The following is a 226,569-nucleotide window of genomic DNA, read 5'->3' as shown; positions in this document are numbered from 1 at the left end:
TATGAAGAATCTTTATCTTGATTCAGTGAAGGTGTTATATCCATAAGAGGCATCCAGAGTGGCATCGATCATTTCATTTACATACTTAATTACTTCAGGGGTCAAATATTCCTTATATCCTCCTACTTTACCTTTTCTTACTTTAGCAGATTCTTCCCCTCCTGTTTGCCTCTTCACCATTGGCCCTGAACGCACTACTGAACTTCCTTTTTTTTCCATTTTTTTCATATTTTCTAAGGATGCAAATTCAACCGCTTCATTGATTATACTTTCACTAGCAGTGATTTCTAGAAAATTAATGATACTGGATAGAACAGTAGCAGTATTTTTTCTTAATTCTTCATATTTTATTAACAAAAATGCCTGGGCGGAGTTTTTATGGATCGCCCAATCATTGTACAACTGAATATAATAGCCTTCGAGATCTTCACTATTCCTGAAATAATCACAAAGATCTTGTGAAAAATCATTTGGATTTTCCAGTTGATTTCTTCTTTTACTCCTAAAATATTTGGAAATCATGGCATCTCGCGGATCTCTGACCAGCAAAATCACTTTTTGTTTTTCATACATACCAAATTGGCCATATCGCTCGTGAATCGGTTTAATCAAGGGAATATTAGGATTGATTTCCGATAAAGCGTACAAATTATGTAAATCCACTTCTGACGAAAGATTATAAACTTTTTGCAGCACTTTTCCCAGCATAATTCTCAGCCAAGTCCTACCGCAATTGGTTGGTGAAATCAGTAAATATTCCGCTTCTTTTCGCTCTCTACGATGTTTGTCAATCGATGACTCAAAGTTTTGTCTATAAAATCTTTTGGCTCTATAGAGTAACTGATAAACCAGTTGATTTTGGTCATAAACCCACTTCATAAACATGGCTATCTCACTAACTTTTGAAAAACTTTGCAGGGGAACAAGGGGCTTCAGCCCCTTGTTCCTCTAGAGCGTTCCTAACTGCCGCCAATGCGAGCAATATCGCGGGCATTTTCTTCAAACGCCGCAGACAGGGCATCATCACCACTTAAGCCATTGGCTAAAGCATTCTGAATATGCTGGAGAACCCGCTTGTAGTCGCGAGGCATGACTTTCACAAACTTCTGGCTCATGGTTTCCCAAGATCCCAGAACTAATTCAGCCCGTTTGCTTTCGGTATATTGCCGATGTTTGCTAATCATTTCATGGATCTCGCGAATCTCTTCTGGATCTTCGAGGGTTTCGAGATCCACCATTTCCCGGTTGCAACGGGTGGAGAAGTCGCCGGTTTCATCCAAGACATAGGCGACACCGCCACTCATCCCGGCGGCAAAGTTACGTCCCGTTTTGCCCAAAATTACGACTTTTCCGCCCGTCATGTATTCACAGGCATGATCTCCGACGGCTTCGACTACGGCTTGTACGCCGGAATTGCGAACGCAGAAGCGCTCCCCTGCCATGCCTCGGATGTAGGCTTGGCCGCTGGTTGCGCCGTAGAAGGCGACATTACCGACGACGATGTTTTCAGCCGGGATAAAGGTGGAGGCTTTATGGGGATAAAGAATCAGTTTACCGCCGCTTAATCCTTTGCCAAAGTAGTCGTTGGCATCCCCTTCTAGTTCTAGAGTGACTCCTTTGGGGACAAATGCGCCAAAGCTTTGACCAGCGCTACCTTGGAAGTGCAGGTGAATGGTGTCTTCGGGGAGTCCTTCCCAATGGCGTTTGCTGATTTCGTTGCCCAGAATTGTCCCGACGACGCGGTTGGTATTTTTGATCGGTAGGGTAGCTCGAACGGGTTTACCGTTTTCGATCGCCTCTTTGCAAAGATCAAGCAGTACAGTCATATCCAGCGATTTCTCTAAGCCATGGTCTTGGGGAATCTGGCAATAGCGCCCGACTTCCGGCCCGACTTCGGGTTGATAGAGAACGTTGGAGAGGTCAATGCCTTTGGCTTTCCAATGGTCGATCGCCTTTTTCGGCTCTAAAACATCGGTGCGCCCGATCATTTCGTTGACGGTGCGGAAACCGAGTTGGGCCATGATTTCCCGCAACTCCTGAGCGATAAAGGTCATGAAGTTGACGGTGTATTGGGGGTCGCCGCTAAACTGACTGCGAAGTTCGGGGTTTTGGGTGGCAATACCGACGGGGCAGGTGTTTTTATGGCAAACTCGCATCATGATACAGCCCAAGGTCACTAGGGGCATGGTGGAGAAGCCGTATTCTTCCGCACCGAGGAGGGCGGCGATCGCCAAATCGCGCCCAGTTTTCATTTGTCCGTCGGTTTCCACAACAATGCGCGATCGCAGGTTATTGAGTACCAGGGTTTGATGGGTTTCTGCCACACCCAATTCCCAAGGCAGTCCCGCATGTTTAATCGAGGTTTGGGGACTCGCTCCCGTGCCTCCGTCAAACCCGGAGATCAGCACCACATCGGCATGAGCTTTAGCAACTCCGGCGGCGATCGTGCCTACTCCGACTTCTGACACCAATTTGACATTAATCCGCGCTTCCCGGTTAGCGTTTTTCAGGTCGTGGATTAACTCGGCTAAGTCTTCAATGGAGTAAATATCATGGTGGGGAGGTGGGGAAATCAAACCCACACCAGGGGTAGAATGGCGCACTTTAGCAATCCAAGGATAAACCTTACCTCCTGGCAATTGTCCCCCTTCTCCAGGTTTTGCCCCTTGTGCCATTTTGATCTGGATTTCCTTGGCTTGGCTGAGGTACAAACTCGTTACCCCAAAGCGTCCGGAAGCCACCTGTTTAATGGCGCTGTTTTTCGAGTCTCCCCGCTCATTTGTCCAGGTATAGCGCTCCGGATCTTCACCCCCTTCTCCGGTATTGGATTTACCGCCAATCCGGTTCATGGCGATCGCCAAACTCTCATGGGTTTCCTTAGAAATTGACCCATAGCTCATGGCTCCCGTTTTGAAGCGTTTCATAATCGCTTCCACCGTTTCCACCTCTTCTAAGGGGATCGGATCTCTAGCTTTGAACTCCAGCAGATCCCGCAAGCGGAAGAATTCTTTATCCTGCTGATTAATTTTGGCGCTGTATTGTTTGTACAGTTTGTAGTCTCCTTCACGGACTGCCCGTTGCAACAGGTGAATGATTTCCGGAGACAGCAGGTGAAGCTCACCATCTTTGCGCCATTGATATTCGCCCCCTGCATCTAGGGTTAGGGTGGGGGTAGGGGCGGGTTCACCCATATTTTGGTCTTCCAGGCGAGATTTAGATGAACCCGCCCCTACGGATGCCGCCCGTGTAGAGAACCCTTGATGATGGCGGGCGATCGCCTCTTGGGTAATCACATCTGTGCCAATTCCTTCTAAGCGGGAAGCTGTCCAAGTGAAGTATTTATTAATCACTTCAGAACTTAAACCAAGGCTCTCGAAAATCTGCGCTCCCCGATAGCTTTGAATGGTGGAAATCCCAATCTTCGAGCCAATTTTAATCACTCCTTTAGTCACTGCCTTAATGTAGTTCTTGCAGGCTTTTTCAAAATCCATTGGCGGTATATGTTTCTGCTCAATCATCGAGCCAATGGTTTCAAAGGCTAGATAGGGGTTAATTGCCCCGCAACCATAGCCAATCAGAACGGCAAAGTGATGGACTTCGCGGGGTTCTCCCGATTCCAGGATAATGCCCACGCGGGTACGGGTTCCAGCGCGGATTAGATGGTGATGGAGTCCCGAAACCGCTAACAGAGCAGGAATGGGGGCGCGATCGCCATCCATATCTCGGTCAGATAGGATGATTAGGTTAATCCCCTTGGCGATCGCCTCATCTGCCTTAGCAAATATCCCCTCTAAGGTGCTTTCGAGTCCTTCCACCCCGGTTTTGGGGTCAAACAGAATCGGCAACGTTATAGAGCCAAAATCCCCGAATTTACCCTGGGAGAGTTGTTTCAGTTGCGCCAATTCTGCATTACTCAAAATCGGGGTATCCAACTGGATCAGGTGACAGCTTTCCGGTTCAGGTTTGAGCAGGTTACCTTCGGAACCAATGGTGGTAATGGGCGAAGTAATAATCGCCTCCCGGATTGAGTCAATGGGCGGGTTCGTGACTTGGGCAAACAGTTGTTTAAAATACTCATAGAGCAGTTTCGGCCGGTTAGAGAGAACCGCTAAGGGGGTATCCGTTCCCATGGCTCCCACTGCTTCTACTCCATTTTGAGCCATGGGGGCCAGGAGCATCCGCAATTCTTCAAAGGTATAGCCAAATGCCCGTTGTCGCTGCACCAGAGGCAAGGCAGGTGTAGGGGCGGGTTTGAGACCCTCCCCTACAGGTAGATCGGAGAGTTTAACTTGGTATTGATCTAGCCATTGTCGGTAAGGCTTTTGTGTCGCAATTTCATGTTTAATTTCTTCATCCGCCACAATGCGCCCTTCTTCCATATTCACCAGGAACATGCGACCCGGTTCTAACCGCCCTTTTTTGGCTATATTTTCCGGCTCCACCGGTAGCACACCCGCTTCTGAGGCCATGATTACTAGGTCATCTTTAGTGACATAGTAGCGAGAAGGACGCAAACCATTGCGGTCTAAGACGGCTCCCATCATTGTGCCATCGGTAAAGGCAATGGACGCAGGGCCATCCCAGGGTTCCATTAAGCAGGCATGATACTCGTAGAAGGCTTTGAGTTCATCACTCATGGACTCATGAGCCGCCCAGGGTTCGGGGATCATCATCATTACCGCATGGGGCAGAGAGCGCCCAGCCAGGGTCATCAGTTCTAGGGTATTGTCAAAGATCCCAGAGTCACTACCATCGATGTTAATAATGGGTTGGATGCGATCGAGATCGGCTCCAAATTCCTCGGATGCTGAGCCAAACAGGGATTGGCGAGCGTGCATCCAGTTAATATTACCGCGCAGGGTGTTGATTTCCCCGTTATGGGCGACATAGCGATAGGGGTGCGATCTTTCCCAACTGGGGAAGGTGTTGGTACTGAAGCGGGAATGGACTAAGCCGAGGGCGCTTTCTAAGTCAGAGTCGCTTAAGTCGGGGAAGTAGGCTTTGACTTGGGGCGGCATCAACATCCCTTTGTATACCAGGGTACGGCCAGAAATACTGGTGGGATACCAATAGCGATCGATTCCTGGAACTTTAATGGCAGTATGGGAGCGTTTGCGGATCACATACAGTTTGCGCTCGAAGGCTAGATCGTCGGCGAGATCGGGATTTCGAGCAATAAACACTTGCTGCATAAAGGGTTCGCTCCCTCTCGCGGTTTCCCCTAAACTGCTGTTATCGGTGGGTACATCCCGCCAGGCTATGACCTTCTGCCCTTCTTCGGTTACAATTTCCTCGAAGATTTGCCGTCCTTTGCTTCTGGCTTCGGGATCGGGAGAGGAGAAAATCATACCGACCGCATATTTTCCGGGTTCCGGTAAGCTGATCCCTTGTTGCCCAGCCACTTTAGCCATAAATTTATGGGGCATTTGAATCAGGATGCCTGCTCCGTCTCCGGTGTTGGGTTCTGCACCGACTGCACCCCGGTGTTCCAGGTTAACCAGAATGGTGAGGGCTTGGTCAACAATTGAGTGAGACTTTTCCCCCTTCATGTGTACGATGAAGCCAACACCGCAGGCATCATGTTCAAATTGGGGATCGTATAGACCCTGTTTTTGGGGTGATGTGGTTCTGTTCATGGTCTTGATATAGTTGGTTTTCAATCCTCAATGTCCTTTGAAGGAGGGAACCGGATACAGGAAATAGGGATGAAGCCGATCGATCCGTTCATCTGTGATAGCCGAAAGTAGCACTGGTTATGGGTTCTTGAAGTCCAATCCCTGATTCTCCTGACACCTTGTCTCCTGAGCTGGAAACCGTTGCTTTTAGATGTAGGATAGATTTTGACGGCAAAAAAGGGCGATCGCCAATTTCTTAATAAAATGATCAGATCTATGCTAAGAATCCTGAAATATTTCTTAGTATTTCCTTAATTTAGAGAATAAACTTGGAAATTTGTAGCCAATTTAGCAGAAACTAAGATAGAGAATCCGGATCGATGTTGAGTTGTCTGAGTTTCTCCTGTAGCTGTTGTAAATCGGATTGGGCGCGATCGGCTCGCTGTTTTTGGCGCTCTTTTTCCTGACGCTCACTCTCTAGCTCTAACTCAGCCCTATTTGCTCTTTCCTCCGGAGTCAGATAGCGCTTACCGGTCTCATCATACCAATAGAGCCATTCTCTGGTAATTCCTTGATATGTCCCCTCGGCTGAACCAAGACCTAAATTTAGGGTCTTTAACCAAACCGGTTCCCCAGATAATAATCGATATTCTCCCTCAGAAAGCTGATAAACTTCCAATTTCTGCTTCTGTTTTCGTAAGGGATTATAAATGACATAATAGAGGATACCAAATCTGGCATATTGTTCTTTTTTTTGGGTATATTCTCCTCTTCGGGTTTGCGAGACCACTTCTAACACTAAGGTGGGCACTTTTTGCTCTTCCCAAAGCACATAAGATAAGCGTAAATCTGAATCGATAATTCTGGGGACACCCACACTCAGAAACCCATCTGGAACAATAGCCGGTTGGTTGGGATCGGCATAAATTCCCATATCTACCCCAAAAAACCAATCCATTCTCTCTGACCAAATTGAGGCGAGCATGGCTTTAAGTAGCGCAGGAATCAAATCTTGCAGTTCATTATCCACAGGTGTATCATCCGAGTCAGGTAAATCTTTTGCCGAGGGTAAGCCAGCTTTAGGATAGTCTTTAATTACCATCAGTTTACTCCTGAGTTTCTGTTTATCGATCGCTCATTTTCTGAAGTGCATAGGCCCGAAACCGATTTAAGTCTGCTTGAATAGTCGATTCTACCGTGGGGCCAAGCAATTTATCCATCAGTTGGCCGACCAGGCCAGGAATGGCATAGGCGACCGTTAATTTAACAATACTCCCTTCATGGCGATCGTAAAAGCGAATGGCTCCTCGATTCGGTAAACCATCCACCGATTCCCATTGAATAATTTGATTAGGAATTTCTTTTAAGATCCGGGAGAGCCAACTAAATTCAAAATTTCCTGAAGCCAATTTCCAGCGAGACAATTGGGGATTTTCTTCTAATACATGAACGGATTCAATCCATTTCATCCATCGGGGCATTTGTTCGAGATCTGACCATAATTCCCACACAAAATCGATGGGGGCTTCGACTTCAACTTGTACACTATGTTCTAACCAATCTTTCATAAAAGGAGTTTAGAGAAAGTCAAAATATAACGTTTATCCCTCTAGTCTATCATAGGAGTTTGATCCCTGTTCTACGGACTAACTACGCAATTTTGATTCACTCCTTGAGTAATAATCAAGCCTTGAACATTGCACAACTGAGGCTTCTCACGACCGTCAATCGTTACAAAGGTACAGGTATAGGTCGCTAAAATTTCTCCTTGGCGGTTAAACAGACGGGTATTATAGCCATAGTCACTGGCGATCGCCCCCATTTTAGTCAGAAACTCATACTGATTAAAATAACAAGTCTCTCGCCAAGCTTGACGGTTAACCACTAAATGAACTCGTCCAGGATAAGGGTAACCCTCATTGGGATAGGCCAGCCAGGTGACCAGTAGATCCTTGCCATATTGCTCACCAGCCCACCATAGACTGGGTAAAGTTAAGCGACCTTCTTCAATCGTATTCTCCGTAACCACTGCTCCTGTACTGGGTTTCATCAGTTTCCCTTGTTCAACTTCTACCAATAATCTAGTGTCTAATGGCACAATGGAAGGCAGAGGTACACCGGGATTTTGATATTGATATTGCCCCTGTGCGGGTTGAGTATCTCCCCAGAACATCATCAGGGTAAGGGTATATCCGAGAACGTGAGATAAGGTAGAACGAAGCTTAACCATAGGACAGATAAAGCACGATGGAGGGACTCTAAACTATGGTAATCGGATTGCTGGCCATCAACAATCCGATCGCATCAGGTAAGTTCCGGATCTCCTAGGAAAAGGGTGAACTTTTTAACGGAGGGTGAAAAATTGGATTTTCTGAAGATCAATGGGGATTTGGCGCTATTTAGAACTGCTGGTTATGTGCGATCGCACGGGGAAAATCACCGCCGTGCGATCGCTCTATCCCCAGGGTCAAATTACTCACTTTCGTCGCCAAAATGGTGTTATTTGTAAACCCAAAATAGTGATCAAGATCTTAAATGTATACGGCAAAAGTGGCTGGGAGTTGGTCAGCAGCTATTCCCTAAAGTTTGCTGAAGGATATTGTCTGGTTTATACTTTAAAAAAGAGAATCCAGAAAATGGATAATCAGGAATCAGTAAGGGGAACTTAAACCCTCACTGAATTGTCTCTAGAATTGTAGTTAAAATGGTTCATTCTTCACAGGAGATCATCTAAAAATGCCTAATTCTTTAATGAGTGTATTAGCACTGACGGTTTTAACTTTCATCCCTCTGGGTGCTTTTGCTCAAACCCCAAACCCCCTACCCATCGATCCAGCAATTAGAGTAGAAGTCCAAGATATTTTCAGCTTAAGTCGGGCAAAAAATCTGGCTCGTCAAGCCGCCGAACAAGCCAATGGAGGGTTGAGTAAATATCGTGCCGAAACTTCCATGCATGGAAATGCTACCTCTTCTCCCTTTGTGGATAATGGCAATGGCAGTTGGACATTTAAATTCTATGGCGGCGAACCAGGTTTCTCTGTACCCACCGTTGAAAGTGTGGTTACCGTGGCTAAAGATGGTTCTTGGGTGAGGGTTGACTATAACGGGGCGATTCGCTAATCGCCCTAGGTGGTGGGTATTGATAAAATTTGTAGGGGCGCAAAATTTTGCGCCCCTACTTGATTAATCGTCTACAAACACATATTTGTAGAGTTCACTGGGATCGGGTTCAGGACTTTCGAGGGCGAATTTTACCGAATCATCGACCACTTCTTGAATTTTGCGATCGATACCTTTGAGTTGTTCCTCAGTGGCTAATCCTTTGCTGGTTAAATAACTCGCAAACCGTTTGATCGGATCTCTGGGAAACCAGAACTCTTTCTCATCTTTAGAGCGCAGTTCATCAGGATCGGCTAGGGAATGGCCTCGGAAACGATAGGTTAAGGCTTCAATGACAGTGGGCCCTTCTCCAGCTCTGGCGCGGGCGATCGCCTCTTTAGCCACTTCCCGCACCGCCAACACATCCATTCCATCCACCTCAACCCCATGCATTCCAAAGGCATGGGCTTTTTTATAGATTTCTGGAACCGAAGTCGCCCGGTCATGGGCCATACCGATCGCCCACTTATTATTTTCTACCACATACAGAATGGGCAACTTCCATAAAGCCGCCATATTCAAACATTCAAAAAACTGGCCATTATTACAAGCCCCATCCCCAAAAAAGCAAGCCGTTACCTGATCGGCACTTTCATCTCCCATGGTTTCCCGGCGATACTTACTCTGAAACGCTGCCCCCGTAGCCACAGGAATCCCTTCAGCCACAAATGCATAACCCCCTAAGAGCTTATGTTCAGCCGAAAACATATGCATGGAACCCCCCCGACCTTTAGAGCATCCGGTGGCTTTGCCAAACAACTCAGCCATCACCTCCCGTGCCGGGACTCCAGCACTCAAGGCATGAACATGATCTCGGTAGGTACTACAGACAAAATCTTCATCTGGACGCATGGATTTAATTACGCCAGAAGCCACAGCCTCCTGACCATTATACAAATGGACAAAACCGAACATTTTGCCCCGGTAATACATTTCTGCACACTTATCTTCAAAGACCCGCCCTAATACCATATCTTCATAAAGTCTGAGTCCTTCTTCTTGACCCAGTTGCACTGAAGATGAGTCAAACTCTGGTACAATCCTCTCTTGAGCCATGAATGCTTCCCTTTCTACCACTACAAGCTGACGTTATTGTTCTGCAAAGACCTAGTATAAGTCAATGGGGGGATGGGGAGATAGGCAGATGGGGAGATAGGCAAATGGGGCAACTTGATGAAAAAAACTAAAGGGGGGCAAGACAAGAATCGTTGTGGGAAGTATAATTCTAAGGGTTAGAAGGGGGGGCAGGTTGTCCAGACCCTAAACTGTAAGCATTGCTGCTGAGGGAGTAGACTGTGCGTATTCCGCTCGATTATTACCGAATTTTAGGCGTACCACTACAAGCAACTGCCGAACAGTTGCAGCAGGCCCACCGCGATCGCACCATGCAATTGCCTCGGCGGGAATACTCGGAAACGGCGATCGGTTCGCGAAAATCCCTGCTTGATCGGGCCTACAGTATTTTATCCAATCCGGAAGCAAAAACGGCTTACGATCAAAAAACCTTTCACTCTCTCCTCGGACAAGCCCAAGAAGAGACACAGATTCAAGACACTTTACCCTCCCTAGAAGTCGAAAACCCTCACATCTTGGGGGCCCTGTTGATTCTCCTAGAATTGGGTGAATATGAATTAGTGTTAAATTTGGGGCAAGAGTATCTGGAAAATCTCGCCTCTGAGACGGAAACGGGATCGCAGCTCAATGCCATTCCTCACTTATCCCGTGCTGATATTGTATTAACTGTGGCACTCTCTGGTCTGGAATTGGGCCGAGAACAATGGCAACAGGGAACCTATGAGCAAGCAGCCCTATCCCTAGAAAGGGGTGAAAAACTGCTGTTGAAAGAAGGGGTATTTCCGGGCTTGCGCGGAGAACTGCAAGGAGATCTGTATAAACTACGTCCATACCGCATTCTAGAATTATTATCCCAAAATGCCAATGATGCCCTTGCCCATCGCCATGGGATTCAAATGTTGCGGGATATGCTTCAAGAACGGGGCGGACTAGATGGTACAGGAGACGATCAATCGGGACTGAGTATTGATGATTTCCTGCGCTTTATCCAACAATTACGCAGTTATCTGACTTCCCTAGAACAACAAACCCTGTTTGAAACAGAAGCCCAGCGCCCTTCGGCTGTAGCCACCTATTTAGCAGTTTATGCCCTATTGGTGCGGGGATTTGCCTACAAACAACCGGCCTTGATTAACCGAGCCAAACGAATGCTTATGCGGTTGGGGTCTCGGCAGGATGTCCATTTGGAACAGGCGGTTTGTAGTTTACTGTTGGGGCAAACAGACGAAGCCAGCAGAGCGCTAGACTTAAGTCGGGAATATGAACAGTTAGCCTTTATCCGCGAAAATTCTCAGGGCGCTCCTGATTTGTTACCCGGCTTGTGTTTATATAGTGAACGTTGGTTACATGAAGAGGTATTTCCCCATTTCCAGGATCTGGCGAATTGCAAGCAGACTTTGAAAGAGTATTTTGCCAATGACCAAGTACAAGCCTATTTAGAAGCTCTACCTTTAGATCGCAGTGAAAAGAATCAATGGAGTGTGGTGGAGTCAAAACCCGAAGCTACTCCAAAGGTTGAGAGTGAAGGGGGAATCCCGATAAAGAAAATAGGGGAGACGCAATCTGTCCCTTCTAGCTCACAGAGAGAACGGGGGGAGACGCAACAGAAACGCTCGGTTGCAACAACGGCCACGTTAACCCGCTCTCAACCGACCAAAGGGGGCGATCGCCCCAAAAATAGCCCTTCCCAAGCGGTTTCCGGCGATCGACGAGGGCATCAGCGCCCCGTCCCTAGGGGGCACAGACGAGTTCAGAGTCGGCGAGGTAGTCCTAAAACCGGTGGGTCTTCCATTCATTGGGGACGCTTGGCCTTATTGGCGGCTGGAGGGTTACTGGGATTATGGATCTTGATTTGGCTGATCGGCCAAGTTTTTGGACTCGTGGGTTCCCTGTTCAAAAATACTCCTGCCTTAGAAGGGGAACAGTTACAATTAATGCTGAATAAGCCTCCCGTAGAAATTCCAGAACCCCCCGCCCAACCAACAGCCGATACGGGGCCATTGACCGAAGAGAGAGCCAAGAGTGTAATTGAAGCTTGGTTGAGTGCGAAAGCTAAGGCCTTTGGTTCAGGTTATGAAGTGGATCAGTTGTCTTCAATTTTGGTCGATCCCGCTTTGTCAGCTCAAAGACAACGGGCAACGCAAGATAAGCAAGATAATTTCTATGGGGATTATGAGCATCAGGTGACAATTAACGCAGTCACCCTGAATGGCAATGACGAAGACCGAGCGACAGTGGATGCTACGGTGAAGGAGTCGGTAGAGTTTTACCGTAATGGTGAGAGCGATCCGGGGGCTTCCTATAGTGAAGAAATTCGAGTTCAGTACCAGTTGATTCGTCAGGAGGGTCAATGGCGAATTCAAGATTGGTCGGTGTAGATGGCCTGTAATCTGAGGAAAGTTGATTAGTGGTACAAGTCCTTTTAGAATCCCCCAGTTATCCCTATTATCCCATTCATGTCCCGAAGGGTATGGATGTTGTCGATCCAACCTTAGTGCGGGTCGCTCGTGATACCTATGGGGTCTATCGGACAGTGGCTGATGGTGCGGGCCAGAAACATGCGGACAAATTTCAACGGCCGCTAGGTGTAGTGGTGAATCAGGTGAGCTATCGGGCGGTTTTGGTGTTTAGGGAAGGGTTGGCTCTATTGCCAACAGAGGTGCTGATTCCGTTTAACCATTTGGAAACCAAACTCTATTAGGGGAGGTGCGGGGTGTGGATTGAAATTCCCAGTATGACGATCGCCTTAATGCTAGGATTGGCGATCGGGAGTTTCCTGAATGTGGTCATCTATCGGGTTCCGGCTGGTTTATCGATCCTGTTTCCTCCGTCCCATTGTCCCCTCTGTTCCCATCCCTTGAGTATGGCCGATAATATCCCAGTGTTCGGTTGGTTAGCATTGGGGGGAAAATGTCGCTACTGCCACAGCCCGATTTCTTGGCGCTATCCCACCATTGAAGGAATTACCGGTTTACTCTTTCTAGGGGTTTATCTCCAGTTTGGCCTCTCTTGGGAAACCTTGGGCTATTGCTTATGCTTGAGTTGGTTGTTGGTGTTAGCGATGATTGACTGGGATACCTTCACCTTGCCCAATAGCCTCACTCAATTGGGCCTAGTAGCCGGTTTGCTCTATCAACTGCTCAGAGGGGCTGGATCGGCCGATCCATTGCTCGATGGGATGTTTGGAGCCATCCTAGGCTTGTGGTTATTTGAAATGATTATTATGGTCGGCTCTTTTTTGCTCGGCCAAGCGGCCATGGGAGAAGGAGATGCTAAACTCGCGGCGGCGATCGGGGCTTGGTTGGGGTGGAAATTTCTGTTACTATCAGGATTTCTCGCTTGTTCGATCGGTGCTGTGGTGGGTTTGGGGGCGATCGCTTCTGGCCAACTCAAACGCCGTCAAAAAATGCCCTTTGGCCCCTTTCTTGCCCTGGGTGCAGCTCTTACTATCTTCTGGGGCGATCGCATTATATCAGCTTATGTGCAGTTATTTTTTCCGCCGAACCTGATAGGATAATCGAGTGTCTTGGATCGCGATTCGCACAACCTCAACTCGCTGGGAGGCAGAACTGATCGAACAGGTGCTGACTGCCCAGGAAATCCCCACCCGTCTGGTTGATTGTGGGGTAGTTTCCTATCTAGGTATGGGGTCTCCGACTACTGTGCAAGTTTCCCTTGAACATCGTTGGAGTGCTTTGTTGCTTCTGAGCGAAATAGAAGAGATCGCGGACGAATAATTTAATGTTTCATTTAGATAACCTCTTTATTTTTCATGTCTTTATTTGATTGGTTTGCTAACAGACAAAAAACTTCTCCCATTAGCCCAGAACGCCAAGAGCGGGAAATTGCTGATGGGTTGTGGACAAAATGCCCCATGTGTGGAGTTTTGACCTATACGAAGGATTTACAGGGCAATCAAATGGTGTGTTTGGAATGCGAACACCATTTTCGGGTCGATAGCGATGAACGAATTGCCCAATTGATCGATAGTAAGACTTGGACTCCTTTGGATGTCGATCTGCGCCCGGACGATCCGTTAAAGTTTAAAGACCGCAAACGCTATAGCGATCGCCTCAAAGAATATCAAGCGAAAACCCATCTCAATGATGCGGTACAAACGGGTTTAGGTCAGTTGGATAGCCTGGGAGTTGCCCTAGCTGTTATGGATTTTGGCTTTATGGGCGGTAGTATGGGATCGGTTGTGGGAGAAAAAATTACCCGACTGCTGGAAAGAGCCACTTCAGAGCGAATACCGGCGATCGTCATTTGTGCCTCTGGAGGGGCAAGAATGCAGGAAGGAATGCTCAGTTTAATGCAAATGGCCAAAATTTCAGGAGCCGTCGAGCGTCATCAAGAAGCCGGTTTGCTCTACATACCTGTTCTCACCCATCCCACCACTGGGGGCGTAATTGCCAGTTTTGCGATGCTCGGCGATCTCATTTTAGCTGAACCCAAAGCCACCATTGGTTTTGCCGGGCGACGGGTGATTGAGCAAACCCTACGGGAAAAGCTACCGGATGATTTCCAAACCTCGGAATATTTGCTGCAACATGGCTTTGTGGATTTAATTGTTCCCCGTACCCAACTGAAGAAAACTTTAGCTCAGTTGATTCGCCTTCATGGAAGGGAAGAAGAAACTCCAAAAATAGATAAAGTTGAGCAAAATGGAGACACTTTAAACTATCCTTTACCAGATCCTACCCTCAACAGTCATCAGTTGGGTGTTGAGAATTGAGTGTTGTAATGAATGCCTGAAAAGGTTAGAGGTAGAGGCGAACCGGCGTTCGCCTCTACAACTTTTCCTGATGGTTATCAGTTATTTGATCTCACTTCTCTCAATCTTAGGAAACGGCCTAAGATTGAGAGACCGTTTGCCGCACATTCAACGTAGGAGTAGCCAGTTCCACGGCTCCATTACGAGTATATTCCTGCCATAAGATCGCCAAGTCTTGAGCTTGAGAGCGGCCGCGATATTGGATCTGGTACATCCGGCGAGGTCGTCCCCGTCGGGCGAGTTTCTTCCAATATCCGGTGATCATCTCTTCCTCTTCCAAAAACTTGAGGGCACTGTAGAGAACTGTATCCGATAGACGGTATTGGGGATACTGTTTTTTCAGCAGTCGAATCAGTTCGGTTCCATAAGAATCTTTATTCAGTAAGACGGACAAGACATAACAGACGGCTAACTCGGTATTCAGATGAATCGGTGGTGGGTTTTGGAAAAAACGATAAATTTCTTCAAATGTCATAGCTTTTCTCTGCACAAGCATGAATGAACTCAAATCAGGTCAATGAACTGGACTTGAGTAAATGCAGCCCTGGTTATGAAAATTCCCTTACAAAACGTTAAAGACTGGCTCAGGTTAACTTGAAAAGAGATTTTGGGTAATTTTGAGATGCACACCCGGTAGAAGCCCTAAATCAGATTGACCCAAATGCCAGTGGTTTTGGGTTAAGTCGTTGATGGTTACCCCGATTGGTAGGTAGAATCCTTTGAGCTGAGGTCTAAAGCCCTGTATGGGCACAGGGAGGTTAATGAGTTGACCACTTACATCAATAAATACAGACGTTTCCCTTAGAATCCAGAATGGGATGCTCTAAGATATACGCTTTATCCTTATCAACCATGCAGGATAACATAATTATTCTTGAGGCTACAAATAATTCTGTATCGGCTGGCGATCGCCTCTCCAGATTTCCTGCTAGATTAAGGAGTGGAGCTGTAGCGAATCACTATGCCTGAGAACTCTGAATACTATGCCCTTCCCCCCGCTGTCGAGAAATTTTCGGGGAACTTGCGTCTGACCGCTTGGATTAGCTTTTGGACTCAAGTGGTGTTAGGGACGATCGCCTCTATTATCTTTCTATTTGCCCTGATTGGTAAGGAAACGCGAGCAGGAATCCAAGATCCCGGTCGTGGAGGGGGGGCATTTTTTGCCATTTGCGGTCTTCTTGTCCTCTATTTCAGTATCTTTCAAGCGTTTCGCTACACTCGGTTAGCCCGACAACTGCGATCGCCCGATACGACGGTTCGACCCTCCAAGACCGCGACTATCCAAATGATTAAATTTGGTCTAGTCTGTAATATCGTGGGCATGAGCTTCTCCCTCTTGGCTGCCGAAGCCATTACCGGCATTTTACTGGGTAAATCCCTCTTTCAACCCCAAGGTTTAATTCCCACAGGAGCCGATTTAGGTAGATTTATTGAACCCATTGATTTATTTGTTTTGTTGGGAAACACTCACACCACCGTCTCCCATTTTGTCTCTATTGTCGGCAGTCTCTGGCTACTCAATGCCATCAATCGGCCCAAATCTTAACGGTTTTATTGGGTTGCTAATAATAGATTGGATGTACTCAGTCGATGCTGAATACATCCAGTCTCCATCCGATTAACTGTTGACCAACCCAAGGGTTTAATTAACGTTTACCTAACATTAACTCTTTGAAGTCCTCTTGAATTTGGTTAATTGCGCCTACAGCTTCAATTGCCATCGCTCCAGCTAAACCCCGCTGCCCAACCAGGGTTGCTTCCCCATTGTAAACCAAAGCCGAGCGGCTACGTTCTGGATAGGGTTGGAAAGATTTAACATATTGACTCATATCTGAAGTAATGGACTTATATTCCTCAGAAGCTAAGTAGGTTTGTAAGGCCAGACGGCTTTTGAAGCCAATTTCCATCGCCGATTGAATATCTAGTCCGGCTTCTTCTGTATAGCTCACTCCCCTTCGATTGGTGCGACTCTTGTCTACCTCACGGAATAGATGTAACTTCAGCTTGACTACTGGAGCGCTCTTTGCTAGTTTTGGAGCAAAAGTGGATTGAAGCCATTCTTCAAAAACTTCTAGGCTCACATCATCTTTTTTACGGATCATAATGTGGAATTTATCATATTCCGTTGCCATTGTCGGTGTGGGGTCTTCAATTTCATCATAGTAGGTAATGGGAGTGCTGACATAGGCGATCGCCCGGCGCAGAAAGTTAGGATCATCTTCTCCCAAATACTCTAATCCAGCCTTAATGTATACAGGTATATCTTCTGGGCTTTTAAAAGTCAACTCAGCAATGCCTTCAAAGTTTTCTTCAGCAATCGAGGTAGTTTGCACTCCCTCGATCTCGTGCCAAATGCCTCCTTCATTGGGGCTAGTACGAAGTTGCCAATATTGGTATAGGGCAGGTTGACGGGAACAAACGGGGCCGTGAACATTACCCCAGTAACTATCGAAAGTCTCTAAATCAATGTCTTTACGAATCCATAAGGGAATGTAAAGAGCAATCGTTGCTTCTTTATCTCGGTCTGCATAATTAGGCATGATTAGTTAGCTCTCCCAATCAATAATTTCGGACAAAGATCCCAAACATCATTCAGTATATATCAAGTGCGATTCGGGAGAGCTTTTAAGTTATATATCTAAATCATAAATTTAATCAACGGAATAGGATACATTTTGCGATCGGATTGACTTATTTAGGGTTATCTAGGAACATCCGATCGCTCAATCCTGCCTGAAACCCAATTAAAACCATCCTTCTTGTTCTAACTCTTCAATCAGTTGTAAGGCTCTGGGGTCTCCCACTTTCAGCAGGGCTGATCGCGCATCTTCGCGTACCCCTAGGTCTTCATCTTCCACAAAGGCTTCAATTAGACCATCGATCGCCCCCGCATAAACTACATTTGAGGGCAGTTCGCGGGCGAGTTGGCCAATAGACCAGGCACAGTTACTGCGGATGGCGGGAATGGAGTCTCGACGCAGACCTTCAATCAGGGGCGGAATTGCACTAATAATGGCTTCATAGCCAACTTGGGCCATTTGGGCTAAGGCACTGGCAGCCCAGAGGCGCACAGCGGGGATATCGGTACGCAGGGAGTCAAGTAGGGGGACTAAACTACGGCGATCGCGATTATTGCCTAATGACCAGACTAAGCCCTTGCGGACATAGCCATTCCAGTCCCGTTGCAGTTGGTCAATAATCGGTTCGATCGCTTCTGGGGAGGGATTGCGTCCCAAAGCATAGGCGGCACTAACGCGCACTAAAGGACAGCGATCGCCCAATAACCTAATTAAATGGGGAATCGCTCGATGGTCTTGGATTTCACAAAATGCCCTCGCTGCCAACATCCGCTCTTGGGGAACCGAGGATTCTAGCAAAGGCAACATTTCCTCTGGATCGGGGGGGGGGGCGCTCTCTGGAGTCCCATTGATGGGCCCTAGGTTATCCAGGGGACTGCTTAAGTCAACGTTGTCGTTGAGTACGGGTTGGGGGTCATCATTGATTTGCATAATAGAAAGTGTACTCAATCTTGGGGGTCAGACTCAATAAGGAGAGCGATCGATCTGGTCTTCCTCATCGTTCTAGCGATCGTCTTTCTCCTGTTCTCAGTGATTCCAGTTATAAACAAAGATGTTATCTGATTAAAACCTACTTATAAATAGAGTTGAATCACTTATTTGATAAGGGTAATAAAGTGAACGTAATGTCGATTTTGTCTCTAGCCTCCCCTAAAACAGGCAACAGACCTTGAAATCTAGGCATAAAAATCTTTATACTATCAAAAATTACCGTATGAATACGGTAGGAACAGGGGGTTGAACATAGCTAAGATAGAATTGCCCACTCAATAATCTCTAATTATCTACATTAGATCTAGGAGGTATACAGATGTTGCGTAAGTCTTTAGGAATCTTAGCTGGTGCGGCTTTATTGACAGGCTTAGGAACGGTTGTGAGCGAACCGACTTATGCTCAATCGATTCAGTTTCGCTGCGTGATGTATGATGGTTTACCCACAACCATTGCAACGAATACACAGACAGGTAACAGTATTGCTGTAGTTCGCTGGTACTCCGAGTATTTTAGTGCTTCTGGGTATGATCCAATGACTCGCTGCCAAGAAGTCTCAGGGCGGTTTCAATCCGCTCGTGATAGTGGAAGACTCAACTATATCACAGCAGGTGTGGTGAACGGGTTACCTGTAGTGTGTGCGACGACAGCAGGAGGAAGTTGCAATAGCTCCAATATGTTATTTACACTGAAACCCGGTCAAAATGCGGCAGATAGATTGCAAAGACTCTTTGATGTTCGTGACTTAGGTGCAGGCCCCCTGTATGAAAGTGGAGGTCGTCCTTACATTGATGTTACGAAACTGTTAGCGCCCCTGGAAAATTCGGCTGGCTCAGAAATAGTAATCCCCAGTGTTGAAGAAGACCCGCAACCGACAACACAACCGGCTCCGGGTGGGAACTTTTAGTCTTCAGATCGCTTAAGCTAATGTTAGCTTGTTGTTGAGAACAGAATTCGATGAACTTTAGGTTACTAATTTCAATAGCTTGTGCTGGCGCGTTTCTAACCGGATCGTCAGCACAGGTTATTTATGCCCAAGTTGTACCACCTACAGGTGCAGGCACTGCATCAGAAATTCAAACCCCCCGATCGCCTTTATCGGTTGAACAACTCCAAACTATAGCGCGTTCGATTACGGTGAAAGTCGCATCAGGAGAATCATGGGGTTCTGGTATTCTAATTCAGCGACAAGGCTCGACTTATACAGTTCTGACGAATGAGCATGTTCTGCGCTTAGGGAACAGTTACCAGATTTCTACCCCAGATGGACAAGTGTATCCCGCACAAGTGCGGTCTGTGGGTCAGTTTGACGGCAATGATTTAGCTCTGTTGCAGTTTAATAGCGCTCAAAGTTATCCTATTGCGACTTTAGCCACATCATCAGCTATTGCTATGGGAGACGCAACCTACGCATCTGGTTTCCCCGCAGATCGTGAAGGTTTTACATTTACGATGGGTCAAGTCTCTTACTTGTTGCCTAAACCCTTTAAGTTAGGGTATCAACTGGGCTATAGCAATGATATCTTTAAGGGGATGAGCGGAGGGCCTGTTCTCAACCGCTACGGTGAGGTGGTTGGTGTTAACGGTAAGCATAAATATCCGCTCTGGGGAAATACTTATATTTTCAGAGATGGTTCCACGCCGACGGCGGCGGTGAGACAGGAAATGGATGCTTCGAGTTGGGCAATTCCTGTACAGACTTTTCTACAGTATGCGCCGCAATTTGCAGCGATCGCACAAGCTCCTGTTCCCTTTCCCGTGAATGCGACTCCAGTTCCTACAGAACCAAGTGCTGAGGAAGCAAGCACAGGGGCGATCGCAACTCCGGTTGAATTAAGCCCCGATCGACCCATAACTCATTCTTCTATCTGGGGAGAGGTGGAGGAAATGCCTGCAAACCCCGCTAATCTTCCCCCCCGTCCGGGTTCTTTCTGGTAGCTCAAGCGTCCAACGCTCCGCAAATTAATGATTGAGGAACTAACATGAGATTTTATCAACCCCTTCTGGCCAGTGGTTTAGTGAGTGCAGTTGTTGTAATGACGGCTCAATCCGTGAAAGCCAATGCCTTACTCCCCACTCAAGTGGCAGATATTGCCAGATCCACGGTAGTGCAAATTCAACCCACCGTTGCTGCACCCGGATCGGGCGTAATTATTGGACGCTATCAAGAAAGGGGGAGTAATGTCTACGTCGTTCTCACGGCGGCTCATGTGGTTCAACATTCAGACGATCTTTACAGCGTGATTACGCCTTTACCCAAAGGTGGATCGAAACAGCGACAAAAAATTGCTATTGAACCGAGAGATATTCAAAAGTTGCCTAATTTAGACTTAGCCATCGTGCGCTTTAGAAGCGATCGCACTTACGAAACGGCAACTTTGGGTGATTCTGACTTTACCACTGAAGGAGCAGGGGTTTATATCGCTGGTTTTCCCAATCCAGGCGAAGCCATTCGGCGGCGGGTATTTCAGTTCACTTCCTCTCTGGTTTCCTCTCGCTTAGACCAGGACATCATCGTTGAAGGGGAAGAAGAGAGCGGCCCCTTACCGGGTGGATACGCGATCGTGTATACCAATGTCACACGGGCGGGCATGAGCGGCGGCCCCGTGTTCGATGTTGCCGGGCGCTTGGTAGCGATTCATGGTATGGGGGATGCTGAACAAATCGTTGGAACCGATCCCAATGCCAGACCGGGACAGGAAGCCGCCCGTGCCTCTAGAACGGTAAATATTAAAACCGGATTTAATTTAGGTGTTCCCATTCAAGCCTTCCTCGAAGCTATGCCCAATGCCCGGCGAACCCTGTCTCTTAGTTTTGACAGTTCCGAGCCAGGCATTCTACCGGGCGGAGGACTGATTGCGATGAGAGGGGGGCAAAATCGACCGGCAACCAATATCGTTGAAGAAGAAGACCCCAGCGAGGATATTGTGGTCGAAGTTTCCGAGCCGGTGGAAGAGGAAGAAACCCCCACTCAACCCCAAGCCACGCCAGAGCAGCCTGTCTCCTCTCCCCAGCCCGCTCGCCAAGCACCTACTGCTCCCCTAGAACCCCAGCCTGCTCCAGCCAACGGTGGCGGCGGCCCCTGGTTCTAAGTTTCAGGGACTCTTTAGCTAATCAAACCCAAAATACCGTAGGGGCAGGTTCTCCCATATCCCCCATTTCCTACCAATAACTTTTGTGAACCTGCCCCCAATCTTTCGGATTCTAGAAGACAAGAACCCAATTCTGATTCATGGGATATGATCGAGCAGTTCTCAGATGTTAACGTAGCGATCGCAAACTTATGCAAGCCATCCTGTTAAGCAGTGAAGAAGTTGCCAAACGCGCCTACCAAATCTACGAAAGTGAAATTCGCCAAAAGGTTGAAACTGAGGAAAATATTGGCAAAATGGTCATCATCAATATTGAGACCGGTGACTATGACCTGGATGAAACCGGACTACAAGCGGCTAAAAACCTTCAGGCAAAGTCCCCATACGCAAGACTGTTTGGCATTCGTATCGGCTATAATGTAGCGGCTTCTTTCGGCGGTGTGATGGAGCGGGTAGGCAGTGATTTCCGGTATGGTGACTGACAGACATGCGATCGTCTCATTGACCTTTCTTTTGGCCAATGGTGCAACTTTCCCGATCGATTTCGTCATCGATACAGGCTTTACGGATCACCTGTGTCTCCCGCCAGAGGCAGTAAATTTGCTCAGACTTCCGTTTTTGTACAATTTGCCTGCAAACCTGGCAGACAACAGCTCAGTTGTTTTGCCCGTCCATCAAGCGACGATCTTTTGGGATAGAGCAGAACGAGATGTTCGTGTGTTTGCGACAGGGCGACGACCATTGATTGGAACTGCACTACTTGATGAGCAAGAATTAGTCATTCAGTTTACGGAGGGTGGGTTGGTGACGATTGATGAGTTGTAGGGGCCGCCCCCACAACCCGCCAATTCACTCAAAATGGTCACACTGGTCACAATTTAATGAATACTTAACTGCTCCATACTCAAGTGAGAGCAGTTTTTTAGTTATATTAAATCCCAAGCCAGTTAAGTCCCTCTCCCATGGGAGAGGGATTTAGGGAGAGGGCATTCCCCATTCCCTATCCCTTTTGCCCATTCAGGAGTTGTCCCATGTCTGTATCCAAACCCGTTGCCTTCCTATCCACCGTCCTCGTCAGCCTTTCTCCTCTACCTAGCCTGGCACAACCCATCATCCCCGCAGCCGACGGTACGGGAACGCAAATTACGCCCCAAGGCAACCAATTTAACATTCATGGGGGACAACTCAGTGGAGATGGGGCAAACCTATTCCACAGTTTTCAGCAATTTGGACTCAACCAAAATCAAATTGCCAACTTTTTAGCCAACCCCAATCTGCACAATATTTTAGGTCGGGTGGTTGGGGGCAGTCCATCGTTTATTGATGGCTTGATTCAAGTGACTGGGGGTTCTCCTAATTTATACTTGATGAATCCAGCCGGGATGGTTTTCGGCCCCAATGCGTCCTTAAATATTCCTGCTTCGTTTAACGCTTCTACGGCTAATGCGATCGGTTTTGGTGAAAATACTTGGTTTAATGCCACAGGTGAGAATAACTATAGCGCCCTCCTGGGCAATCCCACCAGCTTTGCTTTTATTGCCCCTCAACCGGGCAGTATTGTTAATTTAGGAACCTTAGCCGTTGCGCCTGGATCGGATTTAACCCTATTGGGGGGGAGTGTCCTGAGTCCGGGAACCTTATCTGCGCCGGACGGGAATCTCACGGTAGCGGCGGTTCCTGGGGAAAGTTTGGTGCGTCTGTCGCAAGCGGGAAACCTGTTAAGTCTGGAGTTTCAACCCCTATCGGCGGATAGTGGGATTAATCCGTCTAATGTGCCGATTACGACTCTACCCGGTTTATTGACAGGAGGAGGGGTTGCCGAAGGGTTAGCCACGGGAGTGACAGTGGAAAATGGGCAACTGTATTTAACCGGTTCGGGCTTTAGTGTGGAAAATGGCGATATTGTTGCCAGAGACGTGAGCGCGGGAAATGCGACTCTGGCGGCTCATCGGAATTTAACATTAGTGGAAAGTCGTTTAGAAACGGGAAATAATTTAACCTTAACCGCAGGAAATGCGGTGCAAATTCGCGATAGTATTGCTAATCCTTTTGTCGCCCATGCTGGGGGAGATTTGACGATTCAGGGCAATCAATTGATTGATATTTTGGCGCTCAATCATCCGGAAACGCCGTTTCAAAGTGGTGGCAACTTAAGCTTAATTAGCGATGGTTTGATTTCTGGGGATGCTCACTTTGCCTCTGGGGGAAATTTCCAGATGCTCACCACCAAAGGGCAACCGGGAACGTTTCTCAGTTTCTTTGACCCCATTATTAGTGCTGATGGTGACGTGACGTTTGGGGATTATCTTGGAGTAGCGCTCAAGGTTGAAGCGACGGGAAGTATTACTGGGGGAGATATTACGATTACCGGGCCGGATACGCCTGCTTCTATTCCCGCAACTGACCCTCATTTTGACCTTCTAACCACGGAAAGAGCCTTAATTCTGCAAGCTGGGAAAACGTCTTTAGATAATGCTCCTCCCAATTTGACTTCAAGTTTAACTGAAGGAGGAACGACTTTTACTTTAGGTAGTCCAGTTACCAGCCCTGGAACTATTCAAGTTGGAAATATTGATACTAGGAATTCTTCAGGTCAGGGAGGGTCTGTAATTCTAGAGGCAAGTGGTGACATTAATAAAACAGGATTTATATTTACGGAAGGAAATTTAGATGGAGGAGACGTTAGAATTGTAGCTCAAGGAAATGTTAATATGATAGGCCCAGAGTTTTTTATTAACACAAGCGGTGGAGATGGAGATGGAGGTGATATTCAAATTAGTAGTCAAGGCAGTATCAATGCTAATGATTTTCTTATTATCTCTGATGGAGGAGTTAATGGTGGAGGAGGTGACGTTACCCTTGAAGCCCAAAACGACATAAATCTGTCAATCATCGTTACAGGAACTGGTAGTAGTTTAAGTGGTGGTGATGTCGTCTTAATAACAACTGATGGGAATATTGACCTCCTTGCTATAGATACATCGGCTGTAGAATCTGGAAATGTTGATATTCGTAGTGGTGGTCTTTTTACTATGGAGTTTGTTTTTGCAGAAGTTTCAAACTCGATAACATCAGGAAGTATTGAGATTGAAGCTAATAGCAACATCAATATTGGTAATCTTCGGACATCAGGAAACGATATAAGCCTTATAAGCAGTAATGGCTCTATTAACATTGACATGATTTTCCCTGTTTCTCCAGCAGCTCCAGCACAAGGAAACCCACGAGTAATTAATTTAAATGCCTCAGAGATTATTGTAGGTGATACAATAGAGAGAATAGAAGGAACTCAAACCATCACTATTACTGGAAATGAAATTGATTTTACGGGAGGCTCAGGAAGCATTTTCGGTAATACAATTGAAATTCAACCGTTGAGTTCTGGGCAAGCTATTCAAATTGGAGGAACTTCTGATTCTGGGACAAGCACATTAGACCTTACCCAAACTGACTTAGCTGCCCTAGTAGATGGCTTTAGCTCCATCACAATTGGGGGTGATGACAGCAGTGGAGCTATTACCATTCCCAACAGCGTCACCTTTAACGATCCTGTAACCATTCGATCGCCAGCATCAGGAGGTACAATTAATGCAACTGGAGACATCAATACCACTCTCTCTGATATTAACTTAATTGCTGACGGAAATATTACCCTTAACTCCATTTTTTCCAATGTGACTCCAACGCCATCACCCACCCCAATACCGGTTCGGAGCGGCGATATTAATATCAACAGTACGAGCGGAAACATCGATATTCAAGGAATTCTATCATCTGTCTATCAAGAAAGTGCTGGAAATATTACCCTAGACGCGAATGGAACAATTACATTACCAACTAATCAAGATGTCATTTTTACTCAAGGAAGTAACGGTAGTGGCGGGAATGTTACCTTGACAGCCAATGACAATATTACTCTAGGTAATACAATTGCTTGGGGACGAACCCAAGGTGGAAATATCGGAATTACCAGTCGGAATGGAGCGATTAACTCCGGTTATTTAGTTGGGGGAGCTAATGTTGTAGACCGCACAGTTGATCCTCCTTTAACCTTATTTACAACTGAGAATGGCGGCAATATTATTCTCAATGCTAGTGGCGATATTAATACTGGTTTTCTCTGGTCAGTGACAACAAACGATAGCGGTGATATTAGCATTACCAGTACAGCAGGCTCCATTACAACCGATTCAGCGATTACCACTTCGTCTAATGGTACAGGTGGTAACGTTAGTCTAAATAGTCCAACTGGAGCAATTACGAATCAAGGTATTAATACATCCAGTGGTTCTAATTCAGGGCGTGCTACAATTAACGCTGAAAATGATATTGAAATCTTAGGAATTCTCACTGAGAGTGAGCAAGGAAGAGGTGGAGATGTAGACATTACCACTCAGAGCTTCTTGAGACTTTCAGATACGTTTACTCGGAATGAAATCCCAACAACTATTTACACTGTTGGGTCTACAGGCAATGGCTCAATTACGATTCGTCAAGGAAGGCCGGGTTTAGAGACTCCCTTCATCATTGGCGATGCCACCACGAATGGCACAACCGGAGTCATTGTTGGCGGTAGTGATAACCAACTTTCTGCCCAAGAAATCCGAGGCACTTTTACCCAAGGCAATATCACCATCGAAAACTCAGCAACCATACCAACACCAACTCCGCCAACCCCACCAACCCCGCCAACTCCACCCGTAGTAGAACCAACACCAGAACCACCTCCAACGCCAGAACCACCTCCAACACCAGAACCACCTCCAACACCAGAACCACCTCCAACACCAGAACTCCCCCCAACGCCAGAACCACCTCCAACACCAGAACTCCCCCCAACGCCAGAACTCCCAACTCCAGCAACAGTTCCAGCACCTGCACCCGCACCTGCACCTGCACCCGCACCACCTGCACCACCACCACCTGCGGAACCTGCGGAACCTACCGAACCTGTCTTGAACAATGAACAGCAAAATACAATTGCCAGGGATATACAGAGCGATATAGAGACGGAAAACTTACAAGTTGATTTCCCCAACCTGAACGACACCACTACCACCACTCTCGATACCGTGGTTGCAGGCTTAGATGAACCCTTGAGCCAACAATTCACCCAAGCATTAGGCATTGAGGGCAGCTCTATTGTCACCTTGGCAGAAGCCCAAGCCAGTTTAGCCAGTATCCAAGCGGCAACCGGAGTCAAACCCGCCGTCGTTTATGCTCTCTTTAATCCCCAAACCATTCCCGGAATTGCCAGCGCCAAAACCTTAACCCCCAGTGACAGCGATGAACTGGAACTGGTGATGATTACCGCAACGGGAGAACCCGTTCAAAAAAGGGTTTCCGGGGCAACCAGAGCCAAGGTACTGCAACTGGCTAACCAATTCTATAGACAAGTTTCCGACCCCAGTCAACTGAATAGCAACTCTTATTTGAACTCGGCTCAACAACTCTATCAACTCCTGATTGCGCCCATTGAAGCGGAATTGCAAGCTCAAGGTATCCAAAATATTGCCTTTGCCATGGATGTGGGGTTGCGCCTCACTCCCTTAGCCGCCCTCCATGATGGTCAACAGTTCCTGGTGGAAAACTATAATGTCGGGTTAATTCCCAGCTTGTCCCTCACCAGCACCGAGTATGTCGATATCAAAACTGCTCCCGTCTTGGCAATGGGAGCGTCCCAGTTTCCTGCCGAGCAAAGCCAATCTCCTCTACCAGCCGCCGGAATTGAAGTGAGACAGATTGCCGAAGAATTGCGTCAAGGTCGAGTGTTGCTCAATGAAGAGTTTACCTTGGATAACGTCCGCTCCCAACGGGAACAGTTCTCTATCGTCCATCTCGCCACTCACGCCGACTTCCAACCGGGAGATTTGAACAATACCTACATTCAGCTCTGGGATGAAAAACTCGCTTTTAATGAACTGCGGCAACTGCAACTCGATAGTCCTTCCGTAGAATTAATGGTACTGTCCGCTTGTCGCAGTGCCTTTGGCGACGAAAAAGCCGAATTAGGCTTTGCGGGATTAGCGGTACAAGCTGGAGTCAAAACAGCCGTCGCTAGTCTCTGGTATGTCGGCGACACGGGAACCCTAGGCTTAATGAGCGAATTTTACCGCCAATTGACGACTGCTCCGATTAAAGCTGAAGCCATGCGCCAAGCTCAACTAGCGATGATTCAAGGCAATATTCGCGCCGAAAATGGAGAAATTATCACCCCGGAAGGGAATATCCCCCTTCCCTCGGCAACCGGCGTTCAGGAAGATTTATCCCATCCCTTCTATTGGTCAGCGTTTACGATGATTGGCAGTCCTTGGTAGATTCTACGGATGGGGGATGGGGAGATAGGGGGAATGAACCCCAAACTCCATCGAACAAGTGATATCAAGTCTGTTTAATCAATTATCAAAAGTCATTGCGAACGGAACGCAGTGAAGTGAAGCAATCTCTTCTGTCTCCCTAGTCTCGGCGATTGCTTCCCTGCGGTCGCAATGACAACTGTTTAATCGGATTTGATATCATTTTAAGTCAACTCAGATTCCATAAAATCTATAAATTCCAGAATATTTCGAGACTGTCCGGGTTCTACATTCGTTTCCGAGCCAATATGAATATGATGGGGAAAGTTGGGTAAATCAGGAAAATGCTTGACACTATCCCAGCGTTTTCTCAGAATTTGTTTGGACGCATTCATCCATTGGTAACGATAATCTAACGTTAAGAGCTGGTTATCTTGAAGTGTGAATGATTCAGCAATTTCCAAGAAATCAGTGTTAATTAGGGTCAATCTAGCCCGAAAATAGCCCTGATTGAGTAAAATTCGTTCATCAATAATCTCAGGAACCGTAATTATCGGACTCCCAGATAATTTTGCCTTAACACCAGCAATATATTGCTCTAAATTCATAAATTACTAAGATATTTTAACTTGTGCCGAAGTCAACATTTCATAATAAGTATTCCATTCAAAAAAATCACTAGAGTCTTCAAGTTTTCCAGATTGAAATTGAGAATAAAAAATATCTGAAGACATCTGGTATTTATCTTCAAACTCTTTGATTTTAGATTCTAAATCCTTGATTTGTTTTTCTAGAGAAAATCGCCGAATTTCACGTTCTAGATATTGCCGCTCTTCATCGGAGAGCGAAGTGATAATTTGCACTAAAGACTGGACTAATTTTTGATTCATAGAATACCTCACAGATTTTATATGGTTGTAGGGGCGGGTTTCAAACCCGCCCCTACTATACCAGCGCACGAATTGCTGGGTTAAAACTGATAACTCAAGCTAAAGTGAAATCCGTCATCCTGAAGATTATTACCACGATTATCTAGGTCAACTATGGGATAGCCGTAATCTAGGCGCAAGTTTAGACTGGGGAAAGGTTGCCAAATGAGTCCTAGTCCAGCACTGGCTAAGAAAGTTTGCCCAGGCAATTGGTTGGGATTATCTCCTTGATTCCAAACTGCTCCCATATCAACAAAGGGAATAAACTGTAAAATAACTGACTCTTCAGCATTGCGAATCACGGAAATCCGATCTTCAATAGATAACCGAAATCCATTATCACCCGATCGCGCATTTTGCCGATACCCCCGCAAGGTTTGGCCGCCCCCAATGACAAACTGTTGAGAGGGCAATAAACTATCAGGGGTGAGCTGTAAATCCCCTTGAACAATCAACAAATGCCGTTCTCCGAACCGTTGCAGCCGTTGCAATTGTCCCAACCAACTGAAAAACTGACCATCGGGAATGGAGCCAGAGTTAGAGGTAGCATCGAATAAGCCTGTACCGAAACTAAACTGCGACCTGAGAGACCAAACCCCTGTGGTATCCCGATAAGTATAATCTTGACCCAACTTAATTACACTGGTATAGGAATTACCATCCTCATCCGGGCCAATTCCGAACCCAAAGGGATCGTCAAATAAAAACGTTTGCCCCCGTTGATGGGCAAAGCCGACGGAAAGGGCAAACTCTTGCTGAAGACTTCTGGCAAGGGGTTGGCGAAAACTGACTTCATACAGTTGGGAATTGCCGGTAATATCCAACTCATCAAAGGGAGACTCGGTAATCCGGTTCCAAGTGGGGGAAATTCGCACAGCCACTGCGCCATCTTTGGCATTCACCGGAATACGATAGTTAAAGTCTAAAATATCAGCCCCTCCGGTAGTGGTTCGGCTGTAGGACAGATTGATTTCATCTCCCCATCCCGTTAAATTCCGATACCGCAAACCCATACCATAGCGCTCTGAACCCACGCTAGGGGGAGAATTGTTATCAAAAAACACAACACCACCAAAGGGATTGGTTTCGCTCACTCGTACCACTAATACACTTTGCCCGATTTCAGTTCCAGGACGTAAACTGGCTTCCACGTGATCGAATAACGAATTCGTTTGTAATAAGCGCAATTCTTCTTCTAACCGAGGTGAATTCAAGGGCGTATCCGTCGCTGGGGCAATCCGACGGCGAATATAATTGGGGTTGGTTTGACGGTTGCCTTGAATCTCAATGCGCTCAATACTGCCCTCAATGACGCGAATTTCCACAACACCATCCGTAATGGGTTGATCCACCAGCAAGGCTCTGGAAGTCAAATACCCGCGATCTAGATACAGTTGGGTAATGGCTTGGGCTGCTTGTCTGAGTTCTTCTAGGGTAACTGTGCTACCTTCTAAAGGTTGAATAATCGGATCGAATTCAGTGGCATCAAATAAGGTACTCCCCATGACTTCAATGCGGGTGACCGGAATACTTACTGAAGGTTCTGGGAGTTGGGGAGTCCCTTCTGCCGGGGGTGGAGACAGTACCGGTTCTTCCTCTAGGGTTTCGGGAAGGGGTTCTGCGGGAGCAGGTTGAGGGAAGCGATCGCGATTCGGATCGGATGAGGGAATGGGTGGAGGTTGAGGCGCAGTTTGAGCCACTGGAGAAACTTGATGTTCAACCGAGTCAGGGCGATCGGCTAAAGCTGCTTGATGATAAACCAGGGAAGAAACGGCTAAAACCGGTACGATCGGCCACCACAAGTTAGCATATCCGTATTGAGTTCTGAAAACTTTCCTCTGAAATGCTATGTTCCTTACAAACATAAGTAGTCTACTCCTCACACTGAATTTTATTAGTCATCAGTATAATAACGTCAGTTGCGGATAAGCGTTAGCTTAAAGAGGGAGGCAGTAAAAGTGTCTCTTTTTAAGGGAGATTTAAGGGGAGCTTTTGGACTGTAGCTCATGACCAAGCGAAGCCCTGTATTTTTCCCCTTCTCCTGTGGGAGGAGGGTCTGAGAGATGAAGGCACATTTAACCACTTAGGAAACTGTCACAAGCACCAAAAATATCCGTAATTGCCTGGCTACTATCCAAGAAAATCACTCCTCAATTATGAATTATGCCTTCTAAAAGCTTAGGAAATTTCATTGCCTTTAGTGTTGGATTAGTGCTGATTGTTTTGGTTACTTTTGGCCTATTAACTTGGCTCCATATTCCCACGGGTAGCTTTTTAGATTGGATAGTGGGAACCGCTAGTTTTTGGTGGTTGATGGCCATTGTTACTGTGCCTTGGAATGTCTATTTTACGGCTAAATCGGTTTTAGACAATGCCCAAGAATCGATGAATAAAGGTATTCCGGTTAACCCAGAACAACAGCGCTATGTCAATGTCGTTGCTCGTCGCGCTCTGCAAATGGCGATCGCCCTTCATTTGATTTCCGCGATCGGTCTCTACTTATTAGCTGCCACCGGAATTAGTGCGATCGGCTACATCAGCTCCGGTGCAGCTCTCTTATTTACCGGTTTAAGACCGGCGATTGCCTTCTATCAATATCTCGTCTTTCGTCTTACCAACCTCAACCAAAGCTTCAAATATCCCCGCGAAGACATCCTCGAACTGCGAGGACGCATCATCCAAATCGAACAAACCCTTGAAGCCTTAAGCGAAACACTCGATCAAAACCATCAGCAACATCAGCGCCACCTAGACACCCTACGCCAAGACTTGAGCCGGTTAGCCACTGCCCACGAAGACCTCAAAGCCACCAACCAAGCCGCCCATCAGCAACTTTCTAGAGAAGCCCAAACCGCCCTAGCCCAAATCAATGAAGACTCCCAATTTCTCAACCATGCCAGAGAAATTATTCGCTTCTTCAAAAGTGCATAAGCGCTGTAAGTCCCTCTATAGGGAGAGGGCAAGATATGACTGATGCACCATAGACAAAAAAAGGGGGATTAAATCCCCCCTCAAGCTATATCAATTCAGGCCAATAGTTCTCTATTTAACGCTAACCTTAGCACCTGCTTCTTCAAGCTGCTTCTTAGCATCCTCTGCCGCATCCTTAGCCACTGCCTCTTTAACCGCTTTAGGCGCAGATTCCACCATTTCCTTAGCTTCCTTCAGACCCAAACCGGTAAGGGCACGAACCACCTTAAGAACCGCAATCTTCTTATCAGCAGGAACTTCTTCCAGAACCACATCGAATTCGGTCTTCTCTTCAACTTCCTCAGCCGGAGCCGCAGCCGCAGCACCAGGAGCCATCATCATCATGCCACCAGCCGGAGCCGCAGCACTTACGCCAAAAGCTTCTTCGATTTGCTTCACCAATTCAGATGCTTCCAGCAGAGAAAGGGTTTTCAGTTTTTCCAGAATTTCGTCAGTAACAGCAGACATAGTTAGGTATACTCCGTATTAATCATTCACAATCGGGGTGGGATTCTAAGCAGCATCACTGCCAGCATCCCCCCCTTCTTTGTCCACGTAGGCCTGAAGGCCACGGGCAATTGAAGATGGAACTTCTTTAATTCCAACAGCCAGTTTAGTGGCCACGCCATTAATGGCCCCAGCAATTTGAGCCATGAGTTGCTCTTTAGAGGGCAACTCACCAATGGCTTTAATATCCTCCTCAGAGAGGGCACGGCCTTCCATGACCCCACCCCGAAGGACAGTCTTCTTGGTGGCTTTTTGAAAACCTTGATAGGCCTTAATTGCGCCACCAATATCATCTTTAACCAGTAAAAAGGCCGAAGCATCGGAGAGGAATTCCTTCATCGGTTCCCAAGCTTCATTCCCTTCTACAGCTTTCCGCATCAGGGTATTCTTGGTCACCTTACAGGTGGTTCCAGTTGGGCGCAGTTGTCGCCGTAAATCAGTGATTTCAGCAACCGACAGCCCCTTATAATCAATCACAACGGCCAGTTGGGTATCCTTCAAGCTCTCTTGAAGTTCGGCGAGAATCGCCTTTTTATCTTCGAGGGTTCTCCCCATTGATCTGTTACCTCCATGGTCTGAGTCAGAGTATGCTCTGACTGTGGCATTAAGTAGCCCAATAACAACGCCCCGACGGGGGAGCCGGGGCGTTGTTGGCGAGAATGATCTATCCCATCAAGCCACATGAATAGGGCTATAGGGGGATTAAAGAACATTTTCAATGGGCCTCGGCAGGAAATTAAGCAGCACGCACCTGCTATCTTGGGCTGAATCGATATAAAAAATTCAGAGGTTTAGAGTTTTAGACAGACTGCAATCTGAAAACTTTAGGCAGCCTCAGCAAGTTTGAGATCTCGTAAGAGGGAAACATCGACCTCAATGGGTGGGCCCATAGTGGCACAGATATAAACAGTGCGCCAGTATCGGCCTTTAGCGCCAGAAGGCTTATTGCGATCGATCGTTTCTTGAATAGCTTTCAGGTTATCTAAAAGATCTTCCGCACTAAAAATAGCTTTGCCAAAAAGGATATGTACAATTCCAGTACGGTCAGCTCGAAACTCCAGTTTACCGGCTTTAACCTCAGAAATCGCCTGGGCTACATCAAAGGTTACTGTTCCCGCTTTTGGTGAAGGCATCAAGCCACGGGGCCCCAACAAACGACCCAGTTTTGCCACTTGAGGCATCATGTCTGGAGTAGCAATTAGGCGGTCAAAGTCCATCCGTCCCTTTTGAATTTCATCAATCAGTTCTTCAGAACCAAAGATATCTGCTCCACCATTGGAGGCTTCTGAAACTTTTTCCCCCCTAGCAATGACAGCTACGCGGACAGTTTGACCCGTTCCTTTAGGCAAAACTACGGTAGTTCTTAATTGCTGGTCAGTATATTTGGGATCAATTCCTAGGCGAATATGGGCTTCTGCCGATTCTGGGAATTTGGCTGTTGCTGTCTCTTTGAGTAACTGGATGGCCTCTAAAGGTTCATAGGGCCGCTCTTCTACTTTTTTGTACAGCTCTTGCAGTCTACGCGATTGCTTTCTAGGCATGTTTTTTGAATCTCCTGGGGTGGATAACGAAGGTTTGACTTCTCCCCCGCTTTAGTTCAATAAAGTTGTCTTAAGAGTAGACAATTTTCTTATGATAGCACAAGAAGAAGTTTTCTTCTAGTCCACCACTTTGACTCCCATATTTCGGGCAGTTCCGGCCACAATATTCATGGCTGCCTCAATATCATTAGCATTCAAATCGGGCATTTTGGTTTGGGCAATCTCTTGCAGTTGGGCGCGGGTAATCGTTCCCACTTTTTGTTTGTTCGGTTCGGCTGAACCTCTCTCGATTTTGGCGGCTTTTTTAATGAGAACCGAAGCGGGAGGGGTTTTGAGAACGAAGGTAAAACTGCGGTCTTCATAAACGGAGATTTCTACCGGAATTACCATTCCCGGTTGATCGGCCGTTTTGGCATTATATTCTTTACAGAACATCATAATGTTCACCCCATGTTGACCCAAGGCAGGGCCAACGGGAGGAGCGGGGTTAGCTTTACCCGCAGGTAAGGCTAATTTAATCATGGCAACCACTTTTTTAGCCATTGGCAATCATCCTAATTGAATTTATTGTTTTTCGACTTGATTGAACTCTAGTTCAACTGGGGTGTCTCGACCAAAAATTGAGAGGAGGGCTTTGAGTTTGCTCCGTTCCGGACTCACTTCAATGACTTCTCCTTCAAAATCTTTAAATGGCCCAGACAAGACCAGGATTTTGTCACCAGGGGCCATATCGATTTTGACCACTGTTTTGTCTTCCTGGGTCTGTTTAAACATGCGCTCCACTTCTGTTGGACTCAGGGGAAGGGGTTTGACATGCCCCCGTCCTCGACCGTAGCGACGCTTTTGTTCTGCCCCTACAAAGTTAATCACATTGGGGGTGTTTTTGACTACCGGCCAGGTTTCATCGTCTAGAACCATATGGATCAAAACGTACCCAGGAATGACTTTTTCTACGGTCTGTTGAGATTTCCCTCCTTTGCGGAATTGAACCGTGGATTTTTCGGGAATTTTAACTTCCAGAATGCGGTTGGCTACGTTGAGGGTTTGCTTGCGTTGTTCAAGGTTGTTTTTTACTCGCTTTTCACAACCAGAAGCAACCTGCACGGCATACCATCTAGGCTTTTCCGCCCGTTTGTTTTCGGTTTCTTCAAGGTCTGTTTCTTTGGGGTTTGACTCGAAAGACTCCTCTGATACCATGATCAAAATACCTGACTGGCTGTCCAAATAAAGAGTTTATCAACTGCAAAGATGAGGAAGGCGAATAGTCCTACCATGGACATAACAGCAACCGATTCACTGATCAGTTGTTGGCGCGAGGGCCAAACGACTTTTTGCAGTTCGTCTTTGGTTCCTTCCAGAAATTTCTGGGTAACCTCTATGGGGTTTTCGCTTTTTTCTTGTACTTGCGCGGTTTCTTTTTTGGCCACGGTGTTTGGATCTCCCTTCTAATTGAGCGATGGGGTAAGGATTGAGCTTTTCCCATAGAAGAATTATGGGTGACTCTTTCTCTACCCTGGTGTTAATTTCCAGTTTAACGAACTGGTGTTGATTTTTACGACCTTTAACACCACTTCCTTTGCGGCTGTTCTGGCAGCCCTAACCGGGACTGATGACACGCTGGCGAAGATGATGAGCTAACGCGCCCTGGAGGACTTGAACCCCCGACATCAGGTTTTGGAGACCTGCGTTCTACCAACTGAACTAAGAGCGCACGGATTAATCTTTGAGTAACCTCAGCTCTCTGATTGTACAGCTCAATTGGAAGTCGTGTCAAGGGGAAGGGGTTATTTGGTCTTGATTGTCCGATCCAAGGGACGATCGAAGCGCTGTTTGAGACGGGTAGCTTTACCGACGCGATCGCGTAAATAATAGAGCTTGGCTCGGCGAGCTTTTCCTCGTCTTGTTACTGTAATGCTGGAGATTCGGGGAGAGTGAAGGAGAAAGACTCGTTCGACTCCTACGCCTTGGAAAATTTTCCGAACAGTTATGGTTTCGTTCAGTCCACCATTGCGTTTGGCAATGACGACTCCTTCGTAAGGTTGGGTTCTTTCTTTTCCACCTTCACGGATTCTTACGCCAACTTTTACGGTGTCTCCAACGTAAATGACGGGAAGCTCCGGTTTCATTTGCTCTGCTTCTATGGAGCGGATGATTTCTTGAGCGTGCATGGGCTTCTACTTCTTAAAAACTCACAATTCTCTATGATAACTCAAGATTTAGGTTTCCGTCTAGGGGGAGGTAGGAATGGGAAGAGGGGGAAGAAGGGTGATTTAATTTTTAAGGGTAATTCGATCGCCGACTTGGATCTGACCTAGGGTTTGGGGAATGATGTTGTAACCAAACATGAGACCTCCGGGTTGTTGGCGGAAGCTGGAGAGGGTTTTGAGGGGTTCGTGTTGGGGGTTGCGCTCTCCGGTAGTTTGATCGGTGGTGGTGACGATACAGCGCGAGCAGGGTTTGACCAGTTGTAGTTCTACTGGGCCGATGGTGAGGGTTTTCCAGTTATCTTCTATAAAAGGTTGGTTGGTTTCGATGACAATATTGGGGCGGAAGCGATTCATGGGAAACTGAGGGGGATTTTGAGGATAGGTTTCCCGGAGTCGGCGGTTGAGGTCTGCTAAGGATGCGGTATTGGTGAGGAGGATGGGATAGCCATCGGCAAAGCTGACAGTATCTTTGGGGCTGGTGGCATACTGAGGATGAACGGGACGGGGATGATGGGGAGACTGATGGACGAGACGACAGGGGCGATCGAGTTGGAGGACGGTTTGAAACCATTGGGCGGCAGGTTCTCCTTGATCGATGGCTAGGGTTTGGGTGTGCCAGACTTTAACGGGGTGTAGTTCTCCTTCTAAGGTGGGTTGAAGCAGGAAAGGGTCAAATTTTTCATGTTCTAGGGTTAGGGTCTCTGAGTCGATTTTTACCCGTATTTGCGCCATTTGCGGATAGTCTCGTTGGGTCATAAATTGACCTTGAGCATTGACGAGCATGAGTTGGCGATCGCCAGCTAACCCATTGGCAGCGACTGTCGCTTTTTGACAGGCGATCGCCCCACAAGATTTGATCGGGTAAATATACAACTGGGAAACTTGCATGATCTAGACCTTAACTTCCTCAAACCTTTTTATCCTCACTTACTTTACCGTAATTTGTAGAGCGGCTGGTGTTTTAGTGAGCATGGGTTCTAAAGCTTCGATTAAGGCTTTTTCCCAATCGGGTAAGTATTCTAAAGATAATCCTGGGAGAGCTGGGATAGGCAGAGCAAAGACGGCGAAACTGACTTTTAGAGATAACTGATGCAGAATTTTCACCATGGGTAACTGACGGTAATAACCCCAAGATTCCCGCAAATTGGTTTGAGTTTGGCCAATATGGAGTAAAATCCAGTTTTCACCATCCGGGCTTTCGGCAACTAAACCATATAAACCCGGTAATTGAGGAATATGTTGAGCTAGTTCTTCTGGATAATCTAAGAGATAATGAACCCAGCACTGTTGAATCCAGGTGGAGAAGGGTTGAGTCGGGGTTGAGTTCATTGTTGTTCCTAATCCGTTGGCAGGGTTTGATGTCGTTTCCCTATACGGATCGCTGATGATTAATCCGGAAGTGTGAGGGGCAGCGATAAAGTAAAGCCCTGGTGATGGCTACGAACTCTGAATTTCTGGGTTTAAGGCTTTTTGCCATCTACTGAAAACATCCATTTGCCCGATCCGGGAAAGACAAAGGCTAAACTGAAGCACTAGACAGCCCCAAAAAAATCCCTGGCTGGTCAATCGAGATGATAAACTATTCTATGGGAAAACTTGCGCCTTGTACTTATGTCATCCTGAATACAATCCGCGCCAGATCGCAATCCTGAGCAAGACCTCATCTTGATAGGTCAGTCGAGGTAGGGGTGGTAATCACTCAGACCCACAACTGTATGCTGGTTTAGGCTTGCTATCAGTCTCAGGTTAATGATGCCCACCTAACACTTGTGAACCATTTATTTTCAGTAGATCTTATGACTGCAATAGCCGAAAAGCTCAATTACGACATCAAAGACATTTCCTTAGCTCCTCTAGGCAAACAGCGCATCGAGTGGGCAGGACGGGAAATGCCAGTTCTCAAGCAAATTCGGGAACGGTTTGCTCAAGAAAAACCCTTAGACGGAATTCGGCTAGTTGCCTGCTGTCACGTTACTACAGAAACGGCGCACTTGGCGATCGCCCTTCAAGCAGCAGGTGCAGACGCAATTTTAATTGCAAGTAACCCCCTCTCTACCCAAGATGATGTAGCCGCTTGCTTAGTCAAAGATTATGGCATTCGGGTTTATGCCAAGAAAGGGGAAGACACCGAAACCTACAAACGCCATGTACAAGTCGCCCTAGATCACCATCCCCAAATTATCATCGATGATGGTAGTGATGTCGTCGCTGAATTGGTCAAGGAACGTCAAGAACAAGTTCCCGAAATTATCGGCACAACAGAAGAAACCACTACCGGTATTGTGCGCTTAAAAGCTATGTTCAAAGATGGGGTTCTCACCTTCCCCGCGATGAATGTCAATGATGCGGACACCAAGCACTTCTTCGATAATCGCTACGGAACCGGTCAATCTACCCTCGATGGTATCATTCGTGCTACCAATGTCCTGTTAGCCGGTAAAAATGTGGTTGTCGTCGGTTACGGCTGGTGCGGTAAAGGTGCAGCGCTGCGGGCACGGGGTCTCGGGGCAAATGTAATTGTTACTGAAGTAGACTCTGTACGTGGTATCGAAGCTATCATGGATGGGTTCCGGGTAATGCCTATGGCAGAAGCTGCTCCCCAAGCGGATCTGTTTATTACCGTAACCGGGAATAAGCATGTGATCCGCAAAGAGCATTTTGAAGTGATGAAAGACGGAGCCATGGTTTGTAACTCCGGTCACTTTGATATTGAAATTGACCTGAAAACCCTGGCTGAAATGGCTACAGAAGTTAAGGATGTGCGCCCCTTCACTCAACAATATGTTCTGTCGAGTGGTAAATCTGTGGTTGTTCTCGGTGAAGGTCGTTTAATTAACTTGGCTGCTGCTGAAGGACACCCCAGCGCGGTAATGGATATGAGTTTTGCTAACCAAGCCATGGCTTGTGAATATCTGGTGAAAAATCACGGTAAACTCGAACCGGGTATGCATTCGATTCCCCAGGAAATTGACCATGAAATTGCTCGCCTGAAGTTGCAAGCTATGGGTATCACTATTGATACTCTCACCGCAGAGCAAGTGGAATACATGAATAGCTGGACAGTCGGAACTTAAATCGTTAGGGGGACAGGGAGAGGGAGGATTTTGTTAAACCCCCCATTCCCCCATTCCCCCATTCCCCCATTCCCCTACCCTTTTCTCCATTTATGCCTAAACTTTCGGTAGAACTCAAACGTTATTTTTGGCAAGAAAACCGCTCTTCTGAGGTGACTTTAGCAGAAATGCTGGAACTGGCAGGAGAGCGTATTTTTGGTTTTTTGTTTGTTCTCTTGTCTTTTCCTTCTGCCTTACCCCTCCCCGCGCCAGGGTATTCTACTCCCTTTGGGATTGTGATGTTTTTACTGGCAGTGCAGCTGATTTGGGGTGCGAAGCAGCCTTGGTTTCCCAAACGAGTTTTGCAGACGAAAATCTCCCTCGATAAGGTTCAGGGGATTCTAGATGCGGGGATTCCCTGGCTTCAGAGGATTGAGGGGTTAACGAAACCTCGCTTAAGTGGGGTGTGTACGAGTTTACCGGGTCGAGTGCTGTTAGGGGTGGCGATCGCCCTGATGTCGATTTCAATGATGATTCCGATTCCGGGAACGAATACTTTACCAGCGATGGGAATTTGGGTGATTGGATTTGGCTTATCTGAGGATGATGGATTTATTAGTTTGGCGGGGTTAGGATTGTCTTTATTTGCGGGGACAGTTTCTGTCGGGATTATTTTTTTTGGTGTGAGTATTTTAAGTTGGCTGAAAGATCTGGTTTTTTAGACTGCCAAAAATGAATGATATCAAATCTGGTTAATTGGAAATCTGAACCAGCTTTATTATTGCCCGCGTCCTGGTTTACAGTCTGCAAAGCCTAATGCTTCACTATCGAGGAAACTGGCGATCGCGAAGCGAAACGGAGTTTTATCGCCATTTCCACGACTGCTTCGACTGGATACTCTATTTCAACTGCGCGAGCGACTAGAGCTTCACGAATGCGATCGGGCAATTGTCCTAAAATCACTTCTTTTGATTATCAACTTCTTGGATGCGTTGTTGAATCGCTTGTTCTGTAATTTTAATCGTTTCCGGTGTTAAAGGTGCAGGATACCAAGTCGCTTCCGAGTCAGGACTGCGACGACTTACTAAAGCCTCTAATGCCTCCATATCGTCACGATGCTCTAAAACATAGGATCTTAACTCTTTAATCGACATTTCATCAAATTTCGATTTCATTAATAAACCTCCACTCTCCATTGCCAGTGACTATAATTTCTAAAGTTTCACCTGCCAAGATATACACATATCCTTTTTGGGGGTTATATCGAAATAAATGAATATCCTGATATCCATTGTATCAGATCCTTCACCTGACATTCGCGAATTGCCACAGTTCTGAAGGGGCGATCGCCTGATAATTCTCCAATTCATTCATCGAGGTTTAACAGGCGATCGCAAAAATGGGGTGTTAACCGCCACGGTAACACCCCTAATCTCAGGGTTTTTTATCAGGGTTTAAACCGCTTCTGAAGTGGGCAGTTTACCAAAAATGCGGTCAGTAAGCTTAACGTACCATGCAGCCGCTTGTACTTGAATAATGTAAGCCATGGTAATAATCAGGGCAATTTCTGAGCCTTCTTTGCCAAAAACCGTCATGGCGATCGCCAGAGCAATGGAGAGGTTACGCATCACTGTACCATAGACCAGGGCGATCGCATCATTGCGATCGAAGAAAGCCCTACCGATTAAGGTACTCAACACAAAGTTAAAGCCGTAAATAATGACTAAGGGAACTAACAAAGACACTAATATAGCCGGATTAGCTAAAACCGTTTTAGCTTTTAGAGCCATCGCTACAAACACAATCCCCAAAACCCCCAAGGTAGAAAAGGCAGGAAATTTCTCTTTCAAGTTTTTCTGATATTTATCCATCCCCACTTGCCGAATCAACAACAATTGCGTCACCTGACCTAAAATCATCGGCAAAAAGACAATAAAAATAATTTGCTTAAAGGTCTCGCCTAGGGGAATCTCAATCACTGTACCCATCAGATACTTGGCATAAAAAGGCGTAGCAATAGAACCCGCAATTAAGCCAATCACGGTCATTTTAATTGCCGCATTGATATTCCCTTTAGCAAAGCCCGTCCAGGAAATCGTCATACCACTGGTAGGCAATAGGGAAGTCAGGAGTAATCCTAAGAAGATCAGAGGTTGATCGTTAAAGAATAGTTTTCCTACGCCAAAGGCAAAAAAAGGAATGATCGCAAAATTGATTAATTGAGTTACTATTTGAACCTTATAATCCCCTCCCGATAGCACTTTCTTCATCTGTAAATTGATCATCATGGGATAGACCATTAAGAAGGTGAGAGGAACAACCAAGGTCTTCAGCCATGAGGGATTCGTGACGATACCCAAGACAACCCCTAAAATCATAAAAATAGGGATTGACCAGGTTAAGTTTTTTTGTAACCAAGATAAGACTTTCCACATAATTGATTCAATCAAAATTAGAGTAATTCAACAAGAATTCTCCCCAATTACTCTCTGATGAATTGGGGAGAAGATGACCTAAATTGGAGGAAAAATTAGCATTAGAGAGCAACTCCCTTAATAACCTACTATGCGGTTAATGCTGGCGTTTTCAGATGGTCAATGACCGCTTGCATCTTCTGACTTGCGTCTGCTGCCATGGCTTGAACCTCTGGGTTTTCAACTGCTTTGAGCATCCCCAAGGGGTTTACCGCAGAAACTTCAACAGCTCCTTCCCCCCTCTCTTGCACCACAACATTGCAAGGAAAGAGGGTTCCTGCTTTGTCATCCGCTTGTAGGGCACGATAGGCAAGCTGGGGATGACATGCACCAAGAATGCGATAGGCATGAAAATCAATACCATGTTTGGCAAAGGAATTTTGCACATTGATTTCCGTTAAGATCCCAAATCCTTCCTGTTTTAGTGCATCGGTGACTTGGGCGATCGCCTCTTCCATCGTCGTATTTAAAACAATACTAAAGTGATAATTCATAGTCCTCAATCTTCTGTTTCACCGATCGGGGCAGTTCGCTCAGTTACCCCTGTTGTCTTAACAATACAACATAACTATTTAGTTGTCAAATTCTTCTTGTTCCCTAGTCTGTACAGTTTCTCGACCAAAGGCTTTAGTCGCTTTTAAGCTTGGACTCTTCAAGATCTTAGCCAACATAGGGGAGTAATTATTAGAAAAATTTGTCATTCTCATTAAATTACTGTATAGTTATATTAATAGAAAATTTTTCAGATTGAGATCGCCTCCCATGAGGAGACCGATCGGTACACAAGCACGCTTTGGAGAAAAAACAATGACAAACGTTGTAGTAATTGGGGCCGGTTTAGGCGGACTACCAGCAGTCCATGAATTACGCAGCCTACTGCCCAAGAGCGATCGCATCACCCTCATTAGCGATCACTCCCACTTCACCTTTATTCCTGGATTAATCCGAGTCGCTTTAGACATGGCCTCCCTCGACTCCCTACAAATCGATCTCGAACCCCACCTCAAACGCTTAGGAATTGACTGGGTGAACCACAAAGTCACCGGTCTCAACCCCCATACCCAAACCATTACCGTAGAAGGGGGAGAAACCGTCAATTATGATTATGTAGCGATCGCCACCGGAGCCTCCTTCGCCTTTGACGCAATCCCCGGACTCGGCCCCCATGGCGGCTACACCCAATCCGTTTGTACCTCCGACCACGCCATTCATGCACGGGAAGCCTGGTTAAAATACCTAGAAAACCCCGGCCCCCTCGTCGTCGGAGCAGCCCCCGGAGCAGGCTGTTTTGGCCCCGCCTACGAATTCCTGCTCATGGCAGACTGGGAATTACGCCGTCGAGGATTACGAGATCGAGTCACCCTCACCTATGTCACCCCAGAACCCTACATCGGCCACCTCGGTGTCAGCGATGTCAAAAACTCCCAAAAATACACCACCGAACTGCTCGAAGAACGGGGCATTCAAACCATCATCAATGCAGAAATTACCCACATCAGCCCAGACACCGTTACCCTCAAAACCGGCGAACAACTCCCCTTCAGCTACTCCATGATATTACCCGCCTTCCGGGGAGCCACATTCCTGCAAAACCTCCCAGAGATTGCCAACGCCAAAGGCTTCATTCCCGTCAACCCCACCTATCAGCATCGGGACTTTCCCTCCGTCTACGCTCTAGGCGTAGCCGTTGCTCTCGACCAACCCGATAAAACCGAAATTCCCATCGGCTTACCCAAAAGTGGAGCCATGACCGAAGCCATGGCCGTAGCTGTCGCCCATAATATTGCTGTCGCCAGTGGAGCCATTTCTGGCCCCTTCCAACGTCCCACCCTCGAATCAGTCTGTTTAGCCGAATTTGGAGACACAGGCATCGTCTATGTTGCCATTCCCGTACTCCCCGATCCCACTTTAGGAGAGCGTCAAAATTCCTATGCCCTCAAAGGCCGTTGGGTCGTTTGGGGTAAAGAAATGCTCGAATATTATTTCATGGTGAAAATGAGATGGGGTTTAGGAATGCCCTGGTTTGAACGGTTAGGACTGCGGATCTTATTCCAAGTGAACATTGCTAAACCCTATACTTACAGCCCAGTTGAACGGGAAAGATTCGGCTAACGATCCCCGATTGCTATAAACTGTGGAATTGGAGAACATCAATATATAGATGGAATAAATGGATATTGGTCAGAAGGTAAAAGTAAAGGGTTTAATCGATCGCATCCCTGCCAATCTGGTAGACAAAATCAAGCAGAATCCTGTAGGGACAATCACCGGCTATAAAATGGTCGATGGTTCGGGTGTCGGTTTTGTGGTTGAGTTTAACGGTCAATTTTCCACCTGGTTCTTTGAAGAAGAGCTAGTGGCGGTTTAAGACCCCTCAATCGATCATAAACAGTGACCATTGGCTTAACCCTTGGTCACTGAGAACCCATGAAAGCGCTAAACTGGGACAACAGCGTGATTATGAATGATTAACAACAGACATGGCTCTGATTCTGACATTTTTGGGTAAGGGTGGCACGGGTAAAACAACCCTAGCTATTGCCACGGCTAAACAAATGGCCAGCGCGGGAAAACGGGTGCTGTTAGCCCTATCTGAACCGCCTGCGGTGATTGGATTGATCTTGGGGCCAGTGGAGGGGACTCCTGGGGCCATTGAACCGAATCTGGAGGCCGTGAACCTCCGGAGCGCTGCCTTATTAGAGTGCAGTTGGGAAGAGGTGAAGAAGCTAGAAGCAAGATATTTACAGAAGCCGTTTTTTAAAGAAGTCTTTGGTCAAGAGTTGGGATTATTGCCGGGGATGGATGGGGCCCTGGCTTTGTATGCTCTGCGAGATTACGACCAGAGTGGAAAATATGATGTGATTGTTTATGATGGAGATGGCGATCGCGAAACCCTGCGAATGTTAGGAACGCCCGAAATTATGAGCTGGTATATCCGTCGTTTCCGGGATGTGATCGTGAACTCGGATGTCGGGCAAGCCCTATCGCCCTTTTTGGGGCCCATTAGTAGCGCTATTTTGAATGTAGACCTGTCTAAGGATAATTTTGCCGCACCCACCCAGGAAGCCAATTCAACCCTCGATGAAGGCAAGGCCGCAGTAAACGATCCCCATCGGGTCGCCGCCTATTTAGTAACCACAGGGGATAAAACAGCACTGGCTAAAGCCATGGATTTATGGGGCAGTGCCCAACAAGTCGGGGTCACTGTGGGGGGCGTGATTTTGAATAAATCAGTGCTTCAGGATACCCAAGCGGCAGAAACGGCCAATAGCTTTGAAGAATTGTACGATACCTTCGACCATGAGGCGATCGATGTCAGCACCGCCACTGCCCAGTTTGAGCCTTTGAAAATCAGTATTGTTCCGTTTGAAAAAAGTAAAAATTGGCAAATCCTACAAAACTCTCTACCCAACTTTACTGAAGCCACCCTTGCCCCGAAACCCATTACAATTGATGTGGCTCAGAAAACCGTGAGTTTATTTTTACCCGGATTTGATAAGAAACAAGTTAAACTCACCCAATATGGGCCAGAAATCACCATTGAAGCCGGTGACCAACGGCGCAATATCTTATTGCCTCCTGCCTTGAGTGGTCAACCCGTCAAGGGCGCTAAGTTCCAAGATCGGTATTTAAGGATTTCATTTTAGTGATTACTATGGGAAGTTTAGGAGAGTAGGATATTTGGATCTATGAGTAACGACGATACCGCAGCTAATCCCACTTCGTCCCGACGACGGCGACGGGGTAGCAGCGCCCAAACCCGACAAATGTTAGGCATGAAGGGCGCAGACACCAAAGAAACCAATATTTGGAAGATTCGCCTTCAGTTGATGAAACCCATTACTTGGATTCCTCTAATTTGGGGGGTTCTCTGTGGGGCAGTTTCTTCTGGAGGCTTTACCTGGAGTGTGGAAAATGTGTTGATGGCAGGCGCTTGTATGCTGCTGTCAGGGCCGTTGATGGTGGGGTATACCCAAACCCTGAATGATTATTACGATGCGGAAATTGATGCCATTAATGAACCCTATCGGCCCATTCCCTCTGGAGCCATTTCTACAGACCAGGTAGAAGCCCAGATTTGGATCTTATTATTGGCAGGGATAGCCTTGGCTTATGGCTTGGATGTTTGGGCGGGCCATGAGGTGAAGGTAATCACTATGATTGCTGTTTTTGGCAGCTATATTTCTTATATCTATTCGGCTCCACCCCTGAAACTCAAACAAAATGGTTGGCTCGGTAACTATGCCCTCGGTGCAAGTTATATCGCCTTTCCCTGGTGGGCGGGTCATGCTCTGTTTGGGCAAATGAATTGGACGATCGCCATTTTGACCCTATTTTACAGTCTTTCGGGATTGGGGATTGCGATCGTTAACGACTTTAAGAGTGTGGAAGGGGATACCAAACTGGGCTTAAAATCCCTCCCCGTCATGTTCGGCATCGGCACAGCAGCCTGGATTTGCGTATTGATGATTGATATCTTCCAAGCCGGAGTTGCTGCCTATCTCATTAGCATTCATGAAAATTTCTATGCCACCATTCTCCTCCTCTTTGTAATTCCCCAAATCACATTTCAAGATATGTATTTCCTGCGAAATCCCCTAGAAAATGATGTCAAATACCAAGCCAGTGCCCAACCCTTTCTCGTTCTGGGAATGCTGGTTACTGCCATGGCTTTAGGTCACGCAGGCATTTAAACCAACAACTTCATCGTAGGGTGGGCAGGAGAAATTGCACAATATCACTTATTCTCCTGCCGACTCTATTAACCACAACTGAAGTTACGTTAGGGAGCTTTTATCTGCACCTAAAGCAATAGAAAACCACTCATCTAAAGGCTTAGGAAGAATTAACCGACCTCGATTAACCAATCTTGAAATTTCGAGCAGACTAATGGTTGATACTCCAATCCCGTCCTTACGATTACTTTCAATATATTCTTTCTCAGAAGAACCAAGTTGAGGAGAGTCTTGATTCCACCACTGTATCAGTGCCTTTCTGCTATTCCCTAACGCTCCTGAATACCATGACTTTTGCCAATCACCCAATGGCGGCGGAAAAATCGGGCGAGGGAAGTTTCCTCTAGAGAGAGGTATATAGGGCGACCATGGGGGCAGGTGTGGGGGTTGCGGGTTCTTTGCCACTGGTCTAGGATATCTTGCATTTCGGGTATGCTCAGGGGTGTACCGTTGCGGATGGCGCTGCGGCAAGCGGTGGCAACTTGAGCGGTTTCTAGGTCTCCTCCGGCGGCAAGTTCCCGCAGAGCTTCGGCACAGTCGTCTCGTTGTTGGAGCAGTTGGGGAGCGTTGCGGATGGCGTAGAGTCCTTCGCCAAAGGGGTCTATGTCTAAACCGATACGGATGAGTTGTTCGACTTCTTTGGGGGTGAGGTGGTTGAGGATGATAGGGGGGTCGAGGGGGGCGAGTTGCCAGCGATCGCACAATTGTTCGTATAAAATTCGCTCATGGGCGATGTGTTGCTCGACTAACCAGAGTCCCCCTGGATGCTCGGCAACGATATAGGTTTGGCGAATTTGAGCCACTGCCTTGAGTTCTAAGGCTGTGGGGGCGTTGGTTTTGGGTGCGACTTGATAGGAACTGGACTTTTCTGAGGCTTTGAGCAGTTGCCCGACTCGCTCTTGGTGGACGGCTTGAGGTAAAGTAATATCACTGAGTTTTAGAGCATCATAAATAGCTTGCTGTCCCGCATCTTGCAAAGATTTCAGGGGATGGAGATAGATTTGAGATTTAGCGGGATGACGGTTCCAGTCGATGCGCTCTGGGGAGAGGTGTAAATGGAGAAAGCAGACGGGGTAGCGTTTGTTGGGGACGGTGCGACTCATGGCGGTGATCGCTATATTTTCCAGTTCTGGACATTGCACTAAACGCCCATTAACAGCAATTTTAACCCAATCAGGTTTACCGCGATGACAGCGATCGGGTAAGCCTAAGACTAATTCTAAGGTATCTAATTCTGGATTAAGTCCTTCCTGCTCTAGGGTAACTTCCTGAAAGCAGAGATCATTCACCTTTACATCCCGCAATAGTTGGGGCAAAATCGATTGGGCATTCTTTCCTGGACTGATGGTAAACCAGGGGCGACTCTCTTGGCTGACTTTCCAGGCAATGTTGGGATGACAGAGGGCAATATTTTGAATCAGGGTTTGAATAGCTCGCAGTTGTTGGGGAGGAGAGGGAAACCCTTGACGACGCAATGACCAAGTTTCAAACAAATGGGAAACTTCTACAATTGTACCCGGGGCGATCGCCACCGCATCAATGATCTCCGGTTCTCCCAAAGCATTATACTGTACTCGCCATCCTTCCCCGGCACTGCCCCGACTCCAGATTTCCAGTTGGGAAAGTTGGGCTAAACTATGGAGCGCTTCCCCGCGAAAGCCTAAACTGGTAATGCGATCTAAGTCAGCGATAGCATGAATTTTACTGGTAGTATGCGATCGCGCCGCTTGAATTAAATCTTCTCGATTCATTCCTTGACCATTATCGGCTACTCTGACGCGCCAATGTTGCGGCCAAATTTCGATTTCCAGGCGCGTCGCCCCCGCATCGAGGGCATTTTCCACTAATTCTCGAACCACGGCGGCGATCGAGTCAATCACCTCAGCCGCAGCGATCCGATGTACCACATCTGGCGGTAAAGATTGGATAGTAGAGACAGGAGAATCGATAATGGATCGGGGAATCTAAACACCTTCCCTATTTTCGCATATGGCGCTACGGGCTGGAATGGCGGGTAATATCAAGTCCGTTGAATTAATTACATTAAGCGAAGTTATCAATCACCTCATCCACAATTTCATCAATCATGGGTAGTTGACTCTGGATAATCGTTCCATCTCTGGTATGCTTGTGTTCGTCAAACCCTAATGCAGGTTTATGTTGTGCATTGTCATATCTAAAAATTAAGCTGGCATCTTCAGACTGATACTGATAAGCATAGCTGACTCGCCTCAAGCCATGTTTGCTGGCAGAGCTGGTGACATACTCCCGGATATAGAGTTGTGATTTATCGATCAGGGTGACTTTGATGTTTAAAACAGCTTGTCCACCCGCTCTGACTTCTGAATTAAACGAGATCGCCTCTACCAACCCATAATCTTCTAGCCTTTGCAGCGCTCCCCTAACCGAATCAATATATTCATTCACTGACATATTCTAAACTCTTGAGACTCTTGATTTTTTCCTCCAGTTCTAAAAAAAACTGATATTCTCCCATCCACTCGACATATTCTAAGTCTCCACTTTCCATATCTTCTGCTGCGAGTGTATCCTGGAACTGGCTCGATCCGGTTCCTCCCTTGTTAAGGGGGGTTAGGGGGGATCGCTGTTGATATTTCTCTTCAAAATAATCCAGCCGCTTTCTGGCAAGTTTTTGGCTGTTTTCTAACCTGCATAGTTCGGCGGCGATCGCCTTTTTAACCAGTTCCGTCACTTCCTCTGGTTTGTCAGTTTTGAAAATAATTTCTGCCATCTTGTCACCTCTTCGTGCTTTCCTCTGCAATGACTTATTGTAATTGATTCAACGGACTTGATATGAGGCGATCATTTAATTCATGTAGGGGCGGGTTTTACCCAAATCTAGGACACCCACCAATCAATATTGTAAACCCGCCCCATCCCCGGCGATCGGCGATCGCTAATTTCGGTATAAACAGCCAAAGAAACCGGGTTTCTCAGAACTTTCCTGGTGGGATGCAAAATTGGGCAAGAAACCCGGTTTCTAGTTCTTGGTGGGGTGAGGGCAGGTTTCGCTGCGCGACATGAATACAAAGGTTATGGATGGGTGGAAATGGTTGGTTAACCCGCCCCTACAGCTCGCCCCAGGCACTCAAAAACTCCACCTCTCCTTGCATATTTTCTGCTGATTGGGTCAAAACTAGCCTCACCAGACGGCGTATTTGTTCTCCAACCGAATAATTTTGTTGTCCTAAAATAATTCCTGCATGAGATTGTCCCCGTTCTATCCATTCGGTATGCAACCGATAGAAATCTCGGACATTAAAACTATAAATTACCCGTTGGTTCTCTAACGCCCATTGCAATTGTTCCTCATCGCTCCAGGCTAAAGTTCCTGCCTCCGCAGCCGTCAGAACATCCACATTACGAAGGCGCAACCCTTCCCTCAAGGCCGAATCCATACTATCCTCATCCAGATAAAGACGAATCACACTCATGCTTTTCTCTGTTGATAGTGCCGTTCAGCCAACTGAGTATAGGCATCTTGTTCTGCCTGCAAATCCCCATCCATCGCTTCCCGATTGGCATGATAATAAGTCAGAGCGGCATACACTTGAGTCAACGTTAAATGATCCAATCGCCGCGCAATTTCCTCCGCTCCATATCCTTGATTGTACAGAGCCGCCACGCGACGCACCGAGGTTCCCGTCCCCGCAATAATCGGCCGCCCAGAACGCAGTTTAGGATCGGTAGTAATCAGCGTATCGATATTAATTGAACTAACCAATGGTCTTTCCTCCTGATTTAAAACCCTAATTAGAAATTGTTCGAGTCCAAGATGTAGGACTCATGAATGCCAACGATCCAGCTAAATCTGCCCTCCACCCTGATTGGGAAAACCTTATGTGCTAGAGTCTAGAGAAGAGATGTTGATAACACCCTACCGATCAATTCAATTATCCCGTAGGGGCAGGTTTCACCCAGGTTTTGGACACCCAACCCTCAACCCTGTAAACCTGCCCCCCCACCGTCGTGGAGCTAGAAGGTGGGTTTCTTGGAGAAACCCGGCTTCTCGGAAACTGGGGTACGATCGCACTAATAATGGGTAATGGACACCACTTGTACATTAATTCCTAGGCATGATCTTATCCGATCGCCACATTCAAATCTGGTGGGCTGACTTAAACCGGTTTATCCCCCAATTGGCAAAGTTTAGATCCTTTCTGTCTGCCGATGAAGAGGAACGAGCGCAGCGTTTCCACTTTGACGAGCATCGGCGGTACTTTATTCTGGCGCGAGGTGTGTTACGCTGTTTACTATCCCAGTATTTACCATGCCATCCCTCCGAAATTCAGTTTACCTATTCTCAGCGCGGTAAACCCGCCTTAGCTCTACCCCAATCTGACTTAAATTTTAATGTCTCTCACTCGAAAAACTATGCCCTGTATGGCTTTACTCTCAATGCTCCCCTTGGCGTAGATATCGAAGCAATTCGCCCCCTGACCGACTTAGACTCTTTAGCCAAAAGGTTCTTTTTACCCTCAGAATATCAGCGCATTCAACAAACCCCCATTGCCCAACAACCCTATACCTTTTTTCGCTATTGGACGTACAAAGAAGCCTACTTAAAAGCCATGGGGGAAGGATTAGCGGGACTCGAACAAGCTGAAATTCAATTAACTGAAACCGGGGCGAAAACAAGCAATGCAGCTTGGTCATTATATGCGTTAACCCCTCCCCCCGGTACAGTAGCGGCGGTAGCTGTTGAGGGACAAAACTGGCAAGTTGTCCAATTCCCCCATTCTCTAGGAGAGGCTGCGATCGCCGTCACCTCTTCGTGAGATGCATTTCACACTCAATTTGTCAAGCCGTTGAAACAATAAGATAGATAACGTCGTCATCCTGTGGCCGTTGTCAACCCTGTCGGATGAAAGGAGGTTCAATCCATGATCCAAGGACAAGTTGTACTCATAACTGGAGCATCACGAGGCATTGGGCGAGCGATCGCTTTAGAGCTTGCTGCCCAAGGAGTGAAACGTTTACTCCTGGTTGCCCGCGATTCTCAACGCCTGCAACAGATGGTTGAAATACTCCAACAGCAGTATCCCCAAGTGGAATCTGTGCCCTTAGCCGTTGATATGACGGATGGTCAAGCCTTAGATGGGGCGATCGCCAGAGCTTGGCGGGACTATGGCCCCATTGACCTTTTGATCAATAACGCTGGAGTCGCCCACCAAGGGGACTTTCTAGCCATCAACCCCCGTAAAATCGAAGAAGAAATCAATGTCAATCTCCTGGGAACCTTCCGCATTACCCGCTTAATTGCTAAACGCATGGTTTCCCGTTCCCAGGGGACAATTGTCAACGTATCGAGTCTCATGGGTAAAGTCGCCGCTCCCACCTACGCCACTTACTCCGCCACCAAATTTGCCCTCGTCGGCTTTACCCAAGCTCTCCGCCAAGAACTCGCCCCCAAAGGTGTGCGCGTTGTTGCCCTGCTGCCATCCCTCACTGACACTGACATGGTGCGGGATACGGAAAAATTCCGTTGGGTAGCCACCGATAGCGCCGAAATGGTTGCCAAATCCTTAGTCGCGGGTTTACGCGATCGAGACGATGAAATTGTCGTCGGATGGCAAGGAAAAGTCGCCTCCCTCATGGGGCGCTTCTTCCCGCAAATGATGCAAAAGGTCGTTGCCTTAGCTGCTCCAGATCGCAAGATCTTACCGTTGCGATCGCCTGATGAGAGCGATCGAGCCGCTTAATCATCAGAATAGGGAGATAGGGACAGGCTGTTCCTATCTCTCTCCAATTAAAACCGCTTGCGAAACTCAAACTGAAGCCGACTATCTGTCCGGCGTTGTCCCGACTCTTCGCCTCCTAAATCAGTCGCTGCACGCAACACTAAATCGTCACTCAAACGGTAGCGGAACCGGAGGCGCACCGGATCGCTGGCTGTTAAAGTTTTACCCAAAGAAGCAGAAAACTGATTTGTAATATCTAAAGTTGCCTCTCCTGCTAAACCAATCGCCCCTCGGCGCGATCGATCTTCCACCGGATACAGTCGCAACTCGGTCAACCCTAGAGCCTCTCCTAAAGTCGTTTGCAGATTAGATAAAACCGTTGATCCAGCAATATTCACAAGCGCTAATGTTGTATTCCCACCACCCCCAATAGTATTCAAGAAGCCACCCCCAATCAGGGCAATAATTTCTGAACGACTGCGTACCGGAGAGCTGGTTAACTCCAAGTTATTCTCTAACTGAGATGCGGGCCCAGTTACCGTTGCTTGAATGCGTACCGTTTCTGTCTCATTATTATCCAAAGGTGGAGTATCATCAATTTCATTTTGTCCCCAGAATACAACATCCGGTTGCCGACTGCCTTTAACCTCAGAAATAGAGGCTTCTAGATGTAAATTCAGATCGGGATCTAAACCTTGATTGGGAATAAACCTTGCTCTATTCTCCTGTTCGCGATCTACACGGAACTGGGTAGAAATAATATTAATAAATCCCCGGTTAATATCGATCTCACCATCGGCACGGATATCATCGACTGGGCCATTAATCGTTAGGGTTCCTTCACCGCGAATATCAACAAAACCGGGTTGTAAAATGGCAATCCCATCGGTTAAATCAATATTAAAGCCATTAAAGACCGGAACCAATGGATTAGAAGAAGGAACCGCATCTGCTTGATCAGTTTTTTGTAGCTTCGTGGCTTCTGCGGGAAAGATCTTACCTTCAGTGAGGACAATATTGCCTTTAAGTACCGGTTCTAAGGCTGCTCCAGCAATTTCAATATTGCCATTTACGCCTCCATTGTAGATATCTTGGAAGTTAAAATCAATTTCTTCCAACTGAATTTTCAGGGGCAGTGCTGCCTCTTCTTCAGATAAAGGTAAGTCTGGATCGGCAAGGGGAATTAAGCCAGATACTTGCACTTTTCCTCGGCTAAAATCTCCAGTGAGGTTCTCTATATAGACCTTTTCACCGTTAAACTTAACTACACCATTGACATTACTCAAAGGTTCTGAAAGGGTTTGAGATTTTAGGGTGGCATCAGCAATGGTTACTTCTCCAACAGCCATGGGATTATCCACAGTTCCAGAAACTTTGATATTAACGTTTCCTGTACCTGCTACCCAATTAACTTGTTGACGAGTGAGAACATTTAAGATCCCCAAACCTTCATTTTCTAGGTTTAAATCTAACTGAATATCTTGGGAAGCGGGAGAGACTGAACCAAAGGGTAGGGGGCTAGGAATACTACCGGTTAGCGTTACGGGAGAATCTCCTGTTACTAAGAGCTTGCCACCAAATCGTAAGCGTCCATCAGATAGGGAAAAGTTACCGGTGGCTTCTTGAATCGGCTCTTCATTTAATGTACCCTCTGATAAGCCTAATTGGCCAATGACTTTAGGATTTTGTAGGCTTCCTCCTAAAAGAGTAGCTGTGGTATTAACTTTCCCAGTTAAATCGACGGGTAAATCGGGGATAAATTGCTGAATTAGGTCTACGGGAACATTTTCAACTTTGAGCTGACCGGATTGCTGTTCGCCTCCTACTTGTCCGGAAAAGGTGATTAATCCTTCGCTGGACTCAATGCGAACGGGGAGTAAGGTGAGAACATTATCTTTGAGATTTCCTTTAACAATAATGGGGTTAAAACTATATTTACCCCAGACCCAGTTTTCACCTAGTAAATCGATGTTGGCTGAGAGTCCTTGTTTGAGAGAACCGGAGACTTTAATATTGCCATCAAATGCCCCTTGCAATTGGGCGAGAGCAGGGATAGGGAAGCGATCGCGCTCTTGTTGTCGTAAATCCTGTAATTTCAGGATTTCGGAGAAGCGACGCAACTGCTCTTCTAGGGTTCTCTCACTTTCATCAAAGGTCAAAGTGCCTAAATTTGCGGCTGTTCCTGTGGCAGGTGCAAAGCCTTGGGCAATATCTTCTAGGTCAAAAATCTGCAAGACTTGCAGGACATCTTGTACGCTTCCTTGGGCAATTTTAATATCGGCTTCAAATTGGGGATCGCTTAGATCGGTGAGATTTACGGCTCCTTGCAGATTATATTCACTCTCACCAATTTTTAGCTGAGTATCGGTTAATTGTCCTTGACCTCCAGCATAGTTTAATTTAGCGGTGAGTAACTCGCCCTTAACTGTGCCAATAGAGGGTTTATCGATTTGAATTTCTCCTTGGGCAATAATAGCCATGGGATTGAAGATTTTGGGAAAACTGAGGTTAAAGTTACCCGAAGCTTTACCGGAAATTGGCCCTAAAGGATTGGCTGTAGGAATCAGATTGACCAAATCTAGGGGAAACTGGGCGATATCGACCTTGAAGTTGGTTAAATCTGAGCCTTCAGAAGCTGGGGTTCGTTGTCCGGTGGCGATCGCCTCCCCGATCTTAAAGGTAAAGGATTCGGGTATAAATGTAGGCCCGATCGCCAGGGAAATTTCGTCTGATTCTCCTTTGAGGGCGATCGTTGCTCCCTGACTCGGTGTAAACTGGATCGGCCCCTCAATCACCGGATCGAAGGCAATTTGATTGACGACCATATTCCGCAAGCGCATTTTACCTTCTAGATTCGGCTGTAAGCCTGTGCCTGCAATTCTGCCCGCAAAATCGACTCGGCCTTGCACCGCCACAGTATCCGGCAGGGTAAAGGGCAGGGTAGCTAAATTGAAATCCGCAACTTCGGCATTGAAATTATACCGAGAAGCCATTAAATTCTGGAAATTGGGGACAATTTGACCCACGACTTGCAGACCAGACGCTCTGGGGGCCAAAGTTGTAGGGGCGGGTTCACCGATATTTTCGCCTCCCAACGGAGATCTGGGTAAACCCGCCCCTACGGGTGGCTGGGAAGAAGAGGAAGGTACAACCACCGAACCTGCCCCAGCAACAATATCCAAAGAGCGGCCATTCCAGATCATTTGAGACCTAAACGGCCCTTGCTCTAAGATGGGTAACTTGGAGAGGAAAACCTCAGCTTTTGCTTGTATAGCAGTGGGATCGAAATTATCCAACCGTCCACCCGCTACCATTTGCCCTGCCCCCGTCAGCCGTTGAAACTCAGGAGGTAACGCTAAACCCAATTGGTCTAACTGTACCTGTTCGGCATTCATTCTGGCTTGCCATTGTCCTTGCTGGGCGATCGCCTCTACATTAAGGACACTATCCCCCACATTCACCAAGCCTTGGCCTTGGGCAAAAATGCTATTGGGCGAAACATTATCTAATCGACCTTGGGCATTCACCACCCCACTAAAGGGTAAAGGTTGCATACCTGCTGGGACTTGGGGCGATAACTGGTCAACCTGAACCTGATTGGCTCGGAGGGAGGCTTTCCATTCCCCATTGAGGGCTTGTGCGATGACATTGACTCGACCACCCGCAAGATCTAAATCGGCTTTTGCTTCGGCGATCAGTACATCGGGTGAAAAATTATTTACCGGCCCTTTTAAGTTCACCGTTGCAGTTAGGGGGGTTTGCAGAATCGTTTGTTCCTTAGCGGCTAACTGTAACTGGGGAGACAAGCGCGAGGCTTGCACTTGGTTAATGTCTAGGGCGGCTTCCCATTGTCCACCTTCTAATCTACCTCCGCCTCTAATGATACCTCCAGCTAAATTCAGAGTCCCTTGCAATCGTGCTTGAAATGCAGAAAGATTCAAGTTGTCGGCTGGGCCAGCCATTTCCACGACTCCGGTAAAGGGTGCAGCTTCAGCAAAGGGCAGTTGAAATTGCTGGGGGGGTACAAATTGTTCTAATTCAGTGCGAAATTGCCCCAATTGCACATTATTCGCTTGCACTAAGCTGGCAATTTGGTTATTCTGCAAACGTCCAGAAACATTGATTTGTCCTCCGGCTACATCTAACTGCCCTTCGGCGATCGCCTGGACTCGATCGAAACTATAGTTTTCTAAAGGGACAATCATTCGCCCACCTCCGCTAAAGGGAGCTGCGAGTTGTGGCGGAACCAAGGGAGAAAGGCTTGCCAGTTGGATGTTTTGGGCCCTAATTTCGGTTTGCAGTTCTAAGGGGATTTTCGGTGTAGGGGCGGGTTCGCCCAATTTTTGGTTTTCTGTAGGGGCGGGTTCACCCGTCATTTCGTCTTCCAAGCCAGATGTTGCTGAACCCGCCCTTACACCCGCCCCTACGGTCTGGGTTCCGGTATTGAAACCGACTAAACGGGCTGCGGCTTGCACTTGGCCGCCAGCGAGATCGGTTTGGGCGATCGCCTGTAAATCATTGAGGGGCCCCATGACGCGCATTTTAGGCGACACTGTACCCAGAGTAATATTACTCGGCACTTGGTAGAGTTGGGCGATCGCATCTATGGGGACATTTTGCCCTTGAGCTTCAAAGACTAAAAAGGGTTGTGCTGTGGCTGGATCAGCCTTTTCTGGGGGTGCAGCTCCCGGTAATTCCGGCCCCATCATCTCTTTCGGTTCACCCACGGGTAATTGCAACTCTCCCTGTCCCAGAATTTCACCCCCCAGGGTAGGAAGCAATTTCAAGCCTTGAACGGCGATCGTAGAATTGGCATAAGCAAATTGGGTGCTAATTTTCGCAAATTCCAGGCGATCGATTTGCGTCGGTTGTGTCGTTTCTAACAATCCCACCAGCAACAGTTGCTCAAACGGCCCTTGCAACTTCGCCTTAACTTGGAATTCTCCGGTTGCTTGTACCGGCAATTGAGTCTTGATTGTTTTCTCTAAGGTTTCAAACGTTACCGGCGCTAAAGAAGCCACTACCTCAATTCCTTGTTGCAGATGAATTCCCCCTTCGAGGGTGATAGGAATAGTATCTGCATAGAGAATCGATCCCTCTTCTACTAACACCAGTTGATCTTGGAATTGCAGAGTAGCTTTCCCTTGGGAAAGATATAGGGGAACTTGAGTAATATCAAATTGACGAGTTTCTGTGCTTTCTGTCGGCGGTTGTGGCGGTTTCTTCTCTTCTGGCTGAGGCTCTGGTAAAGTATACTCTCCAGCCATCTCGCTCACCAATAGCGTTCCATTGAGCAAAGATGCTTTAATATCTTGTAGATTAATCCGTCCGTTGAGATTCCCATTTACTTTACCCCCCCTTAACGCCACCTCTGGGGGTAAATTGGGCACTAAGTTAGTCAGGGGAATCAGGTCTAAATTTTGCGATCGCACCTGTACTCTCACCTGTTGTTCCCGGTTCAAAAATTCTCCCTTTGCTTGCACCTCTCCTGAACTCCGATCTTGAGCCACCGTAGCATCAAAGCGAATCCGATTATACTCATCAAAAAACTCGGCACTGGCACGAATGGGGTTAAAGGTAACGCTATGTTGAACACTTGCCCCTTCTCCTTTCCAGGGAACCAAGACCACCGTAGCATCTTGCACCCCAGCCTTAATCACATTAATCTTAAATTGCCCCTCTTTTGGCTCTTCCTGGGTAATCTCCAGATTCAGCCATTGACTTTCTTTATCCTGCTCTAAATAAACTTGGGGATTAATTAAGGTCAGATCCAGATTAATCTCATTGTCAATCACATCAATGGGATTAAACTTAACCTCTACTGCTTCTACCGTAGCACGATCGCGATCGGTTGCCGTTGCAGGCAGTCCAGAACGGCCAAAGCGGATACTATTAAACGAAACCCTCTCTACCGGGCCAATTTCCAGAGGACGGTTGAGGGTTTTAGTCAAAGCTTGAGCCACCATAGGGCCAAGTCCCCGATTCACCCAATACCAGCCATAGCCTGCTCCAGCCACCAGCAAGAGCGCCACACTTCCTAAGCCAAACCCAATCCAGCGTCCCCATTTTCTAGGCTCTTCTTCGTCTTCCCATTGCTCATCTTGATCTTCAGTATCCATGGCTTCTAGATCAGATTCTGGCAGTTGATTGGGATCGTTATTGCTCGTCATATCCTCACACCGTTCTGAATACTCACACCTTGTCTTGATGATGCCATAGTTGTTCAGGGAATAGGCAATAGGAGATCTTTGTGTTCCCCGATTCCCCGATTCCCCTATCCCCCGATTCCCTAACTGCTATAAGATAAGGGAAAATATCGAATTTGGGAGCGTTCACTTTTAGTAGCTTATGCGAGTTTATGTCCTGTTGTTTAATGTCGGTACGGAAAATGAGGGGATTCACACCATTAGGGTTCCCCACCCCGATCCCAGACAAGTACGAAATAAGGTTTTAATCTTTGAAGTGGAGGATGATGCCACTCGATTTGCGTTGCAGTTGGAGGCTCAGGATTTTCCGGCTCCTACGGTAGAGGCGATTGATGAGGAGGAGATTAAGGCCTTTTGTGCAGAGGCGGATTTAGATTTCGAGTGGGTGAGCGAGGGTAAGCTGGTGATTCCGCCAGATAGTAATGTGGATTCTTTGGATTGGAGTGAGGAGGAGTCTGATGTACCGAGTGCCCAGGAGTCGGACTCGGATATGAGTTCTGAGGAACTTGAACGCATTCGCAAAAGTTTGGAAGGATTGTTATAAGGGTATGGAAAATCGCGGTCATCTGTTAACGGAGCAAATTAATCCTCAAAGTTTGACGTTAGACGAACTGGGGACGCTGGAGTTGGTGGAGTTGTTTAATCGGGAGGATGCCCAAACGGTGGCTGCTTGTTCCGAGGCGAAGGTGCAGTTGGCGGAAGCGATTGATCGCACGGCGTTAGCGCTTCGGAATGGGGGACGGTTGTTTTATGTGGGGGCAGGAACGAGCGGCCGCTTAGGGGTGCTGGATGCGGCGGAATGTCCGCCTACGTTCTGTTCTGACCCAGAGATGGTACAGGGGATTTTGGCAGGGGGTGAGGGGGCGCTGGTACGCAGTTCTGAGGGCTTAGAGGATAGGTTTGAGGATGGGATGCAGGTGATTGAGCAGTATCAGATCGGCTCGAAGGATGTGGTGGTGGGGATTACGGCTGGAGGGACAACGCCTTATGTTCAGGGGGCGTTGCAGGGGGCTAAAGAGCGGGGGGCAACGACGATTTTTATGGCTTGTGTGCCGGTGGAGCAGGTTTCGGTGGCGGTGGATGTGGATATTCGCTTGTTGGTGGGGCCGGAGGTTTTGGCGGGTTCAACGCGCCTGAAGGCGGGAACGGCTACGAAGATGGCGCTGAATATTTTGTCTACTGGGGTGATGGTGAGGTTGGGTAAGGTGTATGGTAACCGGATGGTGGATGTGGCGGTGACGAATAGGAAGTTACGCGATCGCGCTTTACGCATTTTAGAGGATTTAACAGATTTGGGGCGATCGCAATGCGAGCAACTTTTAGATGAGAGCGGACAACGGGTGAAGGTGGCTTTACTGATGGCTTGGACAAGTGTGGATGCTGAAATGGCTCAAGAGTATCTGGATCGAAACCAAGGAAATCTGCGATCGGCTTTGGCAACATTTTCTACCCGCGAGTAGGGTTCAAGTTTAGCCTAGAAAAAGACTTAATATTGATTCCATTAATTGCAATCCACTGTAAGAAAAACATCAAACTCTGTTTCCGCAAGGGAAAGGAGCTGACCATTTTTGATTCCAGACCATCCCATCTGAGGGACAGTGACGATCTCGTGACTCACAAACTCTCGCGCCAGTTTACGATCGATACATTCGTCTAACAGAATTCTCATCTTAGGCAACCTGACCAAAAATGTGTTTTCCCGCTTCTTCAAGAACCTGAATCACTTGCTCTTTAGTCACTGTGGGAAATCCATCTAAAAAGTCATTAATGGATTCACCCGCTTTGAGATAATCCCAAAGCGTTTGCACCGGAACCCTAGTGCCTGCAAACACTGGCGTTCCACTCATGATATCAGGGGATATAGTAATCAGTGAGCTATCTTTAAGCATTAGTCTGGCATCTCCCATAGTCTAAACTCTGTTATTTTATCAATGTATACCTGAGAATCTTGACATTAAAGATTATTTTGTGCCATAATCCAGGTCAAGAATATCCATAAGTGTTCGTCTCATGGATACTACCTCCGATTCTCAGGTTAGTGCAAGTCCAGGATTCTGGCCTAGCATGGATCTGAATCAGGAATGAGTCCTTCAGATAACTGGTAGTTCAGCAGACTGGATCTGCACTGGTTTGAGGGTTGAAGGTAGTAAGTTTGAGACGTTTACTAAGGTGTCATAGAAAAACTGTCGCTTATTTACTTAAGCGCGTCTTTTTGTTGCACGCGATATTCCAATTGTAGTTATTGGAATAATCAACTATGAATTCCAAACAAAAACACAATAAAATTGCCAAACTTACTGAACTGTTTGGCAACGAGTGTTATTGGTGTGGACGCATTTTATCCCCCCAAGAAATCACCCTCGATCACCTTATTCCTAGAAGTAAAGGAGGTTCTAACTCTTCAGAAAATCTGCGTATTTCCTGTTTTTCCTGCAATAATAAACGAGGAAACAGCCTTTTTCCTCCCTCATCTTTTAGGAAAAAAGTGAAGTAGTCTTGTTGTAGGGGCAGGTTTGAAACCTGCCCCTACAAATTGAATTGAATATACAGTATAATAAAGGATGGCAATAAATCATCAAAAAATCATATCTATGACCTTTGATATAGACCATCAAGAGATGAATTCAAAACAAAAAAAAAAGCAAAAATCACGAGAAGAATATGGTAGTCACTTCCACAAACTGTTGATGTTTAAGGATGAAAAACTTCTCCATCGTGCCTTAACCCATCGTTCTTATGTGAATGAAAATCCTGGAACCATAGGACACAATGAACGTTTAGAATTTCTCGGTGATGCGATTTTGACCTTTATCAGTGGTCAATATCTCTATCAGCGCTATCCGGAAATGGGAGAAGATGAAATGACTAGACGGCGCTCTGCTTTAGTGGATCAAAAACAATTGGCTAGATTTGCAGTTGAAGTGGGTATAGATTTAAGAATGCGTCTAAGTCAAGGGTTAATCAAAGAAGGGGGATATCAAAATCAGAATTTACTCAGTAGTACCTTTGAAGCTATTGTTGGGGCTTACTATTTAGATTGCGATCAAAATATGGAAAAAGTTCGTCCTGTAATAGAAGAACTGTTTGATTCCGTGCCTCAAGAGCAAATGATTGCTCGTTCCAACATTGACTCAAAAAATCGATTACAGGAATTACTCCAATCGAGAGGAGCTAAAAATCCTCCCAAATATGTGACTGAAAAAATCGGAGGTCTGGATCATGCTCCAGAATTTATGTCTACAGTTTTTATTAGTGACGAAGAATGGGTTACAGGAAAAGGAAGGAGTAAAAAAGATGCAGAGAAGGAAGCGGCGACTTATGCTCTAAGTAAGTTGAAGGAAAAGGGAATTATCTAATCAAATTTTTATCTCAGGCAACCTGAAAAACGAGTTTAAGGTTGCCCTCATCCCCCAGCCCCTTCTCCCACGGGAGAAGGGGAGAAAAGTCCCTCTCCCGTGGGAGAGGGATTTAGGGAGAGGGCATTGAGGGTGAGGGCTATAAGGCTTATAATTTTCACTACCATCTATTTTAAGGCTCATGATTACTCAAACTTCAGAACAACAAGGAATGATTATTCGCACAGAGCGTGGATTAACCCTTAAAGGCAGCCGCATTACACTGTATGATATTTTGGATTTTCTAAAGCTAGAGTATCCACCGAAATTAATCCGCGATAAGTTTAACCTGAGTCAGGAACAAATCGATGGTGCTTTATCTTATCTGGAATGTTATCGCGATGAAGTCGAAGCCGAGTATCAGGAAGTGCTGAAAACTAGAGAAGAAATTCGTCAATACTGGGAAGAGAGAAATCGAGAGTATTTTGCGCGAATATCTGCCCATTCTCGCGCACCTGGTAAGGAACATTTATGGAAAAAACTTGAGGAGCAAAAAGCCAAACATTAATCTAAAAAATAATGAAATTTTTGGTCGATTACAATTTGGATGGCTATGCTGTGATTTTCCTGGGAGTTTTGACCAAACAGGGTTGGCTCGATTTGCTCGCTATCGATTTCGTGACGCTTAAAGAAGTGGGCTTATTTATGGATACCAGCGATCGTCAAATATGGAATTATGCCCAAGCGAATGAAATGATTATCCTTACAGCAAATCGCAATATGAAAGGAACAGATTCCTTAGAGCAGGTTATGCGTGAAGACAATACCAGTACATCATTACCTGTAGTGACCATTGGGGATCTAGAACGCCTTGATGAATTTTCCTATCGAGAGCAGTGTATCGATCGTCTGCTTGAAATCGTTCTGGATATTGAAAACTATAGGGGAGTAGGTCGCCTGTTTATTCCCTAAATCATTAAAACATCACCATGACCATCACTCATCATACGATTTGGAATAGCTTCTCCCAACTTCTAGATGAAATTGAACCGTGCAGAATTGCTAAACAGCATCTAGAATCCTGTAACTATAATATCCAAGGTTATTGGGATAGTGAAAATCGATTTTACGAGCAGGTGAAATTGCTTGAATCACCAACAATTACTCTGGTGAATAGTGCTATTGGTATTAACCAAGTCAACGAGAAGGCTTGTCCGTGGATTAAGCTAGAATTTCTACTGACCCCATATAATAATTCAGAAGATGAAGAAATTGGCGAACTGATTCTTGTTTTAGATGCTCGGTTGAATATTATCGATGAAAATTGGTGTCTCGATCTCGATTCTCCTGTTGTTGCTATTTCTGAGAATGCTGAGTGCGATCGCCAAATAGAACCGATCCTGTTAACATAATGTTAAAAGCCCCCTCCACTGGTATAATTACCTTCAGCTATGCCTTGGCTTTCTGGGCCAAGGTATGGCATTCTGTTTCACCTGCAATTCCTCTATGATGTCTGCCATATCCAACAATTCCCTCACATTCTTGATCTTACTGGTTGCCCTGGGCATCTTGTTTTGGGGATTTCAACGCGCTCGGCCCTATGGTAAGTTAGGAATCCTGGCTTGGTTGCAGTCCGTGGTGCTGATGGTTCCCTGGTTATTGTTTTTTGGGCTGTTTTCTCTGGGAATTTATCTCAACCTGGCGGGAATTTTGTTTTTACTACTAGGCTCAACGGGGATTTATATTTTCTTGGGTAGGCAGTTGCGAGTATCGGGACAAGATGAGCTGTTGCGTCAACAGGTGGCTGAACGGTTGAAACAACGGGAAGAACAAGACCAAGCGTTTGCTGCTCAGATGGGGGAAACGCCTTCATTCGTTGCTTCAGAGCCGATGGGTATCCCCGCAGAGGAGTTGAACAAGATTAAGGAAATTTTTGGCATCGATACTTATTTTTTGACGGAAACCTTGCCGTATCAGGAAGGGGCGATTTTTAAGGGCAATTTACGGGGTGACCCGGATAAGTCCTATGAGAAGCTTTCGGAGCGGTTAAAGGAGCGCGTGGGCGATCGCTATCGGTTATTCTTGGTGATGGGGCCGGATAATAAGCCTGTGGCGATCGCACTCCCCCAAAGCCAAGACCCTAAACCCCTCAACCTGGGACAAAAGGCTTTAGCGGCAGGTTTAGGCCTTGCCACCCTTGCCACCAGTTTAGAAGCGGGGGGCATTTTTCAAGGCTTTGACTGGTTCAGCGAATGGTCAAGATGGCCGGAAGCAATGCCGATCGCCATTGGTCTGTGGGTGATATTATTAGCCCATGAGTTGGGCCATTGGTGGATGGCGCAAAAATACCAAATTCGCCTCAGTTTTCCCTTTTTCCTCCCCACTTGGCAAGTGGGATCATTTGGCGCTATTACCCGCTTTGAGTCCATTTTACCCAACCGTAGCGTCCTGTTTGATATTGCCTTTGCCGGGCCAGCAGCAGGGGGTTTATTATCCCTATTTCTGTTAATTTTGGGTTTATCCTTATCCCATCCCGGCAGTCTCTTTCAAATTCCTTCCCAATTTTTCCAAGGCTCAGTTTTAGTGGGAACCTTAGCACGGGCAGTTTTAGGGGATGTGTTGCAAAATTCCCTGGTAGATGTGCATCCCTTAACCCTGATGGGATGGCTAGGTTTAGTTCTCAGTGCCATTAACCTCATGCCTGCGGGACAATTGGATGGGGGGCGCATGGTACAAGCGATTTACGGACGCAAAATAGCGGGAATTACTACAGTCGCGACCCTAATTGTGTTAGGATTTGCATCATTTGTGACTCCCTTAGCCTTGTATTGGGCGATCGTCATTTTAGTCCTGCAACGGGATCTAGAGCGACCCAGTTCCAATGAAATTACAGAACCCAATGATGCTCGCGCAGCTTTAGCTCTGTTAGCCCTATTTTTAATGATTGCCACCCTCATGCCTTTAACTCCTAGTTTAGCCGGGCGCTTGGGAATTGGGTGATGGAGATGGGGGGATTTAATCATAGGATTAAAAGTTGATTATGCTAAAAACACTGAAACGGCTTGATTGACTATGCAAATTCGGGACTACTTCAATTTTCTTGCCCCTGATGATATCCGCATCAAGGGCAGTCGCATCGGTATCGAAAGCGTTCTTTACGAGTATATTTACCGCGCCAAAACTGCCGAAGAAATTGCCAAACAATTTGAAACGATTACCCTAGAAGAGGTTTATGCCACCATTCTTTACTATCTTCACCAGAAAGAAGAAGTAAGTGCTTATTTGGCTGATTGGTTAGAGTTTTGTCGTCAACAACGAGAAGAACAACAACAAAATCCTTCTCCTGCAAGACAGAGATTCCGCCAATCGAAAGCAGAAGCAGAAATTCAGAAAAAGTCTTCTGAATCGCTGAAGGCTCTACCATGATTCAATATTTGTTAGATGAACATATTGCTTCGCTTTACCGGGTACAACTGATGCGTCAAGCTCCCTATCTGGTTGTGAGAATGATCGGCGATCCAGATGCTCCTCCTAAAGGAACTCTCGATCCTGAGATTTTAATCTGATGCGAGATCTATAATTTTATCTTGGTGACCAACAATCGGAAATCGATGCCCAAACACTTAGCCGATCATCTGGCAGAAGGACACCACATACCAGGCATTTTTGTGATCGATCCATCTAAGAATATTGGGGGAACACTCACCGAGTTAATTATGATTGCAGGAGCTTCCTTTTCTGGAGAATACCAAGACCGAATTGAATACTTGCCGTTGAGTGAATGATAAGACCGAGTGAGGAATAAACCTAACTTCTAACTAACCTAACTGATGAAAAGTCTACTAATCGCAGGAACAGATACGGATACGGGCAAAAGTGTGTTAACGACAGCCCTGATCGCCTATTGGCAAACCTATTATCCAGAGCGCTCTTTTGGGGTGATGAAACCGATTCAATCTGGGGTGGGAGATCTGGAACTTTACCTGGATTTATTCACCCTCGATCAGTCTCCAGAATCGATTACTCCCCTCTATCTGCAAACCCCTGTAGCCCCTCCGATCGCCGCAGAAGTGGAGAATAGAATCATTGACCTTGCCCCTATATGGCAGGCGTTTACCAGGCTTCAGGAGAGCAAAGAGTGGGCGATCGTGGAAGGTTTGGGGGGTCTGGGTTCCCCGATTACCCATGAGTTGGTGATCGCCGACTTAGCTAGGGACTGGAAACTACCGACGGTGTTGGTGGTTCCGGTAAAATTGGGGGCGATCGCCCAAACCGTCGCTAATGTAGCTCTCGCTCGTCAATATCGCGTCCCCCTGATCGGACTGGTACTCAACTGCACCCATCCCTGCACCCCCACCGAACAGGAACACTGGGCCCCCATTCACCTGATTGAATCCCTAACGCAAATGCCAATTTTGGGCACGATTCCCTATTTAGAAAATCCCAGAGATCTGAAACAACTTACCCAAGCAGCAGCCAATCTTGACCTAGAGCGACTTTTTAATCCTTTAAAAATTACAGGGTCTATAGCCCCTTTATGAGGGGTCTTGTTCGGTTAATAATTGCTCGACAAAGCGATACAAAACAGAGGGATGTTCGCTCTCTAAAACCTGTTGTTTTAGCACTCTTAATCCTTTCGCCAAGGGTTCCGCTTGATGCTGATAATTGGTATTTGCGCTCAGTAAATCTGCAAAAACCTGTTGTTCAATCTCTTCTCGTTTGGGGGGTTCTCCCCCTTTGGGAAAGGGACTTTCATATTCAGTTCCAGTTACGTCATATTTGAGTAAAAAAATCAGGGACTGACTGGTTTCATGTAATTTTTGCCGTAGTTTGCGGACATTGATATCTAAGCGATTAAATCCTAATTGTCCCTCAATTCGCAGTTCAACGATCGCCCCCTTCATCTTGTCTATTTCCTTACTCACCTTCTCCACTGCCGCTTCTTCAACTTCCGCTTGGGTTTGTTGCTTATTCACCGTCAGCTTAAGTCGCACAATCGGCCGCTGATAATAGTCTCGCTTTAATTCCGCCTGTATTTTACCCTCTTCAAGAGAAACTAAATATACCCCTCTCGGATTTTGATCTTGCCCTTCAGCAATACTATTGGCTTCCGTAGAGCCAGGATTAAAAATCCATCCTTCGGCCGTATACTGTTTATGAATATGGCCCAAGGCTAGATAATCAATTCCTGCATCCTTGAGCGGTTTTAACTCCTCATATTTGAGTGCCCCCGAATAGCGAGCAATCTGCCCTTCTAAACCATGGTGAAATAACATGATCTGATAAGTGGGGGGAGTGGGCAAATTTTGAATCGATTCTGCCAACTGAGCGATCGCTTTCGGAGCAGAAGCGCCATACCAGCGAGATCCAATCACTCTCACATCACAAGGCAGATCGATATAACCTCCGCAGCGAGTTTCTGGACTCCACCGATCGTAGCCTTGCTCGGCATTGGGTTCAAGCAAAATTAGCAACCCACTATCAGCAAGATAGCGCAACCAACTGGTTCTGGTTCCATAGGGGAGATTATCATGATTGCCTTCGATCGCCAACACCGGAATCTTTGCGCTAGAGAGCAATTCTAAACCAATCTGGGCCTGGTTCAGAGTTGCTGGTAAAATCTGGCGATGCTCGAATAAGTCTCCAGCAATGATCACAAAATCGACCTTTTCGGCGATCGCGTATTTCTCCAGAGCATCCTGAAAGGCAAAAAAGAAATCCTTCGTCCGCTCTGCATTCTCGTAGCGATCGAATCCCAAGTGAACATCGGACAGGTGTAAAAATCGAGCCATACTTAAGGGTAAGAACTAAAAGCAGCCTCTGCAAGATTCGACAAGCATTGATGCTTGATCAGAGATGATGAATAATAGATAGCATTGAATACCACAATTAAAAAACAATGAAAATTTTAATGCTTTCTGTCACCTTTCCTTATCCTCCCACAGAAGGGAGAACACAGATGAGAACTTTTTATTTACTCCAATATTTAAGTCGAGATCATTCTATCACCCTGGTTACTCAACCTACCCAAGCGGTCAGTGATACAGATCTTGAATCCTTACGGGAGTATGTCCATGAGTTAGTCGTTTTTCCCCATTCCCCAGAACCCCCTTCTGGAAAGTTATCCACATTCAAACGCTTCCAAGACTTCTTTCAACAGGGAACACCGGCTAATGTGAAAGCCATTTTTTCTGAACCGATGCAAGAGTGGATCGATGGAGCTGTTGCGGCGGGAGCCTTTGATGTCATCACCTGTGAGCATCGAGTCAATGAAATTTATGTGCGTCCAGAGTGGCAAAACCATTATGGAACAGTTGCAAATATCCATAACTCCGTGTATCGCACTCATAAAAATCAGTTAGAAACCAAAACTTCGCCCAATCAAGTTCGAGATCAAATTAACTTACCTTTGCTGCGACAGTATGAAAAGCGCTACATCAGTAAGTTTCGCCATCTAGTGGTGATGACTGCTGAGGATAAACGAACCCTCCAGGAGATGAATTCAGAAAGCCGCATTAGCGTCATTGGCAATGGTGTGGATTTAAGCTTGTTTCCTAAGCGTATAGAAGATCCGGGTGGCTATCAATTGGTGTTTATGGGAGCAATGGACGATCCAGTCAATATTGATGCGGCCCGGTTTTTAAGTTTAGATGTATTTCCTCAACTGCAAAATCGCTATCCAGAGGCCTCCCTGATGCTCGTTGGGACTCGACCTGTACCGGAAGTCAGCGCTCTTGGAGATCATCCGGGAATCACCGTTACTGGAGAAGTGCCTTCTCTGGTGGAATATTTGCAGAGCGCGACGGTTTGTGTGATTCCCATCCGTCAGGGTTTGGGAATGAAGAATAAGACCCTGGAAGCCATGGCTACGGGGATTCCCGTAGTGGCAAGCGATCGCGCTTTGGAAGGTTTGGCTGTTGATGGGCCGGAGATTCCCCAACGGGCCCTGCGAGCGAATACCCTAGAAGATTATGTGGTTAATATTAGTCGTTTATTTGAGAATCCGCCTTTAAGAAAAAAACTGTCCCGTAATGGGCGAGAGTTGATTGAACAGGAGTACACTTGGGAACGGGTAGGTATGCGTTATGAACAAGCGCTCCTTGCTGCTACTCAAGGTTAATCTTAATGATTAAAATCGGTCTGATTGATCTGCACTGAAAATCTATGAATGAGGATACAAGAAGCGTATTTTCGGAAAGAGACCCCAGACGGCCTTCTTCCCTACAGGCTATCTTTGGCCTGATCGTGTTGATCTTGGGACTCAGTAGTGTAGTGGGTGGAGTCTGGATCGCGTTCAGATTGATGGTTAATCCAGATGCTCTGATTTGGGTGAATCAATATTTACCGAAAACGACCCAGTTAGGGGAAATCAATCGTCGGTCTCTGCAAACCTTAGATGAAATTGAGGAGAAACTGATTCAATCGGGTTATACGCCCGGTTATGCCTTGGAGATGAAGGCGGGCCCCTATAAAGATATCATGCTGCCGATTTTTGCCCATCGTCAGGGGTGTCAACCGGAGGCTCCGGGATCGCCCACTTGTCTCTTGATCGATCAGTTAAGGATTTATCGTTATATTAGCGATCCGGAACCCTTCGATCGCCGTAAACCGGTCTATCAGTTTATTAATCAACTGGAGATTGAGTCCCCGACAGAGCGATCTGTTCTCAAGCCTTTGAACTTAGAAATGGAAATGTCCAATGAACCCCTACCGTTGACGGGGTTAAAGTGGAGTAATAGCGCTCTGGTTAATAGTGAGTCGGCCCAGTGGGTGAATTTGACGGGGACGGTGACGAGGGAGGGAAAGGAGATTCTCTATGGTCAGATGATTTATTACAATCCTAAGACCACCTATGTGTCCTCGTTTGCGAGTTGGACGAGTCCAGCGAATGAGTTACCGGTTTGGTCGAAGCATCCGAAGTGGCCCAAACAGCCGTTTTTGACGGTGAATCAGACGGTGGGTTTGGAGCCTCGGTTTGAGATGTATCAAGTACAGCCGAGGACGTTTTTACCGGCTCCGGTGGAGTTGGAACAAGTTTCTCTAGATCGCTCTCTTTTAAAGGTTTCTGAATATACTGAGGCGATGCAGTTGGCGAAAAGTGGGTTATGGACTCCAGCAAAGGAACGGTTGCAGGGTTTATGGAATTTACCGGAGTGGTCGGTGGATGTTCAGGGTCAATGGGAGTTGATTAACCGTCATGCTTATTTGAGTGCCCATAATGGGAAGCAAACTTGGGCATCTCCGAGTCAGGAGGTGTTAACGCGGATCGTTGATGGGCGCTGGGATGAGGCTTTGGAGGTTTATAAGAGTGGGGAGAGTCGGGAGGAAATCGATCGCTTGTTGGCGACGGATACGGGGGTGTTATGGAATCGGATTAAGGGGGCGATCGCCGTTAAACCGAAGCAGAAGGCGGTTCTGACTTGGGGGGCGCTGTTGCGACGGGCCCAGGATGGGCCGGAGGGGGCGATCGCTTGGCTGAAAGAACAGGGGGTTGAGGAGAATTTGGTGGATTTTTGATGAAAGCATTTGTGACGGGGGGAACGGGTTTTATCGGGGCGAATTTGGTGCGATCGCTCCTGGAAAAGAATGATCGGGTTCGCGCTTTAGTACGTCCCCAGAGTTGTATGGGTAATCTCCATGGACTCGATATAGAAACGGTAACTGGGGATTTCCATACGCCCAATTTAAGCCAGCAGATGGCTGGATGTGACGTTCTGTTTCATTGTGGGGCCCGTTATTCTCTATGGCAAAGGGATGCAAAAGCGCTCTATGACGATAATGTACTGGGGACACAAAAGATACTGGCGGCAGCTCGTGAGGCAGGGATTGAACGCACGGTTTATACCAGTTCTGTGGCAGCTATTGGCGTGGGAGATTCCCAAACACCGGTCGATGAAACTCACCAAAGTCCCCTCAATAAACTCATTGGAGATTACAAAAAATCGAAATATCTGGCGGAACAGGAAGCCCACAAAGCCATTAAACTAGGGCAAGATATTGTCATTGTTAACCCCAGTACCCCTATCGGCCCCTGGGATCGCAAACCGACCCCGACGGGGGATATTATCGCTCGTTTTCTGCGTCGGCAAATGCCTGCTTATGTGGATACGGGGTTAAATTTTATTGATGTGCGGGATGTGGCTAAGGGGCATATTTTGGCACTAGAAAAAGGGAAAAGCGGCGATCGCTATATCCTCGGAAACCAAAATCTGACCCTAAAAACCTTCCTCGAATATCTAGCAGAAATAACCGGCATTCCTGCACCCACCCAAACCGTTCCCCTATGGCTTCCCCTGACGGTTGCTTGGATTGATGAAACCCTACTTGCGCCCCTGGGTAAAGCTCCCTCAGTTCCCCTAGATGGGGTGCGTATGTCTCAACATCCGATGTACTATAGTGCCTCTAAAGCTGTCCGGGAATTGAGCTTACCCCAGTCAGATATTAAAAGTGCAATTAAGGATGCAGTAGAATGGTATGAACAATTAACAATTAACAATGATTACAGCAGTAGAAAAAAAACAAGCTATTAGCTTAGAAGAGTTTTTGGCATCACCAGAAAGCAAACCGGCTAGTGAATATTTCAACGGGGAAGTAACTCAAAAGCCTATGCCTCAAGGAAAACATAGTCGCCTGCAAAGTCGTTTAGCACGGGAAATTGACTTATTCGCAGAAGATCAAAAAGTTGCTTTAGCCCTCACTGAGTTACGCTGTACCTTTGCGGGACGCTCCATTGTCCCAGATATTGCGGTGATTCGCTGGCAGAATTTGCCCAAAGATGAAGAGGGGGAAATCGCTAATCATTTTGAGCGTCATCCCGATTGGATTATTGAAATTTTGTCACCGGATCAACCAATGACATTAGTGATGGAAAAAATTCTGTTTTGTCTCCAAAATGGTGCGGAATTGGGTTGGCTTATTGACCCTCAAACTCAATCGATTACTGTTTTTCAGTCGGGCTTACCCAAAATTTATCGAGTGGTAAATGGCGATAGGGAACCCTTACCGATGCTGACTGGTTTAGAGGAATGGACATTATCAGTAAACGATATTTTCGGTTGGTTGAAAGTTTGATATAAATAGCTCAATCTCGCAGGTATGATGATGATTACAGCAGTAGAAAAACGCCAAGCTATTAGCTTAGAAGAGTTTTTGGCATCACCAGAAAGCAAACCGGCTAGTGAATATTTCAATGGGGAAGTAACTCAAAAGCCTATGCCTCAAGGAAAACATAGTATTTTACAAGTTGAACTTACATCTGCCATTAATCAACAGGCAAAATCTAATCAGTTAGCCTATGCTTTAACTGAGTTACGCTGTACCTTTGCGGGACGCTCCATTGTCCCAGATATTGCGGTGATTCGCTGGCAGAATTTGCCCAAAGATGAAGAGGGGGAAATCGCTAATCGTTTTGAGCGTCATCCCGATTGGATTATTGAAATTTTGTCACCGGATCAACTGATGACATTAGTGATGGAAAAAATTCTATTTTGTCTTCAAAATGGTGCAGAATTGGGTTGGCTTATTGACCCTCAAACTCAATCGATTACTGTTTTTCAGTTGGGCTTACCCAAAATTTATCGAGTGGCAAATGATGATAGGGAACCCTTACCGGTGCTGGCAGATTTAGAAGAATGTGTATTATCAGTAAACGATATTTTCGGTTGGTTGAAATTGTAGGAGTGAAAAATTTTCGACGCTACAACTTGATATCATTTAATCAAGATTTGGGGATTGAAGGCTATCATCGCCACCTGGCCAAAACCCATCATCCAACACTTCCTCGATTCCATAGGGACAACTTACAGGAAAACAACTCAACGGCAATTGCGTCTCATCACTAGCTTCCTGTCGTGCCCGTGAATAAGCCGTTTCCAGCACTTCCGGGAGATAATTTTTCAAACTAGGCGAATCTTCTAAGGCGTACAGAATACGGGTGCGATGCTGGGTAATGCTTCCCGACCAACTACCGGTGCGAAATTCGGGCTGAAACTCCCACTTTAAAAGATGCATGAGGACAACGGTCAGATTGCTCTTGATGCTACGGCGTTCGCTTTTTCCCATATCCTCAATTTCTTCAAGCAAATTCTGCCAGTCTACCTGGTTGTAATCGCGATCGCGCAACTGTTGTAAAGTGGTTTCAATCCACAGCAGGTAATCGATCTCGTAAAGTGTCGTTACTTTTTCTGGTGATAAGTTCATCACTCATAGCCCTTCAATTTCTTCAACCGCTTACACCTAGTCTAGCAAATTCTTGAAAAGAGATTTTGTAGGGGAGAAAAATTTTTCGCCCCTACAGATGCATGTCCAGACAAGCGAACCCTAGCGCTATCTTTACTTCATCGTTGAAAGATCGAGCGCGTCAAAAGATTGCAAAAAGGTGAGCAATTTACGAGCAATTTTAGCGATCCCCCCGCTAACATTTGATTCAATATTCAGGGGAATAACGGGATCGTGGAGGGATAAACGCAAGAGAAACCATCCATTTTCTTCTGGAGCAGTACAGGAAACTCGAACTCCTTCATAGTTATGGGGAACCACGCTCCAGTTCGGTTGATTATTAGCAAAGGTAGAGAGGGCTTCAATGACCTGATTTCCATAGGGTTTAAAGTCATCTAGGGCGAGTTTAATACGGAATTCTTGGCTTTCAACGGGTTCTTTAAGATTGGCAATTAAATCGGTGAGCGATCGCCCTTCTAATTTTGCTTTAGCTAATTCGATCGCCAGCTTACTTACCAAGTAAGCTCCGTCATCCAGAAAGTGATTTTCTTTCATTGCCGCATGACCGGAAGTTTCAATCGCTAACCAAGAATCCTGCCCTGCGGCGTTCAACCGTTGAGCTTCATTGATCACATTTTTATACCCACGCTTAAACCGATGGTGGACTCCTTTTAGGTCTTCAGTAATGAACTGTGCTAAACCATCGGAGGTAATGGAGTCCGTCACTACAGTCGATCCGGGATGTTCCCGCAGGACAATGGCAGAAATCAGGGCAATTAGGCGGTTGCGGTTCAGTTCTTTACCCGTTGCATCTACGGCTCCGCCGCGATCGACATCCGTATCAAAAATAATACCAAAATCCGCTTGATGCTCCAGAACAGCCGCACAAATAGCATCCATAGCTTTGCCGTCTTCCGGATTGGGCACATGGTTAGGAAAATTACCGTCAGGATCAAGAAATTGACTGCCGGTAGTGTCTGCTCCCAAGGGTTTTAGGACTTGACTCACGTAAAATCCTCCTGCACCATTGCCCGCATCAACGACAATTTTTAGACCTTTCAGGGGTTGCTCAAAGTCCGTGGGATGGTTCACCCCTGCGCGGATTTTTTGCACCAGTTGTCCCGCGTAGACGCTCATAAAGTCTTTAGGGGTAATGGTTCCGGGGGTGGATGCGGGGGTAAAGTCGGTTTTGGAGGCAATGCTGAGAATATCACTGATATTTTGTTTTTCTAAGCCCCCTTTCGCGGTAAAAAATTTACATCCATTACGATTAGATGGCAGATGACTGGCAGTAAGCATTATTGCTCCATCGCACTCAAAGCCGGGGGTTACCGTACTCATGAATAGAGCAGGAGTCGAAGCAAGTCCGAAATCATACACCTTAGCGCCAAGGGCGATAATGCCTTCCATCATCGCACTCATCAGCTCCGGCCCGGAAATCCGGCTATCGCGTCCCAATCCTAGAGTTAATTCTGTAACCGGTTTTTCTAATGTTTGACTCAGCCAGGTGCAAAAACTTTGACCAATTTTCTGGCACACTTGAGCAGTTAAATTAACCGGTTCATCGGGGACAGAAGGAAGTGCCACCCCCCGAATATCCGAGCCATTTTGCAGTTTTTTCCAATTGATGTCGTTAGTCATAGCCAGTCAGCATAGGTAAAGCTAATTTTTACATTACCTTAAGTTTTTCCCTTTTCCCCTAAGCTTAAGATAATTTACTAAATATTGATGACATTGGCTATGAAACCCAGATTAACTCTTGAACTGTTATGTCAAGAAGCAAAACTTTTTGCTGAAATTGAGTCCAATCATCATGAATCTTCTCTCTATGGTGTCACCGATGGTAAAGCCCTAGGAACCTACTTTGAGCATAAATTTCAAGACTATCTAGAAACGAATTACACTTTTGAGCGGGGAAGTTCAGCCAAAGGAATTGATTTTCCTGGGTTAAATGTGGATATGAAAGTAACCAGCTATCGGCAACCCCAATCCTCTTGTCCTTTCCAATCTGCACGTCAGAAAATTTATGGGTTAGGATATAACTTGCTGATTTTTGTCTACGATAAGATTGATGACTCTAACACGAAGACCGGTCAACTGAAAATACAACACTCAGTTCTAGTCACCGGAGAAAGGACAGCAGACTACCAAACAACACGGGGAATTCAGAAACTCTTAGAAAATGATGCTAACCTAGATGATTTACTCGCTTTCTTTGCCGAGCGGATGCTTCCTCTAGATGACATTCAAGCGGAACAACTGGCTGAAGAAATTTTGCATCATCCTCCTGATTTAGGTTATTTAACCATTTCCAATGCTTTACAATGGAGACTTCAGTATCGTCGTGTGATTGCCGAAGCGGGTAATATACCGGGAATTATTAGGGTTTTATAAAATGAGAGTTAGTCAACGCCCAAAGAAAGAATATGGTGATTTTCAAACGCCCTGGGAATTAAGTTATAAAATCTGTGAATTGCTGTATCAGAAGGGAATTAGACCTCAAGCGATTATTGAACCCACTTGTGGACAAGGCCATTTATTAATAGCGGCTATGGAATGGTTTGATTCTGTAAAAGTTATCTTAGGGTATGATATCAATGATCGGTATATCGAGCAAGTAAAAAATCAACTGTATAATCATCCTTATTCTGAGCGAATAAAAGTGGCTAATGCTAACTTTTTTGATCTTAACTGGACAAGGATCACTACTCAATTACCAGAACCGATTTTATTTATTGGGAATCCTCCTTGGGTGACGAATTCTTTTCTCGGTGGTTTAGAGAGTAAGAATTTACCAGAAAAAAAGAATAATGATCGATATAGTGGATTAAATGCCCTGACGGGTAAAAGCAATTTTGATATTTCTGAATGGATGTGGCGGTATATTTTAGAATCTCTAGGTAAAAAGACAGGTTATGTTGCCCTGCTGACTAAAACAGTTGTTGCTCGTAAAATCATCGAATATAGTCATAAACATCAGTTGCCCATTCTCCAATCTAGTCTCTATTTAGTTGATACAAAAAAATATTTTCATGCTGCGGTAAATGCAGGTCTATTAGTGTGTCATTTAGGTCAGGGAAAACCCAATTATCGTTGTTGGGTTTATGAAGATCTTGAAAATCCGGTGAAGCGGTCAACTTTTGGAATTTATGAAGGACAGTTGATTGCGGATTTAGAGCATTTCAAAAGATGGCAGCATCTTCAAGGAAAGAGTGTTTATCAATGGCGATCGGGGATTAAACATGACTGTGCTAAAATCATGGAACTGAAGGGAAAATTTCCAGACCTTAAAAATGGATTAGGCGAACAGGTAAATCTGGAAAATCATTATTTATATCCTCTGTTGAAAAGCTCAGATCTTGCTCATCATAAAAATGTTTGGCGTTATGTCTTGATGACTCAACGCCAAGTCGGAACAAAGACGGAAGCTATTGCTATTGATGCCCCGTTAACTTGGCGATATTTGAATCACTATCAAACATTGTTTGACCGGCGCAAAAGCTCTATTTATCAAGGAAAACCACCCTTTTCTATTTTTGGTGTGGGGGATTATTCCTTTTCTCCTTGGAAAGTGGCAATTTCTGGACTCTATAAAAACCTGGATTTTCGTCTGATATCACCCCATGAAGGAAAACCGGTTATGCTGGATGATACTTGCTATTTTATTGCTTGCAAGACGGAATCTGAGGCTGTTCTACTACAAGAGTTATTAAATTCAAAAGTTGCCCAAGAATTCTTGAGTGCTTTTATTTTTTGGGATGCTAAACGCCCCATTACTGCCTCGCTGCTCAATTGTCTGGATTTGTTTAAACTAGCAGATGAATTAGGTAAAGGGGAGGACTTAAGAGGATATCATGATTTCCCTGACAGTTCATCTATAATCAAGGCAAAAGAGAGATAGGAGAGGAGGAATGAGTCAAATTTTTCTGACGTTAGGATCGCTGTTAGCGGCGATCGCCGTTGCTGCGGGTGCTTTTGCTTCCCATGCGCTCAAAGAACAACTGAGCGATCGCTCCCTGGAAATCTTTGAAACCGCCACCAAGTACCAAATGTATCACGCCCTCGCCATCATCCTCGTTGCCCTCTGGCTCTCTTCCCTACCGGCGGAAAACCCCTGGATGGTAACCACAGGATGGGCATTTGTCGCCGGAATTATCCTCTTTTCCGGTAGCTTATATGCCCTCAGCGTCACCGGAATTAAAATCCTTGGAGCCATTACCCCCTTGGGCGGTGTAGCTTTTTTAATCGGTTGGGGCTGTTTAGCTGTTTCTTTGTGGATGAAAACAGCCGGTTAAACACAAGATTCATCACTCAAACCTTACCGAAACCTCCCCCAAACCCTCATATCGCGCTCGAATCATCATCGCCTCCTTTACCGGAGTTAAAGGAGTAATCGTTCCCAAGGATAACAAATCTCCTGGCTTGAGCTGAATTCCCGCAGCGTTCAAATCCTCTTTCAGCCATAATACCGCTTGCAAGGGATGCCCTAATAAGGCGCTACTGCTTCCTTGCGATAACTTCTCTCCCGCACCATCTTCCACCACCACCGCAATTGAGCCTAAGCGCTTTTCCCATGCGGGAGTCGCTGCAAGTGCCACCGGTTCCCCCAACACCCCTAGCCTTGCTCCGGCATTGATGGCAACTAAAGCAGGGGCATTTAAGGTTACCGTGGGATCGTAAATCAGATCGGCCAGCTCAATAAACGGAATCACGGCATCTAAACTCTCTAATACTTCTCGGTGAGTCTTGGCTTGATTAATCTTCCCATCTGCCACACGCACCATTAAATCTGCTTCAAACACCCCACGAGCGCCAAACTTAACGGGAACCGTCACCCCATTAGAAAGTAACATTTGTTGTAATAACGTTCCCCGCACGGGATGGGAAACCCCAAAGCGCTCCTGAGCCACGGGACTCGTTAAAGCCGCCTTATAGCCGACAATGGGGCCAAGTTCGGGAATGAGCGCTTGTACAAATTGTTGCTGAAATTGGGCGGCTTGTTCTAGAGTCCAATTGGGGGCGATCGCCGAAACCGGAGTACCATTAAGATAATCCGCCACCAAACGCTCTACCACACTCGGCATCGAACGCACCTCAGCCCACACACTTCCTGTCAAGAGTATGCCCCCAGAAGCGCCTATCAGTAGCGATTTCCCCGATCTCCACACCATCATCGTCTAGACTCCACGCCCTAATTATGGGTTTACTATCTCACATTTTGGCACAGGCCTATTCCCTCTTCCCTAGCACCCAGCGCTATGATGAAGATGATTTCAACAAGTGTCAATTATGGTTTACGGCGATCGCACCGCCCCTTGGCAAAAACCCTTACCCACCATGTACGATCTACCGAGTGAAGACCCGGAGGAACCCGGTTTGCCTGACGAATTCCATGACCTTCAACCCGCCCTCTTAAGCCTTACTTGTAAACCCGCCGAATACTGGCCCGATCGATGCTTCACTGCCACCGATCTAAACTTATATTATGACTCCCGCCATACCAACTGGTACAAGCGTCCAGATTGGTTTTTAGTTCTTGATAATACACCCTCCACCGACCAAGAAACGTTACGCTGGAGTTACGTCATCTGGCAAGAAGGAGTCATTCCCTACCTCGTCGTCGAACTCCTCTCTCCGGGAACCGAAACAGAAGACTTAGGACTCACCCAGCGCAAAAGCGGAAAACCTCCCACCAAATGGGAAGTCTACGAACAAATTCTACATATCCCCTATTATGTCGTTTACGATCGCTATCAAAACCGGTTGCGGGCATTTCGCTTACAAGGCGCACGCTACCAAGAACAGCTACTTCCCGATCGCCGTATCTGGTTTAATGAATTAAACCTCGGTTTAGGCTTGTGGCAAGGCATCTACGATCGCAGAGACGGACTCTGGCTCCGGTGGTATGATGCTCAAGGAAACTGGATTCCCACCCCCAGCGAGCAACTCCAAGAGAGGGACGAAGAGCTAGAGCAACAACGCCAACGCGCTCAAGACGCTGAACAAAAAGCCGAGCAACTTGCAGCCTATATCAAGTCTCTAGGACTCAACCCAGACGAAATTAAGCCTCCAGAGCAAGAAGTCTAATGATCGAGCGCGATGTGGCACAATAAATGGGAAGCGCAAGAAATAGGGTAGAGTTCGGGAAATGACCAAGTTCGTATTTGTCACCGGGGGTGTAGTTTCCAGTATCGGTAAAGGAATTCTCGCCGCCAGCTTAGGACGACTCCTCAAATCACGGGATTATTCCGTCTCCATTCTCAAACTTGACCCCTATATTAACGTAGACCCCGGCACGATGAGTCCCTTTCAGCATGGGGAAGTCTTCGTCACCGAAGATGGAGCCGAAACTGACCTAGACTTAGGACACTACGAGCGCTTTACTGACACCTCCATGTCTCGTCTCAATAGTGTCACCCAAGGCTCTATCTATCAAGCCGTCATTAATAAAGAGCGTCGGGGAGACTACCAAGGGGGAACCGTGCAAGTCATTCCCCATATTACCCATGAAATCAAAGAACGTATTCATCGGGTAGCCCGCAACTCCACCCCCGATGTCCTCATTACCGAAATTGGCGGAACTGTCGGTGATATTGAATCTCAACCCTTCTTAGAAGCCATTCGCCAATTCCGTAAAGATGTGGGACGCAATCAAGTTATCTATATCCATGTTACCCTCGTGCCCTGGATTCCTTCGGCTGGAGAAATGAAAACCAAACCCACCCAGCACTCCGTGAAGGAATTGCGCTCGATTGGCATTCAACCAGATATTTTAGTCTGTCGGTGCGATCGCCCCCTACCCGACTCCCTAAAATCCAAAGTCTCCGAATTCTGCGATGTCCCCGTAGAATGCGTCATTCCCGCACAAGATGTCAGCAGTATCTACGAAGTGCCCTTAAGAATGGAAAAAGAAGGGTTAGCCACCCAAGTCATTGAGCGACTGCGCTTAGAACAGCGTCCTCCCCAACTCCAGAAATGGCAAAGCCTCGTCCAGTGTCTCTCTAATTCTAATCGCTCCCTAGAAGTGGCGATCGTCGGCAAATACGTCCGCCTCACCGATGCCTACCTTTCCGTCATTGAAGCCCTACGTCATGCCGCCATTACCATTAACTCCCATGTTAATATTCGCTGGGTAAACTCAGAAGACTTAGAGCAAGAAGGATATGAAAAATATCTCCAAGGCATCCATGGCTTAGTCGTTCCTGGAGGCTTTGGCATTCGCGGCGTAGATGGCAAAATTAAAGCGGTTCAATATGCCCGCTCTCACCAAATTCCCTTTCTCGGATTATGTTTAGGAATGCAATGTTGTGTCATCGAATGGGCACGAAATGTAGCCAGATTAACCCATGCCCATAGCGCCGAATTTGAACCCCAAACCCCCAACCCGGTCATTAATTTACTACCCGAACAAGAAGATGTCGTAGACTTAGGCGGAACCATGCGTTTAGGACTCTACCCTTGCCGTATTTTACCCAATACCTTAGCTGCCCAACTCTATCAAGAAGAAGTCATTTATGAGCGCCATCGGCATCGCTATGAATTTAATAATGCCTATCGCAACCTTTTCTTAGAAACCGGATATGTCATCAGTGGAACTTCTCCCGATGGGCGGTTAGTCGAAATCATTGAATATCCCCAACATCCGTTTTTTATTGCCAGTCAATTCCATCCTGAATTTCAATCTCGTCCTAGCCATCCCCATCCCCTATTTCAAGGGTTTATCCAAGCTGCCCAAAACCATACAGGGGAATCTTTAGAACCTTCAGAAATACAGCAAGTTGGTGATTTTGAAACCCCACTTCCAGCAAATTTAGTGTAAGTTATGATCTGGAGGTAAACCGGTGGCATTCTGGGCTAAAATTCCATTGGAACGTCAGATTTATGTGATCGATTTAGATCGCATAGATACATTTATTTGTGCCACTAATGGAAAAATTTCCTTTTGGTTACCCGACAGTCAAACCCCCATTGTTCTCACTCCCCAAGGCGAATCTGAAAGTTACTTAAAAGTGCAAAAATATATTCACCACTGCTTAGAAAGTCGCAAGGATAGGAATTGGATTAAATTTCACTATGACCGTAATGATTATTTTATTAATCTGATTCAAATTAGTCTATTTGCCTATCATCCAGGGAATAAAAAGCTCACCTTTTGGTTGCCGAATAGTCAGACGGAAATTGTTCTCAATCCGAAAATTCACACGCAAGCTTATCATGAAGTGATCGAGTATATTCGAGAACAAACCCATTATTCCTTGGATGAGGAATGAGTAATATCAATTAAAAATTCAAAACTAAAAATGGGCCTGGTTTCGAGGACAGTTAGCGTACTACGAACACTAATACAGAAATACAGGATCGAGAAGGAGGAAATACTTAGTATTGAATTCAAAAGTTTTCTTTATCTTTTCTTAAATTTCAATGGGTGAAAATCACCTTACTATGGTAAGCTAAAAACTATTTCCCTATCGATCGAGACATCATGGCAAATTCAACCCATCATCAAATTGTAATTGTGGGCGGAGGTTCCGCAGGAATCACCGTAGCCGCCCAGCTTTTAAATGCCAATTCTAGCTTAGATGTGGCGATTATTGAACCTTCAGACAAGCATTACTATCAGCCTGCTTGGACATTAGTTGGTGCAGGAGTATATGCGGCTGAAGATACGGTCAAACCAGAAAAAGAATGTATTCCTGAAAAAGCCACTTGGATTAAAGCCTATTGTCAGGAATTTGAGCCAGATAAAAACCAACTCACAACCCAGGATGGAGCAGTCATTACTTATGATTACCTGGTGGTTTGCCCTGGACTACAAGTTCATTGGGATTGGGTGGAAGGCTTACCCGAAACATTAGGGAAAAATGGAGTTTGTAGTAATTATGCCTTCGATCAAGCCCCCAAAACTTGGGAAATGATTCGCAATTTTAAGGGTGGGACAGCCATTTTTACTTACCCTGCTACGGCGATTAAATGTCCCGGTGCGCCCCAAAAGATTATGTATTTGGCGGATGAAGCCTTCCGTAAAAATGGGGTTCGCGATCGGTCTAAGATTATGTATTGTACAGCTCTGGGGGGAATTTTTGGGGTTCCTGCCTATGCCAAACCCTTGATGGAAATTGTTAACCGCAAAGATATTGAGATGAAGGTTCAATATAACTTGAAAGCGGTTAAAACTGACCCCAAAGAGGCGATTTTTGAAGTGACGACAGATGAAGGCGTGAAATCGGTGAGTATTCCCTTTGAACTGCTCCATGTCAGTCCACCGATGAGCGCTCCTGATTTTATTAAAAATAGTCCTTTAGCGGGTACGGAAGGGGCGGCTAAAGGGTGGATTGATGTGGATAAGTTTACCCTCCAGCATAATCGCTATCCGAATGTGTTTGGCCTCGGTGATGCCTCTTCTTTGCCTACCTCGAAAACGGCGGCAGCAGTGCGCTCAGAAGCGCCGGTGCTGGTGAAGAATTTGTTGGCTCTGATGGAGTCTAAATCCCTGAATAATCGCTATGATGGTTATGCCTGTTGTCCCTTGGTGACGGGGTATGGCAAGGTGATTTTTGCTGAGTTTGATTATGATAAAAATCCCACTCCCACATTTCCCCTCGATCCGACGGAAGAACGCTATAGTATGTGGTTGCTCAAGCGCTATGGGTTGCCTTACCTGTACTGGAATCGGATGCTTAAAGGTAAGAATTTTGAGCGATCGCTACTGAAAAAATAGGTTATATCAAATCCTTATATTTAGGCGGGTATTATGTAGGGGTGGGTTTGAAACCCACCCCTACATATACCGAATAATCGAAAATTATAGGGTTAATTACTGCGCTCCGCCCAGATCATCGCTGAACTGGCATTCTGATCGTAAGTCGCCACTCGCTCTTGAGCCGCCCCATAATTTTCACTCTCTTGTGGCACTTGAGCCATTAAATCCCGCGCTTGTTGCCATTGACTGGCGACTTCTTCCCATTCAGCACGGGTGCTTGCCGTTTGCGCTAGTTCAGCAGCGCTCATGGCGGTGTTGACTCCATCTCTCCAAGGATTGGTGGATGCTGGCGCTTCTGCGGGGGGTTCAGCAGGGGTTTCTGCGGGGGGTTCAGCAGGGGTTTCTGCGGGAGGTTCAGCAGGGGTTTCTGCGGGGGGTTCAGCAGGGGTTTCTGCGGGGGGTTCAGCAGGGGTTTCTGCGGTTTGTTCAGGAGCAGTCTCTGGAGCGGTAGCAGGAACCATAGGCGCTGGAGCTGGACGCAGGAAAAACCACCAAACTGCACCACCGATCAGAGCAACAATGGGGATCGCCAACAAAGGTAGTAATTTATTCAAGCCTAATTTCTTCTGCTCTCCCGATTCATCAGACTCTGAGTCTAAAGGCTCCGCACCATCAAGATCGTTATCGTTATAAGAATTCATATCATCATCAGGATCGTCAAGGGCAAAATTAGGTAAATCGTCCTCCTCATCTTTCCCCTGCAAGAGGTCAATCGTTTCACTCCAACTCGGCTTTTTCGCTCCTATTTGGCGGCCGTATATTTGTAGAGTAGGGAAGGAGTCAATGCCCATATTAAGGACTTCATCATGAATGATCGCCACATATTGTTCCTGTTCGGGTATGGTTTCCCCTTCGAGGAGGATATGTAAACAGCCTTCTTTAATCAGTGCTTTAGCGGTAACCCCCTGGGGTTGTAAGACACTGTTGAGAGCATCGGTGATCTCTGCTGGATTAGGTTGTGCCATGGCGCTGAGTACCCTGAACCGGATGAACTTGGACAAGGAGGGGTGAGACAGACAATGGCCATTGAGGTTCGGTCTTTCCCCGGTCATTTCTATCCCGCGTCAATAGTAGCAGAGTTTGAGAGTCTATGGGAGTTTTTTTGTTATCTTAGATGTATGTATCCTATGTGTTGTTTTTAGCTGGAGCCAGGGTTATGGGTTGGAAATCGGTGCTGCGGGGGGTTGGGGTAGCGGCCAAGGTTTATCAATTGTATCAGACCAGCAAACAGGAGAAAATTAGGCAAGCAGCACAAGAGGAGCGCTACTTAAACAATCGAATCACATCCGGTTGTGCGATCGCCAGCAACTGGTTGATTTTATGCTTCAAGGGAAGATGTCACCTGGAGTGTGAGCATCTTAAGTGACAATATCGGATAAATCGACCTTAACATGATTATTCAGTTTCAAAATTTTATCATCTTCTACGCGATGAAGGGAATAGTAAGATTTACCCTCTAACGTAACTTCTACGATTTTTGTTTCTATGCCTTTCTGACGATAGGGTTCAATGGAATCTTCAACCAGTTGACGATCTGTCACCACTTTCAATTCATTATTCTCTAAAACTCGTTCAATGGCGCTTTCGTATTCTAGACCAGAAATATAATTGAGTCCCGCAACTACCACCTCTAAATCACATCCAGCATCCAGTATTTTAGCCAAGTTTCTTTTCCTCAGTGCTTTCCGGAGTTCGTATAATTCTTCTTCGATTCTCTGGGTCTGATTTTCTAATAAGATCCAATAAGCTTCATCATCAGGAGAAAGGGGAGATTTTCCCGCTTTTTGATTCCATAAGGCGATTCTTTCGTAGGGAGTCATGGGGTTTACCTAGAGATGCTGTAGTAGATGAGAATTTTAAGTCCTCTCCCTTGGGAGAGGGACTTTTCCCCCTTCTCCCAAGGGAGAAGGGATGAGAAGATGGGGGAAAATTACTCTTCGTAAACTTGGCGGTAATAGTCCTGATATTCTTGGGAAAGAAGCGGTTGCCACCAATCTTGATTTTCTAAATACCATTTTAGGGTTTGGCGTAGTCCTTCTTCCACCGTAACGGAGGGTTGCCAGCCTAATTCGGTTTGAATTTTAGTCGAATCGATCGCATAGCGGCGATCGTGGCCTAGTCTATCCTTAACAAAGGTAATCAGATTGCGACAGGGACGCACGGGAAGTTGGGGCGCGAGTTCATCCATGAGATCGCATAAAATCGTTACTAAGTCAATATTTTTAACTTCATTATTTCCTCCTACATTGTAAGTTTCCCCCGGTTTGCCCTTATGAATAACTGCATCTAAGGCGCTGCAATGGTCAATCACATAGAGCCAATCACGGATATTTTGACCATCGCCATAAACGGGTAGGTTTTTACCAATTAAGGTGTTAATGGTCATTAAGGGGATTAGTTTTTCGGGGAATTGATAAGGGCCATAATTGTTGGAGCAATTGGTAATAATCGTCGGTAAATTATAGGTATGATAATAGGCACGAACGAGATGATCACTCCCCGCTTTTGAGGCAGAATAGGGACTGTTGGGAGCGTAGGGTGTCGTTTCTTGAAAGGCGCGATCGCTGGGCCCTAAAGAGCCATACACCTCATCGGTAGAGACATGCAAAAATAGCCCTTTTTCGTCAGAGAGGGTGGGATAATGCTGACGGAAGGCTTCTAAGAGGGTGAATGTACCCACAACATTGGTTTGCACAAATGCCCCAGGGCCGAGGATGGAGCGGTCTACATGGGATTCGGCGGCAAAATGGGCAACTGTATCAATGCTCTCTTCGGCTAAGAGTTGGTCAATGAGGGGGCGATCGCCGATATCCCCCTGCACAAACCGAAACTGAGGCCGATCCTTCACCGGCTGTAAATTCGCCAAATTACCCGCATAGGTAAGGGCATCTAATACTACTATGCGATCTTCTGGATGGCGATCGCACCAATATTGGACAAAATTCGAGCCAATAAACCCCGCACCACCAGTGACTAAAAGACGACGAGAATCACGATTTTCCATACGATTACATATCCTTTATTAACGATCGCCTATCTCATTGTCCAGCATATCCGCCAAAGCCTGCTTCATCTCTTCACCATGAGTAGTTGCCGTTCCGAAGTGACGCACCACCAGAGAAGCCGCCAAATTGCCCAACACCGTTGCCTCCCAGAACGAAGCACCCACACACAGCGCCAAAGAAATCGCCGCAATCACAGTATCCCCAGCTCCCGTAACATCAAACACTTGACGGCGATTAAATGCGGGAATATGAACCATAGGTTCTTGAGCCGTAAATAAGCTCATGCCCTCATCCCCACGAGTGATAAGCATATGACTCGCTTGGGTCATTTTCAACAAATCTTGCCCCGCTTGAATTAATCGCTCATCCCCATCAATGCTATAACCCACTGCCTGTTCTGCCTCCGGTAAATTGGGAGTAAACAACGTCGCGCCCTGGTAGCGCGGCAAATCGGTCTGAGTATCTACCATCACCCGTTTGTGGCTTAAGGCGGCGGGAATTACGGGAGAAAGTGTCCCATCCGGTCGAGTGCAAAAAACTCCATCCCCATAGTCCGAACAAATTACACCATCTACCTGGTCTAATTGGGATTGAACATAATCCGCTAATACCTGTTGTAAAGATAATTCGGGCAACCGATCCGATTTGCGATCGACCCGCACAATTTGCTGGGTGACTGACTGACGAGCATGGCCAGAAATGCGGGTTTTGGTGACTGTGGGCCGGGTTTCATCGATTAACATGCCTTGAGTATTAATCCCCGCCTCCTCAAAAATCCGCCGCAGGGCTTGGCCTTGGTCATCTTTGCCCACAATACCCACGGCTTTAATCTGACCCCCCAACTTAGCCAAATTGTACACAGCGTTAGCTCCCCCTCCAGGGATTTGCTGGGTTTCCTCATGGCGCAAAATCAGAACCGGTGCTTCTCTGGAGAGTCGTTCCACTTGACCGGTGAGGAATTCATCTAGGGTTAGATCGCCAACTACTAGCACTTTAGCAGTTGGGAAGCGATCGATGAGATCGGTTAAACGGGTTTGGCTCTGTTTGAGTTGCCCGATCAAGTCTGCGGGTAAGGTCATATGAGTTGAGGGGGTTGAATGTTAAACCTTAATCAGTCTACGATCGCCCCTGAACCCTGGCTATGGGAGATGGGCCCTATTGCGGGTAAAATTATTGCAGTTACACAATCGGCGATCGTGACTAGATTTATCCATGACCAGTTTGCCAAACAATATCTGAGCGAAATGCTCTCCTCTTTTGGCACAGTAGAAACCAGCAAAGATATTGCCTCAGAAGTGCGCCAAGTTGATGTTTTCTTTACTCCATCATCTTCAGAAATTGATGCCAGTGAACTGGGATTATTAGGGCAACTGATGGCAACTCCGGTAATCTTTGAACCCTTTCGTAATCCCATAACCGCCCATGACTTTCGCACTTGTTTACTGAAACTCTTGGTACTGCAAGCGAAACAGGAACGAGAAACCGAGGGCAGGAAATTAGACGAAGATGAACTAGCAAAGTTGTGGATCTTAACCCCAACTGCATCTCCCAATTTGCTAAAAGGAGTTCACGCACAAGAGACAGAGAATTGGCCGTCAGGAGTGTATCTGTTAAGCGAAATCTACAGAACTGGGATTGTAGTGATTCATCAACTCCCTCGCACACCGGAGACTCTGTGGTTAAGACTTTTAGGACGCGGAAGAGTTCAACAGCAAGCCATTCGGGAACTCGAAGCGTTACCTAAAGGAAATCGCTGGCGAGGGAATGTGATAAAATTGGTTTACGAACTTTTAACCATTCTAGCCACCAGGCAAAATCAACAAGCAGATCGAGATGATCAGGAGCTAATCGTGACTTTAACTCAACTGTATGAAGAAGCGATCGCCCAACTGCGTGAAGAGGTACGCGAAGAAGTACGCGAAGAGGTACGCGAAGAAGTACGCGAAGAGGTACGCGAAGAGGTACGCGAAGAGGGACGGCAAGAAGGACAACAAGAAACCACTCTTCGGTTAATCAATAATCTCTTGCGGGTTCGGTTTGGAGAAGTGGATGAGGAGCTTGCAGCCATTATAGGGGCGATCGCCGCCCTGCCTTCAGAAGAATTTACCCCTCTCCTGCTGCAATGCTCTCGTGAAGAACTACTAGCGCAATTTACGATAGAAAACGAATAACCATAGGAGTTGGTTAACCCCAACCTTAACTCTGTGTCAGGATGCTCTCAATCAATCAGAGGTTGGGAGCATCTTTATTACCCATTACCCGGCTGTAGGGCTATATAATCAAAGCCAAATTCTCAAATGGAGTCTAGATGATGAAAACTCGTGTTATTTCCAGCCTGTTAACGGGTTTAACAGCGTTTTTAGGATGGGTGGGAATTTCAGAAGCAGCTTGGGCACAACACCGCCGAAATTTCCATGAACTGATTGATTTAAATCCGACCTTATACCGTCAAATTTGTAACCAAGTTCAATCCAGTTCTGAGAATTGTAATAATACTTATCGGTTGGGTGTCCCGATGTATTTGGTAACCGGAAACTTAGGAGAGATTTCTTATGTAACAATTCTGAATAAACAGCTTTATATTTGGGATTGGGTGAATGAGAATTGGAGTCCTGAGAGGGATATGCCAGTGGGAACTTATCAGTTTGTGTTATTACTGAGAGAGGTGCAGGAAGAATCCCGCTAATGGGTATACCGAGAGTTCATTTGAGTCAGACATAAGGATGATGAAGCGATCGCACAGGCAATGGGGTTTAAGATTGATCTTAGCTTTGCTGACAGGGTGGTGTACCTTAGCACAAGCAGCGTATGGAGCCGATCGCATTAATCTCCGCTTAGGATTATGGCAGAGCCAAATCGCGATCGCCGATTTAGAACACTTTAGCAAAACGGGAACCCTATCCCCAGCCTTGCAACCCTATCGCTCTGTGCTTACCCCCAGGGTGCAACAGCTCTTAGATTATCCCTTTCCCATCGATACTCAATTGGGCGATCGCATCCTCAGAAATATTTTTCACTCTCCCCTCAGTCTAGAAATTTACCAAAGCGTCGTTCCCATGTTGCCCGATAGTCGTCTCGACTATCTAGAGCAAGCCGTAACTACCACCCTGCAAAACAACCATTTCAGTGTTCTCTCCATTCTCCAAGCCTATCCCGGTAAAGAAATTACCCTTAATCTGTCCGCCGCCCTATCTTTCGCTCTCCAGTTCAACCATGATTATTGGCAAAGTCGGCTCCTAGAACCCTTACTGAGTCGGGATTTGTTAGTCAATTCCTCAGAAAACCTCACCTGGGAAGTCGATCCCAGCCAACCGGCGGATGGCCCAGTAGAAAAAACATCATTAATTCTGCGAGATAGCCAGAGAAATCGGGTCATTCCTGTAGATCTCTACACAGTTCCTGGATCGCTAGATTCTGGCCCCCTAGTGGTCATCTCCCACGGCTTTGGCTCCGATCGCAATTACTTATCCGGTTTAGCCTATCATTTAGCCTCCCATGGCCTAACCGTAGCGGCGATCGAGCATCCCGGAAGTAGTCTTAGATGGTTAATGAAAGGGTCAAAATTTAGCCACTTAGCCACCTTGATTCCCCCAGAAGAATTTATCGATCGCCCCCAAGATATCCGGTTTATGCTCGATTATCTAGAAACCGTCAATCATCAACCGGGCCCCTTTTACGGGAAACTGAACACCAATGAAGTAACCATGGTAGGCCATTCCTTGGGGGGATATACCGCCTTCGTTTTAGCCGGTGCAGAACTCAATTTAGCCAGCTTACGCCATTTTTGCCGCGATCGCCTCCCCTTGGGTCGTTCTCCCGCCGACTGGTTGCAATGTGCAGCAGCCGATCTCACCACCGCGCCCCAGTCTCTCAAGGATGACCGCATTGTACAAGTGATTGCCATTAGTCCCGTCATCGGCCGTTTATTTGGCGAAACCGGCATCAGTGCCGTCAAAATTCCTACCTTAATCTTAGCCAATACCAATGATGCCGTTACCCCTGCCCTCGAACATCAAATTCGCCCTTTTAACCGTTTAACCGGGCCGAAATATCTTCTGACCGCCATTGGTACACCCCATTTAAGTATTGGTAATCTCAGATATTCCAATCCGGTTACTTCTCCCTTTCAACCCTTGCAAAAATTAGTTAATGGCGTTTCCCTAGCATTTATCAAACAATTAACCCCAGAAAAAGAGAGCTATGAAATATTCCTCAGTCCCGCTTATGCCCAATCTTTTTCCACTCCTAGAATGCCCCTGCGCTTAAATCAGTCCTTGCCAGGAAGTTTATGGGAACGAATAGAAGTAGGTCGTCTAATGCATTGGCTCGGTTGGGGCTGATCGATTAAAAATTAAAAACTAAACATCCCGATTTTCCATAACCCCTACCAGAGATTGTAAATCAAAATCGCGATCGCGGCCACTTAAACAAATCCCCGAACTCATCACCGTTAAATCCCCTTTACTAATAGCAGAAATATGGTGTTCTCCATCTGCTGTTGTCCATTCTACGCGCCAATAGTCTCCTTGATCGGCAAAGTCTTGTAGCCCTCCTCCCCCTTGTTTAAGCGCCTGATTTAAGCGACGGCGATCGCGTTTTTCGCTGCTAAATTCTTCCTGTTGACTAGCCACTAATTCATAAGTAATTTTAGCTTCTGGAGTCATGCCAGAAAACTGGAGGTTTTCCGGATCAGTCAACTGTTTTAAGTGATGCTTCAAAATACCGGTAATTTGCGGATCGGCGCGTCGGTCTACACTCTCAAACCACCAGTTAGCAGCATCTCCACGAGCGGTAATGGTTTCAAAAGTCCTCGCTTCAGTGACTAAATGAATAGGAGTAGGCTCAGTAATGCCATAGCGTTTTCTCGCTTCATCCCCATTCACCGGATAAGCTAACCAAGTTTGTCCTTTAAGGCGATAACTGAGCCAAAACCTTAAGGGCTTGAGTAACCTTAAATACTCGCTAATTTGGGGCAAAGTTGGCTCATCTACCCATTGGGCCCGTCGCGTATCCAGGGGTTTGAAAATGCCCCAGCCTTCAAACTCTGGCGGTTGAGGTTGAAAACTATACCGAATAGAGGCGATCGCCGTGGTCACCTGTCCTCCCGCCACACAAGGCGCGAGAAACTCTTGATGTTGTAATTCTTGTTCCTGGTTTCCCAGTTGATTTAAAAGTTTGTTGATATCCATAAGCGCCACTCAGAAAGAATTAATCTGCGATTGCCCCATCTCGAATACCCTAGAGAGTATCGATTAGAATCACTGAAGCCTTATGATGGACTCTAAAGATATTCTCGCTATTCTTCATCCTACCCTAGCCGTAGTCTTGGTTTATCCCCTCATTGGTATCGTAGTTTATTTTGCCTGGCAAACTCGCCAACGACGACTACAAACCGCAGCAGGAGAAAAAAGCAAAATTCCCCCGATGGTTGGCCCCGATCATGTCAGAATTGGCCAATGGCTCACTGGCTCAGTTGTTGGAATTAGCCTAGTTGCCCTCGCTTATGTCCTATTTATCGATAAACCTCGCTCTAGTGCGGTTGAAGGTCTTTTAGTCGCCCTGTTATTTGCTGCTACCCTTGCCTCCCTAGTCTTCCTCTTTCGTGTGAGTAAACAGGGGACTAAATTATGGCGAGGTGTATTTGCCACCGGTGCAGGGATGGGTCTAGTCGTTCTCGGCTGTCAAGATGGGGTTTTTCGGCGGGGCTATGAATGGTATATTTCTCACTATTATTATGGTATTACTGCCGCTTTGTTAATGATTTTTTCTTTAGCGATCGTACAAGATATTTACCGCGATCGCTCCCATAAATGGCGCATGGCCCACATTATCATTAACTGTGTCGCGGTTTTACTCTTTCTCGGTCAAGGGTTCACCGGTTCCCGCGACTTACTCGAACTTCCCCTCGATTGGCAAAAACCCTATGTCTATAAGTGTAAGTGGAGTACAAAAACCTGTCCCCAGTTAGGTGATTAATAGGTAGTGCTACAGCTTAATGAGTATAACTAGGGGGCCAGATGCTCGCACTCCCTCAATCCTTTGGTATTACTGGAGTGGGAGCGTCTCGCTCCCTAGATTTTTAATGATGGTCTTTCCCCTTCGCGGATAGATTTATGTCGGACGCACTCCGAAATAAAAGGATTTGATATGAGATCATCTTGGAGATAGATAACAAAAGTTAGTGAAACCGGTTAAAATTTGCTTAAAGTAACTTCAATACCGAGTTGTAAAGCAACTATAGTATTTTAATTTGGGTATTTAAATTTACCCCTGACTCAAGACAGAGATGGATGAGTGAAAATTATACCTTTTAACTCTCTACTCCTCTATCGGGTGCATCAGTTCAGCTAAAGCCAATGAGGACTTAGGATTATGGATGAACAGTACCAGAATCCCGAATTAGCCTGTTTACTGGATCGCCAAGATTGTAATGAAGCCGATAAACGCGCTAACTTAGTGGAAGAACTGCTTGCTATTGGGACAGCGTTATCAGGGAGTCAGGATTTACAACAGTTATTAGATCTGATTCTATCCAAAAGTCGGGAAATTACCTGTAGTGATGCCGGAAGTGTCTACTTAGTCAATCGCAAAGAAGATACCCAAGAGTTGATTTTTAAGACGGCCCAAAATGATTCGATCTCAACTCGTCTGTTTCAAGAGTTTGCTATTCCTTTAACGCCGAAAAGTTTAGCCGGTTATGTGGCCCTAACTGGGGATAGTTTAAATATTGTTGATGCCTATCAGTTACCCTCCTCTGTTCCTTATCAACTCGATCGCAGTTTTGACCAAGATTTTGCTTATCGCACTTGTTCGGTTTTGGTGCTACCGATGCAAAACCATGAGGGGACGGCGATCGGAGTTTTACAGCTTATTAATCGTAAACGTCAAGCAGATCTACAAATTACTGCTGATAATGCTCTAGAGATTGTTCTACCGTTTACCGAGTTTCAAGAGCGAATTGTGCGATCGCTGGCTTCCCAAGCGGCGATTTCTATTGAACGCAATCACCTACAAGAAAGTATTGAAACCCTGTTTGAAGGGTTCGTAAAAGCTTCTGTGCAGGTGATTGAAGCTCGCGATCCGACCACTTCTGGTCATTCGGAACGGGTGGCAGAATTAACGGTGAGACTCGCCCAAGAAGTGAATAATGTTCGCTCCGGTCCGCTGAATTTAGTCTGGTTTAATGACCGGCAACTTAAAGAAATTCGCTATGCTTCCCTACTTCATGATTTTGGTAAAGTGTTGGTTCCAGAAACGATTTTAGGTAAACGAGAAAAGCTTTATCTGGAACAGTTAGAGGTGATTCGTCATCGGTTTGCTTTGGCACAAAGGACGTTACAAATGGAGTGCTATCAAAGCAAGTTTAGGTATTTAGTGGAACATCCTAGCCATCAGCATGAAGAGGCAAATTGTTCCTATTGCGATCGTTTGAGTCAGTTAGATGAGGAATTAAATCGGGCGATCGCCTATTTAAAAGAGTCTTTAGCCTTAATTGAAGACCTCAACCATCCCTTAGCTATTGAAACTCAAGAGGTCAAGAATCATTATCAGGGGTTTGAGAGGCAATTACAAAAGATTGCCCAATTTACTTATCGGGATGTGGATGGTCAACAAAAACCCTTGCTCAAACCGGACGAAATTGCCCAGCTCATGGTGGTTCGAGGCAATTTAACGCCCCAAGAGAGGTTGGCGATCGAGGCCCATGTAACCCATTCCTACGAGTTTCTCAAGCGCATTCCCTGGACAAAAGGTTTACAAGATATTCCGGCGATCGCCTACGGACACCATGAAAAACTTGATGGTACGGGATATCCCCAAGGACTCCATCAACAAGACATCCCCATGCAAACCCAAATGATGACCGTTGCCGATATTTATGACGCGCTCACGGCTGCCGATCGCCCCTATAAACGTCGCCTTCCCATTGATATCGTCATGAAAATTCTCCATGAAGAAGCCGACAACGGTAAAATTAACCTCGATCTTGTTCTCCTCTTTGAACAGCGTCAAGTCTTTACCGCTCTTGGCCATACTTGGCCGCCAGAAAAATCAGCCGCCTAATTCATATAAAATCTGGAAAATCAGTTATGATTAGGACTTACGCAAATTGTAGATATGTCCCCTAAATGTAGGTTGGGTTGAACAAAGTGAAACTCAATAAAATAGGGAGGGCGGGTTTCCGCTTCGCGGACATGAATACAAAAATAGTTGTCAGTCTACAATATTTGGGTATAACCCGCCCCTACAACAATGTCTCATTGTTAATTGTTAATTGTTAATTGATTCATGGACACACCCTCATACACCCCTCCCCAAGTCTGGCAACCCGATACCGACAGTGGCGGAACCTGGTCAAAAATCAATCGGCCCATTGCCGGGCCGACCCATGAGAAAGAATTACCCGTAGGCAATCATCCCCTGCAACTCTACTCCCTAGCCACGCCCAATGGTCAAAAAGTGACGATTCTGCTCGAAGAATTGTTAGCCCTGGGTATTTCTGAAGCCGAGTACGATGCTTATCCGATTAAAATTCAGGAGGGGGATCAATTTGGCAGTGGTTTTGTAGCTATTAATCCCAATTCTAAGATTCCTGCTCTGGTTGACCGCAGCACAACCCCGGAAACTCGCATCTTTGAATCTGGCTCTATCCTGCTCTATCTAGCCGAAAAATTTGCCGCCTTCCTACCCACTGAGGCTGCTGCACGCACAGAATGCCTATCCTGGCTCTTTTGGCAGATGGGTTCAGCGCCCTATGTTGGCGGTGGGTTTGGGCATTTTTATAGTTATGCACCGACGAAAATTAAATACTGCATTGACCGTTTTACCATGGAGACGAAGCGCCAGCTTGATGTCCTCAACCGGCAGTTAGCAGATAAGCAGTACATCTGTGGTGAAGCTTATACCATTGGTGATATTGCCATCTGGCCCTGGTATGGGTCGCTGACATTGGGTAAGCTCTATGATGCGGGTAAGTTTCTTGATGTACAATCCTATACCCATCTCATGAGGTGGGCCGAGGCAATTGACTCCCGGCCAGCCGTGCAACGGGGACGCAGGGTCAACCGGACATGGGGGCCAGAGGAGGAGCAACTGCACGAGCGACACTCGGCCAGTGATTTTGAAACGCCTAGTGCTTCGCGTTAGGGTGAATGCCAGAACCCTTACTAATGAGAGTTTGTGGAGGTTAGACAAAATGTGGAAAGTCTCAATTTCTGGAGATAAACAAGAGTTGTACTATTTACAACGGAGGCTGGCTGAAGATCAAATTAAAATCACAGAAAATACGGAAGGTTTTTGGCTTTGGTCTAAAGATTTTCATGATAATGATGAATTTCAAGATATTCGTCAAAAATCTGAAGAATTGGTAGAAGCTCTAAATTCATGGGGGAGATTACACTTTATCAATCACAAGAAAATAAAATTATCTTCTTTATCTGAAGTCAAAGAGTCAGAAACTAGACTGTATGTTTTTCCAGAGCCAGGAGAGTTAGAGTTTTCTTGTTCAGGTTGGGCAATTTTAAAAAGGGAAGAGAACACACTGACTCTAGACTGTCTTAAAAAGACTTTAGAGATAGCAAAAAATGATGAGTCTCTTTCTTTCATTCTTGAAGTTATTGAAAATAAATTTCCAGATAATTGGCGAACATTAGGGCTAATTTATGATACTATTGTAGGAGATACAGCGCTTTGCGCTGTTATGAGGGACAGTAACAACAATGAGTAAACCAGTTTTTTAACGGTTCAGGATCGATCAACTTAAGAGCTACGGATAGAAGAGCATCAATCATAGCACGGGTAGTAGGAGCAAAAGCGAAGACAAAAGACTTCAGTTGTGACCACCACATTTCAATGGGATTAAAATCTGGAGAATAAGGAGATAAATAGATGACACTAGCACCCACTGCTTCAATTTTAGAGACAATTGAGGCGAGTTTATGAACCGGTAAATTATCCATCACGACCACTGCGCCTGGCCATAATTTGGGTAGGAGACAATCATCAATAAACACCAAGTTCTCTGGCTCTATTTCTTTAATTTTTTCCCAATATTCTACTCTTAGTTTTTGTACTTTTTCGGTTGCTGCTTGACTGCTATGCCTCGTTTTTTTTACGAGATAACCCTAATCTCTGTAAACAGCGACACATGGCTGTAGGACTTACCCAATTACCGGTCGCTTCGGCAAAGAATTCACAAAGTTCCCCTAGAGTGGCATCTATATGTTTTTCTACTAAGGCTTTCACTTGCTCTTGAGCTTCAACACTTGTCAGATGACTAAACTGGGGCTTGCCTCGGCGTTTTGGCTCTACATTTCCTTCTGTTTTTTGTTGTTTGACCAACTTGTGAACTAAATTTTTACTCACTGAAAATCTCGCGGCCACTTGTCTAATTGAGTAGTTTTCTACTAGATGCGCTTTCACAATTTTTTCTCGTAAGTCTACACTATATGCTTTCATCATCTACTCCATAACCTCTATTTCTTCACTGTACACTATTACAGCGCGAAGCGCTGTATCTTGAGTATTGCCAACAAGACGGTTTAACTCCTCCAAGTCCAAGTTCAGTTGCTGCTTAAATCTCAGGCTTCGCGCCAGCGATGGGTCGCATGATCGCCCCCCAATCATTAAAAGGCGATCGCCCTTTGAAATCGACCATAAGAAATGCTATAATCGAAGCCCCTAATATTAGATCCAGCCGTATGGACATTAAAGAGTTGTTTCTCAAAGAAGTAGAAAATCTCCCTGAACCTATGTTAGAAGAAGTCTGGGATTTTTTACTATTTCTGAAACAAAAACGAGATGGCAATACATTAGAAACTAGCCTGCTCAGTCAATCCTCTTTAGAAAAAGATTGGTTATGCCCAGAGGAGGATGAAGCATGGAAGAATTTGTAAAAGGGGATGTGGTTGTTGTTCCTTTCCCCTTTTCAGATTTAACCCAAGCCAAGCGCAGACCAGCTTGTATTATAGCCACTGTAACAGGAGATGACGTAATCCTGTGTCAAATTACGAGCCAGAAAATTAGCGATCGCTATGGAATCCCTCTGGAAACTGATGATTTCAGTGAGGGTGGACTGAAGCAAAACAGTAATATTAGACCCAATCGTTTGTTTACGGCCGATCGAGGAATCATACTGTACAGAGCTGGAAAACTGAAGCCGGAGAAATTAAACGAGGCGATCGCCAAAATTGTTGAAATTATCCAATAGCGATCGCCACTTACCTTGAGTATTGCCAACACTTCTGGGTTTAACCCCTCCCAGTCCAAGTTCAGTTGCTGCTATATTATGTGAGTGACACTAATTAACGATCGCCAAATGGCTAAATTATCCTCAGATCGTAGCACCCTGATTTGAAACTTGAAACAAGACTTATTAGATATTGTCGATGAAGCCAAAGCTGCTGAGTTAGCTTTATTAGAGCGTTTTGGAGAAACCGATCGCACTATTGAAGCTTTAGATCAACTCACCGAAATCGCTGAACAAGCTAAAGAACGATTTTCTCAATTGTCGATTCTACAAATTAGAATTGCCGAATCGCAACCGATCGCCTCTCAAGATCTGTTAACATTGTTAGACGATCGAATAGGGGCAATCTCTGGCCGAGTGCCTACTTTGAAACAGAGTACACAAGAAATTAAGGTAGATTGGAATTTATCATGAATGAAACATCTGGATTCCCCGATCGCTCCCAAGTACAGAAAACTCTGAGCAAAGCGCATCGTAGTTGTCAGGAAATGGAGTTAGCGGGTTTGGAGTTGCAAGAGGTGATTGAACGATTAGAGAGCAATATTAGGCAACAACGTCTCAAGCGACTCAAACAAGTTTCTTCAGTTGAGTAAAAGGCGATCGCTAATGCTCAAGAGGCGATCGTGCCAGCGATGGGTCGCATTATCGCCTTTACTCTGCCTCTTCATCCCGATCTTCAGCCGTTAGGAGTGCTTGTTTGCTATGACGAACATGAATGATGTATACTATATCATTGCGAATTACAAATAATATTCGATAAACATTGGGACTTTTTCCATAGAGCAGTTGTCGAACTTCTTCCGGAAACACATCATTTTCAATGGCTAAAGCGCAGCGTCGGGGCTTGATTTGTAATGTAGCAAGTTTATCCATTAATTTGCGAAACCACTGATGGCCGTAGCTTGGGTTCCGCTCTTTTAACCACTCATAAGCCACTTCAATTTCAATTTCCGCACCTTTAGTAATCTGAACTTGGAATTCCATGTTTCTGTTGCATTTCTTTCGTAAATGCTTCTAAAGGTCGGACTCTTCCAGCATTGAGATCGTCTAATCCTTGTTGAATACCAGTAATGGTTTCCAAGTATTCGATCGCCTCTAGAAGTTTTTGATAAGATGCAGCATCTTGAACGACTAATTCAGCTTTACCATTGACAGTCAATACCATGGGGCTACCGGTTTGTTTCATCTGTTCGATAAACTCAGATGTATTTCTCTTGAAGTTAGAAAGGGACTGAATATCGCGACTTAAGTTGAGCATAATAGGGTTTTACTCAATTTGCACTAAATTTAATGTTAGCATGAGTGAGTAGAGTGATCGCCCCCCAAAATCACTAAACCCCCAAAAGGCGATCGCCAATAGTTAAGCTGTATAAGCCAATATATTTTTAGGGGTTGACGAACGTGGGATAATATGAATAGATTATCGAATCACTTGCACCTGAACGCTCAAATTGAGATTTTCCCAGATGCGATCGGTGGTGAGTGCTGGTAAATTCAACTTCAATGCTAGGGCAAGGCAAGCCCTATCTCCCAGGGAAAGACCTAAAGAGCGGGGTAAGGGGCGTAGTTTAGCTATATCACGAGCTAATTCTTCGTCTACTGCATAGATCGATAGAGCATTGTTCAGGACACCTAAATCGATTAATTGAGTGACTATCGCATCAGGATCTTGACCTCGTTCCGCCAGTTTAGAGAGAGTTTCTGCCCAGTTAATAGCGCTAATGACGGCTCCTTGTACTAAGATTTGAGCAAGGCGATTGCTCCCTGGTTCTCCTTGGAGATAGGCAAGAAGAGCCGAGGCATCCAGAACAGCACAAGGGTTTTGACTCACGACTAACTCTCCCGACGTGCTTGTTGGCGACGCTCTTGAATAAGTTCATCGGCTAAACTAACATCGGGAGCAATATCCTTGAAGAGTCCTTGCAGTTTTTGGACTTGTTCGCGCAAGCTGACTAGGCGTAAGGTTTTGTCAGCTTCTACTATCAGAATAAAACGATCGCCTTCTTGTAAGTTGAGCTGTTTCTGTAGGGAAACTGGAAGAACGATACAACCTTCGGCTCCTAGTTGGAGGCTATACTGCTCTAAGGGTTGAGAGGGTGATATGGAGTTCATCGATAGATTCTGTTATATCCTTCATGTTTCCTACCATACCAGAGCTTTGTTTTTTGGGGGCGATAAAACTCCGTTTTCGGCTATCGCTGACATGAAACGCTTTCCGCAAGCGGACATGAACGCGATCGCATTTGAGGCGAATGGAGAAGCGATCGCCAATCCTCAAGATCGCCAGTTATCTTGAGTTTTGCCAACAAGACGGTTTAACTCCTCCAAGTCCAAGTTCAGTTGCTGCTTAAATCTCAGGCGATCGTGCCAGCGAAACGAAGTTTTATCACCTAACAGCTCTGTGATTCCCGAAGGGATTGGGTCACATTATTGCCCCCACAACTGGTTCACCCATGCAAGTCTTGAAGAGATCCCTTGGCGATCGCCATCAAGAATGCTAAATTCAATCCATACTTGACTCAACTCAATCATGAAAATTAAGGCGATTATTCACGAAGCCCAAGAGGGTGGATACTGGGCAGAAGTACCAGCTCTACCTGGATGTATAGCAGTGAAAGGGAGAGTCTTGGGAAGAAGTGATGGACAATCTACAAGAAGCAATTATGGGATGGTTAGAAGTCGCCAATGAAAGCGCCCCGATCCAAGAAACCGATCGCATTGTCGAAATTGCAGTATGAAGTTAGTTTCTGGGAAAAATTTCTGTAAGATCTTGGAAAGTAATGGCTGGATCTTGAAAACTTACCTTGAGTATTGCCAAGAAGACGGTTTAACCCCTCCCAGTCCAAGTTCAGTTGCCGCTTAAATCTCAGGGGTTTCGGCGACAGCCGAAAACGGAGTTTTATCGCACAGCGACTGTTAGAAGTCGCCAGTGAAAGTTCCCTGTGTAATCCTTAAGCTGTATCAATCAACTTTGCTGGGTTTCTAAACGAGCTAGAGTCGTTGCCGCTTCTGCCAGATAAAGGGCAGTGATAGCACGTTTTTTAGGATCTTTTTCTTGTTGAAGATCATGGGTGAAAATCCGAATACGATTTTCATAAGCACGGATGGATTCTGAATCGTTAATGGTATGATTTTCAATAGTCATGGCTCAATGGGTAAGGTATTGATTCTGATTTGGAGTAATTGTTGTTCGGGTTCAAGGTAAATAAAGCGAACTTCGAGGAGTTCGTTTATTGCTAGGGTAACATCTTGACTGGCTCCTGGAGGGTTTACTGATTCATGAAAGGCAATGGCGGTGTAATTACCAGGAGGAAGATCGGCAAATTGGGCATCTGCCCAACGTTGGTTGACAGCTTTTTGGCTCAGGAGAGTACCGTCTTGCTCAAGGATAGCCACAAAAATTGTGCCTTGATTGGATGGCATCGCATATCCGTCTTGGTTACGAATGGTAATGAATATATCAGACATCAGTAGAGGGTAACTGTATTGTTTATCAATTTTAAGGAAAAACGGGATTTCTTGACGAGACACTTTATGACTGAGCTTCTCAAGATGCGATCGCCAGTTATCTTGAGTATTGCCAACAAGACGGTTTAACTCCTCCAAGTCCAAGTTCAGTTGCTGCTTAAATCTCAGGCGTTTCGGCGACAGCCGAAAACGGAGTTTTATCGCTTAATCTTCTCTCATGCTGTCGGATCGTCTTCTGTCAAAAGATTTTCTAGATCTCGCGCTCCATGAATAACTCAGATGATTTCAACGACTCTCTCTCCCAATATGTAAAAAATAATATACTTGCTAAACTCCTTGACTCCTATTTGACGAATATTTTGTAATTCAGGATGATAAAATTGACAGCGCTTGCCCATTTCTGGCATCTGTCCAAGTTGTTGAAAGGTTTCTTCTGCTGCTTGAAGAAAACGATCGCTTAGATCCAGATTAGTGTTAGCAATATAGGTAGCAATATCAATTAAGTCGCGAATAACCTGCGGACGCTTGCGAATTTCAACCATGTTGCTTTTGATTCAACTTATCACGAACGGCTTGGCGAATTTCTTGCCAGTCGCGATCGCTCATTTGAGTGGCATCACCAGAGTTGAGTCCTTCGAGGAGCATGGTTTCCAACTGTTCTTGAGCTTTGCGCTTTTGGTCTTGACGAATCAGATCGCGGATATATTCACTGGCACTCCCATAACCTCCGCTCTGAACTTGGCGATCGATATAATCCCGCATGGGATCGGGAAGAGAGACATTCATGGTTTTCATAGCATAACCATTTTGAAGATTTCTTCTATCATGGCAAAAAATAGCAATTATTGCCATAACTTCCGTGCGATCGCCAATGCTCAAGATGTGATCGCCGGTTATCTTGAGTATTGCCAAGAAGAGGGTTTAACCCCTCCGAGTCCAAATTCAGTTGCCAAGTTAAGCTGTTTGCAAAAATTGCGGTTCAGGAATTGGCTCTCCTTCTTCATTCCAAGCGTCTAGATACATCTCGATCGCTTCTTCCGCATTTTTAATCGCTTCTGCACGAGTTGTTCCATGAGTGCAAGGCATTATCACGCGGTCAGCAAATTCTGGAATGGTAACTAGAAACAGATTATCTTCTTCTGACCACTGAATAATTGTAGTGTACTGATTCATCACTCGTCATTCTCCTGTTTGTTTTCGATATCGGCTAATTCAAGTAATAACTGAGCCACTTGTTTTTCTAGGTAAGGGGGTACATCAGAGCCATTTTTACCGGAAATGGTGAGTGTTTTTTTCAGGAGAGGGTGTCGCCAGCGTTCGTGACTTCCTTTTCCTCGTTTTGGTAAATACACAAATCCAGCACGGGTAATTTCAGCTTTGAGTTCTCGAAGTTTTCTCGGCATCTTTATAGCTATACTCTAAGATGAAATTATATCACTTGAATTAGCTTTATTAGAGCGTTTTGAAGAAACCCATCGCACTATGTCAGTTGCTGCTTAAATCTCAGGCGATCGCCAATTCCAAAGAAGCGATCGCCGGTTATCTTGAGTATTGCCAAGAAGACGGTTTAACCCCTCCGAGTCCAAATTCAGTTGCTGCTTAAATCTCAGGCGATCGCAGACTGATAGCCTTATGTTGTTGTACCCGTTCCGTGAGTTATACTTAAAGTCCAATCTTATTTACACTTGTAACCGATGCCTCGACTGGATCTTTATCATGATAGTGTTAGAGTTGCTCTGGTTAAAGAGGGCTGAACAATTACTGACGATCCTTTGGTAATTCAGTTTGAAGATTTAACGGTTTATGCGGATCTGGGAGCAGAAAAAATTATTGCTGCTCAGAAAGAGCGTGAAAAGATTGCCATTGAAGTTAAAGTGTTTGGCAGCTCTTCTCCTGTAACCGAGCTAGAACGAGCTGTTGGACAGTATTATCTCTATTCAACGTTTATTGCCAAACAAGAGGACGATCGCGCTCTTTATCTAGCTATTCCAGAAAAGATTTATGAGACATTCTTTCAACGTCCTTCAATCCAATTGTTTGTCAAAGAACGCCAAATTTATTATGTCGTTTTTAATCCAGAACAGGAGGAAATCGTCACATGGATTGTAAACTAGATAGCTATGCCCAAATTATTAGCAGTGTGGTTAATGAGTATGCCAAGTATAAACCCAGCTATGGTGAGATTGAACTACAAGCGATTTGCGATCGCCACAGTTTTCTCTTATTGAGTTTTGGCTGGAATGGCATTCGCCGAGTCCACAGTACGATTTTACATCTACGCATTGCCGAGGGCAAAATTTGGATCGAGCGAGATGAAACAGAGGAAGGGATTGCTCAAGAGCTGCTCGATCGCGGTGTGGATAAAGGGGATATTGTATTGGCATTCTATCATCCGGAACATCGAAAGCTGACTGATTTTGCGATCGCCTAGTAGCACCTTTCTCATCCATGCGATCACGAAGCGAAACGGAGTTTTATCGCCCCCACAACCCCTTCTCCAGTGCGATCGCCTGAACGATGTCTCCCATTATCGCCCCAGCAATGGCTCGCCTATCGCCTGAGACTCAGAAACCAGGTTTTTGCTTCTCCTGGATACAAAAAGTGGTTACTTCAGAGTTACAATCATTAAGAAATTATCAGTCATTAATCAAATATGGCAAAAATCTCTAGCGATCTTGAAGAAACTATCTGGAATTTAAAGCGGCAATTGTTGGATATTATTGATAGTGCAACTTCAGCAGAATTGACTTTATTTGAACAGTTTGGAGAAACGAATGATACGATCCCTCTACTAGATGAGTTAAAAAATGTATCCGATCGCGCTTCTCCTTGGTTTTCTCGGTTGTCTAACTTCCAGTTACGCATCGCTGAGGTTCAACCGACAATTTCAGCCGATATGCTAAACTTAGTCTATCAATCAGTAGAGCGTCTCCAGGTAGAAATTCCGGCTATGGAGCGAAGCATTCAAGAAGTCAAAAATGAGTGGAATTTGCCATGAGTAAGCAACCGTATATCCCTGAAGCGACAACTAATCAGAGATTGTTGGTAAATCTACGCCGCAGTCGTTTAGCACTTGAAGCGACAACTTTAGAGTTAGAAAATATTACAATGCAGCTAGAAAATACCACAAGACAAGAACGCTTGAGACGTTTGCAACATTCAATGAGAACTTCTGATGCAGAAATAGCTTGATGGGTTACTTCAGATGCGATCGGATGGCGATCGCCCCCCAAAATCACTAAACCCCTAAAAGGCGATCGCCAATGCTCAAGATGCGATCGCCAGTTACCTTGAGTATTGCCAACAAGACGGTTTAACTCCTCCAAGTCCAAGTTCAGTTGCTGCTTAAATCTCAGGCTTCGCGCCAGCGATGGGTCGCATGATCGCCCCCCAATCATTAAAAGGCGATCGCCCTTTGAAATCGACCATAAGAAATGCTATAATCGAAGCCCCTAATATTAGATCCAGCCGTATGGACATTAAAGAGTTGTTTCTCAAAGAAGTAGAAAATCTCCCTGAACCTATGTTAGAAGAAGTCTGGGATTTTTTACTATTTCTGAAACAAAAACGAGATGGCAATACATTAGAAACTAGCCTGCTCAGTCAATCCTCTTTAGAAAAAGATTGGTTATGCCCAGAGGAGGATGAAGCATGGAAGAATTTGTAAAAGGGGATGTGGTTGTTGTTCCTTTCCCCTTTTCAGATTTAACCCAAGCCAAGCGCAGACCAGCTTGTATTATAGCCACTGTAACAGGAGATGACGTAATCCTGTGTCAAATTACGAGCCAGAAAATTAGCGATCGCTATGGAATCCCTCTGGAAACTGATGATTTCAGTGAGGGTGGACTGAAGCAAAACAGTAATATTAGACCCAATCGTTTGTTTACGGCCGATCGAGGAATCATACTGTACAGAGCTGGAAAACTGAAGCCGGAGAAATTAAACGAGGCGATCGCCAAAATTGTTGAAATTATCCAATAGCGATCGCCGGTTATCTTGAGTATTACCAAGACGACGGTTTAACTCCTCGAAGTCCAAGTTCAGTTGCTGCTTAAATCTGAGGCGATCGCGTTCATGTCCGCTTGCGGAAAGCGAAACGGAGTTTTATCGCCCCCCAAAATCACTACACCCCCAAAAGGCGATCGCTTTCTGGGGAAAAAGGGCGATCGCCTTCTGGGAAAATGGGCGATCGCTTACCGGGTAGCTTTCCAGGTAGGGTGTGTTAGCGGGGGAATTAACTTTGGCCGAATTCGAGTAAACTTGATTCCCCGCGTAACGCACCACAAGACAGTTAATGATTGGAAATTTCGGTGCGTTACGTCGGGCTTTTTAATTGACTGATTAAGTTCAAAATTTATGACCGAATAACGCACCTACCACTAACTGAATTGAACCCAAGAAAAGGCGATCGCATTTAGGGGTGTTTTGGAAAGAGCGATCGCTATTTTTCCCTCATCAGCTCAATTACTTCTTGTAAAACTTGAGGAATTGCAGGTTTTTCAGCCATGATTACATTATCTGGTAAATGCTTGTGATGAGGAAAATTAGGTAGATTGGGGAAGTGAGGCGTGCTATCATAACGAAAAATCAGTTCATTTTGTTCATCTTGAAAGTGATAACGGTAATCAAGAAATTCTAATTGATTTTCTACAACTATGATTGCTTCATTTATTTCTAGTAAGTGTGTTTGATTAAAGCGTAATCGAATTCTCAGATTAGCGCGTGTTGGTGTCAGAATTTCTTCTTCGTACCGTTCAACATAAATATTTTTACATTCTTGAATTTCTTGCTCGATTTGCTCAAGATAATCAGTTAAAAGACTAGGCAACATAGCTGAGTCGTTTCTCTATTTCTTGATGCAAAGCCAAGTAATTACGGTAATCATTTGCCCATTCTATAAATAGGACATCATCTGGTAATAATCCTTGGTTGTATTGATTAAAGAATTCTTCAGAGTTCATTTTTTGCTGATTCTCATACAAGCTCAAGCGTTTGGAAACGGCAACTAAGGCATCTAATGGTGATGTATATTGAATGGTCTGTTTACGCATTGTAAGGAGTTGATTTGTGTTGTTAAAGTTGGCCATTACTCAAATTTTAGCAAATTAGCGATCGCCCTGAGTTGAAATAGAGAAAAGGCGATCGCATTTTGGGGTGTTTGGGAAAGGGCGATCGCCAATCCTCAAGATCGCCACTTATCTTGAGTATTGCCAAGAAGAGGGTATAATGCCTCCGAGTCCAAGTTCAGTTGTGGCTTAAATCTCAGGCGATCGCGTTCATGTCCGCTTGCGGAAAGCGAAACGGAGTTTTATCGCCCCCATTGTCCCTCCGAAGATCCAGAAACCGGGTTTTTGCTACCGGTATCGCTTAAGACGCAACGACCCGAAAAACCCGGTTTCTTGGGTTGTTTACTGTTTGAGGGTGTCTAGCATGGTTTCAATTGATTTCTATAGCACGGGTAACGGCAAATATGGTTTTTTGATCGGATTCAAAGGTATCAAAATCAAAACCTTTGATAAATTCTTCTGCGTTGTCGATCGCATCGATAATATCTTGTAAATAGTCTTTGATAGTGCGGTTCATAGGTAAACCACTTCTTCAAGGATATGTTGGCCAATATAGGGTTTTAAGCCATCTTTAGTAACTAGATCGACTTTTTTACCTAGTCTTTCACTCAGGTAGTTTTCCAGTTGACAGTAGGTAATTAGACCAAAATTTATGTCCGGGCTAAATTCAACCAGTAAATCAATATCGCTCGTTTCTGTAGCTTCTCCTCGAACATAGGAACCAAAAAGTCCTAGCTGATTAATTTGGTATTGTTTCTGAATGTGAGGGAAGATTTCCCTGAGAGATTCCAGGATGGTTTCAGACGTGATAGCTTGAGTGTCAGTGATACTCATTATGGATGCATATTATAAGTTGAATGTCTTGAATTGATTATAACTTAAGCGATCGCCAGTTATCTTGAGTATTGCCAAGACGACGGTATAACCCCTCCCAGTCCAAGTTCAGTTGCCGCTTAAATCTCAGGCGATCGCATACCCTCTCCCTTAAAAAGGCTATATTAGAATAATACCCAATTAATAATCCCATAGCCGATGATGGAAACTATTACTATTCCAGTAGATGCTGAACTTGCCAAATATTACCGAGAATCTGAACCGGAACAACAACAGAAAATCGTCATGTTTATTAATGTAATGCTCAAAAAATCTATGAATCAAAAGCCCCTTCTAGAAATCATGGAAGAAGCAAGTCAGCAGGCTATTGCCAATGGCATGACTCCAGAAATTCTCGACTCAATCCTTAATGATGACAACTAACAGAGTTGTGATTGACACTAATGTAGTAGTCAGTGCTTTAATCTTGAGCTTCTATAGAGAAGCAGAAGTTATTGAAATTACTGAAACTATTGATAGTTGTCGAGATCCCAAGGATAACAAATTTCTAGAACTAGCGATATCGGGCAATGCGAGTTATATTATCACTGGAGATAAGGATTTGTTAGAACTTCATCCCTTTAGAAGTATTCCTATTGTAACTCCTCAAGATTTTTTGCAAGTGGTATCAATATAAACTACAAATTAACATCAGCTTCAGAAACCGGGTTTTTGTTACGGACATCGCTGAAGACGCAACGACCCGAAAAACCCGGTTTCTTGGGGTGGGGGAGAGGATGGAAGAGGCGATCGCCTTTCCCAGATCCCGCAGGGTACGTTAATTAACGCACCCTACAAAATAGCTCAAGATTGTTTATCTGGGATTGACTCCCGGAATTTCAAAAGGAACAGAGTTTGAACCTTTATGCACTGCTACATGAAGATGCGAAGCGGTACTCCATCCTGAATTACCTTGTTCTCCAATTTTCTGCCCTGCGGTAACATAATCGCCAACTTTGACAGGAACTGAGTTTTTCTTCAAATGAAGATACCTAGAAACATAGCCATTTTCATGCTCAATGTAAACTAAATTCGCTTTGTTTGCCAAAGCAGGATCATTTCTACCATTATCATCGAAGCCTTCAATCACCTTGATAACTTTACCAGAGCGCATTGCGTAAACAGGTGCGCCAAAGTAATGATCAAAATCCATTGCGTAAGCTGATGAACCATTATGAGAGAAACTGGTCTTCCATGGCTGAGTAAGTGTACCCTTACCTTTTAATGGATGAGAGAAGCCTTTCAAAGGATTGGATTCTGTGGGATTAGAGTGAAGAGGAGGTGGGTTAACAGGATTACTGTTTTTCCCTTCCAAATTCAGAACCAGGTGATAATTGGTACTATCCTGATTGAGCGCCCTCACCTTCACATAGTATTCACTATTGGGCTGAAGATCCAAAGAAGATAAAATGGGTTTTCTACCAGAAGACTGAACAGCTTTCAAAGTCTTGCCATTCTTATCAAATAAGACAAACAAAACATCGCCATTAAGTAAAGCATTCTCATCACCACTCTCATTGCGAACTGCAAAGTTCAAAGGTCGAGCAAATGAGTCCGTCGAAAACTTGTAGTAGTCCTCCTCTTTATAGGGAATTCCCACATGGTCATTCACCGTCTCTCGCTTGCCACCCAAGTTGCCCAGATTTCGAGAATCTTGGAGCGAACCCCCAGCTTCATCTAAATTGAACACAATCTTGTACGGAAGAAATTCCTTACCTTCATTAACCTTAACTTTGGCAACATAATCACCTTGGGATAAATTCTCAAAGGCAAAAAAGTTGTCATTGGGATTAGAATTAGTGGGGCGCACTGTACCACCTCCCACTCGCTGAAGTTCAAGACTGAAATCGCCGGGCTTGAGGTTTGTATCTCGCAGAGCTAGGGCCACATTTCCTTTATTCCCAAGCTTAAAGCGATCAATGGTAAAGCGATATTCGCCCTTACCCGTCACATTATATTCATGCCGTCCAGCAGGAACATTAAGAGTACGTGACTCCAGCAAATTCAGAATCAGTTGATAATTGGTCGCTTGCCCCTGTTGAGCGGAAACTCGCACATAGTATTCACTATTGGGTTCAAGATTATAAGCACCATAAGTTGAATCAGGGTCTCTATTGCTCGAATTAACCCTTTTCAAAATATTGCCATTCTTGTCCTCTAGAACAAACTCAACGTTACCATCGAGTGGAGCCGTTTCACTGCCGTTCTCATCGCGAAGAGCAAACTGAAAAATGCGAGGTAATCCATCTGTCGAAAACTTGTAGTAATCGATATCTCCATTAGGAATTCCCACATGATCATTGACCGTAACTCGTTGTCCACCCAGTTGATTCATATTCCGAGCTTGCGTTCTCAAGCTGGCAGCTTCATCCAAGTTCACGATCATATTGTAAGGCTGAGATTGCTGATTAGCATTAGCCTTGACTTTGACAACATACTGGCCTTGGGGCAAATTATCAAAGGCGAAAAAGTTGTCATTGGGATTGGAGGTGCTGGGGCGCACTGTACCCCCTCCTACACGCTGAAGTTCAAGACTGAAATCACCGGATTTGAGGTTAGTATCTCGCAGAGCTAGGGCGACATTTCCTTGATTGCCAAGGTTCAAGCGATACTCACTGTTACCTTTCGCATTATAGGTATGCCGTCCAGCAGCAACATCAATTGGGGTAAGTGTGGAAGTTTGCACAGGTACAGGTGTAGAAACTGGAGGTGATGTAACAGGTTTCCCTGTACCAGTTTTATAACTCACTGGTAGATAAACTGACTGACCTACTCGCAGTAGCTTGGCTTCAGCTTCAGTAAAAGTTCCACCTGTCCGAGTTTTCATAATCTCTCGCCAACGGTTGCCATTGCCTAACTCGCGTTGAGCAATTCCCCACAGCGTGTCACCTGCCTTGACCATATACTCGCGGGATGGCCCAGGAGTTCCTGGTGGTAAGGGATTGCTACCTTCTACTGAGGTAGTTATACTGGATAGATAGCGTTCAGCAATCTTGGCAATATCACTGGCTCGATCCGTTCCATTCACAATCCGACGAGCATTATAAAAATCTCGATTGTTGCCATTGATATAGTTACCAAGACCTACACCTGTAAAAGAACCGTCACGCATTCCCTGAACTAGAATCTTGGCGGCGATATCAGGATTAGATGCCAAGTCAGGATTTCCAATTAAGTCAATCCCAAGTCGTTGAGACCACTTTTGATAATTTGACCGACCTGTGATTTGTACATACCCTCGACCTCGGTAGCGATAGCCATCACCAGGTAAATAGTTCCCCAAAATATTATCGTAATTTTGCTGGGCTGGAGTTGGGCCCCAGATTTCTGACATCCATCGACCTAAGTTTGACTCATGTTCAGCAGTAGCAAGAATGTAGGCCACTTGTCCGCGATCGGTAACACCAGCCACCTCAGCAGCAGCCAAAATTTTGGGGATTGACTGCTGTGCATGTTGTTTCAAATGCGATGGAACAACTGAAAGGACTTTATCTTGGTTGTAGCCAACTGCCCGTTCCCCAGGGGTAACCAACCCTTCGCCACTCCAAGTTTCAGGAATAATGGTCGCTAAAACATCATACTCTTGCGGCTTCATCTCTTTCGCCACCTGAACGGCTGCCAACAGATTCAATAAGCCAGCCCCAGTCTCAGCATCATCACCCGTAGTTCCCAAATCCGTGGCCGTATCTCGGATAATCTCCATCACCTGACGGTAATTCAACTCAGGATTAGCCGCCCAAACCTGGGACACAGCCCCCGTAACCTTCGCCGTCGCCACAGAAGTCCCCGCCATACCACTGGTTCCTTCCCCAGCTAAGGACAATTGGGGATTCTCCATCGTTCCGCCATAGGCCATCACATCCAAACCCTGACCATAGCTAGAATATTCGGTGCGGTTAGTCCCTTTCCAAGCCGACGTTTCGGGGTCAAATTGTTCAGCCGCTCCCACCGTGAGGATATTATCGAACTCCTGAGAAGCTTGTCCTAACGCCGACATCACGCCGCCATCATTCCCAGCAGCAGCTACAATCAGCACATTATTTTGCCGCGCATATTCAATCGCCTCCCGCTCATCTGGCGTTAACTCATAGCGCGTCGTCACATTTCCTTCAGTATCAATCTGAGTTAAATCCATACTCAAATTAACTACCGCATTCGGTTGTCCAGACTCTCGCGCAGCATCCACAAATTCCACCAAAGACTCAGCCCATTGTCCCGAACCAATAGCACGACTCACCCACAGGGGAGCCGTATCATTGACTCCATCAATACCAATCTCATTGTCCTCAGTTGCACCAATAATCCCCAGGATATGGGTTCCATGTTCATTTCCCTCTCCTTCCGATAACAGGGGATTATCATCACCCTCCACATAATCCGTTCCCAAAGTAATCCGAGAATAGTCAATATCTGGATTATCCCCGCTAAACCCAGTGTCGATGATACCGACTAGGGGTTGAGCCGTTTGGGCAAACTCTAACTGCACCGGTTCCTCTGCCCTCGACACCCACTGCTGCGCGACTGCTTCCAACCGGTTCACTAACCGCGTGGTTGCCACTTCCTGCACCTCAGAAAAGTCTTCAGAGTTCTGGGTTAAGCTTTCTGTCAGCTTAGTAACCGTTGCTTTCAGTTCCGTAATCGAACTCTCTTCGGTATCAATCTCCTCCAGATTAACTGCCAGCGTTTCCAACCGCTCAACCAATTCTTGCTTGACTGTCGGTTCCGGTTCCACCCATGCCGTTTCCGTATTCTCTCCCTCAACCGTTTCAACACTTTCTTGCGGTTCTACCGCATTTTCCTCGAAATCATCAGAACTTTCCTCGTTTTCAGTCTCCGTAGTCTCCGCAACAACCGTTTCTTCTTCCTCAACTGGCTGATTTTCTTCCCTGTCAGCTACCTGAGTGGAGGCTTCATCCTCAGCAACCGGATTATTTTCTTCTACCGCAACCGGTGGTTCTTCCTCATCTGAGTTATCCTCAGTTGCCTCAGTTTCCTGCTCCACAACCACGGGTTCTACAGTATTTTCGGGTTCAGAACCTTCACCCTCATCAACCGTTACCACTTCTTCAACAGGTTTCTCCTCACTCTCCTGCTCCACAACCTCCGGTTCAACAACATCAGCAGTGACAGCTTCTTCCCCTAAATTCTCTTCACCCAGAACCTCATCCGCTTCCGCTTCTGTGGTATTGTCCAAGAACTCCAATAGAGTCTCTATATCCTCAATTAAATCTCCCGCGACTTCATCGACTGCATCGGGAGTCACATAGGGTTTAACATATTCGATAATCCCTTTGCCTAACTCAGTCTCGCGCCAATCTTTTCCTTCGGCAAGCACTTCATCCATCAGCGCGGCTTTACCTTTAGCTCCCCGAATCTGGAAGATGATATCGTTGTAATCCGAATCGGTTTTACCATCCATGCGGATATCTTCCATCACGAATGTAGAACCATCCCCAGTAACATCGGCAATTTGTCCCACATGGAAGCCTTCATGGGGATTAGCCGTTACCATGGAAAATAAGGGACGACCGGAACCGCCAATTCCTGGATTATCAAAGACTTTCGCTACCGTCTTATTGGGAACCAGCATTACCCCGAAGGTATCTCCAGAGCGCATATTAAAGCTTTTTACGCCCAAATATTCCCCCGCATTTTGGTCGCGCTCGCCCAAGTTACCACTAAATCTCGCCCCTTCATCCGCATCAGAAATCACCACATAACCTTGTTCTGAGCTACTCAACGCGCGACTAGCTGCTTCCTGAATAAACTCTTCAGAACCGGGTTCAAATTCATCCATTCCCTCTAAGGAAAAGATAGCCAGTTCGCCTTGATATCCCCCACCGTCAAAGATATAGTCAATCTCCACTTGTCCCGTTTCTCCTACCGTGAAGATACCGGAATCAAAGGTAAAATTAGGTTGGGAAATGTCTAAGACTGGGGTAAAGTCATCGCTGTCTGCTTCAGTCTCTTCTCCACTCTCTTCGGCAACCGCAATCTCCTCTGTGTCCAGGATTTCAGCTTCTTCAGATTCGCTGGAGTTCGCGGACAGAGCAGAAATTAGTTCGCCATCGGGTTCAATCGTTTCGTCGCTTTCTACACTGACACTCTCTACACCCTCTTCAGTCCCTTTGGGTTCGGGGAGCGCGTCAAAAAAGGGCAGTTCTTCTTCTATTTCTAGGTCACTTTCCAGGTCAATGGTTGCTTCAGGAGCGTCACTTGCTTCTGTATCATCAGTATCCTCGACCTCACTGCCATCTTCCAAGTCAGTGTCGGGAATCTGTTCTACGTCCGAGGGTTCGGCGCTCTCTAAGTCTATATCATCTATACCCAAATCTACTTCTAAGTCTGTATCATTCACTTCACTTCCCTCATCTAGATCGATCGGCAATCCGGAAGGGGTGAGAATGGGTTCGAGGATGAAGGTTTGACCTTGCTCAGACTGGGGTTTAGCGGTTTTAGGAGTGTTTTGACGGCGGAAGTTTTTGAAGAAGCTCATGATGGTATCGATTCACCGGAATCGTGAAAAATGGCAGAGTGTTGGCAGAGGGGATGATTTACTCCTCTATAGGGTTCTCAGTTTTTTCCACCCATTTTTATGCAAGCCGCAACAATTCTTTACATAATCCTTGGGATTAATGCATCAGTAATTGTATTCATCTCAGTTTCCCTTGAGGGCCATTTGTGAAATTTTTGTGAAGCCAACCCTGGAACAAAATTCAGGAAACACAGTATACAACCAGTCTAGGGAGAGGGCCGCGAATCGATTGACAATGCTATAGAATATAATTAAACTTGTTCACCCAATTATTGACTGAAATTAGGAGACAAAAACAAGAATGACCCAAGTGGTAGTCGGAGAAAACGAAGGAATTGATTCAGCTCTACGTCGCTTTAAGCGCCAAGTGTCCAAAGCCGGAATCCTGGCGGATGTGAAAAGCCGCCGCCATTTTGAAACCCCTCAAGAGAAGCGCAAGCGCAAAGCTGTTGCCGCTCGCCGCAAGCGGCGTATGTCTCGCTAGGGAAGATGTTTGAAATGTAATAGATTGGTAGGGGTGGGTTTCAAACCCGACCCTACTATCATATCTATCCCCAGGATTTTGTGGCTTCTTCCCGGTTCACTGGCCCTGGCATGAGTTTTCTAGACCCCTGGGGAATATGAATCCAACCTAAGTCTTGTAGCCGGTTGACTAAGTTGGAGATGGTGACCCCTAATCGATCGCGGAGTTGATAAAGAGTAGACCATCGGGTAAGATCTTGGCGATCGCAATATTCAAGCAGCACATTTTCTGGCATCAGCAGGCAACTCGCAAAGTATTGCGCCTGCCATTCAATCGATTCCAGCTCGGTTAAGGAACTATTAGGACGACACAAGAAAGAATCATCACTACTGCTAACATAACTTGCTCCCCCTTCCTCGACTTCGGCATACTCGACTTCGGCATAGTTGATATGCAGCATCCAATGGCCGATTTCATGGGCCAGGGTAGAGGACTGAAACCCTTCCGGTAAACTGAGAATCTCTTCATTGAGTTCAATTTGACGATGCAAAGGCAGAATGCGGGCCGCAATCGGCCCGTAGTCGTCCGAAGGAATTCGATCCCAAACCACTCCCAAGTCCAGAAAATCGGCGATGCGGTCTACTTCTAGGGGCCAGGAAGGTTCCCGGTTTGGGGTTAATTCCATGCGAGACAGGAGGTCGTTGGCCCGACACTCGATTTCTGATTTGGGATAGAAGCGGTAGGGTTTGATTAGACTCAACTAGGGGCATCCTCATTGGCTGCTTGAAAGATTTTTTCGGCGAAGTCTGGGTTTTCCCGTAACCGTCTCAGAAGCATGGGCATGGCTTGGGCGTTTTGCTTGAGCAGTTCCTCATATTGGTGAGGAATGCGTCCGGCTAGACAAACCAACATATCGGGGTCAAGTTCGAGATGTTTGGCAAGCGAGCGGATGACTTCTTCTTTGGGAGGATAGTCAGCCCGGTCATTCTCTAGCTTGGACAGGTAGGTGAAGTCAAGCTTGACCAAGGCGGCAAGGCTCCTTTGGGAATAGCCTTTATCTTTGCGTGCCCTACGCAGAATTTTACCAAATGTTTCTGTGGTCATTCGTTTTCTCCATTACAAGTCTATCCTATCTCTAGTTTGAATAAAAAATCAAAAAATGGGTTGCCAGTGGGAAAGGGTTTGGGCTAGGATAAGGGTGTTGATAAAATAATCAACGCAGCAGTTGGAGGTAAAACGATGGCTCAAACTTGGACAGATACGACCTATAAGCTTGATGGCACAGAGATGACGATTTTGACCAGTCACCCTCGTCACGATCAGGTTTCGCTTTATGTGCCGGGCTATTCTCTAGGGGGGAATGGGTTCTCGATTTTCTTTACTCCAGATCATATTGAACTGCTGGAGACCCTGTTAGATCAATTAAAGCAGTTAAACGGGGGCGATCGCCTCTCCCAAGCTGAACCCGTTGCCCTCTGTCGCACTTCGCGGGCGGAATTGGTGGGATAGGTGATGGGGGAGTGGGGGAGTGGGGGGATGGGGAGATGGGGAGATGGGGGAGTGGGGGAGTGGGGGGATGGGGAGATGGGGGGATAGAGAAATCCCCGTTCCCCGTTCCCTGTTCCCTCTTACCTAAAGAACGGCAATACAGTCAATTTCGACCAAAACATCCTTCGGTAAGCGTGCCACCTCTACACAAGCGCGAGCGGGGGCAGTTTCGGGGTCAAAATAACTGCTATAGACCTGATTGACGGTAGCAAAATCACCCATATCCTTCAGAAAAATCGTCATTTTCACGGCATTCTCAAACGTCGCGCCAGCAGCATCAAGAACCGCTTGCAGGTTATTCATCACCTGTTCCGTTTGTTTAGCTACATCACCGGTGACCAATTCATTAGTGCTGGGATCGATCGCAATTTGACCAGAAACAAACAGCATCTCACCTGTCGCGGCGATCGCCTGATTATAAGGGCCAACAGGAGCCGGAGCGCGATCGGTTTGAACAACTTTACGAATCATTATCGAATTCCTCTATCCACTTAAAATAACCTGGGACGCAATCCATAATTGCGGTACATCCAATAATCTTTCAAAATGCTGTCATGGTCAAAACATAAATCCGACGGCACTTGCCACAACTCAAACAGAGCCAAATTCTTCGCATCATCAGCCGCTTGCGGTTCCCCCATTGCTGCCGCAATGATCACCACCGATAAAGTATGCTGACGAGGATCGCGCTGAGGATCGGAATACACATGGAACTGTTCCACCAACTCCACCGATAACCCCGTTTCCTCCTTCGCTTCCCGGAGAGCCGCCGTTTCCACCGACTCCCCATAATCAACAAACCCCCCAGGAATTGCCCATCCCAAAGGAGGATTTTTACGTTCAATCAAAACAATCGGGCGCTCCGGCCGGTCAATCATCTCAATAATGATATCAACCGTCGGCGTAGGATTACGATACTGCATAGTGAACTGAGAAATTTAAAGATTTGCATACAGAGTATTTTCATAGGATAAACCCCCCATCCCCCTATCTCCCTATCCCCCCATCCCCTTCCCCTGCCTTGCGATAGGGAGAAGGCATAAAATTTAAACCCAAGGAGATCCCAAGAACATGATAAGGTCATCATGTTAGCTGCAAACTATGCCAATTGTAGAATATGCCCTCTTCCAGACTTAGTGGCATCTTACTCCATCCCACCTCATTTCCGAGTCGATTTGGTATTGGAGACTTAGGCCACGAAGCATATCGCTTTGTTGACTTTCTTGCCCACACGCACCAAAAACTGTGGCAAATCTTGCCACTAGGGCCAACCGGCTTTGGGAATTCCCCCTATATGTGCTATTCAGCCATGGCGGGCAATCCCATGCTCATTAGTCCTGAGTATTTCAAAGAGGATGGTTTACTGCAAGAAGAAGATTTTGCCCATCTGCCTGAATTTCCCTTAGATTGGATAGAGTTTGAGCAGGTAATTGCCGTAAAAACGGCCCTATTAGAAAAAGCCTGCCAAAACTTCCAGGTCAAAATCGAAGACTCCAGTGAATCTCAAGAAGCCTTTGAGACATTTTGTCAAGACAAAGCCAGTTGGCTAGATGATTATGTTTTGTATATGGCTCTTAAGGATGATCTAGAGGGAAAACCCTGGTATGAATGGGATGAAGCCTTAGTTGACCGAGAAAAAAGCGCCCTGAAAGAGGCTAAAGAGCGGTTAAAAGAGAGAATTTTTTATCACCAATTTACTCAATTTCAGTTTTTCCAACAATGGAATGCCCTCAAAAGCTATGCCAATGAGAACCATGTGGAAATTATTGGCGATATTCCCATTTATGTCGCCCACGATAGTGCGGATGTGTGGGCAAACCGGGATAATTTTTTAATCGATCCAGAAACGGGACAACCGGAGTTGATGGCGGGTGTACCGCCCGATTATTTTAGTGAAACGGGTCAGTTATGGGGGAATCCGGTTTATGACTGGGAGTATTTAGAGAAGACTGGGTTTAAGTGGTGGATCGATCGCTTCCAAACCATGCTCGACTATGTAGACTGGATTCGCATCGACCATTTTCGGGGATTTGAGTCCTTCTGGGCCGTTCCTGAAGGGGAAGAAACCGCCATTAATGGCACTTGGATGCCAACTCCTGGAGAAGCCTTTTTTGAGAAACTGGAGCAAACCTTGGGTAAGCTCCCCGTCTTAGCGGAAGATTTGGGCATTATTACCCCAGAGGTAGAAGCTTTGCGGGATAAGTTCGGGTTTCCCGGAATGAAGGTGTTACATTTTGCCTTTGGTTCTGACCCTGGTAATCCCTTTTTGCCCTATAATGTGCCGCGCAATTGCTTGATTTATACGGGAACTCATGATAATAATACGACCTTGGGCTGGTTTGAGAACGATCTGCCCGATTGGGAATGCGATCGCGTCGTCAATTATTTAGGTCATTTAAGTTCCGATGGCATTCATTGGGATTTAATTCGCTTGGCCTTGTCGTCTGTGGCCAATTGGGCGATTATGCCCATGCAAGACTTGTTGGGTTTAGATCAAAGGGCGCGGATGAATACTCCTGGAAAAGCCGAGGGGAACTGGAGTTGGCGTTACCGTCCTGACTCTATTAGTGAGTGGTTGTGCGATCGCCTCCAACTCCTAACCCAACTCTACGGCCGATCCTAAAGTAGAATTAACTGCGGGAGAGCTGGTTCGCCGTAAAGATCACTTCTTCTACAGCGCCAGGTTCTCCCAGAGTTTGAGATTTGCCCTCATTGAGCGCAACCGAAATAGCTCCCGCATTACCCGCTACAATCACCAATTTTTGATTAGCGACCCAGGTTTGTTCAGTTCCCTCATTCAAAGTTCCTTCAAAAGCCGTTTCTCCATCCGCTTCAATCAGAACCCAAGAGGGTTCAGTCACCACCACACTCACCCGCACCGGTTCTGAGGAGTCAGCATCGGGTTGAGATTTGACCACTAGGGAAGTGGGTTCGGGTTCGGGTTCGGGAGCAGAGGGAGTGCTAGAGGCGATCGCCTCCGGTTCTGCTGCGGGTTGTTCCACTAAATAATCAATCGACGACCCCGCAGAACGCTCGATCCAATAGGATAAGCCATTAACCGAGCCAAAAATAATCGCCACATACAACATATACAAATGCACTGGACGCAGTTGCCACATGGGTAAACGCATCCAAGAGGGCTTGAGTAAGTTAAACCGAGACTCTGAGGGGAAAGGACTGGCAAAACTGCGGCCATCGAGTCCTAAAAAATCGGCATAGCGTCTGAGGAAATAATGGACATAAACTGGTTCTGGGAGTTGTTCGAGTTTTCCTTCTTCGATCGCCCCTAACAGCCGTTGGCGGATACGGGTTTTTGTGGCAATGTAGTCTAAGCTCCAACCTTTCTCCTGACGGCGATCTCGCAATTGAGACCCCAAGTCAATGAGAACACTTTTCAAGGACTCAAACTCATTTACCGAGGATTGTAGGGTCTTTAGTTTCTTCATCGATTACGCTCCTTCACCACCGATATGTTTTGTACCACATTTTCCTCTCAACTCTGCAATTTCAAAGGCTCTCAGATATCGATATTCGCCTCTAAGTAAGGATTTTACTCGAATCGATCCAATAGCGCTGCGATGGAGGCGAAGCACTGGATGTCCTAGGGTTTGGGCTACCTTACGGATTTGTCGATTGCGGCCTTCCCATAAGATAATTTCCAGTAGGGTCTTCTGAGTGCCTTCCGAACGAATTCGTCTCACTTTAGCGGGTAGAGTTTGGATATTTTCATAGACTACACCGTTTCTCCAGTCTTCGAGAACTGATTCTGGGGGAATACCTTCTACCCAAACCCGATAGGTTTTAGGGATACTATGGCTAGGGTGGGTCATCTGAAAGGTCAAGTCTCCATCATTGGTGAGCAAGAGTGCCCCTGTAGAATCCACATCTAAGCGACCCACCGGATGAATACCGGTGTTTTGAGAGAGGGTGGGAGGAAGTAGGTCTAAGACGGTGGTGCGATTTTGGGGATCGGCACAAGTGCAAATCACTCCTAGGGGTTTGTTGAGTAACAAGTAATGGCGCTGGGGAAGATGGTGAGGGGAGAGGGGAGAACCATCAATTTCGATTACATCGCGATCGGGGTTGGCTTTCTGGCCCAGTTGATGGACGACCTGGCCATTGATGCGGATACGACCCTGTTGGATCATCTCCTCTGCCTGCCGTCGGGAAGCCATACCCCAACGAGATAAAATTTTTTGTAATCGTTCATCCCTGGGTAGATGATCTGAAGGAGCCTCTATCATCGTCGTGATACTCACCGGTTTTAGAGTTAAGTTAAGAGGATATTGCAAATAGCCGTTTGGGTTAGTCGGGCCAGTTAGACAGAACTGGCGAATCTTTACAAATCTTACAAGAAGTTGTCCAGAACGGGGGGACGTTCAATTAAAAATCAAAAATTAAAAATTAAAAATGATTACTTTTACCTTAACTCAGGGGTCTGAATGGACAAGACGAAGCCAGGATAGGTTGTTAACTTGTACTCAAATCCCGTGATGGCTGTTGAGGGAGATACACTTCAATCCAGGCTCCCTTGGTTTCTGGATGATTCTTGGCACTGACCGATCCTTGATGAGCTTCGACAATTTGGCGAACAATGGCTAATCCTAATCCACTACTGTGGGTTAAGGGGGTACGGGGATGATCGGAAGCATTGGGGAACGAGGCAGAAGGGATTGGGATATTAGAGGAGACTCTGGCGCGGGAGGGTTCTCCCCGATAGAAGCGCTCGAAGACATAGGGCAAGTCTGTTTCTGGGAAGCCTACGCCGCCATCAATGACTTCAAGATGCACCCAATTGTGAGATGAAGCGGTTAAGCTTGGGCATTCTTCTCTATTCAGTTTAACCCATATTTGCCCTTGGAGGGGACTATATTTGATGCTGTTGTCGAAGAGGTTAATTAATACTCGACAAAGGCGATGTTCATCGCCATGGATTAATAAGTGTTCTGGGCCAGAATATTGCAGTTGGAGTTGTTTCTGACGGGCGAGGGGTTCTAGAGCCATCCAAGAGGAGCGGATCAAGTCGGGGAGGTTAATGGGTTTCCAGTTGAGGCTATAGGTCGATCCTCGTTCGAGTTGACTCAGATCGAGGAGGACTTGGACAATATCGCTCAGACGAATGACTTCGGACAGGAGGCGATCGATCCAGTTACGCAGGGGGGGATCGAGGCGGGTTTGCAGGGTTTCGGCCACGAGGCGAATGGAGGTGAGGGGGGTTTTGAGTTCGTGGGCGACATCGGAAAAGGCTCGATCGCGTTGGTTGACTAAGGTGACGAGTTCTTGGCGGTTTTCGAGGAAAACGCCGACGCGACCTTTAGAGAGGGGAATGGTATAGGCTTTAATGGCAATTTTGGGGGGCAGCGATCGCCGATTATTCTGGGGTTCTAGGGTGGGGGCAATGGGTTGAAAGTGCCATTGTTTTTCGGCGGGTTTTTGGGTAGTGCGGGTTTGCTCGATCAGTTCATCCAATTCATAGGAGCGCACTATTTCTAATAGGAGGCGGGGACTGTTAAGTTGGGGAGGACTAATGCCAAATATTTGATAGGCTTGGCGGTTACACCAGATCAGTTGGTTTTGATCGTCAACTTGTAGATGTCCGAGGGTCGCACTCGCGAGGATGGATTTCCAGTAGTCTATTTCTTGCTGGAGATGGTATTCAGTTTGGCGTTGATGGGCGATCGCCCGTAATAGGCGATCTGGAAATCGGCCCATGAGTGGCGATGATGAACTCAATTCCGGCAGGATTCGCCTGATTTGCAATTCTAAGCGTAATTGACATCCTAGGCAGAGGAGCAGGCCTAGGGTTAATCCCAGTACAAATCCAAGTATTGGCACGATCGCAGTCTGTTTAATCGATGATGGGTTCCCTTGATTATCACCTCACGATCTCCGTTTTTGATCCTAATTCTCTAGAGAATGGGTTTTCAGTTAGCTAAATCGGTATCCAAATCCACGAACGGTGAGTAAATATTCGGGATTGCTCGGATCGAGTTCAATTTTTTCTCGCAACCAACGGATATGTACGTCTACGGTTTTGGTGTCTCCCATGAAGTCGGGTTCCCAGATGCGTTCAATCAGTTGCTCTCGCGGCCAAACTCGCCGGGGATGGTTCATAAAGAGTTCTAGGAGGCGAAATTCTTTGGGGGAGAGGTTAATTTCTTCGTCACGGACGATCACCCGACATTCTTGGGGAAATAGGGTAATGTCTTTAATTTTCAGGACTGAAGGATGAGGTTGGGGGATGGGGTAGCGGTTGCGTCGGAGGAGAGCGCGAACCCTGGCCACTAATTCTCGCACGCCAAAGGGTTTAGTCAGGTAGTCATCTGCACCGACTTCTAAGCCGACGACGCGATCGGTTTCTGAACCTTTAGCACTCAGAATTAGGATCGGTACAGTATACCCTTTTTGGCGCAGCCAACGGCAGAGGTCAAGACCATTAATCGAAGGGAGCATCAGATCGAGGACGATCGCATCAATAGACTCTAGAGAGCGATCGCCCCCATCCTGTTTTTGGTGAAATAAGTCTACTATCGCCCGACCATCTTCTACCGCGATCACCTCAAATCCTTCATCCCGCAAGGATAAAGCCACCGTCTCCCGAATCAGTTCTTCATCTTCAACCACCAAAACCCGCCCTAAACTCCGTTTTGAATTCAGGGGTGAATTCATTTGGGGGGATTCTACTGATAATGTGAATACCATAACTGGCCTGCTCACTCTAACGGTTTATCTTTTTAAGCCTATCAGCTTTTTTGGAATTCAATCCAATTTTTCCAATTGAGTTTATGTAGTTAGCGTCTATATTTTGTCTATATGAATAAACCCTTGATTTCAGGGGTTTTACCCGTTGATGTTTTGGGGAATTACAGTCCTAAATCTCTTGGACTGGTTTATGAGCTTTCCCCTCTCAGCCGCCGGGTGTAGACTTTCCCAGGGCGCTTGGCCCTCTTTTGCCACCTCCTTTTCTTGATAGTTAAATGGTCTTCCCCATTCTATTTTACCTCCTTCATTTTAACCTTCCATTTCGCCCTAATTTCCATTGATAAACAGTGCTAATTTACCCTAACTTCAAAGCCACAACTCTCTTGAATCGGCGATCGCCTTTTCTTTCCTCATCCCTCAGTTGATTTTTGCATTTTCCCCATATTTACCATGCAATTAAAGCATTCTTTTCGGAAGTATAAAGAAAAAATAAAACTGTGATTAATCAAACTTATCTCCGTGACCAGGTGAGATATAACTAGATCTGAGAATAACGAACCTATAAAACTTCTGAATCAATAAGGTCTCAAGATTACCAGGTATATCCTAGATTATCTTTAGGCTCTCTTGACTTTTTGTAACACTGATAACACTCTCCTTTTTTGCCTAGATAGCCTCTAACTCTATATTCAGGCAAGGAGAACATCACCATGATAGCTTCTATGACAGCTTCAACCGTTGTCAATCCCCCGCAGAAAATTCGGGTGGCAGTGGCCAGCAAAGACAAAGGTCTAACCAATGAGCATTTTGGCCATGCCCAAGAATTCCTGATCTATGAAGTTGACCCGCAGCAAGCGCAACTGCTAGAAAATCGACCAGTTAAACCCTATTGTCACGGCCCAGAAGAAAGCCCAGGAGACCTGAGCGAAAGCATTGCCGCTCTATCCGACTGCACAGCAGTGATCGTAGCTAAAATTGGGGAACACCCAGAAAGTCGCCTCAAAGAAGCTGGAATAGAAGTCGTACAAGTTTACGAAACAATCGAAACTGCCGTCTTAGATTTTTATACTCAATGGGTTGAGAAGTCCATTGCATAAATCTAGCGCAGAAATAATCAATACCAGTGCGTTGGCTCTCTATCCAAGATAACGCGCTCTATTGAGCATTTTTAGTGATTCCGGATTGCCCAAATTATCTCCAATCGCGATCGAACCATGGACAAAAAACCCTCAACCATTTATCTCGATAACAATGCAACCACCCGGATTGCCGATGAAGTTTTAGAAGCCATGCTTCCCTACTTGCGTGACTATTATGCCAATCCTTCCAGTATGCATACCTTTGGCGGACAACTGGCCAAACCGGTAAGACAAGCTAGGGAAAACCTAGCCCAATTATTAGTAGCTCAACCCGAAGAAATTATCTTCACCAGTTGCGGTACAGAAGGGGATAATGCCGCCATTCGGGCTGCCTTAGCCAGTTGTCCTGATAAGCGCCATATTGTCACCACCCAAGTTGAGCATCCCGCCATTATTAACCTCTGTAAGGGGTTAGAAAAACAAGGTTATAGCACCACCTATTTAGGAGTCAATGAGAAAGGACAACTCAATTTAGAAGAATTGAGAGATGCTCTCACCGAGAATACGGCTCTCGTCTCCGTCATGTGCGCCAACAATGAAACGGGCAACCTGTTCCCCATCGAGAGAATTGGGCAAATTGTCAAAGAACGGGGCATTTTGTTCCATGTGGATGCCGTACAAGCGGTGGGTAAAGTGCCTCTGAATATGGAAGAAAGTACCGTAGATTTTCTGGTATTATCTGGGCATAAATTGCACGCTCCCAAAGGGATTGGAGCTTTATATGTCCGCAAAGGCGTGCGCTTTCGACCCATGCTAATTGGGGGACATCAGGAGCGGGGTAGACGAGCCGGAACAGAAAACGTACCCGGTATCATTGCTCTGGGGAAAGCGGCTGAATTAGCGATGGAGTCCATGGAAGCGGAAAACGGGCAAGTACGACAATTGCGCGATCGCCTCGAACAAACCCTATTAAACACCATTCCCCATACCCAACTCAACGGCCATCCCGCCTTAAGACTCCCCAACACCAGCAACATTGGCTTCAAGTATATCGAAGGTGAAGCCATCCTCCTCTCCCTCGATCGCCATGGCATTTGTGCCTCCTCCGGATCGGCTTGCACCTCCGGTTCCCTAGAATCTTCCCATGTCTTGCGAGCCATGGGTCTACCCTACAGCATCTTGCATGGTTCCATTCGCTTTAGCCTCTCTCGGTATACCACCGATGCAGAAATCGACCAAGTATTGCAAGTCATGCCCAAAGTCGTCGAGCGACTGCGCCAGATTTCCCCCTTCAAAGACGAAACCGACGAACAGCAAGGTTGGTTGAGTTCAGTCGGGGACAAACAGCTTATCGCCACTCGCTAATCTCTTTTTTGCTAACCTCTCTAACCTTGCAAACTTAACGGAGCTGCCAGAACTATGTGGGACTACACAGATAAAGTAATCGATTTATTTCACAACCCTCACAATATGGGAGAAATCACTCCCTCCGACTGTGGGGAAAATGAAACCGTTGCTGTTGGTGATGTTGGGAGCATCGCCTGCGGGGATGCCCTGCGGTTGCATCTGAAAGTCAACACCCAAACTGAACAAATTACCGATGCTCGGTTTCAGACCTTTGGATGTGCCAGTGCGATCGCCTCCTCCTCAGCCCTAACCGACCTCATTCAAGGCATGACCATTGACGAAGCTCTAACCCTCAGCAACCGCGAGATTGCCGACTTTTTAGGCGGGCTGCCCGAAGAAAAAATGCACTGCTCCGTTATGGGACAAGAAGCCCTAGAAGCTGCCATTTACAACTACAAAGGTATTCCCCTCCAAGCCGAAGAAGAAGACGAAAGCCCCCTTATTTGTCGTTGCTTTGCTATCACTAAAGGCAAGATTAAACGCATTATCCGCGAAAATCATCTGACCAGGGCTGAACAAGTCACCAACTATATTAAAGCCGGTGGCGGTTGTGGCTCTTGTCTAGCCGAAATTGACGATCTTTTAGCCGAAGCGATCCAAGAACAAAAAAAACAGCAGCGTCTCCATCATGTGGCCCTAGAAACCTGCGTTGAACTCGCCGCAAAATTCACCAGTCCCCCCCCAGAAGCCACACCCACCTTACCTAAATTAAGCACATTACAAAAGATTACCCTGATTCAAGATATCTTAAATGATGAAATTCGCCCGATGCTGGCCCTTGATGGCGGGGATCTGGAACTTTACGACATAGATGGTGATGTCGTTAAAGTCATCTTAAAAGGAGCCTGCGGTAGTTGTTCTAGTGTGCTGACCACCTTAAAACAAGGCATTGAGCAAACTTTGCGCGATCGCGTCTCAGCCGATTTAGTCGTTCTTGCCATTCAATAGCCCTTTTTTTCTATCTCCTAAATTATCCCATAAAACATCATCAAAAGCACGGCTTGTCCGTGCTTTCTTCATTTCTTATCCTTAATTGCCCCTCCCCTCTCCTCCATATTTTTGTAATTTTTATTTTCATTATTTAATCTTTAAACACAATTTACAACCGGGTTTTGCATGACAAAAATGCAATAGTCAATTCAAGATTAATTCCATAAATAGCAACAAAGATATTGTTTAAAAATTCTCCCCTATTCGATCAAAATTAAGCCGATATTTTTCCAAAAAAAATCTTATTTAGTAGCCCCATATACAGTTATTTAAAGTTTTAAATTTTATAACTATCTCAGAGGCAAAGAAAGGTAGAGTATCCCCCTAATTCATCCAGAAGAGAAAACAAGGGGGCAAACTTTGCAGAGTAAATTGTCAGTGTTGTAGACGTTATTCTCTATTCTCGTAGTGGCTTATTCCTGTCATAAGAGTGAGGGTGGATTCAGCACCCTCGCTCCCTTGACTCCTCAGCAAGTCATTATCCACTACCCCACAAAGGAGGTTTCATTATGAGGAAAATCGCTGTTTACGGAAAAGGCGGCATTGGTAAATCAACCACCACCCAAAACACCGTTGCCGGATTGGTTGAACTCGGCCGTAAAGTCATGATTGTGGGCTGTGACCCCAAAGCCGACTCCACCCGGTTACTGCTCGGTGGCTTACACCAAAAAAGCGTCTTAGATACCTTGCGCGAAGAAGGCGACGACGTAGAGTTAGACGACATCCGCAAAGAAGGATTTGGCAAAACCTTATGCGTAGAATCCGGCGGGCCAGAACCCGGAGTCGGTTGTGCCGGACGGGGGATTATCACCTCCATCAGTATGCTCGAACAACTCGGAGCCTATGAAGAACAAGTCGGTCTAGACTATGCCTTCTATGACGTTTTAGGAGACGTAGTTTGTGGTGGGTTTGCCATGCCTATTCGTGAAGGAAAAGCCCAAGAAATCTACATCGTCACCTCTGGTGAAATGATGGCCATGTACGCTGCCAACAACATTTGTCGAGGCATTCTCAAATATGCCGAGTCCGGTGGTGTGCGGTTAGGCGGACTAATTTGCAACTCCCGTAAAGTTGACCGGGAAGAAGACTTGATTTCTGCCTTAGCCGATGCATTAGGCACACAAATGATTTACTTCATGCCACGGGACAACATGGTGCAACGGGCAGAATTAAACCGGAAGACCGTCATTGAATACGCTCCAGAGTCCGAACAAGCCGAACATTACCGCAACTTGGCCAAAGCCATTGACGGGAATACCAATCAAGTTATTCCTAGCCCAGTCTCTAATGATGACCTGGAAAAATTACTCGTGAAATATGGATTATTGGGTTAAATCAACTCCTATCCATTTCTTTTGTTGTATTTTCCCATTTTGAGGAGGAAAAATTCACATGCCAGTCGCTATTCGAGCCATTGTGCGACCAGAAAAAGCTAACGATGTGATGCAAGCCTTGTTAAATGCAGGTTTTCCGGCAGTCACAAAAATTGATGTTTATGGTCGAGGCAAACAACGGGGTTTAAAAATTGGTAACGTTCACTATGATGAACTGCCCAAAGAACTGTTAATGTTTGTTGTCCCTGACGAAGACAAAGACACCGTAATTCGGATTATTCTTGACAGCGCCCGCACCGGAACCGAAGGAGCCTATGGAGATGGAAAAATCTTTGTAACTCCTGTTGAAGAAATCTACACCGTTAGTACCGGTATTCAAGAAGTCAGTGCGCTTTCTCCAACCGCAACCCCAGAAACCTCTGCCCGAACTTTAGTGAAGACTTAAGGGAAGTTGCCATTAAAGTGACGTTTCAATTGCGAATGATTAGGGGTAAATCCTGGCTCATCGCTAACTCATAAGCTTGATTGTGTGAACCGAACAATACCCCCTAATCACTCTATCCTAGATTAAACAGAGGAAAAGGAGATGAAAGAAGTTATTGCGATTATTCGCATGAACAAAATGCATGAGACCAAAGAGGCACTCATTAAGGCAGGTTTTCCGGGATTTAACGCTGTGAAAGTTGTCGGACGAGGAAGACAAGCTATGGAAGCAGAAGTCGTAGATGCTTTAAATCAACATCCAGAAGATGCATCAGAAGTTTTGCCTTTACTCGCTCATGTTCCTCGCTTAATTCCTAAGCGTTTGGTTAGTTTAGTGGTTCCCGATGAATTGGTTAAAGAAGTCGTCAATACCATCATCAAGGTGAATCAAACTCGGAATCCTGGAGATGGCAAGGTCTTTGTCGTACCGGTGCTAGAGAGTATTCGGATTCGGACTCGTGAAAAAGGCAACTTTGCCATTGATGAAATGGGTTCAGGCATGTTTTTTGCCTAAAATAATCCCAAATCTGGGGCGGTGAAACTCAACCAGATTTGTTGTGAAAGAAGTCGGGGCGAGAGAGAAGGATAAAGACTAGATTAGGGTTAACTATTGTTCGGTTCTCTCGTCTGTATGAACCCCAAACCTAATGGAGACAAAACCATGACTGAAAAATTATTACCGACCACTGATTTCGAGGCGGAATCCCAACAGGCACAACAAGGCGTAATGCTTTCTCCGTCTCCGATTAGTCTGGAAGAAACGAATAAGAGCGTTACGGAAATTCTTGAAGGTTACCCGAATAAAGTGGCTCGCAAGCGGAGCAAACATATTGTGGTGCGCGACCCATCGATTCCGGAGCAAGAAATTGATGCGAATGCTCGGACAACTCCGGGAATTATTACCCAGAGAGGGTGCGCTTTTGCTGGATGTAAAGGTGTGGTCGTTGGGCCATTTGGAGATTGCGTGCATATTGTTCATGGGCCAATTGGCTGTTCTTATTATGCATGGATGACTCGACGCAATCAGTTTAAACCGAGAGCAGATGGTAAGGACTTTTTGCACTATTGTTTCTCCACGGATTTGAATGAACATGATATTGTGTTTGGGGGCATCAATAAGCTGAAGCAGGCTGTGCAAGAGGCTTATGATATTTTCCAACCCAAATCAATTACGATTCACTCCACTTGTCCGGTGGGATTAATTGGCGATGATATCCAGGGGGCTGCCAAGGAAATGACGGAGAAACTGGGACTGCCGGTGCTTGCTTTTAACTGTGAAGGATATAAAGGAGTGAGTCAATCCGCAGGACACCATATTGCTAATAATGGTTTCTTTCAACATTGGATTGGCAAGGACACTGAAACGGAAGAAATCGAAGGATTTACCGTTAATCTGATGGGTGAATATAACATCGGTGGTGACTCTTGGGAGATTGAACGGGTTCTGGAGAAATGCGGCATTAAGGTGGTTTCTACCTTTAGTGGCGATGGGTCTTATGATGATGCGATCAAGGCTCATTTAGCTAAATTGAATCTGGTGATGTGTCATCGCTCCATCAACTATATGGCAAATATGATGGAAGAGAAATATGGTACGCCTTGGATGAAGGTGAACTTTATTGGCGTTCATGCTTTTGCCAAGAGTTTGCGTAAGATTGCTAAGTTCTTTGATAATCCGGCTTTGACCCAACGGGTGGAAGAGGTGATTCTGGAGGAATTGGCGATCGCCGAAGCTCAGTTGACCCAGTACCGCAAACGACTCGAAGGAAAAACGGTGTTCTTGTTCGTTGGCGGTTCCCGGGCCCATCACTACCAAGAACTGTTTGCAGATCTCGGCATGAAAACCATTGTAGCAGGCTATGAGTTTGCTCACCGGGATGACTATGAAGGACGGCAAGCTCTACCGAAGATTAAAGTCGATGCGGACAGTCGCAACATCGAAGAATTGGAAGTTGAACCCGACCCAGAGCGCTATAACCCCCCATCGGATGCAGAAATGCAGCGCTTGCGCGACGAAAATCTAGTCAGTGATTACAAAGGCATGATGCCGGATATGGGTGAAGGCACATTGCTGGTCGATAACATTTCTCACCATGAACTGGATGTGTTAATCCAACGCTTTAAGCCCGACCTGATTGGTTCTGGGATTAAGGATAAGTATGTGATTGAGAAATTCGGCGTACCTTGCAAGCAATTGCACAATTATGACTATGGCGGGCCCTTTGCTGGTTTCCGAGGTGCAGTGAACTTTGCTAAAGATGTGGATCTGCGCGTTAATGGCCCAGCTTGGCAATACATCAAAGCCCCTTGGGATTAGGCTACCCTCCGTCCTCTAGTTGCATGGGGTTTGTGTTTGGGCCCTACCCTTTGCAACTCTCACCCTTCATTCATCCTCATAAGGAGAGAACACCATGTTAGAAGCAACCCCCAAAGAAGTTGTAGAACGCAAAGCCCTACGGGTCAACCCAGCGAAAACTTGTCAACCGATCGGGGCTATGTATGCGGCACTAGGCATTCATGGATGCTTACCCCATTCCCATGGCTCACAAGGTTGTTGTTCTTACCATCGATCGCACCTCACTCGCCATTATCGCGACCCGATTATGGCGGCCACCAGTTCATTTACGGAAGGGTCAGCCGTCTTTGGTGGTGGCGCGAACTTGCGTCAAGCGTTTACTACGATGTATAAACTCTATGACCCAGATGTGATTGCGATCAATACCACTTGTCTGTCAGAAACGATTGGCGATGATATTCCTACCTTGATTCGGGAAGCGCGAGAAAGTGGGATTATCCCGGAAGGTAAAGTGGTGATTCATGCCAATACCCCCAGTTATGTAGGAACCCATATTACGGGTTGGTCGAATATGACGGCTGGGATCGTTAAGTATCTTTCCCAGAAAACGGAAACTCCTTTACAGCAAATTAATGTGATTCCAGGCTATGTAGAGCCGTCGGATATTCGCCAGATTAAGCATCTGTTGGATCAAATGGGGGTAAAATCCGTGGTTTTCCCGGATACCAGTGATGTAGTGGATACGCCGCAAACGGGAACGTTTGAGATGTATCCTAAAGGGGGAACTCCGGTGGAAGCGTTGCATACGACTGGAGATAGTATCGCCACTCTGGCCTTGGGGCCGGATGCCTCGAAACAAGCGGCGAAGGAACTGGAAATTAAATGTAAAGTTCCCTATCATTTGCTGGATTTACCGATTGGAATAGCGGCAACGGATCGCTTTATTCAGGCTATTTTAGAAACCACCGGTGCAGAGGTTCCAGAGTGTTTAAAAGATGACCGGGGTCGCTTAGTAGACCTGATGACGGATATGCAACAGTATCTGTATGGTAAGCGGGTGGCTTTGGCTGGAGACCCGGATCAAATGGTTCCTTTAACGGAGTTTTTGGTCAGTTGTGGCGCTAAACCGGTATATGTGATTACGGGAACGGCTTCTAAGTATTTCCGGACAAGGTGTGAAGAAATCCTGCAAGAGTGGGTTCCGGATGCGATCGTCAAAGATGATGCGGATCTGTTCTATCTGCATCAACTGATCAAGGGAAATCCTGTAGATCTGTTGATTGGCAATGTTTATGGTAAACATATTGCCCGTGCAGAAGATATTCCCTTAGTCCGGTTTGGTTGGCCCATTCTTGACCGAGTGGGTCATAGCTACTTCCCCTCTGTCGGTTACAAGGGCAGTATGCATCTGTTGTGCAACATCATCAATACAATTTTGGAACGCAAAGACCGGGATGATCCCGATGAAATCTTTGAGTTGGTTCTGTAAGATTTATGGCTCCCTGAACCAGGGAGCTTGTCTCAACCTCTGCATCTGAATCAGGAGTCAATCATGAGTAAATTCACGAAACCCGAACACCATATTTTTGTTTGTAATTCCTTCAGAACTAAGGGAGAAGCTCAGGGCGTTTGTAATAAAAAGAAAGCTGTGAGTTTAATTCAGTATCTCGAAGGTGAATTAATCGATCGCGGACTCGATAATGTTCTGGTCTCTTCTACCGGTTGTCTGAAGCTCTGCGATCATGGCCCGGTGATGATGGTCTATCCCGACAACTACTGGTATGGGGAAGTGGACGAAGATGCGATCGATGAAATTCTCGATGCTCTTGAAGAGAATAAACCGGCTGAAGAGTATTTATTTGCCACGTAAAGAGATCCCCCCTTACTCCCCTTAGAAAGGGGGGGATCAAGAAAAATTCCTCTTTTTAAGGGGATAAAAATAAACAAAAGTCCCCCTTTTTAAGGGGGATTTAGGGGGATCTTAATTTATAGCCAAGCAAACTGCTATAACCTCAAGGGCGCAAGCCATGCGCCCTTCTTAAAGCAGTTTCCTCTGCTATGCGGTACATAAATGGCGGTTTTTAACGATAGCCAGAATAGCTCACTCGCTAGATTGAGTCTGTTGTTCACTCCCCCCATTCCCCCATTCCCCCACAGAGGGCGCGAAACGCTGTATTACTTCTCATGAGGACGTAAGCGATGACTGGAATTTTAAGAGAGCGAGAGCAACAAATTCACCGCAAAGGTGATAGCCCTTTTGAGTTTGCTTGCAATAAAGAAAGTTTGGCTGGTGCTGTTAGTCAAAGAGCTTGTGTATTCTGTGGTTCCCGCGTCGTTCTTTACCCCATTGCTGATGCCATTCATTTAGTGCATGGCCCCATTGGTTGTGCGGCTTATACTTGGGATATTCGGGGCGCTTTGTCCTCTGGGCCAGAATTACATCGGCTCAGTTTTTCCACAGATTTGCAAGAGCGGGATGTGATTTTTGGTGGGGAGAAAAAACTTCACCAAGCCTTATGTGAATTAATCGATCGCCATGATCCCAAGGGTGCATTTGTCTATTCGACTTGCATTGTGGGCATTATTGGCGATGACTTAGAAGGCATTTGTAAACGAGTCAGCCAAGAAAAAGGTATTCCTGTTATTCCCGTACAGTCGGAAGGCTTTAAGGGGAATAAACGAGCGGGATATAATGCCGCTTGTCGAGCCATGTTTCGGTTGGTGGGAATGGGGGATACGACGGGGATTTCTCCCCACAGTATCAATATTTTGGGTGACTTTAATTTAGCGGGAGAAATTTGGATTATCCGTGAATATTTTGAGCGGATGGGTATTCAAGTCGTGGCGAATATTACCGGAGACGGACGAATCGGAGATATTCAGCGATCCCATGGTGCAGCCTTGAATGTGGTGCAATGTTCTGGTGCAACCATGGACTTCGCCAAACTGATGCAAGAAGACTATGGTGTACCCTTCCTGCGCGTCTCTTATTTTGGCGTGGAAGATATGGCAGAAGCTTTATACTCAGTCGCTCGTTTTTTTGAGGACGATCCGAGTATTTTGCAACGAGCGCAAGAGTTAGTCCGCTCTGAATTATCGACGCTCTATTCCCAGTTAAATGAATATCGCAAAGACTTAGAAGGCAAAACCGCAGCGATTTATGTGGGAGGAGCATTTAAGGCTTTTTCTTTAGTAAAAGCTTTCCGGTTATTGGGTATGGATGTGGTAATGGTGGGGTCACAAACGGGAACCCAAGCTGATTATCAAGAACTCCATGAAATCACTGATGAAGGAACTATTATTGTTGATGATTCTAATCCCTTAGAATTGTCTGATTTTTTGAAAGAAAAGGATGTGGATATTTTCGTCGGTGGAGTTAAAGAACGGCCCATTGCTTATAAACTGGGCATTGGATTCTGCGACCACAACCATGAACGGAAAGAAGCCCTAGAAGGATTTGTGGGAATGCTCAATTTTGCCAAAGAAGTTCATTCTACGGTGATGTCTCCGATTTGGCAATTTGTGCCTCGACGCGCTCAGTCGAAGTAAGCCACTGATTTTGATTTTGACAACGGCAATCTGGGAACGGGTAAAATCATGAGTAAAACCTTAAAAATTAAGCACCAAACTGAGGCTTATGTCTCCACAACGAATGCCTGCAAACTCTGTAAACCTTTGGGGGCTTGTATTGCTTTTCGAGGTATAGAAGGGTGTGTTCCTTTCTTGCATGGCTCTCAAGGATGCGCGACTTATATGCGCCGCTATATTATTAGTCATTTCCGAGAACCGATTGATATTGCCTCTTCTTCTCTGAGTGAAAAACATGCGGTTTATGGAGGTGGGCCGAACTTAAAAAAAGGGATTCTTAATGTGATGGATAAATACCATCCGGATGTGGTGGGGATTGCCACAACTTGTTTAACGGAAACCATTGGTGATGATGTGAGGCGCTTCTTGTTGGAATTTCAACAGGAATTTGGCCAAGGAGAGGAGCCTTTACCGACATTGGTACGGGTTTCTACTCCGAGTTATAGCGGTACTCATGCGGAAGGTTTTCATGCGACGGTTAAAGCGGTGATTGAGCAGTTGGCAGGGGTGGAAAGTTCGCCTTCTACTCATGCTCCTTCGATTAATGTTTTGCCGGGTTTAGTGTCTCCGGCGGATCTGCGCTATTTGCGAGAAATTGTGCAAGATTTTGGCATTAAAAGCACAATTTTACCGGATTTTTCGGATACTTTGGATGGGCCAGCGCAACTGGATTATCTGACGATTCCAGAAGGGGGAACTCCGGTTGCTGATATTCGGGCGATGGATGGGGCGATCGCCACTTTGGAGTTCGGACGGGTATTACAAGGCACAGGTGACACCGGTGGAGAAGTCCTCCAAAAGCGCTTTAATATACCCTTGCATAGCTTAGGACTCCCCATGGGTTTGCGAGAGAGCGATCGCCTCTTTAATCTCCTGCAAAGCCTCACCGGGCAACCCATTCCCCACATTCATGCATCGGAACGGGGACGGTTAGTCGATGCCTATGTGGATGCTCACAAATATCTCTTTGGTCAACGGGCGGTAGTCTACGGAGAGGAAGATTTAGTTGTAGGAATTACGGCTTTTCTCGCAGAAGTGGGTATTAAACCGATCCTCTGTGCCTCCGGTGGTAATAGCGGCCAACTCTCTCCGGCGATCGAAGCTGTCACCGCAGATATCCTCAAAGAACCCATCTCCGTTCGCGACAATGTGGACTTCTACGAAATTGGCGAACAAATTGACCAAATTAAACCCGATTTAATCATCGGAACCAGCAAAGGATATCCCATAGCTCGTAAACATCAAATCCCCATGATTCGCGTCGGTTTCCCCATTCACGATCGCTTCGGAGGACAGCGTATTTTACACCTTGGCTATCGAGGAACCCAGCGCCTTCTCGATGAAATCGTTAACGCCATTATCGAAAAAAAACAAACTGATTCCCCTGTTGGATATGGCTATTTGTAGGGAGAGTTGGGGAATGGGGGAATGGGGGGGAATGGGAGAGTGGGGGAGTGGGGGAATGGGGGAATGGGGGAATGGGGCGATCAAAGCGCTGTAATTAGCTACACCCACAAAAGATCCCCCCTAGCCCCCCTTAAAAAGGGGGGAACAAGAAAGTCCCCCTTAAAAAGGGGGATTTAGGGGGATCAAAATCTACCCCATAGCAGCGAAAAATCTTGATATTCCTCACAGCTTAAATCAACCATCATGGAGAACTGAAAATGACTACCACAATTGATTACGAAAAACATCCTTGCTTCAATGTCAATGTCAAAGGACAATATGGGCGAGTCCATTTACCCGTTGCGCCCAAATGCAATATCCAGTGTAACTATTGCAATCGCAAATATGATTGCGTCAATGAAAGCCGACCAGGAGTAACCAGTAATGTGTTATCTCCAGAACAAGCCCTCTATTACATGGGTCAAGTATTGGAGAAAGAACCGCGAATTACAGTAGCAGGAATTGCCGGGCCAGGTGACCCTTTTGCGAATCCAGAGGAAACTTTACGCACTATGGAATTGTTGCGGGAAGAATACCCAGATTTAATCCTCTGTTTGGCCAGCAATGGACTGAATTTAAAGCCAGAATATATTGCTAAAATTGCTGAAATTGGGGTCAGTCATGTGACCGTGACTATGAATGCAGTTGATCCGGAAATTACCCGCAAGGTTTATCGCTGGGTTCGGGATGAAAAGACCGTTTATCAAGGCTTAAAAGGAGCTACATTACTGCTAGAGCGGCAATTGGCAGCGATTAAGGGTTTAAAAGCAGCCGGGGTGACGGTGAAAATCAATTGTATTGTCATGCCAGGAATTAATGACCATCATGTAGTGGAAGTGGCGAAAAAAGCGGCGGAATTAGGGGCTGATTTGTTCAATGCCATGGCCATGTTTCCCACTCCAGATACACCCTTTGAGGAATTGACAGAACCCAATGGACGGATGATGAATCAAATTCGCAAAGAGTGTGAGGAATATTTGCCACAGATGCGCCATTGTACTCGCTGTCGGGCTGATGCAGTGGGATTATTGGGCGAAGATCGATCCCAGGAATTTGCTGGTTGTTTGGCTTCTTCCTCTGAACGAAAAATTCCACAAAAATCGAATAATCGCCCCTATGTGGCTGTGGCTACGGTTGAAGGGGTTTTGGTCAATCAGCATCTGGGACAAGCGCTGCAATTGCAAATTTGGGAACAGACGGAAACCGGATTTAATTTGGTGGAAGAACGGTTAACGCCAGAGTCGGGGACTGGATTTGAGCGTTGGCAAAAATTGGCGAATAATTTGCAAGATTGTCGGGCAATTTTAGCGAGTGGAATGGGAGATAATCCTAAACAAATTTTAAGTCAATGTGGGATTACTCCCATAGAACTGAGTGGGTTTATTAATCTGGGATTGAAAGCGGTTTATGAGGGAGAAGATCTGTCCAAGTTCAAGCGGCGCAAACAGACGGAATGCACGAAATTTGCCGCAGCCGCTTCTGAATGTCAAGGGGATGGTTTGGGTTGTGGATAGGGAGATGGGGAGAGCAAACGCCTGGAGTTTCTAGAAACCCAATTAGAGGAGAATTTGATCGATGAGCATTAATATTAATGACACCACTTTGAGGGATGGAGAACAAGCGGCTGGGGTAGCGTTTACTCTGGCGGAAAAAGTGGCGATCGCCCAGTTGCTTGATCGGATGGGAGTTCCAGAGCTGGAAGTGGGAATTCCAGTGATGGGAGGCGAAGAGGCGGATGCGATTCGGGCGATCGTTGATTTAGGACTCAAGGCTCAGTTAATGGGCTGGAATCGGGCTAAAATTAGCGATATCCAAGCCTCTCTTGCCTGTGGATTGCATAGAGTCCATATCTCTATTCCCGTTTCCGAACTTCAGATCCAGGTTAAGTTTGGTGGCAAGCTGTCTCAATTTTGGCGACAGTTAGAGGAAAGTATTGGTTTTGCGATTGATCGCGGATTTTATGTGGCTGTCGGAGGAGAAGATTCTTCCCGTGCGAATCCCGAATTTTTGAGCGAAGTGGTGCAAAAGGTTCAAGACTGGGGAGCGAGTCGGTTTCGATTTTGCGATACGGTCGGCATCCTCGATCCCTTTGCCACCTATGATAAAATTAGTCAATTGGTACAACAGGTTACCCTTCCCATCGAAATGCATACCCATGATGACTTAGGTATGGCAGTGGCGAATACTTTAGCAGGAGTCAAAGCGGGAGCCACTTCTGTCAATACCACCGTGAATGGGTTAGGAGAACGAGCGGGAAATGCTGCTTTAGAAGAAGTGGTGATTGCCCTCAAACATTTGTATGGGATAAAACTAGGAATTGATACCCATCGATTACGGGATATTTCCCAGTTGGTGCAGCAAGCTTCGGGAAATGTTCTCCCCCCCTGGAAGTCGGTGGTTGGCGATAATGCTTTTACCCATGAAGCGGGGATTCATGTGAATGGCTTGCTGAAAAATCCTCACACCTATCAACCTTACGATCCGGCTGAACTGGGATTACAGCACCGCTTAGTCTTAGGCAAGCATTCCGGGCGATCGCTATTGTACAGCTTACTACAAGAGCAGCAGATTACCCTCCAACAACAAGAAATTCAACGATTGCTTGGGCAAGTGCGTTCTCTCGCCATTCAACTCAAGCGCGGATTAACTCAAGAGGAGGTATTAGAGCTTTTAAATAACAGGAAGTTGCCAGAAACAGAGCAACTCCATTCCTTTTAGTCTTAACCTACCGCTTCCTTTAAGCTTTTTTGTCAGGATACCCTTACTTTGAACCCCTCCTCTCTCCCCTAGAATTATAAAGAAGTTGTTAAAATGGTAGTGGCCAATACCATAACCAGAAAGCTTCTGAGGAAACGATTCATGAAAATTGAGTTAGAAAATAACTATTTTGATGAAAAATGTCAATGTCATCTCTGTGGTACGATTTTCTTCGCTGAAGAAGTCATTGCGCGAGCCTATCGCAATTCTGATGAGTATATCACCGATGTCTGTCCGCAATGTCTAGCCTCCGGAGATACCGGTATCAGTAACAGAATCCGAAAACAAGCTGACTATCTACGTCGTTTAGCCAATGAACTAGAAAAGTTAGCAGCCGGAGAAATTGAAGCCCCCAGTTTCGAGCATTTTCAAGCCGTTAGAAAGTTGACCAAATCTATACTCTAGGCTAGTCGTTATTGACGCTTCTAACTTTTAAAAAATTCTCGTTGATCTGGGTTATTTCAATCTTCTTAAACCTTTGAGGTAACAGTTATGAAAAAACGAGGATTTTTCTATTTTATCACTTCCCTAGTCCTTACCGTTTGTATAAGCTGTAGTGCCAGCACTCCTGAAGCCTCAACCCAAACCCAATTAACCGTCTCTGTCGCTGCTAGTCTTCAGGATGTGATGGCTCCCATTGCCCAAGCTTATCAACAACAGGAACCCAATACCCTCATTGTCTATAACTTTGGTTCCTCCGGAACCCTGCAACAACAAATAGAACAAGGCGCTCCCGTTGATGTCTTTATTTCTGCTTCACCTAAACAAATGGATGTCCTAGAGAGCAAAAATTTATTAAAAGCTGGAACTCGGAAAAATATCCTCAAAAATCAAGTGGTGTTAGTCACTCCAAAAGACAGTCAACCCCTTCAAGACTTTGCCGACTTAACCAGTGAAAAAATCACAAAAATTGCCCTCGGCAATCCAGAAACGGTTCCCGCCGGACAATATGGCAAAGAAGTGTTAAGCCAGCTCAAGTTATATGAAAAACTTGCGCCTAAATTTATCCTGGCTAAAGATGTCCGACAAGTCTTATTTTATGTCGAATCGGGTAATGTTGATGCAGGAATTGTTTATCAAACGGATGCCATGCTCTCCGATAAAATAACCATCATTGCCACTGCTCCGGAAACCTCCCATTCTCCCATTCTGTATCCTGTCGCCGTTTTGCAGCAAAGCAAATCTCCTGAACAAGCGCAAAGTTTTATTAATTTTCTCGTGACGGATACCGCACAATCGCTCTTCAAAGACTACGGATTTACACCGGCTCAATAACCTGTAAAAAATCCTGAAATCTGTTCTCTCTGATACGCTTTTCTCCAGTGAATCTTGATAAAATGGGAGAGACTTTATCAACTCAATAAAATTATGAAAATTAGCGCTCGTAATACGTTCAAAGGAACGGTAAAAAAAGTAGTTACTGGAATGGTAAATAGTGAAGTTACCCTAGAACTTGCTCCTGGTGTAGAAGTAACCGGAGTCATTACGAAATCATCCGCAGAAAACTTAGGGTTAGCGGAAGGAAAAGAGGCATTTGCTGTGATTAAAGCTTCGGATGTAATGTTTGCTGTGGATTAATATTGCTAGTCTCAATGAGTTGTGCAACAGGATATGCTCTCTCCCACGGGAGAGGGACTTTCCCCATTCCCCCACTCCCCCATTCCCCCACTCCCCCACAGACTTCCCATGATCGATGACTTTTCCCCTTTATTTATCTCCATCAAAACGGCAAGTATTGCTACAGTTATTACCTTTTTCCTAGGAATAATAGCCGCTTACTGGATATTCCGCTATCGGGGAAAAGCTAAATCAATATTGGATGGATTTTTTTTATCGCCCTTAGTTTTGCCTCCCACTGTTTTAGGATTTTTTCTATTAACGATATTCGGAAAAAATACCCCCATTGGCTCTTTTTTATCCCAGTTTAATATTCACATTGTCTTTACCTGGTATGCGACCGTCATTACAGCAACGGTGGTGGCGTTTCCCCTGATGTACAAAACAGCCTTAGCTGCTTTTGAACAAATCGATCGCACGATTCCCCAAGCGGCTCAAACCCTGGGGGCAAGCGAAAAAAGTATCTTTTGGCGCATTAGTTTACCTCTGGCGTTTCCGGGTTTGATGGCGGGAGCGACTCTAGCCTTTACCCGTGCCTTGGGGGAATTTGGGGCGACATTAATGTTAGCGGGAAATATTCCCAACCAAACCCAAACGATCCCGATGGCGATTTATTTGGCGGTGGAATCAGGTTCCATGGAAAGGGCTTGGTTTTGGTGCATGGTGATGATGGGGCTGTCTTTGTTGATGGTGACGGGGGTCAATTTAGGGCGCAAATTTAAGGAAAAAAAAGGCAAGATAGTTTCCTCGGTTTCATTACCATCTTGGTCGGTCTATCCTAACATTGCTCTAGACTCTGAACCCTATTTAAGAGTGCAGATTCGCAAAGAACTAGGTGAGTTTGGTTTGGATGTATCGTTTACGAGCGATAAGGGCCAAGTATTAGGAATATTGGGTAGTTCGGGCGCAGGAAAAAGCCTGATTTTACGCTGTATCGCGGGTATCGATACCCCAGATTCTGGTCGCATTGTTCTCAATGGTCGAGTTTTATATGACTCGGAACAGGGGATTAATTTACCGGCTTCGGAGCGTCGCGTGGGGTTTGTTTTCCAAAATTATGCCCTATTTCCCCATCTCACCATTGCCGAAAATATTGCCTTTGGTATTCCTAAGTCGGTTAAACCCACTCTTGCGGATATTGAAGGGCAACTAGCAGCAGTATACTTATCAGGATTCGGCGATCGCTACCCGGAGCAACTCTCTGGAGGACAACAACAACGAGTCGCCTTAGCCAGAGCTTTAGCCAGTCAACCGGATATTTTACTCTTAGATGAACCTTGCTCTGCATTGGATAGCTATCTGCATTTACAGATGGTGAAATTATTGGTCGATCGCCTGGATAGTTATCTGGGAGTGAGCCTTTTTGTCACCCATAATTTAGAAGAAGCCTATCGTATCTGCCAAAATCTGTTGGTTTTAGATCGGGGGGGGGCGATCGCCTTTGGAACCAAAGAAGACATCTTTACCGAACCTCGCTATGAACCCGTCGCTCGGATCACCGCTTGCAAAAACTTCTCCCGCGCGACTCTCACTGAAGAGGGGCAAATTTTAGCCATTGATTGGAATTGTGCCTTAACCCCCCATAAACCCATACCCGATACCCTCACTCAAGTTGCCATCCGAGCGCATCATCTCACCTTTACTCCTCATATCGAGCAAGAAAATACTTTTCCCTGCTGGTTGGCTGATACCAGCGAAAGTCCCCACCGGATGACCTTATATCTCACCTTAAATCGTCCCCCGAATCATCACCGAGACTATCATCTTCAGGCAGAACTGTTTAAGGAGAAATGGGAAAGTCTGCAAGCCAAAAGCTTTCCCTGGTACGTTCGTTTACGACCGGAAAAACTGATATTACTGCAAGAGTTAAGGGTTGGTGAATGGAAGGGGCGATCGCTCAATTCTCCCCCTTCAATTAAAAATTAACCCTCATTGCCCTGGGCGTTGGTCATCGGTCATGGGTAAAATATTGAATAACCCTGAAAATGTAGGCTAGGGAGATGATACAAACCCTAATTATTCCCGAACAGTTACAAGTGACTCCAGAACAGTTTGCCCAACTTGCACAAGCTAACCGCGATCTGCGTCTGGAACAAACCGCTACTGGAGAATTGATTGTTATGCCCCCCACTGGAGGAAATACTGGCAAACGCAATGCCCGATTTACTGCCCGCTTTATCGTCTGGAATGACGAAACTCAACTAGGAGAAGTCTTTGACTCTTCTACTGCCTTTCGTTTACCCAATGGTGCAGCGCGATCGCCTGATGTCTCTTGGGTACAGCGCGAACGATGGCAAGCGCTCACCCCGGAACAACAAGATACTTTTCCTCCCCTCTGTCCCGATTTTGTCTTGGAATTGCGCTCTAAAACCGACTCTCTAAAAGGACTACAAGCCAAAATGCAAGAATATTTAGACAACGGGGCTAGTCTGGGTTGGTTGATCGATATTCAAGGGCAAACGGTGGAAATTTATCGTCCATCTCAGGAGGTAGAAAAGCGCATTAAACCCGATATATTAGACGGTAAAACGGTCTTACCTGGGTTTACTTTATCAGTTTCCAATTTATGGCATAAGTCTGATTAAACGATTATGATTTAAAAATCAACCCACTGAGTCCAAGAACTCCAGAATCCCTTGATCATCAAACTCATTGGCTAAGGCCAGGATACGATCGCAGAATAAGCCATAAATCGGATCTTGCGCTTTTAAGTCTTGAACTCTCTGTTCTATGGCTTCAATATCTCCAATTTTAGTGGCTTGATAGAGTAGATCTAATTCGGATTCAGGGGGAATTTGGAGATCTTGGGCTTCGGTTTCTGATGCAGATTCAGTTTCTTCATAGATCCAACTGAGTTGCAGATGTTTCTGCAAGCGAATCAGTAATTTTTCTAGATCTAACGGTTTTTCCAGAAAATCATTACATCCGGCGGCGATCGCCAAACTTTGATCGGCTAAAGATACACTGGCGCTTGCGGCTAAAATAGGTAACTCTTTTGAGTGATATGCGCGAATATTTCTGGCTAATTCATACCCATCGAGTATGGGCATGACAATATCCGTGATCACTAAATCCGGTTGAAACTCTGGTAACCGCTCTAATCCCTCTTCTCCATTCTCCGCTTCATCAACCAAAAAGCCTAGGGGTTTTAAGACTTCTGCGATTACGGTTCGATTCACGGGGCGATCGTCCACCACCAGAATTTTTTTCTGTTCTCCTAAATAGCCAATAATTTTACCCTGTTCTGAGACTGCGGCACTGCTCACCCATTCTGTAGACAGGGGAAAATCCACATCAAACCAAAACGTCGTCCCAGCACCAAACGTGCTTTTAACTTCAATTTCACCGCCCATCATCGCCACAATTTTACGGCAAATGGTTAAGCCTAACCCCGTACCTTCCGAGCGCCGAGAATTCGATCCCACTTGCTCAAAGGGTTGGAAAATTTTCTCTAACTGTTCAGGAGTCATGCCGATCCCCGTATCCTCGATCGTAAAGCGGAGTTTTACGGTATTGGTTTCGGCATTCGAGGTTAACCTTTGAACTTGGAAAATGACTTGACCTTGATCGGTGAATTTAATTGAGTTTCCCAACAAATTCAGCAGTACCTGACGCAGCCGCTTTTCATCGGTTTTAACACCCGTGGGTAAGGTTTCATCGGCGGCAAAGGTTAGGGTAACTCCCTTATTTTCAGCCCGCACGCGAGCGATTTCCGCTACTCCGACTAAAAAAGAGGGAAAATGTATATCTTTAGGAAAAAGTTCCATTTTCCGCGCTTCAATTTTCGCCAGATCAAGGATATCATTAATCAACGTGAGTAAATGAGACCCAGCTTGTTCAATCACATCTACTCCTTTGCGATGTTGATTTAAGTCATCGGCGCGGTGCATAATTTGGGCATAACCGAGAATTCCATTGAGCGGAGTTCGTAATTCATGGCTCATATTGGCCAAAAAATCGCTTTTCGCTTGGTTAGCAGCATCGGCGACAATTTTGGCTTCTTTAAGTTCAGCCGTTCGCTCTTCAACTCGTTGTTCGAGCCTTTCGTTGCTCTGTTCTAAGGCAGTAAAAGAATCGTGTAATTGTTGGGCCATTTGGTTAAAAGAGTGCCCTAGACTTTGCAACTCTTTAATTCCGGGCAAGGTAAGGGTTTGTTGCAAGTTTCCAGAGGCGATCGCCTGGGATGCCTCGTTCAGGTGTAAAATGGGACGGGCAATCCAGCGAGAAGTGAAAATTCCTAAAATGGTGGCGATCGCCAAAGCGCCCAAACAGAGTAAGATCGTCTGGCGGGTATTGGCATCAATTTGCGCCATAAAATCCGATTCTGGTACTGCCACCACAATTAACCAATCTAAGCCGCGATTATCCCGAATTGGCGTAACTTGCAGCAGTTGGGGACGATCGTCAATCGTAAACTTAAACTGTCTCGTTTCTCTAATCTCCGCTAAACTGCCAAACTCATCTTGCAAAGACGCAGCACTCGCTCGAATTAGCTCATTCTCACTTTCAGAAGCAGGTAACCTTTGGGGTTCTCCCTTTTCATCAACCGGAGGTTCTTCCGGATTTGACGAAGCCACTAAAAACCCATTGCGCTCGATGATAAACGCTTGTCCTGTTTTGCCAATTTTTAACCCTTGTAGAAACGCGCTAATATCCCAAAGACTCAAATCCACAACCAAGACTCCGCGTAGAATCTCTTGGGAATCATAAAACGGCTCCACAGCCGAAAAAACTGGGCGTTTATTAGACGTTAGATAAATCTCTGTCCAAACCGCTTGATTGGCTTCTATTGCGGCTCGATACCAAGGGCGAAGCGTGGGATCGTAATTTGGGTCTTCTTCAAGAATTTTACCCGGTTTTCCTGGAGAATTAGCCTCATAAACCCTGTTAACAAAATTGGTGCTGCCATCTGTTAAATCAGCCACCAAAGAACCATCATCTCCTCGTCCTGCTCCCGCAAATTCCCGTTCCTCTCCCCCAAACGCCACATAACTCAGATTAGGAAATTGAATCAGTTGCTCCGCAAAATAGCCTTGCATGGCACTCATATTGTCTAAATTCCACAAGTTAAAGCGACGAATGGCTTTAGCACTCAGAGCATTCACCAAATGAGGGATTTCTAAATAGGAGTCTAGCCGTTGCTCAATACGACTAGACACTTCGCTCCGGAGTTGCTCCGTTACTTCATTAACTGCTCGTTGTCCGTTGCGAATGGAGAGATAGCCCGTTAATCCCACAGCCGCAAAAATTTGCAGTACAAAGGGTACAATTAAAACCCAACGTAGAGGAATTTGGGAAGAAGCCGGAGAAGTGGGGCGAGGTAGAGTCATGACAAGAACGTTGAGTGAAAATACAAGAACAATTCAACTTACTGAGCGATGGCAGCTAAGAAATTGCTGCATAATGCCTTTCATTCAAGCAACCCAACGTTAAGATGAAGTTAATTCTGAGTTATAATTTTTCCACCTTAAAATGACGTGATTCTTACACTTTGAATCTGAGGAAAAAGATTAATTTTTTTCAGACTTGCGACGATTCAATAATAGGGTAAGGGCAAAACCGGTTAAGCCTCCCACAAGTAACCAGGCACATCCTAAGCCAATTACATCTCCGAGAAATTGACGAAACTGAAGGCGCAGGAGACCTCCGAGGGCCCAACCACAGGCTAAGGCGATCGCCCAATCGAGGACACTGGCAAGAATCCAACGCCAGGCTTGGGGAACCTGATGGGAGAGCAGCACATATTGCCCCACACCCAGAACAAAGCCCACTTTTGCCCCTTCCCAAAAACCATAGAGCAAGCGCACGGAAATATTTAGGGTTCTGGGGGCGATCCAACCTACTGCCCCTAAACCACTCCATCCCATAATTCCCCAACTGATGGCACTGATTGCAATCCACCATCCAGACTGCTTCAGATGGGGGCGTAGCACCATCCATTGCAGGATGCCAATGATTGTGCCTCCAATCAACCCTTCTAGGACTCCTATATCTGGTCGTTCGCCAATTTCAATCAGCAACAGACTCAGGAGAAATCCCATCAAAGTATGGATTGTCCATTGAATGCCAAAACTCGATTCAATCATGTGGGAATTAAACCTTAAAAATTATGACTCATGGGCGATAATCTCCCGCAGTCCTTGACGGCGAATCTGGGGCGCTTCTGGGGCAATATATCCCCATAAACTTTCCCAATAAAAGAATGAAAAGCCATCCAAAGAGCGATCGCGCACCGTTTGCACTTGCTGTTCAATCAAATCTAAGGCGATCGGCGTTTTCAGAGTTCCCGTAGAAATACCGATCGCCACCGGCATCTTCTCCTGTAGCTTTGGAATTACCGGATCGGGCAAATCTCGCAAAAAGGTTTCCATCCCACTCCGATACACTTGAATCACCAACTCATCAATTAAACCCTGTTCAGCCCAAGCAAGCCAATTTTGTAGATAATTGCGATAGGCCAACTCACGGGGATTAGGGGACAAAGAAATAATACAATCCGGTTTAACTTCCTTTACCCGGTCATGAATCCGCTTCATTACTTGAGTCAGTTTAGCAGCCCGCCAGCGCATCCATTCCTCATTTTGATAATTTTCCGGCGGAATCTCCCCATTATGTTCCTGTTGATAAAGCCAGATCGTAAGCGGATCGTATCCTAGCTCCACCGGCAAACTAAAATGGTCATCAAGCTGAATCCCATCCACATCATAACGGGTAACCACTTCCACAATCAGATCGATCAATAACTGCTGCACTTCTGGATGCAGAGGATTTAACCACTCTAAGCCATATTTTCCATGGTACTGTAACGGTTGTCCATCCCGACTTTGGGCCAACCAACTAGGATGACGTTTCGCCAACAACGAATTTTTTGGGGCCATAAACCCATACTCAAACCAGGGAATCACTCGCAGTCCCTGCTGATGGCCCAGAGTAATAATTTCTGCTAGGGTATCCTCCCGAAAACTGAGGGTATCGAGGAATAGATCTTGCTGGCGACCGATCGCCTCTTTCGCTTTATCGCTAGGATAAAACGTTACACCTCGGTTCCAAGCCACTGGATAGAGGGTGTTAAAATTGAGATCCGAGAGTTGGGCGATCGCCCGGTTAATGCCCCAAGGACTATACAAAACTGCACTACTGACATTCGTTAACCAAACTCCCCGAATTTCATCCACTTTCGGAGGTTTAGCCGGTATAGGTTTGACCGCTTGCCACCCCATAATCAAGACCGTGATGATCAGGGCCAAGCTTACCCACTGCCATCGTCTTTGAATCATTCGTCTCATGGTTAGAGTCTGTGCTGCATACCTTGGCTGTACTTTAACTTTCTTTCTACATCCAACTCCTACCGAATCGGGCAAACAGGAATAGTAGCCGGATGGGAATAGATAAGCTTTTATAGTAGTGTACTCCCATTTTTCCCGCGTCAGTCCCGTGAAACTCTACGCCATTTGGAAATTACTCAAAGAAACTTTTGTGCAATGGCAGCAAGACCGGGTTCCTATCCTGGCAGCGGCCCTAGCCTATTATATGGTTTTTTCTTTAGCTCCCATGCTGATTATTGCTGTCGCTGTCGCTAGTTTTGTGATTGGAAAAGAAGCCGCCCAAGAACAACTTGCCATTCAACTGCAACAGTTTATTGGTTCAGAAGCCGCCCAATCGATTCAAACCTTAATTCAGGAACGCTATCAACCCCAATCGGGTCTTATTGCTACTATAGTGGCGATCGCCACTTTATTTTTTGGGGCAACCACTGTTTTTGCCCAACTTAAAGTCGCCCTCAATATCATTTGGGGTGTGACTCCCAAACCCGAACGAGGCTTCTTAAATTTCCTCATGGCTAGGAGTCTATCCGTTTTAATGATCGTTGCGATCGGATTTCTCCTACTCGTCTCCCTCGTCTTTAGCTCGGTTTTAGCTGGCTTAAGTGAATGGCTCGATCAATGGATGGATACCCCTGCTAACATTTGGCGTTGGACTGATCTTTCTGTTTCTTTTATTGTTGTCACTCTCCTATTTAGCGCCATTTATAAAATCTTGCCCGATGCCAAAGTCGCTTGGTCAGATGTTTGGGTTGGCTCCACCCTAACCTCCATCCTCTTCACCCTAGGCAAATGGGGAATTAGCTTATATTTGGGACATAGTAGTGTCAAATCTTTCTATGGAGCGGCTGGGTCGTTTGTTATTTTACTATTATGGATCTTTTTCACTGCCCAAATCTTACTCATTGGCGCAGAGTTTACCCAAGTTTGGGCTAATCGATATGGCGAAACCATTCGCCCTCGCCGTTATGCCATTCATACCGGTGAAAGTTCCTGGAGTTCTCCCCAGACTTCAGGATTAACAGCTTATCCCTCACAGCATAGGCACAAAAAACGCAAGAGAATCGTCAAACTCAAACGGTTTATACATCGAGTAAAAACTAATCTCGATCGTCAAGATTATCACCCCTAGTTTTACCTCTTATTCCAGGTTTGCATCTATGAATATTGTCACCCATTACCTAGAATATAACCGCCTACAAATGCTATCTTTCGTTGAGCATCTCGAAACCCAAATGCCCCAGGCTTCTCCCTATGAGATTGCCAATGAGCTACGCCGCTATACCCGTAAATCTTATACCAGTTCCTTATTCCGTTGGTCTACATTATCGGATGTAGAATATATCGATAATCGTTTAGATATGCATGGGGTTTTATGTGGTAAAGATGTAGATTTTGCCCATTTTATTGCTTCCTTATCGGATCAAATACAACTGCCAGGTTGGAGCAGTTGGTTTAATTTTACCACATCTTGGACGAGCAAACATAGCTCTTGGAGTGGAGATTTAGCCCAAGCTGTTCTCGATTTTCGTTCCCAAAAATTCTCCACCATTGGTAAAGCATTAGAAGCGGATGCTTCCGATGCAGATTTAGCCTCTAATATAGCTGCTTTTCGAGTTGGCTACATGGTGAATAAACAGACGGAGGTAGGAATTCCTGGATTCCGAAAACCCCACTATGGACTGAAAATTTCAGAGGCTATTTTAGCTTACGATCGCGGATTTTATACCGGTCAAGTGCGAGAATTTATCATTGAAGCGCTCAACGGTAAAATTGAGAAGGATAAGATTATCAACCCAGGGGAAGTAGAAGCTAAGATTCGTAAGTCTGTGGTGGAGTTTTTGGTTTTTATGGAGTTATATGAATTGGGAGTGAAAATCAAAAGTATGGCTAAAGTTCAGGAAAATTACCGCACGCTCTCTAAGATGACTCACCATGAGATCACCCCAGAGGAAGAAGCGAGTGAAGATGATGTGCGTATGGCAACTCTTTATTTCTTCAATTATTTAGTTCAGGAAGGAAAGCTCGATCCGGTGCAGATGTATTTTATGCACGATCTTTGGAAGATTTAACTCTAGAAAGTAGAGTGAAATCTTCCTACCCTGCACCTATAGGTTTTGTTTGACTTGTTTATAACGCTGCTTAAATTCCCGTTGTTGTTGATTATGATCGACAATGGGTAAAGGATAATGACAAGCTTGACAGACTAAGGGTGGAATATTTCCTGTGAGTAAATCTTGGGTTGGTACTGACTTTAATTCCGGTAGCCATTGGCGAATATATTCGGCTTTGGGATCGAATTTTTGCCCTTGACTGGCAGGATTAAAAATTCGCAAGGGTTTGGCATCCATGCCACTGGATGCGCTCCATTGCCATCCTCCATTATTGGCGGCTAAATCTCCGTCAATGAGATGCTGCATAAAGTAGCGTTCTCCCCATTGCCAATTAATGATTAAATCCTTGGTTAAAAAGCTGGCAACAATCATCCGACAACGGTTATGCATCCATCCAGTTGTGTTCAGTTGGCGCATGGCTGCATCGACAATAGGATAACCGGTTTTTCCTTCACACCAGGCTTGGAAGTGTTGGGGATTATTATCCCAAGGAAAGTGTTTAAAGGGCTGTCGATAGGGGCCATCAGCAAGTTCTGGAAAATGGTATAATACATGCTGGTAAAATTCTCGCCAGGCGAGTTCTTGTTGCCAAGTCAGGATATTTTGGCGGCTTTTATCGCTGGCAGATTTGCTGATAGCTTGCTGTGTGGTTTGCCAAACTTTACGAATGCCGATCGCCCCCAATTTTAGGGCAGCACTGAGCTTAGATGTGCCTTCTATACTGGGAGTGTTACGTTGTTCTTCATAGGTTTCTAAGCCGCGATCGCCAAATTTTTGCAGTTGTTCCTGAGCTGCTCGTTCTCCCGGTATAATCAGTAGTCTCTCTATTTCCGTATATCCCCAAGCTTTTAAACTCGGAAAAGGAATAACCTCTACCCGATCTAACGCTTTTTCCTGTGCTTGGGTTAACGCTGCTCCTGGTTCTAAATCTGCCACCGGATCGAGCTTCTTTTGTCCTTGCCAATTCTTCCAAAATGGAGTATAAACCGTATAAGGATTTCCCGATTGCGTCTGAATTTCTTCGGGAGCGACTAAAAGTTGATCCCAAAAAGTTTTTACTTCAATCCCTTTCTCTTTTAAACCCTCACTTACTCGCCGATCTCGCAACCGACTATAGGGTTCCACATCCCGATTCCAAACCACCGATATTACGCCTAAATCGCTGGCTACATCAGGAATCACTTGCTCCGGTTCACCTTGCAGGAACAGAAACGGATGCTTAAGTTTTTGATAATTATGTTGTAACTCTTGCAAGCAACCTAAAAGGTATTGCAGCCGAATAGGAGCAATATCATCCCTATGCAAAATTTGCGGATCGAAGCAGAAACAACCCACGATTTTGTTGGCAGTAGATTGGGCATAGCTTAACCCTAAATTATCCGTAACTCTTAAATCTCGGCGATGCCAAAATAGAATCAGATTCGACATAAAAACTTTAATGTTCTTGGGTTAGTATACCATAGTTTGAACGCTTTCTTGTTGGCATAAGCTCTGAAGTTTGCGCTACTGTAGAAGCGATCGCCAAAACTCCACCTCTAAGCTATGACTTCTATAGAACGCTTTATCCCCTTACCCGATCGCACTCAACTTTCTGGTGAGGATAACTCGATTTCGCAAGAATACTTCGATCTCCTCCCGGATCATACTCAACTTCCCTGTGAGGATGGCTCCTTTGTGAAAAATTTTCAAGAACACCCCCAAAGCATCTTACTGACTGAATCCATTCGTCCGATCCTTGACCAACTTCACCCAGAAGGTAATTATTGCATTGGTCAAGATAGTGGAATTTACTGGCAAATAACCCATCCTCCCGAAAGAGGAGCAGAATCTCCCGATTGGTTTTATGTGCCTAATGTACCAGCTACCCTAGATGGACAAATGCGCCGCTCTTATGTTCTGTGGAAAGAATTAACTCCCCCTCAAATTGCCCTAGAGTTCGTTTCTGGAAATGGTTCAGAAGAAAGGGATAATACGCCTCTTTTCGGTAAATTTTGGGTGTATGAACAAGTGATTCGGCCGGCCTATTATGGGATTTACGAAGTCAAAAAGTCCAGCATCGAAGTGTATCATTTAGTCAATAATAATTATCAGTTACTCTCAGCCAACTCCCGCGGCCATTTTGAAATTCCGGAAATGGGCGTAGAATTAGGAATTTGGCAAGGACGGTATCAAAATGTCGAGCTACCCTGGTTACGCTGGTGGGATAGAGCGGGAAATTTATTACCGACTGGAGAAGAGCGAGCCGAACAGGAGCGAGAGCGAGCCGAGGAAGCCGAGCGTCGAGCAGCCCTTCTAGCGGCTAAACTCCAAGAATTAGGCATCGATCCGAATGAAATCCAATAGTTGTTGCTGCTCTTAGGGCAGTGGGTCAATCGGATCGAGGGTTGGTATGATTCCCCTAATTCCCAGTCCTGTGCTATCTATCCGTAATGTTAACCCCTATACATGAGGTCTTTAGTGTGAGGAGTGTCTTATTGATTTCCAGTCTATCAGTGAGTACCTTAGCATCCTTGATTGCTCCAAGTTGGGCGAGTGCGCCAATTACTCCTGAAACCATGGAAATAATACCACCAGAAAGTATACCGAGTCTGTTGAGTCTTGGGGCGATCGCCCCCCCGGAATCTTCTTTTACCCCCTGTTTTTCTATTGCTCCCCCGGAAGGGATCGAGAATGCTCTCCAATGTTCTCCCCTCTCCCAAAATCCGGAGAATTCAGAATCGACACAACTGATTGAAGTGCGGGAAATTCGAGTCACGGGAAGCACCCTTTTTAGCCCCGAAAAACTAAAAGAAATTGTCGCTAATTATGAGGGTAAATCCCAAACCCTAGAGCAACTCCGAGAGGCGGCTGATAAAATTACTGAACTGTATTTGAATGAGGGTTATATTAATAGTCGCGCCATTTTAGGCGATCAAGTGGTGGACAATGGCATTGTAGAAATTCAAGTCATTGAAGGCCGTTTAGAAGAAATTGTTGTTGAAGGAGCGGGGCGTTTAAATCCCAATTATATTACCAGTCGCGTTCGCCGAGGGGCAGGGGTTCCCTTAAATAGTGCATCCTTAGAAAATGAATTAAGACTACTGAAAACCGATCCTCTCTTTGAGAGTGTAGAAGCAAGTTTGCAACCGGGATCGGATATTGGACAAAGCAAACTGACGGTGCGGGTGAGCTTAAAAAAGCCCTTAAGTGTAAATTTATTTGTTGATAACTATTCTCCGGCCAGTGTGGGATCGGAGCGTCTGGGAGTCCGCATCGGCTATCAAAATTTGACGGGTTTAGGCGATCGCGCCATCATCGGTTATAACCGTACCACAACTGGCGGAGATACCAATCGCTATGAGTTTATCTACCGCATTCCCTTAAATGGGATGGATGGCTCTTTTACGATGCAATTTCTACCGGATAATAATGAAATTAGTAATATTGAACTGCAAGATTTAGGGATTCGTGGCGAAACTAAACGCTATGAATTTGACTATCGTCAACCCCTTTTTCGCTCTCCCCGTCAAGAGTTTGCCCTATCCCTAGGATTTTCCCACCATCGCGGTCAAACCTTTTTAGGCGATGTTCCCTTTGGCTTTGGAGCGGGGCCGGATGACGAGGGAAGAACCCGCAGTAGCGCCATTCGGTTTGGTCAAGAATACTTGCGTCGGGATGGGAGCGGAATTTGGGGAGTGCGATCGCAATTTTACCTGGGAATCGATGCCTTTGGCGCAACCCTCAATCCCGGATCGACCCCCGATAGCCGTTTTTTCAGTTGGCTTCTGAGTCTACAGCGCCTGCAACGGTTAGGCGATCATCATTTACTCACCGTTCGAGGAGACCTACAACTAGCCACCACTAGCCTACTTCCCTCACGACAATATGTCATTGGTGGCGGTCAATCTGTTCGAGGTTATCGACAAAATGCCCGGTCTGGGGATAATGGCTTTTTCATCTCCATTGAAGACCGGATTACCATCCAAAAAGATAGCAAAGGCCAACCTACTCTCATGGTTGCTCCTTTTCTCGACTTGGGTCAAGTTTGGAATAGCGGCAATAATCCCAATATTTTAGCCTCTGAGAACTTTTTAATGGGAGTGGGTCTGGGATTACTCTGGGAAGTCGCCCCTGGATGGAATATTCGCTTAGATTATGGCTATCCCATTATCGATCTCCCTGACCGAGGAAATAATGCCCAGGATGACGGATTTTATTTTAGTGTCAATGTGGAACTTTAAATTAGAGACCTTTTAGCCAGGTGGCTAAATCTTCAAGACTGTTGAAGTCGAAAATCTCTTCTCCGAGACTTTCTAAATCTTCAAGGGATAAGCTTTCAATTCGATCGCTTATTTCCTCTGAGATTTCTCCAAAACGTTTTTTGATTTGACGCATAATTAAGGCGATCGCTTGCTCTATTTTTCCTTCTGTTCTTCCTTCTGTTCTCCCTTTCTCTTCGGCATAAGTTATTCTGCCTCTTTCGTCTTGCAGCATCATCCCTCGCTGATCAACTATTTCAAATTCTTCGGGGGTCATGTTGGCTTGACTGGCTAAATTTAACGCCAATTCTATCTCCGATACTTCCCCCAAATTCTCTGGGACTTCCTCTAAAGTTGCCGCTTCTTTGAGGAAATAAATCCATTTATCTGTTAAAGTTTGTAACTCCGATAAACTTTTCTTGAATTTGGGGATCTCTACAAAAATCAATCGCAATTCTTTCTCTAAAATTTTCAGATCCTCTGCCTCTTCTTCCTGAAACACAAATTTATTGATGATTTTTGAACTGTCTTTCAGTAAGATAAAATCGGTGATAGTTACTGCTATGGCTGGATTTAATCGGGGGTAGTATTCTCCTTTGATTAACTGATTAGCATAAGCTTTGGTTAAGTTGTAGGCGACTCGTTTTTCAAATGCTGCCATGGGTGCGACTTGCATTTCTATGACTACGATTGAACCGTCATTTAGAACTGCTTTTACATCTAAATAGGTGTCTTTTAAGCTGAGGACTTGGCCGGGATTATAGGGATTTTTGATGGTTAAGGATTGTATAATTTTTTCTCCATCATAAACGATGGCATTTAGAAAACTGATCAATATTTGTTGGCTTTGTTCTGAACCAAATATTTTTTTGAACGCATAATCTATCTTTGGGTTGATAAATCTCATCTTTTGTTCCTGTTAAGCTTGAAGGGATAGTTTTAGTTTACCACAGTTGTGATTAATATGGCATTCAACCAGCGCCAATGTTAAGTATAAATATTTGTACTATTGTCCAAGTTGGCGATCGCGATCGCCCCTTGTCCTAATGCCAATCCTCCATCATTCGATGGAATTTCTGCATGGCATAAGCACTGATAGCCTCTCGCTTCCAGGTTTTTGGTGAGTTCTTCGAGCAAAATTCGGTTTTGAAAACATCCCCCAGAGAGGGCAATTTTTTCAATGGAAAGTCCATCCAATTCACAGTTCTGGGCTAATTTTTCCACTAGAGCGATTATCCCTTGGATTAAACCTTGATGAAAGCGGGTGGAAATCTGGGAAGTAGTTGCTCCTTGACTCAAGTCTTCTAATAGAGAATACCACAGGGGACGAGGATCGAGATAGGGGAGTTTATGGCTGCAATTAATCTCAAAGGAATAGGCAAAATCAACATTGTATTCTGAGAGTAAATGGCGATCGACTGCCATTTCTAATTCGATCGCCCCTTGCCCTTCAAATAGGGCGCGATCTCGACATAAGCCGATCGCCGCCGATACCGCATCAAATAACCGCCCTGCCGAACTTGCCAGAGGTGTATTGATCCGTTTTTGCAGCATTTGCTCCAAGAGGGCGATCGGTTTGTTTTGCCAATAAGCAAATAATTCCAGATGACCGAATTTTTCAACCACCATTTGCCAATCAAAAGCCGCTTTTAAGTGGGCATAGGTATTGCGCCAGGGTTCGAGAATCGCCTGGTTTCCGCCAATCATAGCCACCGGTTTTAAGCTTGCTAACCGTTGATAGCCTCGATAATCTGCCAGAAGGAACTCGCCGCCCCAAATCGTGCCATCTGAACCCAATCCCAAGCCATCTAGGGCAATTCCTAACACGGGAGAAGTATCTAAAGGAATGCCATTTTCGACTAAGCAACTGGCGATATGAGCATGGTGATGTTGCACTTGGATGAGGGGTAAATTCTGGCTCTGGGCGTGGTATTGGGCGAGTTTAGTGGAGAGATATTCAGGATGGAGATCTGCTCCTAAAAATTGGGGTTGATGATCGTAAAGTTGGCGAAAAAGTTGCAGATTTTTCTGATAATCTGCGTAGGTAATCGGGTTTTCTAAATCCCCTTGATGTTGGGATAAAATGGCTTGATTATTTTGGATCAGGCAAAAGGTAGATTTGAGTTCTCCACCATAAGCTAAGATGCTTGCGCTCCGCTCAAATCCTGGCGGAAGGGCGATCGCCCCCGGCACATAACCGCGACTGCGACGCAATAATCGGGGTTTTCCTGCCATGACTCGCACCACGGAATCATCCATACGGTTGGCGATTTCTCTGTTATGAAATAATACGGTATCCGCTAGTCCGATCAGTTTTTCTCTGGCTTCTGCGTTACCGATTAATTGCGGTTCATGGGATAAATTAGCGCTAGTCATAACTAAGGGATAATCCAGGTTTTCAAGTAGCAGAAGATGCAGAGGAGTATAGGGAAGCATAAAACCCAGCGTCTTCACTCCAGGGGCGATCGCCTCCGGTAACCTCTCCCCACCCTCAGCATTCAACAGCACAATGGGAGCCGCAGCACTCCTGAGCGTCTCTTCTTCAGCTACACTCACCTGACAATAGCGACGAATAACGGCAATATCCCGCGCCATCAATGCAAAAGGTTTGCCATATCTGCGTTTGCGTTGACGTAAGCGGTTGACAGCTTCTGGGTTAGTGGCATCGCAGGCTAAATGGAAGCCACCTAAGCCGCGAATGGCGAGAATTTCCCCTTCTTCGATCCGAGAAATTACTGTTTCTATCTCTTTTCCCGGTTCCCCAAGAGCGTCTTTCTCAGTCAGGGACTCTAGCCAAATTTTCGGCCCGCAAACCGGACAAGCAATGGGTTGTGCATGGAAACGGCGATCGCCCGGATTGTCGTATTCTCGCTGACAGTCTGGACACAGAGGGAAATTCGCCATCGTCGTTGAGGGGCGATCGTAGGGAACAGAGCGAATAATCGAAAGCCTTGGCCCGCAATGGGTACAGTTCGTAAATGGATAGCGATAGCGTCGCTCTGAAGGGGTATAAATTTCTGCCACACAAGCCCCACAAGTCGCCGTATCCGGGGCAATTTGCGTCTGAGTTTTGCCCCCCACACTCTCCACAATAGCAAACCCCTCAAATCCCAGATTCTCCTCTAGCTCTTGAATTTCAATCCTTTCTATCTGCGATAGAGGGGGCGCTTCAGACTCCAAGCGTTGCCGAAATACGGATAAAGCATCCGGTTCTCCAGCCACCTGAATGCGTACCCCCTCCCCATCATTGCCCACTTCACCCCCTAGCCCCAGCTCATAGGCTAAACGCCAAACATGGGGGCGAAATCCTACCCCCTGAACCCGTCCTCGGACGCGAATTTCTAGGGTTTTTACCTTCTCTAGTTTCATGGGTTGGCATCCCTCAAAATTTCCTCCAAAGTTAACTTAAATAGAGGAAAATCTGTTTGAATCGTTTCCCAGATAATTTCTAAGTCCAACTGGAAATATTCATGAATTACCACATTTCTCATACCTCGAATATCAACCCAAGGTATTTGTGGATAGGTATTCTGCACTTGCGGTAAAATATTAGCTGTTGCCTCACCAATAACCGCCAATCCATACAAAACAGCTTTTAAAGTACGCCGATCTTCACAAAATTGAGTAAATGTCATACCCTCGACAAATTGCTCAATCTCCATCACTTCCATCAGAATATCCTGCACTCTGTCAGCAAACTCTCTAGAAGGCACGTATTGCCTCCTTCAAAACCTTTTCCTTGAAAGCGGGTTTGAGGGAATTCGGCGTGCCCAAATCTACCGAGCAGCCTAAGATCTCTTCCAAATAATGCTTGAGACCCAGAAATGTAAACAACCCAACCGGGCGCTCAAATTCTACCAGTAAATCTACATCGCTGTCTGAATGTGCCATATCTCTGGCGACTGACCCAAATAAGAACAACATTTTCACACTAAATTGCGCCAATTGTTCGCGATGTTCTGATAAATTTTCTAGAACGGCTTCCTTGCTTAACATTTTTTCCCTCTACAAATTCTAACCCTTGATTCAAGGATAAACTTGACCCGCTTACCTCCCTAGGGTTGAGATTGATACCCATAGAAATCAATCCGATAATCAGTAATTTTAACCCCGGTTTGGGCTTCAATTTTCTCGATCAATTCTGGGGGCAGCTCCACGTGAATGTCAAGAATCTTGCCATTATCTAAGCAATTAATATGAGAGTGAGAGTCACTAATATGACCATAGAGCCGTCCATCGGCGCGATCGACACATTCAATGATGCCTTGGGAAGAAAGGGCTTCGAGATTCTGATAAACTGAGGTATGACCGATCGCCCTTCCCTGTTGATTGAGCAGGTCATAAATGTCCCTTGCTGACAGATGCTCCTGTTCTTGCCACAGTAATTCTAGGATAAACCGCCGTTGACGACTCAGGCGCATTCCTAAATGTTGACATCGATTAATGGCATCCTCTAGGGATCTAATAGGTGGTAGCATGACAGGTTCGTTGCTCATTGTTAATGATATGGATTCTCCTATTTGAGGTACACAACAACAGGATCGGCTCGTCAGGGTAAAGCGCCATCGCTTTAGGGTTATGCTGGTGTTATCCTTCAAAGTAAACTCATTACCACTTTAACTCAGAATTTCTAAGCCTGGGTTTGAGTGGGAAAGTCGATCTAGGTCGATGGCAGTTGAGTAACAGGATAGTTGAAGATCTTCAAGCCGGGTGTGGTTGAGTAGGATTTCTGAAGACGATCGCCGCGATCGAGGTATATTGCCCTACTCATTCAGGATCAAACCAGCAATCCGATAGAATAGATCCATGAAAATCAGGAATAGATCAAGTGACCCTTAGTAACTCCAAAGAAATCCTCAAAAATACTCAATTAATTCTCAACAAAGGTCGCACCACTCTGGAAACCGCCCTAGAATTATTTGATGCCCTAGAACCCGTAAATCTAGAGTTTATGTTCGGTCGGTGGAAAGGTTCTGGATTACAGACCAATCATCCCATGGATGGTTTATTAGAAGCCTCAAATTGGTATGGCAAAGAATTTATTAATGCTGAGACCGTGCATCCTTTACTGTTTCTAGATGCTCAGGGTAAAATCATTAAAGTAGCGCCTAATGCTAGGGCAATGGAATGGGTGACCAAAATTCCCAAGATCAATCTAGAGATAGTAAAGCCTGTATTTAATTTAACAAAATTTTTGCTCAAAACTGAAAAAAGTCAAGCGCGATTACGGATGATGGAATACCGGAATCAAGTCAGCGCCACCATGATCTATGATTATTTACCCATTAATGATTCTTTTAGAAAAATTGACGATCGGACTGTATTAGGAGTGATGGATTTTAAGAATTTACCCCAACCCTTCTTTTTTATTCTCAAGCGATCTTTGCAGAAATAAATTGTATAAGTCTTTTTAGAATCATTTAACCCTTGACATGATTGAAGTACAAAAAAACTATCAAGAAATTGGTTTTCGAGTATCTGGCGATTTACTCCTTCAGATCTATGAATGGGAGCGATCGCTCGATGAGATGGTATTTAAGGAGCAGCTAGAAACCGGTTCCTTTCGAGGGGTATTAACCATTGATGGAGGAATCCGCAAAATCATGGAAAAAGCCCAGCAAGAAGGTAAAATTCTCCCCTACTATGGCGCAGGAGGGAGCAGTGGAGCCTGTATCTATAAATTTCAGATGGATGGCTCACAGTGCCACCTACAGGTAAAACATACCGTCACCCAAGAAACCTTAGATTTAGTGCAAACGATTGAATCTATCCACACTCGGCACAATCTCGAAAGAAAACCGGAAATTCAGTTTTCTATTTTACCCTATGTCACAGATGAAGAACTCTCACCCCCTTGGACAGGAGAACGACATCAGGAGTTAGTCTGTAAAATTGCTCAACAAGAGTATCAAAATCTGATTAACTGGTCTAACTGGAATGAAGATTTAGCCCTAACCCCTCGGTATTGTTATCACTTTGGTCAAGTCAGTTTGGGAGCCACAGGATTTGCGGTTAAAGTCTTTGATACCGGAACCCATCATTTGATTGATGTGACTGACTATGATAGTTGGTAGGGAATAGGTTGGAAGGGTTTTCTCGTTTTGAGATCCTTACTCATCTAAGCTGTTCAGATCATGGGAAATCAATAAACAATGACGATAGAAATTCAATTAGATGCTAAAGCCATTCAAGGGTTAGATCTTTCACTCGCTCAGGAGAAGATCGCCCCCCTATTGGCTCAAGATCAGTTATCCGCATACGAGCAACAACTCAAATTTAACATTGACTATCCCCGCGAAGACACCGATCCCAGGGAACTTTCAGAAATTCCCGAAATTCGCCTATGGTTTATCCGTTTAGATACGGTATATCCTTGGCTACCCTTCCTATTGGACTGGAAAGCGGGAGAACTTGCCCGTTATACCGCCATGCTCATTCCCCATCAATTCCATCGCACTGATGGCATTCAATTTAATCCCGAAGCCCTAGAAATTTGGGTCATGGCTAAAACGTTTATCTTAATGGATTGGCTGCAACAGCAGGGAATCGAGCCGCGATCGCGCCTCAAAGCCATGACCCAGATGTTAGGCTATGAATTAGACGACGGTTTTTTTGATCTGATTATGAAGGATCGGGGAGTTTAAATTAATTCCCCATCGCTCAACTCTCAGAATTCACCCTAGTGGAGGAAGTCAAGGTATCAATTCATCCTTAATGTAAAAAGGAAAGCAACCCATACCCGATCACCCATGGATAGCAAATCTCTGATTCAGGGATACCCAATCAGCCGATACACGGGGTTAACTGGAGCGATCGCCCTAGCGTACTTTACAGTAGCCTATATCACGACAAACACCCTCGGCTTAAGCGCAATTCCCCCCATTTGCCCAGCCGCAGGCATAGCCCTAGGACTATTAGCCGTTTATGGCATCGAGTTTTGGCCAGGAGTAGCCCTAGGCAGTTGGGCTTATGCCCTCATCATCGGCACTTCCCCCATCGGAGCCATCGCTACAGCCCTAAGTGATACCCTAGGCCCCACCCTCGGCGTTTATCTATTGGGATTATGTCGATGGCAAGCCAACCCACCCCAGTTAAAAGCCATCTTTCAGTTGATTCTCTGCGGTGCAATCTTCAGTACAGGGATGACAGCTCTCCTAGACACAGTTTTAGGTCTATTTTTGCATAACCTCACTCACCCAGAAGCTTTCGAGCATTGGTGGAGAATAGGATTGGGCCAAAGTATGGGAGTTTTAGTCGTAACTCCAATACTGGTGTATGGGATCGCCCCTTCCTCTGGGGGAAATCTGCCCCTAGAGGTTAAAGGTTCTGCCTCTTGGATGGAAACCGCGATCGCCATCCTACTTGGGTTAGTCCTCAGTAGCTTGGTTTTTGGCGTACCCCATGGAGGATGGATCGCTCATGGATGGATGCAGCAAATGGCCAACGCCCCTTTAGAATATCTCTGTTTTCCCTTTATTGTTTGGGCCGCTTTTCGCTATGGGGCGATCGGAGTTTTTGCCACCAGTCTCTTGCTCACTGTTTTAGCTTTAATGGGTTGGAGTCAGGATCGGGGTTTATTAATGGTGAGGGCAGATACTCCAGAAGAAGCCCTCTTCGGGTTTCAGATTCTGATCGCCTCCATTGAGATCGCAGCTTGGATCTTAGTCGCTAGTTTAACTGAGTTGAAACTGAATACTCAGGTACTGCGCCACAATCAAGATCGCTTATCCGAAGATATTATCCGTAGAGAGGCTTGGATTTTAGAATTAGAAGCCACCTTGCGGCAACAGAGACAAAAATTACAGGAAAATCAAGAAGCCCTAAACCGCTCCAATCAACTGAAAAACTGTTTTTTTCAAGCCATTGCCCATGATTTACGCACTACCCTCATGGGGATACTGATGCTCAATCAAAATCTACTCAAAAAACCTGGAGAAACTCTATCGGTGAGTCGATCTTTACTGCAACGGCTGACTGAAGGCGGCGATCGCCAATTGAGCAAACTCAATACCCTACTCGAAGTCGCCACCCTTGATACCGACTTGAGAGCGAGGCAGCTCATACCCCTTAATCTTGCCTTCGTGTTAGACAAGGTGCTAGAGGATATGCAATCGAATTTTCAAGCCAATCAAGTTCACCTCATCTATTATCGGCCAGAGCAACTCCCCCTAGTCAATGCCGATCCTCAATACCTCCGGCGCGTCTTTGAGCATCTGCTCTCCAATGCCATCAAGCATAATCCCCCTGGAGTCGAGATCCAGATTCAGTTACAAGCCAACTCTAACTGTGGCGTTTGTTGTTCCGTTACCGATAATGGAGTCGGCATTGCTCCAGAAAAGCTCCCCTATTTATTTTCCTTAGATCCCCAAGCCTCCGAGAGTCATAGAGCCACTCCCTTAACGGGTATTGCCCTGGGGTTGTATCAATGCGATCGGATTTTAGCCGCCCATGGTAGTCAGTTGGGCGTAGAGAGCCATCCCAGCCAGGGGTCTCGGTTTTGGTTTTGTCTTCCTGAGTATCGATCTATTTCTGTAAATTTAAGCTAATTTTAAACCCAACTTTAGCCGAATCAGATTAGCATTGAAATGGGGATAAAACAGATAGCATTTTTGCTCAACTGGGTTTAACTGTTTTTTTAGCTTGTTAGATAAAAAGACTGATTTATACTATCTTAGCAAGCAATTCCCCATTGATCCCTCCCTAAAAAACCTCGTCTCTGATACCGTTTTAAGACAATGCAGCATTTAGTCGCTTCAGGACAACTTGATTCTTTATCGGCGATCGCACAGTATATTGTAGCTGTAGCTCAGGAGGCGGGTTTAGATCGTAAATCCTCTTATAAATTAAGATTAGCGGTTGATGAAATTGCCACTAATATTATTATTCACGGCTATGCCGAAGCCGGAATTTACGGAGATCTAGATATCCGGGCAGATATAACCGAGCAAGAGCTGATGGTCTCGATGGAAGATACCGGAGCAGTTTACGACCCCACAGAAGAAGAAGAACCACCCCATTTATGTTCACCGCTTGAACAACGGCCCTGTGGTGGATTAGGGGTTTACTTAGCGCTCCAAAGTGTGGATCGGTTCATCCATGAGCGCATCGGCTCGATTAATCGTAATGTGTTTATTGTCAAACGGCAAGAAAATTTTCTAGATCCACTTTAGAGAAGGGGCGAAAAATTTTTCGCCCCTTCTGTCTACAGGGAGGGTATATTATTTTCCCTTTTCAGTAGCACTTGGGCAATAACGATACCTATAATCGCTAAAAACGCCATCAAGTAAAACACATAATTATATGTGCCAAATAAATCTCGAATACGTCCAGTGACCAATGTACCAATCAAAGCCCCAACCCCATAGGCAGTGAACACAATGCCATAGTTTTGTGCATACTGGTCGGGATTAAAAAAGCGCAATGTAAGGGTTGGAGCCATAGCCAGCCACCCGCCAAGACAGAACCAAAACAGGCAGAAGGCAATTAGATAGGTAGTCACTTGCCCAGTTTGAGCATTTACCATTAATACACAGCCGATTAAGATCAGCACATAGGACAAAATGGCAATGTAGTGAGGTTTAAAGCGATCGCTTAACCAACCAAACAAGGGACGACTGACCCCATTAAATAGAGCAAATAATGCTACACTCCTAGCCGCTACGGTGGGATTAATCTCAATGATTTCCTGTCCCACTGGACTAGAAATGCCGATCGCACTCAAACCGACTACGGTTCCAATGGCATAGCAAATCCAGAGACCATAAAATGAGCGACTCTTAAACAAGTTGCCAGAATAGTTTGACACTGAGCTTGATGAGGAAATTACAGTATTCTGGTGAGGATGCCAGTCTCTAGGGGGCAACTTCAACGTCAGGGCAATGGTTAGAATAATCGCTATAAAGGCAATACCAAGAAGGAGTAACGTTGTCCGAACCGTATAGGCCGCAATTAATTGGTTAGCCAAGGGAGCGGTGATCAGGGGAGAGAGTCCAAATCCGATGATGGTTAACCCCAAAGCTAATCCTTTCTGATCCGGAAACCAACGAGAGACGACTACCATCGGCACACCATAGACAATACCCACCCCGATTCCAGCAATGACTCCATAGGTAAAGACAAGCATTCCAATATGGGTGGCAAAGCTAGAAAGAATATAGCCTAAGCCGACGACGATCCCCCCGATCGCCGTTGTCACACGCACACCCATACGAGTAATATAGAAACCGGCGATCGGCATAGATACAGCATAGGAAACCAAAGCAAAGGTGTAGGGTAATAGGCTTTGAGTGGCACTAATTCCCAACTCATTTTCTAAAGGCGTTCTAAAAATACTCCAGGAATACACACTGCCCAAGCAGAGTAAGATCGTCATCCCCAAAGGAATGAAAAGCCATCTGCCTCGATTGGCAGGCATTCCCAGGATCTCTAGGTTAGGCTCATAATCAGTGGTTAGACTCATAAGCGTTGACTTCTTTAAGGATTAAGACATTCAGTCAGAAAGGTTAAATAACAAAGCCGTTGAATTCGGTGTCTATCTCGATACAATTCTCTGATGACAACCTGGTTAAAACAAGCGATCGCCATGCCAGCCAGGGTCAAACCGGTTTTTAGCCTTCATTTTCAGTTAAAATAAAACTTTAATCTAGCCCACCTCAAGGGTAGGGGATGGCTGAGATAGTCTTGTTGCTCTCCTCCACACTATTCTGAATGATGACCCAAAAATGGGATCTCAGGAACTAGGGCCCCAAGCCATTCACTGCTTAAGGTGAGGATATTCAAGGCATCCTATGAAATCTTTTTCTAGCCATAGTTTACGCTTTCAGCTTACAGTCTTGGTTTTATTAGCAGTGATTCCCGGTTTATTAGCCATATCCTGGTTAACCAGTTCGATGGCCACCGCATGGATGCGTCAGAGTGCCAGACAAAATAAACTCCTTCGCGCCCAGGAACTCGCCCAGCAACTGGCCAGCTATGGTAGTCAAACGGGGGATATACTCAGTAATATTGCCCAAGTTCCGGATATGGTGAGCATGAATCGAGAACGTCAGGAACCGATGTTAAAGTTTTTGGTGTCCACTTATGGATTAACTTGGGCCCAAACCTTCGATCGCCAGGGAAAAGAAGTTAGCAGTAGTGGGGATAGGACTGGGGAAGAAGTCGATCAGAGGGGTTGGTTTCAACAGGCGATCGCCGGATCGACCGCCATGGAAGCCTCTATTTCCCAGACCTATCAGCAACCCGTCTTATGTTCAGCCGTCCCCATCTGGAGTCAAACCGAAGCGAGTCCGGCGCAAAGCTACCCTAACGGAGTGCTGCGAAGCTGTATTAATTTAGTCACTCTGAGTAGTCAACTGCGATCGCTTCGATGGGGAAAAACCGGCTATGCCATGATCTTAGATACTCAGGGTTATATTCTCATCCATCCCGATGTTGCCCTCCTCTCCCAACCTCAATTTATCTCCTGGGCTAATCATCCCGAAATTCAACCCGCCCTCACCTCCCCTGGACACCATTTTGAACGACAAGATCGAGAAGGAAAAGATTGGCTCGGCTACTCTCTACCCTTGAGCAATGGACTGATTCTCCTCTTGCAAGAACAAGCCAGCGAACTGCGCCAACCTGAACAACAATTTTGGCAAACTTCTATCTATTTAACCCTAGGAACTGGAGTTGCGATCGGTACAGCCGTGTGGTTGATTGCCACCAGTTTTACTCGCCCCATTACCGATTTAATTGTCGTTGCTACCACCCTTTGTACCGGAGAACTCAAACCAAGAATTCAAGTTAATCGAGAAGACGAAATCGGCATTTTAGTCGATAGCTTTAATCGCATGGCCGATCAGCTGCAAAAAAGTTTTAGTCAACTCGCCCAAGCCAACCAAACCCTCGAAGATAAAGTAGCCCAAAGAACTAGAGAACTAGAAGCCGCCAATAAAGCCCTCTATGCAGCCAATAGTGCTTTAACCTTTGAACTAGAAAAAGGTCGGCAAATTCAACGCAATTTTTTACCCAAAAGAGACGAAGCCAAACCCCTTGTCATTCTTAATTCTCCCAACTGGGAAGTTTTAGCCTGGTTTAAACCCGCTCGTCAAGTAGCAGGGGATTTTTATGATGCCTTTGAATTGGGTGAAGGCTACATCGGCTTAGTGATTGCTGATATTTGTGATAAAGGAGTTGGGGCAGCCCTATTTATGCCCTTAATTCAAAGTTTAATGAGGATTTTTTCTGGCCAAACCACCTTAGATGGCTTAGTATTAACCGGAAAATTTAGTGTGGCAGATGCCATCCATTCAACCTCCCATCGCCATCCCTACGCCGCCGAAAAAGTCAATGCCCTCAAAGCCGTGGAACTAACCAATTACTATTTAGCCAAAAATCATGGCAACCTGGGAATGTTTGCCACCTTGTTTTTTGGCATCTTAGATCGGGAAAGCGGTAATTTAGTTTATATTAATGCCGGCCACTTACCCCTATTTATTCTTCGCTCTAGAGGAGGGGTGAAAGACTCATTACCCCCCACCGGCCCGGCCGTTGGCATTAATGTACAAGCTGAGTACAAAACGGGGCAGATGACATTAGATCCAGGAGATCTCCTCTTGGGATATACTGACGGCATCACCGATGCGCGATCGCCTCAAGGTGAGTCCTTTTCCTTAGAAAACTTACTCTCGATATTGGAACAACCCGCAACATCTGCTACTGTCTTGCTAGAACGGATTACCAATCGGATCAACGCCCATCGGGGTCAAGGGGATCAATTTGACGATATGACCCTACTGGTGGTAAGGCGATCCTTTCTATCTGCCCCCTCGGAAAATTAGGACAACTCAGTTGCTTCTGTTTCTTCCTCTTAATCCTTAAAACTGCCCCAAAACCTCCATGGATATTAACATTTACACTGAAGATTCAGTAACGATTATAGAAGTCAACGGAGACATTGATGGACAAACTGCTCCTACCTTACAAGAGCAAATTTTGCCCGCCATCGGATCGACCTCCAAAATTCTGCTGAATATGACTGGTGTTTCTTTTATGTCCAGCGCTGGACTGAGAATGCTATTAGTATTACAGCGTAAAGCCGAAGAACAAACCATAGAGGAGAAAAACATCCAAATTATATTAGTTGGATTATCAGAAGAAATTCGTGACACCATGGCCATTACTGGATTCCTAGACTTTTTTACCATTTGTGGAACCATCAATGAAGCCCTTAGTCTCGCCTAAATCTCCCTTCTTTGCCGATCTTCTCTAGGGTAACTTATAACCATGGAACGTATTGATATTCATCCCACCCATACCCATCAAACCTTCAAATTTCGCCGAGGAAAACCCTTTCCCTTCGGAGCAACCTTAGAACCCGGAGGCGTAAATTTTTCCATTTTTTCTAGTCATGCTACCTCCTGTACCCTGGTTCTGTTTACAAAAAGCGCTCCTGAACCCTTAGTAGAAATTCCCTTTCCCGAAGAATTCCGGATTGGTAATGTTTACTCCATGATGGTTTTTGACCTGGACTATGAAAATATTGAATATGGCTATCGCATGGATGGCCCCCATGATAAAACCGCAGGCCATTGGTTCGATCCGAGTAAAATTCTCATGGACCCCTACGCTAAAGTGATTGGTGGCCGGGATATCTGGGGTAAGATACCCAACTTTAAGGATATCTATCAGCACCGGGGCCGAATTGTGATTGATGATTTTGATTGGCAAAATGATTGTCCTTTAGAATTACCCCCAGAAAATTTAGTCATTTATGAAATGCATCTACGCAGTTTTACCCAGCATCCTTCATCGGGAGTGAAGGAGAAATATCGGGGAACCTTTGCAGGAATGCGGGAAAAAATTGATTATCTCAAAGAGTTAGGCGTTAATGCGGTGGAGTTAATGCCCATTTTTGAGTTTGATGAGTTTGAAAATCCCCGGTTTAATCCAGATACGGGAGAAAGATTATATAATTATTGGGGCTATAGTACGGTTGGTTTTTTTGCCCCCAAAGCTGGTTATGCCGCCACCGGAAAGTTAGGAATGCAGGTGGATGAGTTAAAGGCCTTGGTGAAGGAGCTACATAAAAATGGGATTGAAGTGATTTTAGATGTGGTGTTTAACCATACCGCAGAAGGGAATGAGTTGGGGCAAACCATTTCCTTCCGAGGGATTGATAATAAGGTTTATTATATGTTGACCCCAGAGGGGTATTATTTCAATTTTAGTGGTTGCGGTAATACGCTCAATTGTAATCATCCCATTGTGCGAAATATTGTCTTGGATTGTTTGCGCTATTGGGCGGCAGAATATCATATTGATGGCTTTCGCTTTGATTTAGCTTCGATTTTAGGACGCGATCGCGATGGCACGCCATTAATCAATCCGCCATTATTGGAAGTGTTAGCCTACGATCCGATTTTGGCTAAGTGTAAGCTGATTGCGGAAGCTTGGGATGCGGGTGGACTCTATCAGGTGGGGTCATTTCCTTCCTTTGGCCGGTGGGCTGAATGGAATGGTAAATATCGGGATATGTTGCGTCAGTTTGTCAAGGGAGATGCGGAAGTTTGGGAGATGTCCCACCGTTTAATGGGGTCTCCAGATTTGTACGCTGAAGGGAACCGCCCCCCAACTACTTCGATTAATTTTATTACGGCCCATGATGGGTTTACGTTGCTTGATTTGTTCTCCTATGACGAGAAACATAATGAAGCCAATGGGGAAGGAAACCGAGATGGAGCTAATGATAATTTTAGCTGGAACTGCGGTGTAGAAGGGGTGACGGACGATCCGGAAATCAATGATCTCAGACGACGACTGGTGAAAAATGCGATCGCCCTGTTAATGGTAAGTCAAGGTGTACCCATGATCTTAATGGGGGATGAGATGGGACGCACCAAGCAGGGGAATAATAACACCTATTGTCATGATAATGAGCTGAATTGGCTGGACTGGTCTTTACTGGAGACGAATCAAGATATTTTTGAGTTTTTCCAGCACTGTATCGCCTTCCGTCATACTCATCCGGTGCTGCGACGCAGTACCCATTTTCATCATCAAGATCTCGTCGGCAGTGGCTATGCTGATATTAGTTGGCATGGAACCCAAGCGTGGAATGTGGACTGGGCTGATTATTCCCGGACTCTAGCCTTTTTACTTTGTGGTCAACATGCCGACGATGGACAAGGGGAGGATGATTATATTTATGTGGGGATGAATATGCATTGGGAAGCGCTGATGTTTGAAATTCCCCAATTGCCGGATGGGAAACATTGGCATTTGTTTGCCGATACCGGGTTAACTTCGGCTCAGAAAAGCTGGAAACCCGGAACAGAGCCGGTTTTGGAAAACCAGTTTGAACAGAAATTGTGCGATCGCTCCGTATTGATCTTGGTTGGACGATAAATCTCTCTCTATTCTGCGATTCCGTAGGGGTCAACAGCCGTTGGCTCCTATATTAGGGAGCCAAAATATAAAGATATTCTGTGATTGAGCGCAAATAGATGTAAACTGTGATATGTAAATTTTTCTTCTAAAAGCCATCTGTTAATTTCTATCAAAAAATACTAAATTTAATTAATTTTTAAGATCGCGATTACAGAACTTCATGGACAGTTTTTACTGGGTCAAGAAGTCCAAAACCTCGATCGATAAAGGGTTTTAACCGGTAAGGGATCAACGAAAATAGACGATCCCGAAATTTCAGCCCTGAGTAACTCTTCTAAAAATTGACTATAATATATGAATTCTATTGAGTCGCTTAAGGAAATATCTTTTCTCCAAGAAACCCGGAATTTGACTGAACCCTTTAGTAATCAACTTTGTAAACTTATTTTTCAAAAACCATGAAAACATCCTTAAATAAATCAGGAATTCAAGAATCATCCATTCATGCACACCCCTCAGAGTTTAATATCCCTCTGATTCAGCCCATTCCTTGCCCCAACTGCGGTTCGTCTGCCCAACGCAAGCATTTAGTTAAGTTAGAACAAACTAAAATTGAATGCCCCTCCTGCGATTATTTGCTGCTCACTTGTCGCCTTACTGGACGGGTAAAAGAAGCCTATGCTCCAGGCATTTATTGGGGGAATGGGCGATCTAAATAGGAGATCTAGCAGTCTTCGCTAATTAAAAATGTAGGGAGCAAGATGCTCCCACTCCAGTAATATCAAAGGATTGAGGGAGTGCGGGCATCTTGCCCGCTTCTATTTTCCCCTTAACCGGACTTGATATTACTCATTACTCAGTAGCGCGAGAAGCACGCAGTTGTCCACAAGCGGCATTCGCTTCGAGACCCCGTGAATAGCGGACACTGACGGCAATATGATGCTTGGTCAAAATATCCTGGAATTGCTGGATACGCTGACCATTGGGACGCTGGTAATCGACTTCACTAATAGGATTATAGGGGATTAAATTCACATGGTTTTGGAATCCCCGTAGCAGGTGAGCCAATTCTAAGGCGTGTTGGGGGAGATCGTTGACTCCTCCCAATAAAATATATTCAAAGGTAATGCGCCGACCCGTGAGTTTAACATATTCTCGACATTCATCCATTAAGGCGGGCAGAGCGTAACGCAAGGCGCTAGGAATTAATTTTTCTCTCAGGGCTTGATTAGAAGCATGGAGGCTAACGGCAAGGGTAACTTGCAGTTTTACTTGCGCGAGTTGACGGATACGTTTGGCAATACCGACGGTAGAGAGGGTGATTTGTCGCTGGCCAATGCCAACATCTTTATTGAGAGAGTGGAGGGATTTTAAGACAGCATCGAAATTAAGTAGGGGTTCACCCATCCCCATAAAGACAATATGGCTGACGCGCCGTTGAAAGTCGGTTTGGACTGTTAAAACTTGATCGATAATTTCGTGGGGTTGGAGATGGCGGTTGAATCCGCCTTTACCCGTGGCACAAAAATCACACCCCATGGCACATCCCACTTGGGAGGAAACACAGACGGTGAGCCGTTTGGCACTGGGAATGCCGACAGTTTCGATAATTTCTCCGTCTTGGAGTTGGAGAAGATATTTAATTGTGCCATCGGGGGCGATCGCCCGATAATGAAGCCTGGAACGACCGACGCTTACCTGGGCCATTTCTTGTCGCCAAGCTTGGGGAAATACGGTGATCTCTTGGAGAGACTGCGCCCCTTTTTGATAAAGCCATTGGTGTAATTGGCGGCCCCGATAGGCAGGTTGGCCGTGGTTTTGTACCCAAGTGGTGAGAGACTCTAGGGATTGACCGAGTAAGGGGGAGTCCATGGTGGGAGATGATATAACTGGAGAATTGACGTTAGCTGCTTTCGGAGAGAGAGACATTGATGATCGGTCTTGATATTGGGTGGAATACTTCTATTTTGCCCTTAGCCTTTGAATTTACCTCTCCTGGCCCGATTATTTTCCAAATTGGTAATTTAGCGATCCGTTGGTATGGGTTGTTAATCGCTTCGGCAGTTTTGTTGGGGGTAACCTTGTCCCAGTATTTGGCTGAACGTCGGGGTGTCGATCCAGAGGCAATCGGGGATTTGGCGATTGGGTTGGTACTGGGGGCTATTCCTGGGGCTAGATTGTATTATGTGTTATTCCAATGGCCCAGCTATGCGGATAATCCAGGGCAAATCTTCGCGATTTGGAAAGGGGGAATTGCCATTCATGGGGCGATTTTAGGCGGTCTGTTGGCAGCCTTAATCTTTGCGCGACTGAACCGGATCTCCTTTTGGATGTTGACGGATCTAGTGGCTCCTTCTCTGATTTTAGGCCAGGCGATCGGGCGTTGGGGTAATTTTTTTAATTCTGAAGCCTTTGGCAAACCCACAGATCTGCCCTGGAAGTTGTTTATTCCCCTCGATCGCCGTCCGCCAGAGTATATTGAATTTGACTATTTTCACCCCACATTTCTCTATGAGTCCCTATGGAATCTGCTGGTTTTTGCTCTGCTCTTGAGCTTATTCTTTTGGGGTTTAAACCGTAAACGGCCCCTGAAACTCGGTACGCTGTTTATGGTTTATCTGATTGCCTATAGCTCAGGTCGGGTCTGGATTGAGGGATTGCGTACTGATAGTTTAATGCTGGTGGATCTGAAAATTGCCCAGTTGGTGAGTTTAGGGGCGATTTCTTTGGGGGTTTTGGGTTTGGTCTGGCTCTATGCATTCGATCGCCCTTTACCCGATGTGGTATCGACGATAGATAGTCATGGATAAATGGCAGCAGTTGAGCCAAAAAAAAGCCCTGGAGGTAATCTCCAAGGGCTGGATCAGGGTGCATCTACCATTTCTTTATTCTCTTGAGTGCGAGGACTAATCCGGAAGAATTGAGGATTTTTGTTCTTAACTCACCTCATGCCTAGGATATCTGTTGATGAATTCGGGTATAAATAATGTTACGATCCACGATCGCCGATTCTGAGATCTTTCCGATGACTAAAACACCCCTAAAACCTGCTGTTTATATTGTTGGTGCTGGCCCTGGCGACCCGGAATTGCTGACGGTTCGCGCTCAACGGATTTTGGCCCAAGCGGATGTGATTCTGTATGCCAATTCTTTGGTTCCCAAGCAGATGTTGCTCGATACCCGTGAGGATGCCGAATTGATTCCGACGGGCCATCAAACCCTAGAGTCGATTTTACCGATCATGATTGAGGGGGTGCGTCAAGGTCGGGTGGTGGTGCGCTTGCATTCGGGCGATCCGAGTTTGTATAGTGCGATCGGCGAGCAAATTCAAGGGTTATCAGAAGCAGGAATCCCGTTTGAAATTGTACCGGGAATTAGTGCCTTTCAGTTAGCGGCCGCCCGGTTGGGGGTGGAGTTAACGGTTCCAGAGTTGGTGCAGACGATTATTTTAACGCGCGTCAGCGGCCGAGCGTCTCAAATGCCTTCAGGGGAAGATTTGGAGTCTTTGGCAGCCCATCAAGCGAGTTTATGTTTGTATTTGGCAGCTCGTCATGTGGAACGTTCCCAGGAGCAGTTGTTACAGCATTATCCGGCGGATACTCCGGTGGCGATATGTTATCGATTGGGATGGCCGGATGAGCAGATTGTGGTGGTTCCCTTGGAGAAGATGGCCCGCGAGACTCAGGAGCAGGAGTTAATACGGACGACGTTGTATGTGATTAGTCCGGCGCTTAAGGGGATGGGAGGGCGATCGCAGCTTTATCATCCCGATCATTCCCATTTGTTTCGCCCTTAAATCATTAACTCAGAGTATCTGGATCGATACCCAGTTGTGCTAGACGCTCTCTCAACCGTTGAATGGTCTGCTCTTGCTCATTAACCACGGCTTCAGCGCGATCGGCTCTTTGCTGTTGCCGTTCCTTTTCCTGACGTTCGAGTTCCTTTTCCTGACGCTGGCGTTCCTTTTCTTGGCGTTCCCTCTCTAGCTCTAGTTCAGCAGTCTCTGCTCTCTCTTCTGGAGTGAGATAGCGCTTTCCGTTTTCATCATACCAATAGAGCCATTCTCTCTCTATTCCCTGATAGGTTCCTCGATCGCGACCAATGCCTAAATTGAGTTGGGATAACCATACCGGTTCTCCTGATAATAATTCATAGTCATTTCCCTTGAGTTGATAGACTTCTAGCTTCTGTTTCTTTTTCCGCAGAGGATTATAGATCCCATAGTAGAGAACTCCCAATTGGGCATATTTTTGTTTTTTCTCGTTATATTCTCCCCTGGGTGTTGTGGACACTACTTCTAACACTAAAGTCGGCACTTTTTGCTCTTCCCAAAGAACATAAGATAATCGTAAACCTTCATCAATAATTCTAGGGACACCGATACTCAAAAAACCATCGGGGACGATAGCGGGTTGATTCGGATCGGTATAAATTCCCATGTCTACCCCAAAAAACCAATCCATCCGCTCTGACCAAATGAGTGCGAGCATCGCTTTGAGGAGAGTGGGAATTAAATCTTGCAGTTCGTTATCCACAGGAGTTTCATCTGAGTCAGGTAAATCTTTTGCTGAGGGTAAACTATTTCTGAGATGGTATTTCAGTAGCATAAGTTGACGAGGAGTTTCTCTTTAGTTTATCGCAGGCTTGATTGAATTAATTGTGGGGTTTGGCGAGGTTGCGGAAGCGGGTAAATTCGGGGTCAAAGAGCAGTTTAACGATTCCAGTGGGGCCATTGCGGTGTTTGGTGATGATCACTTCGGCGATCGCGCGATCGGTGGTATCGGGATTATAATATTCATCTCGGTATAACATAATCACTAGATCTGCATCTTGTTCGATACTGTTATGAACAACAATATTATTAGCCACAAAATTGTGATAACCAGGAACTGTCAAATCATAAACTTTTGCTTCTCCACAAGCTTCTATAGAAACCACTCGATCCCAATAAATCTCACTATTGGCTAAAGTAGACCATTGCCCCTCATCCCCCAACCCCTTCTCCCGCAGGAGAAGGGGAGAAAGTCCCTCTCCCGTGGGAGAGGGATATAGGGAGAGGGCTAGATGTTTATCACTCATAGATGAATGTTTTAGACTCGGTAATATTCGAGGTAGAGCAATATAAGAGCCTATGTCCAACTGATCCAGTCTTTTCCATCCATCAATGGTTAAAAAGGGATGATTCGCCGTGGCTTGAATCTTACGTCCTAAAGCAGTTGTGAGCCTAAAAGCAGGCTTAATTCCTGTCGAAAAAACTTTGGTAACTATCGCTTTTTCAATTTTCAAATTCTCTAAATTGACTGCCCAAACCGTAAAGTTAGAGCGACCGAGTAAATTTTGAATTGGAACTTCAATCCCTTCATCAGCTAAGGGAATTAGAGTATCTCCTGTTAAACAACCTGACTCCCTCAAATCTGACATCATTGGCCGTTTATTGGTACGCGATTCTACTGAACGACTAAGCTGAGATAAAGCAATAACTGGTACATTCAATTCCCGTGCGAGTATCTTGAGTTGCCGAGTGATTTTAGAGAGTTCTTGCACCCGGTTATCGCTGCTTCCTTCCATCAGTTGCAGGTAGTCAAGCAGCACTAATCCCAGTTGTCCTTGTTCTGCTTGCAGTCTGCGAACTTGCGATCGCATCTGCGTCACCGTAGTATTAGCCGTATCATCAATATAAATCGGCAACTCAGACAAATTCGTTTGTGCCTCAATTAAAGGCTCCCATTCTGTTTGACTAATCCTGCCTGACCTGAGACGATTACTTTCAATTCTCGCTTCACTAGAGAGCAAACGCAGCGCTAATTGCTCTTTAGACATTTCTAAACTAAAAATCGCGGCGGCTAAGTGAGTTGATTGGGCAATATTATTAGCAATATTGAGCGCGAAACTCGTCTTTCCCATGGACGGCCGGCCCGCAATAATAATCAAATCCGATCGCTGAAATCCCCCCGTCATAGCATCAAGATCGTAAAATTGACAGGGGAGACCGGGTAAAATTTCTCCTGTACTTTGAGATTGGATTTCTTTGTAGGTGTGGGTTAAGGTTTCCGCTAAAGAAACCAGCCCTTTTTGTACTCGGTCTTGGGTGAGATTAAAGATTTTTTGTTCGGCTTGGTCGAGAACTTGTTTAATATCCGTTGCGGTATCATAGCCCAACTGTACTATTTCATGACCAGCCGTAATCAGTTGACGGCGCAGATATTTGTCCATGACGAGTTTGGCATACTCGTCAATATTGACCGCACTTACGGTACGGTCGAGCAGTTGTACCAGTTTGCTCTGACCCCCTACTTTATCTAATAGATTATGGTCAGAGAGCCAACTGTTCACGGTCATAAAATCCGTGGGTTTGCCACTGTTGTGCAGGGTGAGGGTGGCTTGATAAATTTTTTGGTGTGCGGAGATGGAAAAGGCTTCCGGGCGAAGAATATCAATCACCCGATTAATGGCTTCTGGGTCGAGTAAAATCCCGCCAAGGATGGATTCTTCTGCCTCAATGTTTTGGGGAGGAAGGGTTTCGGGAAGGGCTGGGAGGTTGGACTCGCTGACCATGGGAATAAGGAAATAGGGAATAGAATCATTCTATTTTAAGGTCTCCCCATTCCCCCACTCCCCCATTCCCCTACCCCTAGAGGGCGGCCACTTGAATTTCAACAGTCGCGGTGACTTCGGGATGGAGTTTAATTTGGGCGTTATAGAAGCCGAGTTTGCTAATTTCCGGTAGGGTAATGCCACGACGGTCTACTTCTTGGGCGGTAGTTTCGAGGATGACTTCGGCTACTTCCCGGTCGGTAACGGTTCCAAAAATGGCTTCTCCTTCGCCGACTTGTTTGCGAATGGTGAAGCGACCAATGGTTTCGAGGGCCGTTTTGCGGGCTTGGGCTTGGCGTTTTTCTTCAATTAGGCGCTGGCGTTCTTTTTCTTTGCGGATTTCTACTTGTTTGAGGATGCCTGGGGTGGCTCGCAAGGCGACACCATGGGGGATGAGATAGTTACGGGCATAACCACGGGCTACTTCTACGACATCTCCAGATTTGCCGAGTTTGCTTACATCTTTGTTTAATACGATTTGTACTCTTTTGCTCATGATGAGTTGGGTTTTCTTGAGTGGGTTAAGTTGGATCAAAGTCTTTTATTATATCGGACTTTGGGGGCGATCGCAATTCTCGGATAGTCTCAAGTTCTAAAATAGGTCTTTTTTCCCGCGAATGCGACTAAAGGTTTGCACGGGATCGGTGCTGTTGGCTGCCGCTTGTAAACTGGGCTGATCCCAACGGAGGAAGGGGTTGGTGAGTTTTTCGAGACCGAGGAGGGAGGGGACGGTGGGTTGGTTGTTTTGCCTCGCTTCCTTGACGCTGGCAAATCGCTCTTGTAATTTGGGGTTATCTCCATCTACCGTCAGGGCAAATTTGAGGTTGCTGAGGGTGTATTCGTGGGCGCACCAAATTTGGGTGTTGTCGGGCAGGGTTCTTAATTTGCTCAGAGAATTAACCATTTGGGCTGGGGTTCCCTCAAAAAGGCGACCGCATCCCCCGGCAAATAGGGTGTCTCCACAGAAGAGGTTTCCGGGTTCATTGGGATCTGTGGGGGGGAAGTAGTAGGCGATGTGTGCTTTGGTATGACCGGGTACAAAGAAGATTTGGGCTTCTTGACCTAAAATGGTGAGGCGATCGCCGTCTTCAAGGAAAAAGTGTTGTCCGGGAATTCGCCCCCGGTCTACAGCACCGGCATAAACTTGAAGGTGGGGATATCGCTGGATTAACGGTTGGTTGCCGCCCACATGATCGCTATGATGATGGGTGTTGAGGATGGCAATCAGGTCTGCTCCTAACTCGTCTAGGCAGTCTAGTACGGGTTGCGGTTGGGCCGGATCGACAACAGCAGCTTGATTGAGGTGGCGATCGTGTACAACAAAAATATAGTTATCGGAAAGGGCAGGCAGTCGGTAAACTTCCATAGGATCTCGATGATATGCTTAATGAACTATAGAATTTTCCTATTCTCTTCTATTGTAAGGGTAAGATATGAGGTGAAGTTTCTGTCTGTTTCAGCTTCTCATTAGCTACATTAACACTTTATGTCCCGTTCTCCATCTAGCCAACCGAACTTGGTCACCCAAGTAGTGAAAGGAATTATTGAGAGAGGCCAACTGACACCTAAAGAATACTTAATTATCACCTCGGCTTTAATCTCGAATATGAAACTGACTCAGGAGATGAAGCAGGAGATTAATCGGATCTTGGATGCTCTACAAACGGGAAGGTTAAAATTAGTTGATTCTTGAGATGTCAAAAATAATACTAAGGCATGAAAAATTATTCTTGAGGCGATCGTCGGTGATGGAGACCCAATCTAATCCATTAAAAATTTCTATACTCGTCAGTGACCTCTCACAAGCAGGAGCCGGCCGCTGGGGGGGAGCTGTTCGCACCTTCCTATTAGCCCAAGCTTTGACCCAATTGGGCCATGAGGTAGAAATCCTAGGATTTAGCTTTGGCGAACCTCCAGATATTTCTGAGTCCAAATATCCCATGGTTTGTGTGCCGGGTGTCAACTATCCGGGTTTTTTCCACTCGGCCCAAACCTTACTCAAAGCGATTCAAGGGGATATTCTTTATGCCTTAAGACCAAAACCCACCAGTTTTGGTTTAGCTCTGCTGAAAAAAATACAGCGCCGTTGCCCTGTGATTTTAGATATTGATGATTGGGAATTGAGTTGGCATGGGGGAGATCAATGGCGCTATCGTCCCGGTCTAAAACAGTTTGGCCGCGATCTTCTCAAGCCAGAGGGAGCGCTGAGAATGCCCGATCATCCCCTTTATCTCAAATGGATGGAAAATCAGGTCTCTCTAGCTGATGCGGTAACTGTTCATACTCGATTTTTGCAAGAGCGTTTTGGTGGGGTTTATGTTCCCAATGGTAAAGATACGACTCTGTTTAATCCCCAGAATTATAATCCGGAAGTTTCCAGGGAGCGGTACGGACTTTCAGACTATCGAGTGCTAATGTTTCCCGGAGCGCCAAGACCCTATAAAGGAATTGAAGATGTTTTACTGGCGTTAGATCGACTGAATCAACCGGATTTAAGAGTGGTCATTATTGGCGGTAGTCCTTATGATGATTATGACCGCCGTTTGCAAGAGCAATGGGGACGGTGGATTATTCAGATTCCTAAACTGCCCTATGAGAAAATGCCGGAAGTCGTGTCTGCGGCCCATGTAGTGGTAGTGCCTCAACGCAATACCCCGGCTGCCTTAGCCCAATTTCCGCTAAAATTAACCGATGCTATGGCTATGGGCAAGCCGATTTTAGCGTCTAATGTAGGTGATTTACCAGAGATTTTAGGAGGAACTGGTTATTTAGTCGATCCGGAATCTCCCGATCGGATTGCCGAGCAGATTCAGTTTATTTTCAATGATTTAGATGCAGCTAATCAAAAAGGTCAAACAAGCCGTGAAAGGTGTATAGAATACTATAGTATTAAAACCATGTCAAAAATTTTAGAAAATCTGATGGATGATATGGTTCATAAATAGATGAAATTATCGTAAAAACTATGTCAAGTGGAGAATTTAAGGATGTCATCTAGACAGTTTTTATTTAAATATCTAAAAGAATATCCGTTATCTTTGATGGCTAATATTGTTCTGGGCTTTTCTGGGGCAATTTTTAATGGTGTTAATACGGCATTAATTATCCCTGTCATTCTTCAAATTGTGGGACAAGAAATTAAACTTAGAGGAGCGCCTCCTGCACTTAAACTTATCTTTGCTCCCTTTGATGCAATCCCAGAACAGTACCGACTAGGGGTGATGTTGGCGGCCATTATATTAACAATTGTTTTAAAAGAAGGGGTGAATTACTGGCGTACTGTTGTAGCAGCCGCCTTCAAGCGAAGAATAACCAATAGTATGAAGATTGATATAATGTCAACTCTTTTAGAAACGGATATTGATTTTTATAGCAAAAATAAGTTAGGTGATATTACCAAACGCTTAGGCAGTGATACAGCACAAACCACTACAGCAATTAATGCCTATATTGATTTGGCGATTAACCTAATTACTGCTTTTATTTTTCTGTTTTTCTTGATTTCATTATCCTGGCAATTGACGGTTGTCTCTACTCTACTAATTATTTTGGTTGCAGTGGTGAATCAAGGGGTCATTAAACGTTCTAAAATATTGGGAAAGCAATCTGCTGATATGCAAAAGTATTATTCAATTAAAGTGTTGGAGGTTTTAGGAGGAATTCGATTAGTTAAGTCAGTAGGTAATGAAGAAAAGGAATTGAATTTAATCAATAAAATAATGCTGGATCTAGAGAATTTTAACTTTCTAGCTCAAAGCAATAGTGCCCTGATTAGACCGTTTAGTGAAATAACTAATATATTTACAGTGATTGCGATTTTGATGATTGGTCGGGTGTTCTTTTCCAATCAACTGCAAACTTTATCAGCGATTTTACTCACCTATCTATTTATCCTATTTAGGATGATGCCAGTGGTTAATCAAATTAATAATACCAGAAATACGCTGGCTAAATCGTTAGCTAGTGTTGATTTTACCTATGATATTTGGCGGCGTGATAATAAGCCGATTATGACTCAAGGGATTGTTCCTTTTAATGGGTTTAAGGATAAAATACATTTCCAGAATGTATCCTTTGCCTATCCCGGTCATGGCAATTTGGTACTCAAAAATGCTGATTTAGTATTGCCGAGAGGAACAAGTTTGGCCTTAGTGGGTTCGTCAGGAGCCGGAAAATCGACGTTTGCGGATTTGTTGCCTAGGTTTTACGATCCGACGGAGGGTTATATTCTGATCGATGGTCGGGATATTCGTGAGTTTGAGCTGCGAACTTTGCGACGATCGATGGGGATTGTCAGTCAAACGACGTTTTTGTTTAATGATACGGTGAGGAATAATATTATCTATGCTCGTCCAGATGCGACGGAGGATGAGATGATAATGGCAACAAAACAGGCGAATGCTTATGATTTTATTATGGAGTTGCCGAGAAAGTGGGAAACGGAGGTGGGCGATCGCGGGGTGATGCTTTCTGGGGGACAACGACAAAGGTTGGCGATCGCCAGAGCGTTGCTGCAAGATCCGGATATCTTGATCTTAGATGAAGCTACGAGTGCGCTGGATACGGTGTCTGAGCGTATCGTTCAGGAGGCGATCGATCATCTCAGTCGCGATCGCACCACATTAGTCATTGCTCACCGTCTATCCACCATTCAGAATGCCGATCAAATTGCCGTTTTAGATAAAGGACAAGTTGTAGAAGTCGGGACTCACCAGGAATTATTGGACAAACAGGGACTATATCATCGTCTGCATTCCATGCAATTTTCAGAAACAGAAAAGTCTGAGTCTACTGGACAGAAAATGGTTGACTATGAAACCCTATCTAAGGCCTCCTATGAAGCGAGAACTCAACTCAATTCTATGATTGGTTCATTAAGGTTATTGGCAGATGAAATTGTGGATACTCCAGAGGAACAATTAGAATTAACAGAAGAAGCGTACCGTTCAGCGATTACTCTGCTCAGAACATTTGAGATTTTTGAAAATAAATTGAGATAAGAATAAATATCGAAGATCATGAAAATAATTATCCCTATACAATATTATCGTCGGGGTGGTGTAGAGAGAGTCATTATCGCTCTAGTACAAGAATTTTCAAAACTAGCTGATCGAGTTATTTTAGTCTTACCATTTAAAGAAGTTGACTCCTTCAAAGAAGTTTTCAAAGGTCATGAAAATATTACCATAGAATCCTTCTCAGTTGTGCATAAGTCATGGGCACATTACTTTATAAGAATTTCCGAAAAAATACTCGATTTTTTGAGACAAAAAACTTTAACATCTAATGTAACAAGGAAAATATTGAAAAAGCTCCAGGATACTAAGACGCAAACAACTATTAATCATTTGATTAATAAGCATAAGGCTACGCACTGTCTATACATGATAGCAAATAAGTTGAATCCCCCTGAACTTCCTATTCCTTTAGGAATGATTACACATGATGTTTTTTGGCATTTTTCACCTCTAACTTATTCTGAATCTTATATTACAGCTTATGATAAAAGCTTATTAGAATGGCTTAGAAAAGCTAATATTATATTTACTGTCTCTCACAAAACACGGCAAGACGTTCTTTCAATTTTTCCAGGTTTTAGCGATAAAATAAAAGCAATACCAAATTCAGGATTTCTTCCTGAAATTTCAGCCAAAACTTCAAACCATTCAATACACAAAACTCTACATAATGATATTATTTTTTATTTTCCTTCTTCATTTGGAGTATATAAAGATCAACTTAATCTTCTCAAAGCAGGGTTGATAGTATCAACATCAAAAAATAATTTTCAAATCGTCTTAGTTGGCAAAGAAACTGATGGTTTTTTGGATGGAAACTTGAAATTATCCCAACAATCGAAGAGTGAAGAATATAAAAAGTACATTGAAGAATGCCAAAAAATTTATAAGCAAAATGAAGAAGTCATAAAAGCACATTTTCAAGGTTTGGGCTATTGTTCTCCAGAAGAAGTTGAATTTTGGTATGAAAACTGTAGTTGTGTGGTAGTGCCTTCTAAATATGAAGGATTTGGACTAGCATTATCAGAAGCAATTGTTAGAGGAATTCCTGTAATTGCTTCTGATTTAGAAGTGTTTCGAGAACAAGTGGAGTTATATAATTGTAGCGATCGGGTTGATTTTTTCTCCCCAGGCAATCCAGAAGATCTGGCCAAGTGTATACAACAGTTTATTGATCATCCTAAACCAAGGTTGTCAGATTCAGAAATTGAGAGACGGTTTTCTTATTGGACGTGGGAAGTCGTTGCACAAGAGTATGTTAAATACCTGAAAAGTCTCCAGTAGTTTTGCAATATTGGCATAACACAGAAAAACATCTGTCATAATTTACGAAAGATGGTTTGATCCAGTTTGAGCATGAGCTATCATTAACTTTTGAAGTTTCTCTCAAAATTTTACCTTGTTTTATATTTTCTGAAGAATCCCCGACTCCACGCTGTCCTGTGGTGCTTAAGACTTGATATTGTTCTGAAAATGGATGATCGACTTCTAAAAATGATTGCAGCGATCTAAAAACATCTTCTGTTCGATTCAAAAGCTGATCGTGGGTGATTAGTAAAGAGCGTTCTTTAGAGTTAATCTGTTCTGCATACCTTTCTAAGGTCACTAGACGCTCAATATAGTGATTGACGGTTTTCTCTTGGCTCCAATGGGGTTTTATTTTTAAGATGCTGGGTAAAGTTTGCTGAGGATTTCTAATGAGGAAGATTTTATAAATATGCTTTGAGAGCAAAAGGTTTTCATTCAAAAGCTTACTATTATGTAGGAGCTTATCCAGGATATAAGGATGGTTCATCCTGAGTTTGCCGACACGGGAATAAACTTTGTATAATAGTTTTTTTAGATCTTGCTCGCTGGTATAGCGAATATGGCTTTCTCCATAGCCAATAATTTCTGGGTTACTGTTTAATAAATGCACCAGTAGAGAAGATGCTGATCGCATATGACCGAGGATAAAAATTACTTTATAGGGAGTCGATCGAAAGGCGATGCTGTAGGGATCGGTTGTTGACTGAATTCGGTATGTATAATAGTTAGCCTTGAGTTGACTTTTTTTATTTTGGATTAGGGTTCTTAAGCCTGCCATAGGGTTTACCACTTTAAGGGTTGGTTTGAGATTAGAGCTGTTCTAACCAAAGAGGAGCGAGGTTATCCCAGGTTTCATGTTTAGCTAGTTCTTTAGTATTTTGACGGATAGATTCTAATTCATCGGGATGGTTTAATAGATGAATGATTTTATGGGCGATCGCCTCTTGAGTGTTGCGATCGGCTGGTTCTCCAGGAACGGTAAGGCAATAGGATTTTTCCCCCAAGACAGCAAAATTAGTGGTAACAGGGACACAACCGACTAGGGAAGACTCGCGCACGGAGATACAGTCTACTTCCTCATAGGTGCAGCCATAGTAATGGATAGAAGCAGTGGCTTTTTCTGCCATTAGTTCTTCATATCCGACTTTGCCGCGATCGATTACTCCCGGTTGATCGATGAGTTCCATCATTTTCTGCTTCCAAGGGAGCTGTACTGGACGCTCATCTCGCTGGGTAAAGCCATAAAAAAGATGCAGTTCTGCTTCGGGGATTTGCTGTTTAATAATCGGCCAACCATAGGATAGCATGGATTCCAGACCCCGGTAATATCGGGAAGCATAGACAAGCTTGTAGGGATTTTTGGGGCGATCTCCTATTTCCAGTACCCAAGGAGACACACCATTGGGAATAATTACAAATTTTTCATCCGGCACTTCTGGTAAAAGCTGTCGTTGATAATAGCTTTTAGCAAAAATCTTATCAAATTTATCTAAGTATTGGGGCGTAAAAGATTTGGGTGGATAAGCAACATCTTGCCATTCTAACCAAATTCGTTTAGCTTGAGTCTCTAGATTCAATAACCCTGGATTGCGTGCGATTAATAAAGTATCAAACTTATCATACCAATTACATTGACGGAAATGCTGATAATTAACGCCGTTATATATTCCATCTTTACCTTCAGTATTGGTGTAAACCGTAACTTGATACCCTTTTTTTGCCCATTCTTGAGTCAAAAAGATAATAGAAGCTTCCGATCCACTGGCTCCTTTAGCTCGCAAATCAGATTCTAGTACCATGGGTTTATTGCCAACATAACAGGCAATTGAGCGATCGGGCCAAGTTTTAGCTCTTAGTTTCTGGGTTAAGTTTTGCGTCCAGGGTAGTCTACTTTTAAGGACATTTTTCAAAGATTCTAACGGCATGTCTTGACCCCCAAAAACAGTGTTTATCGATCTCTTAAGCACTCAAGTAATTCAACCAATCATTGAGTTTTAGATCGTAGTATCCCGCTTGAGTTGAAGGATACTGGCCCGATTCAATGGCTTGTATAATGTCCGGCAGTGCAGCAATAAATTTCGGCGATCGCGTATTCGGATGAATTGTCCAAGCTTTCGGCGAATCCATCGTAGCACGAACATAAGCATCTTTTTCAATTCTTTGCGAGACCATCACCTCCCAAGAGGCCAATTTACCCTTACCGGTATAGCAGTTTAGCAGCGTCTTAACTGGGATAGGTAGAGGATTAAGCCATTGGTTACGATAAGAACGCCATAACACAGGCAAAGGAAGTAAGCTATCAAAGCGCTTTCGGTCAATTAAATACACTCTTGACGAGAAAAACTTGAACTTATAAAACCCAGTAGGATCTTTTGTATACTTTTTTTTGTCTTGATATAATTTTCCATCTTCTGCTGGAGGCCCTCCCAAGGGACGAACCGCCATCACCTCTGGATGGTTTTTCAATAACTCTATACCTGCCTCAATCCAGGTATAGTCTGATTGCTGATAGAGCATCATATCACTATCAAAGTGCAGAAGATAGTCACCCGTTGGTTCTTCCAGAGAAAAAATTGTACCTAGGATTGGGTAGCCTTTATAATTATGGGTAGGTTGGATCTTGCCATTACCCAAATGTTTCTGATAAACTTGGCGACGGTACTCTGGATCGTAGTTAATGTCAACCACCTTATCCACTATTCCAGATTTCAACAACTGACTACAGTATTCACGAACTTGTTCTAAAGTGCCAATGCCAGGACGATTGACTTTATCCCCCGATAAAGGTGCTGTATCTACTGCCAGCAAGCGTTGACTAAACGGGAAGTTGCACATCTTGACGAGGTGAGGAATTGTGTGCATCATAAATGGAATGTCAGTCCGTGCGACTAAGATTGAAAGCGAACAGCTTGGATCTCCCATGAAAACTTCCCTCTTGATAGTTACTGCCGATTATCTTAAGAACGATAGTTATGTATATAGTATCTATTTTTAAGGAATATTTGGTTTCCTTAAATCTTTACTTTACCTAGTATATCCCATAGAAGTTACCTGATGCAACCCATCGCTCTAAATCAAGATATAGCTTTAATTAGTTTTACTCAATATCCATGCTTATTATCAAAATTCTTCCAGTTATAGATATTTAGTCAGCCTTTATGGATCTACGTGGGATGAAAACACTAATTAAAAAGTTTCAGAATAAACTCACACAAATCAACCATTGGTTTAAACGGAATGCATGGAAAAAAAATTCTATTGTTTATTATACTGGCCCAACAGCTTATATTTGGACACCAGAAAATTTAAAAATTGGATTAGGTGGATCGGAGATTGCCATTATACAACTCACTCGAGTCTGGGTGAAGTTAGGATATCAAGTTACCGTTTACAATAATTGTGGAACCCAAGCAGGAATTTATGAGGGAGTAGAGTATCGTCACTATTCTGAGTTCAATCAATACGATCGATTTGACATATTAATTATTTGGCGCTATCCTTGGCGGCTATCTTCCCAGACTAAAGCCAACAAGATTTGGTTGGATTTGCATGAAGTTATGCAGCCCGATCAAGTCAGTAAGTCTAAGCTAAAGAATTTCGATCGCGTGTTTGTCAAATCAGCGTACCACAGAAGTTTATTACCGGAAATAGCAGAAGAAAAAATCGCGATCGTCCCTAATGGAGTCGATCCATCTTACTTTCAGTATAGTCAGTCTTCTAAAGATCCGTATAAATTGATTTATGCATCTAATTATATTAGAGGATTGGAAAGAATGCTACAATATGGTTGGCCAATCATCAAGCGAGAAATTCCCCAGGCTCATTTGCATCTCTATTATGGTTGGTCAGGCAATGATTTTAGTAAACCAGAGCTTCAAGCCTGGAAAGAAAAAATGATGGCATTGATCGATCAACCGGGTGTTACTGAACAGGGTAGAATTGGAGTAGAACAATTAATCCAAGAGAAAGCTACAACATCTATTCACTACTATGGTTGTACCTTTCAAGAAATAGATTGTATTTCAGTTCGCGAATCGGCTGCTGTAGGTTGTGTTCCAGTTACAACTGACTGCTACGCCTTGAGTGAAAAAAAATATTGCATAAAAGCACCCGGAAACCCTTACGATCAAACCACTCAAGAAGCTATTGCAATCAAAATTGTAGAGTTATTAAACAATCCAGAGCGATTAGCAGAAATTCGTCAAAACTTCCAGCAGTTCGCACAAGCAGAAACTTGGGAAAATACTGCTAAACTCTGGTTAAATTACTATTGATATGAGGATTTTTAAATGATGAAAATGCCGAATTTTTTGCTTATTGGTGCAGCAAAAGCAGGAACCACATCTCTGTACTATTATTTAAAGCAGCATCCAGAAATTTATGTCCCTTCCGGGTATTATAAAGAACCAGATTTTTTTGCTCTAGAAGGTGAACCATTGGAATATCCTGGCCCACAAGGTATATTTAAGATGAAAGATCGAATTACCGATCTGAATACCTACAGCTCTCTTTTTGACCAGGTGACTACCCAAAAGGCGATCGGTGAAGCCTCAACTGTATACATTTATAGTGAAAAAGCACCAGAACGGATACAACACTATATCCCAGAAGTCAAACTCATTGCTATTCTTCGCGATCCAGTAGAACGAGCTTTTTCTCATTATTTATACTGGGCATCTCAGGGGTTTGAACCCGATACTGACTTTGATTTTCATCAAGCCATTCAAGCAGAAGAGAACCGAATTTTTCAAGGGTGGAGTCACAATTGGCATTATATCAAACGAGGATTTTATTATACTCAGCTCAAGCGCTATTTCGACCGATTTGATGCCAGTCAAATCAAAATCTATCTCTATGAAGATCTAATTAAAGATAAGTTGGCTGTCACTCAAGATACATTTTCTTTTTTGGGTGTTGATGAAAGTTTTACTCCAGATTTTACTAAAAATCATAATAAAACAGAAGTTCCTAAAAATAGAATAGTCAATACACTTCTCCATCGACCCAATCCCATTAAAGCGGTTTTAAAGCCTTTCTTTCCTACTGGACTACGCAAGCGTTTAGCTGATAATCTGAAGCAGCGTAACCAAGGAAAACCAAAGCTTTCAGATAAAACCAGGAAGAAACTTATTAACGTTTATAGAGAAGATATTCTCCAGCTTCAAGAGTTAATTAACCGTGATTTATCTAATTGGTTGCAGTAAGGCTATGTTATTCAATTCTCATGTATTTATTGTCTTATTTTTACCCATTACCTTAATCGTTTTTTTTTGTCTGGCTAGATTGTATCTCACCCTAGCAGCAATGATCTGGTTAGCAGTTACTTCACTTTTTTTCTATGCATACTGGAATGTAGCCTATTTACCTCTACTCCTAATTTCTATTCTCGCTAACTTTTTCATGGGTAGCTTCATATCGAGAGCAGGAGATGAAAGTAAAAAAGCTCAACTCTTATTGGTCAGTGGTATCTTGATAAACTTAGGATTTATCGGATATTACAAATATGCAGGATTTTTAGCTCAATCGATAAATGGATTCTTGAATACGGATCTGCCAGTACCCAACATTGTCCTGCCTCTAGGTATTTCGTTTTATACCTTTACTCAAATTGCTTATCTGGTTGATGCCTATCGTGGGGAAACCAAAAAATATGGCGTGCTTGAATATAGTTTATTTGTCTCTTTTTTCCCTCAACTTATTGCTGGCCCAATTCTACGTCATGATGAACTCATCCCGCAATTTTGGCAGAAACGTAAATTTATTTTCTCTGATAGAAATTTTGCTAGAGGACTGACCCTATTTACCTTGGGATTGAGTAAAAAAATGCTCATTGCAGACCGCCTTTCTCCTTGGGTAGCAGAAGTATTCAATCATGCTAGTGAAGTGAGTTTTCTTGAAGCATGGGTGGGGGCGTTATGTTATACCTTACAACTCTATTTTGACTTTTCTGGCTATTCCGATATGGCCATTGGCTTAGGATGGATGTTTAACATTGAATTGCCAGTTAACTTTAATTCTCCTTACAAAGCTATCTCAATTTCTGACTTTTGGCGCAGGTGGCATATTACCCTCTCCAACTTTCTCCGGGATTATCTGTATATTCCACTGGGAGGAAATCGTAAGGGTGAACTACGGCGAAACTTGAATTTAATGATTACCATGTTCTTAGGGGGACTTTGGCATGGTGCAGGGTGGACATTTGTTGTCTGGGGAGGACTTCATGGTTTATATCTCGTGATAGACCGCCAATGGCAACGGTTGCATATTAAATTGCCTTGGTTTCTTGCATGGTTTATTACGTTTTTTGCTGTAGTGATGAGTTGGATATTATTTCGGTCAACCAGCTTTCAAGACGCTGCATTCATGATTGAAGCAGCTACTGGAATGAAAGGTATTGTGTTACCGGGTAAATTGGGGTCTATTTTATCTTGGTTAACGCCTTTGGGTGTAGAATTCAAGGGACAAGAGGTGCTATCAGCATTACCCTATCTTCCAGGAACAGATGCTACAACTTTAGGAATAAATTTGGGAACCATTATCGGGCTACTTGCAGTGGCAATTTGGTGTCCCAATACCCAAGAAATTATGGATAAATTTCAACCTAGATGGTGGTGGGCTGTTGGAGCCGGTACAATAATTTGTGTGTGTTTGCTCTCTTTAAATCAGGTCAGTGAATTCCTATATTTTCAATTCTGAGGTGGAGATGAAGCCTTATCGTAGTTTTAGTCTTATCTTATTGTCAGTAGCCGCTAGTGGATCATGTCTAGTTGCCCTTTTTAATGCAATTATCGATCCTTTCGGGGTTATGAATATCCTGGTTATTAGAGGAATCAATCAGTCTAAACCTGCAACTGTAGATAACACTAGATTATATAAGGCCGTAGATCTCACTCGTCAAGATGCTAAAACTATATTTTTAGGGGCATCTCGTGTAGAAACAGCCTTTGATCTAGAACATACAGCATTACAAACATACCAACCTGTTTATAATTTAGCGATGCAAGGCATGACATTTTATGAACAAAGACGTTATTTAGAATATGCTATTCAAACACAAGAAAATATTCAAGTCGTTATTCTAGGAATAGATTTATGGCTTCTAGAACATTCTTATTTAAGTAAACCAGGTTTTAAGGAAAATAGGTTACAAAAAAAAGGTTTGCCATTCTTGGAGTCTCTAGAAATTAATTTTTCTTGGAATACAGTTAGTAAAAGTTTTGAATCAATTCAAGCTAATTTAGATAAACCCGATTATCAATATTATAACTCTAAAGGAGTTCGCAATACTGATTATGTCAAAGATAGAAATGTCAAATTTACTTCTTGGCTTCCAGGAGTCGTTAATAATCCCAAGGACACAATATTTCCATCTGCTTTAGAAAATCTCAGAGTTATTGTTGATTTATGTCGAGAAAATAACCTGAATTTGATAGCTTTTATTACACCACCTCATGCTACCCAATTTGAAGCGATGTATATGTCAGGTAGTGAAGCAGTTATAGAACAAGGGAAGCGAGAAATTGTTAATATACTGCCGGTTTGGGATTTCTCAGGCTATAACAGCGTTACCAATGAACCTATTAGCGATCAAATGTCCAATTTTCGAGATAGTTCTCACCCAACCATTAAAGTAGGTAATTTGATATTGAATCGAGTTTTGCAATATGAGGAAGAAAACGTGCCAGTTGACTTTGGCATTATGATTAATCCAGACAATATTGAAGATCACTTAAATATGATCCGTAAAAAGCGGAAGGTATGGAGAGAGAATAATCCGGAAGCAGTGAAAATGTTGGAACGATTTAAGCGTTAGTCCCCTAGAATATACAATCTCGTTTACTGATTCCACTCATAGGGTTTATTGACTTCTCCAGCAATGCGATTAAATATTTCTAAATTTTCTGGGGATAACTCTTTCTTCCAGCGTAAATCTAATTTAATCGATAAGTCTCGTTTTTCGTAATATTCTCCATGAACTTCACGTACTTTATCTAGCATTTCTTTGCATTGGTAGCGTCTAATTAAAGAGTAAGTTCCATCATTGCCAGAAATGTCGTGATGCTCGTACTTCCAGTATTCTAGCATATCCTCTATAAATTCTATACCAATCCATTGGCAAATAGCTTGAATGGTTTGGTGGGGTTGACTCGCTAACTCTTCATAGGCAACTTCTATTTTTCTATCTTCTCTAAATGAATGAAAATAAGCCTGCCTTCCCTTAGTCTTTTGTACCCACCGCTCAGTAAAATCTACAACATCCATCTCATTAAATCTGCGTAGGAAAGAATTAAGGACTGCTCTTCCATCTCTAACTAGGTGTAATAAATAGGCTTGAACTCCCCCAGTTCTAAATTCTCTAGCCTTAAGCTTCTTCTCCACAAAGGGGTAAAACTTAGTTGCATCAATTATAAGATCTTTCTTAATTTTAGAGAACATTAAGCTATAGGGATTAAATACTTGGTCGTTACCTAAAACCTCTCGAATCATTTTTTCTATTTTTAAAGGAATATAGGGGGTGGCACGACTATCACCTAATCCAATAGATAGTTGTCGTATACCTTTTTCCCCAAATGTTTCTTCCCAAAAATCTGAGTTTTGATTAACACAGTCTAGGAAAATCTTCTTTCTGCAACGGTTAGGAAGATTGCCCAATTCTCCAGCAGAGAAGCATTGGGGGTGACTTCCCATAATGACAGAAAGAAGACTAGAGCCAGAATGGCCTTCGGAGATAATAAATAAGACTTTTTGAGGATTCATCAAATACCTTGGGTAGTAGAGAGGTAGATTTGAGTTTTTTGTAAAGTCATTAACATAAATTTCAACTTCACAAAGATAACCCTAAAATTATATTTTGTCAAGTGTGGAGATTGAATTTATTAAATTACCCTAATAATTTTATAATCGATCTATGATCTCTTCTATTGGATATCAAAACGTATGGAGTTCAAGTTTATGATACAAAAACAACCTAAAATATACTTTTATATTCCTCAGAGCGACTGGCCAAAAGTTATTCCGGATAGAGCAGAAGACCTGCGTCCAGCCGATGTTTTAGGAAGCTGGATTTTACAAACTTATTTGCGTTTAAAAGAAAGTGGATTTTCTTGTCATTTGGTTTCAAAAATGCCAGAGAAAGGGGTGTTGGTGGCTTATCGATACTCTTTGCCTTATGAAGCAAAACCTCCTGCTGATCTGCTTTGGGTTTGTGTGAAGGGAGATCAAAATCCCCACCCTTATGCACTCATCCATATCGTACAAAATGCTTGTGAAGTTAATTCTCCTCCTCTACAGATTCAATCAGTGGATGAGGATAGATACTTATTACCGAGTAAACGATTTTACTTACCCCATTGGCCTCAAGCTGGAGTTATTCCAAGAAACCCGGAAAGACGCGATCGCTTTGAGAATGTCGCGTATTTTGGTATTACTTATAACTTAGCTTCTGAACTCTGTCAACCTGAATGGAAGGAACAGCTCAAGCAAATGGGGTTAAACTGGCGACGAGAGAAAGAACGCGATCGCTGGAATGACTATAGTGAAGTAGATGCTATTCTTGCGGTGCGCTCATTTAACGATAGCACAGATTATCCATGGAAACCCGCTTCCAAACTCTTTAACGCTTGGAACGCAGGAGTTCCAGCTATTTTAGGACGTGAGTCTGCCTTTCGGGGAGAGAGAACAAGTGAGCTGGACTATATCGAAGTCAATAGCTATGAAGAAACCGTTAATGCGCTTAAACGTCTGCGAGATGATACGCAATTTCGCCAAGCAATGATGAACAACTGTAAACAACGGGCCCAGGAAATAGCTCCAGAGAATATAACTAAACGATGGCAAGACTTCTTACTCAATACCTGCGTTCCTGCCTATGAAGAATGGCGAAGTTTATCGGATTGGCAACGTCAAAAATTTTTCATGGGTCGTTATCTAGCTCTCAAATGGAATAGCTTAGAGAGAAGAATTCTATCTTTGAAAAGATAAAAAAAATACAGGCGATAAAAGTTTGGTTTTCTTTATCTTTTTTTTAGACTTGTTATTAGCTCTAGAATTCTTGCCAAACGAAGAATCCATCAGTCATAATAGAAGCAAATTTATTTTTGCCTCATGTCTGTATTTACCTACAGATGATAAGCTTATGACTGATGGAATTTACACCCTTGCCAATGATGTAGTCTACGATCAAGTGGTGGCTCTGTTAAACAGTATTGAAGTTAATCTCAGTCCAGAGTTTCCCGTTTGGATTATTCCTTATGATAACCGCTTAGATCAAATTCAGGATTTAGTCAAAAGTCGAAACAATGTAGAGCTTCTCTGTGATGAAGAGATTCTTTCTCGATGGGAAGACTTTGCTTACGAAATTTGGAAGAGACATCCTTCTGCTTTACAAAATTGGAACTCAAGAGGAATTCAAGGGGTTAATCGTTTGGGAATGCATCGGAGGTTTTGTGCTTTTGATGAAAATAGTCCTTTAGAAAAATTTATTTATTGTGATGGCGATGTACTGGTTTTAAATCAGTTAGATTTTATTTTCGATCGCATCAACGATCGAGATTTTGTGGTCTATGATTTCCAATATAAAGATCTCAGTCATGTTTACAATATCAACTCTGATAAAGTTAGGAAAATTTTTCCACAAGAGCGTTTAAGTTCGGAAATTTTTTGTGCTGGATTTTATGGCTCTAAACGAGGATTGTTTCCTCAAGAAATGCGAGAGTGGTTACTCCAGCAATTGGAATCAGGTGAAGCAGAAATTTTATACCCCAATGGGCCGGATCAGTCTATCCTGAACTATATGACTATGCGCTCTAATCATCCAGCCTATAACTTTTCCCTACACCTCCCCAAAGAACAAACCACCGGATGTTCTGTCACTTCTCCCCACTTTGAGCAACGGGATCATTTACTCTATGATAAAGGAGTACAGCTCACTTACCTGCACTATATTGGTCTATCTTCCAAACTATTTACTCAACTCTGTGCTGGCGAAAACTTAGACTTTCCCTATCGAGATATTTTCTTGCACTATCGTTATCTCCATGAGCCAGAGAAACGACCTCAATTTGTTGGTAAACCTAAACCCTATAACCCACCTCCCACATTTATGGATAAAGTGTTTCGCAAATTAGGAATGAAGCCCTCTAGGAAATAATCATGAATCGTGGAATTTACATTACAGCAAACGATAAATTTACCGAGCAGGCGATCGCCCTCCTCAATAGTATCCGATGTTACGATAAAGAGACCCCCGTCGTCCTGATTCCCTACGACGACAACTATCAGCACATTGCCCAAAGACTCAAAACAGACTACCAAGTATCCCTGTACGGAGATCTAGACTTCATTAAGCGGCTCTCTCAAAAGCTCTATGACATCTTTGGTGAAGGCTTTTTCGCCCGTCCCAACCAATTCCGCAAACAAGCCTGCTGGTTTGGAGACTTCGATCAATTTCTCTACATTGATACCGATATCGTCGTTTTTGAAAAAATTATCGACAACTTAAAATATCTTGACGAATACGACTTTCTGTCCTGTGACTATCAACATGCCGGGGGAATCACCAACGTATTTACCAACAAAGTAATTGAAGACGGTGTATTTACCCCAACCGATTTACAAGACATCTTTAACTGTGGATTTTGGGCCTCTAAAAAGAACCTCTTGAGCGAAACCGATCTCTATGAAGCCTTTACAGAATGCGCTCAACATCCTGAATACTTCGACTTTAGTCAAAAAACCTCAGATCAACCCATCATTAACTATACGATCCTAAAGCGAATTAATCGGCGATTTAATGTCGTTCGCAGACCTGAAAAAGCGCCAGGAAGTTGGGCAGGCAGTCCCCATTTCCAGCAACAGGGAAATACCTTAATTGACCCAAAAACCAACCAACCCCTACAATATCTTCACTGGGCAGGGATGCGGATTGAACCCGGTTGTCCCTATTGGGATATTTGGAAACATTACCGCTATCTCGGCGATCCCAATCCTCCGGCTGATCCCCCAACGCCCAAACCAGAACCCCAATGGAAACAAAAACTGAGAAACATTAAGAAAACCATCATCGGTTAATTCATCTTTTATAATTGTCCAGAAATGAGAGCTAAAAACCATCTTCATAATGACTAAAGTAATTGTAACCGGTGTAGCGGGTTTTATCGGTTCCACCTTAGCCGAAACCTTACTCAATCAAGGTCAAGAAGTCATTGGTATCGATCAATTTAATGATTATTACGATCCAACTCTGAAACGCCAGAATGTTAGTAGTTTTAAAGATCATCCTCAGTTCACCCTTATAGAAGAGGATATTCAAACCTTAGACTGGAATTCCCTACTCACTGATGTAGAGGTGGTTTATCACCAAGCAGCGCAAGCGGGAGTCCGTGCAAGTTGGGGAGAAGGGTTTCGCTCCTACACAGAACGGAATATTAACGCCACTCAAATTATGCTCGAAGCAGCGAAAAACTTCACGACATTGAAGCGGTTTGTCTATGCTTCCACCTCTTCCGTCTATGGCAATGCGGAAACCTTTCCCACTTCAGAAGCTATTCCTCCCCAACCGGTTTCTCCCTATGGAATTACAAAATTGGCGGCGGAACGGTTATGTGTTTTATATCACCAAAACTTCCAAGTTCCCTTTACGGCGCTCCGGTATTTTACAGTCTATGGCCCCCGTCAACGTCCGGATATGGCATTTCATAAATTTTACAAGGCTGTCTTAGAAGATCGGGCCATTGATATCTACGGAGATGGTCAACAAACCAGGGATTTCACCTTTATTAAAGATGCTGTAGCAGCCAATATAGCGGCAGCAACGGCAACCGATGCGGTGGGGGAAATTTTTAATATTGGTGGCGGTAGTCGGGTGGTACTGACAGATGTCTTAGATACCATGGAAAAAATTGTGGGACAGCCTATCCGTAGAAACCACATTGATCGCGCCATGGGAGATGCTCGCCATACCAGTGCCGATGTTTCCAAAGCCAATAAATTAATTGGATATCAGCCGCAAGTTTCCCTAGAGGAGGGCTTAACAGAAGAGTGGAAATGGGTTCAGGAACTCTATTGTTGATATAGCGCTTCGCCCTAGGCAACAGGCCATAGGCATTGGTCACAAGTTACAGCCCTTTGCGCTGTGATAGGGGGATGGGGGGAACAAATAACAGATTGGGTAGCGCTTTGAGCCATTTTAGCTATCGTTAAAAACAGTCATTAATGTACCTCATAGCAGAGGAAACTGCTGTAGGCCAACAGAGTTTGGGAAAAACGCCCCGATCCTAATGATCCCTCAACCGTATATTTACCGTTATTGAGCTTGCGTTTTTCAACCATCACCCAAACCTCCCCAGTTTTAATCCATCAAGCTGCAATTAATCGAGCTTTTCCCCACTAATAATAAACATAGGATCGACAGCAGAAAAAACTTGATACATGCCCCGTTTTTCCAAACGATTGACCCCAGATTGAACCACTTCTATATTCCGCACTTGAAGCTGGGCAAAGCCTTCAGATAAAGCGTATAAACTTTCTAAAGATCCGGCTGTGGCGACAATGCGTCCTTCCGGGAGCAATAAATTCCAGACGGCTTCTAAAATCTGTTTAACTGACCGTCCTCCTTCCATACAAACCCGATGGGGACGCAGGGAAATTTGCTCTAAACATTCAGGGGCACTGCCTTCAATAATATCTACATTATTGACTTCAAAGCGATCGCAGTTTCGACGAATCAAGTTAGCGACCTCATGATCGCGCTCAACCGCAAAAATCCGTCCTTCTGGACACAATAACCCAGTTTCCACCGGAATTGTACCAGTTCCTGCGCCAATGTCCCACAAAACCGAATCCTTATGCAACCGCAGAGCGGAAACCAATAATAATCGGATCTCCCGCTTACTTAAGGGAATACCCGGTAACCGCTCGAACAGATCGTCGGGGATACCAGGAGAAACAAAAGGCCAAAGGGACATAAGATCAATTAAAAATTAAACATTAAAAATTGGGTCTGGGTTGGGGCAGTTCACTCGCTACAAGGCTAATACAGGATCGATAGGACTACCATCGCCCATTTCACCCAATACTCTATTGTCTCACGACTTTTAAAGTTTTGAGGGTAGGATCGCTACACCCAGTAATTGTACCTCCTAGGGATAAAACCTGTTGTAGATAATCTAAAGCCGACATATTAATCATTTCACCAGGCATAATGGCAGGAATACCCGGAGGATAGGGACAAATAATTTCCGCACAAATACGCTCATCAGTTTGTTCTAGAGGTAAGGTTTCTGTTTCCGAGAAAAAGGCTTGACGGGGAGAAAGAGTAGGAGTAATCAAAAAGGAGGAAGGATGGACAAATAAACATTCTTCTTGCCATCGTTGTAAGACAGTGGGGGGGGAGTCAAATTGATAATTGCCTGGAGTTTTAATAACTTCGGCTAACCCTTGCACCAATTGATCGATATCGGTTTGGGTATTGCCCAAACTAATAATAAAAGTTAAATATTGGGCAGAAGGTAATTCAGCAATGACCCCGTGGCGATCGTGCAAAAGCTGGTCAACTTGATAGCCCGTAAAGCCACAAGCGCTGACTTTCACACTTAAGCGAGTGGGATCTAAAGCCAGAAATCCCTTGCTGATTTTGGTTTCTAAAACGGCCAATTGGGGAAGTATTTTCAGGTTTTGTTTGGCCCGTTCTGCTAATTCTAAAGTATGGGAAATTAGTGCTTCTCCCTGGAGAGCCATTTGTTGACGTGCAGCATCTAGAGAGGCCAGGAGTAAATAACTGGGACTGCTAGACTGGACTAATTGTAGCGATCGCCGAATCGCTTGGGGATCGATCCGTGACCCCCTCAGATGGAGCATCGAGGCCTGGGTCATCGCTCCGAGAACCTTATGAATCGATTGAATACTAACATCTGCCCCACAGGATAGGGCCGAAGGCGGTAAATCCCCATGAAAATGAAAATGGGGGCCATGGGCCTCATCCACAATCAGGGGAATATTAGAGCGATGGCATAACTTGGCGATCTCGGCCACATCCCCACAAACCCCCTGATAGGTCGGATAAACCATCATCACAGCCTTAGCATCCGGATGTTTGTTCAACGCCTCTTGAATCGACATCGGCGTAACACTATTGACCATATCCCAATCCGGATCGTACTCCGGATTAACAAAAATCGGCATCGCTCCAGAGAGAATTAACCCAGAAATCGCCGAACTATGGATATTTCGCGGTAAAATAATCTTCTGTCCACTGGTGCAAGTTGCCAAAATCGCAGCGATCACACCCGCGGTCGAACCATTGACCAAAAACCAAGTCCGATTGGCTCCAAATGCTTGGGCTGCCAAGTCTTGCGCTTCTCGGATCGCCCCATCTGGAGCATACAAATTATCCAGATCGGGCAGTTCCGGTAAATCCGATTGAAACACCAAACTCCCGAATAAATCCGCCAAAGGGCGAGAAATGCCCACTCCCCGTTTATGGCCTGGAGTATAAAACGGAGCGTGAGCGTGAGTCGCATAGTGCCGGAGTGCATCTAGAATTGGGGTTTTGGCTTGAGACACTTTGGTAAATCCTATAACTTTCAATCAACCCAGTTGGCGATTCGGTACACACTTAAATCAACTTGACAACCTGAAACTTCATTAACAAACTCCACTAATGCTCAGAGCTGGAATTGTTGGACTGCCCAATGTCGGCAAATCAACCTTATTTAACGCCTTAGTCGCCAATGCTAAAGCACAAGCGGCTAATTTTCCATTTTGTACGATCGAACCCAATGTTGGAGTGGTTGCCGTCCCTGATGAACGCCTCTCAGTGCTGGCTAAACTTTCCCAATCTGAACAAATTGTGCCCACGCGGATGGAATTTGTTGATATTGCCGGTTTAGTCAAAGGAGCTAGTCAAGGCGAAGGCCTCGGTAACCAGTTCTTAGCCAATATTCGAGAAGTAGATGCCATTGTGCATGTGGTTCGGTGCTTTGAAGATGATGATATCATTCATGTCTCCGGTTCTGTTGACCCCAGTCGGGATATTGAAGTGATTAATCTAGAATTGGCCCTAGCTGACCTGAGTCAAGTGGAACGCCGATTAGACCGCGCTCGTAAGCAAGCTAGGGGCAATAAGGACGCTCTGGTAGAAGTGAGCGCCCTCGAAAAACTAATTCCTGTCTTGAATGAAGGCCAATCGGCCCGTTTAGCCCCGTTGAACGAGGAAGAACTCGACAGCATTAAAGGTCTGGGATTATTGACGGCCAAACCGATTATTTACGCGGCTAATGTCTCTGAGGATGATTTAGCTGACGGCAATGAATGGGTGGAGCAGGTCAAACAAATTGCCGCCCAAGAAACCGCTCAAGTGGTGACGATTTCTGCCCAAGTCGAATCGGAGTTAATCGAACTGCCCCCAGAAGACCGGGCCGATTTTTTGGCCAGTTTGGGGGTAGCGGAGGGCGGCCTACAGTCCTTGATTCGCGCAACCTATACCCTGTTAGGATTACGCACTTATTTGACTACCGGGCCCAAGGAAACCCGCGCTTGGACGATTAAAGCGGGGATGACCGCTCCCCAAGCTGCGGGGGTGATTCATTCCGATTTTGAGCGGGGTTTTATTCGTTCTGAAACCGTGGCTTACTCCGATTTGGTCAATAGTGGCTCGATGAATGCAGCCAAGGAAAAAGGACTGGTACGCAGTGAGGGTAAAGAGTATGTGGTGCAGGAAGGGGATGTGATGTTATTCCGGTTTAATGTTTAAGGGGGGCGAAAAAAACATTAGCCATGACCAGCGCCTAGCGCTATAGGATAGATCACAAGTGTGCTTCTGTTGCATTTTCCCCGTTTAAAGATGACTAAATCTAATTCTAGCGATCGCCAGCCCTCCGAGTCTCAACCTGAACCCCAGCCTGAACTCTCCTTAACCCCCCCTAGGGTTCAACGGCCCAAACGGCCGGAAATAGTCCAAAAGCCCCAAAGACCCCAACCCATTGCCCAGACAACCCCATCTGAACGGGCCTCCAAAGTCCCCAAACCCCGTAAAGCTCATGATGCTCCCCGACTGCCCAGACTAGAACAACCGGAGCCAGTACCAGAATATGGAGAACGGAAAGCAGGGGATCTGATTGTACTGCCCTATAGCGGTAAAACCGTGGAGATTAGACACTTTTACGAAAGCGCCGGCCACTGGTACGCTGCCTTTGAAATGGGCTGTGTTCGGGTCGATTTATTAGAAAAACTGTCTTAGCTCTTGACAGATGCTCAAGATGTGATAGACTGTGGTTGGTGGTGAGGAGTAAAGTGAAAGGAAAACGCGCTTGGGGTCGAAACACGGCCAGACTCCCAGGCGCTTTTCCTTTTTCTTCAAGATTTTGAATAGAAGAAAAATATCTTAAGTCTGGGCAAATAAAGGGGAGTCATCTATTAAAATCCAGTAGAACGACTAGATGATGTTTGTGGCGATCGCCCTATGACTGAAACAACCCAAAGCCTACCCCCTAACTTAGAGAAAATTGTCCAACGCTTCCAACGCTGTCAAGACCCAAAACGTCGCATTGAGCAGCTCATCGACTACGCCAAGAAATTACCCACCTTTCCAGACGGGGATAAGGTGGAGGAAAATAAAGTCCCCGGTTGTGTGTCCCAAGTCTATGTCACCGCCACCCTGGAAGAAGGAAAACTCCACTATCAAGCTGATTCTGATGCCCAACTGACTAAAGGATTAGTAGCACTCCTGGTGAGAGGACTCGATGGCTTAACCCCCGAAGAAGTGACCCATCTCTCCGCCGACTTTATCAAAGATACCGGACTAGAGGTAAACCTAACGCCATCAAGGGCTAATGGATTTTACAATATCTTTGAGACGATGAAGAAAAAGGCGATCGCGGCCTCGATGAACAACTAGGCCCTCAATCGTACCTTCAGTCTGGGTAGCATCGTCTACCCCCATTCCCTATTCCCTATTCCCCATGAACACCCGTATCGGCATCCTGACGGCCTCAGACCGGGCTAGTGCCGGAGTCTATGAAGACCTCTCCGGAAAAGCCATCATTGACCGACTCACCCAATACCTCACCAGTCCCTGGGAACCCCTCTATGAGGTCATCCCAGACGACTATGAGACAATCAAAACCACCCTCATCTCCCTGATTGATGAGCGTCAATGCTCCCTCGTCGTCACCACTGGAGGAACCGGCCCCGCTCCTAGGGACGTAACCCCGGAAGCCACGGAAGCGGTCTGTGACAAAATGCTCCCCGGATTTGGGGAGCTGATGCGCTCCGTTTCCCTGCAATACGTTCCCACCGCCATCTTATCCCGACAAACCGCAGGCATTCGCGGCAGCGCCTTAATTGTCAATCTTCCCGGTAAACCGAAATCCATCCGAGAATGTCTCGATGCTGTCTTTCCCGCCATTCCCTACTGCTTAGACTTAATTGGCGCACCTTATCTAGAATGTAATCCGGACGTAATTCAAGTCTTTCGACCCAAGAAAAAGTAGCAAAAATAATAGATTTTTTCCTAACAGTTATCTTTCGTTGCTGCCAAAATAAACCAAGTCCCTCGGCTGGCTAACGCTCCTTCATTAACCGTTAATTGTTGAGTTCTTAACCAACTCGGAATAAACTTTTCCCTCACTCGATCCGGTTTAAACCCTGCTTCCATCGCTAATGCGGTCAAATCTTGCATTTTCATCGCACTCCAATAGGGTTCATTATTATTAGCCGTTTCCCAATCAAAGAAAAACGCTTGATAGGGGGAGAGATAGCGATAGGGGGGTGATTCTAGGTGAATCATTATACCACCTGGACGCAGGAGGCGATCGCACTCTTTCAGCACGCGACGAATCGCCGGTACGGGGATTTCATGGAACAAAATATGACTGACAATTAAATCAAAAGAACCATCCGCAAACGTCATGTACTCCGCATTCTGTTGATGAAAATGCACCTTACGGTTTAAAGCTTCAGCTCGACCATGACCATACCGCAATAAAGGAGCGCTCACATCCACTCCATGTACCTCAGCATCAGGATAAGCCTCCACATAGGGTAGGGTACTGTGGCCCACCGCACAACCTAAATCCAAAATCTTCTCAGGTTTAAACTGAGGATATTCCACTTTTAAATAGTGATGAATAATACTTTGACCTAAATCATCATTCAGGGAACCCAGCCATCCTAACCCGTAGAGATAGGTTCCATGGTCATAAATCGCCCCAGCAGTCACATCATCCTCTTGCTTTTCCGTATGATAGCCCCCAGGCATACAGTGAATATCCACCTGAGTTTGATGAGAGGGCATCCTAAAATTGGGGTCAAGAGTCAGAGAACCCAGGGGGGAAGGTTTGGGTTTAGACCGCTCGATCAAGTCTGGCAGTTGTCGCTCAACGCTTGTACTCACCGACTGCCACAGCATTTCCTGATTCAGCCGTTTTAAGGCACTCATCCAATGATAGCGGGGCTGGTCTTCCATGAGGCGGCGAATTTCCCAGGGTTGGGGGTTATCCTGGGCTGTTAATTCTGGCTCTATTTCTTGGTCGTACAGGGTTTTAATACGGGGAAAGACCTTTTGCTTCAAATAGCCTTTGAAGCTCATCACGAAGTCTTGACGAGCCTTCTCATCATGGGTTGCTTTCGGTAGCAGGGGATGTTGATATTCTGACATTATCATGGCTGTTGAGTTGGGCAGTCGTGAATCAGATTGGCTTGATTGTAACCCATTCCCCATTGGACAGTTGGGCAATGAAAAAGGCACACTGGAGTTAATGTGCTTCAGAGGGTAGATGAAGATGGGACTGAATGCTAGATTCCGGTTTTTGATGACCACGATCGCCTTGTGGTTGATGATTCAAGGGGTTCCGCTTTCGGTATCGGAATCGTTGTCCAATCCGGAGTTTCAGATCGGTACGGAGGCTTTGGCGAAAAAGAGTGGGGGGCGATCGCGGGGTGGATCGTTTGGTTCTAGCTCTGGTTCGCGATCGAGTGGTTCTAGCTCTAGTGGTGGTTCTTCGAGTTCTACCCCTTCTCTAAAAAAAACGCCTACTTCGGGTTCATCTTCGAGTCAATCTTCCCCAAATGCTCCCAGTAGCAGTAGTACGGGGGGACGAGTACGGGGGGGATCGTTTGCGCCACCTCCTGCACCCCCACCGCTTCCGGCTCGTCCTGCACCGCCACCCAGACCGGTGATACCGGTTCCGATTCCTGTGCCCATACCGGGCGATCGCCGCCCGGCTGAGGAGGTTATGCCCAGAACTAATCCCCCCCCTGCTCCTCCCGCACCACCGCCCCCTAGCAGCCATTTAGAGCCATCTGGGCCATTAAATAGTGCTACTCCCCCGCCTCCTCGCCATCACCGACCCGATCCGGGCATAGCTGGCGCGGCTTATGCCAGTCGTCGAACCTCTCCATCGAGCTGGATGGGGTTTATGCTCTGGTTGCTCATTCTTGGAGGCGCTGTATTTATTGCTTACCTGATTTTTAGCCGTCGTTCTAGTGGCAATGAGTTAGAGAATGATAGGGTTACCGTCAGTAAGTTACAAGTGGCTTTATTGACTCCAGAGGGGGATCTTCAGAAGCAATTAACTCAGTTAACCTTAAATGGGGATACCGAAAGTCCAGAAGGGTTAGTAGATTTGTTACAAGAGGGAGCTTTAGCCTTGATGCGAAGGAGCGATCGCTGGTGTTATGTTGCTTCAAGTTCGCAAACCGTAAATTCTCGTGAAGAGGCGCAACAGTTATTTGAAAGACTCTCATTACAAGAGCGCAGTAAATTCACCTCTGAAACCTTAGTCAATGCCAACGGTGCAGTTCAAGAAAGACTGGCTGCTTTGAGCCAAGAATTATCCGATCCCGGTTCTTATGTGGTGGTTACGTTATTGGTAGGAACGGCTGACGATCAACCCCTATTCAAAGATATCCAAACTGCCGAAGCCTTGAGGGAAACCTTGGGACGCTTAGGGTCTATTTCTCCAGAATATCTGATGGTGTTTGAATTACTATGGAGTCCCCAAGAAGAAAGTGCCAGCCTATCGAGTGATGAATTACTCGTGTCTTACAGTCATATGATTCCCCTATAGAATGTTATAAATAAGTAACTTTCGCATGTTAGGGTTATGAGTTATTTTCGTATACGAGAAGCAGATCCCTCTGATATTCCTGCTATTGCTAACCTTCATAGTTCCCAGGCTCGGACTCAGATTTGGGATCTTAGGGGAGGATTCTTGATGACAGAAATGACCCAGAAGGAAGTACAGGAGCGTATGAATCAGGGAACTCGATATTTTGTAGCGATTCCAGAAGCCGATCGTGGAGCAGAAATTGTGGGTTTTGTGTCCCTTTCACAACCACAAATAATCCAGGATGTGTTGGAGAAAATCCGGTGGACAGGAGAAGATTATAGCGATCGCCTGATGAGCGATCGCCATTACTACATCCAAGTGTTAGCCACTAAACCGGGTTGGACAGGAAAAGGGGTAGCTCGTTCCCTCTATCGTTTTATTTATCAAACTTTTCCTGGTGCAGTCTTATCTGCTTTTATTATCACCCAACCCATTACGAATCATCGCTCTCTCAACTTCCATCATCAGCAAGGATTCTCTATAATTGGAGTCATTGAGGATGAAGAATTTCTCAATCTCAAATCTTGCCAAAGATCAATTGTATATCGTGAAACTTGAAGCGATTACACCAGGCTGATAGTTGATTTCAATAAGAAGGGGACAGGACAAAATCCAGCGCTTTGCCCTCTGAGTGGGGGGAGCAAACAATAGACTCAATCTAGCTAGGTAATCGGTCATTTATGCCTTTCTACTACGGCGGCATTGCGTTCATGTTCCCTAAATTCTACGCGCTTAACCCAGACTCGGCCTTGAGTTTCGGTTTGCACAAAGGTATTGAGCTTAGTAAACACTAATTGGGCAAATTGTTCGGCACTAACTGCCGGAAGTACCCGGAGCTGAATCACTCCTTGTTCTTGCAGTTGATAAAAACTGGATAAGTGGGGATCGTCTTCTGCCACAATCACGGTATGGTCGAACATATAATGCATCCATTCTTTAGGACTCATGTCATCAATGGGAGTCTTGGCTTTTTTCATGCCGCCAAAGTCCCACACCCAATAATGCCGATCCAGCTCTCCTTCAAACCATACCTTAAATGAGACGCTATAACCATGTAAAAATTGACAGTGGGAGTTTTGCGATCGCCACTGGCGAAAGCAGGTTGAAAATCCATCAAAAACTTTGGTTGATTGGTACTTAAAAGTGAGGTTTTGATCCATAGTTTCAGAAGCAGGAATAATATTCAAGCACGATCAAAAATCTAGGGAGGGAGATGCTCCCCCTCTAGTAAGATCGACGGATTCCAGGAGTGCGGGCATCTTGCCCGCTTCTCTTTTCCGATTAACCGGTCTAAGGTTTAATTGAGTTGCTGTAGTTCATCTAAACGGGCGAGAACTTCTTGGGAGTGAATGGCAGGACGAACACCGGTAAAGGTGGCGCGGAGAATGCCATCGGGATCGATAATAAAGGTATGGCGCATAGAAATGAATTGTAACCAGGAACCATAGGCTTTGCTGACTGCGCCGGTGGTATCGGCAAGCAGGGGAAATTTTAAGCCTTCACTGTCGCAGAAATCGGCATGGGATTTAATGTCATCGGCGCTAATGCCGAGGATTTGGGTATTGCGCTTGAGGTATTCAGGTAAGTCTTGTTGAAAGCGCCGCGCTTCTAGGGTGCAACCGGGGGTAAAGTCGGCGGGGTAGAAGTAGGCGACAACCCATTTTCCTTGATAGTCAGAAAGGGCAATTTCTCCGTCTCCGGTGTTGGTGGGGAGTTGGAAGGAGGGGGCGAGTTGCCCAATTTCGGGGAGTTTGCCCCCTAGGGCGAGGGTGGATGGTGCGAAGGGTAGGGAGAGGAGGAGGAGGAGGCAACTGGTGAGGATTAGGCGTAAGAGAGATCGCCGCTTCAATGAATTCATGGATATTTATGTTTAATAGGAGTTCAATTGCTCACTGTAGCAGTTTCTTTATGGGGAAAGGGGGTGTACTCTTAGAAGTGGTGTACCCTAAAGGCAAGTCAATCGTGGCTCAAACCTATCGTGCGAAAATTTTTGTCACTTTGCGCCCTTCCGTTCTCGATCCGGCGGGAGTGGCGGTGGAGTCGGGCTTAAAACAGTTGGGTTATGAAACTGTGGAAGGAGTCAGAATTGGTAAATATATTGATTTGAAATTGCAAGCGGAGGGAGAAAGGGAGGCTCAGGAGCAGCTCGATCAAATGTGCGATCGCCTGTTAGCTAATCCTGTGATTGAAAATTATCGTTTTGATTTGATTCCAGAGTAGGAGGAAAGATCGTGAAGTTTGGGGTGGTGGTTTTTCCCGGTTCTAACTGCGATCGCGATATGGTGTATGCCCTGCGCGATGTGTTAGGTTGCCCAACCCGGTTAATTTGGCATCAGGAAAGGACGTTAGAGGATGTGGAGGGGGTGGTATTGCCGGGAGGATTTAGCTATGGGGATTATTTACGCTGCGGGGCGATCGCCCGGTTTTCTCCCATTATGACGGCGATCGTCGAACATGCCCATCAAGGTAAGCCCGTCTTGGGCATTTGTAACGGCTTTCAGGTATTAACCGAGGTGGGATTATTACCGGGAGCCTTAACGCGCAATCAGGGACTGCATTTTGTCTGCGATCGCATCACCTTAAAAGTAGACAATAATCAAACCCCCTTTACCCATTTATACGCCAAAGATCAGAAGGTAACGATCCCCATCGCCCATGGAGAAGGGCGCTATTATGCCGATCCCCAAACCCTCGCCCAAATCGAAGACAATCAGCAAGTTCTCTTCCGCTATCTAGGCGAAAATCCCAATGGTTCCCTGAATGATATCGCCGGAATTTGCAATCAGAAAGGCAATGTTATGGGCATGATGCCTCATCCCGAACGTGCCAGCGATCCGGTTTTAGGCGGAACGGATGGATTAACCTTATTTAAGAGTCTTTTGGAGAGCATGAATCCTAATTAGAGCTAGGGTGGGCAGTGCCCACCCTGAGTTGATTAATAAAATGAACGGAGTCAATTCATCAAAAGGATTTTCTGCAAAAGTTCCTCAATACTTTCCACATCAAAATTTGCCGCCAAATCTTCCAACTGCATCACAAATGCTTCATAACTAGAGTCCAGTTCTCGAATTCGATCCAATTCCATTTTAATCGCTTCAATATCCCCAATTTTAGCTGCATAATGCAAGCTTTTTAACTGAATAGTTTCCGGTGTTTTTTGTTCCCTAACTTCCTCAGATTTAGTACAATTATAACCTCCTATTTCTGGGTTTTCATAAATCCATTCTAAATGCAGATAATCCTCTAATTTATTCAACAATTCATCAATTTGAACCGGCTTAGACAAAACACCATCAGCACCTGACTCTAAAAATTGAGCTTGATCTGACTCAAAAACTCGCACCGATGCAATTAAAATAATAGTCTTTTCAAATTGGGGCGATTGCCGTAAGTGCATAATCATCTGTAACCCATCCATAACCGGCATTCCTACATCACTAATGATTAAATCAGGATTAAATTTTTCCGCAACTTCTAAACCTTCTTCACCATTTTCTGCTTCGGCTAACTCAAACCCTAAAGGAGATAAAATTTCCATAAGGATACCCCGGTTTTGCCAACGATTATCAACAATTAAAATTCGGGGAGCTATGCCTTTGACTTGAATCGGTTTTTCTTTGATTTTTTGTTTTTTGTCACTTAATTTAGAAGGGTTACTTTTCAAGCTGAGAAGAACTTTAAATTGGCTGCCTTTACCCAATTCACTTTTGACTTTAATTTCTCCCTCCATCAAGTTAATGATTTGATGGGTAATCGCTAATCCTAAACCTGTTCCTTCTGCATTTTGACTTTTACTTCCCACTTGCTCAAAGGGCAAAAAAATAGTTTTTATTTGTTCAGGAGTCATGCCTACACCACTATCTTCAATGGCAAATACAAGGGGATAAATAATAGAATTATAATCTAAACCAATCACTGTAGTGTGTCGATAAACATGGAATATGACTCCCCCTTTGTGGGTGAATTTAATCGCATTACCAATTAAATTAATTAAAACTTGTCTCAAGCGTTTTTCATCAAAATACAGAGTTTCTGGTAGCTCATCATCTGTTTTATAAATAAATTCAATCTCTTTTTGCTCTGCTTTGATCCGGCAAATTTCAGCTACTCCAAGCAAAAAGGATTGAAGATGAACATCCGTGGGGTTTAAATCCATTTTCCGCGCTTCGATTTTGGCAAGATCGAGAATATCATTAATTAAATTGAGTAAATGTGTACCGCATTGATTGATGATATTGATACTATTAATTTGCTGGGGATTTAAGCTAGAATCTCTAGCTAAAATCTGACTATAGCCGAGAATTCCATTTAAGGGTGTGCGTAATTCATGGCTCATATTGGCTAAGAATTCACTTTTAGCTTTATTGGCATCATCTGCTGCGAGTTTAGCTGCTTGTAATTCTTGGGTTCGTTCAGCTACTTTTAATTCCAAATTCCGTAAATATTCTTGCAGTTGTTGTTGAGATTTTCTCAAGCTACTCCAGAGGGTATAGCTGGTTTCTAAGAGTGCAGAGCTGGTTAAGGCCAAAATAGAGGGAATGACGGGTATCCACCAGCCCTGAAGAAAGAGAAGATAACTTAGGGTAATTACGCTGGCAGCACTGATAATAAAGTTGAGGGTAGTTTGGCCAATATAAAGTTTAGCAATATCATCTATTAAGCGCCATTGACTAATACATTTTGCGCCAATGATTGACCAGAAAAAAATCCACAGAAATTCCCCAATATCGGGACAGGTTTTGATGGATAAGCGGCCATTAATTGCTGCGTTGACGATCTGGCTGATTAGGTTGGCATTGACTTCTACCCCAGCCATGGCTTCAGGAATGCCTTGGATCTCGTTACTATAGGGAGTTAAAACGGATTCTTTTAAGCTTCTGGCGGTGGAACCAATTAAGACAATGCGATCGCGCATTAAATCGGGTGGAATGCGCTCTTCTAGGACATCCATTAAAGAAACTGTCATAAAACTGCCGGGTTTACCACGATAATTGAGCAGAATTTGGTAACCGGCATCATTGCTGCGAATATAGGCCCCATCATTGCTGGAAAAGGGATAAAATTGGGCCTGGCCTAGGGTGATCTGAAAATCTTCCGTAATGGTGGGAAAAATATTTTCAGTTTCTAGGTACAATAGGGCCAGACGAAAGCCTAAACTGAGGATGGTATTACCCTGAGCATCATCGAGATAAAGAAAACCTCGGCGAATTTTACCATCTACATCCCAGGGAAAGTCATTGGCACTGACTTGGCCGAGTTCAGCTAAGACGGGAGGGGGGGCGATCGCCAACCCATCACTATCTCCCACGACTTTTTGAATGCCAATTAAATTAGAAGTGGCTCGAAATAGGGCTGTTAAATCCTCATGTCCTGGCTCAACGGGCAAATTGCGGTATAAATTCAATCCAATAACGATGGGATTTTGGGCTTTTACTTTTTCTAAAACTTGGGTTAAGGTAGCATCCGAGATCGGCCAAGTGCCCAGGGTTTGCAGATCCGCCTCATTAATGCCCACAATAATAATGCGATCGTCTATCGCTTCCACTCGGCGCAAGCGAAACCCTTGATCTAATGCCGCTAGTTCTAAAGGTTGCAATACTCCCGTAAGCCGCACCCCAACAATCGCTGCGGTTATGCTAGTGGCGGTGAGTAAGATTTTACCCCATCCCTTGATTGTGCCGCTCAACTTTGCCCGCATCCCTTAAACCTGCTCACTAAGAATTGGTTCAACCATAGGTTTCTCTGGACGCTCTATGAAGGGTTGACCTTATCTTCTAGTTTACTGCTGCTATCATACAGTGGATAGTTCTCAATAGTAATGTAGGGGCAATTCAACGGATTGCCCCTACAGATCGTAATTATTGTGCCTGGGGTTAAGTTATGGGAAAAGTGCTATAGTTTTCTTTTGACTAATTATACTGCATAGCAGGAGTTTAAAATGGGTTGGATATTCAGTATATTTAATGACTTATAAAAATAGAGTCAGTTGAATGACTCAGGGCAGAATTGCTAAAATTTAAGCATTTGGGGTTAGGCGAGGTTATCCGCATAAACAACATTTACAGTTATTGCCATCGTCATCACAGCATTGGCAACAATCAATGGCAAGGTTCTGTTTCATGATGTTTGGGTTTTGTGGGGAACAGCCTACACTATTAATAGCGGCGATCGCCAAAAGGATCTGGAGCAGTTTCGGTAGATTATTCATTGTGTATATGCACCCTTAAACTCTGAATATCTTAACTTTACCGCTTTTCTTCTAAAGTGACATAGGGGGAGAAACCACTTATTCTAAAGTAGTGATTCAAGCTATTGAGTAACCGATTACTCATGAGCCATGACCAGCCTATAGCGCTATATTTTTGATGGTGAATTCATTGGAAATAATTGATCTTCAAGTCAAGCAGAAAGCCGATCGCCTCGATCGCTATCTCTCGGAGCAGTTACCGGATTTTTCCCGCTCCCGTCTCCAGAAATTGATCGATCGCGGTCAGGTGAAGGTGAACGATTGCGTCTGTCAACTGAAGAAAACGGCTCTACAACCAGGCGATCGCATTACCTTAGAGTTGCTCCCCGTAGAACCGGTTGACCTGATCCCGGAAGATATCCTCCTGGATATTCTCTATGAAGATGAGCAAATCTTAATTATCAATAAACCGGCTGGCTTAGTGGTGCATCCCTCCGCCGGTCATGAAACGGGGACATTAGTCCATGGGATTTTAGCCCATTGTCCTGATTTAAAGGGCATTGGCGGCCAGCAGCGACCGGGAATTGTCCATCGACTGGATAAGGATACTACAGGCGCTTTGGCGATCGCCAAAACCGACACCGCTCTTTATCATCTCCAAGCTCAACTCAAGAACAAAACCGCTCGTCGCGACTATCTCGGTATTGTCCATGGTTCCCCCAGCAGCGAGAGCGGAACCGTTGACCAACCCATTGGCCGACATCCTGGCGATCGGCAAAAAATGGCGATCGTGCCCATAGAAAAAGGCGGCCGTCCCTCCATCACCCATTGGCAAGTGCAAGAGTGCCTCGGTAACTACACCCTGATCCAGTTCCAACTCGAAACCGGCCGTACCCATCAAATCCGCGTCCATAGCGCCTTTATCGGTCATCCCCTCGTCGGAGATGCCACCTATAGTCGCAACCGCTCCCTCGGCGTTAACCTCTCTGGACAAGCCCTCCATGCCTGGCGACTTTGCCTACAACATCCCACAAAAAAGGAGTGGATAGAAGCTATTGCTCCACCACCCCCAGAATTTAATAAACTTTTACAAGTCCTTAGACAAAGATTAGGACTTGCGGTAAGGAGCAGCGATCGGTAAATTCGCTGTTGAAACCCGTCCAACTCCTCCGGGCCGGGCACTGCCGATAGACTTAGCCATATCTAAGAAACCAACAGGGCTGCCAGCAGAAGGTACTTTCTCTTGGGGCGTAAACTTGCGGATTTGGTTTTGCCAAACCGTTTGGGGGAAGCCCAACTGAGAACGGTGATAGGCTCCATAGCGAGGAGTCTTCAGGTTAAAAGGAGTTTCTCCTACTGCCCGTTGGGGAAGAACCCGCCGACGCTGATAAGGAACCGTATCATAGCCAAAGTTTTCCAGATATTCATCGCTCTCTAAGAGTTCATCGATAAATCCAGCTACACCTTTGTTTACAATCACGATCGACCAAGCAATTTTTTCCCGCTCGCTGTATACATCGCGGCCCAACAAGCGTTGGACGCAGATTTCTACAAAGCGGTAGTTGCTATTGGTTTCAAAGTTCCGACGCATAAAGGGATCGGAGGTGACTAAACCTTTAATGAAATCCCGCACGGTAATTTGACCATACCGGAGTTGAGACTCTAGGGCGGTTTGTCTATTTTGCTTCAGAATTTGGTGTTCGCTATAAACCTGGCGATAGGCAGCCCAGATTAATTCATCCAGGCCACTGCCAGAGAGCAGATCTTCCGTGGAAAAAATAATGGGCTGCTCTTCAGAACCGGTTTCATAGCCAGCAACACGCACATTTTGACTTTTTGGAGAGTAGTTTAATAAAGGAATTGCCACCTTGATATATCTCCCGAATCTTAGAAAAACTTACATTCCTTAACTGTTTACTATATATCAAACTTTGGCCCAACTTGTAGAAAGATTTCCACAGAAAATAGGGAGAGTAATTGAGGATTTAATGCAAGGTATCTTAATAATTTTTAATGTAGGGGAGTGGGGAACGGGGAATCAGCAAAAGGCAATCCTCCCTATCCCCCTATCCCCCTATCTCCCTATCTCTCTAGCCGATCTTGGGGCCTAGACCGACGGTTCCGGCATAAACGGCCATTTCGCCTAGTTCGTCTTCAATGCGTAACAGGCGATTATATTTGGCGATCCGTTCGCTGCGGGAGAGGGAACCGGTTTTAATTTGACCGGCGTTGGTGGCAACGGCTAAATCGGCGATCGTGGTATCTTCCGTTTCTCCAGAGCGGTGACTGATGACGGAGCGATAGCTGGATCTAGCACCGAGGGCGATGGTATCCATGGTTTCCGTCAGAGAGCCAATTTGATTGAGCTTAATCAAAATGGCGTTGGCGACGGAGCGATCGATCCCCTGTTGCAGGCGCGTGGGATTGGTCACAAATAAGTCATCGCCGACGAGTTGGATGCGATCGCCTAATTTTTCCGTAGCGAGTTTCCAATTGTCCCAATCATCTTCAAAGAGAGCATCTTCCATGGAAACAATGGGGTAGCGATCGATTAAACTCCCCAAATAGTCCACAAACTCTTCCGCCGAATGAGACGAGCCATCATAAACATAATTGCCATGATCGTAGAACTCGCTGGCTGCTAAATCTAGGGCAAGGGAAACTTGCTTTCCGGGTTCATACCCAGCCTTAGTAATCGCTTCCATGAGAATATCCAGGGCCGCTTGGTTAGACTCTAAATTGGGTGCATATCCCCCTTCATCCCCAACTCCCGTGAGTAAATTGCGCTCTTTAAGCACCTTACTCAAGGAAGCAAACACCTCTGCACCCCAACGCAGAGCATCTTTAAACGTGGATGCACCATGGGGGACAATCATAAATTCTTGGAAATCTACATTATTGTCTGCATGGGCCCCACCGTTGATCACATTCATCATGGGAACCGGGAGGACATTGGCGGAAGGGCCGCCCAAATAGCGATATAGGGGCAATCCTAGGGTTTCGGCGGCTGCTTTGGCAGTAGCCAGGGAAACAGCGAGAATCGCATTTGCACCCAATTCTTTCTTGTTGCTGGAGCCATCCCGGTCGATCATCAGATGGTCAACCAACCGTTGATTAAGCGCATCTACCCCAATTAGAGTTGGGGTGATTTTTTCTTTAACGTTGCGAACGGCGGTTAATACCCCTTTGCCACCGTAGCGAGCGGGGTCATCATCTCGCAGTTCATGAGCTTCAAAGCTGCCCGTTGATGCGCCACTGGGGACTTGGGCTAAACCCATAGCACCATTGGCTAAATAGACTTCTGCTTCTACTGTGGGGCGGCCTCTAGAGTCAAGAATTTCGCGGGCGTTGATTTCGGCGATCGCAGTGTCGAGTTCAGGCATAATCTTAGAGTTGTCCTTATTCTGTATAGGGAACGTTTGTTAGAATACGCCATGGATAGCCAATCCGCCTTGAATTTTGGAAAGTATTTGGGATTGAAACTTAGGGATTAAACCATGCGATTTTTGCACACCATGTTACGAGTGAAAAACTTAGAAGAGTCTCTCAAGTTTTATTGCGAGGTTTTGGGGATGAAACTGCTGCGCCAGAAGGACTATCCAGGCGGAGAGTTTACCCTAGCCTTTGTCGGTTATGGGGAAGAGTCGGATCATACGGTTTTGGAGTTGACCTATAACTGGGGTAAAGACCAGTACGATCTCGGTGATGCCTATGGTCATATTGCCCTAGGGGTAGAGGATATCTATCGAACCTGCGAGCAAATTACGGCCAAAGGGGGTAAAGTGGTACGGGAACCAGGGCCGATGAAACATGGATCTACGGTGATTGCTTTTGTGGAAGACCCCAATGGCTATAAAGTGGAACTGATTCAAATTAAAAACTAAGGAATAAGTATAGTCTTTCTCAACTTGATGAGATACAGATCGATCCTCGATCCCCCTAAATCCCCCTTAAAAAGGGGGACTTTCTCTACTGCCCCCCTTTCTAAGGGGGGTTGGGGGGATCGAGATGTACCCCATAGAGAAAGAAAACTTCTGTATATCCAAATCTTAGCGATCGCGTCCCGGCGATCGCAATAACAATTGTTTAAAAGAACTTGATATGACTGCCAATTTTCCGCAAGCGGATATGAAAGAGCAAGGGAGAAACGTAACCCCCCTTCAAGTTGATGAATGGAAACCCCTGCTGATGGTCGGGGGATTTTTTTTTACGGTTTGTATGGCGTTGGTGTTGCATCGCCATTTCACGTTTTATTCGTCCTACGATCAGGGCATTTTTAACCAGGTGATGTGGAATGGAGTCCAGGGTAATTTCTTCCAAAGTAGTCTTTCTTCCCAGCTTTCGACGAATGTGGTTCATGCTGGGGAAATGCCGGATGTGAGTTATCACCGGTTGGGACAGCATTTTACCCCGGCTTTGTTGCTTTGGTTGCCCTTCTATTCTTGGTTTCCCCAAGCTGCTACCCTATCTGTATTATTAGTGACAGTAATTTCGGCGGCGGGTTTGGTGTTGTATGTGCTGGCTCGGCAATATTTGGAGCCGACTCCAGCTCGCTGGATTACATTTAGCTATTATGGGGCCCATGCGGTAATTGGGCCAACTCTGTGTAATTTCCATGATAATTTTCAGTTGCCCCTGTTTATGTTTACCCTGTTGCTGGCGATGGAAAAGCGCTGGTGGTGGCTGTTTGCGCTGATGTGCCCTTTGATTTTGGCGGTTCGTGAGGATACGGGGATTGCTCTGTTTGGGGTGGGCATGTACATGATTTTGAGCCGCCGGTTTCCTCGGATTGGGGCGATCGTATGTTTACTGAGTTTTGGGTATATTTTGGCTTTAACCAATCTGATCATGCCCCTGTTTTCCGATGATATTTCTAAGCGGTTTATGCTGGAGCAGTTTGGCCAATATACCGATGCGGAGGAAGCGTCAACCCTGGATATTATTCGGGGTATGTTAATGAATCCGGGGAAATTGGCGATCGAATTGGTGACCCCATTTTCACTGACCTTTAGGTATATTATTGCCCAATGGTTGCCCTTGATGTTTGTGCCTGTAGTTGCGCCGACTTCCTGGATTATTGCCGGGTTTCCCTTGCTGAAATTACTGGTTGGTCAGACAACTTCCCTACTCTCGATTAATGTGCGCTATGCTATAACTTTGGTTCCGGGCCTCTGTTATGGGGCGATTTTATGGTGGTCTGGGGAAGGATTTAATAATTTTTTTCAGCCGAATAAACCCCGTCAACCGCGTTCTCTGAGCCGAGTTTCTAAGCGGGTATGGGCGATTTGTCTTAGCACTTCGATTTTTTTGGCGATCGCCGCTAATCCCAATCGCACGCTATACTTCATTGTGCCCGATGCCGTGGAGCCATGGGTTTATGTCTCTCCCCTCCAACAATGGCAAAGAAGCCGGGAAATCTATCAGGTTATCGGTCAAATTCCCGACGATGCCAGTGTTGCGGCAACCACCTATATTGTTCCCCATCTTTCCAGTCGTCGCGAAATTATCCGTTCTCCCTTTGTGTTTATTCGGGGCGATAATGGGCAAGTGGAAACGGTAGATTATCTGGTGGCTGATTTATGGCGTTTGGTGCGCTATCAATCCGCATTTGAAGAAGATAGGGAGTCTCTCAACATCCATGTGGATTTAATTAATCATCTCCTGGCGACTTCCCAGTATGGCGTGACTGAGTTTATCAATGGGGTGATTTTAATGCAAAAAGGGGTTAATTCTGTTCCCCAGGAGTTACAGGAATGGCAAGAATATGAACAATCCATTCAACCGATTTTGAATCAACCGCAAGTGTCCTGAGACAGGGTAGGGGTGGGTTTGAAACCCACCCCTACCGAAATGGAGAGGATGGGTATCCTAAATTTTGGGTAAAACCCGCCCCTACGGTTGGACTGGGTACTATACTAAAATTGGGCATCACCCACCCCATCATTTTTAATTTTGAATTGAAATGTCACAAGTGCTTGCGGGACATTATCAGATAGACAAACAACTCGGTCGAGGAGGGTTTGGCATCACCTACCAGGCGCGAGACCTACACCTTCCCGGACATCCCTTCTGTGTGGTGAAGCGACTCCAGCCTCAGTATAATGACCCCGACAACTTGGAACTGGCCAAGCGCTTGTTTGAGACAGAAGCCCAGGTGCTGCAACAATTGGGAAGTCACGAGCAAATTCCGCGATTATTGGCTTATTTTACGGAAGGCGGAGAATTTTATCTGGTTCAGGAATATATCCCAGGCCATGATTTGACTCAGGAGATACAACCGGGAAAACCTTGGTCAGAGGAGCAGGTACTGAAACTGCTCGAAGGTATTCTCACCCCCTTGGCATTTGTGCATCAAAATGGGGTGATTCATCGGGATATTAAACCGGCTAACTTGATGCGGCGCAATGGTGATAACCGAATTTTCTTAATTGACTTTGGGGCAGTTAAGCAAGTCCTCTCCCAGTTGAACCAGCCAGGAGGACACACGATGTTAACCGTGGGTATTGGCACGCCAGGATATCAGCCGAGCGAACAAGCGGCAGGAAATCCCACATTTGCCAGCGATATCTATGCAGTGGGGATAACAGCGATAGAAGCATTAACGGGAAAACCCTCCCCTGATTTAAAACCAGACCCCCAAACTGGAGAAATAATGGTGCAAAACCTTGCCCCTCATGCCAGCACGGGACTGAGGCGGGTGTTGCAGAAGATGGTCTATTATGACTTTCGTCAGCGCTACAAGTCGGCGAAAGAAGCCTTAAAAGAGGTGCAAGAACTGCGAAGGAGGAATGTCGTACAGCCGCCACCTGTAGCACCGCCACCCGTAGCACCGCCTACAACAACGGTTGTACCTAGCCCCATGCGACGGCGCGTCATTCAAGGGGTGGGTTTGGTGGGTTTGGGGTTTGCGGGCAGTTTAATGGCTCGTTCGCTGATGGATGGGTGGCAACTGGAACCGAGTTTTGAGCCGGAAATAGTGCCAGAACCAGAGCCGGAACCTACTCCAGAACCAGTAGTGGAAGCGCCACCAGAACCAGAGGAACCGCAACTGCCCATCTTTCGGTTTGAAGTGGTGACGGTGAACCGTCGGGGAGAAATTGTTGCACAGGAAGAGAGGGAAGCGCAGTATTTTCAGGAAGATTTGGGAGAAGGTGTCTTTTTAGATATGGTGGCGATTCCGGGGGGAACATTCCTCATGGGTTCGCCACCGGAGGAAAAGGGACGAAGTGATAGAGAAAGTCCCCAGCATTCGGTGACGGTGCAGCCGTTTTATATGGGCAAATTTGAAGTCACCCAGGCGCAATGGCTCAGGGTAGCGTCGTTTCCCCAGGTGAAGCGTGCCCTAGAGTCTAATCCTTCTCGTTTTAAGGGAGAAAGCTTGCCCGTAGAACAAGTTTCATGGTATGATTGCGAGGAATTCTGCGCTAGGCTGTCCCAATATACGGGAAATTCCTATCGCTTGCCCTCAGAAGCAGAGTGGGAATATGGCTGTCGCGCCGGAACCACGACTCCGTTTCATTTTGGCGAAACCCTGACTACGAATCTCGCTAATTTTGATGGGTCGAGTTACACCTACGCGGATGAGCCGAAAGGTGAATACCGCCAGGAAACCACCCCGGTAGGTAGTTTTCCCCCCAATGGGTTTGGCTTGTATGATATGCATGGCAACCTGTGGGAGTGGTGTGCTGACCATTGGCATGATAATTATAATAACGCTCCTACTGATGGGAGTATATGGCTATCTAGTCATGAACTAAATACCTGGCTGCTTCGTGGGGGTTCTTGGCTCAACAATTCTGATAATTGTCGCGCTCGGTCTCGCGTCTCGCTTGCGGCGGTCAATAGGAACCTCAACTGCGGTTTTCGCGTGGTTTGTCCCTTGGCGATGACGAACTAGCCCTTTACTCTTTATTCCTTTTTTCCTCTACCCTGCTTTTCTTTTTTCTCTTCTCCCGCCGAAGGCGGAAAAATTTTTCGGAAAAATCGGGGTCTGCTCTTATATATATGCGGACACATTTCCTGACTATAGATCCTAGGTTAGCAGAGAATGGGGGGAAAGTCAAATCAATTAAAAATTAAAAATTAAAAATTAAAAATTTTCATGTCGGCGACAGCCGAAAAAATTAAAAATGGATTTTGTAGGGGCGGGTTTTACCCAGATTGAGGACACCCACAAATCAATTCTCTAAACCCGCCCCCTACCGCTAAGGGTTGGGGGCAGGTTTACCCAGGTTATTGGTGGGAATTGGGGGATAGGGGTTAACCTGCCCCTAACTTGCGGCGGGATATGGGGCCAAAAACAGGCATTATCCGACTAACTCCACCTTCAACTGCACGTCATCAAATGCGGGCAGTTCATCCCCCCTAGCAAGACCAATTAATACCCATTCTTCCAACACTCCTAACAGCTCTCGGCGACATTCTTCCAAAGTCGCACCCGTTGCCCAGACTCCAGCCGCACCAGCAGACCCATAAAATCCTTCTTCTTCCAGGAATTCATACGTTGCTTTTTCCATGGCTTCTTGTAGATACTCTTGAATCACAGCCAACGCCTCCTATGTTTCGGTGGGTCGCTGTTCTTTATTAGCATCAAAGGGAATCATGATGAAGTCAATAGGCGATCGCTCCTAGCGTTCTAGAATTGAGTGACCAGAGTTTTCCCCGTTTCACAGAGGAGGGATATTTTTTGGCGTACCCAAGTGAAGGGGTTATGGGATTGTTGGCCAAGGGCTTGGCTATAACTTTGATAGGCTTGGTTGTATTGTTGCAAATGATGGAGACATACGCCCCGAAAGAGCTGTAGAGTCGGATCTTCAGGATTAAGATTGAGAGCTTCTTCAAAACTCCAGAGGGCTTTTTGATAGTGGTGGAGATGGGTACAGGCACATCCTCGCTGAATCCAAAGGTCGATGTTTTGCGGATCGAAAATCAGAGCGCGGTCAAAATGGGCGATCGCCTCTACATAGTTTCCTTCTTCGATACAGCGCTCGGCTTTTTGGGCATAATTTTGGCTCATTAGTGTTTTGGTCATTGCTAATTACCTCGTTTCTTATACCGATTTTTACCTTAAGATTCACTGTTAAGTGCTAAGATTACCTAGACAATAAATGCTCCTATCATTGAGTATGTTCCGAGAAAAGAAAAATGGGAATAAGGGTATGACCCCCTAAGCAGAAAGTATCCCCATATAACCTTTATTGTTGAGAAAAAAAAAGTAAATTTACTGATATTTATCGAGAACTTCTAGAATGGCTTGGGGAGAAATCAGGGTATTTGCACATAAAATCCCGGAAGCAGCCACAGCCGGAACGCCAATACCGGGTAAGGTACTATCACCGACTCGGTATAAATCCGTAATCGGGGTATGGCAACTGGGCCAGGTTCCTTGTCCGGGGGAGATCGCCGGCCCATAGGTTCCCTGGTGGCGGCGCAGATAACGGGAGTGGGTTAAGGGAGTCCCCACCCACTCTAGAACAATGCGCTCTCGGATATCAGGAATTACTCGCTCTAAAGCTCGATAAAGGGGTTGGGATTTGACAGATTTTCGCTCTGCATAGCCGCGATCGCGACTCCATCCGGCAAAGGGTTCTAAGGTATAGGCATGAATGCAATGATAGCCCTCTGGAGCCAAGAGTTTATCCCAAACCGAGGGGATAGAAATCATACAGGTATTGCCAGGGGTAGTAATCTCCCCATCCTCAGCATGAACCACCACATGATGGCCGGTTAATCCCTCTAAGCCATCGGCGCGAATCCCTAAGTGTAGGTGCATAAAGCTCTCTACTGCTGGGGTAGCAAGCTGTTTTTGGCGATAGGCAGAGGGGAGGTCTTCCGGGGATAACAACTGAGTGTAAGTATCCCAAAGGGTGGCATTAGAAATGACAATCGGCGCAGTCAGTGTTTCTTTCCCTCGTAACCGCACCCCGACCGCTCGTCCTTGCTCGATTAGGATTTTTTCCACCGGGGCCCCCAGTCTCAGTTGACCCCCAAATCGGGTTAATCCCCTCACGAGAGCGTTGATAATGGCTTCACTACCGCCTAGGGGATAGTCTACAACGGAGCGATCGCGCTCCCCTAACATAAAAGCCACCTCTGGCGCTACGGTTCCCTCAGCTTTAAGACCAGAGAGTAAAAAGCATTCGAGATCGATCAGTCGTCTCACCCAAGGGTCTCGAACGGTACGATTTAAAATATGGCCCGCAGAACGATTAAGAAGGCCCAAGTGGGGAAGCAGTTGCCAGAGAGCTGGTAAATAGCGGGTTGCCAAAATCGGGAGCAGTTGCCAGTCCGATCGCAAAGCAATTGTAGGAATTTGCCTGAGAGCATCATAGAGTTCTAGAAGCGGCCGTTGAAAGGCGATCAGTTCCTTGGCTCCTTGGGGAGTAATTTGGGCTAAGGCTTCTTGGTAGCGATCGCTCTGGCTATAGATAGGTAAGGTACGATCGGGAAAATGATAATGGCCCAAGGGATCGTAGGCGATCGCCTCCACCCGTTCCCCCAAAATCTTCAGCACTTGGCCCAGAGGATTCAGAGACTGGCGATCGCTCAAACCACAATAAAACGACGGCCCCGTATCAAACCGAAACCCTTGTCTTACAAAACCATGGGCCGCTCCTCCAGCTACCCCATGACTTTCACAGATGATCACCCGTTTCCCATGGTAAGCCAGTAGTGCCCCCGCCACTAATCCCCCAATACCGCTACCAATGACGATCACATCTGCGTCTGACATCATTCAATCCTTGAGTCTACTTGCACACTTCACATCTACACTATGCAAACCCTAAGAAGTTTTATCCAAAAAGTTGCCCTAGATACATAAGTAAACTATAATATGACAGATAAGTTTTAAGAGTTCTTTAAACTCAATGGATCATTGAGTAAACCCATTTAAAGAAGCTCTTAGAAAGATTGCGATCGGATGCCCAAGAATCGGGTGACTGATCCACTCAGAAAGACTCAAGCAACACCTGAGTCATTCAAACTCCATCACTATTTTAGACTTTCATGAGGCAACAGCGATGAATTTGCGTTATCGCGGTATACAATATCAACGTACTCTCTCTTCTGTAAAGAGTCCTGAAGAAATCGATCTCCCTGAATCGGTGATTTCTCAATCTTCATTATCTTCCCCCCTGGACTTAACCACCCTACAGCTCTATAAGACCGTCATTGTCGTCATTGTGGCTTTGATGGCAGGGGTCGTTTCATTGGTCACTTGAACCGGCGAGTGGTTACTCTCATCCCCATTAGACCTCCTATTTCTGTAAAAAAAGTGGCAATTGATTCAGGGATCTAATGGAGTTGAGCGACCCAAGACAGACCTAAACCTTAAATGCCATGTAAGGCCCCTTTTCGGCCTAATTCAGACATTTTCATAAAAATATCTTGCGAACTTTGAGGTTCAACATTTTCAGGGGGCTGAAGTTGGACATAGGCTCCATCCGGCTGAAGCTCCCATGCATGACGATTGTCAGCCAACATCACACCGAGAATCTCTTGTAGATCTTTTTGAATCTCTGGATCGTCAATGGGAGTCACTGCCTCCACCCGTCGATCGAGATTACGACGCATCCAATCAGCACTGCCAATATAGGACTCTTCAGCGCCTTGGTTGTGGAAGTAGAAGATCCGAGCATGTTCTAAGAAGCGACCTACAATACTGATAACTCGGATGCGATCGCTCACCCCTGGGATTCCCGGTCGCAAACAGCAAATCCCCCGTACAATCAGATCGATTTGCACTCCTTCCTGAGATGCTCGATAGAGAGCCGCAATAATTTGGGGATCGACCAAAGAGTTCATTTTGGCGACAATTCGAGCATGATGGCCATTGCGAGCATGTTCAATTTCCCGTTCGATCAACTTCATCATCCCCAAGCGCAAACTCACTGGAGCAACCAGCAACTTGCGATAAGACCGTTGTCGAGAATATCCCGTCAAAAAATTAAACAAATCGGTCAAATCAGCACCCAACTCATCCCGACAGGATAAAATCCCCAAGTCTGTATATAATTTAGCTGTTTTCGGATTATAGTTTCCTGTGCCAATATGCACATAACGGCGCATCCGATCCCCATCTCGGCGCACCACCATCACCACCTTTGTATGGGTTTTCAAGCCTACCAAACCATAGACCACATGCACCCCAGCACTCTCTAGAGTTCTGGCCCATTGAATATTATTCTCCTCATCAAATCGAGCCTTCAATTCCACTAATGCCACCACTTGCTTGCCATTTTCGGCTGCGGCAATCAAAGCCTTGACAATGGGAGAATCTCCAGAAGTTCGATACAATGTCATCTTGATCGCCACTACCTTCGGATCGTAGGCCGCTTCGGTAATAAAGCGTTGTACCGTAGAACTAAAAGAATCATAGGGATGATGGAAAAACAGATCCCGCTCTCGAATCACTTCAAAAATGCTTGGCCCTTCCTCTTGTTCTAGGGAAAAAGAATCGGTTTGAAGCTCTCGCAAGGCATGAAGATGATGGGGGACTCTAGGAGACCATTCTGGATCTTTAAGATGAGGCAAAGGCAGTGCCATTAAACTCATTAAATCCCCTAGACCCACTAATCCCTCTACTTCATAAATATCTTCTTCTTTTAATCCCATTTCCTGCATTAACATCTCGCGAATTTTGGGTGGCGTATTGATCATAATTTCCATCCGGACAACCAACCCACCAATGCGACGTTTACGCAATTCTTGCTCAATGGCTAAAAGTAAATCATCGGCTTCATCTTCTTGAACGGATAGATCGGCATTGCGAGTAATCCGAAAAGGATAATATTCTTGGATATTCATACCTGGAAATAAGGGTTCCAGATTATGGGCGATAATTTGTTCTAAGGGAACTCCCATCCAACGAATTTTACCTTTATCGCTGCTGGGGTTATATAACTCAGGAGGCAATTCTAAAAAACGAGGGAGGGTTTTGGGGACTTTGAGCCTAGCAAAGTGATCTTCATTGGTTTCTGGATCGTTAACTAAAACGGCTAAATTAAGGCTACGGTTGGAAATATAGGGGAAAGGATGACTCGGATCGACGGCTAAGGGGGTTAAAATGGGGAAAATTTGCTTTTCAAAATAATTTTGATAATAGAGGCGTTGCTCTGGATTAAGGTCAATATAATCAACTAAGTGAATGCCTTCTTCAATGAGCTTGGGTCTGAGATTATGGTGAAAATGCTGATGTTGTTTTGCGATGATTGGATGTAACTCTTTGCTGATGGCGATCAGTTGTTCTTCTGGGGTGCGGCCATCGGGGGTTAATTGATGAACTTCGGCTTCGACTTGTTTTTTTAATCCGGCAACTCTGACCATGAAAAATTCATCGAGATTGCTGCTAAAAATAGCGAGGAATTTTAATTTCTCTAATAAGGGAGTACGCGGATCGAAGGCTTCATGTAAAACTCGTTTATTGAATTCTAGCCAACTGAGTTCTCGATTCAAGTAGTATTGGGGATCGTTGAGATCGATGGTGGTGTTGGATTTTTTGGGTTTAACCATTATGAATAGGAGGTAAAGAGCAAAGGATAGGAAATGCCCGATCTCACCTGATGCAAAGGGGTTGAGGGGGTGAGTTGGGTAATTGATTTGTATTTTACCCTATAGAGAGAAATCGGAAAATAGGATTAAGTGATGATTAAGTGGGAATTGAGGATAGGTTAATTCTCAACAGTAATGGTTTAGAGACAAACTCATTTTTTCCCAGTTTAGGCGATCGCCGAAATCGCAAAAACATGGCCTTTCCAAGGGGGAATATCTAAATAGAGTCCTTGGGTGGATAATTCCTCCCCTTGTCGTTCATAATAGGCGGAACTGATTAAATCTTGGAGTGCATAGATAACGGGTTGCCAATCCCAAGGCAGATGGACATAGCATTGGCCGGGATAGGGGGCATAATTGACCACCACTAGCACCCGTTCCTGCTGTTCTGTATGCCAGCCAAAAGCAATAAAATTAGCCCATGTGCCGTTATATTCCCATGCAGGAGAGCAGTGTAAAAGCTGCCAATGTCCTTCACGCAGAACGGGATGACTCAAGGTTTGCAGGAGTTGCTCATAGAAGTGTTCTAAGGCGGGATTGGGGGTTTGTTTAGCGCTGCGACAGAGATGGATGGATACTTTTTGTGTCCATCCTTGGAGTTGCCCATGGTGGAAAAATCTTAATCCTGGACATAGATAGGTCAGGAGCGCGGCGGCTTGATGGCTACCGAAGGGAAATGTACCGGCAGCGCGGGGTTCATCATGGTTTTCTAGGAAGCGGACAGAGCGCTGTTGATAGTCTAAGGAGGCGCTAAAGTGTTCGCGGACGGCAGAGGCTTGTTGGCTATGGAGGCGATCGTAGAGACGCTTGTCGTAGGTATAATCAAAGCCTTGCTGTTGTAGCGTCCATTCTAATCCCCAATAGACTTCTGCCATGAAGGTAAAGTTGGGGTGCTGTTGTTTCACTGTTTGGATGGCTGCGGGCCAAAAGGAGTGAGCGATAATGCCCCAGGTGCGACGAAAAATGTCGGGTAAAATGAGCATGGCCATGTCACAGCGTACTCCGTCACAGAATTGGGCGATGTTGAGTAATTCAGCCGTCATGGCGCTTAAAACGGTGGGGTTGCCATAGTTGAGTTGTAGAGTATCGGGCCAGCCGGAGAAATAGGGGTCTCGTCCATGGGCAAAGATGGCTTGTTGGGCAATTTGGGTGTAGTTTTGGGGTTCCCGTTGCTGGTCTTCTGGGGTTCCTTGGATGTAGAAGTCGGGATGTTCTTGTACCCAGGGATGATCGGGGGCGGTATGGTTGGGGACAAAATCGAGGAGAAGTTTAAGTCCGCGTTGATGGAGGCGATCGCTAAATTGTTTGAGTAGGTGGCGATCGCCAAAACTGGGATCGAGCTGATAGGCTTTAATGGCAAAACAAGAGCCACAAATATCGCTCTCCGTGAGATCGGGTAGAAGTTCTTTATATTCCTGAATCCATTCGGGGTTAGTGCGCGATACTTGCCGACCTAGGATTCCGGTTTCCCAGATGCCTAGGACATAAATCCAATCAAATCCTAGGGCTACCCATCGATCGAGTTCGCTGTCGGGGATGTCGTTTAGGGTGGTGGGACGGTTTAATTCTTGGGAAAGATCGTGGAGTCTTAAGCGGATGTTGAGTTGATAAAGGGTTGGATTCACAGTAAAAGATATTAAAAGTGGGTTAATGGAAAACAGAGTCAACGAAAGCAAATTTTAAGTCTATGAGTTTATTGTATCTTGGTGTACTGCACCAATTAGCATTATCGGTGGGATCTGGAGTGCTAATCCTGACGGATGGGGGGATGGGGGAATAGGGGGATAGGGGGAGCGAGACGCTTCCTCCCCAGTAATATCAAGGGATTCCAGGAGTGCGGGCATCTTGCCCGCTTCTCTTTTACCCTTAGCTGGACTTGATCTCATTCATGTTCTTGAGAGAGCCAGAAAAATGCGGTATCACCTGAAGTGGCGATCGCTTAGGCTTGCACTTCCGTTGCCCAATGGGTAGGATTTATACGGTTCTCCAAAATTGAATGGAATCAAGAAAGCTGCCGCGATGAATAACCCTGTTTCAGTTTCCCCGTCTATGCTTAAAGCTCGTCATCAGCAGAAAAAATGGTTTTGGAAATTGGCTCTCTTGTTAGGTATGCTCTCGTTGAGCTACAAAGTGATTAAGAGTTATTTCCAAGAACCGGACGCAATTTTAGTCTTAGGGGGTTCGGTGGTGCGGGAACAGTTTGCGGCTGATTTTGCCCGCAAACATAGTAATTTGGATGTTTGGATTTCTGGAGGCAGTAATCCCGAATACGCTCAATGGCTGTTCATGGAAGCGGGGATTAGTTTGGAGCGGCTCCATTTAGATTATGAAGCGGTGGATACGGTGACGAATTTTACGACTTTGGTAGATGAGTTTAAGGCAAGGGGAATTGATAGTGTTTATTTAATTACTTCAGACGATCATATGCCCCGCGCTCAGGTGATTGGTCAAATTGTGTTTGGCAGTCAAGGAATTGAGTATAAACCGTTATCTGTGCCTTCTGGACGGGAACCGGAACCGATGGAAAAGGTGGTGCGGGATGGGGCAAGATCAGTTTTATGGGTGATGACGGGGAAAACGGGATCGAGTTGGAAAGAGTGGATCAATTAGACAATAACCCGCCCCTACAGATTACTTTTTGCTTTGGCAGCGATCGCAGTTTAAACATCGATAATTGTCTGCTACCTTAAATCCAAAGGCTTGCAGTAAGAATTTCCAGCGACAGCTACAGGTTATCAAATAACGCTGCATCTTTTTTATGGCTTGGTTATTGTCGAAGTCACTTGATGGGGCACTCGACAGGATTTGATAGTGAAAGGGACTGTTCCATTGGAGCTTTCCCTGACTATGCAGCACGGATAAAGCTAGAGCAGCTTGGGGATGGGATTGGCTGATCTGACGTAAATCGCCTTGGGGGGGTAGGGTATGGGTGAGGTTTTGAGCCAGTTGTTGGAGCGATCGCTCTTGGCCGATAAAATAGTTTTGTCTTTGTTTATCCCCAGAATCGAGCCATCCCGTCGGTTCGCTGATTAAGGTAATTGCTCGTGCTGGTTGTCCATCTCGTCCCGCTCTGCCCACTTCTTGCATATACTCAGAGAGGAGCAGGGGGGGATGGAAATGCATCACCCAGCGCACATTGGGTTTATTAATTCCCATACCAAAGGCAGAGGTACAGACAACAGCTTGTACTTGTTCTTCAAACCATTGATTTTCAATCGTCCGTCGTTGCTCTGGAGTTAAACCTGCATGATAAGCAGCCGTGGTTAATTGGTGCTGCTGAAGCCATTGAGAGAGCATTTCGCTATCTTTACGGGTGCGAACATAGATTAATCCGGTTTGCCCTTTGGTGCGTTTGAGAAATTGCAAAATTTGGTTTTTGCGCCCCCTGGGTGACCAGGCAATTTTAACGCTTAAATGGAGATTTTCCCGATAGGGATTGAGAAGAAAAGTTTGCGGATCTTGGAGATCTAAGACTTGTTTGAGAATGGATTGGGTATGGAGATCGGCGGTAGCGGTAAAAGCGGCGATCGCCAATTTTGTGCCCCTAGGTTTATGCGTTAATAGGGCAGAACGAACGGCTCCTAATCGGCGATAGGCTGGGCGAAAGGTTTCCCCCCATTGCACTAAACAATGGGCTTCATCTAAAATTAGTCCATTAATGCGAATTTTAGGTGAACAGAGTCGCTCCCAAATGGGGGGACTAAGCAACGTTTCTGGAGAGAGATAGAGTAATCTTAGTTGTTGCTCTTCAAGCTGTTGGAAGACTCGTTTGCGAATATAGGTGGGTTGTTCGCTATGGATAGAGGCGGCTTTGAGGTGGCGTTGGCGCAGTTCTTGTACCTGATTTTCCATTAGTGCCACTAAGGGGGAAACAACTAAGGTTACACCATTTTGTAATAGGGCAGGCAGTTGAAAACAGATGGATTTTCCGCCACCGGTGGGCATGACGACAAGAGCATCTTGCTGTTGCAATAAGGTCTGAATGATTTCCCCTTGGGGATAGCGAAAATTTTCATATCCCCAAATTTCTTGAAATGCTGTCCGAACTTGCTCAAATTCCATGGTTTTGCCCTCTTCCATGAGATCGTGCCCTCTCCCCCATTCCCCCATTCCCCCATTCCCCCATCTCCCCATCCCCCCATCTACCCCTCCTCTGGAATCTCATAATCCATGGCTAAAATGTTAGCAGCAATGGGCTTAATGAGTGTTTGTACCACTTCTTGATGGGCGGGATGATCTTGATAGGCTTTTAGGCTGGAGATATCTTGGAAGCGAGCAACTAAGCCATGGGTAAATCCTTGGGCGCGATCGCAGAAATTTTCGCCGCAGGATAGGGCTAAAATTTGGGGAATTTTGCCTTTTAATGCCCTAAGTCCGGTTAGGAGTGCAGAGAGCGCTTCCGGTGAGGTATCGGGTTGAAATTGAAATAAGACAATATGTTCAATCATAGAAAGGGTGAATTGAGTCCCTTTTAAAGATACCCTGGATCGTAAAGCTTAGGCCGATATAGCATCATGGTTAATACTTTCTCCCAGTCCTCAACCCTGATTCAGACTCCGACGTTTCCGAAACCAGAAACGCCCCAGATTTTAGCGGCGATCGATGTGGGAACTAATTCTGTGCATATGGTGGTAGTTCGCATCGATCCGACACTCCCCGCGTTTACGATTATTGACCGGGAAAAGGAAACGGTGCGTTTGGGCGATCGCGACCCGAAAACAGGGGAGCTGAAAGTGGAGATCATGGAGAGGGCGATCGCTGCATTTCGCCGTTTTTTACAGATCGCTAAAAGTTTACAGGTGGATCAGATTGTCGCAGTCGCTACCAGTGCTGTGCGAGAAGCGCCCAACGGCCGGGATTTTCTCAAACAGATTAAATCGGAAATTGGCTTAGAAGTTAATCTAATTTCTGGCCCCGAAGAAGCGCGACGAATCTATCTGGGAGTGCTTTCTGGCATGGACTTTCAGGGTCTTCCCCATACCTTGATTGATATTGGGGGAGGATCAACGGAGTTAATTTTAGGGAATGGCCAAGAACCTCGGTCTCTGAGTAGTACGAAGGTAGGAGCGGTACGATTAACGACAGAGTTTGTGACTAGCGATCCGATTAGCGATTACGAGTTTAATTATCTCAAAGCTTATATCCGAGGACGGTTAGAACGAGCAGTTGAAGAGTTGCAAAGTTATCTGCAACCGGGGGAAACTCCCCGATTAGTGGGTACATCTGGAACCATTGAAACCTTAGCTTGCATCGATGCTTGGCAAGAGTTAGGCATGGAACCAACTCCCTTAACCGGTTACGAGTTAAAGTTTAAAAACTTACAAAAAATCATTGAGCGTTTGCGGAAGTTACCAGAGAGCGATCGGGCCCAAATTCCAGGAATGTCAGAAAAACGCTCGGAAATTATTATTGCGGGTGCTTTAATTCTCCAGGAAGCTATGGAGTTATTGGGGATGAATTCTCTGGTGATTTGTGAGCGTGCCCTGCGCGAAGGTATTATTGTAGACTGGATGCTCACCCATGGTTTAATCGGCGATAAATTAGAATATCAAAGTCAAGTTCGCTATCGCAGTGTCCTTAAAGTTGCCCAGAAATATCAGGTGAATTTAGAATCGAGCCAGCGCATGGCTAATTTTGCCGTGC

General features: G+C 45.4%; 232 protein-coding genes, 1 tRNA gene and 5 pseudogenes (1 of these 238 only partly in view). 131 read left to right on the top strand and 107 right to left on the bottom strand.

Annotated features, from left to right (window positions below):
- Positions 1 to 12: 12 nt before the first annotated feature.
- From AC3FZD_RS11645 to AC3FZD_RS11625, 5 genes are all read right to left on the bottom strand, one after another.
- On the bottom strand, positions 13 to 885 hold the full coding sequence (locus tag AC3FZD_RS11645; protein ID WP_488736189.1) for a sulfotransferase domain-containing protein: 873 nt from the start codon (positions 883 to 885) through the stop codon (positions 13 to 15).
- Positions 886 to 959: 74 nt separating this feature from the next.
- The gene (gene gltB, locus AC3FZD_RS11640; protein WP_488736188.1) at positions 960 to 5,636 is read right to left on the bottom strand and encodes a glutamate synthase large subunit; all 4,677 of its coding nucleotides are present in this window, start codon (positions 5,634 to 5,636) and stop codon (positions 960 to 962) included.
- A 337-nt stretch (positions 5,637 to 5,973) separates the two neighbouring features.
- On the bottom strand, positions 5,974 to 6,717 hold the full coding sequence (locus AC3FZD_RS11635) for a Uma2 family endonuclease (protein WP_488736187.1): 744 nt from the start codon (positions 6,715 to 6,717) through the stop codon (positions 5,974 to 5,976).
- A 22-nt stretch (positions 6,718 to 6,739) separates the two neighbouring features.
- Complete coding sequence (locus tag AC3FZD_RS11630; RefSeq protein ID WP_488736186.1) at positions 6,740 to 7,183, bottom strand: SRPBCC family protein; 444 nt, start codon at positions 7,181 to 7,183, stop codon at positions 6,740 to 6,742.
- A 71-nt stretch (positions 7,184 to 7,254) separates the two neighbouring features.
- Positions 7,255 to 7,845 carry a hypothetical protein gene (locus AC3FZD_RS11625; protein WP_488736185.1) on the bottom strand — a complete coding sequence of 197 codons (591 nt, stop codon included), beginning with the start codon at positions 7,843 to 7,845 and terminating at the stop codon, positions 7,255 to 7,257.
- A gap of 151 nt (positions 7,846 to 7,996) precedes the next feature.
- Here AC3FZD_RS11625 and AC3FZD_RS11620 point away from each other — a divergent pair, with 151 nt between their 5' ends.
- Positions 7,997 to 8,284 (top strand): hypothetical protein, encoded by a 288-nt coding sequence (locus tag AC3FZD_RS11620; protein WP_488736184.1) that lies wholly within the window; start codon positions 7,997 to 7,999, stop codon positions 8,282 to 8,284.
- Positions 8,285 to 8,351: 67 nt separating this feature from the next.
- The gene (locus AC3FZD_RS11615) at positions 8,352 to 8,735 is read left to right on the top strand and encodes a hypothetical protein (protein WP_488736183.1); all 384 of its coding nucleotides are present in this window, start codon (positions 8,352 to 8,354) and stop codon (positions 8,733 to 8,735) included.
- A 63-nt stretch (positions 8,736 to 8,798) separates the two neighbouring features.
- Here the strand turns inward: AC3FZD_RS11615 and pdhA are convergent, their stop codons facing one another.
- A complete protein-coding gene (pdhA, locus tag AC3FZD_RS11610; protein ID WP_488736182.1) occupies positions 8,799 to 9,830 on the bottom strand; it encodes a pyruvate dehydrogenase (acetyl-transferring) E1 component subunit alpha in 1,032 nt (343 codons plus the stop codon).
- A gap of 239 nt (positions 9,831 to 10,069) precedes the next feature.
- On the opposite strand from pdhA, the gene AC3FZD_RS11605 reads away from it, so the two are divergent.
- The 5 genes from AC3FZD_RS11605 to accD are packed head-to-tail and all read left to right on the top strand — an operon-like array spanning position 10,070 to position 14,583.
- On the top strand, positions 10,070 to 12,226 hold the full coding sequence (locus AC3FZD_RS11605) for an IMS domain-containing protein (protein WP_488736181.1): 2,157 nt from the start codon (positions 10,070 to 10,072) through the stop codon (positions 12,224 to 12,226).
- Between the two features lie 29 nt (positions 12,227 to 12,255).
- On the top strand, positions 12,256 to 12,549 hold the full coding sequence (locus AC3FZD_RS11600) for a hypothetical protein (RefSeq protein WP_488736180.1): 294 nt from the start codon (positions 12,256 to 12,258) through the stop codon (positions 12,547 to 12,549).
- A gap of 33 nt (positions 12,550 to 12,582) precedes the next feature.
- The gene (locus AC3FZD_RS11595) at positions 12,583 to 13,365 is read left to right on the top strand and encodes a prepilin peptidase (protein WP_488740327.1); all 783 of its coding nucleotides are present in this window, start codon (positions 12,583 to 12,585) and stop codon (positions 13,363 to 13,365) included.
- A 4-nt stretch (positions 13,366 to 13,369) separates the two neighbouring features.
- Positions 13,370 to 13,585, top strand: coding sequence for a hypothetical protein (locus AC3FZD_RS11590; RefSeq protein ID WP_488736179.1), 216 nt, complete (start codon positions 13,370 to 13,372; stop codon positions 13,583 to 13,585).
- Positions 13,586 to 13,620: 35 nt separating this feature from the next.
- Entirely contained in the window at positions 13,621 to 14,583 is a 963-nt protein-coding gene (gene accD / locus AC3FZD_RS11585) for an acetyl-CoA carboxylase, carboxyltransferase subunit beta (protein ID WP_488736178.1), read from the top strand.
- 118 nt (positions 14,584 to 14,701) lie between these two features.
- Here accD and AC3FZD_RS11580 read toward each other — a convergent pair whose 3' ends face one another.
- Entirely contained in the window at positions 14,702 to 15,097 is a 396-nt protein-coding gene (locus tag AC3FZD_RS11580) for a PadR family transcriptional regulator (RefSeq protein ID WP_488736177.1), read from the bottom strand.
- 486 nt (positions 15,098 to 15,583) lie between these two features.
- On the opposite strand from AC3FZD_RS11580, the gene AC3FZD_RS11575 reads away from it, so the two are divergent.
- Positions 15,584 to 16,168, top strand: coding sequence for a DUF3611 family protein (locus tag AC3FZD_RS11575; protein ID WP_488736176.1), 585 nt, complete (start codon positions 15,584 to 15,586; stop codon positions 16,166 to 16,168).
- Positions 16,169 to 16,268: 100 nt separating this feature from the next.
- Here the strand turns inward: AC3FZD_RS11575 and AC3FZD_RS11570 are convergent, their stop codons facing one another.
- Together AC3FZD_RS11570 and AC3FZD_RS11565 are read right to left on the bottom strand one after the other, a co-directional pair.
- The gene (locus AC3FZD_RS11570; RefSeq protein WP_488736175.1) at positions 16,269 to 17,162 is read right to left on the bottom strand and encodes an EthD domain-containing protein; all 894 of its coding nucleotides are present in this window, start codon (positions 17,160 to 17,162) and stop codon (positions 16,269 to 16,271) included.
- A 204-nt stretch (positions 17,163 to 17,366) separates the two neighbouring features.
- Positions 17,367 to 18,131, bottom strand: a complete 765-nt coding sequence (locus AC3FZD_RS11565; RefSeq protein ID WP_488736174.1) for a HEAT repeat domain-containing protein — start codon at positions 18,129 to 18,131, stop codon at positions 17,367 to 17,369.
- Positions 18,132 to 18,510: 379 nt separating this feature from the next.
- Between AC3FZD_RS11565 and AC3FZD_RS11560 the strand changes: the two genes are divergently transcribed.
- From AC3FZD_RS11560 to AC3FZD_RS11535, 6 genes are all read left to right on the top strand, one after another.
- Positions 18,511 to 19,098 (top strand): COP23 domain-containing protein, encoded by a 588-nt coding sequence (locus AC3FZD_RS11560; RefSeq protein ID WP_488736173.1) that lies wholly within the window; start codon positions 18,511 to 18,513, stop codon positions 19,096 to 19,098.
- Positions 19,099 to 19,148: 50 nt separating this feature from the next.
- Positions 19,149 to 20,129, top strand: coding sequence for a S1 family peptidase (locus AC3FZD_RS11555; RefSeq protein WP_488736172.1), 981 nt, complete (start codon positions 19,149 to 19,151; stop codon positions 20,127 to 20,129).
- A gap of 44 nt (positions 20,130 to 20,173) precedes the next feature.
- On the top strand, positions 20,174 to 21,283 hold the full coding sequence (locus tag AC3FZD_RS11550) for a S1 family peptidase (RefSeq protein ID WP_488736171.1): 1,110 nt from the start codon (positions 20,174 to 20,176) through the stop codon (positions 21,281 to 21,283).
- A gap of 191 nt (positions 21,284 to 21,474) precedes the next feature.
- Positions 21,475 to 21,765, top strand: coding sequence for a hypothetical protein (locus tag AC3FZD_RS11545; protein ID WP_488736170.1), 291 nt, complete (start codon positions 21,475 to 21,477; stop codon positions 21,763 to 21,765).
- Positions 21,743 to 22,108, top strand: coding sequence for a clan AA aspartic protease (locus tag AC3FZD_RS11540; protein ID WP_283753893.1), 366 nt, complete (start codon positions 21,743 to 21,745; stop codon positions 22,106 to 22,108). Before AC3FZD_RS11545 ends, AC3FZD_RS11540 begins: the two co-directional genes overlap by 23 nt.
- Before the next feature lie 206 nt (positions 22,109 to 22,314).
- Positions 22,315 to 27,600: a CHAT domain-containing protein gene (locus AC3FZD_RS11535; RefSeq protein WP_488740250.1), complete on the top strand. Its 5,286-nt coding sequence runs from the start codon at positions 22,315 to 22,317 to the stop codon at positions 27,598 to 27,600.
- Positions 27,601 to 27,803: 203 nt separating this feature from the next.
- Here the strand turns inward: AC3FZD_RS11535 and AC3FZD_RS11530 are convergent, their stop codons facing one another.
- From AC3FZD_RS11530 to AC3FZD_RS11520, 3 genes are all read right to left on the bottom strand, one after another.
- Complete coding sequence (locus AC3FZD_RS11530) at positions 27,804 to 28,187, bottom strand: toxin-antitoxin system TumE family protein (protein WP_488740249.1); 384 nt, start codon at positions 28,185 to 28,187, stop codon at positions 27,804 to 27,806.
- A 6-nt stretch (positions 28,188 to 28,193) separates the two neighbouring features.
- A complete protein-coding gene (locus AC3FZD_RS11525) occupies positions 28,194 to 28,469 on the bottom strand; it encodes a hypothetical protein (RefSeq protein WP_488740326.1) in 276 nt (91 codons plus the stop codon).
- 80 nt (positions 28,470 to 28,549) lie between these two features.
- Complete coding sequence (locus AC3FZD_RS11520) at positions 28,550 to 30,310, bottom strand: ShlB/FhaC/HecB family hemolysin secretion/activation protein (protein ID WP_488740248.1); 1,761 nt, start codon at positions 30,308 to 30,310, stop codon at positions 28,550 to 28,552.
- A 361-nt stretch (positions 30,311 to 30,671) separates the two neighbouring features.
- On the opposite strand from AC3FZD_RS11520, the gene AC3FZD_RS11515 reads away from it, so the two are divergent.
- The gene (locus AC3FZD_RS11515; protein ID WP_488740247.1) at positions 30,672 to 31,439 is read left to right on the top strand and encodes a DUF4795 domain-containing protein; all 768 of its coding nucleotides are present in this window, start codon (positions 30,672 to 30,674) and stop codon (positions 31,437 to 31,439) included.
- A gap of 111 nt (positions 31,440 to 31,550) precedes the next feature.
- Here AC3FZD_RS11515 and rplL read toward each other — a convergent pair whose 3' ends face one another.
- The 10 genes from rplL to AC3FZD_RS11465 form a co-directional block, all read right to left on the bottom strand.
- On the bottom strand, positions 31,551 to 31,946 hold the full coding sequence (rplL, locus tag AC3FZD_RS11510; protein ID WP_488740246.1) for a 50S ribosomal protein L7/L12: 396 nt from the start codon (positions 31,944 to 31,946) through the stop codon (positions 31,551 to 31,553).
- 45 nt (positions 31,947 to 31,991) lie between these two features.
- Positions 31,992 to 32,540 carry a 50S ribosomal protein L10 gene (rplJ, locus tag AC3FZD_RS11505; RefSeq protein ID WP_488740245.1) on the bottom strand — a complete coding sequence of 183 codons (549 nt, stop codon included), beginning with the start codon at positions 32,538 to 32,540 and terminating at the stop codon, positions 31,992 to 31,994.
- A gap of 269 nt (positions 32,541 to 32,809) precedes the next feature.
- Entirely contained in the window at positions 32,810 to 33,526 is a 717-nt protein-coding gene (rplA, locus tag AC3FZD_RS11500; protein WP_488740244.1) for a 50S ribosomal protein L1, read from the bottom strand.
- 117 nt (positions 33,527 to 33,643) lie between these two features.
- Entirely contained in the window at positions 33,644 to 34,069 is a 426-nt protein-coding gene (rplK, locus tag AC3FZD_RS11495) for a 50S ribosomal protein L11 (protein WP_283751697.1), read from the bottom strand.
- Positions 34,070 to 34,090: 21 nt separating this feature from the next.
- Positions 34,091 to 34,723: a transcription termination/antitermination protein NusG gene (gene nusG / locus AC3FZD_RS11490; protein ID WP_488740243.1), complete on the bottom strand. Its 633-nt coding sequence runs from the start codon at positions 34,721 to 34,723 to the stop codon at positions 34,091 to 34,093.
- Between the two features lie 2 nt (positions 34,724 to 34,725).
- Complete coding sequence (gene secE, locus AC3FZD_RS11485) at positions 34,726 to 34,953, bottom strand: preprotein translocase subunit SecE (RefSeq protein WP_283751695.1); 228 nt, start codon at positions 34,951 to 34,953, stop codon at positions 34,726 to 34,728.
- A gap of 211 nt (positions 34,954 to 35,164) precedes the next feature.
- Positions 35,165 to 35,237 (bottom strand) — tRNA-Trp (locus AC3FZD_RS11480).
- A gap of 73 nt (positions 35,238 to 35,310) precedes the next feature.
- Complete coding sequence (gene rplS, locus AC3FZD_RS11475; protein WP_488740242.1) at positions 35,311 to 35,694, bottom strand: 50S ribosomal protein L19; 384 nt, start codon at positions 35,692 to 35,694, stop codon at positions 35,311 to 35,313.
- Positions 35,695 to 35,796: 102 nt separating this feature from the next.
- The gene (locus AC3FZD_RS11470; RefSeq protein WP_488740241.1) at positions 35,797 to 36,621 is read right to left on the bottom strand and encodes an MOSC domain-containing protein; all 825 of its coding nucleotides are present in this window, start codon (positions 36,619 to 36,621) and stop codon (positions 35,797 to 35,799) included.
- 39 nt (positions 36,622 to 36,660) lie between these two features.
- Entirely contained in the window at positions 36,661 to 37,062 is a 402-nt protein-coding gene (locus tag AC3FZD_RS11465) for a hypothetical protein (RefSeq protein WP_488740240.1), read from the bottom strand.
- Between the two features lie 467 nt (positions 37,063 to 37,529).
- On the opposite strand from AC3FZD_RS11465, the gene ahcY reads away from it, so the two are divergent.
- Complete coding sequence (gene ahcY / locus AC3FZD_RS11460; protein WP_488740239.1) at positions 37,530 to 38,807, top strand: adenosylhomocysteinase; 1,278 nt, start codon at positions 37,530 to 37,532, stop codon at positions 38,805 to 38,807.
- A gap of 92 nt (positions 38,808 to 38,899) precedes the next feature.
- A complete protein-coding gene (locus tag AC3FZD_RS11455; protein ID WP_488740238.1) occupies positions 38,900 to 39,508 on the top strand; it encodes an exopolysaccharide biosynthesis protein in 609 nt (202 codons plus the stop codon).
- 56 nt (positions 39,509 to 39,564) lie between these two features.
- On the opposite strand, the pseudogene AC3FZD_RS11450 reads toward AC3FZD_RS11455, so the two are convergent.
- The 5 genes and pseudogenes from AC3FZD_RS11450 to AC3FZD_RS11430 all read right to left on the bottom strand — a co-directional run bounded on the left by AC3FZD_RS11450 (position 39,565) and on the right by AC3FZD_RS11430 (position 41,754).
- Positions 39,565 to 39,749: pseudogene (locus AC3FZD_RS11450) on the bottom strand (hypothetical protein).
- Complete coding sequence (locus tag AC3FZD_RS11445; protein ID WP_488740237.1) at positions 39,746 to 39,961, bottom strand: DUF6887 family protein; 216 nt, start codon at positions 39,959 to 39,961, stop codon at positions 39,746 to 39,748. Before AC3FZD_RS11445 ends, AC3FZD_RS11450 begins: the two are co-directional and overlap by 4 nt.
- Positions 39,945 to 40,067, bottom strand: a pseudogene (locus AC3FZD_RS11440) (DUF6888 family protein); the annotation flags it as partial. The gene AC3FZD_RS11445 and the pseudogene AC3FZD_RS11440, both read right to left, overlap by 17 nt.
- Before the next feature lie 173 nt (positions 40,068 to 40,240).
- A complete protein-coding gene (locus AC3FZD_RS11435; RefSeq protein ID WP_488740236.1) occupies positions 40,241 to 41,221 on the bottom strand; it encodes an arsenic resistance protein in 981 nt (326 codons plus the stop codon).
- 128 nt (positions 41,222 to 41,349) lie between these two features.
- A complete protein-coding gene (locus AC3FZD_RS11430) occupies positions 41,350 to 41,754 on the bottom strand; it encodes a DUF302 domain-containing protein (protein ID WP_488740235.1) in 405 nt (134 codons plus the stop codon).
- Between the two features lie 313 nt (positions 41,755 to 42,067).
- Between AC3FZD_RS11430 and AC3FZD_RS11425 the strand changes: the two genes are divergently transcribed.
- The 4 genes from AC3FZD_RS11425 (at position 42,068) to chlG (ending at position 45,954) form a co-directional block, all read left to right on the top strand.
- Positions 42,068 to 43,372 (top strand): NAD(P)/FAD-dependent oxidoreductase, encoded by a 1,305-nt coding sequence (locus AC3FZD_RS11425; RefSeq protein ID WP_488740234.1) that lies wholly within the window; start codon positions 42,068 to 42,070, stop codon positions 43,370 to 43,372.
- 58 nt (positions 43,373 to 43,430) lie between these two features.
- The gene (gene petP, locus AC3FZD_RS11420; protein ID WP_488740233.1) at positions 43,431 to 43,628 is read left to right on the top strand and encodes a cytochrome b6f subunit PetP; all 198 of its coding nucleotides are present in this window, start codon (positions 43,431 to 43,433) and stop codon (positions 43,626 to 43,628) included.
- A gap of 112 nt (positions 43,629 to 43,740) precedes the next feature.
- Positions 43,741 to 44,907 carry a Get3/ArsA fold putative tail anchor-mediating ATPase NosAFP gene (locus tag AC3FZD_RS11415; protein ID WP_488740232.1) on the top strand — a complete coding sequence of 389 codons (1,167 nt, stop codon included), beginning with the start codon at positions 43,741 to 43,743 and terminating at the stop codon, positions 44,905 to 44,907.
- A 42-nt stretch (positions 44,908 to 44,949) separates the two neighbouring features.
- Positions 44,950 to 45,954, top strand: a complete 1,005-nt coding sequence (gene chlG, locus AC3FZD_RS11410) for a chlorophyll synthase ChlG (protein WP_488740231.1) — start codon at positions 44,950 to 44,952, stop codon at positions 45,952 to 45,954.
- 311 nt (positions 45,955 to 46,265) lie between these two features.
- On the opposite strand, the gene mutL is transcribed toward chlG, so the two are convergent.
- From mutL to AC3FZD_RS11385, 5 genes are all read right to left on the bottom strand, one after another.
- Positions 46,266 to 47,945: a DNA mismatch repair endonuclease MutL gene (mutL, locus tag AC3FZD_RS11405; protein WP_488740325.1), complete on the bottom strand. Its 1,680-nt coding sequence runs from the start codon at positions 47,943 to 47,945 to the stop codon at positions 46,266 to 46,268.
- 94 nt (positions 47,946 to 48,039) lie between these two features.
- Positions 48,040 to 48,429, bottom strand: a complete 390-nt coding sequence (locus AC3FZD_RS11400) for a toxin-antitoxin system TumE family protein (RefSeq protein WP_488740230.1) — start codon at positions 48,427 to 48,429, stop codon at positions 48,040 to 48,042.
- On the bottom strand, positions 48,416 to 48,748 hold the full coding sequence (locus AC3FZD_RS11395; RefSeq protein ID WP_488740229.1) for a hypothetical protein: 333 nt from the start codon (positions 48,746 to 48,748) through the stop codon (positions 48,416 to 48,418). The genes AC3FZD_RS11400 and AC3FZD_RS11395 overlap by 14 nt, the downstream gene beginning before the upstream one ends.
- A 337-nt stretch (positions 48,749 to 49,085) precedes the next feature.
- Positions 49,086 to 49,451, bottom strand: coding sequence for a DUF5615 family PIN-like protein (locus tag AC3FZD_RS11390; protein ID WP_488740228.1), 366 nt, complete (start codon positions 49,449 to 49,451; stop codon positions 49,086 to 49,088).
- Complete coding sequence (locus AC3FZD_RS11385) at positions 49,448 to 49,741, bottom strand: DUF433 domain-containing protein (protein WP_488740227.1); 294 nt, start codon at positions 49,739 to 49,741, stop codon at positions 49,448 to 49,450. Before AC3FZD_RS11385 ends, AC3FZD_RS11390 begins: the two co-directional genes overlap by 4 nt.
- Before the next feature lie 352 nt (positions 49,742 to 50,093).
- On the opposite strand from AC3FZD_RS11385, the gene AC3FZD_RS11380 reads away from it, so the two are divergent.
- Together AC3FZD_RS11380 and AC3FZD_RS11375 are read left to right on the top strand one after the other, a co-directional pair.
- Positions 50,094 to 50,795 (top strand): 4'-phosphopantetheinyl transferase family protein, encoded by a 702-nt coding sequence (locus AC3FZD_RS11380; RefSeq protein ID WP_488740226.1) that lies wholly within the window; start codon positions 50,094 to 50,096, stop codon positions 50,793 to 50,795.
- A 105-nt stretch (positions 50,796 to 50,900) separates the two neighbouring features.
- Positions 50,901 to 51,719, top strand: a complete 819-nt coding sequence (locus tag AC3FZD_RS11375) for an SDR family NAD(P)-dependent oxidoreductase (protein WP_488740225.1) — start codon at positions 50,901 to 50,903, stop codon at positions 51,717 to 51,719.
- 47 nt (positions 51,720 to 51,766) lie between these two features.
- Here AC3FZD_RS11375 and AC3FZD_RS11370 read toward each other — a convergent pair whose 3' ends face one another.
- Positions 51,767 to 57,868, bottom strand: a complete 6,102-nt coding sequence (locus tag AC3FZD_RS11370) for a translocation/assembly module TamB domain-containing protein (protein ID WP_488740224.1) — start codon at positions 57,866 to 57,868, stop codon at positions 51,767 to 51,769.
- Between the two features lie 178 nt (positions 57,869 to 58,046).
- Between AC3FZD_RS11370 and AC3FZD_RS11365 the strand changes: the two genes are divergently transcribed.
- Positions 58,047 to 58,448 carry a DUF3110 domain-containing protein gene (locus AC3FZD_RS11365; protein WP_488740223.1) on the top strand — a complete coding sequence of 134 codons (402 nt, stop codon included), beginning with the start codon at positions 58,047 to 58,049 and terminating at the stop codon, positions 58,446 to 58,448.
- Positions 58,449 to 58,452: 4 nt separating this feature from the next.
- Complete coding sequence (gene murQ / locus AC3FZD_RS11360; protein WP_488740222.1) at positions 58,453 to 59,364, top strand: N-acetylmuramic acid 6-phosphate etherase; 912 nt, start codon at positions 58,453 to 58,455, stop codon at positions 59,362 to 59,364.
- A 44-nt stretch (positions 59,365 to 59,408) separates the two neighbouring features.
- On the opposite strand, the pseudogene AC3FZD_RS11355 reads toward murQ, so the two are convergent.
- Positions 59,409 to 59,573, bottom strand: a pseudogene (locus AC3FZD_RS11355) (DUF5615 family PIN-like protein); the annotation flags it as partial.
- A gap of 1 nt (position 59,574) precedes the next feature.
- Positions 59,575 to 59,793, bottom strand: coding sequence for a DUF433 domain-containing protein (locus AC3FZD_RS11350; protein WP_283763545.1), 219 nt, complete (start codon positions 59,791 to 59,793; stop codon positions 59,575 to 59,577).
- Positions 59,794 to 60,161: 368 nt separating this feature from the next.
- Here AC3FZD_RS11350 and AC3FZD_RS11345 point away from each other — a divergent pair, with 368 nt between their 5' ends.
- The 9 genes and pseudogenes from AC3FZD_RS11345 to bioD all read left to right on the top strand — a co-directional run bounded on the left by AC3FZD_RS11345 (position 60,162) and on the right by bioD (position 65,780).
- Positions 60,162 to 60,398, top strand: a complete 237-nt coding sequence (locus tag AC3FZD_RS11345; protein ID WP_488740221.1) for an HNH endonuclease — start codon at positions 60,162 to 60,164, stop codon at positions 60,396 to 60,398.
- A 124-nt stretch (positions 60,399 to 60,522) separates the two neighbouring features.
- On the top strand, positions 60,523 to 61,260 hold the full coding sequence (gene rnc, locus AC3FZD_RS11340; protein ID WP_488740324.1) for a ribonuclease III: 738 nt from the start codon (positions 60,523 to 60,525) through the stop codon (positions 61,258 to 61,260).
- A gap of 184 nt (positions 61,261 to 61,444) precedes the next feature.
- Positions 61,445 to 61,807 carry a DUF433 domain-containing protein gene (locus AC3FZD_RS11335; protein ID WP_488740323.1) on the top strand — a complete coding sequence of 121 codons (363 nt, stop codon included), beginning with the start codon at positions 61,445 to 61,447 and terminating at the stop codon, positions 61,805 to 61,807.
- An 11-nt stretch (positions 61,808 to 61,818) separates the two neighbouring features.
- Positions 61,819 to 62,211 (top strand): DUF5615 family PIN-like protein, encoded by a 393-nt coding sequence (locus AC3FZD_RS11330; RefSeq protein ID WP_488740220.1) that lies wholly within the window; start codon positions 61,819 to 61,821, stop codon positions 62,209 to 62,211.
- A 17-nt stretch (positions 62,212 to 62,228) separates the two neighbouring features.
- Positions 62,229 to 62,651: a hypothetical protein gene (locus AC3FZD_RS11325; protein ID WP_488740219.1), complete on the top strand. Its 423-nt coding sequence runs from the start codon at positions 62,229 to 62,231 to the stop codon at positions 62,649 to 62,651.
- Between the two features lie 97 nt (positions 62,652 to 62,748).
- A complete protein-coding gene (locus tag AC3FZD_RS11320) occupies positions 62,749 to 64,239 on the top strand; it encodes a site-2 protease family protein (protein WP_488740322.1) in 1,491 nt (496 codons plus the stop codon).
- A 72-nt stretch (positions 64,240 to 64,311) separates the two neighbouring features.
- Positions 64,312 to 64,665: a DUF433 domain-containing protein gene (locus tag AC3FZD_RS11315; protein ID WP_488740218.1), complete on the top strand. Its 354-nt coding sequence runs from the start codon at positions 64,312 to 64,314 to the stop codon at positions 64,663 to 64,665.
- Positions 64,662 to 65,024, top strand: a pseudogene (locus AC3FZD_RS11310) (DUF5615 family PIN-like protein). Before AC3FZD_RS11315 ends, AC3FZD_RS11310 begins: the two are co-directional and overlap by 4 nt.
- 45 nt (positions 65,025 to 65,069) lie before the next feature.
- Positions 65,070 to 65,780: a dethiobiotin synthase gene (gene bioD / locus AC3FZD_RS11305; RefSeq protein ID WP_488740217.1), complete on the top strand. Its 711-nt coding sequence runs from the start codon at positions 65,070 to 65,072 to the stop codon at positions 65,778 to 65,780.
- Here the strand turns inward: bioD and AC3FZD_RS11300 are convergent.
- Positions 65,775 to 67,031 (bottom strand): metallophosphoesterase family protein, encoded by a 1,257-nt coding sequence (locus AC3FZD_RS11300; RefSeq protein ID WP_488740216.1) that lies wholly within the window; start codon positions 67,029 to 67,031, stop codon positions 65,775 to 65,777. The two genes, bioD and AC3FZD_RS11300, sit on opposite strands and share 6 nt — an antisense overlap.
- A 107-nt stretch (positions 67,032 to 67,138) precedes the next feature.
- On the opposite strand from AC3FZD_RS11300, the gene AC3FZD_RS11295 reads away from it, so the two are divergent.
- From AC3FZD_RS11295 to AC3FZD_RS11275, 5 genes are read left to right on the top strand one after another with little or no spacing between them, the layout of a single operon-like run.
- Positions 67,139 to 68,359, top strand: a complete 1,221-nt coding sequence (locus tag AC3FZD_RS11295) for a glycosyltransferase family 4 protein (protein ID WP_488740215.1) — start codon at positions 67,139 to 67,141, stop codon at positions 68,357 to 68,359.
- A gap of 44 nt (positions 68,360 to 68,403) precedes the next feature.
- A complete protein-coding gene (locus AC3FZD_RS11290) occupies positions 68,404 to 69,756 on the top strand; it encodes a hypothetical protein (protein WP_488740214.1) in 1,353 nt (450 codons plus the stop codon).
- Complete coding sequence (gene hpnA / locus AC3FZD_RS11285; protein ID WP_488740213.1) at positions 69,756 to 70,769, top strand: hopanoid-associated sugar epimerase; 1,014 nt, start codon at positions 69,756 to 69,758, stop codon at positions 70,767 to 70,769. The genes AC3FZD_RS11290 and hpnA overlap by 1 nt, the downstream gene beginning before the upstream one ends.
- Positions 70,735 to 71,310 carry a Uma2 family endonuclease gene (locus AC3FZD_RS11280; RefSeq protein WP_488740212.1) on the top strand — a complete coding sequence of 192 codons (576 nt, stop codon included), beginning with the start codon at positions 70,735 to 70,737 and terminating at the stop codon, positions 71,308 to 71,310. The genes hpnA and AC3FZD_RS11280 overlap by 35 nt, the downstream gene beginning before the upstream one ends.
- A gap of 30 nt (positions 71,311 to 71,340) precedes the next feature.
- A complete protein-coding gene (locus AC3FZD_RS11275) occupies positions 71,341 to 71,916 on the top strand; it encodes a Uma2 family endonuclease (RefSeq protein WP_488740321.1) in 576 nt (191 codons plus the stop codon).
- A gap of 36 nt (positions 71,917 to 71,952) precedes the next feature.
- Here the strand turns inward: AC3FZD_RS11275 and AC3FZD_RS11270 are convergent, their stop codons facing one another.
- Both AC3FZD_RS11270 and AC3FZD_RS11265 read right to left on the bottom strand, forming a co-directional pair.
- Positions 71,953 to 72,438 carry a DUF29 domain-containing protein gene (locus AC3FZD_RS11270; RefSeq protein WP_488740211.1) on the bottom strand — a complete coding sequence of 162 codons (486 nt, stop codon included), beginning with the start codon at positions 72,436 to 72,438 and terminating at the stop codon, positions 71,953 to 71,955.
- A 132-nt stretch (positions 72,439 to 72,570) separates the two neighbouring features.
- Positions 72,571 to 74,097, bottom strand: a complete 1,527-nt coding sequence (locus AC3FZD_RS11265; protein ID WP_488740210.1) for a phosphomannomutase/phosphoglucomutase — start codon at positions 74,095 to 74,097, stop codon at positions 72,571 to 72,573.
- Positions 74,098 to 74,196: 99 nt separating this feature from the next.
- Here AC3FZD_RS11265 and AC3FZD_RS11260 point away from each other — a divergent pair, with 99 nt between their 5' ends.
- Genes AC3FZD_RS11260 through AC3FZD_RS11250 form a run of 3 tightly spaced genes read left to right on the top strand, consistent with a single transcriptional unit; the run spans position 74,197 to position 76,751 of the window.
- Positions 74,197 to 74,850: a type II restriction-modification system restriction endonuclease gene (locus AC3FZD_RS11260; RefSeq protein WP_488740209.1), complete on the top strand. Its 654-nt coding sequence runs from the start codon at positions 74,197 to 74,199 to the stop codon at positions 74,848 to 74,850.
- 1 nt (position 74,851) lies between these two features.
- Positions 74,852 to 76,357, top strand: a complete 1,506-nt coding sequence (locus tag AC3FZD_RS11255; RefSeq protein WP_488740208.1) for an N-6 DNA methylase — start codon at positions 74,852 to 74,854, stop codon at positions 76,355 to 76,357.
- Positions 76,358 to 76,367: 10 nt separating this feature from the next.
- Positions 76,368 to 76,751: a DUF423 domain-containing protein gene (locus tag AC3FZD_RS11250; RefSeq protein ID WP_488740207.1), complete on the top strand. Its 384-nt coding sequence runs from the start codon at positions 76,368 to 76,370 to the stop codon at positions 76,749 to 76,751.
- A 12-nt stretch (positions 76,752 to 76,763) separates the two neighbouring features.
- Here AC3FZD_RS11250 and AC3FZD_RS11245 read toward each other — a convergent pair whose 3' ends face one another.
- Positions 76,764 to 77,573 carry a 2-keto-4-pentenoate hydratase gene (locus AC3FZD_RS11245; protein ID WP_488740206.1) on the bottom strand — a complete coding sequence of 270 codons (810 nt, stop codon included), beginning with the start codon at positions 77,571 to 77,573 and terminating at the stop codon, positions 76,764 to 76,766.
- Between the two features lie 172 nt (positions 77,574 to 77,745).
- Here AC3FZD_RS11245 and AC3FZD_RS11240 point away from each other — a divergent pair, with 172 nt between their 5' ends.
- The 4 genes from AC3FZD_RS11240 to AC3FZD_RS11225 all read left to right on the top strand — a co-directional run bounded on the left by AC3FZD_RS11240 (position 77,746) and on the right by AC3FZD_RS11225 (position 82,174).
- Complete coding sequence (locus tag AC3FZD_RS11240; RefSeq protein WP_283761344.1) at positions 77,746 to 78,543, top strand: Uma2 family endonuclease; 798 nt, start codon at positions 77,746 to 77,748, stop codon at positions 78,541 to 78,543.
- Between the two features lie 61 nt (positions 78,544 to 78,604).
- The gene (gene pyrG / locus AC3FZD_RS11235; RefSeq protein ID WP_488740205.1) at positions 78,605 to 80,275 is read left to right on the top strand and encodes a CTP synthase; all 1,671 of its coding nucleotides are present in this window, start codon (positions 78,605 to 78,607) and stop codon (positions 80,273 to 80,275) included.
- Between the two features lie 22 nt (positions 80,276 to 80,297).
- On the top strand, positions 80,298 to 80,726 hold the full coding sequence (locus AC3FZD_RS11230) for a hypothetical protein (protein WP_488740204.1): 429 nt from the start codon (positions 80,298 to 80,300) through the stop codon (positions 80,724 to 80,726).
- Between the two features lie 212 nt (positions 80,727 to 80,938).
- Positions 80,939 to 82,174 carry an NAD(P)/FAD-dependent oxidoreductase gene (locus tag AC3FZD_RS11225; protein ID WP_488740203.1) on the top strand — a complete coding sequence of 412 codons (1,236 nt, stop codon included), beginning with the start codon at positions 80,939 to 80,941 and terminating at the stop codon, positions 82,172 to 82,174.
- A 92-nt stretch (positions 82,175 to 82,266) separates the two neighbouring features.
- Here the strand turns inward: AC3FZD_RS11225 and AC3FZD_RS11220 are convergent, their stop codons facing one another.
- A complete protein-coding gene (locus tag AC3FZD_RS11220) occupies positions 82,267 to 83,181 on the bottom strand; it encodes a hypothetical protein (RefSeq protein ID WP_488740202.1) in 915 nt (304 codons plus the stop codon).
- A gap of 149 nt (positions 83,182 to 83,330) precedes the next feature.
- Between AC3FZD_RS11220 and AC3FZD_RS11215 the strand changes: the two genes are divergently transcribed.
- Positions 83,331 to 83,582, top strand: coding sequence for a hypothetical protein (locus AC3FZD_RS11215; RefSeq protein WP_488740201.1), 252 nt, complete (start codon positions 83,331 to 83,333; stop codon positions 83,580 to 83,582).
- On the opposite strand, the gene AC3FZD_RS11210 is transcribed toward AC3FZD_RS11215, so the two are convergent.
- The 3 genes from AC3FZD_RS11210 to AC3FZD_RS11200 form a co-directional block, all read right to left on the bottom strand.
- The gene (locus AC3FZD_RS11210) at positions 83,575 to 84,036 is read right to left on the bottom strand and encodes a nucleoside triphosphate pyrophosphohydrolase family protein (RefSeq protein WP_488740200.1); all 462 of its coding nucleotides are present in this window, start codon (positions 84,034 to 84,036) and stop codon (positions 83,575 to 83,577) included. The genes AC3FZD_RS11215 and AC3FZD_RS11210 overlap by 8 nt on opposite strands.
- Positions 84,037 to 84,146: 110 nt before the next feature.
- Entirely contained in the window at positions 84,147 to 85,220 is a 1,074-nt protein-coding gene (gene rfbB, locus AC3FZD_RS11205) for a dTDP-glucose 4,6-dehydratase (protein ID WP_488740199.1), read from the bottom strand.
- A gap of 18 nt (positions 85,221 to 85,238) precedes the next feature.
- Positions 85,239 to 86,300, bottom strand: coding sequence for a bifunctional heptose 7-phosphate kinase/heptose 1-phosphate adenyltransferase (locus AC3FZD_RS11200; protein ID WP_488740198.1), 1,062 nt, complete (start codon positions 86,298 to 86,300; stop codon positions 85,239 to 85,241).
- 18 nt (positions 86,301 to 86,318) lie between these two features.
- Between AC3FZD_RS11200 and AC3FZD_RS11195 the strand changes: the two genes are divergently transcribed.
- The 3 genes from AC3FZD_RS11195 (at position 86,319) to AC3FZD_RS11185 (ending at position 89,561) form a co-directional block, all read left to right on the top strand.
- On the top strand, positions 86,319 to 87,392 hold the full coding sequence (locus tag AC3FZD_RS11195; protein ID WP_488740197.1) for a hypothetical protein: 1,074 nt from the start codon (positions 86,319 to 86,321) through the stop codon (positions 87,390 to 87,392).
- 137 nt (positions 87,393 to 87,529) lie between these two features.
- Positions 87,530 to 87,907, top strand: a complete 378-nt coding sequence (locus AC3FZD_RS11190) for a hypothetical protein (RefSeq protein WP_488740196.1) — start codon at positions 87,530 to 87,532, stop codon at positions 87,905 to 87,907.
- 37 nt (positions 87,908 to 87,944) lie between these two features.
- Positions 87,945 to 89,561, top strand: coding sequence for an alpha/beta hydrolase (locus tag AC3FZD_RS11185; protein WP_488740195.1), 1,617 nt, complete (start codon positions 87,945 to 87,947; stop codon positions 89,559 to 89,561).
- Between the two features lie 18 nt (positions 89,562 to 89,579).
- Here the strand turns inward: AC3FZD_RS11185 and AC3FZD_RS11180 are convergent, their stop codons facing one another.
- Positions 89,580 to 90,410: a hypothetical protein gene (locus AC3FZD_RS11180; RefSeq protein WP_488740194.1), complete on the bottom strand. Its 831-nt coding sequence runs from the start codon at positions 90,408 to 90,410 to the stop codon at positions 89,580 to 89,582.
- An 85-nt stretch (positions 90,411 to 90,495) separates the two neighbouring features.
- Between AC3FZD_RS11180 and AC3FZD_RS11175 the strand changes: the two genes are divergently transcribed.
- The 4 genes from AC3FZD_RS11175 (at position 90,496) to AC3FZD_RS11160 (ending at position 94,945) form a co-directional block, all read left to right on the top strand.
- On the top strand, positions 90,496 to 91,197 hold the full coding sequence (locus tag AC3FZD_RS11175; RefSeq protein WP_488740320.1) for a DUF4079 domain-containing protein: 702 nt from the start codon (positions 90,496 to 90,498) through the stop codon (positions 91,195 to 91,197).
- Positions 91,198 to 91,593: 396 nt separating this feature from the next.
- On the top strand, positions 91,594 to 93,282 hold the full coding sequence (locus AC3FZD_RS11170; protein ID WP_488740193.1) for an HD domain-containing phosphohydrolase: 1,689 nt from the start codon (positions 91,594 to 91,596) through the stop codon (positions 93,280 to 93,282).
- 225 nt (positions 93,283 to 93,507) lie between these two features.
- Positions 93,508 to 94,365, top strand: a complete 858-nt coding sequence (yghU, locus tag AC3FZD_RS11165) for a glutathione-dependent disulfide-bond oxidoreductase (protein WP_488740192.1) — start codon at positions 93,508 to 93,510, stop codon at positions 94,363 to 94,365.
- 49 nt (positions 94,366 to 94,414) lie between these two features.
- Entirely contained in the window at positions 94,415 to 94,945 is a 531-nt protein-coding gene (locus AC3FZD_RS11160; protein WP_488740191.1) for a hypothetical protein, read from the top strand.
- On the opposite strand, the gene AC3FZD_RS11155 is transcribed toward AC3FZD_RS11160, so the two are convergent.
- Positions 94,917 to 95,231 (bottom strand): transposase, encoded by a 315-nt coding sequence (locus AC3FZD_RS11155; RefSeq protein WP_488740190.1) that lies wholly within the window; start codon positions 95,229 to 95,231, stop codon positions 94,917 to 94,919. The two genes, AC3FZD_RS11160 and AC3FZD_RS11155, sit on opposite strands and share 29 nt — an antisense overlap.
- 82 nt (positions 95,232 to 95,313) lie before the next feature.
- Complete coding sequence (locus AC3FZD_RS11150; protein WP_488740189.1) at positions 95,314 to 95,679, bottom strand: helix-turn-helix domain-containing protein; 366 nt, start codon at positions 95,677 to 95,679, stop codon at positions 95,314 to 95,316.
- Positions 95,680 to 95,918: 239 nt separating this feature from the next.
- On the opposite strand from AC3FZD_RS11150, the gene AC3FZD_RS11145 reads away from it, so the two are divergent.
- From AC3FZD_RS11145 to AC3FZD_RS11130, 4 genes are all read left to right on the top strand, one after another.
- On the top strand, positions 95,919 to 96,113 hold the full coding sequence (locus tag AC3FZD_RS11145; protein WP_488740175.1) for a DUF2281 domain-containing protein: 195 nt from the start codon (positions 95,919 to 95,921) through the stop codon (positions 96,111 to 96,113).
- The gene (locus tag AC3FZD_RS11140; protein ID WP_488740174.1) at positions 96,098 to 96,427 is read left to right on the top strand and encodes a type II toxin-antitoxin system PemK/MazF family toxin; all 330 of its coding nucleotides are present in this window, start codon (positions 96,098 to 96,100) and stop codon (positions 96,425 to 96,427) included. The genes AC3FZD_RS11145 and AC3FZD_RS11140 overlap by 16 nt, the downstream gene beginning before the upstream one ends.
- A gap of 150 nt (positions 96,428 to 96,577) precedes the next feature.
- Positions 96,578 to 96,880: a hypothetical protein gene (locus AC3FZD_RS11135; protein WP_488740188.1), complete on the top strand. Its 303-nt coding sequence runs from the start codon at positions 96,578 to 96,580 to the stop codon at positions 96,878 to 96,880.
- Positions 96,877 to 97,059 carry a hypothetical protein gene (locus AC3FZD_RS11130; protein ID WP_488740187.1) on the top strand — a complete coding sequence of 61 codons (183 nt, stop codon included), beginning with the start codon at positions 96,877 to 96,879 and terminating at the stop codon, positions 97,057 to 97,059. Before AC3FZD_RS11135 ends, AC3FZD_RS11130 begins: the two co-directional genes overlap by 4 nt.
- Positions 97,060 to 97,117: 58 nt before the next feature.
- Here the strand turns inward: AC3FZD_RS11130 and AC3FZD_RS11125 are convergent, their stop codons facing one another.
- From AC3FZD_RS11125 to AC3FZD_RS11110, 4 genes are all read right to left on the bottom strand, one after another.
- Positions 97,118 to 97,450, bottom strand: coding sequence for a type II toxin-antitoxin system RelE/ParE family toxin (locus AC3FZD_RS11125; RefSeq protein ID WP_488740186.1), 333 nt, complete (start codon positions 97,448 to 97,450; stop codon positions 97,118 to 97,120).
- Entirely contained in the window at positions 97,425 to 97,724 is a 300-nt protein-coding gene (locus AC3FZD_RS11120) for a type II toxin-antitoxin system Phd/YefM family antitoxin (RefSeq protein WP_283763318.1), read from the bottom strand. Before AC3FZD_RS11120 ends, AC3FZD_RS11125 begins: the two co-directional genes overlap by 26 nt.
- Before the next feature lie 162 nt (positions 97,725 to 97,886).
- Positions 97,887 to 98,297 carry a type II toxin-antitoxin system VapC family toxin gene (locus AC3FZD_RS11115; RefSeq protein ID WP_488740185.1) on the bottom strand — a complete coding sequence of 137 codons (411 nt, stop codon included), beginning with the start codon at positions 98,295 to 98,297 and terminating at the stop codon, positions 97,887 to 97,889.
- Between the two features lie 2 nt (positions 98,298 to 98,299).
- On the bottom strand, positions 98,300 to 98,578 hold the full coding sequence (locus tag AC3FZD_RS11110) for an AbrB/MazE/SpoVT family DNA-binding domain-containing protein (protein WP_488740184.1): 279 nt from the start codon (positions 98,576 to 98,578) through the stop codon (positions 98,300 to 98,302).
- Positions 98,579 to 98,996: 418 nt separating this feature from the next.
- Here AC3FZD_RS11110 and AC3FZD_RS11105 point away from each other — a divergent pair.
- A pseudogene (locus tag AC3FZD_RS11105) lies at positions 98,997 to 99,204 on the top strand (type II toxin-antitoxin system HicB family antitoxin).
- Positions 99,205 to 99,431: 227 nt separating this feature from the next.
- On the opposite strand, the gene AC3FZD_RS11100 reads toward AC3FZD_RS11105, so the two are convergent.
- The 6 genes from AC3FZD_RS11100 to AC3FZD_RS11075 form a co-directional block, all read right to left on the bottom strand.
- Complete coding sequence (locus AC3FZD_RS11100) at positions 99,432 to 99,611, bottom strand: hypothetical protein (protein ID WP_283763320.1); 180 nt, start codon at positions 99,609 to 99,611, stop codon at positions 99,432 to 99,434.
- Entirely contained in the window at positions 99,608 to 100,078 is a 471-nt protein-coding gene (locus tag AC3FZD_RS11095; protein WP_488740183.1) for a hypothetical protein, read from the bottom strand. Before AC3FZD_RS11095 ends, AC3FZD_RS11100 begins: the two co-directional genes overlap by 4 nt.
- Before the next feature lie 131 nt (positions 100,079 to 100,209).
- Entirely contained in the window at positions 100,210 to 100,476 is a 267-nt protein-coding gene (locus AC3FZD_RS11090; RefSeq protein WP_488740182.1) for a type II toxin-antitoxin system RelE/ParE family toxin, read from the bottom strand.
- The gene (locus AC3FZD_RS11085) at positions 100,469 to 100,846 is read right to left on the bottom strand and encodes a type II toxin-antitoxin system ParD family antitoxin (protein ID WP_488740181.1); all 378 of its coding nucleotides are present in this window, start codon (positions 100,844 to 100,846) and stop codon (positions 100,469 to 100,471) included. Before AC3FZD_RS11085 ends, AC3FZD_RS11090 begins: the two co-directional genes overlap by 8 nt.
- A 42-nt stretch (positions 100,847 to 100,888) precedes the next feature.
- Positions 100,889 to 101,107 (bottom strand): type II toxin-antitoxin system HicB family antitoxin, encoded by a 219-nt coding sequence (locus AC3FZD_RS11080; protein WP_488740180.1) that lies wholly within the window; start codon positions 101,105 to 101,107, stop codon positions 100,889 to 100,891.
- Positions 101,107 to 101,337 (bottom strand): type II toxin-antitoxin system HicA family toxin, encoded by a 231-nt coding sequence (locus tag AC3FZD_RS11075; protein ID WP_488740179.1) that lies wholly within the window; start codon positions 101,335 to 101,337, stop codon positions 101,107 to 101,109. The genes AC3FZD_RS11080 and AC3FZD_RS11075 overlap by 1 nt, the downstream gene beginning before the upstream one ends.
- Before the next feature lie 59 nt (positions 101,338 to 101,396).
- Here AC3FZD_RS11075 and AC3FZD_RS11070 point away from each other — a divergent pair, with 59 nt between their 5' ends.
- From AC3FZD_RS11070 to AC3FZD_RS11055, 4 genes are all read left to right on the top strand, one after another.
- Complete coding sequence (locus AC3FZD_RS11070; protein ID WP_488740178.1) at positions 101,397 to 101,537, top strand: hypothetical protein; 141 nt, start codon at positions 101,397 to 101,399, stop codon at positions 101,535 to 101,537.
- A gap of 154 nt (positions 101,538 to 101,691) precedes the next feature.
- Positions 101,692 to 102,048: an element excision factor XisH family protein gene (locus AC3FZD_RS11065; protein WP_488740319.1), complete on the top strand. Its 357-nt coding sequence runs from the start codon at positions 101,692 to 101,694 to the stop codon at positions 102,046 to 102,048.
- A complete protein-coding gene (locus tag AC3FZD_RS11060) occupies positions 102,033 to 102,365 on the top strand; it encodes a XisI protein (protein ID WP_488740177.1) in 333 nt (110 codons plus the stop codon). The genes AC3FZD_RS11065 and AC3FZD_RS11060 overlap by 16 nt, the downstream gene beginning before the upstream one ends.
- A 222-nt stretch (positions 102,366 to 102,587) precedes the next feature.
- Positions 102,588 to 102,932 carry a hypothetical protein gene (locus AC3FZD_RS11055; RefSeq protein WP_283763330.1) on the top strand — a complete coding sequence of 115 codons (345 nt, stop codon included), beginning with the start codon at positions 102,588 to 102,590 and terminating at the stop codon, positions 102,930 to 102,932.
- Positions 102,933 to 102,966: 34 nt separating this feature from the next.
- On the opposite strand, the gene AC3FZD_RS11050 is transcribed toward AC3FZD_RS11055, so the two are convergent.
- Positions 102,967 to 103,266, bottom strand: a complete 300-nt coding sequence (locus tag AC3FZD_RS11050; protein ID WP_488740176.1) for a hypothetical protein — start codon at positions 103,264 to 103,266, stop codon at positions 102,967 to 102,969.
- Between the two features lie 140 nt (positions 103,267 to 103,406).
- On the opposite strand from AC3FZD_RS11050, the gene AC3FZD_RS11045 reads away from it, so the two are divergent.
- Together AC3FZD_RS11045 and AC3FZD_RS11040 are read left to right on the top strand one after the other, a co-directional pair.
- The gene (locus AC3FZD_RS11045; RefSeq protein WP_488740175.1) at positions 103,407 to 103,601 is read left to right on the top strand and encodes a DUF2281 domain-containing protein; all 195 of its coding nucleotides are present in this window, start codon (positions 103,407 to 103,409) and stop codon (positions 103,599 to 103,601) included.
- The gene (locus tag AC3FZD_RS11040) at positions 103,586 to 103,915 is read left to right on the top strand and encodes a type II toxin-antitoxin system PemK/MazF family toxin (protein WP_488740174.1); all 330 of its coding nucleotides are present in this window, start codon (positions 103,586 to 103,588) and stop codon (positions 103,913 to 103,915) included. Before AC3FZD_RS11045 ends, AC3FZD_RS11040 begins: the two co-directional genes overlap by 16 nt.
- A gap of 123 nt (positions 103,916 to 104,038) precedes the next feature.
- Here the strand turns inward: AC3FZD_RS11040 and AC3FZD_RS11035 are convergent, their stop codons facing one another.
- The 3 genes from AC3FZD_RS11035 to tumA all read right to left on the bottom strand — a co-directional run bounded on the left by AC3FZD_RS11035 (position 104,039) and on the right by tumA (position 104,985).
- Entirely contained in the window at positions 104,039 to 104,218 is a 180-nt protein-coding gene (locus tag AC3FZD_RS11035) for a hypothetical protein (protein WP_488740173.1), read from the bottom strand.
- A gap of 157 nt (positions 104,219 to 104,375) precedes the next feature.
- Positions 104,376 to 104,765 carry a toxin TumE gene (tumE, locus tag AC3FZD_RS11030; protein ID WP_488740172.1) on the bottom strand — a complete coding sequence of 130 codons (390 nt, stop codon included), beginning with the start codon at positions 104,763 to 104,765 and terminating at the stop codon, positions 104,376 to 104,378.
- Complete coding sequence (tumA, locus tag AC3FZD_RS11025) at positions 104,755 to 104,985, bottom strand: antitoxin TumA (protein WP_488740318.1); 231 nt, start codon at positions 104,983 to 104,985, stop codon at positions 104,755 to 104,757. Before tumA ends, tumE begins: the two co-directional genes overlap by 11 nt.
- Positions 104,986 to 105,141: 156 nt before the next feature.
- On the opposite strand from tumA, the gene AC3FZD_RS11020 reads away from it, so the two are divergent.
- Positions 105,142 to 105,363, top strand: a complete 222-nt coding sequence (locus AC3FZD_RS11020) for a hypothetical protein (RefSeq protein ID WP_488740171.1) — start codon at positions 105,142 to 105,144, stop codon at positions 105,361 to 105,363.
- Positions 105,364 to 105,370: 7 nt separating this feature from the next.
- Here the strand turns inward: AC3FZD_RS11020 and AC3FZD_RS11015 are convergent, their stop codons facing one another.
- Genes AC3FZD_RS11015 through AC3FZD_RS11005 form a run of 3 tightly spaced genes read right to left on the bottom strand, consistent with a single transcriptional unit; the run spans position 105,371 to position 106,027 of the window.
- Positions 105,371 to 105,517, bottom strand: a complete 147-nt coding sequence (locus AC3FZD_RS11015) for a HepT-like ribonuclease domain-containing protein (protein WP_488740170.1) — start codon at positions 105,515 to 105,517, stop codon at positions 105,371 to 105,373.
- On the bottom strand, positions 105,514 to 105,834 hold the full coding sequence (locus AC3FZD_RS11010) for a nucleotidyltransferase family protein (protein ID WP_488740169.1): 321 nt from the start codon (positions 105,832 to 105,834) through the stop codon (positions 105,514 to 105,516). Before AC3FZD_RS11010 ends, AC3FZD_RS11015 begins: the two co-directional genes overlap by 4 nt.
- A gap of 37 nt (positions 105,835 to 105,871) precedes the next feature.
- Entirely contained in the window at positions 105,872 to 106,027 is a 156-nt protein-coding gene (locus tag AC3FZD_RS11005; RefSeq protein WP_488740168.1) for a hypothetical protein, read from the bottom strand.
- A 5-nt stretch (positions 106,028 to 106,032) separates the two neighbouring features.
- Here AC3FZD_RS11005 and AC3FZD_RS11000 point away from each other — a divergent pair, with 5 nt between their 5' ends.
- Together AC3FZD_RS11000 and AC3FZD_RS10995 are read left to right on the top strand one after the other, a co-directional pair.
- Positions 106,033 to 106,257, top strand: a complete 225-nt coding sequence (locus AC3FZD_RS11000; RefSeq protein WP_488740167.1) for a hypothetical protein — start codon at positions 106,033 to 106,035, stop codon at positions 106,255 to 106,257.
- Positions 106,244 to 106,510, top strand: coding sequence for a putative toxin-antitoxin system toxin component, PIN family (locus AC3FZD_RS10995; RefSeq protein ID WP_488740166.1), 267 nt, complete (start codon positions 106,244 to 106,246; stop codon positions 106,508 to 106,510). Before AC3FZD_RS11000 ends, AC3FZD_RS10995 begins: the two co-directional genes overlap by 14 nt.
- 177 nt (positions 106,511 to 106,687) lie before the next feature.
- Here AC3FZD_RS10995 and AC3FZD_RS10990 read toward each other — a convergent pair whose 3' ends face one another.
- Positions 106,688 to 112,369 (bottom strand): S8 family serine peptidase, encoded by a 5,682-nt coding sequence (locus tag AC3FZD_RS10990; RefSeq protein WP_488740165.1) that lies wholly within the window; start codon positions 112,367 to 112,369, stop codon positions 106,688 to 106,690.
- A gap of 340 nt (positions 112,370 to 112,709) precedes the next feature.
- Between AC3FZD_RS10990 and rpsU the strand changes: the two genes are divergently transcribed.
- Positions 112,710 to 112,892, top strand: coding sequence for a 30S ribosomal protein S21 (gene rpsU, locus AC3FZD_RS10985; protein ID WP_271937305.1), 183 nt, complete (start codon positions 112,710 to 112,712; stop codon positions 112,890 to 112,892).
- 64 nt (positions 112,893 to 112,956) lie between these two features.
- On the opposite strand, the gene AC3FZD_RS10980 is transcribed toward rpsU, so the two are convergent.
- Together AC3FZD_RS10980 and AC3FZD_RS10975 are read right to left on the bottom strand one after the other, a co-directional pair.
- Positions 112,957 to 113,631: an ImmA/IrrE family metallo-endopeptidase gene (locus tag AC3FZD_RS10980; protein ID WP_488740164.1), complete on the bottom strand. Its 675-nt coding sequence runs from the start codon at positions 113,629 to 113,631 to the stop codon at positions 112,957 to 112,959.
- Positions 113,628 to 113,975, bottom strand: a complete 348-nt coding sequence (locus AC3FZD_RS10975; RefSeq protein ID WP_488740163.1) for a helix-turn-helix domain-containing protein — start codon at positions 113,973 to 113,975, stop codon at positions 113,628 to 113,630. The genes AC3FZD_RS10980 and AC3FZD_RS10975 overlap by 4 nt, the downstream gene beginning before the upstream one ends.
- A 135-nt stretch (positions 113,976 to 114,110) precedes the next feature.
- Here AC3FZD_RS10975 and AC3FZD_RS10970 point away from each other — a divergent pair, with 135 nt between their 5' ends.
- The gene (locus AC3FZD_RS10970; protein ID WP_488740162.1) at positions 114,111 to 114,380 is read left to right on the top strand and encodes a hypothetical protein; all 270 of its coding nucleotides are present in this window, start codon (positions 114,111 to 114,113) and stop codon (positions 114,378 to 114,380) included.
- Between the two features lie 123 nt (positions 114,381 to 114,503).
- On the opposite strand, the gene AC3FZD_RS10965 is transcribed toward AC3FZD_RS10970, so the two are convergent.
- Together AC3FZD_RS10965 and AC3FZD_RS10960 are read right to left on the bottom strand one after the other, a co-directional pair.
- Positions 114,504 to 114,890 (bottom strand): RidA family protein, encoded by a 387-nt coding sequence (locus tag AC3FZD_RS10965; RefSeq protein WP_488740161.1) that lies wholly within the window; start codon positions 114,888 to 114,890, stop codon positions 114,504 to 114,506.
- Positions 114,891 to 114,910: 20 nt separating this feature from the next.
- Positions 114,911 to 115,342: an NUDIX domain-containing protein gene (locus AC3FZD_RS10960; protein ID WP_488740160.1), complete on the bottom strand. Its 432-nt coding sequence runs from the start codon at positions 115,340 to 115,342 to the stop codon at positions 114,911 to 114,913.
- A 194-nt stretch (positions 115,343 to 115,536) separates the two neighbouring features.
- Between AC3FZD_RS10960 and malQ the strand changes: the two genes are divergently transcribed.
- Positions 115,537 to 117,042: a 4-alpha-glucanotransferase gene (malQ, locus tag AC3FZD_RS10955; RefSeq protein WP_488740159.1), complete on the top strand. Its 1,506-nt coding sequence runs from the start codon at positions 115,537 to 115,539 to the stop codon at positions 117,040 to 117,042.
- 7 nt (positions 117,043 to 117,049) lie between these two features.
- On the opposite strand, the gene AC3FZD_RS10950 is transcribed toward malQ, so the two are convergent.
- The 4 genes from AC3FZD_RS10950 to AC3FZD_RS10935 form a co-directional block, all read right to left on the bottom strand.
- The gene (locus AC3FZD_RS10950) at positions 117,050 to 117,865 is read right to left on the bottom strand and encodes a helix-turn-helix domain-containing protein (RefSeq protein WP_488740158.1); all 816 of its coding nucleotides are present in this window, start codon (positions 117,863 to 117,865) and stop codon (positions 117,050 to 117,052) included.
- A gap of 3 nt (positions 117,866 to 117,868) precedes the next feature.
- Entirely contained in the window at positions 117,869 to 118,663 is a 795-nt protein-coding gene (locus tag AC3FZD_RS10945) for a pseudouridine synthase (RefSeq protein WP_488740317.1), read from the bottom strand.
- A 226-nt stretch (positions 118,664 to 118,889) separates the two neighbouring features.
- Positions 118,890 to 120,131, bottom strand: a complete 1,242-nt coding sequence (locus AC3FZD_RS10940; protein ID WP_488740157.1) for a sensor histidine kinase — start codon at positions 120,129 to 120,131, stop codon at positions 118,890 to 118,892.
- Between the two features lie 216 nt (positions 120,132 to 120,347).
- Positions 120,348 to 121,088: a response regulator transcription factor gene (locus AC3FZD_RS10935; RefSeq protein WP_488740316.1), complete on the bottom strand. Its 741-nt coding sequence runs from the start codon at positions 121,086 to 121,088 to the stop codon at positions 120,348 to 120,350.
- A 743-nt stretch (positions 121,089 to 121,831) separates the two neighbouring features.
- Here AC3FZD_RS10935 and AC3FZD_RS10930 point away from each other — a divergent pair.
- From AC3FZD_RS10930 to AC3FZD_RS10845, 18 genes are all read left to right on the top strand, one after another.
- A complete protein-coding gene (locus AC3FZD_RS10930) occupies positions 121,832 to 122,218 on the top strand; it encodes a NifB/NifX family molybdenum-iron cluster-binding protein (protein ID WP_488740156.1) in 387 nt (128 codons plus the stop codon).
- A 117-nt stretch (positions 122,219 to 122,335) separates the two neighbouring features.
- Positions 122,336 to 123,565, top strand: a complete 1,230-nt coding sequence (gene nifS / locus AC3FZD_RS10925) for a cysteine desulfurase NifS (protein ID WP_488740155.1) — start codon at positions 122,336 to 122,338, stop codon at positions 123,563 to 123,565.
- 54 nt (positions 123,566 to 123,619) lie between these two features.
- A complete protein-coding gene (gene nifU / locus AC3FZD_RS10920) occupies positions 123,620 to 124,555 on the top strand; it encodes a Fe-S cluster assembly protein NifU (RefSeq protein WP_488740154.1) in 936 nt (311 codons plus the stop codon).
- Positions 124,556 to 125,106: 551 nt separating this feature from the next.
- Positions 125,107 to 125,931, top strand: a complete 825-nt coding sequence (gene nifH / locus AC3FZD_RS10915) for a nitrogenase iron protein (protein WP_488740153.1) — start codon at positions 125,107 to 125,109, stop codon at positions 125,929 to 125,931.
- Positions 125,932 to 125,989: 58 nt separating this feature from the next.
- Entirely contained in the window at positions 125,990 to 126,376 is a 387-nt protein-coding gene (locus tag AC3FZD_RS10910) for a P-II family nitrogen regulator (RefSeq protein ID WP_488740152.1), read from the top strand.
- Between the two features lie 141 nt (positions 126,377 to 126,517).
- The gene (locus AC3FZD_RS10905) at positions 126,518 to 126,928 is read left to right on the top strand and encodes a P-II family nitrogen regulator (RefSeq protein WP_488740151.1); all 411 of its coding nucleotides are present in this window, start codon (positions 126,518 to 126,520) and stop codon (positions 126,926 to 126,928) included.
- Between the two features lie 213 nt (positions 126,929 to 127,141).
- Positions 127,142 to 128,731 (top strand): nitrogenase molybdenum-iron protein alpha chain, encoded by a 1,590-nt coding sequence (nifD, locus tag AC3FZD_RS10900; RefSeq protein WP_488740315.1) that lies wholly within the window; start codon positions 127,142 to 127,144, stop codon positions 128,729 to 128,731.
- Between the two features lie 94 nt (positions 128,732 to 128,825).
- Positions 128,826 to 130,199, top strand: coding sequence for a nitrogenase molybdenum-iron protein subunit beta (gene nifK, locus AC3FZD_RS10895; protein WP_488740150.1), 1,374 nt, complete (start codon positions 128,826 to 128,828; stop codon positions 130,197 to 130,199).
- Positions 130,200 to 130,262: 63 nt separating this feature from the next.
- Positions 130,263 to 130,580, top strand: coding sequence for a (2Fe-2S) ferredoxin domain-containing protein (locus AC3FZD_RS10890; protein ID WP_488740149.1), 318 nt, complete (start codon positions 130,263 to 130,265; stop codon positions 130,578 to 130,580).
- A gap of 329 nt (positions 130,581 to 130,909) precedes the next feature.
- Positions 130,910 to 132,259, top strand: a complete 1,350-nt coding sequence (nifE, locus tag AC3FZD_RS10885) for a nitrogenase iron-molybdenum cofactor biosynthesis protein NifE (protein ID WP_283754773.1) — start codon at positions 130,910 to 130,912, stop codon at positions 132,257 to 132,259.
- A 48-nt stretch (positions 132,260 to 132,307) separates the two neighbouring features.
- On the top strand, positions 132,308 to 133,705 hold the full coding sequence (locus tag AC3FZD_RS10880; RefSeq protein WP_488740148.1) for a nitrogenase component 1: 1,398 nt from the start codon (positions 132,308 to 132,310) through the stop codon (positions 133,703 to 133,705).
- 257 nt (positions 133,706 to 133,962) lie between these two features.
- On the top strand, positions 133,963 to 135,258 hold the full coding sequence (nifB, locus tag AC3FZD_RS10875) for a nitrogenase cofactor biosynthesis protein NifB (RefSeq protein ID WP_488740147.1): 1,296 nt from the start codon (positions 133,963 to 133,965) through the stop codon (positions 135,256 to 135,258).
- Positions 135,259 to 135,319: 61 nt separating this feature from the next.
- Positions 135,320 to 136,462, top strand: a complete 1,143-nt coding sequence (gene nifV, locus AC3FZD_RS10870; protein WP_488740146.1) for a homocitrate synthase — start codon at positions 135,320 to 135,322, stop codon at positions 136,460 to 136,462.
- Positions 136,463 to 136,603: 141 nt separating this feature from the next.
- Entirely contained in the window at positions 136,604 to 136,906 is a 303-nt protein-coding gene (locus AC3FZD_RS10865) for a hypothetical protein (RefSeq protein WP_488740145.1), read from the top strand.
- A gap of 87 nt (positions 136,907 to 136,993) precedes the next feature.
- On the top strand, positions 136,994 to 137,776 hold the full coding sequence (gene modA, locus AC3FZD_RS10860; RefSeq protein ID WP_488740144.1) for a molybdate ABC transporter substrate-binding protein: 783 nt from the start codon (positions 136,994 to 136,996) through the stop codon (positions 137,774 to 137,776).
- A 93-nt stretch (positions 137,777 to 137,869) separates the two neighbouring features.
- The gene (locus AC3FZD_RS10855) at positions 137,870 to 138,079 is read left to right on the top strand and encodes a TOBE domain-containing protein (protein WP_488740143.1); all 210 of its coding nucleotides are present in this window, start codon (positions 137,870 to 137,872) and stop codon (positions 138,077 to 138,079) included.
- A gap of 108 nt (positions 138,080 to 138,187) precedes the next feature.
- A complete protein-coding gene (gene modB, locus AC3FZD_RS10850; RefSeq protein WP_488740142.1) occupies positions 138,188 to 140,044 on the top strand; it encodes a molybdate ABC transporter permease subunit in 1,857 nt (618 codons plus the stop codon).
- Positions 140,045 to 140,118: 74 nt separating this feature from the next.
- Positions 140,119 to 140,703: a Uma2 family endonuclease gene (locus AC3FZD_RS10845; RefSeq protein ID WP_488740141.1), complete on the top strand. Its 585-nt coding sequence runs from the start codon at positions 140,119 to 140,121 to the stop codon at positions 140,701 to 140,703.
- An 18-nt stretch (positions 140,704 to 140,721) separates the two neighbouring features.
- On the opposite strand, the gene AC3FZD_RS10840 is transcribed toward AC3FZD_RS10845, so the two are convergent.
- From AC3FZD_RS10840 to AC3FZD_RS10830, 3 genes are all read right to left on the bottom strand, one after another.
- Complete coding sequence (locus AC3FZD_RS10840) at positions 140,722 to 143,448, bottom strand: hybrid sensor histidine kinase/response regulator (protein ID WP_488740140.1); 2,727 nt, start codon at positions 143,446 to 143,448, stop codon at positions 140,722 to 140,724.
- A gap of 180 nt (positions 143,449 to 143,628) precedes the next feature.
- On the bottom strand, positions 143,629 to 144,204 hold the full coding sequence (locus AC3FZD_RS10835) for a hypothetical protein (protein WP_488740139.1): 576 nt from the start codon (positions 144,202 to 144,204) through the stop codon (positions 143,629 to 143,631).
- 21 nt (positions 144,205 to 144,225) lie between these two features.
- On the bottom strand, positions 144,226 to 145,404 hold the full coding sequence (locus tag AC3FZD_RS10830) for a glycoside hydrolase family 10-like protein (protein WP_488740138.1): 1,179 nt from the start codon (positions 145,402 to 145,404) through the stop codon (positions 144,226 to 144,228).
- 118 nt (positions 145,405 to 145,522) lie between these two features.
- On the opposite strand from AC3FZD_RS10830, the gene AC3FZD_RS10825 reads away from it, so the two are divergent.
- Together AC3FZD_RS10825 and AC3FZD_RS10820 are read left to right on the top strand one after the other, a co-directional pair.
- A complete protein-coding gene (locus tag AC3FZD_RS10825) occupies positions 145,523 to 146,572 on the top strand; it encodes a YihY/virulence factor BrkB family protein (RefSeq protein ID WP_488740137.1) in 1,050 nt (349 codons plus the stop codon).
- Between the two features lie 28 nt (positions 146,573 to 146,600).
- Positions 146,601 to 147,512, top strand: a complete 912-nt coding sequence (locus AC3FZD_RS10820; RefSeq protein WP_488740136.1) for a hypothetical protein — start codon at positions 146,601 to 146,603, stop codon at positions 147,510 to 147,512.
- Positions 147,513 to 147,548: 36 nt separating this feature from the next.
- Here AC3FZD_RS10820 and AC3FZD_RS10815 read toward each other — a convergent pair whose 3' ends face one another.
- Complete coding sequence (locus AC3FZD_RS10815) at positions 147,549 to 148,982, bottom strand: FAD-binding domain-containing protein (protein WP_488740135.1); 1,434 nt, start codon at positions 148,980 to 148,982, stop codon at positions 147,549 to 147,551.
- Between the two features lie 114 nt (positions 148,983 to 149,096).
- Here AC3FZD_RS10815 and AC3FZD_RS10810 point away from each other — a divergent pair, with 114 nt between their 5' ends.
- Together AC3FZD_RS10810 and AC3FZD_RS10805 are read left to right on the top strand one after the other, a co-directional pair.
- Positions 149,097 to 149,897 carry a Uma2 family endonuclease gene (locus tag AC3FZD_RS10810; RefSeq protein WP_488740134.1) on the top strand — a complete coding sequence of 267 codons (801 nt, stop codon included), beginning with the start codon at positions 149,097 to 149,099 and terminating at the stop codon, positions 149,895 to 149,897.
- A gap of 86 nt (positions 149,898 to 149,983) precedes the next feature.
- Positions 149,984 to 151,774 carry a ShlB/FhaC/HecB family hemolysin secretion/activation protein gene (locus tag AC3FZD_RS10805; RefSeq protein ID WP_488740133.1) on the top strand — a complete coding sequence of 597 codons (1,791 nt, stop codon included), beginning with the start codon at positions 149,984 to 149,986 and terminating at the stop codon, positions 151,772 to 151,774.
- A gap of 1 nt (position 151,775) precedes the next feature.
- On the opposite strand, the gene AC3FZD_RS10800 is transcribed toward AC3FZD_RS10805, so the two are convergent.
- From AC3FZD_RS10800 to AC3FZD_RS10780, 5 genes are all read right to left on the bottom strand, one after another.
- Positions 151,776 to 152,699: an Rpn family recombination-promoting nuclease/putative transposase gene (locus AC3FZD_RS10800; RefSeq protein WP_488740132.1), complete on the bottom strand. Its 924-nt coding sequence runs from the start codon at positions 152,697 to 152,699 to the stop codon at positions 151,776 to 151,778.
- Positions 152,700 to 152,779: 80 nt separating this feature from the next.
- Positions 152,780 to 155,161 (bottom strand): carbamoyltransferase HypF, encoded by a 2,382-nt coding sequence (hypF, locus tag AC3FZD_RS10795; RefSeq protein WP_488740131.1) that lies wholly within the window; start codon positions 155,159 to 155,161, stop codon positions 152,780 to 152,782.
- A complete protein-coding gene (locus tag AC3FZD_RS10790) occupies positions 155,158 to 155,505 on the bottom strand; it encodes a HepT-like ribonuclease domain-containing protein (RefSeq protein ID WP_488740130.1) in 348 nt (115 codons plus the stop codon). The genes hypF and AC3FZD_RS10790 overlap by 4 nt, the downstream gene beginning before the upstream one ends.
- On the bottom strand, positions 155,495 to 155,788 hold the full coding sequence (locus AC3FZD_RS10785) for a nucleotidyltransferase family protein (protein ID WP_488740129.1): 294 nt from the start codon (positions 155,786 to 155,788) through the stop codon (positions 155,495 to 155,497). Before AC3FZD_RS10785 ends, AC3FZD_RS10790 begins: the two co-directional genes overlap by 11 nt.
- A gap of 59 nt (positions 155,789 to 155,847) precedes the next feature.
- Positions 155,848 to 156,288: a Fur family transcriptional regulator gene (locus AC3FZD_RS10780; RefSeq protein ID WP_488740128.1), complete on the bottom strand. Its 441-nt coding sequence runs from the start codon at positions 156,286 to 156,288 to the stop codon at positions 155,848 to 155,850.
- 332 nt (positions 156,289 to 156,620) lie between these two features.
- On the opposite strand from AC3FZD_RS10780, the gene AC3FZD_RS10775 reads away from it, so the two are divergent.
- The 5 genes from AC3FZD_RS10775 to AC3FZD_RS10755 all read left to right on the top strand — a co-directional run bounded on the left by AC3FZD_RS10775 (position 156,621) and on the right by AC3FZD_RS10755 (position 160,962).
- On the top strand, positions 156,621 to 157,187 hold the full coding sequence (locus AC3FZD_RS10775; RefSeq protein ID WP_488740127.1) for a DUF4334 domain-containing protein: 567 nt from the start codon (positions 156,621 to 156,623) through the stop codon (positions 157,185 to 157,187).
- 37 nt (positions 157,188 to 157,224) lie between these two features.
- Entirely contained in the window at positions 157,225 to 157,866 is a 642-nt protein-coding gene (locus tag AC3FZD_RS10770) for a hypothetical protein (protein WP_488740126.1), read from the top strand.
- A gap of 78 nt (positions 157,867 to 157,944) precedes the next feature.
- Positions 157,945 to 158,436: a CRR6 family NdhI maturation factor gene (locus tag AC3FZD_RS10765; protein ID WP_488740125.1), complete on the top strand. Its 492-nt coding sequence runs from the start codon at positions 157,945 to 157,947 to the stop codon at positions 158,434 to 158,436.
- A gap of 105 nt (positions 158,437 to 158,541) precedes the next feature.
- Positions 158,542 to 160,338, top strand: a complete 1,797-nt coding sequence (locus AC3FZD_RS10760; RefSeq protein ID WP_488740124.1) for a sensor histidine kinase — start codon at positions 158,542 to 158,544, stop codon at positions 160,336 to 160,338.
- A 189-nt stretch (positions 160,339 to 160,527) separates the two neighbouring features.
- On the top strand, positions 160,528 to 160,962 hold the full coding sequence (locus tag AC3FZD_RS10755) for an ATP-binding protein (RefSeq protein ID WP_488740123.1): 435 nt from the start codon (positions 160,528 to 160,530) through the stop codon (positions 160,960 to 160,962).
- A gap of 32 nt (positions 160,963 to 160,994) precedes the next feature.
- Here the strand turns inward: AC3FZD_RS10755 and AC3FZD_RS10750 are convergent, their stop codons facing one another.
- Positions 160,995 to 162,251 (bottom strand): L-lactate MFS transporter, encoded by a 1,257-nt coding sequence (locus AC3FZD_RS10750; protein WP_488740122.1) that lies wholly within the window; start codon positions 162,249 to 162,251, stop codon positions 160,995 to 160,997.
- Positions 162,252 to 162,579: 328 nt separating this feature from the next.
- Between AC3FZD_RS10750 and AC3FZD_RS10745 the strand changes: the two genes are divergently transcribed.
- From AC3FZD_RS10745 to AC3FZD_RS10730, 4 genes are all read left to right on the top strand, one after another.
- On the top strand, positions 162,580 to 164,613 hold the full coding sequence (locus tag AC3FZD_RS10745; RefSeq protein WP_488740121.1) for a SpoIIE family protein phosphatase: 2,034 nt from the start codon (positions 162,580 to 162,582) through the stop codon (positions 164,611 to 164,613).
- A 58-nt stretch (positions 164,614 to 164,671) separates the two neighbouring features.
- Positions 164,672 to 165,016, top strand: a complete 345-nt coding sequence (locus AC3FZD_RS10740; RefSeq protein ID WP_488740120.1) for an STAS domain-containing protein — start codon at positions 164,672 to 164,674, stop codon at positions 165,014 to 165,016.
- A gap of 42 nt (positions 165,017 to 165,058) precedes the next feature.
- Complete coding sequence (gene glgX / locus AC3FZD_RS10735) at positions 165,059 to 167,179, top strand: glycogen debranching protein GlgX (protein WP_488740119.1); 2,121 nt, start codon at positions 165,059 to 165,061, stop codon at positions 167,177 to 167,179.
- A gap of 440 nt (positions 167,180 to 167,619) precedes the next feature.
- Entirely contained in the window at positions 167,620 to 167,880 is a 261-nt protein-coding gene (locus AC3FZD_RS10730; RefSeq protein ID WP_488740118.1) for a pyruvate formate lyase-activating protein, read from the top strand.
- A gap of 133 nt (positions 167,881 to 168,013) precedes the next feature.
- Here AC3FZD_RS10730 and rlmN read toward each other — a convergent pair whose 3' ends face one another.
- Entirely contained in the window at positions 168,014 to 169,090 is a 1,077-nt protein-coding gene (gene rlmN, locus AC3FZD_RS10725) for a dual-specificity RNA methyltransferase RlmN (protein ID WP_488740117.1), read from the bottom strand.
- Between the two features lie 2 nt (positions 169,091 to 169,092).
- Between rlmN and lgt the strand changes: the two genes are divergently transcribed.
- On the top strand, positions 169,093 to 169,971 hold the full coding sequence (gene lgt / locus AC3FZD_RS10720; protein ID WP_488740116.1) for a prolipoprotein diacylglyceryl transferase: 879 nt from the start codon (positions 169,093 to 169,095) through the stop codon (positions 169,969 to 169,971).
- A gap of 176 nt (positions 169,972 to 170,147) precedes the next feature.
- Positions 170,148 to 170,957: a precorrin-4 C(11)-methyltransferase gene (cobM, locus tag AC3FZD_RS10715; RefSeq protein ID WP_488740115.1), complete on the top strand. Its 810-nt coding sequence runs from the start codon at positions 170,148 to 170,150 to the stop codon at positions 170,955 to 170,957.
- A gap of 4 nt (positions 170,958 to 170,961) precedes the next feature.
- Here the strand turns inward: cobM and AC3FZD_RS10710 are convergent, their stop codons facing one another.
- The 4 genes from AC3FZD_RS10710 to gloB form a co-directional block, all read right to left on the bottom strand.
- On the bottom strand, positions 170,962 to 171,768 hold the full coding sequence (locus AC3FZD_RS10710) for a Uma2 family endonuclease (RefSeq protein ID WP_488740114.1): 807 nt from the start codon (positions 171,766 to 171,768) through the stop codon (positions 170,962 to 170,964).
- Between the two features lie 46 nt (positions 171,769 to 171,814).
- Positions 171,815 to 173,716 carry a replicative DNA helicase gene (gene dnaB / locus AC3FZD_RS10705; RefSeq protein ID WP_488740113.1) on the bottom strand — a complete coding sequence of 634 codons (1,902 nt, stop codon included), beginning with the start codon at positions 173,714 to 173,716 and terminating at the stop codon, positions 171,815 to 171,817.
- Positions 173,717 to 173,792: 76 nt separating this feature from the next.
- Positions 173,793 to 174,251, bottom strand: a complete 459-nt coding sequence (rplI, locus tag AC3FZD_RS10700; protein WP_488740112.1) for a 50S ribosomal protein L9 — start codon at positions 174,249 to 174,251, stop codon at positions 173,793 to 173,795.
- A 96-nt stretch (positions 174,252 to 174,347) separates the two neighbouring features.
- A complete protein-coding gene (gloB, locus tag AC3FZD_RS10695) occupies positions 174,348 to 175,121 on the bottom strand; it encodes a hydroxyacylglutathione hydrolase (protein WP_488740111.1) in 774 nt (257 codons plus the stop codon).
- Positions 175,122 to 175,241: 120 nt separating this feature from the next.
- Between gloB and AC3FZD_RS10690 the strand changes: the two genes are divergently transcribed.
- From AC3FZD_RS10690 to AC3FZD_RS10675, 4 genes are read left to right on the top strand one after another with little or no spacing between them, the layout of a single operon-like run.
- The gene (locus AC3FZD_RS10690; protein WP_488740110.1) at positions 175,242 to 175,448 is read left to right on the top strand and encodes a hypothetical protein; all 207 of its coding nucleotides are present in this window, start codon (positions 175,242 to 175,244) and stop codon (positions 175,446 to 175,448) included.
- A gap of 55 nt (positions 175,449 to 175,503) precedes the next feature.
- Entirely contained in the window at positions 175,504 to 176,700 is a 1,197-nt protein-coding gene (locus AC3FZD_RS10685; protein ID WP_488740109.1) for a glycosyltransferase family 4 protein, read from the top strand.
- 42 nt (positions 176,701 to 176,742) lie between these two features.
- Positions 176,743 to 178,755 (top strand): ABC transporter ATP-binding protein, encoded by a 2,013-nt coding sequence (locus tag AC3FZD_RS10680; protein WP_488740108.1) that lies wholly within the window; start codon positions 176,743 to 176,745, stop codon positions 178,753 to 178,755.
- A gap of 18 nt (positions 178,756 to 178,773) precedes the next feature.
- On the top strand, positions 178,774 to 180,057 hold the full coding sequence (locus tag AC3FZD_RS10675) for a glycosyltransferase family 4 protein (RefSeq protein ID WP_488740107.1): 1,284 nt from the start codon (positions 178,774 to 178,776) through the stop codon (positions 180,055 to 180,057).
- Here AC3FZD_RS10675 and AC3FZD_RS10670 read toward each other — a convergent pair.
- From AC3FZD_RS10670 to AC3FZD_RS10660, 3 genes are all read right to left on the bottom strand, one after another.
- Entirely contained in the window at positions 180,032 to 180,715 is a 684-nt protein-coding gene (locus AC3FZD_RS10670; RefSeq protein ID WP_488740106.1) for a sulfotransferase family protein, read from the bottom strand. The genes AC3FZD_RS10675 and AC3FZD_RS10670 overlap by 26 nt on opposite strands.
- Before the next feature lie 175 nt (positions 180,716 to 180,890).
- Positions 180,891 to 182,006: a glycosyltransferase family protein gene (locus AC3FZD_RS10665; protein WP_488740105.1), complete on the bottom strand. Its 1,116-nt coding sequence runs from the start codon at positions 182,004 to 182,006 to the stop codon at positions 180,891 to 180,893.
- A gap of 34 nt (positions 182,007 to 182,040) precedes the next feature.
- Positions 182,041 to 183,003: a hypothetical protein gene (locus tag AC3FZD_RS10660; protein WP_488740104.1), complete on the bottom strand. Its 963-nt coding sequence runs from the start codon at positions 183,001 to 183,003 to the stop codon at positions 182,041 to 182,043.
- Positions 183,004 to 183,254: 251 nt separating this feature from the next.
- Between AC3FZD_RS10660 and AC3FZD_RS10655 the strand changes: the two genes are divergently transcribed.
- The 4 genes from AC3FZD_RS10655 to AC3FZD_RS10640 are packed head-to-tail and all read left to right on the top strand — an operon-like array spanning position 183,255 to position 187,894.
- Positions 183,255 to 184,355: a glycosyltransferase family protein gene (locus tag AC3FZD_RS10655; protein WP_488740103.1), complete on the top strand. Its 1,101-nt coding sequence runs from the start codon at positions 183,255 to 183,257 to the stop codon at positions 184,353 to 184,355.
- 15 nt (positions 184,356 to 184,370) lie between these two features.
- Positions 184,371 to 185,285, top strand: a complete 915-nt coding sequence (locus AC3FZD_RS10650) for a sulfotransferase domain-containing protein (RefSeq protein ID WP_488740102.1) — start codon at positions 184,371 to 184,373, stop codon at positions 185,283 to 185,285.
- A gap of 4 nt (positions 185,286 to 185,289) precedes the next feature.
- Complete coding sequence (locus tag AC3FZD_RS10645; RefSeq protein ID WP_488740101.1) at positions 185,290 to 186,777, top strand: MBOAT family O-acyltransferase; 1,488 nt, start codon at positions 185,290 to 185,292, stop codon at positions 186,775 to 186,777.
- A 7-nt stretch (positions 186,778 to 186,784) separates the two neighbouring features.
- Positions 186,785 to 187,894 (top strand): hypothetical protein, encoded by a 1,110-nt coding sequence (locus AC3FZD_RS10640; RefSeq protein ID WP_488740100.1) that lies wholly within the window; start codon positions 186,785 to 186,787, stop codon positions 187,892 to 187,894.
- Between the two features lie 23 nt (positions 187,895 to 187,917).
- On the opposite strand, the gene AC3FZD_RS10635 is transcribed toward AC3FZD_RS10640, so the two are convergent.
- Positions 187,918 to 188,838 (bottom strand): sulfotransferase family protein, encoded by a 921-nt coding sequence (locus AC3FZD_RS10635; RefSeq protein ID WP_488740099.1) that lies wholly within the window; start codon positions 188,836 to 188,838, stop codon positions 187,918 to 187,920.
- A gap of 195 nt (positions 188,839 to 189,033) precedes the next feature.
- On the opposite strand from AC3FZD_RS10635, the gene AC3FZD_RS10630 reads away from it, so the two are divergent.
- The 4 genes from AC3FZD_RS10630 to AC3FZD_RS10615 all read left to right on the top strand — a co-directional run bounded on the left by AC3FZD_RS10630 (position 189,034) and on the right by AC3FZD_RS10615 (position 193,150).
- Positions 189,034 to 190,062, top strand: coding sequence for a glycosyltransferase (locus AC3FZD_RS10630; protein ID WP_488740098.1), 1,029 nt, complete (start codon positions 189,034 to 189,036; stop codon positions 190,060 to 190,062).
- A gap of 154 nt (positions 190,063 to 190,216) precedes the next feature.
- Positions 190,217 to 191,230, top strand: coding sequence for an Npun_R2821/Npun_R2822 family protein (locus AC3FZD_RS10625; protein ID WP_488740097.1), 1,014 nt, complete (start codon positions 190,217 to 190,219; stop codon positions 191,228 to 191,230).
- A gap of 2 nt (positions 191,231 to 191,232) precedes the next feature.
- Complete coding sequence (locus AC3FZD_RS10620) at positions 191,233 to 192,150, top strand: Npun_R2821/Npun_R2822 family protein (RefSeq protein ID WP_488740096.1); 918 nt, start codon at positions 191,233 to 191,235, stop codon at positions 192,148 to 192,150.
- A 49-nt stretch (positions 192,151 to 192,199) separates the two neighbouring features.
- Entirely contained in the window at positions 192,200 to 193,150 is a 951-nt protein-coding gene (locus AC3FZD_RS10615; protein ID WP_488740095.1) for an NAD-dependent epimerase/dehydratase family protein, read from the top strand.
- A 298-nt stretch (positions 193,151 to 193,448) separates the two neighbouring features.
- Here the strand turns inward: AC3FZD_RS10615 and cbiT are convergent, their stop codons facing one another.
- Both cbiT and AC3FZD_RS10605 read right to left on the bottom strand, forming a co-directional pair.
- Positions 193,449 to 194,045, bottom strand: a complete 597-nt coding sequence (gene cbiT / locus AC3FZD_RS10610; RefSeq protein ID WP_488740094.1) for a precorrin-6Y C5,15-methyltransferase subunit CbiT — start codon at positions 194,043 to 194,045, stop codon at positions 193,449 to 193,451.
- 112 nt (positions 194,046 to 194,157) lie between these two features.
- Complete coding sequence (locus tag AC3FZD_RS10605) at positions 194,158 to 195,642, bottom strand: aminotransferase class I/II-fold pyridoxal phosphate-dependent enzyme (RefSeq protein ID WP_488740093.1); 1,485 nt, start codon at positions 195,640 to 195,642, stop codon at positions 194,158 to 194,160.
- A gap of 97 nt (positions 195,643 to 195,739) precedes the next feature.
- On the opposite strand from AC3FZD_RS10605, the gene ychF reads away from it, so the two are divergent.
- From ychF to mog, 4 genes are all read left to right on the top strand, one after another.
- Entirely contained in the window at positions 195,740 to 196,831 is a 1,092-nt protein-coding gene (gene ychF / locus AC3FZD_RS10600; protein WP_488740092.1) for a redox-regulated ATPase YchF, read from the top strand.
- A 90-nt stretch (positions 196,832 to 196,921) separates the two neighbouring features.
- Entirely contained in the window at positions 196,922 to 197,317 is a 396-nt protein-coding gene (locus tag AC3FZD_RS10595; protein ID WP_488740091.1) for a hypothetical protein, read from the top strand.
- A 222-nt stretch (positions 197,318 to 197,539) separates the two neighbouring features.
- The gene (locus AC3FZD_RS10590; RefSeq protein ID WP_488740090.1) at positions 197,540 to 197,974 is read left to right on the top strand and encodes a SufE family protein; all 435 of its coding nucleotides are present in this window, start codon (positions 197,540 to 197,542) and stop codon (positions 197,972 to 197,974) included.
- Positions 197,975 to 198,038: 64 nt separating this feature from the next.
- Positions 198,039 to 198,569 (top strand): molybdopterin adenylyltransferase, encoded by a 531-nt coding sequence (mog, locus tag AC3FZD_RS10585; protein WP_488740089.1) that lies wholly within the window; start codon positions 198,039 to 198,041, stop codon positions 198,567 to 198,569.
- A 20-nt stretch (positions 198,570 to 198,589) separates the two neighbouring features.
- Here mog and AC3FZD_RS10580 read toward each other — a convergent pair whose 3' ends face one another.
- Positions 198,590 to 199,735: a class I SAM-dependent methyltransferase gene (locus AC3FZD_RS10580; protein ID WP_488740088.1), complete on the bottom strand. Its 1,146-nt coding sequence runs from the start codon at positions 199,733 to 199,735 to the stop codon at positions 198,590 to 198,592.
- Positions 199,736 to 199,853: 118 nt separating this feature from the next.
- Here AC3FZD_RS10580 and AC3FZD_RS10575 point away from each other — a divergent pair, with 118 nt between their 5' ends.
- Together AC3FZD_RS10575 and AC3FZD_RS10570 are read left to right on the top strand one after the other, a co-directional pair.
- Entirely contained in the window at positions 199,854 to 201,146 is a 1,293-nt protein-coding gene (locus tag AC3FZD_RS10575) for a DUF1517 domain-containing protein (protein ID WP_488740087.1), read from the top strand.
- A 36-nt stretch (positions 201,147 to 201,182) separates the two neighbouring features.
- A complete protein-coding gene (locus AC3FZD_RS10570; protein ID WP_488740086.1) occupies positions 201,183 to 201,746 on the top strand; it encodes a GNAT family N-acetyltransferase in 564 nt (187 codons plus the stop codon).
- 116 nt (positions 201,747 to 201,862) lie between these two features.
- Here the strand turns inward: AC3FZD_RS10570 and AC3FZD_RS10565 are convergent, their stop codons facing one another.
- Both AC3FZD_RS10565 and AC3FZD_RS10560 read right to left on the bottom strand, forming a co-directional pair.
- Positions 201,863 to 202,348 (bottom strand): 6-pyruvoyl trahydropterin synthase family protein, encoded by a 486-nt coding sequence (locus AC3FZD_RS10565; protein WP_488740085.1) that lies wholly within the window; start codon positions 202,346 to 202,348, stop codon positions 201,863 to 201,865.
- Between the two features lie 137 nt (positions 202,349 to 202,485).
- Positions 202,486 to 203,046, bottom strand: a complete 561-nt coding sequence (locus tag AC3FZD_RS10560) for a peroxiredoxin (protein WP_488740084.1) — start codon at positions 203,044 to 203,046, stop codon at positions 202,486 to 202,488.
- A gap of 104 nt (positions 203,047 to 203,150) precedes the next feature.
- Here AC3FZD_RS10560 and purS point away from each other — a divergent pair, with 104 nt between their 5' ends.
- The gene (gene purS / locus AC3FZD_RS10555) at positions 203,151 to 203,408 is read left to right on the top strand and encodes a phosphoribosylformylglycinamidine synthase subunit PurS (RefSeq protein WP_283751629.1); all 258 of its coding nucleotides are present in this window, start codon (positions 203,151 to 203,153) and stop codon (positions 203,406 to 203,408) included.
- Between the two features lie 11 nt (positions 203,409 to 203,419).
- The gene (gene purQ, locus AC3FZD_RS10550; protein ID WP_488740083.1) at positions 203,420 to 204,091 is read left to right on the top strand and encodes a phosphoribosylformylglycinamidine synthase subunit PurQ; all 672 of its coding nucleotides are present in this window, start codon (positions 203,420 to 203,422) and stop codon (positions 204,089 to 204,091) included.
- A gap of 50 nt (positions 204,092 to 204,141) precedes the next feature.
- On the opposite strand, the gene AC3FZD_RS10545 is transcribed toward purQ, so the two are convergent.
- Both AC3FZD_RS10545 and AC3FZD_RS10540 read right to left on the bottom strand, forming a co-directional pair.
- Positions 204,142 to 206,886 carry a CHASE2 domain-containing protein gene (locus tag AC3FZD_RS10545; RefSeq protein ID WP_488740082.1) on the bottom strand — a complete coding sequence of 915 codons (2,745 nt, stop codon included), beginning with the start codon at positions 206,884 to 206,886 and terminating at the stop codon, positions 204,142 to 204,144.
- Between the two features lie 342 nt (positions 206,887 to 207,228).
- Positions 207,229 to 207,396: a hypothetical protein gene (locus AC3FZD_RS10540; protein WP_488740081.1), complete on the bottom strand. Its 168-nt coding sequence runs from the start codon at positions 207,394 to 207,396 to the stop codon at positions 207,229 to 207,231.
- A 157-nt stretch (positions 207,397 to 207,553) separates the two neighbouring features.
- Between AC3FZD_RS10540 and AC3FZD_RS10535 the strand changes: the two genes are divergently transcribed.
- Entirely contained in the window at positions 207,554 to 208,516 is a 963-nt protein-coding gene (locus AC3FZD_RS10535; protein ID WP_488740080.1) for an RluA family pseudouridine synthase, read from the top strand.
- Here AC3FZD_RS10535 and AC3FZD_RS10530 read toward each other — a convergent pair.
- A complete protein-coding gene (locus AC3FZD_RS10530) occupies positions 208,484 to 209,242 on the bottom strand; it encodes a phycobilisome rod-core linker polypeptide (protein ID WP_488740079.1) in 759 nt (252 codons plus the stop codon). The genes AC3FZD_RS10535 and AC3FZD_RS10530 overlap by 33 nt on opposite strands.
- A 223-nt stretch (positions 209,243 to 209,465) precedes the next feature.
- Positions 209,466 to 210,758 carry a phosphopyruvate hydratase gene (gene eno / locus AC3FZD_RS10525; RefSeq protein WP_488740078.1) on the bottom strand — a complete coding sequence of 431 codons (1,293 nt, stop codon included), beginning with the start codon at positions 210,756 to 210,758 and terminating at the stop codon, positions 209,466 to 209,468.
- 114 nt (positions 210,759 to 210,872) lie between these two features.
- On the opposite strand from eno, the gene gloA reads away from it, so the two are divergent.
- The 3 genes from gloA to AC3FZD_RS10510 all read left to right on the top strand — a co-directional run bounded on the left by gloA (position 210,873) and on the right by AC3FZD_RS10510 (position 215,272).
- The gene (gloA, locus tag AC3FZD_RS10520; protein ID WP_488740077.1) at positions 210,873 to 211,259 is read left to right on the top strand and encodes a lactoylglutathione lyase; all 387 of its coding nucleotides are present in this window, start codon (positions 210,873 to 210,875) and stop codon (positions 211,257 to 211,259) included.
- Positions 211,260 to 211,476: 217 nt separating this feature from the next.
- Complete coding sequence (locus AC3FZD_RS10515; RefSeq protein WP_488740076.1) at positions 211,477 to 213,186, top strand: DUF2079 domain-containing protein; 1,710 nt, start codon at positions 211,477 to 211,479, stop codon at positions 213,184 to 213,186.
- A gap of 151 nt (positions 213,187 to 213,337) precedes the next feature.
- Complete coding sequence (locus AC3FZD_RS10510) at positions 213,338 to 215,272, top strand: bifunctional serine/threonine-protein kinase/formylglycine-generating enzyme family protein (RefSeq protein WP_488740075.1); 1,935 nt, start codon at positions 213,338 to 213,340, stop codon at positions 215,270 to 215,272.
- A 409-nt stretch (positions 215,273 to 215,681) separates the two neighbouring features.
- Here AC3FZD_RS10510 and AC3FZD_RS10505 read toward each other — a convergent pair whose 3' ends face one another.
- From AC3FZD_RS10505 to AC3FZD_RS10495, 3 genes are all read right to left on the bottom strand, one after another.
- Positions 215,682 to 215,918, bottom strand: coding sequence for a type II toxin-antitoxin system HicB family antitoxin (locus AC3FZD_RS10505; protein ID WP_488740074.1), 237 nt, complete (start codon positions 215,916 to 215,918; stop codon positions 215,682 to 215,684).
- A gap of 92 nt (positions 215,919 to 216,010) precedes the next feature.
- Positions 216,011 to 216,406 (bottom strand): tetratricopeptide repeat protein, encoded by a 396-nt coding sequence (locus AC3FZD_RS10500; protein ID WP_488740073.1) that lies wholly within the window; start codon positions 216,404 to 216,406, stop codon positions 216,011 to 216,013.
- A 189-nt stretch (positions 216,407 to 216,595) separates the two neighbouring features.
- A complete protein-coding gene (locus AC3FZD_RS10495) occupies positions 216,596 to 218,107 on the bottom strand; it encodes a phytoene desaturase family protein (RefSeq protein ID WP_488740314.1) in 1,512 nt (503 codons plus the stop codon).
- Between the two features lie 289 nt (positions 218,108 to 218,396).
- On the opposite strand from AC3FZD_RS10495, the gene AC3FZD_RS10490 reads away from it, so the two are divergent.
- Positions 218,397 to 218,597, top strand: coding sequence for a hypothetical protein (locus AC3FZD_RS10490; RefSeq protein WP_488740072.1), 201 nt, complete (start codon positions 218,397 to 218,399; stop codon positions 218,595 to 218,597).
- Positions 218,598 to 218,706: 109 nt separating this feature from the next.
- On the opposite strand, the gene ppk1 is transcribed toward AC3FZD_RS10490, so the two are convergent.
- Together ppk1 and AC3FZD_RS10480 are read right to left on the bottom strand one after the other, a co-directional pair.
- Positions 218,707 to 220,887, bottom strand: a complete 2,181-nt coding sequence (gene ppk1, locus AC3FZD_RS10485) for a polyphosphate kinase 1 (RefSeq protein WP_488740071.1) — start codon at positions 220,885 to 220,887, stop codon at positions 218,707 to 218,709.
- A 206-nt stretch (positions 220,888 to 221,093) separates the two neighbouring features.
- Positions 221,094 to 222,551, bottom strand: a complete 1,458-nt coding sequence (locus AC3FZD_RS10480) for an alpha-amylase family glycosyl hydrolase (RefSeq protein ID WP_488740070.1) — start codon at positions 222,549 to 222,551, stop codon at positions 221,094 to 221,096.
- A 424-nt stretch (positions 222,552 to 222,975) separates the two neighbouring features.
- On the opposite strand from AC3FZD_RS10480, the gene AC3FZD_RS10475 reads away from it, so the two are divergent.
- Positions 222,976 to 223,536, top strand: coding sequence for a YdcF family protein (locus tag AC3FZD_RS10475; protein WP_488740069.1), 561 nt, complete (start codon positions 222,976 to 222,978; stop codon positions 223,534 to 223,536).
- A 21-nt stretch (positions 223,537 to 223,557) separates the two neighbouring features.
- On the opposite strand, the gene AC3FZD_RS10470 is transcribed toward AC3FZD_RS10475, so the two are convergent.
- Both AC3FZD_RS10470 and AC3FZD_RS10465 read right to left on the bottom strand, forming a co-directional pair.
- Positions 223,558 to 225,006: a RecQ family ATP-dependent DNA helicase gene (locus tag AC3FZD_RS10470; protein ID WP_488740068.1), complete on the bottom strand. Its 1,449-nt coding sequence runs from the start codon at positions 225,004 to 225,006 to the stop codon at positions 223,558 to 223,560.
- A 62-nt stretch (positions 225,007 to 225,068) separates the two neighbouring features.
- Positions 225,069 to 225,374: a Dabb family protein gene (locus tag AC3FZD_RS10465; RefSeq protein WP_488740067.1), complete on the bottom strand. Its 306-nt coding sequence runs from the start codon at positions 225,372 to 225,374 to the stop codon at positions 225,069 to 225,071.
- A gap of 66 nt (positions 225,375 to 225,440) precedes the next feature.
- Between AC3FZD_RS10465 and AC3FZD_RS10460 the strand changes: the two genes are divergently transcribed.
- On the top strand, positions 225,441 to 226,569 hold the 5' portion of the coding sequence (locus tag AC3FZD_RS10460) for a Ppx/GppA phosphatase family protein (protein WP_488740066.1). Its footprint extends 509 nt past the window's final position; 1,129 of the gene's 1,638 nt are visible here — the first part of the coding sequence; it begins with the start codon at positions 225,441 to 225,443; its stop codon lies off the right edge, out of view.

The sequence above is a fragment of the Roseofilum sp. KMC-1 genome (assembly GCF_057802075.1).
The sequence above is the reverse complement of the archived record's forward strand: the minus strand, read 5'-3'. Positions and strand labels throughout refer to the sequence as shown.

Excerpts from the sequence above, each read along its gene's own strand:
- AC3FZD_RS11645 (WP_488736189.1), bottom strand. The coding sequence starts at position 885 with ATGTTTATGAAGTGGGTTTATGACCAAAATCAACTGGTTTATCAGTTA.
- gltB (WP_488736188.1), bottom strand. The coding sequence starts at position 5,636 with ATGAACAGAACCACATCACCCCAAAAACAGGGTCTATACGATCCCCAA.
- AC3FZD_RS11635 (WP_488736187.1), bottom strand. The coding sequence starts at position 6,717 with ATGGTAATTAAAGACTATCCTAAAGCTGGCTTACCCTCGGCAAAAGAT.
- AC3FZD_RS11630 (WP_488736186.1), bottom strand. The coding sequence starts at position 7,183 with ATGAAAGATTGGTTAGAACATAGTGTACAAGTTGAAGTCGAAGCCCCC.
- AC3FZD_RS11625 (WP_488736185.1), bottom strand. The coding sequence starts at position 7,845 with ATGGTTAAGCTTCGTTCTACCTTATCTCACGTTCTCGGATATACCCTT.
- AC3FZD_RS11620 (WP_488736184.1), top strand. The coding sequence starts at position 7,997 with ATGGGGATTTGGCGCTATTTAGAACTGCTGGTTATGTGCGATCGCACG.
- AC3FZD_RS11615 (WP_488736183.1), top strand. The coding sequence starts at position 8,352 with ATGCCTAATTCTTTAATGAGTGTATTAGCACTGACGGTTTTAACTTTC.
- pdhA (WP_488736182.1), bottom strand. The coding sequence starts at position 9,830 with ATGGCTCAAGAGAGGATTGTACCAGAGTTTGACTCATCTTCAGTGCAA.
- AC3FZD_RS11595 (WP_488740327.1), top strand. The coding sequence starts at position 12,583 with ATGACGATCGCCTTAATGCTAGGATTGGCGATCGGGAGTTTCCTGAAT.
- accD (WP_488736178.1), top strand. The coding sequence starts at position 13,621 with ATGTCTTTATTTGATTGGTTTGCTAACAGACAAAAAACTTCTCCCATT.
- AC3FZD_RS11580 (WP_488736177.1), bottom strand. The coding sequence starts at position 15,097 with ATGACATTTGAAGAAATTTATCGTTTTTTCCAAAACCCACCACCGATT.
- AC3FZD_RS11575 (WP_488736176.1), top strand. The coding sequence starts at position 15,584 with ATGCCTGAGAACTCTGAATACTATGCCCTTCCCCCCGCTGTCGAGAAA.
- AC3FZD_RS11570 (WP_488736175.1), bottom strand. The coding sequence starts at position 17,162 with ATGCCTAATTATGCAGACCGAGATAAAGAAGCAACGATTGCTCTTTAC.
- AC3FZD_RS11565 (WP_488736174.1), bottom strand. The coding sequence starts at position 18,131 with ATGCAAATCAATGATGACCCCCAACCCGTACTCAACGACAACGTTGAC.
- AC3FZD_RS11560 (WP_488736173.1), top strand. The coding sequence starts at position 18,511 with ATGTTGCGTAAGTCTTTAGGAATCTTAGCTGGTGCGGCTTTATTGACA.
- AC3FZD_RS11555 (WP_488736172.1), top strand. The coding sequence starts at position 19,149 with ATGAACTTTAGGTTACTAATTTCAATAGCTTGTGCTGGCGCGTTTCTA.
- AC3FZD_RS11550 (WP_488736171.1), top strand. The coding sequence starts at position 20,174 with ATGAGATTTTATCAACCCCTTCTGGCCAGTGGTTTAGTGAGTGCAGTT.
- AC3FZD_RS11545 (WP_488736170.1), top strand. The coding sequence starts at position 21,475 with ATGCAAGCCATCCTGTTAAGCAGTGAAGAAGTTGCCAAACGCGCCTAC.
- AC3FZD_RS11535 (WP_488740250.1), top strand. The coding sequence starts at position 22,315 with ATGTCTGTATCCAAACCCGTTGCCTTCCTATCCACCGTCCTCGTCAGC.
- AC3FZD_RS11530 (WP_488740249.1), bottom strand. The coding sequence starts at position 28,187 with ATGAATTTAGAGCAATATATTGCTGGTGTTAAGGCAAAATTATCTGGG.
- AC3FZD_RS11525 (WP_488740326.1), bottom strand. The coding sequence starts at position 28,469 with ATGAATCAAAAATTAGTCCAGTCTTTAGTGCAAATTATCACTTCGCTC.
- AC3FZD_RS11515 (WP_488740247.1), top strand. The coding sequence starts at position 30,672 with ATGCCTTCTAAAAGCTTAGGAAATTTCATTGCCTTTAGTGTTGGATTA.
- rplL (WP_488740246.1), bottom strand. The coding sequence starts at position 31,946 with ATGTCTGCTGTTACTGACGAAATTCTGGAAAAACTGAAAACCCTTTCT.
- rplJ (WP_488740245.1), bottom strand. The coding sequence starts at position 32,540 with ATGGGGAGAACCCTCGAAGATAAAAAGGCGATTCTCGCCGAACTTCAA.
- rplA (WP_488740244.1), bottom strand. The coding sequence starts at position 33,526 with ATGCCTAGAAAGCAATCGCGTAGACTGCAAGAGCTGTACAAAAAAGTA.
- rplK (WP_283751697.1), bottom strand. The coding sequence starts at position 34,069 with ATGGCTAAAAAAGTGGTTGCCATGATTAAATTAGCCTTACCTGCGGGT.
- nusG (WP_488740243.1), bottom strand. The coding sequence starts at position 34,723 with ATGGTATCAGAGGAGTCTTTCGAGTCAAACCCCAAAGAAACAGACCTT.
- rplS (WP_488740242.1), bottom strand. The coding sequence starts at position 35,694 with ATGCACGCTCAAGAAATCATCCGCTCCATAGAAGCAGAGCAAATGAAA.
- AC3FZD_RS11470 (WP_488740241.1), bottom strand. The coding sequence starts at position 36,621 with ATGCAAGTTTCCCAGTTGTATATTTACCCGATCAAATCTTGTGGGGCG.
- AC3FZD_RS11465 (WP_488740240.1), bottom strand. The coding sequence starts at position 37,062 with ATGAACTCAACCCCGACTCAACCCTTCTCCACCTGGATTCAACAGTGC.
- ahcY (WP_488740239.1), top strand. The coding sequence starts at position 37,530 with ATGACTGCAATAGCCGAAAAGCTCAATTACGACATCAAAGACATTTCC.
- AC3FZD_RS11455 (WP_488740238.1), top strand. The coding sequence starts at position 38,900 with ATGCCTAAACTTTCGGTAGAACTCAAACGTTATTTTTGGCAAGAAAAC.
- AC3FZD_RS11445 (WP_488740237.1), bottom strand. The coding sequence starts at position 39,961 with ATGAAATCGAAATTTGATGAAATGTCGATTAAAGAGTTAAGATCCTAT.
- AC3FZD_RS11435 (WP_488740236.1), bottom strand. The coding sequence starts at position 41,221 with ATGTGGAAAGTCTTATCTTGGTTACAAAAAAACTTAACCTGGTCAATC.
- AC3FZD_RS11430 (WP_488740235.1), bottom strand. The coding sequence starts at position 41,754 with ATGAATTATCACTTTAGTATTGTTTTAAATACGACGATGGAAGAGGCG.
- AC3FZD_RS11425 (WP_488740234.1), top strand. The coding sequence starts at position 42,068 with ATGACAAACGTTGTAGTAATTGGGGCCGGTTTAGGCGGACTACCAGCA.
- petP (WP_488740233.1), top strand. The coding sequence starts at position 43,431 with ATGGATATTGGTCAGAAGGTAAAAGTAAAGGGTTTAATCGATCGCATC.
- AC3FZD_RS11415 (WP_488740232.1), top strand. The coding sequence starts at position 43,741 with ATGGCTCTGATTCTGACATTTTTGGGTAAGGGTGGCACGGGTAAAACA.
- chlG (WP_488740231.1), top strand. The coding sequence starts at position 44,950 with ATGAGTAACGACGATACCGCAGCTAATCCCACTTCGTCCCGACGACGG.
- AC3FZD_RS11400 (WP_488740230.1), bottom strand. The coding sequence starts at position 48,429 with ATGTCAGTGAATGAATATATTGATTCGGTTAGGGGAGCGCTGCAAAGG.
- AC3FZD_RS11395 (WP_488740229.1), bottom strand. The coding sequence starts at position 48,748 with ATGGCAGAAATTATTTTCAAAACTGACAAACCAGAGGAAGTGACGGAA.
- AC3FZD_RS11390 (WP_488740228.1), bottom strand. The coding sequence starts at position 49,451 with ATGAGTGTGATTCGTCTTTATCTGGATGAGGATAGTATGGATTCGGCC.
- AC3FZD_RS11380 (WP_488740226.1), top strand. The coding sequence starts at position 50,094 with ATGATCTTATCCGATCGCCACATTCAAATCTGGTGGGCTGACTTAAAC.
- AC3FZD_RS11375 (WP_488740225.1), top strand. The coding sequence starts at position 50,901 with ATGATCCAAGGACAAGTTGTACTCATAACTGGAGCATCACGAGGCATT.
- AC3FZD_RS11370 (WP_488740224.1), bottom strand. The coding sequence starts at position 57,868 with ATGACGAGCAATAACGATCCCAATCAACTGCCAGAATCTGATCTAGAA.
- AC3FZD_RS11365 (WP_488740223.1), top strand. The coding sequence starts at position 58,047 with ATGCGAGTTTATGTCCTGTTGTTTAATGTCGGTACGGAAAATGAGGGG.
- murQ (WP_488740222.1), top strand. The coding sequence starts at position 58,453 with ATGGAAAATCGCGGTCATCTGTTAACGGAGCAAATTAATCCTCAAAGT.
- AC3FZD_RS11350 (WP_283763545.1), bottom strand. The coding sequence starts at position 59,793 with ATGCTTAAAGATAGCTCACTGATTACTATATCCCCTGATATCATGAGT.
- AC3FZD_RS11345 (WP_488740221.1), top strand. The coding sequence starts at position 60,162 with ATGAATTCCAAACAAAAACACAATAAAATTGCCAAACTTACTGAACTG.
- rnc (WP_488740324.1), top strand. The coding sequence starts at position 60,523 with ATGAATTCAAAACAAAAAAAAAAGCAAAAATCACGAGAAGAATATGGT.
- AC3FZD_RS11330 (WP_488740220.1), top strand. The coding sequence starts at position 61,819 with ATGAAATTTTTGGTCGATTACAATTTGGATGGCTATGCTGTGATTTTC.
- AC3FZD_RS11325 (WP_488740219.1), top strand. The coding sequence starts at position 62,229 with ATGACCATCACTCATCATACGATTTGGAATAGCTTCTCCCAACTTCTA.
- AC3FZD_RS11320 (WP_488740322.1), top strand. The coding sequence starts at position 62,749 with ATGTCTGCCATATCCAACAATTCCCTCACATTCTTGATCTTACTGGTT.
- AC3FZD_RS11315 (WP_488740218.1), top strand. The coding sequence starts at position 64,312 with ATGCAAATTCGGGACTACTTCAATTTTCTTGCCCCTGATGATATCCGC.
- bioD (WP_488740217.1), top strand. The coding sequence starts at position 65,070 with ATGAAAAGTCTACTAATCGCAGGAACAGATACGGATACGGGCAAAAGT.
- AC3FZD_RS11300 (WP_488740216.1), bottom strand. The coding sequence starts at position 67,031 with ATGGCTCGATTTTTACACCTGTCCGATGTTCACTTGGGATTCGATCGC.
- AC3FZD_RS11295 (WP_488740215.1), top strand. The coding sequence starts at position 67,139 with ATGAAAATTTTAATGCTTTCTGTCACCTTTCCTTATCCTCCCACAGAA.
- AC3FZD_RS11290 (WP_488740214.1), top strand. The coding sequence starts at position 68,404 with ATGAATGAGGATACAAGAAGCGTATTTTCGGAAAGAGACCCCAGACGG.
- hpnA (WP_488740213.1), top strand. The coding sequence starts at position 69,756 with ATGAAAGCATTTGTGACGGGGGGAACGGGTTTTATCGGGGCGAATTTG.
- AC3FZD_RS11280 (WP_488740212.1), top strand. The coding sequence starts at position 70,735 with ATGATTACAGCAGTAGAAAAAAAACAAGCTATTAGCTTAGAAGAGTTT.
- AC3FZD_RS11275 (WP_488740321.1), top strand. The coding sequence starts at position 71,341 with ATGATTACAGCAGTAGAAAAACGCCAAGCTATTAGCTTAGAAGAGTTT.
- AC3FZD_RS11270 (WP_488740211.1), bottom strand. The coding sequence starts at position 72,438 with ATGAACTTATCACCAGAAAAAGTAACGACACTTTACGAGATCGATTAC.
- AC3FZD_RS11265 (WP_488740210.1), bottom strand. The coding sequence starts at position 74,097 with ATGACTAACGACATCAATTGGAAAAAACTGCAAAATGGCTCGGATATT.
- AC3FZD_RS11260 (WP_488740209.1), top strand. The coding sequence starts at position 74,197 with ATGAAACCCAGATTAACTCTTGAACTGTTATGTCAAGAAGCAAAACTT.
- AC3FZD_RS11255 (WP_488740208.1), top strand. The coding sequence starts at position 74,852 with ATGAGAGTTAGTCAACGCCCAAAGAAAGAATATGGTGATTTTCAAACG.
- AC3FZD_RS11250 (WP_488740207.1), top strand. The coding sequence starts at position 76,368 with ATGAGTCAAATTTTTCTGACGTTAGGATCGCTGTTAGCGGCGATCGCC.
- AC3FZD_RS11240 (WP_283761344.1), top strand. The coding sequence starts at position 77,746 with ATGGTTTACGGCGATCGCACCGCCCCTTGGCAAAAACCCTTACCCACC.
- pyrG (WP_488740205.1), top strand. The coding sequence starts at position 78,605 with ATGACCAAGTTCGTATTTGTCACCGGGGGTGTAGTTTCCAGTATCGGT.
- AC3FZD_RS11225 (WP_488740203.1), top strand. The coding sequence starts at position 80,939 with ATGGCAAATTCAACCCATCATCAAATTGTAATTGTGGGCGGAGGTTCC.
- AC3FZD_RS11220 (WP_488740202.1), bottom strand. The coding sequence starts at position 83,181 with ATGGCACAACCTAATCCAGCAGAGATCACCGATGCTCTCAACAGTGTC.
- AC3FZD_RS11215 (WP_488740201.1), top strand. The coding sequence starts at position 83,331 with ATGTATGTATCCTATGTGTTGTTTTTAGCTGGAGCCAGGGTTATGGGT.
- AC3FZD_RS11210 (WP_488740200.1), bottom strand. The coding sequence starts at position 84,036 with ATGACTCCCTACGAAAGAATCGCCTTATGGAATCAAAAAGCGGGAAAA.
- rfbB (WP_488740199.1), bottom strand. The coding sequence starts at position 85,220 with ATGGAAAATCGTGATTCTCGTCGTCTTTTAGTCACTGGTGGTGCGGGG.
- AC3FZD_RS11200 (WP_488740198.1), bottom strand. The coding sequence starts at position 86,300 with ATGACCTTACCCGCAGACTTGATCGGGCAACTCAAACAGAGCCAAACC.
- AC3FZD_RS11195 (WP_488740197.1), top strand. The coding sequence starts at position 86,319 with ATGTTAAACCTTAATCAGTCTACGATCGCCCCTGAACCCTGGCTATGG.
- AC3FZD_RS11190 (WP_488740196.1), top strand. The coding sequence starts at position 87,530 with ATGATGAAAACTCGTGTTATTTCCAGCCTGTTAACGGGTTTAACAGCG.
- AC3FZD_RS11185 (WP_488740195.1), top strand. The coding sequence starts at position 87,945 with ATGATGAAGCGATCGCACAGGCAATGGGGTTTAAGATTGATCTTAGCT.
- AC3FZD_RS11180 (WP_488740194.1), bottom strand. The coding sequence starts at position 90,410 with ATGGATATCAACAAACTTTTAAATCAACTGGGAAACCAGGAACAAGAA.
- AC3FZD_RS11175 (WP_488740320.1), top strand. The coding sequence starts at position 90,496 with ATGGACTCTAAAGATATTCTCGCTATTCTTCATCCTACCCTAGCCGTA.
- AC3FZD_RS11170 (WP_488740193.1), top strand. The coding sequence starts at position 91,594 with ATGGATGAACAGTACCAGAATCCCGAATTAGCCTGTTTACTGGATCGC.
- yghU (WP_488740192.1), top strand. The coding sequence starts at position 93,508 with ATGGACACACCCTCATACACCCCTCCCCAAGTCTGGCAACCCGATACC.
- AC3FZD_RS11160 (WP_488740191.1), top strand. The coding sequence starts at position 94,415 with ATGTGGAAAGTCTCAATTTCTGGAGATAAACAAGAGTTGTACTATTTA.
- AC3FZD_RS11150 (WP_488740189.1), bottom strand. The coding sequence starts at position 95,679 with ATGATGAAAGCATATAGTGTAGACTTACGAGAAAAAATTGTGAAAGCG.
- AC3FZD_RS11145 (WP_488740175.1), top strand. The coding sequence starts at position 95,919 with ATGGACATTAAAGAGTTGTTTCTCAAAGAAGTAGAAAATCTCCCTGAA.
- AC3FZD_RS11140 (WP_488740174.1), top strand. The coding sequence starts at position 96,098 with ATGGAAGAATTTGTAAAAGGGGATGTGGTTGTTGTTCCTTTCCCCTTT.
- AC3FZD_RS11130 (WP_488740187.1), top strand. The coding sequence starts at position 96,877 with ATGAATGAAACATCTGGATTCCCCGATCGCTCCCAAGTACAGAAAACT.
- AC3FZD_RS11125 (WP_488740186.1), bottom strand. The coding sequence starts at position 97,450 with ATGGAATTCCAAGTTCAGATTACTAAAGGTGCGGAAATTGAAATTGAA.
- AC3FZD_RS11120 (WP_283763318.1), bottom strand. The coding sequence starts at position 97,724 with ATGCTCAACTTAAGTCGCGATATTCAGTCCCTTTCTAACTTCAAGAGA.
- AC3FZD_RS11110 (WP_488740184.1), bottom strand. The coding sequence starts at position 98,578 with ATGAACTCCATATCACCCTCTCAACCCTTAGAGCAGTATAGCCTCCAA.
- AC3FZD_RS11100 (WP_283763320.1), bottom strand. The coding sequence starts at position 99,611 with ATGACTATTGAAAATCATACCATTAACGATTCAGAATCCATCCGTGCT.
- AC3FZD_RS11090 (WP_488740182.1), bottom strand. The coding sequence starts at position 100,476 with ATGGTTGAAATTCGCAAGCGTCCGCAGGTTATTCGCGACTTAATTGAT.
- AC3FZD_RS11080 (WP_488740180.1), bottom strand. The coding sequence starts at position 101,107 with ATGAATCAGTACACTACAATTATTCAGTGGTCAGAAGAAGATAATCTG.
- AC3FZD_RS11075 (WP_488740179.1), bottom strand. The coding sequence starts at position 101,337 with ATGCCGAGAAAACTTCGAGAACTCAAAGCTGAAATTACCCGTGCTGGA.
- AC3FZD_RS11060 (WP_488740177.1), top strand. The coding sequence starts at position 102,033 with ATGGATTGTAAACTAGATAGCTATGCCCAAATTATTAGCAGTGTGGTT.
- AC3FZD_RS11055 (WP_283763330.1), top strand. The coding sequence starts at position 102,588 with ATGGCAAAAATCTCTAGCGATCTTGAAGAAACTATCTGGAATTTAAAG.
- AC3FZD_RS11045 (WP_488740175.1), top strand. The coding sequence starts at position 103,407 with ATGGACATTAAAGAGTTGTTTCTCAAAGAAGTAGAAAATCTCCCTGAA.
- AC3FZD_RS11040 (WP_488740174.1), top strand. The coding sequence starts at position 103,586 with ATGGAAGAATTTGTAAAAGGGGATGTGGTTGTTGTTCCTTTCCCCTTT.
- tumE (WP_488740172.1), bottom strand. The coding sequence starts at position 104,765 with ATGTTGCCTAGTCTTTTAACTGATTATCTTGAGCAAATCGAGCAAGAA.
- tumA (WP_488740318.1), bottom strand. The coding sequence starts at position 104,985 with ATGCGTAAACAGACCATTCAATATACATCACCATTAGATGCCTTAGTT.
- AC3FZD_RS11015 (WP_488740170.1), bottom strand. The coding sequence starts at position 105,517 with ATGAACCGCACTATCAAAGACTATTTACAAGATATTATCGATGCGATC.
- AC3FZD_RS11010 (WP_488740169.1), bottom strand. The coding sequence starts at position 105,834 with ATGAGTATCACTGACACTCAAGCTATCACGTCTGAAACCATCCTGGAA.
- AC3FZD_RS11005 (WP_488740168.1), bottom strand. The coding sequence starts at position 106,027 with ATGGGATTATTAATTGGGTATTATTCTAATATAGCCTTTTTAAGGGAG.
- AC3FZD_RS11000 (WP_488740167.1), top strand. The coding sequence starts at position 106,033 with ATGATGGAAACTATTACTATTCCAGTAGATGCTGAACTTGCCAAATAT.
- AC3FZD_RS10995 (WP_488740166.1), top strand. The coding sequence starts at position 106,244 with ATGATGACAACTAACAGAGTTGTGATTGACACTAATGTAGTAGTCAGT.
- AC3FZD_RS10990 (WP_488740165.1), bottom strand. The coding sequence starts at position 112,369 with ATGAGCTTCTTCAAAAACTTCCGCCGTCAAAACACTCCTAAAACCGCT.
- rpsU (WP_271937305.1), top strand. The coding sequence starts at position 112,710 with ATGACCCAAGTGGTAGTCGGAGAAAACGAAGGAATTGATTCAGCTCTA.
- AC3FZD_RS10975 (WP_488740163.1), bottom strand. The coding sequence starts at position 113,975 with ATGACCACAGAAACATTTGGTAAAATTCTGCGTAGGGCACGCAAAGAT.
- AC3FZD_RS10970 (WP_488740162.1), top strand. The coding sequence starts at position 114,111 with ATGGCTCAAACTTGGACAGATACGACCTATAAGCTTGATGGCACAGAG.
- AC3FZD_RS10965 (WP_488740161.1), bottom strand. The coding sequence starts at position 114,890 with ATGATTCGTAAAGTTGTTCAAACCGATCGCGCTCCGGCTCCTGTTGGC.
- AC3FZD_RS10960 (WP_488740160.1), bottom strand. The coding sequence starts at position 115,342 with ATGCAGTATCGTAATCCTACGCCGACGGTTGATATCATTATTGAGATG.
- malQ (WP_488740159.1), top strand. The coding sequence starts at position 115,537 with ATGCCCTCTTCCAGACTTAGTGGCATCTTACTCCATCCCACCTCATTT.
- AC3FZD_RS10950 (WP_488740158.1), bottom strand. The coding sequence starts at position 117,865 with ATGAAGAAACTAAAGACCCTACAATCCTCGGTAAATGAGTTTGAGTCC.
- AC3FZD_RS10945 (WP_488740317.1), bottom strand. The coding sequence starts at position 118,663 with ATGATAGAGGCTCCTTCAGATCATCTACCCAGGGATGAACGATTACAA.
- AC3FZD_RS10940 (WP_488740157.1), bottom strand. The coding sequence starts at position 120,131 with ATGGGCCGATTTCCAGATCGCCTATTACGGGCGATCGCCCATCAACGC.
- AC3FZD_RS10935 (WP_488740316.1), bottom strand. The coding sequence starts at position 121,088 with ATGAATTCACCCCTGAATTCAAAACGGAGTTTAGGGCGGGTTTTGGTG.
- AC3FZD_RS10930 (WP_488740156.1), top strand. The coding sequence starts at position 121,832 with ATGATAGCTTCTATGACAGCTTCAACCGTTGTCAATCCCCCGCAGAAA.
- nifS (WP_488740155.1), top strand. The coding sequence starts at position 122,336 with ATGGACAAAAAACCCTCAACCATTTATCTCGATAACAATGCAACCACC.
- nifU (WP_488740154.1), top strand. The coding sequence starts at position 123,620 with ATGTGGGACTACACAGATAAAGTAATCGATTTATTTCACAACCCTCAC.
- nifH (WP_488740153.1), top strand. The coding sequence starts at position 125,107 with ATGAGGAAAATCGCTGTTTACGGAAAAGGCGGCATTGGTAAATCAACC.
- AC3FZD_RS10910 (WP_488740152.1), top strand. The coding sequence starts at position 125,990 with ATGCCAGTCGCTATTCGAGCCATTGTGCGACCAGAAAAAGCTAACGAT.
- AC3FZD_RS10905 (WP_488740151.1), top strand. The coding sequence starts at position 126,518 with ATGAAAGAAGTTATTGCGATTATTCGCATGAACAAAATGCATGAGACC.
- nifD (WP_488740315.1), top strand. The coding sequence starts at position 127,142 with ATGCTTTCTCCGTCTCCGATTAGTCTGGAAGAAACGAATAAGAGCGTT.
- nifK (WP_488740150.1), top strand. The coding sequence starts at position 128,826 with ATGTTAGAAGCAACCCCCAAAGAAGTTGTAGAACGCAAAGCCCTACGG.
- AC3FZD_RS10890 (WP_488740149.1), top strand. The coding sequence starts at position 130,263 with ATGAGTAAATTCACGAAACCCGAACACCATATTTTTGTTTGTAATTCC.
- nifE (WP_283754773.1), top strand. The coding sequence starts at position 130,910 with ATGACTGGAATTTTAAGAGAGCGAGAGCAACAAATTCACCGCAAAGGT.
- AC3FZD_RS10880 (WP_488740148.1), top strand. The coding sequence starts at position 132,308 with ATGAGTAAAACCTTAAAAATTAAGCACCAAACTGAGGCTTATGTCTCC.
- nifB (WP_488740147.1), top strand. The coding sequence starts at position 133,963 with ATGACTACCACAATTGATTACGAAAAACATCCTTGCTTCAATGTCAAT.
- nifV (WP_488740146.1), top strand. The coding sequence starts at position 135,320 with ATGAGCATTAATATTAATGACACCACTTTGAGGGATGGAGAACAAGCG.
- AC3FZD_RS10865 (WP_488740145.1), top strand. The coding sequence starts at position 136,604 with ATGAAAATTGAGTTAGAAAATAACTATTTTGATGAAAAATGTCAATGT.
- modA (WP_488740144.1), top strand. The coding sequence starts at position 136,994 with ATGAAAAAACGAGGATTTTTCTATTTTATCACTTCCCTAGTCCTTACC.
- AC3FZD_RS10855 (WP_488740143.1), top strand. The coding sequence starts at position 137,870 with ATGAAAATTAGCGCTCGTAATACGTTCAAAGGAACGGTAAAAAAAGTA.
- modB (WP_488740142.1), top strand. The coding sequence starts at position 138,188 with ATGATCGATGACTTTTCCCCTTTATTTATCTCCATCAAAACGGCAAGT.
- AC3FZD_RS10845 (WP_488740141.1), top strand. The coding sequence starts at position 140,119 with ATGATACAAACCCTAATTATTCCCGAACAGTTACAAGTGACTCCAGAA.
- AC3FZD_RS10840 (WP_488740140.1), bottom strand. The coding sequence starts at position 143,448 with ATGACTCTACCTCGCCCCACTTCTCCGGCTTCTTCCCAAATTCCTCTA.
- AC3FZD_RS10835 (WP_488740139.1), bottom strand. The coding sequence starts at position 144,204 with ATGATTGAATCGAGTTTTGGCATTCAATGGACAATCCATACTTTGATG.
- AC3FZD_RS10830 (WP_488740138.1), bottom strand. The coding sequence starts at position 145,404 with ATGAGACGAATGATTCAAAGACGATGGCAGTGGGTAAGCTTGGCCCTG.
- AC3FZD_RS10820 (WP_488740136.1), top strand. The coding sequence starts at position 146,601 with ATGAATATTGTCACCCATTACCTAGAATATAACCGCCTACAAATGCTA.
- AC3FZD_RS10815 (WP_488740135.1), bottom strand. The coding sequence starts at position 148,982 with ATGTCGAATCTGATTCTATTTTGGCATCGCCGAGATTTAAGAGTTACG.
- AC3FZD_RS10810 (WP_488740134.1), top strand. The coding sequence starts at position 149,097 with ATGACTTCTATAGAACGCTTTATCCCCTTACCCGATCGCACTCAACTT.
- AC3FZD_RS10805 (WP_488740133.1), top strand. The coding sequence starts at position 149,984 with ATGTTAACCCCTATACATGAGGTCTTTAGTGTGAGGAGTGTCTTATTG.
- AC3FZD_RS10800 (WP_488740132.1), bottom strand. The coding sequence starts at position 152,699 with ATGAGATTTATCAACCCAAAGATAGATTATGCGTTCAAAAAAATATTT.
- hypF (WP_488740131.1), bottom strand. The coding sequence starts at position 155,161 with ATGAAACTAGAGAAGGTAAAAACCCTAGAAATTCGCGTCCGAGGACGG.
- AC3FZD_RS10785 (WP_488740129.1), bottom strand. The coding sequence starts at position 155,788 with ATGTTAAGCAAGGAAGCCGTTCTAGAAAATTTATCAGAACATCGCGAA.
- AC3FZD_RS10780 (WP_488740128.1), bottom strand. The coding sequence starts at position 156,288 with ATGAGCAACGAACCTGTCATGCTACCACCTATTAGATCCCTAGAGGAT.
- AC3FZD_RS10770 (WP_488740126.1), top strand. The coding sequence starts at position 157,225 with ATGATTGAAGTACAAAAAAACTATCAAGAAATTGGTTTTCGAGTATCT.
- AC3FZD_RS10765 (WP_488740125.1), top strand. The coding sequence starts at position 157,945 with ATGACGATAGAAATTCAATTAGATGCTAAAGCCATTCAAGGGTTAGAT.
- AC3FZD_RS10760 (WP_488740124.1), top strand. The coding sequence starts at position 158,542 with ATGGATAGCAAATCTCTGATTCAGGGATACCCAATCAGCCGATACACG.
- AC3FZD_RS10755 (WP_488740123.1), top strand. The coding sequence starts at position 160,528 with ATGCAGCATTTAGTCGCTTCAGGACAACTTGATTCTTTATCGGCGATC.
- AC3FZD_RS10750 (WP_488740122.1), bottom strand. The coding sequence starts at position 162,251 with ATGAGTCTAACCACTGATTATGAGCCTAACCTAGAGATCCTGGGAATG.
- AC3FZD_RS10745 (WP_488740121.1), top strand. The coding sequence starts at position 162,580 with ATGAAATCTTTTTCTAGCCATAGTTTACGCTTTCAGCTTACAGTCTTG.
- AC3FZD_RS10740 (WP_488740120.1), top strand. The coding sequence starts at position 164,672 with ATGGATATTAACATTTACACTGAAGATTCAGTAACGATTATAGAAGTC.
- glgX (WP_488740119.1), top strand. The coding sequence starts at position 165,059 with ATGGAACGTATTGATATTCATCCCACCCATACCCATCAAACCTTCAAA.
- AC3FZD_RS10730 (WP_488740118.1), top strand. The coding sequence starts at position 167,620 with ATGAAAACATCCTTAAATAAATCAGGAATTCAAGAATCATCCATTCAT.
- rlmN (WP_488740117.1), bottom strand. The coding sequence starts at position 169,090 with ATGTCTCTCTCTCCGAAAGCAGCTAACGTCAATTCTCCAGTTATATCA.
- lgt (WP_488740116.1), top strand. The coding sequence starts at position 169,093 with ATGATCGGTCTTGATATTGGGTGGAATACTTCTATTTTGCCCTTAGCC.
- cobM (WP_488740115.1), top strand. The coding sequence starts at position 170,148 with ATGTTACGATCCACGATCGCCGATTCTGAGATCTTTCCGATGACTAAA.
- AC3FZD_RS10710 (WP_488740114.1), bottom strand. The coding sequence starts at position 171,768 with ATGCTACTGAAATACCATCTCAGAAATAGTTTACCCTCAGCAAAAGAT.
- dnaB (WP_488740113.1), bottom strand. The coding sequence starts at position 173,716 with ATGGTCAGCGAGTCCAACCTCCCAGCCCTTCCCGAAACCCTTCCTCCC.
- rplI (WP_488740112.1), bottom strand. The coding sequence starts at position 174,251 with ATGAGCAAAAGAGTACAAATCGTATTAAACAAAGATGTAAGCAAACTC.
- gloB (WP_488740111.1), bottom strand. The coding sequence starts at position 175,121 with ATGGAAGTTTACCGACTGCCTGCCCTTTCCGATAACTATATTTTTGTT.
- AC3FZD_RS10690 (WP_488740110.1), top strand. The coding sequence starts at position 175,242 with ATGTCCCGTTCTCCATCTAGCCAACCGAACTTGGTCACCCAAGTAGTG.
- AC3FZD_RS10685 (WP_488740109.1), top strand. The coding sequence starts at position 175,504 with ATGGAGACCCAATCTAATCCATTAAAAATTTCTATACTCGTCAGTGAC.
- AC3FZD_RS10680 (WP_488740108.1), top strand. The coding sequence starts at position 176,743 with ATGTCATCTAGACAGTTTTTATTTAAATATCTAAAAGAATATCCGTTA.
- AC3FZD_RS10675 (WP_488740107.1), top strand. The coding sequence starts at position 178,774 with ATGAAAATAATTATCCCTATACAATATTATCGTCGGGGTGGTGTAGAG.
- AC3FZD_RS10670 (WP_488740106.1), bottom strand. The coding sequence starts at position 180,715 with ATGCGATCAGCATCTTCTCTACTGGTGCATTTATTAAACAGTAACCCA.
- AC3FZD_RS10665 (WP_488740105.1), bottom strand. The coding sequence starts at position 182,006 with ATGCCGTTAGAATCTTTGAAAAATGTCCTTAAAAGTAGACTACCCTGG.
- AC3FZD_RS10660 (WP_488740104.1), bottom strand. The coding sequence starts at position 183,003 with ATGGGAGATCCAAGCTGTTCGCTTTCAATCTTAGTCGCACGGACTGAC.
- AC3FZD_RS10655 (WP_488740103.1), top strand. The coding sequence starts at position 183,255 with ATGAAAACACTAATTAAAAAGTTTCAGAATAAACTCACACAAATCAAC.
- AC3FZD_RS10650 (WP_488740102.1), top strand. The coding sequence starts at position 184,371 with ATGATGAAAATGCCGAATTTTTTGCTTATTGGTGCAGCAAAAGCAGGA.
- AC3FZD_RS10645 (WP_488740101.1), top strand. The coding sequence starts at position 185,290 with ATGTTATTCAATTCTCATGTATTTATTGTCTTATTTTTACCCATTACC.
- AC3FZD_RS10640 (WP_488740100.1), top strand. The coding sequence starts at position 186,785 with ATGAAGCCTTATCGTAGTTTTAGTCTTATCTTATTGTCAGTAGCCGCT.
- AC3FZD_RS10635 (WP_488740099.1), bottom strand. The coding sequence starts at position 188,838 with ATGAATCCTCAAAAAGTCTTATTTATTATCTCCGAAGGCCATTCTGGC.
- AC3FZD_RS10630 (WP_488740098.1), top strand. The coding sequence starts at position 189,034 with ATGATACAAAAACAACCTAAAATATACTTTTATATTCCTCAGAGCGAC.
- AC3FZD_RS10625 (WP_488740097.1), top strand. The coding sequence starts at position 190,217 with ATGACTGATGGAATTTACACCCTTGCCAATGATGTAGTCTACGATCAA.
- AC3FZD_RS10620 (WP_488740096.1), top strand. The coding sequence starts at position 191,233 with ATGAATCGTGGAATTTACATTACAGCAAACGATAAATTTACCGAGCAG.
- AC3FZD_RS10615 (WP_488740095.1), top strand. The coding sequence starts at position 192,200 with ATGACTAAAGTAATTGTAACCGGTGTAGCGGGTTTTATCGGTTCCACC.
- cbiT (WP_488740094.1), bottom strand. The coding sequence starts at position 194,045 with ATGTCCCTTTGGCCTTTTGTTTCTCCTGGTATCCCCGACGATCTGTTC.
- ychF (WP_488740092.1), top strand. The coding sequence starts at position 195,740 with ATGCTCAGAGCTGGAATTGTTGGACTGCCCAATGTCGGCAAATCAACC.
- AC3FZD_RS10595 (WP_488740091.1), top strand. The coding sequence starts at position 196,922 with ATGACTAAATCTAATTCTAGCGATCGCCAGCCCTCCGAGTCTCAACCT.
- AC3FZD_RS10590 (WP_488740090.1), top strand. The coding sequence starts at position 197,540 with ATGACTGAAACAACCCAAAGCCTACCCCCTAACTTAGAGAAAATTGTC.
- mog (WP_488740089.1), top strand. The coding sequence starts at position 198,039 with ATGAACACCCGTATCGGCATCCTGACGGCCTCAGACCGGGCTAGTGCC.
- AC3FZD_RS10580 (WP_488740088.1), bottom strand. The coding sequence starts at position 199,735 with ATGTCAGAATATCAACATCCCCTGCTACCGAAAGCAACCCATGATGAG.
- AC3FZD_RS10575 (WP_488740087.1), top strand. The coding sequence starts at position 199,854 with ATGAAGATGGGACTGAATGCTAGATTCCGGTTTTTGATGACCACGATC.
- AC3FZD_RS10570 (WP_488740086.1), top strand. The coding sequence starts at position 201,183 with ATGAGTTATTTTCGTATACGAGAAGCAGATCCCTCTGATATTCCTGCT.
- AC3FZD_RS10565 (WP_488740085.1), bottom strand. The coding sequence starts at position 202,348 with ATGGATCAAAACCTCACTTTTAAGTACCAATCAACCAAAGTTTTTGAT.
- AC3FZD_RS10560 (WP_488740084.1), bottom strand. The coding sequence starts at position 203,046 with ATGAATTCATTGAAGCGGCGATCTCTCTTACGCCTAATCCTCACCAGT.
- AC3FZD_RS10545 (WP_488740082.1), bottom strand. The coding sequence starts at position 206,886 with ATGCGGGCAAAGTTGAGCGGCACAATCAAGGGATGGGGTAAAATCTTA.
- AC3FZD_RS10540 (WP_488740081.1), bottom strand. The coding sequence starts at position 207,396 with ATGAATAATCTACCGAAACTGCTCCAGATCCTTTTGGCGATCGCCGCT.
- AC3FZD_RS10535 (WP_488740080.1), top strand. The coding sequence starts at position 207,554 with ATGGTGAATTCATTGGAAATAATTGATCTTCAAGTCAAGCAGAAAGCC.
- eno (WP_488740078.1), bottom strand. The coding sequence starts at position 210,758 with ATGCCTGAACTCGACACTGCGATCGCCGAAATCAACGCCCGCGAAATT.
- gloA (WP_488740077.1), top strand. The coding sequence starts at position 210,873 with ATGCGATTTTTGCACACCATGTTACGAGTGAAAAACTTAGAAGAGTCT.
- AC3FZD_RS10515 (WP_488740076.1), top strand. The coding sequence starts at position 211,477 with ATGACTGCCAATTTTCCGCAAGCGGATATGAAAGAGCAAGGGAGAAAC.
- AC3FZD_RS10510 (WP_488740075.1), top strand. The coding sequence starts at position 213,338 with ATGTCACAAGTGCTTGCGGGACATTATCAGATAGACAAACAACTCGGT.
- AC3FZD_RS10500 (WP_488740073.1), bottom strand. The coding sequence starts at position 216,406 with ATGACCAAAACACTAATGAGCCAAAATTATGCCCAAAAAGCCGAGCGC.
- AC3FZD_RS10495 (WP_488740314.1), bottom strand. The coding sequence starts at position 218,107 with ATGTCAGACGCAGATGTGATCGTCATTGGTAGCGGTATTGGGGGATTA.
- AC3FZD_RS10490 (WP_488740072.1), top strand. The coding sequence starts at position 218,397 with ATGAATTTGCGTTATCGCGGTATACAATATCAACGTACTCTCTCTTCT.
- ppk1 (WP_488740071.1), bottom strand. The coding sequence starts at position 220,887 with ATGGTTAAACCCAAAAAATCCAACACCACCATCGATCTCAACGATCCC.
- AC3FZD_RS10475 (WP_488740069.1), top strand. The coding sequence starts at position 222,976 with ATGCTTAAAGCTCGTCATCAGCAGAAAAAATGGTTTTGGAAATTGGCT.
- AC3FZD_RS10470 (WP_488740068.1), bottom strand. The coding sequence starts at position 225,006 with ATGGAAGAGGGCAAAACCATGGAATTTGAGCAAGTTCGGACAGCATTT.
- AC3FZD_RS10465 (WP_488740067.1), bottom strand. The coding sequence starts at position 225,374 with ATGATTGAACATATTGTCTTATTTCAATTTCAACCCGATACCTCACCG.